The following is a 230,686-nucleotide window of genomic DNA, read 5'->3' as shown; positions in this document are numbered from 1 at the left end:
AAGCCAGCTGGAATCCGCCCTGGAAACCGCCAAAAACCTCGGCGAATACGCCACCAAACAACTCGCCGACAGCATGGAAACCGGCGACGATGATCAAACCATCAAACCCGACAACAGCCCCGGCGACAAAGCCAACCACGGCCACCTGCACCACCATGTGCACGCCAGCAAAAGCTTTGAAGCTGGGTCAAACACGGATAAAGACGGTAAAACCAAATCCAAAGAGCAAGCAGGCCAACAAAAAATCATCCTGCTGCACGGCGAGGATGGAGTGGCCATCACCACCCCGCAAAGCCAGACCCTCAGCGCAGGCAGCAACCTAGACCAAGTCGCCCAAAGAGACAGCAACCAAAGCACCGGCCGCCGCTGGATTCATAACGTGGGCCAGCACATCAGCCTGTTTACCGGCGGCGTTAAAGACAAAATCACCATGAAGCTGATCGCCGCCAAAGGCCAGCTACAAATGCAGGCCCAAAGCGACGACATCGAAATCACCGCCGACAAAAACGCCAGGTTCACCGCCATCAAAGGCAAGGGCCTCTTCAACGCCAAACAAGAAATCCTGCTCACCGCAGGCGGCGCTTATATCCGCATCAAAGACGGCAAGATCGAGCTGCATGCGCCGGGGAAAGTGAGTATTAAGGGCGAGAGTCATGATTGGAGCGGGCCGAAGAGTTTAGATATGCCTATGCAAGCCTTACCAAATGAAGAGTCAACATGGGTTAAATTAGCAACCCACTACGATGATGCTTGGAATACCCCATGGCCATTAGAAAATATGAACCTTAAAATTGCTGGATCAACAGTCAGTAATACACTGAAAGTTGACTTAAAAGAGGAGAAGTAAATGTCTGAAGATGCTAATAAAAGCAAAAAAGTACATGCAGCAAAAGATGGGGACGTTCTTGTCACCGGAAATCCTCAAATTACTGAAAAAGAAATATACCAAGCTCGTAAAATAATTATTCAACAATTAGATGCTGCCTATTTAACATTAATTGATGCGATGCAACCCTTCCAAAAAAAGTGGGATGCAGGCCCCAAAATGGCCTTGGCAGAAGCGGTTTGGGAGGGAGCCACAGCGGGTGCCAGTGGCTGGGGAGAAGACTTTGCAGAAATGTTTGAGGCAAAAACGTGGCAAAATCTGGGCAATAAAGTAAAAGATGCGGCAGGGACAGCCTATGATACGGCTGGTGTTTATGCGATAAGCGTAAAAAATGATATTAAAAAAAGCGTTAACGAAGCAGTAAAAACTGTAGATACTGCTGATGAAAAGTTATTCAATTGGGCTTGGTGGGAGACTCAATTCCACGAGCAAACTAAAAGTGCTGAAGCTCAGTTTGAAGCATTAAAACGTGATGCAAAATCAACAACAAAAACGGCAGTTAAAGCAGCCCAACAAGCGAAGAAAATTTACATTCACCGTGATGCGATTCTTAACCTGCCCAATTTAATAGTACAAGGTGATCCTGTACCCGTCGAAAATTTTATTGATACCGTATTGGCAGATATTGACCCTGAGCTAGCAAAAACAATTAAAAATGATAAGGATTTTTATATGGTCATAGAATTAATTCGTGATCATGACAGCATCTTGTCTTATTTAAGTTATGCCACATTATCATTTGAAGCAGTTCCCCCAAATTTCTATGCCTATTTAGCAGGAAAAGGTGGCGCTTATTTAATGATTGAAGTGGTCTTGCTCATTATTACAGCTCTACTTACAGCGGGTGCGGCAGCCGCAGCGCGAGTGACTGCTTTAGTGGCACGTATTGCTGCCAGTAGTACTAGAGTCGCTGGTGCAATAAAAAAAATTGAGCACAGTAAACAGGCATTTGATGCATTTACCCGATTTATTGAAGACTATTGTGATGCTGCTAATCGGCTGCATGAGCTAGGAGGGAAACTGTGTCAAGCTCGCACAAGAGGTGTAAGAATTAAAGGAAGCACAAGAACGACGATTGAGGCAAAAAATAAAACTACCAAACGCGATAAGAAATGTGCTTGTTGTGGCAGCACAACCCATACCACACCCCGCGGGCGGATCGGTGTAATTAAATATACCTGAGTTTAGGAAAAAAAATGGCAGAAGCAAGCGAAACAATCCTAGGTAATATCGAAAAAAATACGACATATAGAAAAACAATAGAAAATAATACTAAAGAGGCTACGCACCCAAGAAATAAAGGGATTATCATGCAGGCGCATCATATTATTTCTGCAGATGCTGTTAAACGTAGCAATGTTGGTGCTCTCATGGAGCAATACGGCTACGATATTAATTGTATAAATAATTTAGTATTTCTTCCATATTCTCTTGAAGGTGCTTGCCACTTGGAGGTGCAATTGCACAGAGGAAATCATGCATCCCCGGCCGCTGATGAATTGCTATCACCTGATGACCGGCCACATCCTTCTGCATATCATCAAAGTATTAGAGATTTTTTAGACAGTCAATTTAGAGATTTTAAAGATATATGCGAAGGAGATGATTCAAAAGTAGATGATAAATTTAGAGAAAAGGTGAATAAAATTTCCATGAAAATACTGAAACGAATCGGGAACTTTGATCCCTCATATCAACTAACTTCTATTGCAAAGTCATTCTCGCCAAAAAATATCGAAGGGTGCAAATGTGCTGCAAACGTGCCTACTCACAAAGTTACCACTGTTCAAGGTTGCACCTCAAAAAGGAATCATACTGGAAGTACTAATATTGGCTTAGGGCAAAAAGTAGAAATTGAGTATGAAAAAAAATCCTACGAACTAATGGCAGGAAAATAATGAGCAAATATAATGATGACTACTTTTTCGTAAAAAGAGACAGCAGCATTGAAAATTTACCCGACCTTGCACCGGATAAAGATACTGCTTTCCGCCTATTCCGTAGTTCAAACGCCCCAGAAGGGGATGCACCTTATGTATTTCGTAATGGAGCTTTAGATTATCAATTGGGAACAGGTGTAAAACCATCAACCATTCTCCCTAATATATTCATGGGATCCATTCATTTTTTTATTGAAAACAAAACATTTGAAAAATTCATGGGATTAAATTTACCGGGAATGGTTTGCCACCCATGTATTTATATTGATCATAACGATGAATGGCATGAAAACTATTGGCATATATATATTCAACTCGAAATTGATTGCTGGGATAGAGAAAAATCTACTTTTGACTTGGATAGCAAAGAAGAAAATATTAAAGGTGTAAGCTATGACGTCACTCGTTTTTCTCTAAATACTAATATTCTTGACAAAATACCTCTAGCAGATCGACGTATATTCATGATTGGTGGTGTTCAGTCTGGCGGCATCCTTATTCATAAGAGCCTTAAAGATTTTTTTAGTGTACGTGGCATTAAATTTATTCCAATACTTGATTATTGGGGCTAATTTAATAGTTATTAAATTTTCTTAATGACCAAGCACTCAAATGCGAGATGCAATATAAAGTCAGAGCTGAAATATGATGAATTTTTACAATGATGAGTATTATTTCATTGACAGTGCAGCACTAAATGATATGCCGAGCCTCACCCCCAATGATGACACTGCATTTAGATTACGCCGTAGTCGAGAAAATCCAGAGGGAAATGCACCTTATATATTTCATAATGGTGCGATAGATTACCAAAAAGGAACTTGTGTTACTCCACTTGCAGATTTACCTAATATCATGGTTGGCACTAACGAACTTTATTTTGATGATTTAAAGTTTGAAGAATTCATGAAATTTAATTTACCCAATATAATTTGTCATCCTTGCATTTATATTGACCACAAAGAACATTGGCATGAAAACATGTGGCATGTTTATGTATTAAATAAAATAGATTGCTGGGACAGGAAACGATCAGAATATGATGAAGACTCTGCAGAGGAAACTAAGGACGGCATTGAATATGACGTGAATAGATACAGTCTGGATAGTCTAGTGCTTGATAATATTTCATTAAAGGACCGTTTGATATTTCGTATGGGCGGCGTTACTTATGGAGGTGTATTAGTCCATAAAAGCCTCAAAAATTTCTTAACTGCATATGGAGTGAGGTTTATTCCTATTGTCGATTTTTTTGGTTAACTCCTATTAGATATTAATCAAGCTACTATTAGGCTTAATGAATTTAAATAATACGGGGCCAGCTCCAATAAAAATATTGGGTGTTGGAACTGGCCCCGCTCACTTTGCTCTGGCAACACTCTATTACTTTGATGCGCTGGGCTACACCTATCGCATTATTTATCCCGACAACAGCGAAGAATGGCTGTTTCGCGATGATTACAAAAACCTAGTCAAACACGTTTATCCCGATGGCAGCTCAGATCGTTATGAATACGACGCCAACGATAATCTGCTGCAGCATATTCGCCCCGACGATAGCACCGTGCAGATGGCTTACGATGATAAAGACCAGCTGATCCGCATTACTGATCCGCTGGGCAATATCTGGCTGCGCGAATACGACGACAAAGGCAATCTGCTTAAAGAAATCGATCCTAAGCAATACGTCACCCGCTATAGCTACAACGCGCAGGGCCTGCCTATCGCAATTAAAGACGCCAAAGGCGGCACAAAAAAACTGGCCTATTTACCCAACGGCCAGCTTGCCAGCTTTACCGATTGCTCTGGCTCCTGCACCGAATGGCATTACGATGCCAATGGCCGCTTGCTATCGCACACCGATGCGCTGGGCCGCAGCACCCGCTATGGCTACGATAAAGCAGGCCGGATTCATTCCCGAATCGATGCGATGGGCCAAGAGCTGGCCTACCGCTACGACAAACTGGGCAGGCTGACCGCACTGCAAAATGAAAACAGCGCCCAATATCGCTTTAGCTACGATCCGGTTGGCCGCTTAATCGAAGAAAACAGCTTTGATGGCAAAGCCACCCGCTACCACTATGCCGAAGCCAGCGGCCAGCTATTAGAAGTGAACGAAGCAGGCCAGCTCACCCAGCTTAACTACGATGCCGCAGGCCGCTTGGCGCAGCGTAAAACGGGCAGCAGCAAAGAATCATTCCGCTACGATCCGGCTGGCCGCCTTGCCATCGCTAAAAACCGCTTTAGCCAAGTGGCGTTTAACTTTGATGAAGTGGGCGATTTAACGCGTGAAGAGCACCAGTACCAGCTCTTTGGCCAAAGCCAAACCCATATTTGGCAGCACGAATACGACGAACTGGGCAACCGCATCGCCAGCATCCGCCCCGATGGCCAGCGCACCGATTGGCTGATTTACGGCAGCGGCCATGTGCACGGCATGCTGTGGAATAAACAAGAAATCACCAGCTTTGAGCGCGATAAACTACACAGAGAAACTGGCCGCAAACTCGCCAACCAGCTGCAAGCCCAAACCCAATACGACCCAATGGGCCGCATGCTGCAGCAAACGCTCAGTGGAAAAACCAGCAGCAACCGCAGCTATCAATACGACCCGGTAGGGCAACTGCTGGGCATTAAAGACAGCCGCAAAGGTGAAACCCAGTACCGCTATGATCCGGTAGGCAGGCTGCTTGCTGCCAACACCCCCAAACATCAGGAAACCTTTGCTTTTGACCCCGCCAGCAATCTGCTCGACAGCAAAACAGAAAGCACCCTACCCACCCAAACACCGCGCCTGCTGGATAACCTGCTGAAGCAATACTCAGGCACCCACTTTAAATACGACGCACGCGGCAATCTCACCGAAAAACAACGCGGCGAACAGATCACCAAACTCAGCTGGGACGGCTTTAACCGCCTCAGTGAAGTGCAAACAGCCCAAGGCGCAACGCAATACTATTACGACGCCTTTGGCCGCCGCATCGGCAAAGAAAACGCCCAAGGCAAAACCGCATTCATCTGGGACGGCGACGTGATCGCCTTGGAAAAAACCGCCGAACACACCCGGCATTACCTGTTCGAGCCCAACAGCTTTGTGCCGTTGGCGCAAATCGTCTCCGCCAACGACAGCGAGCAAGAACACACCGCCTATTACCACGTAGATCACCTCGGCACGCCGCAAACACTGAGCGATGAAAACGGCGAAATTGCGTGGAGTGCGGAGTACAAAGCTTGGGGCGAAGCAAAAACCATTATCAGCGAAGCGGCTAAAACAGCAGGCATCAATAACCCACTACGCTTCCAAGGCCAATACGCCGACGAAGAAAGTGGATTGCATTACAACCGCTATCGCTATTACGATCCGGAGATTGGGCGGTTTATTAGTAGTGATCCGATTGGGTTGATGGGCGGGATAAATACGCATGCGTATGCGCCGAACTCAACGGAATGGATTGATCCATTAGGTCTGGCCAGAAAAATTCCATCAGGAAATGACGCATCTGGGCGCCCATTTTCGAGTCCACAATATAGCATTTGGACTCAACAAACGATCCCGGCAGAAATTCAGGCAGGAACACGAGAAGATCACTTTAGAGATGCAAATAAGCAGTTACATCAAGAAATTACGGCAAATCCAGCTCTTGGTGATGCTCTTGGCAAAGATGTTGTAACGCATGTTCAACCAGGCCCAAGAGGAGGATATGCAGACACTAGCCCACCAGGATTAACTTGGCATCACAGTGCTCAAGATCCAACAAAAATAGAATTAATACCACGACCACAACATAAAGCAGCAGGCCCAGTTCAAAACTCGCTTCACCCTAATCAACAGGGTGGGTTCAAAAAATTAAATTGTAGATAGAGGTACTTTAAATGCGCATCTTACTTGAACTAAATGAAGTCTTTGTTAACCCTCACATGCATTCTGGCTGGCTTTTCTTGGGCTCAAAACCATGGACACTTATTTCAAAAGGGTTTTTCTACAAAGTGAATATGGATCTTTCTCCGGAAGAAGAAAAACAAGAAAGAGAAAAATTAGTTTCTGAAGGCTGGATATCTACTTTATCTATAGAGGATATAGAAGATGTCATTGATAATCTTAGTCAGCAAATTGAGGCTCCTACACAAGAGCAGATCTTAGCTGCATTTACTTTTTATTATGAAAATGATTCTTTTTTTGAGTGTGATGAAGATTGAAATGCTTGCGACATAATTAAAACCATTATTTATTTTTTAAATATTTAATCAAATAAGCAATATGGGATAGTACTTACTTTATAAACTAGTAGGAAGGCTTCTCATGTGATCTGACTTGTTTAAAGGGGGATTAACACTAATAGAAGGAAAAAGGCGGTTTGTGATGATGTACATTTTATCAGAGAAAAAAAATAGCTATGGAATCATAAATTTTGATCATAGTTTTTTTGATTACCAATTGTTTCTTCAGGGATCGAGCCTTAAAGGTGTGATTGATACACCTTTATTGTATGAATTAGAAAAAAAATCAAATATTAAGGCGCTATCTAAACTTCACATCATTAGATCAACTGGCCCAGAGTTAGTTAGTAATTCTCTACGAAAAATAATAGAAGAAATTGCACCTCATGAAGTCGAATTTTTTGATGTTGATATTTATTCAAACGGTGAAAAAATAGAAGGATTCAGTTGCATTCATCCTTTGCGAGTTATTGAAAGCATCGACATGGAAAACAGTGAATACAAATTAGATAATTTTGACCCAAAGAATCCAGAATACTCTTTTTATTTTATGAAGATAAAAAATGCGATAGAGTACGAACCAAAAATAGCTAGATGCTATGAGTTTCGTTTGAAGCTACTAGTTAATGATGAAATAAAAAATGCTTGTTTTAATTCAAAACTAAAGGGTATGGTTTTTTATCAAGCTCTCGATATGACACCTAAAAACAGATCTTCTTACGAAGAAATTAAATAACAATAATTTGACAATTAAGTTTAATATAATTTAACAATATTTATATAAACTTAGTTAGAATAAACAACTAATGAACAAAAACGAAATTAGCTTAGTACTTAGCAAGTGTCTTCCTTTGGAGAACAGGAGGCTAGATACTCCGAGCCCAGAAGACTGGGTTAATGTTGAGAATTACTTTAAAACAAAATTACCACAAGAATATAAATATTTTGTTGATTTAATGACTGATTTTTCATTTCCGGGTGATATATATAACCCAACATCAAAAATATTAACAAATGGCAACGATGACATAATTCTTGTGTATGAGACAGAAATAAAAAATTCTAACTTATCTAAAAATTTAATCCCTTTTTATGGTATAGGAAATGGCGATTATTTTTGTTTATCTATAGAAGATGGAGAGAAATCTGCTGTTTACTGCACTGATCATTCAACAGGTGAAGTAAGCAAAGAGGCGGACTCTTTTGAAGATTGGATAATTGAAATTCCTAATTTCCTTAATGGCTAAAAAATAAGCTACAGGGACGAGTCCTGCATTAGCACATACATGTTAATGCAGGACCTGACCCTATAGTCTTTTTATGAAACATGCCTTAATTTAAAAAATTAATTAGAAAAATTATTTTTAAATGTTTAAAATTTCAACTTAAATTGCAAATTTTAGCTTAGGATGTAGTAATGGGTAGGTGGAATATACTCATTCAAAAATGATATTTTTATTGGTGAAATGGCGCTGAATTTAATGAAAAATGATTTAATAAAAAAATTAAAAAAACACGATTGGATTTTTGAGCATACTGATAAAATTAGTGAAGAAAAGGATAATAAAGAAATTGAAATAATTAAAAAAACAAGCATTAACCTCTACAAATGGTGCTATTTTTTTGATGCTTTATATAGCAGTGCAGAGGATGAATGGTTTTTATCTTTAAATGATTTTAGAAATAATTCTGACTATTTTTTTTCGTGGAATGAATTTGAGAAAATATGTATTGAATCTTGTACTAGTCCAGAAGAAGAAATAGAGGTAAGAAATTTTTGGCGTGCTCATTTACCTATTTTCATGTCAACAAAAAGTGGTTATCAATACTGGACAATAAAAACAAGTGGTGAAAATATTGGGGCTATATATTACGGCAGAGAGCCGGAGTTCGAAGAGGTAAGCAAAATAGCGGAAAATAGAAGAAGAAATAGAGGTAAGAAATTTTTGGCGTGCTCATTTACCTATTTTCATGTCAACAAAAAGTGGTTATCAATACTGGACAATAAAAACAAGTGGTGAAAATATTGGGGATATATATTACGGCAGAGAGCCGGAGTTCGAAGAGGTAAGCAAAATAGCGGAAAATTTCGACGATTTGTTAAAAAAAAATTAATTTATCTCTTGATACAAAAAATAATATACTTGGCATTGATTTTTAAAAAATATCTAGGGTTAGGTCTTACATTTGACATGAAGCAATCAATTCAATCTACGCTGCAAACCAGTGTACATTTTATCTGATGTAAAATGTAAGACCCGACCCCAAGCTTTCTGCTTAATTAAGTCTTTTATCAAAAGGATTAGCCAGTGTTCATGTTTTATTAGAAAACCACAAACACTTGGCTACATTTTTAGCTGGCAGAGAACCAAATTTCAAAGCCCACATATCTTATATGGGCTTTTTTACACCCAAGCAAACCACATCCTTTTTTGTGCCAAAAAATACCAGCTATACTGCAGAAAATTTGTACTTCATTGTACAGAGCCAAACTGTAAGTAGTTAATGCGTTGAGCTTACTACTCTTAAGCAAAGGATCAGTAGCAATGAAAACAACATCACTTAAAGCATCCCTTTTCTTATTATTGGTTTGTTATTCACACGCCTACTCTGCTACGTATTTAAAACCATCCGCCCTTGCTCAGCAAAAGTACGAGCAATTATTAAACAATAAAAAATTTGACGAAATTGATCAAGCCGCCGCCAAGGCTAAGAAAAACAATGAAATGACGGCAGAAGGGTTGCCTTTATTGGCAGCAATTTATGCAGGAACGGCTGGGTGCATAACCGATAAATGTTCAAACAACCCATCCAACAATTATTGGCAGAAAAAAAAGAAAGTATTACTTGAATGGCAATTAAAAAAACCGGAATCTAGCACCGCAAAAATCGCCAATGCCCTGTATTACCTTGAATATGGATGGAGTATACGGGGAACAGGTTTTTCAAACTCCGTTAGCAAGGAAAGATGGGCTTTGTTTAATGAAAACACCAACAAAGCAAAATCAGAATTAATAAAAATTAGTCCAAAATATAGCAATGATCCTGGCTGGTACGCCACCATGCTATTAATCGCTTTGGCTCAAGGCTGGGAGGCGGTGGAATTTAATAAACTCTATGATGAAGCAACTGCAAAATTCCCTCTTTATATCCCCCTTTATTTCACCGCAGCCTCTTACCATTCAGAGTTTTGGCATGGCTCAAAAAAAGAGTTCCGCGAATTTGTTGAGCAAGCCGTAAAACAAACTCAAGCTACGCTGGGGCCTAGTCTTTATGCCCGCTTAAATTGGTTGTTTTACTCCCCTACGATGTTTAGCAATGGGCAAATTGAATGGCCACTAATGCGGAAAGGACTTGAGCGTATTGTGCATGATTACCCCGATATGTGGAATTTCAATAACTTTGGCAAGTTTGCATGCATTGCTAACGATGCCAAAATACTGCCCGTTATTATGAATAAAATTGATAAATCTTCAATTATTTCTGCATGGGGATCACAAGAATACTATGACTATTGCTTAGCCTTTGCCAAGGATGTTCATCCCGATTTTGTTGATCAAATAAAATTTTGATCAAGCCCAGCATTACAATTGGCAATAAAAGGTTTAAAAAAAAGCAATGGGGTCAGGTCTTCCATTTTTCATACGATAAAATTTGCAGTCGTTATAATCCAAGTTAAATTGATTACATTTTTGTCAAATGTAAGACCTGACCCTTGAGACCCTTAATTTTTATTAAAAAAATCAACACTCATCAACATCACCAATATTTTTTCTTATTTTTTATATAAAAAATACCAACCACTACCATACATTCTTACCATCAAAATACATAAATATATTCCTCCATTGTTTTTTATAATTTTATTGAATAAAATTCCAGCAAATCCCTTTTAATATCAATTTTCACGACAGCAGCACGTCACAGGAGGATGTTTTATGAAGAGTCGTATGTTGGTGGTATTGGTGATGAGTGCGCTGTTATGTGCTTGTGGCAAAAGCCGTGAGGAAGAATTAAAAGAGCAGCATAGCAAGGGTGCAGAGCTGGTTGAGGATAAGGCGGCCATGGCCAAGGGGCTGGGGGATGCGCTGCAAAAAGATGGTAAAGACGCCGCGCGCAGTCTTACTCAGGGTATTGGCGGTGTGGTAAAAGGCATGGCTCAGGGCGTAGATTCTTTAGAAGCTGATTTTAAGATCCAATTAAGCGACAGCGCTAAAAGCCAGCAGCTGAAAGCCGAGCGTGCCGTTTTGCAGGAGAAAAATGCAGAGGGGCAGAAGGGTTTAAAGGTCTATGTGCAAAGTGCGCAGGCGTTTAAGGGTAAATTACAATTACGGGCTTCAGATGATAAAGGCTCTGAAATTGGGCGCAGCCAGAAAGTAGAGCAAAATCTTGCTGCTGATGATGCCGCCTATATTGATTTTAGATTTGATGCCGCCACCCCGCTGAGCCGGGTCGCCCAATTTACTATTTATACCGTTCAGTAAAATATTAAAAAAGACGCTTATTCATTAAGCGTCTTTTTTATTTTCGATTTACTTTATCAATTATTCTTTCAGATTAATACCAAATACGGATGTAGTTTTTAGTATTATTTGGATAAAATACGAATTCCTGAATGGCAAAGCGTATGCCATTTCCATCTCTGAACTGATAAAATTGCATATTACGGGAGCCCATATTATCCAATGTGGGCAGGCTTTGCCCCAGGGCTAATTGATTAAGCTCTGTAAATGAAAAGACTTCTTCGATAACATTGCCCTTTCTGATGCTCGCTCCTCCATTTGCATCAAATACCAGCGCCCTTCTGCTGCCCTCTTCTGAGCATGTGCCCCGCTCATAACGCTTGCCCAGTAAACTTTTGCCTGCAAACATGCTGCTGTCGTATTGACGGCTGGCAGCGGCATTAATTAAGAAATATTGCTGATCAGGGGAGCATAAAGAAATAAAATCCATTGCCGGGCTGGCTATATTTTTAGGCCCATTGCCTATATTTGAACGTGATTTCTGATCTGCATAAAGCAAAGAATCAATCCGATTGCCACTGATTTGCTCAGAGCCCCCCGTAAAGTTTTCCCCATCCAGATTCCACGGGCGGCCTGCAGTAAAGATAAAGCCCAAGCTGCCTTGCTTAGATTGGAAATAACGCTTTTGCCCATCCAGATAAATTTCGCCATTAGCGCTTTTTACCGTAACAGGTGTCGCATTACTTTCAGTTTCAGGCTTGTATACAAAATATTGCCCCGGGCCATTCCACGGCTCAGGAGCGGGTGAGGTTGAATCATCAAATAGCCCTCCCCCCCCACAGGCTGAAAGTAGAACAACACATGTAAGCGTTGCTGCTTTAGAAAATGAACGGGCCATCCTATTTATTACCTTTGATATCATTTGTTTTGCCGTTTAATCGCGTTAATCAAAGTATTCGTAATTTGCACTTTTTATACACGCTGCGTTGGATAGCAAGATTAATCAAGCCAATATGCTCAGCAGATATATTCAGCCAATTAGTTTTAGATATTTGCAAAAAAATGTAGTTCAAATCACAGGACTTTTTACCCAAAAAAAACGCCGCCAAGTTTTTATCTTGGCAGCGCTTTTTGGGGTATTTACCGGCAAAAAATATATTCGGTGCAGTTAACTGCGCCAGCGGCTTTTTGCCCATAGTTTTTGCTCGGCTTCGGTCATAAAGCTCCACGCCACTACGCGGCTGATTTTATTGCCTTGAGCCATATCCAGCGTTTTAACCTGAATCGCGCCGATTCTTTCCAGCGCCTGATACACCAGCGGCAGATTATCCTGCTTGGAAACCAGGGTAGAAAACCACAGGCACTGCTGCTTAAACGGGCGGCTTTGCGAGATCATGGTGCGTACAAAGCGCATCTCGCCGCCTTCGCACCACAGCTCGTTGCTCTGCCCACCAAAATTAAGCACCGGCGGCGGCAGGCCTTTGCCCTTGGCGTGACCTGTGCCTAAGCTGCGTAATTTACGGCGTGTGCCACCTGCAGCATCAGCTGCTGAAGAATGAAACGGCGGGTTGCACATGGTGAATTCAAATAGATCAGCAGGCTGAATCAGGCCTTCAAAGATGTTTTCTGCATCGGCCTGATAGCGACAAACAAGGCCGTCTTTTAAGACCTCATTGCGCTCAAAAATCTCATAGGCATTATCCAGCGCCAGATCGTCGGTATCGCTGCCGGTAAACTGCCAGCCATAAGCCACTTTGCCCAGCATGGGGTAGATGGCATTAGCGCCCACGCCAATATCCAGCACTTGCACGGCAGCGCCACGCGGCACCACGCCTTTATTGCTGGTGGCAAGCAGGTCAGCCATGGTGTGGATATAGTCTGCGCGGCCCGGAATAGGCGGGCAGAGGTAGCCTTCTGGCAAGCCCCATTCTTTGATGCCGTAAAAATGGCTGAGCAGCGCACGATTCAGCGCTTTTACTGCCGCCGGATCAGCAAAATCTATCGATTCATCACCGTAGGCGTTCGGTGCCACAAAGGCAGCCAGATCGGGGCAGCTGGCAATCAGCGCGGGGAAATCATAGCGGCCGCGATGCGGGTTACGCGGGTGAAGATTATTTTTAATTGCGGGGAATTCTTTTTTTTCAGACATTGTAGCTGCTGCCGTACGGGGTAATCATTGGCCGAACCTTAACAGAAATGAAGGCTTGCCAATATGTAAACCGGCATTCAGATCTGTTGGGCGGGATAATCGGAGGCGTAAAACTCAAAAATGGCCACTGCATTTGTGCTGCAATGGCTTTTGCATATTCGCGGAGGCAAGCTCCGCGAATTTAATCTTTATTCAGTGGCCAAAAATGGTCGCGTTGCAAAATTCTGGGCTATTTTTTCCAGCTGGCGCAAGGTATCGCCACGCAAGGCGTGAATACCGTTATCGCCTTGAAAATTAGCGCGTACTGCGGCAGAAAAATGCTCGCGCAGCCATTTACTGGTTGCCTCGACGGCCTCATCGCTGTCTGAGCCTTCAAACCACATGCTTTGTGCGTGTGCAGGATCGTAAAATATGGTTGAGTGCACATCCACCAGAGGCACTTTCACCGCGGCTTTATCGCTCCAGCGAACACAGGCCAGTAATTGCACACTGCCCTTTTTACCTGTTGGTGTTTTAACGACCCAGATGCGATCGGGGAAGCTTTCGCTCAGCTCGGCCAATTTGCCGCGGGATGAACGAAACCAGCCAATATGCCCGGCAGCCATGTCTGCTTTTACATCTTTCCAATAGTACAGAACATCCATATTGAAGACTTCCTTAGTTCGTTAAATACTTGCATCGTTTGCAGGCCGGATTGGCAAGATAAATCAAACCTGGCTTATTTAAATCCCTAAGCGCGGGTTTAATCCCTCTGTTTTTAATAAGGCAACTTTAAAAAGCGTCAACCCATCCAATGACAGCCGGATTGAGTTGTTTAATCATCAGAAGCCAGAGCCTGTGCCCAGACCTTACAAATACGGTGTAATTTTGAAGCATTCAGTCATACAAACAGCGACTTGCTAAAGAAAATTTCAGATCAGTGTGGAGAATTTACTTGTTCCGCCACAAAAACAGCATTAAGTTTATCCCATTATCGGGCTAATAAGCAGATCAATCAGTGCCTATAATCACGATAGCAGCTTATTGAGCCTGCTATTTACAGATATTTAAATCAGCACCTTCATTTACCCGGCATAAATCTCCGGCAACACTTTGTTTTAATAGTATTTCTTTACAAATAAAGTCAAGTTATCCATCGATAAACATTGCTCATCGGAGATTCAAAAGTGAAGAAAATATTACTGAGTTTAAGTCTGTTAGCACTAACAGTAAGCAATGCATGGGCCGGGGAGGCCAAAATCAGCTGGCAAAACCCAGAAAAATACAGCGATATTCGCGCCTCTCATGAGCGGGAAGATCGTTTTCAGGAAAGGCTGTTTAAGCATTTTGATAAAGTATTTACCGATCTTGCTGCCAAATTACCCAGCGATGCAAAGCTGGAAATCACAGTAACAGACTTTGATCTGGCAGGTGAGATTACCCCCCGCCCTGGCAGCCGCTATAATGACATTCGTATTATCAAAGATATCTACAGCCCCAAAATCACCTTTAATTATGTCTTTAGCTATAAAGAGCAGATTGTTTCTGGTGCTGAAAACTTGCGTGATTTAAATTTTATGTCGGGCGTGGGCCGATCTGGCCAGAGAACTGAATTTGAATATGAAGAAAAAATGATCAGGAAATGGTTTGCCAAACTACAAAAGAACCAGACATTTCCTGCTCTGTAAATTGACCGAGGTCTCTACTGCCAAGCCATTCTGCCGAGATAAATCTTCATGATCTGGCTCACCGGGAATAGCGCCAATAAACAAGATTTTCTGCAAAAAATCAATTCAGGCCAATTCTCCCCCTGACTATCGGAGGAAATTGGCCATTTATTTTAAAATAATGTCGTGGTCGGTAACATCCCAGGGCGGCTCACCGTAATCAACCCCTTCCTGTATCGGCAGTGGCTTAGTGGCGGGTTTTGCAGGCGCAGCAGCTGATGGTGTTGCTTTATCATCTATCCATTGCAAAAAAGGGCTCAGGTCGGCCTTATCCACGATATACCACACTTTTTTGGCCGCATCCCAGCGTGCGCCCAAAGCCTTTGCGCTGTCTTTTTCAGCAAAAGGCACTTTCAAATTCACCCGCATTTTTATTACTCTTCAGTATTTTATTTGATGAAATCAAACCAATTCAACCAGATTATCCTTTAATTCGGTTTGATCTAAAAAACTAATTCCTTGCCTATTTTTTGGCTTAATTGATTTAGGCCTTCAGCCAAAGCCAGTACCAGCGCCTCGTAGCCTGCACCTTCCTGCGCAACTTCAAGCTGAAAGGACGATTGCATCAGCAACTTTTGTGCTGCATTACGCAAATACCAACGCCCTGCCAATACGGCCTTGCCATCATCGCGGCCATTAAACTGCGTTATTTCAAGGCTAAGCGTATTGACTCTGGCATCAGGCGCCGATCCCAACCAAAGCTGGCCAGGTTGTTGCTGCTGCATTCTGGCCACCAGGACGCGCTTTATACCTTCTTGCAGCCTTTCTGCCCACAAGTTTTGCTGGGCCAGCGTAATACCCACCTCGCCCTGTTGATAGGCAATCCCTCCCGCTGATAAAAAATCGGCCAGCCGGATATCCAGCAGCACTACCGGCCGCTCAGGACCGGCCGTTTGCTGCGGGGGAGCAACATCAGGCAGGCGATAATAACGGGTAACAGGCACGCTACTGCACGCGCTCAGTAAACACAGCCCCATCAGGGCGATACGCAGTTTCATGGCTTGGCCCCTTTCGGCTGAACATCTTCTTGCTTGCGGTCAAACAGCAGCACATTTGGTTTTTCATTCAGCGTACGAATCACGGGCCTCGCCTCTTGTAATACTTGGTTTAAGCTGCCCAATGCACGGTTTAATTCACCATAAGCGGGTGATTGGCCGGAGAAATCATCCATGGTGCTGCGCACGGTATTTAAAGTGTCCTGCACCTTGCCCAAGGTGTGCTGCAACTCTTCAGGCAAGCCTTGTACCTGGGGCTGCCGGGCAAAATCATCCAGCGTTTTAACCAGAACACGGATATCACCGGCCAGCTTGCCTGTTTCATCCAACGTTTTATTGCCTTTCTCCAGCACGCCTTCCAGCTTCAGGCCATTGAGCTTATCAAGTAAAGCGATGACTTTATTTTCGATTTGGACCAGGCCACCATCGCCGGTAGGCAGAATAGGCAGACCTGCATATTTATCCTGTGCTTTTGCCTGCGGCTTGCCACTAAAATCAACGTCAACATATAAAGAGCCAGTCAGCATATTGCCATTTTTAAGCTTGAGCACCATGCCACTGCCCACTTGGGTTGCAATCACTTTACGCCAGTAATCATCGCTCTCGTTTTCTGCACCGGCGGCTAAACGCCCCAGCTCTAAATAAATCAGCACAGGAATGCCATGATATTTACGGGTTTTATTTTCCAGCTTAGGAATAGCGTAGGGCACCGCGCCAACCGTACCTATCCTCAGCCCCCTCAGCTCAACCGGAGCACCTGGTTTTAAGCCACGTACCGAGTCACTAAAGAGTGCGATATAGGGCAGGCGACGCTCAAACTGACGCTCAAGCGAACTGGCTTCATCAGAAAACAAAGTAAACGCACTCTGATCTTTAACCTGCTCGCCCAAGGGCATACTTTCTGGCACTCCAAAAGCAACGCCACCAGACAATACGGATTCCAACGAGCCGGCATTTAGCTTAATGCCATCTGCACTGAGTGCCAGCTGCACGCCACTGGCCACCCAAAAGCGTGAATTCACCGTAACCAAACGATCATAAGGGCGCTGAATAAACAGCCGGTAATTCATTTGCCGCTGCTCAGGATCAAACTCGGCTTTTTCTACACGTCCAACTTCAAAATTTTGATACAAAATCGGGTCGCCCACACTCAATACCTTTACGCTGCGGCCAGACAGCTGCAAGCGCAGCCCCGGCACATCGGCAGCGGTCACCGGCGGATCATTCAGCACCGTAAAAGCACTTTTCATATTTTTTGATTTACCCGGATTAAGCTGAATAAAAGAGCCGGACAAAAGTGTAGATAAGCCGCTGATCCCGCTGCGATCTACCCTAGGCTTGACCATCCAGAATTGGCTGTCTTCGTTTAATAAACTGCGCGCCTCCACATCCAGCCTTGCAGTGACACGCACACGATGATCTGAAGAATCAAGCTCTACATCAGTGACCTTCCCCACCTTTACCGAAAGTACTTTTACTGTGGTTTTACCCACTTCAATGCCTTCGGCATTGGGCATGTACAACACGATTTCCGGCCCCTGATGTCGCCACGTATCAAACACCATCCATGCCCCCAGCAACAGTGCAGCAATCGGCACCAGCCACACCAAAGATATTCTGCGCAGCCAGCTTATTTTTGCTTTGGGTAATTCCACTTTATATTCAGCCTGCTCTTCCATTCGCTTTATCCTGTCATGCTTGGGCATTGCCCATAAACTTACATACTGCTTATTTATAATTTGCGGGATTCGGACTCTGCCCTGCTCTGAGCATCCCAAATCAGCCGCACATCAAAACTTAATGCAGACAACATGGTAAACACCACGACGCCTGCAAAAGAAACCGCAGCCACACCGGGAAACACCGACATCAATTTACCCATATGTATTAAAGCCACCAGAATCACCACCACAAACACGTCCACCATAGACCAGCGTCCAATCAGCTCGGTGATGCGATAAAGCCGGGTATAGTGCAGCGCACTTTTCTTGGATTTGCTCTGCGCCGCGATGCACAGCACCACGATCGAGATAAATTTCACCAGTGGCACCACCACACTGGCCACAAAAATAATTGTCGCTACAGGATAAGAGCCGATACGCCACAGCAGCAGCACGCCTTCCAGAATGGTGGAAGGCGTACGCTCACCTAACGATTCTGTAATCATCATGGGGTAAAGGTTGGCAGGCAGGTAAAGCAGCATGGCGGTGATGAGTAAGGCCCAGGTCATCGCTAAGCTGTGCGGGCGGCGCTCATAAAGGCGGGCATGGCAACGTTCGCACTTCAAGGCTTGCTGGCCATTAAAAAAACCGCACACGGTGCATGCTTTAGCACCATTCATTCTCAGCTGCTGAGCAGGTAGGCCTTCCAGATGATCCAGCTGAAAACCAAACCAGTGCACATCAAACACGGTGACGGTTTTAATCAGCGAAAGCGAAAACAGCAACATGGCCCAAAAAGATAATCCAAGGCCAATCTGCGCCAGCGCGGCTAATTTAATCAGGCTCACCAGAATACCAATCACAAAAACATCGGCCATCATCCATGGCTCCAGCCGAATGGCCAGCCGCAGCACACTGCGCAGCCCTGGCCAGTGCATGGACCATTTCAATGCCAGCGACAAATAAATCACCGCGCATAAAAAAAGGGCGGGAGTAAGCAGCACACAGCTCAGCAGCACATTCGCCACAATACCAAAATCAGCATCAACCAATGATTTGGCGCTGCTTAGAAAAGTCATCTGGCTTTCCACACCGGCAATATGCAAATTAAGAAGAGGGAAAGCACAACTTAAGATCAATAAAATAAGCGTAGTCAGCGCATAAGCCAATGGCGTATCAAAGGGGTGCAGTGGCACGCTGCAAAGATGATGACCACAACGTACGCAGCTTGCACCCTGACCGGCATGCAATTCATCCATATTTTGTAGTAAATCGCACTGAGCACAGCGTAATTCATGCGCAGGCAAGGCCGGCTCCTGCTGATCCGAAGATCGTTCAAAAGTATTTCGCCAGGAAAAGGGCTTAAAAATAGATTTAAAGGTTTCAAACAAATTGAATCAATACCCATAGAAAACAACACGGAAACCTGCCAAAAGCCTGTCCAATCTACCCTTTATGCATAAAAGGCAGATGACAGGCTTGCAAAGTAAGCTTCTGAAGCGGTTTATTTTTTATTCAGATCACTATTAACCAAATATTTAGCCCCATTCACGGTGGCTTCAGCGCTTAAGCCATTTTCGGTGAATTGGTAAACATAAACATCCTTCGCTAAATGCTTGGCCCCCGTAATCTGCCCGCCTGCTTTACCTGCCTTGGCAGCTGCACCGGCCTCCCCACTGGCACTCCAGCCCGAGGTGATAAACTTGTTATAGGCTTCATTGCTGGTAAACACCCAAACCTCGCGGGTTTCCTTCGCCCCAAGCCCCAAGCCTACCTTACCCTGCAGCATATCCATATAGGTACGTTTTCCGCTGGCAACGGCCACCCCGTCACCCCCGCCTGCTCCTACAAAGACAGCCTGAAACCCACCGGTACGAAATACCGCATAAGCCGAAGCTTTAGCGATCTGAGCTTTTGCCCTTGGGAATTTTTTATAAACTTGAGCCAGTGTGTCCTGCGCTGTTTTATCGATCGTGGCCCGGCGCTCTGCAGGCGTTTTTTGCTCAGCAGATGATTCGGCACTGTTTTGTTTTACGGCTGAATCCGCCAGCACGGGTAAAGCAAGCAGTGAACTCACAGCAAAGACAATTGATCGTAGTTGCATCATTAAACTCCTTATTTCATAAGATTCAAAAATAACGCTTACAAAATTAATCGTATTTAAGTATTTAATAATGATTCAGTTTTTAACTATTAGCCCCAGCTTCAGCAAGCAGACACGCTAACATGTTTACAGCGATGACCAGTTAATCACAAAAAAATAAAAAGGTATGTCGGTTAGTTCCTATATACGGAGTAAATATGTCACAAAACATTCAGCTGGCACAACCATCCCTTGTGCAATAGATAGCATGTTTTATTTATCATAGAATAAGAATGAAGAGAATCATATGAAGTCAATTTCAGATATGTTAATTATCAACATAAGAATAACAATAAAAAAAATGTACTAATTCTGAATGCATGTGGATTATGAAAACCATCGGTCTGACGGATATATTTTATAAAACAAAATTTATTCACCCATTAAAAAATACTGAAATTGGCTTTAAAAAACACTACTGCAAGTCATTTTCGTGATTGCGTGCGATTATTTAAAACGCGTAATTACCCGCGATTAAATGCAACAAAGCCCCCGCTTTCATTCAAACGCGGGGGCTTTGTGCTCGGGCTAATTAACGGTTTGGCTGTGGCGTTAAGCGCAGATAAGGGCGGATGGCTTTATAGCCTTTAGGAAAGCGCTGGGCAATTTCATCGGCATCCTGCAGGGAAGGAATAATCACCACATCGTCGCCATCCACCCAATCAGCAGGTGTGGCTACTTTATGGTGATCCGTCAGTTGCAGGGAATCAATCACCCGCAGAATTTCATTAAAATTACGGCCTGTGCTGGCTGGATAAGTCAGCGTTAAACGGATTTTTTTGGCCGGATCAATCACAAACACGGAGCGCACAGTGAGATTTGCCAAAGAATTTGGATGGATCATGTCGTAAAGCTCGGCCACCTTACGATCGGCATCGGCCAGAATCGGAAAATTGACCGAGGTATTTTGCGTTTCATTAATATCGTTAATCCAGGCCACATGAGATTCCAGCGTGTCTACGCTCACCGCCAGTGGTTTTACGTTCCGCTTTTTAAATTCCTCAGCCAGCCTGGCAGTCTTGCCAAGCTCGGTGGTGCAAACCGGCGTGAAATCGGCCGGGTGTGAAAACAGCACCACCCAGCTCTCCCCCGCCCATGCATGAAAGCTAATCTCGCCTGCAGAAGATTGCTGTGTAAAGTCGGGAGCTACATCACCTAAGCGCAGTGTCATTTGATTTTTCCTTTGATTAAACAGCATCAGCAACATGCCTTGCTTTTCACTGATTCTACTCAAAGTTTATAAAATAAAAAGTGATATATAAAAATATCATTATTGCTTTTTGTTATATATTTTAAAATATTTCACGCATGAAACTAACTCAGGCTGAGTGCCCGTTCATGTAAACGTGCCCGCCTTTAATATATCCATAAATTATATCAATGCAACTTTTAATTACATATTGTTATGTAAACATTATGATAAATTGAAGACAGCAAAAAAGCACTGTTCCCAACACCAGCTTTATTTAAGCCAATACACTACGTAAGCCATTACTCAGCCGCATGGTTATCTGCAGCAGCGGCCTCTTCCATCATTTTTATGAGCTGATAAACAGATGAATTTTAACGTTGATGGCTTTCTGAAAAGCTTTCCGGAAATCGCCCAGGCCCTGCCCATTACCCTGCAAATTACGCTGACGTCCATGCTGGCCGGGCTGTTGCTGGGCACAATACTGGCACTGCTGATCCGCTTTAAAATCCCCGTGCTGGCACAGCTGGCCCATGTCTATATCTCTTTTTTCCGGGGCACGCCGCTCTTGGTTCAGCTGTTTGTGCTGTATTACGGCCTGCCACAATTGTTTCCTGTATTCAGCGCTTTGCAATCAGTGAGCGCCGCGCTAATTGGCCTGAGCCTGAATATGGCGGCTTATTTATCTGAATCCATACGCGGCGCACTCAATGCGGTTGACCGCGGGCAAATGGATGCCTGTTTGTCCGCTGGAATGAGCCGCTTACAAGGCTTATATCATGTGGTGCTGCCACAGGCGGCCAGAGTCGCCGTGCCCTCGCTAGCGAACAGCTTCGTTGGCTTACTGAAAGAATCCTCCTTAGTATTTGCCCTTGGCGTGACTGAAATTCTGGCCCAGGCCAAGCAGTATGCCTCTTTAACTTACTGCTATATGGAGGCTTTCTTAGCCGTGGCACTGGTTTACTGGGCGATTACCGTGCTGTTTGGCGCAGCACAGCGGCGGCTGGAAGCCCGGCTGAATATCCCTTATCAGCAAGGAGCCAGCGCATGATTAAGGTCAGCGGGCTGAGTAAATCATTTGGCAAACAGGCCGTTTTGCAACAAATCTCATTTGAAGTGCCACGGGGCGATGTGCTGGCGCTAATCGGCCCCTCCGGCGCAGGTAAATCTACCCTGCTGCGCTGCCTTAATCTATTAGAAACATCCGATACAGGCTTGCTGCGTGTGGGTGATTTAAATATCGATTGCAGCCAGCGGGTGCCTAGCAAAACGCTGCAGCAATTACGCCAGGCCACGGCGATGGTGTTTCAAAACTACAACCTGTTTAAAAACAAAACCGCGCTCGACAATATCGCTCTGCCCTTAATCACCGCCAAAGGATTCAGCAGCACAGAAGCTAGGGAGCGGGCCTTTCAGTTACTTGAACGGGTTGATTTAACAAAACAAGCCAGCCAGTACCCCGCCACGCTTTCGGGCGGGCAGCAGCAGCGGGTGGGCATCGCCAGAGCTCTGGCGCTGGATCCTGAAGTAATTTTATTTGATGAGCCCACCTCATCACTGGACCCGGAGCGGGTGGCCGAAGTGCTGAGCGTGATCAAAAGCCTAGCGCACCGCGACATCACCATGATTATTTCAACCCATGAAATCAGCTTTGCCCGCCAGGTTGCCAATCAGATTTTATTTATGGCCGATGGGCAAATTATCGAGCGTGGCCAGGCTAAAGCCGTGCTGGATGACGCCAGCCACGAACGCACCCGCCGCTTTTTGCAGCAACTTACCCCTTCCATCGTGATTAGCTAAGGAGTTTTTATGTATCTGCCTCACTCGTTTATGTACGGCATTGCAGCACTCAGCCTTGCCATCAGCCAGAATGCGTTTTCTGCCGACGCTAATAATGTATTGCGCGTGGGTACCAGTGGCGATTACGCGCCTTTTACATACAAAGAAAAAGGCGCGGTAACAGGCTTTGATATTGCGGTTGTTGAGGCTGTCGCCAAAAAAATCGGCTATCAGGTGAAATGGGAGGTTGCAGATTTTGTCGGCCTGTTTGGTCAGCTCGATTCTGGCCGGATTGATACTGTCGCCAATCAGCTCAGTATTACCCTGGAGCGCCAGCAGAAGTATCAGTTCAGCCAGCCCTATGAGTTTTCAGGCGATGTTTTTGTAATTAAACAAGACAATAACAGCATCAAAAACATTCAGGATCTGGCTGGTAAAACGGTAGGCGTGGGCTTTGGCACGGCAGATGAGCGTAAATTACGCAGCCTGCTGGCAGGCAAAAATGTCACCATCAAAACCTTTGATGAAGATCCTGTTGCCGAATTAAACGAGGTAGTTTTAGGCCGGGTGGATGCCTATTACAATGGCGCGGTGGCGGTGCGTACCGCCATTGGCCGCGCCAAACTGCCGCTGAAACTGCTGGGTAAGCCTGCGGCCTATGACGAAATTGGCCTGCCTTTTGCACGCAATGCCCGTGGTCAGGCGCTGGCAAGCAAGGTAAACGCGGCGCTGGGCGAGCTAAAAAAAGACGGCACCCTACAAAAAATCTCTTTGCAATGGCTTAAAGCCGACGTCACTAAAAAAAATTAAGGAAGCCAGATGGGAATCAAACGCCTTAACCACGCCGTGCTGTATGTAAGCGATGTAGCGCAAAGCAGCGCTTTTTATAAAGACACACTGGGCTTTAAATTTAAGCCCAGCGATTCACCCGATAAAGCCGTTTTTAGCCAGGCTGCAGAATCAGATAACGATCATGACTTGGCTTTATTCAGCAAGAATCTGGGGCAACAGCGTGCAGGCGTATTTCGCTCGCGCTATGAAGCAGCCGACCCAAGCGAGCCGCCTGCCGGTCTTTACCATCTGGCTTGGGAAGTCGATACGCTCAGCGAACTAAGCCGCATCCGCGATTTACTTCAGGCCCAGGGGCGATTAGGTCTGGAAGAAGACCACGGCGTGCATAAAAGCATTTATGGCCATGATCCCGACGGGCTTTTATTTGAAGTGGCTTGGTTTGTGCCGCCGCATCTGCTGACCGAAGAAGATAAATCACAAACAAGCAGAACGCTTGATCTGGAAAAAGAACGACAACGCTTTGCAGAGATTGCATAATTACGCACAGATTAAACATGATTGCCCGTTTGGGCAGAAGTCCGGCCCACGGGATTTTTGCCCAAACAAACAAACGGCACAGAATAATTTACCCTGCTCTCGGGTAAAGCATTCACTGCGTCATCATTTGTGACTGATGCCAGGCGCTGACTAATGCAATAAGCGAACAACAAACGATCAGTGCAAATGCTTTAATTAAAAACGCCAAGTGCCACAAAAAAAACCATGAGCGCCGTGCCAGCCAATAAAGAACTTTAATAGAATATTTAACCCAGCACTGAGTAGCTAAGCTTGGTCATTGCATAGCCTGCAAAATACCTAATTTGCACCCGCATCGATAAAAACCATCAGAAATGACGGCAAAATAAAAAATCAATCTGCAAAATAATTAAATGGATGATGTTTAAATTCAAACACTGAAATCACCATATTATTAAAAAAAATGCCACAAAAAAGGCTTGCCTTGGCAGCAAGCCTTTTAATTAAATTTAGAAAAAAATTGAGGCATTAAGTTTTAAACCGTGCAATTTCCTCCCGCAGATTACTCGCAATATTTTTAAGCTCGTGCGATTGCTGATTCGTTTGCTTTGCGGCAGTACTGTTTTGCTCAACCATATTAGTAATTTGCTCTACTGAGCCGGCAATTTGCGTGCCCGCCTGATTTTGCTCCGACATGGCATCGGATATAGATTGCACTTCGCTCTCTATCATATGGGCATTGCCAATGATAATTTCGACCGTTTTACCCGCTTCTTCAGCAAAACTAACCCCGACAGTCACCTGCTTCACCGCACCTTTCATGGTACTGGTCGCCACCTGGGCGGATTTCTGAATGGCGGTAATTTTGTCGCCAATTTCCCCTGTAGCCGAAGTAGTACGCTCGGCCAGTTTACGCACTTCATCGGCCACCACGGCAAAGCCCCGCCCCTGCTCACCCGCCCTGGCTGCCTCAATGGCGGCATTAAGCGCAAGCAAATTAGTCTGATCGGCCACCTCGCGTATCACCTGCACAATGCCGCCAATTTCATCCGAGCGCTGGTCTAAATCTGCAATGGCCTCAGCAGCCAGCTCGATGGCGCTAGCAATCGAGTTGACTTCTTTTACCGTATTTTCAATCACCCTGCCGCTATTGGTGGCATGGGCACCGGCCTCGCCCGAATGATCTCTCGCGTCTTTGGCGGTGCCCGCCAAAATACCGATGCTGGTAGAAAGCTCCTCAATCGAAGCCGCCATGCTATTGGCAGCATCACTTTGTTGCTGCGAGCCATCGGAGACCTGCTGCGATGAATGAGTCAGCGATTGCGACATCTGAATCAGCCGTTGGCTGGCCTGATCTGCATTTTTTAAAACACCATGTACGCTTTCTGCCAGCGCATTAAATGCCTGCGCAGTTTCAGATATTTCATCATGGCCATTGATCGGCACGCGGCGGGTAAAATCCAAATCCTGCTGAATTTCTTTCATAGTTTGTGAAAGCATCCGCAATTGCCCCACTACACTGCGCACAATCCATGCCGATAAAGCAATCGCCAGCACGACCACCAGCAATACAATCAGGCTTTGTTGTTTAAATGCGCTGCTTTGCTGCTGCTCAGCAAACTCATTTAAAGCTTCCGCCGCATTAATATTAAATTTTAACAGCTCATCAACCGTTGGTAAGAAAGCCCGAAAAATCTGACGCCCTTCACCTCTGAAAAATGCCAGCGCCGCATCGTGATCACCCCCTTCTACGATGCTGACAAACTTATTATGGCTTTGGACATAAACTTCTTTTTGTTTTTGGTAAGCATCATATAAATTATTTTCTTCTGTGCCTGAAGGCAGTTTTCGGTAGGCTTCTTCATTTTTTTTAATATTTTCAAGCGTCGCATTCAGCTTTACAACTAACTCATCAATTTCTTTTTTATCTTTAGCGACCAGCAGCTGGGTTTCCCGGTTTCTGAAATCCAGTGCCTCGGCCCGGATTGCCCCGCTATAGCGCACGCTGGGCAGAGCATTCTGGCTGACACCGATCAGTGACTGATGAATATCACGAATATATTTCACCCCCAAAGCCCCCATGGCAATCACAAACACCACCATGATGCTGAAAGCTAAGGTCAATTTTAAAGAGATACGCATGGATTGGATTCCCTGAATTCATTAATACGGTATAGGGTGAAATTCAGGGTGATACAAGCTTATTGACCGCAGTTTATTTAAAAATTTACAACTGGAGTATTTATATTAATTGACAAAAAATCATGTAAGTTATTTAAAGAAAAAGCGCCATCCCTTTAAGAAATAGCGCTCATTTTCATTTAACCAAACAGACTGTTTTTTACCGACTTAAAATGGCCTGTTTCCTACAAGACTTACCCGTTTTAATACCGGCCTTTTATACCCAGAAAAAGCAGAGGGTAAGTATCCCCGCCTTCATTGGGCAGCTCACCGCAGAGTGGTTTACCGCCATCGGCAGAGGCCAGCACCTGCACTGGCACATCTTCGGGCAACCGAGCCGCCCCAGCCTTAAAACACGGCAAACCGGCCTGTACCCACGCGGCCTAACCGTATAGCACGATAGTAAAACCATCTACCTGATCCACGATGTATTAAGCACTTTGCAGCTGATTGCTAACTAAAACACGGTTAATCACGAAGCCATCTTTGTGATTAACCTTACTGTGCTTTTAAAGAGCGAATCGCCGCTGCTTTAAACTCAGCAAAATCCGCGCATTCCAGCAAACGGGCGCTGGCGCATTCTCTAATTAAAGAGATAAATAAATCATAAATCGCCATCGCTTCTTCGTAATCTTCCTTGCTAATTGCCAGCAAAAAAATCACCGAAGCCACCGCGCCATCGCTCCATGCAATGCCTTGCGGCGCAAGCACGGTATAAACCACGGAGCGCTTGGCGAGCAGACCTAAGGAATGCGGCACCGCAATGCCATCGCCTTGAATCGTGGATAAAATCGCTTCGCGCTCGGTGACTGAAGGATAGAAATCATCGTTCACGATGCCTTCTTGCTCTAATTGCAGGCACAGGCGCTGAAAGAGTGCGTCTTGGGTGATGGGCTCATCAATGCGTAAAAAGTGTTTGGCATCAAAATAGCGATCAAGCATATAGGGGTGAGCGCGGTTGATCTCTACCGTTTTAGCCAATTGCTCGAGTTGAAACTCAGTTGGAAAAGGCGAAACCACAATCACCGGCTTGCCCTTGTTGTCTAGCGGCTGGGTAGAGATGACAAAGTCGTCAGTTACCCCCTCCAAGGCGTAATAATCCTGCTGCGAGATTGATTTACTCAGCAATACCTGCGGGAATTTGCGCTGCAACATCGCCTCAATCATTCGCGTAGTCGAATTGCCCATATCGCACACCAGCAGCGCCTGCGGGCGGCAGACAAAGGCAATTTGATAATGCCGCTCCAGCCCCACACCAATATGCAGCACCAGATAGCCAATTTCATTTTCACTCACTTGATAGGCCGTGTGCTTGGCCCAGCTTGAAACCGCGCTCAGGGTAAAATCGTAGGCCAAAGCGTAATGCTGCTTGATATCGGTCAGTACGGGATTGGGCAAATTAATCTGATAGCGCAGACGCGTGATCATGGTTTTAACGTGAGTCAGCAAATCCAAGCGCAGGCGGCTATCGTGGCGCAAATCGTAGTGATAATGGCGGTTAATATAATCCAGAATATAGCTAACCAAGGCCTCGGCATCGTCGGCATTAATCGTATCGGGCAAGATACCCTGCACGCTGCGGACGGCGATATTAACGGCTAAAAAATGCGTTTCAGCATTCGATAATTCGCAGTGCGTGATTTGCCTCAGCTCCGCCACCAAATCGCTGGCAAGGGCCGCCACATCTGGGCTCACTTCTTCCCCCGATCGCTCTTCGATGGGGAAGCCATCGCTAATTCTTTTACTGGCTACGGCACAATACTGGCTTAGAAAATGAAAGCCTTCATCACTTAAACGCACCGGGCTACGCGCAAGTAAACGCGGTAAGGCGTTCATAAAAGTCATAGCCGCACTGGCTAAACCCGGATCACTTGCCAGTAGCGGATGGTGGTTTTCTTCACGGCGCAGCTGGCAGAGCAAATCGCTTAAACACACCCGAATTGCCGATTCTCTGCCCATCAGCTTCATGCCGTAATGCGGCCGCGTTTCGATGCTTAATTGATATTGGGCAAGCTGGCTGCGCACCTCTGCCATATCAATTTGCAGCACCGCGCGGTTCACATACCAAGAATCCGCAAGATCTTGCAATTTAAGCGAATAGGCCGAGGTCAGAAAACTCATTAATAAATATTGAACCCGCTCGCCTGCGGTGCGTGGCAGCGCTTTGCTCGATGTTTGCTTGATCGTCAGCAGAGCAAAGCGCTCTTCATTATGAATACTGAGCACATAGCCCTCACCGCGCTGCAAGACAAATTGTGCACCATGCTCAAGTAAAGCCTCATTTAACGCCGTTATATCGGTGCGCACCGTGCGTGTAGACACCGAAAACCGGCGCGCCAGCTCATCTTGCGGCAGCGTTTCTGCCTGCAAAGTACGATAAAGCAAAGCCAGACGCTTATAAGGAAAACGAACCATAATGACTTAAGCCCTGCAAGGAGTGCATCTTCATTACAAGAACACACCCGCTGAAATAAATCGATCAATCAAAATCGCCTGAAGCAGCGCGAAGTGACTAAGAACGCCAGATCTTCAGATTACGGGGACTCGCCAGATCAGCAAAGGTAAATAGCCCCAAGGCCATGCAGAATCTGTAGGGCGGGTAAAACCCGCGAGCGATGCTGAAAAATACGCGGACTTCACCCTAAAACCGTTTACTTAAGCGATTTTGCTTAATTTCCCCCCTTTGAAAAAGGGGGGAAATTAAGCAAAAAACCAAAGGCAAATCCCCCTCAATCCCCCTTTTACAAAGGGGGAAGCAAAACCAATACCTTAAGTGAACGGCATTACGGACTTCACCCGCTTTTCATTGTGTGGCAGTTTATAGGGTGTACAACGACGAAGTCGTTGCGCACCAAGGACGGTGCGCAACGACTTGCACACCCTATAAAAACCAACAATGCTTTTGACTTTAAGTTGAGAGGATTGAGTTTCACCCGCCCTAGGAATGCAACCGTCTAGCCTAGCTTTGCCTTCACCATCGCCAGCAATGTCGCCACATCTTCCGGGCGGGTGTTGCCGCTGGCTTTGTCGATAATCGAGCTATAGATATGGGGGATGATTTTTGTGACGCCTGCATCCAGCGCAATCCCCAAAATCTCTTCAAAGTTTTGCAGATCAATCCCACCGGTTGGCTCTAGCCAAAAATCATGGGCCGCGCAGGCTTGGGCCACGGCAATATATTCATCGCGGTATTTCAGGCCGTCCATTGAGAAATACTTAACCGAATTGCCACCCATATCTTTCAGCATGGCAATGGCGGTGGCAACCGGCACAATTCCATCTGCCTGCTGGCTGCTTAAAGAGCCGGTGGAGATTTTCACCATGCCCACTTGGCCAGTCGGTGAAATCAAGCCATTCACCACTGTATTATCTTGGCCGACCAGGGCACGGGCAGGGCCGACGCCGGTGAAAACTTGGTTGATATGCTGCGGCTGAATCTGGCGGCTGATCTCATTCACCATCGCTGATTGCCGAGGATCGCCCGCCCCTAGGCCCACAGAAATCGCATTCTCAATCAGCTTGGCGTAGGCCTGCATATCTTCAACAGCACTAGCCACATCGGGGTAGTTTTTAGAAAGCAGCCCCACCACCACGGCCCCCTCTGCTGCCTGATAAATATCCACGGCATTTTGCTTAGTGCCGCCTAAAACATTCAAACACACGCGATCACGATAAAAATTTGGGCTTAATTGGCTTAATTTCATAGTCATTTTTCCTTTAACAATTGCTGAATCTGCTCGCTAATGGTGACAAGCTGGCTATCGCTAACGCTGCGCACATCCACCTCTACCTTGCCTTCATTGGCTTTGTATTCACGGAAATAAATAGCGATAGGCCCCCCCTTGAGCGCGGCCACCATTTCGACGGCGCTGCGGCCTAAAGCGGCCTGATCAAAGGCTATTTCTGTACGGGCAATATCACGCCCTGCGCCATCCCAAACCACTTTGGCGCTAATGCCATGCATCTCGTTAAGCGCCGCAATAAAAGGCCGCATTTTGGCGACCATTTGCTCGCCGCTTTCTTTCTCACGCAAGAGATAAGTTTCAATGGCACAAGTCAGGCCCAAAATACCTTCTTTGCCCACCTTCATCGCGCGGCCAATACCCTTGCCCTGCTTTTTAACCCAAGCCACGTACTGCTCACGGCCCAGCACTAGGCCGCTGGACGGGCCTTCGATGGCTTTTGCACCGCTGTAAATCACCAAATCCGCGCCTAGCTGATAATAAAGACGCAAGTCTTCTTCGGCGGCCGCATCCACAATCAAAGGCAGGCCATGGCTTTTGGCTACCGCCACGGCTTCTGCCACGCTCAGCATGCTTTTTTGCACGGTATGGTGCGATTTAATATATAAAATCGCGGCCGTATTGGGCGTAATCACAGCGGCCAATTGCTCAGCCGAGCATTCATTGGCCCAACCCGCTTCCACCACTTTGCCGCCGCCCAGCGCCACCATCGTGGCCACTGGCGCGCCGTAATTCACGTTATGACCTTTTGCCAGCACAATTTCGCAAGGGCCATGGATGGGCTTGGCATGCAGATTCAGCAGCAAATCTGCATCGTCTTTAATAATCACAGCGGCCACCGCCTGAGCGATTCCGGCGGATGCGCAAGACACCACTACAGCGCTTTCTACCCCTAGCAGCCCTGCAATATAAGCGCCGGTTTGATCGACTAAATCCTGCATCTCGAAATAATGATTTAGCCCCAGATTAACCGCCGCCACCACTTCAGGCTGCGGGGTAGAAACGCCAAGAATGGTCATCCGCCCAGAAGCGTTAATCACCGGCTTAAGTTGGTACTTTTCATAAATCGAAGACATGATCTTTTTTTCCTTCTTCAGTCAAAAATACCTTAGCCGCGACAATCGCCGCCAAAGGCCTGAGTTGGTGATCAGAAATAAGCGATTCGCCCTCACAATCACGCTGAGTATTTGGCGTTTTATCTAGGGTAAAAATCGAGATATCGGCATCAAAGCCAACAGCCAGCTGGCCCTTGCTAGGCAAATTAAGCGCCTTAGCCGCATTGCCTGTAACACAGCAAATCACCTGTGCAAGGCTCATACCTAATGACAGAAATTTTGCCATCACCGGAGCCAAGCCATAGACCGGGCCAGCAATGCGGTTGCGGCAGTAAATATCAGAGCTAATCGTGTTCGGCAAAATGCCTTGGGCAATGGCTTGCCTTGCCACCGCAAAACTAAAGCTCGCCCCGCCGTGCCCCACATCAAGGCAAACACCACGCTGAATCGCCCGATAAATACTAGGCCGCAGCACGCCTTCGGTATTCAAAATGCGATTGGGTTTGCCGTTATAGCAGTGGGTTAAAATATCGCCCTCATCGAGTAGCTCGGCAATCTCATCCAAATCGGGCGGGGTATTGCCCACATGCACCATCAGCGGCAGATGACGATGTTTTTGCTGAATCGCTTTGGCCATTTGCAAAGGGATAATCCCATTGCCACCCACCACACTCGCGCTTAAACGCGCTTTTAAGCCAACGATAAAATCAGGGAACTGGGCAATTGCCTGGCTGGCTGCAGCCTCATCAATATCGGCCAAATCGGCCAGCTCGTGCTGAGTGACCAGACCGATACGTGAAATATTCAATAAAGCCCGCACTTCCGTCTGGCAGTCCTGCGCCAGCTGATAAAAATGCCCAATATCATTGGCGCCACAACTACCCGCATCCACCACCGTGGTCACGCCGCCCGCAATACCCACTAAATCAGGCTGATCGTTATAAATCGGCGAGGCCGAATAGCAATGCACATGGCCATCAATCCAGCCTGCGCTGGCATAAAACTGACCTTTTAAATCCATAGTTTGACGAGCCTGGGCATTGATCTGGCCAAGGGCCGCAATCTTGCCGTCCTTCATCGCAATATCAAAAATGGCATCGTCTGTGGGGCTCACGGCACGACGGATGATTAAATCAAACATGGGATTCCTTTTGTTGCTGCTTATGCGCATCCAAGCTAAGCCAACGCCTGCAGTGTCTTTCGTAGGGCGGGTGCTTACCCGAGAGCATAGGTATCTACACAGTTTTAGGCCGCACTTCAGTGCTGCAGCCTCCCCCTTTGCCAAAGGGGGACTGAGGGGGATTTGCCTTTGAATTAGCTTTACTTTTCTGCTTTCTTGTAAAGATACGCCATGCCAAATCCCCCCTAGCCCCCCTTTTTCAAAGGGGGGAACAAGTACATCACGAGTCAATTACGAGCGGGATTAGCTCGGTCCTCGCTACAGCGTGGTTCAAGATTTGGGTTTTCCGTCATCACATCGGTTAATTACGCAATCGCCACCGGAAACACCGAGCCAAACAGCATCGCGCCTAAAATTGCGCCGCCGGTAATGGGCTTGCCCCATAGGTAGAAGGCTAAAGCGCCGATTAATGAGCCCACGCCAATGGGGATGGATGCGCCAATTGCGGTGATGATGATCAAGGGGCCAAGAAAACGCCCCGATGAATTTCCCGCGCCCATCATCACGTCGGCACCAAAGGTTGAGTTGGATTGGTTCACCGTAAATTTACGCGCCAGGATAATAATTCCACCGATGGTGCAGCCAATCACCATGCCTGTGGCGAGCGCAGCAAAGAAATTATCCAGCGGATACGTCACGCCTGCGCCCAAAAACATGGCGGGAATGCCCAGACCCACGCCGGTCATAATCGCACCGCCGATATCTAAAATACCGACCAGCGCGCCTTCGATAATCCGGGCAAACAAAAAGCTCGCACCAAAAGCCGCCACTGCGCCATACACGCCGGTATCCATTCCTGCACGCAGCATGGAGACAAAAGCCACTTCGTTGAATGCGCCTATGCCGTAGACGTAATACATATGCGTTCCGGCAAATACCCCAGCTGACAGCAAGCCTACAAAAAAGGGGAAGCTCCAATCGGCGAACCAGAAATTAGCCTGTACTTCTTCTTTAGTCAGTTCAGTCATTTTCGTCTCCTTAAGGCTTCAGCGTGTTGTGCAGCAGCTCATACCAAGCCGGTATGGCTAAATGGAAGGATTGAATCATTTTCAAATCAAAGCCACGGAAGAAGGCGCTTAATACAAATAACATCACCACGCTGACCATCATCGACTTGGTGATTCTGTTCCAGCCGCCATCATCAACGCCTTTACCAATCAAGATCCCCAGCACGAGGCCCGGTACGGCATTGCCCATAATCAGCTGCGCTAAGCCACCAAAAATCGTCCCCCAAAAGCCCGAGCGTTTGCCCGCTTCAATCGCTGCCAGCCAAAAAATCACCGGCATGATGATGTTGACCAGCATATTGGCCGCAGGCACGAGAACTTTAACCGCAGTGACTTGCAAAGAAGGCGGCACGGCTGAGGCGGTGGTATTTAAAAACGCCACCACCGCCATACCGATCAAGCCACAGGCCAGCGCCATTTTCTTGGGGTTGTGCAGGGTTTCGGCCAGATTTGGATTTTTGCTCATCAGCGCTGCAGCGCCCCAATGCGGAATCACGCGATGATCCACATCCTGAGTAAACGCCCCTGCCGCCACGGAAGAGGCCCAAGCATTAAAAAAGAAGCCCAAGCCAAAGGAGAAATGCGAAGCCGCATCGCCTTCACAAGAATTGAGCTCGCCTAAAGTACGAAACGCCCCAATCCCCTGTGCCGTTGGTGCATGAAACATCCGCGCAGCCCCCGCCCCAACAGCAAAACCAACCAAGCCGCCAATCACCAGCGACTTCATTAATATCATCAGCAACATACGGCCTTCCTCTTAGGACTTGGATGGATGAGCAGTAAAAGACACCTGATCGGTATCAATCGCCGTCACACTCACACTGACTTCCAGCTGCACTTTGTAATGCGAGCGAATACGCGGCAAAAACAAGAATAAAAATCGCTCCTTAATCTGTGCCTCCTCCGCTTTAAGCACCAGCACATCCTGTGGCTCGATGCGCAGCAACACCTTCTGGCTGTCCGCCATCACGGCACGCTGCACTTGGGATAGCGCATCGGAAAAAGCCTTGGCTTTGCTGTCGCCCATGCCGCTCACAATCACCTTGCTCTGGAAGTGTTCTTTCATTTAATTGCCGTACTTTTTCTGATAAGCCATAACCAAACGCTGGCCCAGCTCTTCCTTATCCATAAAACCAAAGCCCAGAACGGTGTAACCCGCCTCAATGGCAGCCACACCTTCTTCTACCGAGCGCATCCCATACTTGGCCTTATAGCCATGCTTGGTTTGCGCCGTAATCGCCCCTGCCCCGCCACTGCCACAAAATGAAATACCCAGCTGCGCGTTTTCAGCCTTCATCACATCACCCAGCTTCATATCCGCAGCCACACCCGGAATCACCACTGCACGCCCTTGTGCCAATTCAACGCCAGCGCCTACTTTTTGACCTTTACCTAAACGATCGCCAATTACCACGGTGATTTGAGTCATTTCAATTTCCTTTTCTTGAATGAAAAAATACTGAAAAACACTATTTACTTTTTGCCATTTCAAAATGAATCGATAACAGTAGCGCTTCCTTGTTTGGCAAATTACCAAACATCGCCGTCACCGTTTCGGATAGCCGCATCGCAGGGGCTGAAATCTCATCAAATAAATCAGCATCAAAATCAGGCAGGCCCTCACCCGTTAAAGAACGCCGCGCCATCGCCTTGATATGTGCATCCATTTTCATTTGCTGCACATCGCTGAGGTATTTGTTTTCCACCTCCAGCAACTCCGTAATCTCACCCAGCACCCGCTCGGCCAAAGCCTGAATCTCTACATCGCTTACTTCTGCAATTTCACCCATGTTTTCTCCCAAGCCTGTGATAGCTAGCTGTGATTAATTCGATGACTCATCGTAAGCAAAGTGAGCTGCGCTTTGTACCTGTTTTATTTCCACTACAAAGTGGAAATTTGAGGGGAAGTGGAAGAATTTGCTTGAAACTGCCCTGTGAGGCTTTGAGCTAAGGCGGGGGACGTTACAAAAAGAAACGGGCAAAACATCAGCTGTTTTGCCCGTGGGTAATGCCAGAATTATGGTGCAAAAATCACTTACCTAAAATGAAGCTTTATCTTGTGAAATCAAATGGCCTGCTTCCCTGCAGAGCTAAGCCACCAAACGCCTAGCCAGCACCCGCTTCCCCAGCCATTGCACGGCGGTGCATAGCAGCAGGTACACCAGGGCGATGAAGCCGAAGACTTCCAGCGGGTAGACTTGCTCGCGGCTGTTGACCTGGCTGGCGACGAAGGTGAATTCGGCCACGCCAACGATATAAGCCAGCGAGGTGTCTTTTACCAGCACCACCCACTGATTTACAAAAGAGGGCTGCACAATACGCAGCGCTTGCGGCAGGATAACAAGGCGCAAGACTTGATAGCGGTTCAGGCCACTGGCGTGAGCGGCTTCCCACTGGCCATCCGGCACGGCGCGTATGCCCGATTGCACGGTGTAAGCGAGATAGGCGCCAGAAACCAGCGACAGCGCGGCAATCACGGTGAGCACGCCGGGGATGTCGATGCCAAAGGCAATCGGCAGTAAGAAGTAGCACCAAAATATCAGCAGCAAAACCGGAATAGCGCGCAGCAGCTCGCAGACTGCCAGCAAAATCCGCCGCAGCCAGCCCTGGCTTAGCGTGAGGCTAATGCCCCAGACCAGCCCTAAAATACTGGCGAGGACGGCAGCGCTAGATGCCAGAATCAGCGTCAGGGCTATGCCGCCCAACGGGCCGTTGGGCCATGCGCCGACAAAAAAGAACAACAGATTATTGCTAATCACCGCGGTATTCATGCCCACCTCCGTACAGGCCTAGCTTCAGGTTTTGCCAAAGTGCGCTGCACCAGCACGATCAGCAGTACATAGAACACGCTGGCCACGGCAAAAGATTGGAAGGTCAGCAGGGTTTGAGCGTCGATCTGGCGTGAACGGTAAGAGAGCTCCATCACGCCAATGGCCATGGTCAGCGAAGTGTTTTTAATGGTGTTCAGCCATTGCCCTAAGAGCGGCGGCCATGCAGTTTTAATCGCCTGCGGCCAGATCACCCAGCGCAAAACATCCAGTGGGCGCAGCCCCAAAGCGCGGCCCGCATTCCATTGGCCCTGGCCCACGGCATTCATGCCAGAGCGAATATCTTCGGCAATAAAGGCCATGGCGTAGAGCGACAAAGCCACCCATGCAGCGATAAACTCAAACGAGGGCAGGCCAAGAAAAATATCCCCTGCCTGCCAGAGCATATGCGGGCTATTGAGCCAAAGCATCCAATCCTCGGGCAGCAAGGAGCCCACGGCAAAATACCAGAACAGCACTTGCACCAGCAGCGGGATATTGCGGATCAGATGATGCGGCAGCGCCAGAATCCGGCTGCGTGATTGATGGCGGGCAATACCCAGCGCCACGCCCGCCAGTGTTCCTGTGAAAATCACGGCCACAGAGAGTAATAAGGTAATCAGCAAACCTTGGCCCAGCGTCAGAATATGCGGCCAATCCAGCCAGCCATTGCCCAGCCATGCGGGGGGATTCATTTCCCTTACTCCAATAAAAAAATGCGCAAGGGCAAACCCTTGCGCTAAAAAATGTCGATACCAGGAGATAAAACAATGTCTAAAGCGCAGGTAAAGCTCATTACGGTTGCTTTCTGTTTCATCCGAAAATTGCAAATACCTGTTTACTGCACCTACAAAAAACACTTCCAGCGACCTTGCAAACACCATGTTTGCAAGGCTCAGAGAGAGAATCGCTTAATTAAACCTTGTCACCAATCTTAAAATCACGCGGTAGAGCTGCACGGCTTTTCGGGCCAAACCAGTGATCATAAATCTTCTTTGCCTGACCAGATTTCTCTAGCTCCAGCAAGGCGCCGTTCACCTCTTTGCTCAGGCGCTCTTCGCCACGCGGAATACCAATGGCCTGATATTCACGGGTCAATGCAAAAGGGGAAATCTCGTATTTGGTTTTGTCCGGCGCATTGGCCAGCAATGCCAGCAGCTTGGCGTCATCTTGGGTAATGGCTTGTACATTGCCATTACGCAGCGCGGTGAAAGCCAATGGCGTATCGTCATAAGCCACTACAGGAGTGCTTGGGTATTTTTCGCGCAGCAGGGTTTCCTGCGTGGTGCCTTTATCTACACCGATGCGCAGTTTGGCGATATCTTCAGGAGTTTTAAGCACGCCTTTTCTGGCGATAAATTTTTGCCCAGTGGCAAAGTAGGGCGTGCTGAATTCAACCTGCTTACGGCGCTCTTCGGTAACCGTAAAGTTAGCCGCAACCAAGTCCACTTTATTTGCAGTGAGTAAAGGAATGCGATTGGCCGGATTCGTTGCCAACAGCTCCAGCTTTACCCCCAGCTTTTTAGCAATCGCCTGAGCGATTTCCACATCAAAGCCCACCAACTGACGGGTGGTTTCGTTTACAAAGCCAAAAGGCGGATTGCTGTCAAAAGCGGCTACACGTAATACACCCGCTTTTTTGATATCGTCCAGCTTATCAGCCAAGGCTGGGCCAGCAATCGTCGTAAGGATCAAAGCTAGTAATAGTGAGCGTTTCATGATTAATTCTCTTATCAAGTTATATTAAAACTGAGGTGAATCTTGGATAGAAGATTCAGAATTTGGTAATCAACTGCAATGAATGCATCATGCCTGACGATTTAAATATTAAAAAAGAATTTAATATTAGATTTATATAATTAAATAGAATATTAAAGTACAAAGATCTTGATGGCCTGAAGAGATAAGTGGCATTAACAGATCTTGCGTAAAATGCGCTCAAAGCGCTTTTTTGATAAAGAATCATGAAAGTCAGTATCTATAGTTTGGCCATAAGGAAAATATCCAGATGCGATTTATATTAGCGGCAGCGCTGCTGGCTCTTACGGCATGCAAGCAACCCAGCCAGCCGGTGCAGGCGGATAAAAGCCCTGCTTCTGCCCCACTTACCTTGCTCAGCAAAGTGAAAGATATCCCCCCCGGAATCAGCATTCAGGGCAAGCTGCTGCAGGCATTACGCTGGCAGGATAAAAGTGGCGATAATCTGCTGCTGCTCAGCCAGGCTGAGGGTGATTTTCAGCCCTCTAAAGATGGATCTGATGATATGCGTGATGCACATGTCTACGCGGCCCATTATTTACTCAGTGCCGGTAAGCCCCGGCGGCTATGGCTGCTGCAGGACGGGGTGGAGCAGTGCCCGCTTGATGTGGTGGCCGCGTTTGATCCGGCCGCCACCCGCGTGGCAGATCTGAATGGTGATGGGGTAATGGAAACCATACTTGGATACAGCCAGACCTGCACCGGCGATGTCAGCCCGCATAGTTACAAGCTTATTTTGCATGCAGGCAAGGCTAAATACGGCTTGCGGGGCATAGACCGCTTCGGTGTAACTTGGCGGGATACAGATACCGGCCAGTTGTCGGGTACACCACTACTTGCTGATTGCAGCCGCAGCAGCCAGCAAGCTCTGCTTAACAGCAAGAAAACGGCTGGCTTTGACGAGCTGCCTTTACCAGGCTGCTACGCCGATGAAAAGGATTTTGCCGGAGCACCCCCTGCATTTCTCCCCGCCATGCGCCAGCAGTGGCACAAGCTAATGCAGCAGCAGGATGCAGAGTGGCGTAAAAGCCAGTAAACATGCCCACTTTAAAAGCGCAACCAGCGTGAGGGCTGCAATAGCGCATTCAGTATTTCGCTTAGACTTACAAACCAGCTGCAAGCTGAATTTGCCTTGTGGCTGCGCCTGTGCCCTTCTAGGCGGTGTTTTAGGTGTTGATTACCTGATCATCAGCATGATCAGCAAATCACTTGCATGCCCGTTATTCTCAAGCGCTTATTACGAAGGGCACTGTGCACACCGGCGCAGACCGGATCATGGATCCTAACGGGCATATCCTTATTGCTGCCAATAAAGATAACTATCTTTCTGGCGGCTACTTCAGCCGAGGCTGGGCGTCAGTCAGGCTGGATCCACCATGCTTTCATCTCTTTACCACGGCTATCGGTTTTGCACTTCTCACAAATTACCTTTGATCAGCAACTTAGGAGCCGGGCAATCTGGTATTACCTCTCCCTACTTTAATGACGTTTACTATTTTTTGAAGTTCTGCATAATCATTTTTAGCGCATACATTGTTTTGCTTACATTAATTGGCTAATAAATTAGTAAATATACACAAATAGGGTAAATCACAAAACAGGTAACTTAAAGCTTCGTGTAATATTTTACGGTCGCCATACATCGTTGATTTATCATGAATCTTAGTGATCTGCTTGCTTCATTTGCCTCTGCGTTTAGTCAAGAGCAGCGTCTTATCTCTCTCCAACTGGGCGATGGCGTAGCGTGGGGCGAGCAGCTTTTACCTCAGCGTGTAACAGGCAGCGAGGGGATTAATCAGGCCTATCGCTATCAGATAGATTGCCTGTCATCTGATGCGGCCTTAGAGCTTAAATCGCTGCTTGGCCTGCCGGTTGTTCTGGCCGTGGCCGATGCTAATGGCGATGCGATCGAGCGCTGTGGCGTCATCTCGCAGGCGCAGCTTTTAGGCTCAGATGGTGGCTTCGCTAAATATTCTATTACCGTAGAGCCGCCATTCGCGCTGCTCAGATACCGCCGCACTTCCCGTGTATTTCAGGATTTATCTATTCCAGATCTGATTAAGCAGGTACTGGCGGAGCATCAGGCCAAAAATCCTGTGTTTGCCTCGGTACAAACGCTGGATTTCAAACTATCGGCAGAATACCCGCCGCGCTCTTACTGCCTGCAATACCGCGAAGATGATTACGCCTTTTTATGCCGCTTAATGAAAGAAAGTGGCTTGGCATGGCGCTTTGAGCATTTGCCCGGAGACACACCTCAGGTTCAGCTTATTGTATTTGACGATGCTTTTGGCCTGCCCGAAGCGGCAGAATCTGCGGTGAGATTCCATCGGGCGGACGCCACAGAAGAAAGTGATTCGCTTACCGCATGGAATACCCAACGGCAAATTGGCAGCAGCTCGGTGGCCCTTGCCAGCTTTGATTACAAAGCCGCCAATACCAGCCACAGCTTAAGCGACAGCGCCATTGATCAGGGTGATGGCGGGCAACAAATCCAGACCAGCCTCGAATATTACGACCCGCAAACACATTATTACGCCAGCGATTCGGATCAGCTCAGCAATGATGCCAAGCTGCGTCAGGATGCTTTAGATGGGCAAAAAAAATCATTTACCGGCTCTGGCACATTACGCAGCCTGCAGGCTGGGCAATGGTTCCGTCTGGAAGATCACCCCGCGCACGAATGGGATAGCGCAGAGCAGCGCGAATTTGCCATTACCGGGCTGACATTCACCGCCAACAATAATTTACCTGCAGATTTAAGCCAGCAACTTGGCCTGGTTGCACCCAGCCTACTTGCCACTTCTGGTAATGACAACGCGCCTTACCTGGCGGACTTTACCGCGCAAAGACGCGGCCAGCCTGTGCTCAGCCATCTGGGCGAGCAAGAATTTACCAAGCCCACCAGCCCAGGCCTGCAAACCGCCACGGTAGTTGGCCCTGCCGGATCAGAAGTCCACACCGATGAGCAGGGGAGAATAAAAGTACAATTTCACTGGCAGCGTGCCGCTGAGCACCCCGAGTTTGGTGCCAACCTAGATGACAAATCCTCCTGCTGGATACGCGTCGCCGCGCCATCGGCTGGCGCAGGCTGGGGGCATCAGTTCATCCCGCGCATCGGCCAGGAAGTGACCATCAGCTTTGTTGAAGGCGATATCGACCGTCCTGTAGTCACTGGGGTCGTTTATAACGGCAGCCACCCAGTGCCTGCCTTTAGTGGCGCAGGCGCACTGCCAGCGAATAAAACGCTGTCTGGCATCAAAACCAAAGAGCATGAAGGTGCCCAGTATGGCGAGCTGCTGTTTGATGATACTAAGGGCGAAGTTCGTACCAAATTATCCAGCGAGCACGGCAAAACCCAGCTCAACCTGGGTTATCTGATCCACCCAAGAACCGATGGTAAGGGTGAGCCACGCGGCGAAGGCTTCGAGCTGCGCACGGATAACCAAGGCGCAATCCGCGCCAATGGCCTGCTGATCAGCACCGAAGCCAAAAGTGGCGCCAGCGGTAAACAACTTGACCACAGCCCCGCACAAAGCCAGCTGGAATCAGCTTTAGCGTTGGCTCAAAGCCTAGGTGAAACCGCCACCAACCAGCTTGCGGACACCATAGAAACCGGCGAAGACAATAAAACGATTAATCCGGACAATAGCCCAGGTGACAAAAACAGCCAAGGCCATTTTCACCATCACATCCATGCAAGCAAAAGCCTAGAAGCAGGCACGAACACGGATAAAGACAGTAAAAGCCAGTCTGAAAAGCAAGCAGGCCAGCAGAGCATCATTCTGCTGCACGGCGAGGACGGAGTGGCAATCACCAGCCCACAAAGCCAAACCCTCACCGCAGGTACTAATTTAGATCTGGTCGCCCAAAGAGACACCAATCAAACCTCTGGCCGCCGCTGGATTCACAACGTCCGCCAGAACATCAGCCTGTTTGTAGCCGGGGTAAAAGACCAAGTCGCGCTAAAGCTCATCGCAGCCAAAGGCAAAATCCAGTTGCAAGCGCAGAGCGATGATATTGAAATCACTGGTGATAAAGACCTGAAAGTAACTGCTTGCAAGGGGCTGCTCAGTATTTCGGCTAAAGATGAAGTTTTAGTTACGGCTGGTGGCGGATATATCCGGCTAAAAGGCGGCAACATCGAAATCCACTGCCCGGGAACGATTACGGTGAAAGGCGCGAATCATGATATGAGCGGCCCAGCGAGCTTAACACCCCAATTTGTGCCCTTTGTTCAAGCTAAGGATTGTTCACAAAAAATGAAAGATGCCGCTGCGGGCGGCGCAGCCGTTCTTTGATACACAGGCCAAAATCAATGCAAAACACAGCACTCTTTGACCCATGGCCTCCACTGGCTATAGAACCGACACATATTACACAGCTGGCAGCACAAATTGGATCGTCAAAACAAGACGTCGCGCTTTATCTGCTGATTGATCCCATGCTGGGCGAGCCACGCCCCTTGGATGGTGGGCCAGATGCTGCGCCACCAGAAAACACACCTACTCTGCAAGACTCCCGAACAGCAGCTTGGGATGGCCGGTGCATCACCATGCTGACTTTTAGCGAGCCGCCTTTGCCTTATGCCCAATTGCCCTATTTAGTGCAATTGCAGGGCAAAGAAGACCCTTTATTTGCAGAGTCTATTCAGATTGCCTTAGAAAATAATCTGGTACTGCTAGAGAGAGGCTTTGGCGGGCTGCCTGTATGCGCCTGGCTGCAAAGCCATGCGAGTAGTGAAGAGCTGGCAGCATGGCTGGCCAGAATGATGCAGCAAAGAATAAAGGGGCACGCAGGTAAGCGCTATTTAAGAGCCGCTGACCCCAGAACATTGCCCTTACTTTTAGCGCTGCTGGGTGAAGAGCGCATCAGTCTGTGGCTTGGGCCTGTTTCTAACTGGTATTTTTTATCTATCGACGGCAGAGTCACCCATCTACAAAGCGCCGGGGGCAGCCAGGCAACGCTGACATTAAAGCCCCATGAAGCAGAAGCCATCCTCGATGCTGAGGCAATTAACCGTACTTTAGCGCAATGGTATGCCACACGATCAGCCCCCTATGCCGAGATGTATTTAAATGCACGGCTATGGGTAAAAACGGCAAGGGAATCGGGCTGGCCGCAAATCGATGATCAAGTGGCCTTTGCCCTCTATGCGGATCGATATCCGCAGTTTTGGCAGCACCCGTCCATGGCTGCCATTTTTAAAAACGCCAAAGAAACTCAAACGCCTTTGAATGCCGCCTTGGCTGAAATCACAGAAAGCCAATGGGATCAGATCATGCTGCACTTACCACCTAAAGAAAACCAATGACAGATACATGTAGAGCATGTGAAAAAAGTGGCCTGCCTATTCTATTGGTGCGCCCCTCCGTGATTGCGAATAAAGCAGATTTACAGCCCCCCGGCAGTGCAAAGCTGCTTTCGCACGCCATTGCGCAAAAAGCGGCTCAGCTTGCTACGCCTAAGCAATCGCGCTATGTACTGCGAACCCTGCGCCGGGGCTATTTATATGTGTTTTATGAAACCCCGCCAGCAGGTAAAAAAGATGGCTGGGATATTTACCGGATTACGCCAGAAGGGGCGCTTTACTCTGCCTCACATCCCTCCTTTTATTTGGCAGAGCCTTTTTCTTGTGATAAACCCGGCCATTTGCATAAAGTGCGTTTGCTGACGATTCCCCAAGCGCATAAAACGGGGAAGATATGGCTGGCTTATAGCGCCAACTTATGGAATGACAAGCTAAAAAAAACCAATCAAGCCAATCCAAAAGTCATGCAATGCCTTGATGTTAAAGCCTACTTAGATAGCGGAAAAGCACCAGATAATGCATTTGTTGCCAAAGCAGAAAGCCCGGGTAAATTTGTTGCTGAATATGCGCTGCGCTATATCAGCCCGGGCAAAGACGCGGATCCCTACTTCCCCTTTAAAGCCGAAGCAGGCGCGCTGGACCAACTGAATGGGCATATGCAGCAATTGGGCAATATGCACCCCAAGACCAAAGATAAAGGCCTTGTGTTTGCTCTGCCAGACCCGGTGGCGGTTTCTGCCGAGCTAAACCACTTGCGCATGCGTGCGCTGGTGAAGAAGAGTGAAGTTGCAGTCACTTACAGCCGGGGTGTCTTATGCTCAGGCTTTCTTCTTGGGGTAAAAAATTGCATCGGTGAGGATCATTATAAGAAGACTGGAACCACCTTGTTCGATGGGGCACAAAGACGTATCGGCCCAATGAATAAAGCGCTATATGACAAAAATAAGCTTAACCCCTCTTTTCGACCCAGCCTAAAAGACACCATATGGAAGCCAACTCATGCGGGGCAACCTGTTACACCCGCGAGTATGGGAGAGGTTTATCAATTGGAAGATGATGAACTTCGTAAGTCGAAGGCTAATGAGCGCACCCAAACAGACTGGGCAAAACTAAGTACTTTTTTTGATGAGCCAAAACGTGCACAGTTTATGCTCGAGTACGATACAAAAATGGCTGAGATGGATCAGATCATCACCTTATACGATGATGATTACGCCGCCGCATCTCAAAAAAATGTGACCGATTGTTTTGCCCTGCATTTTGATGAGAACGATCCGAACGATCCGAAGCAAACCCACCATAGTGCGGGGACTTGTTATAGCGAAGAGGCATTTCATGTTTACGGCGGGGGCAGCATGGGCCCTAGCAGCGCCGAGCTGGCGTATCAACAGGCGCTTAAAAAAATTACCGAGCAGGATGCGGTGATGCTGCGTGCGCAGTTTTCTAATCAAAAATCACTGTTTGAATATGTGGCCGAAGATAATCAGGCCAAAAGTTACAACCTGCTCAAAGACTTAATTATGCCGCAGCTTAGCGCTAAGTTTAGCTGGATGAATGAGGCGGTCTTTGGCTTTCATCAGGGTATTTCTACGGCACTGATTGGCGGGGCGGTGGGCTATGCCAGTCAGCACAATAGCTTTAAAACCGTAGAGCGCAAGCTGCTTAGCATGGCTTTGCTTGGCCAGAATCTGGAGCATATTCTGGCTAGTGTGCGAGATAAAACCAAGATCAAGCCTCGGCCCGTATTAGCAAGTGTGTTCTTGCCTTTTGACGAGGCGATTGCATTACTTGCTAGTAAGCGTTATACGCCAAGTAAAAAACTGATGAATAGCATGCGCAAGCAAAGCCTGATCGAGCTGCATGTACTTACCGATACCGATAAGCTGAAGCAAGCCTCACAAAGCGCCGCAGCCCTAAAAGACGCTGAAAAAGTAACCTTGAATATCTCTAAGCTTAATTTAAGCGCGGAAGGCTTAGCGGGGATACAAAAGGTATCGGCAGAGGATTTTGGCAAAATGTTTGCTCAGCAAAGCCACGTGGCAGAGACGGCCAAAGAAGCCTTATATAATTTAAAAGAAAACAGCTGGCGTGGTAGTAAAGCGGTCTTTATCAAGGCAGAAGGCCGCATCGCCATCGGCTTTTTATCCCTACAAATGCTGGGCTTAAATGGCAGCCTTCAATCTTTAGCGGCGGCCAGCCCCGAAGATCAAAAAGCCTTGCGCGATGCCTGGTTTGGTATTGCTAGCAATGGCTTAGGTACGGTTGGGGCCACCGGGGAATTGGCGGGCATTGCTGCGGCACAATTTGCGAAGCATGGTGCTCTTACTATGGTGCTGAAAACCGTAGGTGGTGTAGCAGGCTGGGGGGCTTTGTTGGTGGATGCTGCGCAGGCTTTTACTTTTGCCGGGGAGCGGTTTAAGCGCAATGATATGAACTCATCATTTGCGTGGGGAAGTACAAGTGCTTTATATGGCCTAGGTGGGTTCTCAGGCATGGCTGCTACAGGTGAGATAGTGATTATCTGGCTGCGAACAGGGAAGCTTGTTTCTGCCGCAGCGGCGACCACCGAAGGGGGGATTGCTATTTTGGGCCTGAGCTTAACTGGCTGGGCCTTGGTTTTAATGGGGCTGGGTGTACTTTTATATTCTGGCTCTGCAATGCTAACACCCACCGCGCTTCAGGATTGGGCCGAAGATTGCTATTTTGGTAAAGCAAATAGGTTTAATTCATCGGCAGAAGAAGAAAAAGCTTTGTTTAAGGCTTTAAAAAAGAGCAGCCAAACTGAATCTGAACCTCAAATTAAATATGAAGAAAAAAAACCTTCGGCCGCAAATAAATCTTCGCCCGTAAATAAATCTGCACCCGCCTCGATTAAATATCCGTGAGCTTATTAAAAATGACATTAAATACGGCAACCACCACTGCTTATCGTGTACTGCAAGGAGAATACCCGCAAGCAATGATCGATGCATCCAGCTTAGGCACTGTCACGTATCTGAATAAGAAAACAACCACGCGGCAAAGTGGCAGTACGCTGAGTGAAGTTAAAACGATCTACCCAGCTGCCATCGAGCTGGGCAGTACCACACATTATCAGCGTGGTCTTGTAACTGTGTTTGCAATGCTCATCATTTTTGGGTTTTTCCCCCTGATGATGTATAGCGCCTATTTTTTTACATGGTTTTTTAATGGTGCAGGGGTAGTTCTTTTTCTGATGGCTTTGGTTATGTTTGCATTTAGCCTTTTTGGCGTTTGTGTTACTTTCCATGGCGGCGTATATTTTCTAAGAGCCGATATGTTTTCACTTAAAAACGACAGCTTGTTTTTTGATAGGAAAAAGAAAAAAATTTATCGTGTTTTTAGAAACATACCTGGCCTTATCGATTACGTTAGAAATAGCTTAAAAAAACGTAATCCATTTTATGCTTGGCCTACCGTTATTGTTGAATACGATTGGGATTCATTAATATTTGTTTATGTTTCAAAAGTTGTGATGTTGGGGCAATTACCATCGACGGTTCACACCCTAGGTGTAGGGATTAAAGATCCTGATTTTGCACAAAAACAAGCGGCAAAAAGTGACCATGATAAAGCCTGGGATCAAATGCTAAAGCACGAGGCAATACCAGACTTTGTTGACTTCTTTACCATTGGTAATCCACTGGTTATGAGTGAATATTCCGTGCAGGCATTATGGGCCTATCTGCATGCCTATATGGAAGACAATGGCCCAGCCTTGCCTGCTGGCGAGTCTTTAGCCGAGGCTGCCCCTAATAGTTGGTGGCAATCTATGGGGTGTATTGGCCCATATGGTCCAAATATAAAAAAGTGGAATCAAGACCATCCTATTTTTGTGGTGATGTCCTTTTTGTTTTTCCCTATCTTTGGGCCCTTGTATTTACTCTGGGGCACCTTTAATTGGCTTTCGCATAAAACCGCATTCGAAGCCCCATTTCCCCCTGAAATCCGTGCAGAGTGGGGAGAGCCAGTATTACCCAAGAAATAAGCCTTAGCACTGCTATCGCCTTGTGCGATAGCAGCAAATAAAGCAGGAATCGCTGTAATTAGATTAACAATTCAATTTCATCTAAAAAAATAAAATCTCATGACCCCAACGGCCACAACCACTGCTTATCAAAAGATCAACATTTCAATTGCATCTAAATAATTAAAAGCCCATGACCAAAACTGATTTTAATGCTCCATATCGCCTATTAAAAGGAGATAAGCTACCTATAAAACTTCATCCATCCTGTATAGGGATTGCAACATATCTTAGTAAAGAAACGACTCCGCGTTACAAAGGCAGTAGCTTGAATGAAGTTAAAACAATTTACTCGTCCGCCATCGAGTTAAGCGATATTCACCAGTGCGAACGCGGCATGCCATCAATGTTTGCATTGTTCGTATTTTGTATGTGTTTTCCATTTTCATTATTTACCTTTTATTTTGGTTTCTTTCAAATTCAAGTTGTTGATTTTCTTTCTTTTTTATCCAATATAATACTTCTTTCTTTTTGCCTTTCCTTCTTTATTATTACTTCTCTTCTTGAGATCCTCATGCTTAGGTTTGATTTTTTTACTTTAAAAAGTGGGTCATTAATTTTAGATAGGAAGAATAAAAAAGTTTACCGGATAGTTCGCGATTACCCAGAAATGCTCGATTACTTTAAAAATAGTTTTAAAAAATGCAACCCATTTTACACTTGGCCAACCTTAGTTATTGAATACAACTGGGATGCTTTAGTGTTTGTTTTTGCCTCGAAAACTGTTGTACTCAGGGGTGGGCCTTTGACTACCAATACATTAGCCATTGGAATTGAAGACCCTGATTTTGCACAAAAACAAGCAGAAAAAAGCGACCATAATAAAGCATGGGATCGAATGTTAAAGCACGAAGATAAGCCGGATTTTGTTGATTTTTTTGTGATTGGCAATCCACTGGAAATGGATGAATATTCTGCTCATGCATTTTGGACATACCTGCGTGCCTATATGGAGGAAAATGGCCCGGCTTTGCCAGCTGGCGAGTCTTTAGCAGAGGCCCCCCCTTCGACATGGTGGCAGTCGATGGGGGTGGTTAGTCCATTGGGTGCACGGGCAAATGAGTGGGCAAGAGATAGACCTATTTTGTTTATCTTATTTTTATTGACGTTCCCTGTCTCTGTGCCTCTCTCTATCCTCTGGGGCTCCTTTAACTGGCTTTCGCATAAAACCGCTTTCGAAGCCCCATTTCCCCCGGAAATCCGAGCAGGGTGGGGAAAAGCATTGTCACCCCAAGAAAAGACTTGGCGCCCTTATCGCCAGAGGTGATGGCTGTAGGGGGGTGGAAATCATTGCGAGTACTAAATAATGGCTAACGTATTTTTTTGTGTCTTTAAATTAAAGTAGATGGATTAAACAATCTCAGCATACTCAATTAACCCACTTTTAATTAGTATGATATTAACCTGCCAATCGCATATTAGGGATTAATAAAAATAGCGCATGCATGAGCATAGCCAAAAATTGGAACAAGCTATCATATAAAGATGAGCTCACTTTTTTTTAAAATCGCCACATTAACTAAAAAAAATAATTTAAATTTATGCCAAACAATCAAAAACCTATCAGAATAACCCCTGATGACACGATGGATGTATTTACTAATTCAGAAGGAGTTTTGGTTTTTTCTTCTAAAGATTCAATCAGCATGGATTTAACCAGCGTTAAATCTGTTGGCATTGAAAATATTTTTGATATTGATAAGCACGAAATCACGCAGCTATATGACTCGGTATCTCATTACATCAAATTCCATGAAAAAGGCGAGGTGCAGTTTTCTTACAATCTAAGTGGCAAGCTGCTAGAGCTTGCCACAACAGATGTGCAAATTATTATCAGGCACAGTGAAAACATTGTTTTTAGAAAAATGCCGAATTAAAAAACTAAAATTATCATGTTTTATTACCAGCCAAAAAATAAATTTCTAAATATCAAACTCCGCCCAGCAAGAAAGTAAATATGACTAAAGAAAAGCCCCATCCAAGCAAGGATGAGGCTTTTTTATGTTGGGTGATTAAGCCAGATTTAATGCGGGCAAAGCCTTAACGATTTTCATTGTTTTTAGTGATACCGTCACCACGCGCAAGAATAGCTCCAGCGGGTAGCGGGGGTTATTCATGTTCAAAATGGCTGACAGATTTAGCTCAGTAGGGCTGCGATCCGGTTATTGAAAGCCTGCTGAATCTCATACTTCCATGCTGGCGCTTCATGTGCGGGCTGCAAGCAGCCGCACAAGGATTTTTGCAGCAACGGTGAACCGCAGTTAACCGCCCTTATTTAATTGTTGACGATATCCATGTCGTCAGGACGGCTTCACCGTCTTTCTCCACCTGAGCAACTACCTGTGCACGTTTCATAGCGTTGTGCTCACCGTGAGCTTTCTCCACTAATTTTGATAGTGCTACGTGCGAGGTATTCGTTGCGTCGTACTCGGGAAGATTCATGTGCTTGAATACGTCCCCCATCTGAATGGATACTGTATGGCTTTCTACCCATTCACGCACCATGGGTGTGTTCAATAGACCGCATAAAAAATGCGCCGGTTTCTTGTCATCGAATCCAACAAAATACACTTTGTGGTCTGGAATATATGGGCGCACGCCTACTACCGGCACTGTGGAGCTTCCTGCCACTGCGGCGTAGAAGCGGGTGGACATTTCCGGCCATACCACCTTCCACGGCTGAAAGGTGTAGTCACCAACGTTGTACACGTCGTAAAAAGGAGCGCCATTCATTTGACGCCTATACGTGGAACGTGCTTCCAATAATGTCTTGTATGCGGTAAACCACGCCTTGGTTTTTTTCAGAGGAGCGCCATTCATGGCAATTTCGCTGGCAGTGTAATCAGCCTTGTCGATGCCAATATTGGGGACGAATGTGTACAGGACTTTATCAACGGCACTAGGATTATTCAGGCGTAGATAGCAGGATTCAAAATCGCCAGCCCCCTTTACCAAAGGGTAAAGCAACGTCGGCTCTACCCACGCCGTCTTGACTGCGCCCAATGCCTTCTTACCTGCATCTGGGCGGCTACAAATCTGAACCAATGTGCCATTGTCTTGAATGACAGGCACAAAATATACCCCGTTCAAGTCTGTCGTGATGCCCTTACGTCCCGCTACCCAAGTGCATGTACCTGAAAAAGCCTTCAATGTATTGAATCGGCCCTTAGTCAGCACTGCCCACGGAGAACCGTTCCCATCAACTGGCGCGGCCTCTTTGGCCGTGATAGAAACGCGTTTCATCACAGCAGATAAAGATGAACTAGCGGGAATGGCTTTGGTGAAACCTGGGACGCTGTCCCATAGCCGGTATGGAACAGGATAAGTGCCCGGTTTCTTGGTTTTGTCGAAGACCGCCACGGCGGTATGGTTGGCAGCGTCAGTGAATGGCTTTAGTGCCTTCATATCATCAACGCCGATTGGCGCAAGATGCAGGCTCTTAATATTGGACGGTTCCAACTTGAAGTGCCTAAACCCAGCCGAAGAGGGGTTCTTGAAAATGGTGCCGGTGATAACGAAAGCAAGCCGACCATTCGGTTTCAGCCACTTATCTGAGGTGGTGTAGGTAATCATGGCGGAGATGTCTAACTCATTGCCCCCATGGCGCTTATTTTTCGAAAATATCCCGTAACGCTCGCATGTTGGTTTAACCCGTTCACGATAAGCATTGGGCAATTTTGACCATCGAACCCATGGCGGATTACCAACGATGCAATCAAAGTGACCTGCCGTGGCGGACCAAAAGAAATTTCGCACAATGCGGAACCAGATGCCGTTCCACTGCAAACGGTGCAGGTCCAGAATTTGGTCGTAGGTATGTTTCAAAGGGGCGCGCCAGTCGTCTGCTTCCGTAGCGCTCAACAGACCAGCAAAACACAACTTTGCTTCTGATTTTACGTAATCTAGGTCGCTTTCCACATCTTCGCCCATTTGCGCAAACACTTGATCCAAGCGCACTCGATCAAAGGCCAATGCGGCAGGTAATGCGATATCAAGCCCTGCCACCTGGCTACCGATTTGATATTTCACCACGTCATGACCTTCTTCCGGATTCGGCGCGGGAGAATAGATAGCGTCGGCAAGAAGCACCGGAATTTCCAGCGTTTGACCTGGAGCTGCTTTTAATAAATCAGCAATCTCCATAACGAAGTTAACCCGTGCGGTTTGTACCGCTAATGGATTTAAATCGAATCCCCATACTGACGTGCATAAGTGCTGCACAATGCGTCCCGCGTCCCATCCGGCCTTAATTGCTTCCTCACGGACACGGCGAAGAACGGCCACCAAGAATGCTCCTGAACCGCATGTAGGGTCTAAGACGCGTTTGCCTAACCATGCCCCTTGCTGGGCTTTGTTCACTGTAAAGTCCACCAGCCAGTCGGGCGTATAGAATTCCCCAAGGCTTTGGCGAAGTTTTCCAGGAACCAATCCTTGATACAAATCACGTAATACATCTCGCGTGTGTGTCATGTAGTCCGTGCGGTACATCGACAACGACGCCAATACGCCGCGTAGGGCAGGAAGAAGTGTTGGGGCATGTGTGGCGTTGCGAGCAACGTCCAAGTACCAACTAAAAATAGCTTCCTCAACAAAACCTTGTATACCGGCTTGAACAAAAATACCGGCATGTTCGATTTCTTTATCCAAGGCATCCAGCAAGGCTGTATCGCTCAACAAAGCAGCCATTGCTTGCGCAGGTTGTAACGTTGTAGTCAAGCCGTGGGCTGAGATAATTTCCGCAGCCAAGAGCTTAATAAGCAGCGAATTGTAGGAGTGGATGACGAACAACCGCCCCGCCATAGCTTGATTCGTGTGCCCATTCCAAACGAAGCCCATCTCCCCACTGATAGTGGCCGCTTGCAAAACAGACATATCGGCAACTTGACCGTAAAGGGTGCGCCATTCTTCGAACAGCATTTTTATTTTGGAATTACCAATTGCCGCCAATTCGGCGGCAAGCGCGTCGGCCATGGCTTGCATTAAAGCTTGAGCATTGACTGAACTATGGCCGAAGTCGGCAAGAAGGTTATCTACAGTGATGGCGCGGCGCGTGTCAGCCTTGATTGCCTCAATCACCAACGCCACGGCGTATTCCGAGAAAGGTACTAAGTGTTGTGAATAGATGACTGCGGCGCGTACCTGGGCGAAACAAACATGATCGCCATCAATAGCGATACCAATGTAGTCCTCGGTAGGGATGCCAGACTTGGCTGCTTCGCGCTGAATATAGGGTAGCAAACGTTTGTCGGTTGCCTCCTTAAATTTAGCGCTAGTCTTGGAACCCTTGAAAAAGCTTGGAGCCTTGAACTCAATGATTACATTGTTGTAGCTACTATCCTTTTTCGCTCTCTCAGCGTCAAAGTGGATGCCCATAGCTGCCTCCAATCCAGCCACCCAAGCCAGTCGCACTTCTTCTTCGTTTTGCCATGGCCGCTTGCGTTTAGCAGCTATATGGTCAAAAGCGATCTTTGTCATACTCATAGTCGAACTTCCTTGATACCGAGTGCCTTCATGCACTGCAGAAAAAACAAAAAACTAAATGTCACACGATTAATCTTGGCAGCGATGCCGGTATAGCTTTCTTGAACGCCAATTGAGCTAAGACGGCGGATTATACGCCCGTTAAAGCGCTTCACCATGCCGTGGGTTTGTGGGTGACGAAGTGGGATTAAAAGATGATCAATTTTCAGGCGCGTGCATTCGCTATCAAACACAACTTACGAATGCTGCTTTCAATTTCTTCCATACAGCGCTGTAGTTTAGCGCTGGTGAAGTTACGGTCTCGATTGTTGACCGCTTTGAATTTACTACCATCGATTGCGACGATGGCTTCGGTGAATAAACCAAGCTGCTGGCAAAGTAATACGAACTGGTGACAGACTTTGATGATGGCTTTGCCATTGTCTTTTTGGAAGTTGGCGATGGTCTTGAAGTCGGGAGTTAATTCGATGAGTTTGGGTGGATTAATGGAGTAAGATTTTGCAGTGAAAGTTCCGCTTAAAAGTTCCGCCAAAGTACCGGGTATTTTTCAGGCAAAACAGACGCACAAGCAAGAAATGGGATTAAACGGGCTTGTTTATCAGAAGTAACAAAATACTATTTGTGTATAAAAACAAACAAATAACCACCCTGCCCTTTATTTTTTATTTTCAATCAAAACAATGAATTAAAATAAAAAAGTGGTTCACAGCACGTTATTTAAGATACGCAAAATGTGCTGTTTACTATGTGTAAGCACAGCCATTGCTTCAAAGAAAGGTGTCTGCCCGTTAGCCGACTAATCACAGTTTTAAAGTAAATACAGGGCCGTGAAGAGCTGTATTTTTCAGGCCTTTACGCGTGCGTGCGCGAGGCTGGGTACTTCGGCATGCATAAGTAGATTGGAGTAAGCATTTTTCAGCGCCCAAGGACTACTAATTTGCTTTCCATTCAACTCAGCAAATTCAAGCTGCCCCATACACGCTAGGATGAGAACACAGACGTTTTCGGGTAAGTTTAAAACACCCATGATCTCAGACAAAAACAGACAGGGTTGAGCTGAAGAAAGAGGCCCGCTGGCAGATCGCTCAAAAAATACCAGCAACTGACGTATAAGTACTACGATTTTTTTGTATTTAAAGCGGCTATCAATCGGGGAAAAGAAAAAGTGAGCTTGCTACAGCAAAAAAACAGACTGTAACCATAACTGTAACCATAAACTGCTTTTTTGCAGTGAATGCAAGCAGTGATAACAGCTAAGTACTTGATTTGGTTGGTGCGCCCAGTAGGAATCGAACCTACGACCTTCAGCTTCGGAAACTGACACTCTATCCAACTGAGCTATGAGCGCACGACAGGAAGGACCGCATAATAACGTGTTTATGCGCCCCAGTCTACGTGCAGGCTTTGTTCCTTGCTGCAAAATGTCGGTATAATCACCCTCAATCGTATATGGTTTTATTTCCAACTCATGAACTTACATAAAAAGGGATGACAATGAGCGGTAGCAGCGTGAAAGCGTCAAAGGGCATTGCTGGCATGATTCTGGCGGCAGTGATTGGGGTGCCGCTATTTGTTTATCTGCTTATCAAGCTGTTTACGTCAGGCAGTGGTGTTGATATCACTCGCTCGACCATGACGACTGAGGCAGTTTCAGCGCGCTTGCAGCCAGTGGGCAGCATCAAGATTGTAGATGGTGGGCCTCCTGGATCAAAAAGCGGTAAAGCAGTTTACGAAGCAGTCTGTGTTTCCTGTCATGGCACTGGCCTTGCCGGTGCACCTAAGTTTGCTGATGCAGGTGCTTGGGGTGCCCGTATTTCCAAAGGCTTTGAAACACTCTGGACTCATGCGATCAAAGGCTTTAACGCCATGCCGGTTAAAGGTGGCGCAGCCGATTTAACAGATGATGAAGTCAAACGTGCCGTGGCCTATATGGCAAATGCCGGTGGTGCTAAGTTTGAAGAGCCTAAAGTGGAAGGCGCAGCAGCGGATGGCGCAGTTGACCCGGCAACTAAAGGTAAAGAAATTTACGATTCAGTATGTATGGCTTGCCATGCAGCAGGCCTAGCAGGCGCGCCTAAGTTTGGCGATAAAGCAGCATGGGCTCCGCGTTTAAAAGATGGTGTTGATAGTGCAATTGCGATTGCAACAAAGGGCCTAAACGCGATGCCACCGAAAGGCGGTTATAGCGGCTCTGACGCAGAATTTACTGCAGCCGCACAGTATCTAATTAATAGCAGCAAGTAAGCTTGCTGTTTAGTATTTAAAAAGCGGGCATTGATTGCCCGCTTTTTTTGGGCTTACGAGTAATAATTTCCCTTGTTGCTTGCCCTTGCTTCACCGAAAATAGCGGCTTATCTATGCCATTGGTTTAATTCGGCAATCGCTCGTTTAAATCTGTATGGCCTGCACCGTATTTCTTCCGGGTTTCCGATACGGTGTGATCTGTCAGCCCGTGGTGTGCAAGGCACTTGTTATGTTTAGTTATTGGTTGGTATTAGGTGTTGCTGTATTTACTGAGATTATCTGGGCTTTATCGCTTAAATATGTTCAATTAAACCCCAATCCATGGGTGATTGCAGGTTCAGTTACCCTGTCGTTTTTAAATATGGCGTTGCTGTCTTATGCAATGAAAGAGATACCGGCAGGCACCGCTTATGCAATCTGGACAGGCTTGGGTGCGGTTGGGGTAACTATAGGCGGGATTATGTTGTTTGGTGATCCGCTGGGCTCTACCCGAATTTTCTTTTTATGTTTGATTGTCAGCGGCGTAGTTGGCCTAAAAATGGCAAGTTAATCATAAAAAAAGGCCAGCTTAAATAAGCTGGCCTTTTTGCATGGTGTTTACTCAGGCTTTTGGTACAGCAGCCAAGGTATCAACCAGCAATTCCCAGAAAGAGGCCACGGAGGCAATTTCAACGCGCTCATCAGGGGAATGTGCACCGCGGATGGTAGGGCCAAAAGAGACCATATCCATCTTTGGATAAGCAGCGCCCAATAAGCCGCACTCAAGGCCGGCATGAATAACCTGTACTTTTGGCTTTTGACCGTAGCGCTGCTGGTAGACGTTTTCGATAAGTGCTAAAGCTGTCGATTTCAGATCAGGCGTCCAGCCTGGATATTCGCCTTCTTCCTCAACCAAACATCCTCCCAAGCGGCCCACCGCAGTAATCGCATCGGCCAGCTCGCGCATACGGATATTTTTGAGCGATCTCACCATCAGCACGGCCTCAAAACGGCCATTATCAACACTGACCACGCCCAGATTATTTGAGGTTTCCACCACGCCGGGCAAAGATTTGCTCCAGCAGCGTACGCCATGCGGCAGAGCCAGCAGCATATCCAGCGCCAAACGGGCATGAGCGGCCACCGGCACTAAATCGGCCACGGATGGTTTCAAGGCAATAGATAAATGAGGATCGGTGCCCGCTAATTCATCGCGGAATAAAGCCTGATGACTATCTACAATTTCGGCAAGGCGCGGAGCATCGCAAGCCGCTACCGAAATTTTGGCAAAGGCTTCACGCGCCAAGGCATTGCGTAAAGTGCCGCCATTAAATGAAACTAATTTAGCCTCAATATCACGGCAGGCTGCATTAATCACGCGTGCCAGCAAGCGAATTGCATTACCGCGCTCAAGGTGAATGTCTACCCCTGAATGCCCGCCCACGAGGCCGGTTAAAGAAATTTCAAATACATCAAAGCCAGCGGCAAGTGGCTCGGTACTGAGTTTGCGCGACAGGCTGATATCCACCCCACCCGCACAGCCAACGTAAACCTCACCCCATTCTTCGGTATCCAGATTCAATAACAGCTGGCCTTGCAGGATGCCGGGTTCCAGTGCGCGCGCACCGGTCATACCGCTTTCTTCATCAATCGTCAGTAAAACTTCCAGCGGGCCATGAGGTAAATTGCTTTCCAGCAGGGCCAGTGCTGCAGCAACACCTATTCCATTATCTGCGCCTAGGGTTGTCCCTTCGGCATGCACCCAGCCCGCCTCAATACGAGTCTGGATAGGATCTTTCATAAAATCATGGCTATGACTGGCATTTTTTTGCGCAACCATATCCAGATGCCCTTGCAAGACCACGCCTTGTCTGTCTTCCATCCCCACAGAGGCAGGTTTGCGAATGATTAAGTTTCCGCCCTTATCCTGCTGTGCATGCAAACCACGCGCTGTAGCCCAGGCCAGAATATGATCACGCAAAGCCGATTCATGCCGGGATGGCCTTGGGAAGCGGCAAATCGTATCAAAATGACGCCACAATAGGTTTGGAGCAAGATCAGTAATTACCATGATTAATCTCAGTCAATGACAGATACAGCAATTTGCCAGGCTGGCAAACGAGGTTATAAAAAATTTCTAAGCAAATTACGGCGGCTTCGGATAATCAGTATGCAAGGAAGCCCGTTAATTTTTTAATCAATATTTTTTGCAAACAGTCTTTTTACAAATAAATGACAAATAATGCAGGTCATTATATAAAAATAAGGGAGTACATGATTAATGATTCTGAATAAAATTTGACTAAAATCTGGAATCGCCCCTAGCTCTTTATATAATTGCAAATTCCTCAACACAGCAGGATGCCACAGACGAAATGATTCGTCATGTAAAAAAAGGCGCTAAACATTCAATAAAAACCGACCTTTTGCCAAGCTTTGCCTTCCCTTGCAGCTACTTGACAAAACAAGTGACACAGAAATGAGCGATTCAATTTCACTCTATATCGGTTTTATTTATTTTTCCAGTTTGTAAATAAGAATTTACTCAAGAATCGGTTTATTTTTTGCAAAAAACGGTCACATTATTTTTATCAATGATGAGCATTCACATAAAAAACATTCACCAATATAATCGGCAAACGGCCTGCTTATTCATGCAAAAACCTGGCGCGCATTATATATGAAGCTTCTTTCTATTTAAAAGGAGGGATAACAGACACTGCTCACCCCTCATGACAAATGGTATTATCTGCAGTGTTTTTCACAGGATCAGCCCGGCCATTGGTGATCCTCTCAGAAAAACCAAGAGGCGATTTATTCCCTATTTCAAAAAACACAGCAAACATCCATTTCCACTGCAAAAAGATCATCCATGCTTTCTGGCCAAGGTTTATTTCTCTCCCTCATCGCCTCGCTGGTTTTCTCTGTATTAGGCTGGTACAGCACTCAGCTTACCCCTCTTCAAGGCTTAGACATTTTTGCCTGGCGCGTAGTCTGGACAGTACCAGCCATGTTGCTGCTTTTAGCCCTGCTAAAACACGGGAAGAAAATGCGCAGCACCTTGCAGCGCTTCAGACACGAACCGATTCTTTGGCTGGCTCTTCCTGTCAATGCGCTTTTGCTGGCCATACAGCAACTGATGTTTATGTGGGCTCCCTTAGAAGGACGCCTGCAAGAAGTATCACTCGGTTATTTTCTATTACCACTTGTGATGGTGCTGGTCGGTTTTTTTATTTACAAAGAACGCCCCAGCAAATTGCAATGGCTGGCTGTTTTTTTTGCTCTAATCGGTGTAATGCATGAATTATGGCTGACGCGCGCTTTTTCTTGGGTGACTTTAGTAACCGCGCTTGGCTACCCGCCTTATTTAATGATACGCCGCGCCTTGCATCTCGACCCATTCAGTGGTTTTTTAATTGAAACCTTATTTATTTTACCCGTTGCAGCGCTCATGATTTATCTGCACCCTGCTGCAACAGATGCCCTGCACACAACGCCCATGCTTTGGGTTTTATTACCCTGCCTTGGCATCATGACGGCCACCGCCTTTGTTTGTTATTTAATGGCCAGTAAATTGCTGACAATTGGCCTACTTGGTATTTTGGGCTATGTTGAACCGGTTTTACTCTTTTTTATCTCGCTGTTTGTACTTGGAGAGCCCTTCAGTGCCGCAGGATTAGGTACCTATATTCCAATCTGGCTGGGTATTATGCTGACCTGCTGGCAAAGCGCACATACCCTGCATCAGCAAAAAAAAGCCGGTATTAACATCCGTGCTTAGGTCACAAAAACTGCCGCCTAGTGAGCGGGAATAAAACAGAATCATTTTTTCATTCAATCTACAGATCAAATTTGGATAAAACCATATTGCGTCTGTTTAAATCCAATATATTAGGAAATACTTACGTAGTACGTGTTACATAAACAATTGTTTGATTTGCATAGAATCCAGGCCACTCATTCGGCATACGAAATCATCCCTGATCGACTGAGCCCATTTTAAATACGCCTCAGGATTCTCTGTGTTTTCAAGCATTGCAAAACTCGCCCCCAAACAAACTATCCGGTCACTTTTCAGCGTAAGCCTTGTGCTGACAATCAGCGCATGTGGCGGTGGAGGGGGCGGCAATGATGCGCCGGTCAATCCCGGCACACCGGGCAATTCTACGGGGCTGGTCGGCACTACTCCCCCCCCTGTCATCCCCGTACTGCCCCCTGCATCACCTTTTAGTATCGATACCATCAGCCCCCTTGAAGCGGGCGAAGGTGTCACGATTATGATCAGAGGGCTTGGCCTAGCTCAGGTCAAAAAAGTATTAATTGATCAGGCAGAGCTGCCATTTAAAGTGATTTCCGACCAGCAAATTGAAGCCACCATTACTTCTGAAGCCCAATCAGGCGTAGTCACGCTGCAAAAAGAGGGCGCAGTGGTTCAGTCTGCCCAAAAAATCACCATAGCAGGTCCTGGGGTGGACACGCTTTCAAGCACAGAACTGAATACCGGCGATACGCTGGTGCTGAGTGGCAAGCAATTAAATCAGGTAAAAAGTATTCGTCTGGGCGGCGTGATTCTGCCTAAGGTCAGCCAGACTAATAATCAATATATCGTTAGCATCCCTGCAAGCGCCCGCTCAGGTTTTATCAGCCTTGAAGACAAAAACGGCGACATGATCACTCTGGCACAAGCCATTCAAATCTGGCAAACCGTTGCCCAGCCTGCTTTGCTACCGGCCGCGGGCTTACCCGGACAAACCATCAGTCTGCAAGGCCAGGGGATTGAGCAAATTGAACAAGTTATATTTGCCAATAAGCAAACAGCGGTTATTCGCAGCCGAAGCGAAGGCCAGCTTAGCGTAAGCGTTCCTGACAATGCACAGAGCGGCCCGATCACACTGCAGTGGGGGAAACGCAGTTTACAAAGTAATACCCGCTTTGAGGTTACGCCCTTAGTCAGCGTCAGTGCCATGAGCCCATTAAGCGGCCAGGCGGACAGCCAAATTACACTTTCAGGCCAAGGCTTAGACACCGTTACGAGTGTGAGCGTGGCAGGCATCAGCGCTAAAATCATCAGCAAAACGCCCACACAGCTGCTGGTGCAAATCCCTGCAAATGGCAATGGAGAAGTGCTATTAAAATCGGGCACGCAAACGGTATCTGCCGGCAACTTTAAATTAGTTGTTCTTCCGCCAACCGTAGTGCCTCCGGTGAAGCCAACCATTAATTTAGAAAGCGTAGCCGTAGTACAAAACTACTCACAATTAGTGGGAGAAACCTACCAGCGACTGGTGCCAGGCAAAACAACGATTGTTCGTGCCAGCCTTACCACCAGCGCCAATAAGCTGAGCAGCCCGCGTGTTTTCCTGAGTGCCACACTGAATGGCGTTTCTCAAGGCCAGCCATTAGAAATGATCGGGCCAGCGGTTGTTCCTTCATCTGTTGCCCGCAATCAGCTTGATCAAAGTTTTAATGTAAAACTGCCTGAAAAATGGATCAAACAGGGGCTGAACCTTCGGGTAGACGTCGATCCTGATCAAAAAGTAAGCAATGGCTCCAGCAAAAGCATCAGCCCGGCCGTTGGCCTAGCCACTAATATGGATCTGGTACTGGTGCCCTTACAAATTAATAACGATGGCAAGGGCAACCGCATCAGCGCCAAAGCGCCTGATGAGGCCTCTGTGCGGCAAATGCTGAGCAGATTGTTCCCGCTTGCGGGCAGCTCGCTCAAAATCAGCTTTCGCAGCCCTTATACGCTGACCACCGTGAGCTCCACCACAGAAATGAAAAGCATTGATGAAGCCAACACAGGCTCGCCAGGCTGGAACCGTGCTCTTTCAGAGCTCAGCCAATTGCGTATCAAAGAAGGCAGTGGCCGTCACTATTATGGCCTTGTGCCAGACCCCAAATTTAGCGGCGGCATTGCAGGGCTTGGTTATGTCAATCCAACCAGCTCAAGCAATGCAAACACCACGGCCATTGGCCTTGATGCAAATTACGATGAAGATTTAACCACCATGGGCCATGAGCTTGGGCACAATCTGAGCAGACCCCACGCACCTTGCGGTGGCGTAGGCAACCCGGACCGCAGCTTCCCTTATGCGGGTGGCAAAATTGGCGACACACTACCGTTTGATCCAATCAGCAATCGCCTGCTCACACTGGATGAAAATAGTAATTCAGACATCATGGGCTATTGCAATGGCAGCTGGTTCTCTGACTTCAATTATGCAAAGGTTCAGGAATTCCTGGAGCAGCATAACTACGCGCTTGCACCCATGGCAGCGGGATATTCTCTCCCCATGAATCTGATGGATATTTCTGGCAGCATCAGCGCAACAGGCGTGAGCTTTGATCCGATCAACCTTCGCAGCGGCAATACCAAAGCGGTTACTCAGGGCGATTACGAGCTGCATTTAATGCAAAGCAATGGCAAGGCGATTGTTCAGCGCTTTAACCCGGTTGAAGTCGCCGATGCCAAAGGCGCTGTCATGCACTTTTTTGTCAGCATCCCCCAAACAGGCGCTTTAACAGGCATAGAGGTCTGGCATAAAGGCAAGAAAATCGGCAGCCAGCAAAGCCAGACACGGGCTGGTGCAGTGGCCGGAAACCCAAGCGGAGCAAAAGTACAGTGGCAGGAAATATCAGGTAAATTAGTGATGAACTGGGATAACAAGCGCTACCCGTATTTGAGCGTGATGCACCTTGGGCTATCCCGTCAGCTGCTTGCTCATCAGGTGCAAGGCGGAAAAATAGCGATTGATCTGGCAGGCATTCCTGCTGGGGGGCAATTTGAACTATCGCTGTCTGATGGTTTAAACCCACGTTTAATTCGAATTCAGCGCTAAAAAAAATGGCCGGTTTTAAACCGGCCATTTTTCATTTATCTGCTTTACGTCTTCTGGCGGCCAGTAATCCCAGCACGCCCATCCCCATCAGGGCATAGATTTCCGGCTCTGGTACTGCAGCAATATGAATATTATCAATGGCAGAATATGCAACGCCCGTTTCGGAAGTAAGCACAATCTTGCTTAAACCCGCCCAGTTAAACACCGCATGCGTAGGAGCCGTTGTGCTTGAAAAAACATCCTGAGTAAAAGTCAGCGTATCGCCCACATAGCCCTGAAAACGCGTAATGCCAGCTTCATAACCTTTAGTGACATAAAGATCAAGCAGCGTAAATGCTGTATCACCGGAAAAAGAAGCCGCAGAGCCACCCTCGTTGTAAGCAATATTGGGGCCGGAAACCACAGCGGCCTCAAAGCCAGAGCCCGGAATATACGCCCCGGCTAAAGAAGCAAAATTAGACCAGTTAAAGCCCGCATAGCCATTTGTAATCGCGACACTATCTGGCCCCAGCGTATCAAAATCAATCAGCTGAGCGCTCACAGGTGCAGATAATACAAATATGCTGGCTAGTGCAAAAGATTTAAAAGTATTCATGGCCCCTCCAGGAGATTACGCTTATATATTTATAAAGTTACATATAAATATAAAATCAATTACTAGCATTGAAATATCATAGCCAGCAATTCATTTAATTCCGTCTGAATTTATATATTCAAATATAAGCAATGACTCATGCAAGCAAAAAACCAATTTATGACAGAACATTAAAAAAACAAAAAATGCTAAGCAAACTAAATGTTTGCTCAAAGTACCGGGTGGTCTTTTTCCCCTCAGGTACTTTGCCGCACGCAGCCATCCTGCCATTCTTTTATGATTAGCCGGTTCACACTGACATGGCACAAATTATGAGACGTTTTACCCTGCTAAGCCTGCTGCTGAGCCTTGCTCATCCATGCTTTGCCAGCCAGTGGCAGGAATTAGGCAATACACCCAATGGCAATCTGATTTCTGTACTTGATACCCAAATTCGTAAAGGTGACATTATCACCACCCGTATCCGAAATGATTTATCCGAGCCTAAGCAAACGGAAAATGGCCATATCACCCGCATTGAGGCCGATTTACAAATTAATTGCAGTAAAAAAACAGTATCCCCGATTCGAACCTTTTTATTTGATGATCAGGGCAGCACAGAACTTTCTGTGAATTTGCGTGGCGGGCGGGATTTTATCAAAAAGAACGAAGATAGCTCTTTTGGTTTGGCCATAAAGGAGCTGTGCTAAAAAACATGCGCAGTAAGTTTATTGATTGTGAGTCGAAATAATTGGTTAGAGTCAAAAAAGCTTTTTTTAACTAACGATATGCAAAAAAAGCTATTTTTAAACCATAGATAGCACGGTATTATCTAAGAATCGCAACACATCGAGAATCTGCCATGCGTTTGATTTCATCGCTTTTTGTTTTACTCTGGGCTGTTACCGCAGAAGCCAAGCCGCTCACGGTATGCACCGAAGCCAGCCCGGATGGCTTTGATGTTGTGCAATATAATTCACTGACCACGACCAACGCATCAGCTGACGTCTTGTTTAATCGCCTGATTGATTATGATGCCGCCACCGGTAAGCTGGTGCCCAGCCTTGCTGAGAAATGGGAAATCAGCCCAGATGGCCTGAGCTATACCTTTACCTTAAAAAAGAATGTCTCCTTTCATAGCACCGATTACTTTAAACCTACACGCCCGCTGAATGCCGACGATGTAGTATTTACCTTTAACCGCATGCTGGACAGCAATCACCCATGGCATAAGAGTGCCGCAAATGGCTATCCGCACGCGCAAACTTTTCAATTGCCCAAACATATCAAGGCCGTTAAAAAAATGGATGCGCAAACGGTGCGCTTTGAATTAAACGCACCCGAAGCCACTTTCTCTGCCTTACTCACCATGGGCTTTGCCTCGATTTACTCTGCCGAATATGCCCATCAATTACTGGCAGCAGGCAAAACCGGTGATTTAAATACTAAACCAATCGGCACAGGGCCTTTTGTATTAAAAAGCTATCAAAAAGACAGCACCATTCGCTTTGATGTTTCTGCACAATACTTTGGCAATAAACCTAAAATCGATAAATTGATTTATGCCATCACCCCTGATGCCAGTGTGCGGGTGCAAAAATTAAAAGCAGGTGAATGCCAGATTGCGCTTTCACCCAAGCCACAGGATGTATTGGCGGCAAGGCAGGATAAAAGCATACAAGTGATAGAAACCCCTGCATTTTCTACCGCCTTTATTGCTTTTAACAGCCAGCACAAGCCTTTTGATAATATAAAAGTGCGCCAGGCACTTAATTATGCCTTTGATAAAAAAGCTTATCTGAAGCAGGTTTTTGACGGTACAGCCACCGCAGCAGATGGCCCTTATCCGCCCAATACTTGGAGCTATATCAACTTAGAGGATTATAAATATGACCCCGCTAAAGCAAAGCAATTGCTGGCGGAAGCAGGGTTTCCCAATGGCTTTTCCACCACCATCTGGATACGCCCGGCGGGTAGCACGCTTAATCCAAATCCAAGGGCTGGCGGGGAATTACTGCAGGCTGATTTGGCCAAAATTGGTGTAAAAGCCGAGCTAAAAGTGATTGAATGGGGCGAGTTAATTAAACGCGCCAAGGCCGGCGAGCACGATCTCTTATTTATGGGCTGGAGTGGCGATAATGGTGACCCGGATAATTTCTTAACACCGCAATTTGCCTGCTCATCGTTGGAATCAGGGCTGAACTTTGCCCGCTATTGCGACCCGCAACTGGATAAGCTCATTAGCAATGGCAAAAAAATAGCCGATCAAGCGGCAAGAGCAAGGCTTTATGAAACAGCGCAAAAAATAATTCATGATCAGGCATTGTGGATTCCATTAGCGCATCCCATTGCCGCTGTGCTGACTAAACCCAATATCAGCGGCTATAAAATCAATCCATTCAGCCGCCAGGATTTTAGTAATGTGATTGTGAAGTAAATCATCTGATATCAATAAGGGCGATTAATACTCATTAAAACAGAGTTTTAACCGCCCATATTTTTTTGGATGAAAAATATGAGCGCCGGATGCTTGGTCTATAAAGACGAATAGCAGCTATCTGGAATGGGGTATAGCCCAATGGCATTACTATTATTTGGCAGTTTGCTGATTGTATTTGGCCTGCTTGCGGCTTGCCTCTTACTGATCGCCCCCCTCGGCATTCTTGAAATCACGCCGGGAATAGGGCTTTGGCTCTTGTTTCCTGTCTTTAGTATTGGCGGGTATTTTCTGCTGACGCTCACACCCCGCTTTGCAAAACTGCGGCTGCTGGCCTGGTTTTTATCCAGCTTACTGCTTTTACTGGCTGCAGCTGCAGCCGCCGAATTAATGCTCTATGCCAGCACGCTGATGCAGCCTACGGGCAGCACGCTAATCTTGTGGTATGTATTAGTCATTGCAGGTGGCTTGGGTATAGTGGCAACCGGGGCTTTTGATCTTAAAAAACTCATCCCCAAACTACGGCGCAGCAAGCCTGAGCCGCCTCCACCACCGCCCGCCCCTGTCAGCGCAAAACCCAAACATTAATCCGCGGACTGTAACGCCGACAACTCGGCCTCACTAAAACCGGCAGCCCTGCGAGCGTCTAAATTAAATGGCCCACGCTGTTTGGCTGCTTGATATTGCAAGGCCAACTGCTCATAAGCCACGATCGTGTCTAAACCCCGCTCTTCACACAGCGCCCTGTACCAGCGATTGCCAATGGCCACATGGCCCACTTCATCCCGTAAAATAATATCCAGGATTGCTGCGCCTGCTTTATCGCCACAATGCCTGAGCCGGTCACGAATTTGCGGCGTCACATCCAGACCACGCGCCTCAAGCGTTCGCGGCACCAGCGCAAGCCTTGCCAGCAAATCATCACGCGTTCTTTCTGCCATATCCCATAAACCGTTATGCGCCGTAAAATCGCCATAGGCATAGCCCAGCGTTAACAGATGGTTTTGCAACAGCTCAAAATGATAAGCCTCTTCGCGGGCTACTTTCAGCCAGTCTCGGTAAAAGTCTTCGGGCTGTCCGGCAAAGCGCCACAAAATATCGAGCGCCAGATTAATAGCATTAAATTCAATATGCGCCAGCGCATGGATCAAAGCAGCATGCCCTTCTGGCGTACTGATTTTACGACGCGGCACATCCATAGGCGGCACTAAAGGCGGGCGATCGCTCAAGCCCGGCGTTTGTTCAGTACTGATAATGTGTTCATCACAAGCAAGAGGGTGCTGATCTTCAATAGCACGCACAAGGGCGATTTTTTCCTGGTGACTGGCCATTTGCAGCGCGAGCAAGGCTTGGTGACGGATGGATTTCATGGCGGGTAACTGCAAGCAAAAGACGTATTCTGGTCAGTCGGGCGGGGCTTGGCAAATAGATCGTCTGTGCGCCAGCTCTGAAAAAGATCTGTAGACACAGAGATCAGCACGTGTAAGTTGGGTTATCGGTCTGCGTGTGCGGTTGATCTCACGCAGCGATTTATCGCGTAACCCAACGTTCTTTCGAGTGTTGGGTTAGCTTATTTACATAGCTAACAACAGCAATGTAAATAAGCTAACCGCAACCTACATTTATACTTAATGCAGCTTAATTCTTGGCTTGCTCACACGATCAATGTATTCGCCCCATGTGGCCAGCCAAGTTTTAAACCAGCCATTCACCGCAACCTGATGCTTTTTATAAAGTGACCAGTACATCATTTTGGCAAACTGGCCCTCAATAAATACGCTGCCCCGGGCGATGCCGCCCATTAAGCTGCCCACGGTGCTGTATTCCCCCAGGGAAACCAGCGAGCCGTAATCCTGATATTTAAACTCTGGCAAAGGCTTACCCGCCAAATACAAAGGAATACTTTTCGCCAGCAACATCGCCTGCTGATGCGCGGATTGAGCACGCGGCGGCACCGTGGCTCCTGCATCGCCAAGCGGGCAGGCCGCACAATCACCCAGAGCAAAAATACTTGGGTCACGCGAAGTTTGTAATGTGCGGCTGACGACCAGCTGATTCAGGCGATTGCTCTCCAACCCGGCGATCTCTTTAAGGAAATCTGCCGCTTTAATCCCCGCAGCCCACACGACCAGATCGCTAGGGATAAACTTACCCGAAGCCATTTTTACCCCTGCGGCAGACACATCGACCACCCGCTCATTGGCATGAATTTCCACCGCCATTTTGCGCAGCTCAAGTGCCACGGCATCTGATAAACGCTCTGGCAGAGCCGACAATAATCTGGGTGCAGCATCCACGATCACAATTTTTAAATCGCGCTCAGGGTGGATATTGGCAAAGCCAAAGCTACTCATAATGCGCGTCGCCATATGCAGCTCGGCAGATAGCTCGACCCCAGTTGCGCCGCCACCAATAATGGTCACGGTAAAACGCCCTTCACCCGCCTGTTTACGCCTTGCTTGCGCACGTAAACAGCTATTAATAAAACGTTTATTAAAGCGCTCTGCGGCCTCTGGGGTATCGAGCATAATGGCGTGGTTTGCCACACCCGGCGTGCCAAAATCATTGGTCTGGCTGCCCAGCGCCATCACCAAAGCATCATAAGCAATGGTTTGCTCAGGCACTAGCTCGCTACCGTCTTCCTCATCTAGCGTAGGGGCCAGCACCACTTGCTTAGTTTCTCTATCCAGCCCTGTCATACGACCTAAGCGAAAATCAAAATGGTGCCAGCGGGCCAGCGCGATATATTCCAGCTCGTCGGCATGGCTATCTAAAGTACCTGCCGCCACCTGATGCAAGAGCGGCTTCCAGATATGAGTGCGTGCTGCATCGATCAAGGTGATATGCGCTTTTCCTTTACGGCCCAGCTTTTCACCCAATTTAACCGCCAGCTCTAAACCACCAGCCCCTCCTCCTACAATTACGATGCGCTGCAATGCAGTCATAGCCATCCTCCCCCGTTGATTAACTGCCCTTATTATGCGTGAAGCTGTCATGAAAAGGGCATGTAAAACAACCATTTAAAGATGCTTGATTACACGGATGGAATACGCTACTTACAAGCGCCAACTAACCCTCGCGCCCTGCCCCCATGTGCGCTAAGCAAAGTCAAAAAGGCCTTTTTAGTGCCTTCGGCACGTTGATTTAGGTGCGGTTAGCCACCGCGGGGCCTTCCTTTCTTGCTTCGCCAAGAAACGAAGCCAAAGAAGGCGACCCCACGAAACACGAAGGCCCCTGCGCTGCGGACAATCGGGTCGGCGGCGGGCGGGATTGGCTCGCTGCCTCGCTCCCTGGCCGAAACCCCGCCCCGCTTGTTCCTCGCTCCGGCGTGTTTCAAGGGGACTATAAAAAGCCCTATGTAAAGAGCGTGGTTGTTATGTTTTTTCGCTGTTCGCTAATAAAAAAACCATTTGGTTAGCACATAGCCCCTAACCCCTTTCCACTAAAGAGAGGGAAGCTAAAAATAGATACCCATAAAAAAAACTGATTATTCTCTTGGTTTTCTCCGTGTCCTCTGTGCTCTCTGCGGTTCAAGATTTGGGTTTTGTTCAAATAATTGAAACCTAAGCCACCAGCACCCTCGCCTCACCCTCAGCAAGCTGCCCAATCACCGCTGCCTGTGCAAAACCTTGTGCCTTAAATAGCGCCATGACTTCATCCACGGTTTCAGCAGAGCAGGCCACCAGCAAGCCGCCGGAGGTTTGCGCGTCGGCCATGATGCGCTGCTGCCAATCCGGCACCTGCTCGGCAAAATCTACGTCCTGCCCAAAGCTAGCCAAATTACGCTCTATCGCACCGGGGCCTATGCCTTGCTGGGCAAAGCCAACGGCGGCAGAAAGCAGCGGTAAATCATTGGCAAGCACATTCGCCGTCAGCTTGGCGCCTCGGCAAACTTCTAACAGGTGGCCAAGTAGGCCAAAACCGGTTACATCGGTCAGGGCATGCACGCCGGCCAATTTAGCCAAATCACTGCCGACCATATTGAGCTGGGTGGTGGTATCAATCAGCTGCTGATAGCCAGCATCATCCAGCAGGCCTTTTTTCATGGCCGTACCTAAGATGCCGATACCCAGCGGCTTGCCTAAGATCAGCACATCGCCTGCTTTGGCATCGCTATTTTTTTTAAGCTGCTTAGGATGCACCAAGCCCATTGCCACTAGGCCATAGATAGGCTCGGGTGCGTCGATCGAATGCCCGCCTGCAATCGGAATACCCGCTGCAGCACAAACCGCAGCACCACCGGCTAGGATTTGCTGGATATCTTCGATCGGCAACAGATTGACTGGCATGCCGACAATCGCCAAAGCCATAATCGGCGTGCCGCCCATGGCGTAAATATCAGAAATCGCATTGGTGGCGGCGATACGGCCAAAATCAAAGGCATCATCCACAATCGGCATAAAGAAATCAGTGGTGGCCACTAGCGCCTGCTCGTCGTTGAGCCAATATACAGCGGCATCGTCCGAGGTTTCAGTGCCCACTAAAAGCTTGGGGAAGATGGCCGCTGCGGGTAGTTTTGACAGCATTTCTGATAAAACGGCCGGGGCGATTTTGCAGCCGCAGCCGCCGCCATGCGATAAAGACGTTAACTTTGTGCTCATTAAATACTCCTGAACAAATATTTATGGCCTACCTTAGCAGCCTGCCCTTACTTTGACGAGCGCGGGATAGCTGCAGTAAGCGCGGATTTATCCACGGCTCTGGCACGGGCGTGGGACAATTCAACTAATCGCGAGCCTAAAGTGAAATAACGTGAAAAATTTATTGGTAAGCTTGGTCGACCTTCCCGCCTTTGAAGAAATAATCGATGTACGCACCCCGCTTGAATTTGCGGATGATCATATCCCCGGTGCAATCAATGCCCCTGTACTCAGCAATGAAGAGCGCGTGATTGTTGGCACACTCTATAAACAAGACCCCTTTGCCGCCACAAAGCTGGGCGCGGGCCTCGTTGCCAAAAATATTGGGGTTCACCTAGCAAGCACATTTAAAGACAAACCACAAAACTGGAGGCCGCTGATTTACTGCTGGCGTGGTGGCAAACGCTCCGGATCGATGGCCACCTGGTTTAATCTTATCGGCTGGAAAGCTCGGCAATTAGAGGGCGGATATAAAGCTTATCGCGGCCAGGTATTGCAGCTTTTAGAAACGCTGCCTGCGGCCTCACGCTTTATTGTGCTGGCAGGGCACACCGGCTGCGGCAAAACCCGTTTGCTGCATGCACTAGCCCAAAACGGCGCGCAAACGCTGGATCTGGAAGGCCTCGCCAAGCATCGCGGATCTGTCCTTGGCAGCTTTCCTGCTACCAGCCAGCCCTCTCAAAAAAGCTTCGACAGCCTGCTGATCCGCCATCTGGCTCAGTTTGACCCTACTCGGCCGGTATTTGTGGAAGCCGAAAGTAAACGCGTAGGCCAAATCCAGCTGCCCGCCAGCCTGATGCTGGCGATTCGCGCGGCCGATTGCATCCTGGTGCAAGCCCGCTTTGAAGACCGTATCCGTTTTTTATCTGACGACTACGCCAGCCTATTTGATTACCCCGCCAACTTTAAAACCAAGCTGGCCCGCTTGGTTGAAACGCACGGCAAAGTGGTGCTGGCCCACTGGAATGAGCTGATCGATGCGGGCCAAAAAGCCGAGTTATTCAGCGAGCTGATCAGCAAACACTACGACCCTGCCTACAAACGCAGCAGCCAGAGCAATTACCTCAGGCTCGCCGATGCAAGGCCACTGCTGATTGATCCATCGGGTGATTTAAATGAATGCGCTAGGCAATTGATTGTGAATTTAGCGGCATAAAACGAAAGGGGAAGCCAGCGGCCTCCCCTTTTTTGCATCAAAAATACTCAAGATCTATAGCTTAAACCGCTGCACCGACTGATGCAGATGAGTCGATAAATTTTGTAAATCTTGTGCAGAGCGGGCACTGAGCTGAGTTTCCAGTGCTTCAGCCTCTGCTCTTTGGGCAATTTGCTCCACCGCTTTAGCGATTTCTGTAGTGGCCATGCTCTGCTCACGGATGGCGCTGCTGATATTGTCTACCACGCTGCGCACCTGCTCTGCCCCAAGACGTATATCTTCAATAGCAGTGCCCGCTTCATTGGCCAACAACACACTGGCATTTGCCTGCTGCACGCCATTTTCCATTTGCACAATGGCTTCGCGGGTGCCGGTTTGAATCTGCCCAACCATGGCGGCAATCTCAACGGTTGACTGGCTGGTGCGCTCGGCCAGCTTGCGTACTTCATCGGCCACCACCGCAAAACCACGGCCCTGCTCACCCGCCCTTGCCGCCTCAATTGCGGCATTCAGCGCCAGCAGATTTGTCTGGTCGGCAATATCTTTAATCGTGCCCACAATCGAGGTGATCTTGTCAGACTGGCGGCCTAATTCTTCAATGCTAACTGCCGAGCCTTTAACCAGCTCAGCAATTTTATGCACTTCGGATGTTGCCCGATGAATCACCACCGCCCCACGCCCAGACATCTCTCTGGCGTTTTCGGCCAAGCCACGGGCATCACTGGTATTGGCAGTCACATGATCAATCGACACCGACATCTCTTCTACCGCTGCGGCAATCGACGATGCCGATCCACTTTGCTCATTCGAGCGCCGGGCGACTTCGGCCGCACTCTGGCTCAGGCCGCTGGCTGCCACACTCATTTGCCCTGCACCGCTGATTACCTCTGCAATCATGGTGCGTAAGGTTTGCTGCATATCCCGCAAACTAGCCATCAGGCTGTCTTTATCCCCTGCTTTACAGGTCACTACCTGATCCAAATGGCCCCTTGCCACACTTCTGGCCAGCGCCACCGCCTCGTGCGGTTCACCGCCAAGCAGCTTAAATAATGAGCGCCCCAGCAGCAGAAGTGACGCGCCCACCATGCCCATCATCAATAAACCAAGGGGTAAAATCACCCACAAGGCGCTGCGAAACTTAGCCTCCACATCGTCGATATAAATGCCTGTCCCAATCACCCAGCCCCAAGGGCTGAAACCCTGCACATAAGAAATCTTATCCACCGGCTCGGTACTGCCAGGCTTACTCCACTGATAGCTGACAAAGCCCGCACCAGCATTTTTAACCACCTGCACCATTTCCAAAAACAACGCTTTGCCATTTGGATCTTTCAGCTGCGATAAATCCTTGCCTTCCAGCTCTGGTTTCATAGGGTGCATCAGCATTTTCGGGCTAAGATCATTCACCCAAAAATACTCTTTTTTATCATAACGAATTGCTCTTAAAGCCTGCAAAGCCGCAGCCTGAGCTGCGGGCTGATCCATTTTTCCATCGCGGCTCTGCTGCTCAAAATGAGCCACAATTGTTTGCGCTGCCTCGGCCAAATTTCTCACTTTATCTTTACGGCTGCTCAGCATTTCATCTTTAAAATGAGACAACAACAAACCACCTAACAAAATAAAAGCCAGCAAAGTAATTCCAGCCACCCACACCAGTCTGGTGCGTAAAGTCATGCCAGCTTGCCCCTTCATTACATTCTCCCGTGTTTATTATTAATTGCTTATCCACTGGATTATGCCGATGTAAGGATTTAAAGAGTCAGCCTTTCTGTAATTTGTTGTAAATCTACGACTAAGAGAAAGCACGTACTGCAATTAGAAAAGCCAGCCTTCAGCATAACGCAACTGCTAAACCTGAGAAGCAAACAATCATTAGCAGACGATCAAGAGACAAACGCAGATGAATGCAATTCAGTACTCATCCTCAAGCGTGCAAGCCCCCATCCACCACAAGGCTATGCCCAACCACATACGATGATGCAGCGGAGCTTAGCCAGAGAATGGCATGGGCAATTTCATCCGCTTGGGCAAGCCTGCCAATAGGAATCGCCTGGGCCAGCTGCGCCTGATGTTCAAGTAACTGATCCTCTGTCAGATGGGCCGTTCTGCGCGTGCGGCGAGGTGTTTCTGTTGCGCCGGGGCAAACGGCGTTAATCCTGATGCCTCGCCCTATATACTCCTTAGCCGTGGAACGGGTCAGCCCAATCACCGCGTGCTTGGCTGCGCTATACATGGCCGCCGTCGGCGCACCAGATAAGCCATTCACCGATGACACATTCACAATCGTGCCGCCCCCCGACTGCAGCATCGCTTCAATCTGATACTTCATGCAGTTAAAAACGCCTGAAACATCCGTCGACAGCGTCTTGCTTGCATCCTCAAAAGATACTTCATGAGTCGGGCCTGGGCGCGTATCGCATGCCGCACTATTAACTGCCGCATCCAACTGACCATAGTGCCCAATAGTAAAACTGACCAAAGCGGCAACAGACAAAGGATCTATCACATCACAAGCATGAAAAACGGCATCACCCAATGCGCTAAGCTCTGACGCTGCCGCCGCCCCTTGTTCACTATTACGCGCGGCCACCACCACCTTGGCGCCATTTTTCAAAAAAGCTTTTGCCGCCGCCAAGCCTATACCGGTTGTTCCTCCCGTAATAAGCACCACTTTACCGTGAAGACTTTGCATGGAATCACATCATGACATTGAGATGATCAGATTATATAAGCGATAGCTAGGTTACATACGTTACAGATGAGTATATTTACCAAATTGCGCAGCCTTTATTACTATATGCAGCTTGTTTAAGCAGGCATACTCGATCTGAATAAGATATCGCTATATAAACCCTTAATATGCGACGATCATCACACCCGAAGGTAATTATTCATGTGCAAGAAAAAAGTATTTTTAATAAAAATAATGGCATTACTGGGATGCATCAGTCCTTTAAGCCATGCGACAGAAAATATAGATCAAGCCTATATTCAAAAAATAGTTAGCACCGCAATCACCCCCATACAAAAAGAATTCAATATTCCCGGCATAGCAGTTGCAGTGAGTGTGGATGGCAAAAATTATTTTTTTAATTATGGTGTAGCCTCAAAAGAAAGTAAGCAAGCAGTTAGCCAAGATACATTGTTTGAAATTGGCTCGATTAGTAAAACCTTTACCGCCACGCTAGCATCGGCTGCCCAAATCAATGGCCAGCTTTCTTTTAGCGATAGCGTCAGCCAGCATTTAGCTGATTTACGCGGTAGTGCCTTTGATAAAGTCAGCCTGCTTAATCTTGCGACGCATACCGCCGGGGGCTTACCGCTGCAAGTACCTGACGAGATTAAAAATAATGATCAATTAATGGCCTATTTTAAAAACTGGCAGCCTGAATATGCGGCAGGCACATACCGCGTTTATTCCAACCCCAGTATTGGCCTGCTTGGCGTCATTACCGCTAAAAGCATGAATACTTCTTTTGAAGATGCTATTGAAAAGAAATTATTTCCTGAGCTGGGAATGGCCCATAGCTATATCAATGTACCCGCCGCACAAATGAAAAATTACGCTCAGGGCTATAATAAAAAAGACGCGCCCGTTAGAGTTAATCCCGGTGTTTTATCCTCAGAAGCCTATGGCGTAAAATCCAGCCCGGCGGATATGATTCAATTTGTAAATGCCAATATGCAAATGGGTAAAATAGACTCTAAAGTACAACAGGCGCTGATCAATACTCACAGCGCCTATTTTAAATCTGGAGCACTCACACAAGACTTAATCTGGGAGCAATATGCTTATCCATTAAAATTAAGTACTCTATTAGAGGGAAATAAAGATGCGATGGCGTATAAAGCCAATACAGCCAATAAAATCACCCCGCCTTTAGCGCCACAAGCAAATGTATGGATCAATAAAACTGGCTCTACCAATGGTTTTGCTGCCTATGCGGCTTTTATTCCCGCCCAAAAAATTGGCATTGTGATTCTAGCTAATAAAAACTATCCAATTCCACCACGGGTGACGGCGGCTTATCAAATATTAAGCCAATTGGATCAGCAGACAGAATCTAAAAACTAAGTGCTTGGCTGATACCGCTTCCCCCTTTTTGAGGGAGCCAAGCATAATCCTATCAACTTAAGCAAAACCCGCAAAGGCACGATGCTTTTATCGCTTGGGTTAGCTGGTTTATTCGCCTATTGGTGCGGATAAACCAGCGTAACCCAAAGTTTAGGGGCAAAAGAATGTTGGGTTACGCGATAAAACTTGCTAACCCAACCTACAAATTCCCCCTGAATTGATAGGATTGGAGCGGCTTTCCCTAAGCCTGCCAAGCCTTTGCAATAGCAAAGCTATCTTCAAACATCTCATAGCTTTGAATTTCGCCGTCCCTCACCACAAAACGCATCATAAATGCGCCCTGATAAACATGGCCGTTACGGTATTGCCATGCAAAATGCCCGCGAGCTAGGGCTTCGTTTTCACCGTCGTACCAACGATCAATCACAAATTGCGTGGCTTGCCCGGCGGCTGCAATCTGCTTTAAGCATTGCTCAACTTCGGCGCGCCCCTGCCAAAGCCCGGCCCATGGCACAATTTGGCGGTCCCCCGGAATATGCCAGCTTACGGCCTCACTTAAATAATCTAAAGGCGGCTGACCCGCGATAAAGTCAGCCATAAAGGCCTTAGCCACAGCGAGCGGAGCCAGTGGGCGGCTTGGCGCATGGTATTGGGCAAAGATTTCTTTTGCTGCAAACACGGCATTGAGCGCGGCGGGGAAGCCTGCGTAAACGGCAGTCTGGATCAGCACTTCAATGATTTCGGTCTGGCTTAGCCCCACATTTAAGGCGGCTTCTAAATGCACTTTTAATTGCGGTGCAGCATTGCCCATGGCGGACAACATGGCCACCGTTGCCAGCTCTCTTTGAGCAAGAGAAAGCCCAGGCCGAGAATAAATTTCACCAAAACCAAATTCAATAATATAGCGGCCCAGATCGGGGGCAATGTCACGCAGGCCATTAATTACCCGCTCGCCTGCCTGATCGTCTACTTCTTTAAGCTTTTTCCAACCTGATAAATGATGCATGCCATGCTCCCTGAGTGAAGAGCGCATCCAGAAACAATCCGTCCCCAGCAAGCACGGCTGGGGAAAACTGTTTTTAGTGCGGCCCTGAAGAGAGTGACGCTTCCATTTGCTGATAAGTAGCGATTTTGCTGTGTAATAGCGAGAGGTTTTCCTGCAAGCTGGCAATTTGCAAAGCCAGCGCAGCGGCGTGCGTTTCCAGCATCTCACGCCTTGGCACCACACTTGCAAGCGTTTGCCCCTCCCGCCGTAAGCGGGCGTAGCGTTGCATATCAGCAATGCCCATGCCGGTAGCACGTAAACGCAGCAAAAAATCGATCCAGCGTAAGTCTTCTTCCCGATAACGACGCTGGCCATTTAAAGCCCGCGGCACCGCATCGATCAAGCCGATTTTCTCGTAATAACGCAGCGTATCCACCGATAAACCACTGCGTATTGCGACTTCAGAAATGGATAAGGTCACCATGGACATCAGCATAAAAGCTGGAGTGCACTCCAGCGCAAGCGGAAATTAAACACTAGGATAACCTGGTAGAAAACTACGCAGGAAACCGTGGCCCTTGCAGGGCAAGCGTGCCGCTTCTGCCTTCAAGCTCGCCAATTTCTACGCTGTGATAAGGCAGGCTGGCGGTATCGAGCGCGTTAAATAGCTCGAGAGTGGAGACCAGTTTATAGCCTTGCTCCAGCCAGCCTTGCAGTAGGCGCTCGAATGTCGGCAGTAATTTCATGCCTTCCAGCTCGGCGTGTAGGGTGTAGACGTGGCCGAATTCTGGCTCGACGGCGGTGAGCTTAAGCAGGTGTTCGTGCACATTATCTGGGCTTAAATCACCCACGCCGATCAGCTCATCCAAGGTAGGCAGCGTGGTGGGCAGCTGCACACAGCGCACAGGCTCGCCCTTTACCACGGGCCAGAATGGATGGGTGCCGCGCGTATCTGATGCGTAAGTTAAAGCCATGCGCTGCTGATGGCGGTAGGCTTCCGGATTCATTTGCCAGCCTGCTGCGCCGTGGGTTTTAGCGGGTGTGCCAAAGACTTCGGCAAAGCGCGTTGCGGCTAAATCAATTTGCTCGCGCGTCCATGCGGCGGATTCGCCTGCCACATAGTCTTGCCATTTGATGTGATCCCATGTGTGAATGCCGACTTCAAAACCAGCAGCTGCCACACTCTTCAGAATATCAGCGCAGCGGCGGCCAATATCCGGGCCAGGCAAGAGCGTGCCGTAGAGCAGTGTTTGAATGCCGTAGTGTTCTACCACCGAGGTACGGGATACTTTTTTCATAAAGCCAGGGCGAAACACGCGTTTAATGGCGCGGCCGGTGTGATCTGGCCCTAGGCTAAATAAGAAGGTGGCATCTGCGCCCAAGCGCTGGAGTAATTCTACTAGGCGGGGCACGCCTTCGCGGGTGCCGCGATAGGTGTCGACATCAATTTTTAAGGCTAGAAGTTTCATTCAGATGGTTTTTTTTAATGAGTTTGTGGGGTAGAGGCGGCTGCATGCTGATCATGCCTTTTAAGCATTTCTTGCTGCATCGCGGTGAACTGCTGGCGAATCTGATCACGCATAGTATCAAGGGCAAAGCCAGCAAGCAGGCTGGATTGCGGCTGCCATTCTGCGTGATAGCTTATCATGGTCTGCCCTGGGGCTGGTTTCAGTAGTGCAACACTTTTATAGGCTTCACTGCCGCCCACCGATGTCGCGCGAATTTCACTGAGGGGTTTTAAATCGATATCACGCACCGATTCGTAATGATAACTAAACAAGCTTAAAGGCACGCTTAAAACCTGGGATACACGCAGGTGATTGCCCGATTGGCTGAGAATATGGCTGCTGATTAATTGCGGCAAAAACTGTGGCATATGTTCAAAATCCACCATTACTTGCCAGGCTTGTTCTTTACTGACCGGCACGCTGAATTCAGCATCAATTTTGACTAATTCTGCGTCTTTACGCGCATCTACCCTAACCTCACTGGCCACTGCAAACGAGCTGAGCAGAACTGCTAAAAACGCAAATTTCATCGAATCACCTTTAAGATGGACAAGCCCAGCTCATACATCGCCCCCTGCTCTATCTGGTGGCAGCGCACTACTTTAACCCTTACTGCTAATGGCTCTTTGGGCCCTGCCCCCTCCAGAGGAGGCATCACAAACAAATCAAATTTTTCATCCGGTCTTGGCACATAATTGGTTACCACCGTTAAGCCTGTTACGCTTAAATCTGTGCAGACGCCATAATAAGCAGCCCCATAATCAAGTGGTCGGATTTTAACTTTACACTCAACGGGCACACGCAATGCATCCCGTTTATTGTGATCACTCATACCGGCTTTCATGCAGAAAATCCTGTTGGATGGCGATCGAAAAAGAAAGAATATCAGCTAAACTAATTTCATGCCGTATTCACAATCTTAGTTCGAGAATGCCCCAAGGAGGAGTGATCATGTCGGATATTTCTGCAATTAAATCCTACGTCGTAAATCTGAACCAAGCGCTAAAACAGACCTCGCAACAGACTACGCAACAATTGGAACAAATTGCCAACAGAGTCTCTAAAAAATCTGAAGCCGCTACAGATGTGGGCTTGGCCAGCATTCAACGCTCAAATGCAATGAATGAAGTATTGAGTGAATATCGCAATAAAATCGATACTTTTGCTTAAGAAATAAATTACCGGCGGCAGAGAATACGCGGCCAGAATGGCTTTGCGGCCTTGCAAAATACAACGTTTTTTTATGAGTACCCGCCATCATTAAAAGGCGTACCACAAGTGATGGTGCGCCTTTTAATGCTTATACATCCCGAGTTACACGCAAGACTTCTTCCAGTGTTGTTTCACCATCCAGTACCCGGCGCACGCCATACTGACGCAGGCTAAGCATGCCTTGGCTGCTGGCGTAATGCTTCATGGCCTGCTCGGTAGCGCGCTCGTGCATCATGCTGCGGATAGTTTCATCAATCACCAGCAATTCATACAGACCACTACGGCCACGATAGCCACTTTGTTTGCATTCAGCGCAACCTACGGCGCGATAAACCGGTTTGTCACTGCCTAATTGCCCGGTAGTTAAGGCATCCGGCGTTTGCAGCTGACGGCAAGCCGGGCAAAGGCGACGTGCTAAACGCTGGGCTAGTACGCCTAATAGTGACGATGCCAGCAGGAAAGGCTCGATGCCCATATCTACCAAACGCGTAACCGCGCTGGCCGCATCGTTGGTGTGCAAAGTAGCCAACACCAAGTGCCCCGTCAGCGATGCTTGCACCGCAATTTGCGCGGTTTCAAGGTCGCGAATCTCACCGATCATCACCACATCCGGGTCTTGGCGCAAAATAGCGCGCAGTGCACGGGCAAAAGTCATATCAATGCGCGTGCTGACTTGGGTTTGCCCCACGCCATCCAGATCGTACTCAATCGGGTCTTCCACCGTCATGATATTGCTGGAGCTGGCATCCATACCGCTCATCGCAGCATACAGCGTGGTGGTTTTCCCCGAGCCGGTAGGGCCTGTCACTAAAATAATGCCGTGCGGCTGAGCAAGCAGCGTTTCTAAAGTAGCCAGCGTATCGGCGGCCATCCCTAGCTTGGCGAGATTTAAGCGCCCTGCTGATTTATCCAGTAAACGCAGCACCACCCGCTCGCCGTGCCCCGTTGGCAGCGTTGATACCCGCACATCAACTGGGCGGCCCGCAATTCTTAGGGTAATCCGCCCATCTTGTGGCAGGCGTTTTTCGGCAATATCCAGACCCGCCATCACCTTGATCCGCGACACCAACGCGGCATGCAGGGCGCGTTTAGGCTCGATCACGTCGGCCAAACGGCCATCGATCCGAAACCGCACCACCGAGCGCGTTTCAAAGGGCTCGATATGCACATCCGAGGCGTTTTCACGCAGCGCTTCGGTGAGCAAAGCGTTAATCAGACGAATAATCGGCGCGTCGTCTTCGGTTTCGAGCAGGTCTTCGATTTCGGGTAATTCTTGAGCCAAGCGTGAAAGATCGAGGTTTTCTTCCAGATCATCCACCACCATCGCCGCACCGCTGCCCTGGCCAAACAATTGGGACAGTTGCGCTTCAAACTCCGCCGCATCCACTACCGAAATATTCAGCGGCCTAGCGGCTACCCGACGTAATTCGTTGAGCGCAGAAAAATCACCACCTTTGCGAAACAATACCGTAACCGAATCGGCCTCGTGATGAGCATCCACCACGCCGCGATCACGGGCAAAATGATAGGGTACTAAACGGCTCATGGTTTAACAGCCGGTTCAGTTGGAGCCAGTGGCGTTGCTTTACGCGCATCGATCACTTCGGGCAGGGCGACCGCAGGCATCTCAGGCAAAAGCATGCTGGATGGGCGCTCGAAGCGATTTTGCTCTGCACGTAGATACTGATAGCGATCAGAAGATAAATTACGCGTTGCATCAGCATCCCGCAGCACAACAGGGCGCAGGAACACCATCAGATTTACTTTCTCTGATTTACGGTCTTCGTAGCGGAAAAAAGCCCCCAGATAGGGTATGTCGCCTAATAAAGGCACTTGGCTGCGTTTGACCGTAACCCGATCTTCAATCAACCCACCCAGCACAATAATCTGCCCATCGTCGACCAATACTTTGGAATCAATCGAACGTGTTTTTGTTGCTAGGCCAGCACCATCAGTTAAGACCGATTTATCGATGCTTGAGACTTCCTGATACACCGTCAGCGTAATGCTGCCGCCTTCCGACACCTGCGGACGAACCCGCAACTTAATCCCTACATCTTTGCGCTCAATTGATACAAAAGGATTAGCATTTGCACCTGATGAAGCCTGAGTCCCCGTAATAATCGGGATATTTTGCCCGACCATAATCTTGGCTTCTTCATTATCCAACGTCATTAAATTAGGCGTGGAGAGCACATTGCCATCGCCACTATCTTGCAAGGCCGAGGCAAGTACACCCAGTGTAGGCGTGCGGCCATTCACCGGATTACCATTTAAAATACCAAGACTTAAACCGCCTGGGATAACCGATGGGTCTTTAGTCGCAATGCCCTTCAGCAGGGAACCTAAGCCATTTAACGACGCTGCCCCCACCGCCGAAACATTCTCATTCCCCCCTGCCAGCAACCATTGCACACCAAATGCACCTGCTTTAGACACATTCACTTCAGCAATCATTGCTTCTACATAAACCTGAGCACGACGAACATCCAGCTTATCAATCACCGAGCGCAGATTGTTGTAGATATTATCCGGCGCAGTAATCACCAGTGAGTTGGTCATATTGTCGGCCTGAATCATTACATTCACGCCACCAATTTGAACATTTGCCGCGGCCGATGTTGGCGCGGCAGGTGCACTGGCTGGCATTCCACCCGCTGGGCTGGCGGTCATGCTGCTGCTGGATGGTGTCGTTGAGGAAGAGCCAGAATCCTGCCCTGTCATAATCCCCTTTAAGGTATTGGCCAGCTTGGCCGCCTCAGCATTTTTTAAATACACCACATGGATATTGCCACCTGCTGCGCCCTGGCTATCCATGGTTGCCGCCAGCTTTTTAATTTGTTGGGCATGCAGGATGTTTTCGCTACGCACCAATAAGCTATTACTACGTAAATCCGGCACCACCACGCTGCGTTTTACGCCTTCTGCCAAGGGTATACCTTGATTAACGCCCTGCACCATGATTTCTGGCATCAAACGGCCTAAGTTTTGTGCCACATCGATGGCCGATGCGTATTTAAGTGTGACCGAAAAAATATCCGAGCTGGCAGGCTGATCGATACGCTCAATAATTTCGTTCAGGCGGCGAATATTGTCGGCGTAATCAGTAATCACCAGCGTATTGCCGCTAGGATAGGCGGCAATCGTATTATTCGGGCTGATCAAGGGGCGCAGAATCGGCACCATTTGCACCGCAGATTCGTATTTCAGCGGGTAAACCTGCGTCACCATCCGATCCCCTGCCAGCTTCATGCTGCGATTGCCGGTATTGCTGTAATGCTGCTTGGCATCGGCTTCTGGCAATACTTTCACCACACCGCTTGATTCAACGGCGGTAAAACCTTGCTGGCGCAGTGCCGATAATAAAATCGGAAACACCATTTCTTTGCTCACCGCTTGGCTGGACACGATATTGAGCGTGCCTTTTACCCTTGGATCGATGACAAAGTTTTTACCTGAAATTAAACCAATCGCTTTAATGGTTGATTCAATATCAGCATTAACAAAATTAAGCGTGACCTTATCGTCGGCAGCAATCGATAACTGAGAGGCTAAAAGGCAAGCTAGTAAGAAGGGGCGCAGAATCATGGGATTTAACAACTCAAGGCTGAATAAGATATTGCAAATTGACCGAGCTGCCGTTGCGAAGCACAACGAGCAACACTTGGGGCTGCTGACTAAAAACAGTGTAAATCAGAGAAATATCGGCGACCTGGGCCACATTCTGGCCATTAATCGTTTTAATCACATCGCCATTTTGCAATTGCAAAAGCCTAGAGAAAGGCTGAGCAGCGATATTATCAATCTGGATGCCTCCTTCGCGATAGGCAGACAACCCCTTCGCCCAATCGGCCACATTGGCGCCTTGCATCGCGCCAGCCAACTGACCACGGGAAAGAGAAGTCTGAGTAGCTGCTGCGGCAACTGGCACACCTGGAACCACGGCCACACCTGTGCCAGAAACAACAGGGGCCATCGCATTATGACCCTCCAGCATCAGCGTCTGACGGCGGCCGTTGTCATCCAGCACCACGTGATCGCTGGCAATTTCTAACAGTTTTATATTGCCCTGCAGGGTTTGGCCTACCTGAGCCGCCACCGCACTGGCCTCCAATCCCGTAAAAATAGCAGCGCCATATCCTTTTTGACCGGCAATAACCGCTAAAAGCTTTGCCTGAATCGTTGGCGCAACAGCCATCTGGCCAGCCTCGCTGCCAAACCAATCTTGAGCAGCAGAAAAATCCTGGGCTTTTTGAGCAGAAATTTCAGCAGGTAAAATCAAACGTAAAGCACTCGGACTTGGCTCAAAAACACGCCAAAACAAGCCGGCTAATAGCCACAACAGGATGCAAAGTAAGGCTGGCTGTACTTTTGCTATAAGAGTAGTGATATGAGACACACGGAAAGCTTTCACGAAGGCAAGGTACTTTGCACAAATGGGAATCAACATTTATACCGTAAACCCCCGTAACTGACTACCGCATAGATATTTCATTCAAAAGGTGTTGACACGTTTTTTACGGCGTGATCTAATGCGCACCTCTTTCGAGACAGGGCAAGCAGCTCAGTAAGCAGAGCCGCTACCTAGAAGTAAAGATTTGTTGTTTTAGCGGGTGATTAGCTCAGTTGGTAGAGCGTCTGCCTTACACGCAGAATGTCGGCGGTTCGACCCCGTCATCACCCACCACTATAAATAGCAAGTTGCTTAGAAAGAAAATAATGGTGCCGCTGCGGAGTGGTAGTTCAGTTGGTTAGAATACCGGCCTGTCACGCCGGGGGTCGCGGGTTCGAGTCCCGTCCGCTCCGCCAAGCAACATCATTATTAAGTTTTAAATTGTTTTAAAGATGGGTGATTAGCTCAGTTGGTAGAGCGTCTGCCTTACACGCAGAATGTCGGCGGTTCGACCCCGTCATCACCCACCAAAAGCTTTTGTAGTAAAGACTTAAAATATACCGCTGCGGAGTGGTAGTTCAGTTGGTTAGAATACCGGCCTGTCACGCCGGGGGTCGCGGGTTCGAGTCCCGTCCGCTCCGCCAAGTATTATTGTTGTTCAGTAGGTGATTAGCTCAGTTGCTAGAGCGTTTCCTTGTACGTTTGATCTATCGATCAGTGTACTAAATAATTTACAGATGGGTGATTAGCTCAGTTGGTAGAGCGTCTGCCTTACACGCAGAATGTCGGCGGTTCGACCCCGTCATCACCCACCAAAAGCTTTTGTAGTAAAGACTTAAAATATACCGCTGCGGAGTGGTAGTTCAGTTGGTTAGAATACCGGCCTGTCACGCCGGGGGTCGCGGGTTCGAGTCCCGTCCGCTCCGCCAAGTATTATTGTTGTTCAGTAGGTGATTAGCTCAGTTGCTAGAGCGTTTCCTTGTACATTTGATCTATCGATCAGTGTGCTAAATGATTTACAGATGGGTGATTAGCTCAGTTGGTAGAGCGTCTGCCTTACACGCAGAATGTCGGCGGTTCGACCCCGTCATCACCCACCACCCCCCTTCCTTTTGCCTTTCTCCTAAATAAATAAATCCTTTCTCAAATATTGCATTTTTTTTCACATAACTGAAAAACAATGTCGCTATTATTCTTTTATATCCCAATTAATTGCTCATTTGTTGTTTCACAACCACTATTTTTTGTTTTTTTGTGATTCATTCATCGCAAATAAGAGATTCAACCGCTAAACTAGCAGCCTCTTAGCAAGGTGGTCACAGCATATGAAATCTCCCCTTGCCATGATCGCAGCGCTATCAACGCGCATGATCTGCCTTGCACTGGCTGCAGGTATTTTGGCATTGCACTTTCTTTTAGCACAACAGCCAAGCCCAATGGGCTATGCGCTGGAGCTATGGTTTCTTGCCTGCGCCCTCGCCCTTTTTTTGCGAAAAAAACAAAAACGCATTTTATCTGGCCCAGATACAGAAACACGGCTTGCCGATGATTTTTCAGCATGCCTGCCCGATTTAATCTGGTGTATCAGCTTTGCTAATCGCAGTGTTAATCCGCTGAACCACAGCTTTGCCGACATTCATCCCCAGGCCACCGCCGAAAATAAAAAAATATCCAGCCTGTTTCCTGCCCGAATCTCACGCCAATACCTTGAAGCCTTAATTTCGGTGCAAAGCACACAAAAGCCACAAACATTTGAATACCAGTATGGGGGTAACGATCAGCTTAAGCGCTATTTTGAGGCCCGTTTATTGCCGCAATCCTCAAGAGACTGCATGGCCGTTATTCGTGATATCACACATATCAAAGATACCGAGCAGGCATTATTAAACCAGCAATTGTTTGTGCATCAAATTATTGATTCCAGCCCTAATTTAATTTTTGTGCGGGATAAACACGGGCGCTTTCTGCTGGTTAATCACGCAACACAAACGCAGCTTGGCCATGAGCTTTTAGTGCAATCACATATGGGCTTAGTTGATTCACCCCAGCCTTTTACACTGGGTGATGCAGATGTACTAGAAAAAGGCGAGACGATTCGCCATTTAGATTCGTGGCTGATGCCGGACAATCAAGTTCACTGGTTTGATATCACCAAGCTGCCCATTGTGCGCGATGAAAATACCTATATTTTATCCATAGCAATGGATATTTCGCATTTAAAAAGCACTGAAGCAGCGATGGAAGATATCCAAAGCCTGATTCGCAATGTAGCTGATGCGCTACCTGTGCGTTTTGTATTAATTGAACAGGGCGTGATTACCTTTGCCAACCAAGGCGCTGAAGCTTTATTAGGCCAGACCAATAAAGAGCTGACCGGAAAAACACTAACAAGCTTAATCGATCCCAATGGCGATTCCAGCAATTATCAGATTATTGAACTCACCAATATGGCAAACCAGCTGGTGATTTTTAAATAATCCCCGAGCCGCCAGTCTGCACGGTGCAAAAAAGAGGTGAAATCTTTTTTACCCAAGCCTGCAAATAGCCACATCCTGCGATGTGGCTATTTTTTTATGCAAAAAATGCAGAGCACTTTATTTTTAAATCGTATCCCACCCCATTCATGCATACGCCCCACCTGCAAAGGCCTAAGTCCCGCCACCACGCCTTCAGCAACAAATAAATAATATTAAAAATATAAATTGGTCACACTCAAAAAAAACTTAATGGGGTACTTATAAAACTTAAGTTTTTTTTAATCCGCAGGTCACCCCTCCTCCTTATGCTAAGCGCCATAGACAGCATTCAATATGCTCAAAAAATTGATTAATTTATTTTTAATCCATTGTTTTACACGCGCCCGAGGAAGATCACACCAATGTCTAAAAGTATTTATTTATCAATCACGCTCGCACTCTCCAGTGCCATGATCAGCGGCTGTAATTCTTCTGAAGATACCCCTCTTAGCACAAACCCCAGCACACCAGGCAGTGTAACCACCCCCAGCCCGGTGCCTCCCCCTGTTGTTACCCCTGCACCTGTGCCAGAAAACCCCAATCCAACACCCGATCCTGTTCCCACGCTGGCCCCGGTTCCAAGCAATGTACCCACTTTGCCACCTACACCCGTTCCAACCATTCCTCCCAGCCCAAGCCCTGTGCCAACGCCCGCCCCCGTTCCGGGCACTCCGGTGATTCCTACACAAATACCACAACCCCCTCTTGGGCCTGCCACTAAAAAAGCGCTCCTGATTGGTGTGGATGGTATCCAATACGATGTTCTACTTGATGCACTCGCGAATAAGCAATTAAGCAATATTGCACAGCTCAATTTAAGCCCAAGCTATGCAGGCGGAATTGCAGGCTCTGCCACCCAGCAGCAAACACTCAGCGGCCCGGGCTGGGCATCCATCTTAAGCGGGGCTTGGGCCAACCGACATGAAGTGCGCTCTGATTACGCAGGGCAAGTATTCAAAACAGATTCTGTATTCAAACAATTAAATCAGGCCCAGTCCACCAGCATTGCCAGCTGGGGCACCTTAAATAAATTATTAAAACTGGATATCAATACCGGGCAATTAAGTAATGCAATTGATTGTGCAGGCTTTGACAGCTGCGTGGTTTCATCCACCCAAACAGCTATTAACAGCGGCAATTTTAATTTAGTGGTTTCCAATCTGCACGCCCCGGAAGAAACAGCATTACACCGCGGCCTTGCAAATGATTATAAACAGACACTCAAAACATTAGATCAGCAAATTGGTGCTTTAATTGAAACCATTAAAAAGCGCCAGGAACTAAATAATGAAGACTGGCTGCTGATCCTGACCTCCAGCCACGGGCTGAGCGAAGGGGGCAATAGTGACGGGCTGCCAAGGCCTTCAAATCAAGCTGGCTTTATCGCCATGAATAAACCCCTAGCTGAAAAAGTTACAGGCGTGCCACTGAAAGCCCCGGCAAATATTGCTGATTGGTATAGCTATGCCAGCCAAGCCGATATTGCGCCTACTCTGCTGAATTATTTATCAATCAGTAACACAGCCGAAAACCATAAAATGGATGGTGTTTCTTTATTAGAAGCCCCTGCTGTTAAACAATTACAAGCGCGAGCCAACCCAGATCGCAGCAGCATTACCCTCAGCTGGAAATCACAACAGCCTGTGCGTATTTATCGTAATGGCAAGTTCATTAAAGAGCTGCCGGCGGGTGTAAATAACTTTACGGACAATGCTTTAGATGTTTCCAAAAACGGCTTGTATAAATTTAATTACACCTTAAGCGCAGGCAAAACGCTCACCTCTTATCTAGCTCAAATTGACTATATAAAACCAGCCACACTGGATGAAAGTATTTTAGTGGGCTTAGCCCAGTACTTCTCTTTAGACAGCACCCTGAACGCCAATAAAACCAACCCTGCATTAACAAGCTTTATTGCAGGACGAAGTGCCAATTATGTAAATGGCCCGTTTGCAAATAAAGCCCTGCAATCTACATCCAATGGCAGCACTCCTGCCTGCGCCAGCTGCGATGGAGGGTTTAAAGCACCCTTAGTGGTTGATTTCACTAAAAACCCAAGCTTCTCTATTGGTTTTTGGTTCCGCTCTGATGCACTGCGTAATGATGTGCCGGTGATTGCCAATAAAGATTACAAGAGCGGAGCCAATATAGGCTTTGCCTTTGGCCAGTATTTAAACAGCATTAAATTTAATATTGGCGATGGCAAAAACCGCGTTGATCCACAGCTTTCATTTACTGCAAACAGCTGGGTTTATTTAGTGATGAGTGTGGATTCATTAAAGAAAACAGCACAAGTCTTTATTGCCGATCCTAATCGCCCATTGCAAACAGCAACAGCCAATCTTTCCGCTTTTGATTTAAGCAAATTTACCGGTCTGAATATTTTAGGGATTAATGAAGACGCTCAGGGCAATTATGTAACTGCAGGCAAAGGCGGCACAGCAGGCTCATTTGATTATAGCGATTTAGCCATCTGGAATCGGACACTCAGCCAAGACGATGTTTTAGGCCTAGCCACGACCGGTAAATCACTGAAATCGTTTAATCCCTAATCAATGGAAAGCATGATGCACATCACCCGTAAACGCTTGCTGAGCCTTGCCAGCAGCCTGCTTCTGCTTGGCCTCGCCGCATGTAATAGCGATGAATCCCCGGCAAAAGATAGCGCAAAGCCCGCCTCTGCAACGGCCACGGCTGCCTCCGCGGCGACAAGCTCTGGCAATCAGCCCCAGCCGCCCGCTTTGCACTGCGCCCCTTAATTCTGAGCGATCGGCTCATCTGAAGCACAACAGGTTATTTATAAAATGAAAGCAATTAATCGCAGAAATTTCTTAAGCCTTGCGGCAAAAACAGCGGGGGGCGCAACGGCGCTCTCATTTATCCCGCCCAGCATTATGAAAGCACTGGCTATTCCGGCGAATTCCCAAACCGGCACAATCAACGATATAGAGCATGTGGTCATCCTGATGCAGGAAAACCGCAGCTTTGATCATTACTTTGGCACCCTGCATGGTGTGCGTGGCTTTGGCGATAAGCTGCCCATTCCGCTGCCTAGTGGCAAGTCAGTTTGGAACCAAAAAGATGGAACAGGTAAAGAAATGCCGCCATTCCATCTGGATACCCGTCTCACCAGCGCACAACGCGTACCTGGCACGCCCCATTTAATGCCTGACGCACAAAGTGCATGGGCAGGCGGGCGTATGGATGAATGGCCAAAATTTAAGACTCAGTATTCGATGGGCTATTACCGCCAGGAAGACCTGCCTTTTCAATTTGCACTGGCTAATGCCTTTACCATTTGCGACAGCTATCACTGCTCGTTTCACGGCGGCACTAATCCAAACCGCCTGCATCTGTGGACCGGCATGATTGACCCAAGTGGCAAAAACGGCGGCCCTGTCATTAATAATGACGGAGAAAGTAAAACGTCCCCGGCTGAATATTCATGGACCACGTATCCGGAACGGCTTGAAGAAGCCGGTGTAAGTTGGCGTATTTATCAGGATGCTAATGATAATTTTGGCGACAACTCGGTGGAAGGCTTTGCAAACTTCCGCCGCGCCAAACCAGACAGCAGCCTGTGGCGAAATGGCATGTCCACCTGGACCATGGAGCAATTTGCCACCCACGCAGCTGGCGGCACGCTGCCGCAAGTTTCCTGGCTGGTTGCCCCCGGAAAATACTCAGAGCACCCCGGCCCATCCAGCCCGATCCAAGGCGCGGAATACACGCAGCAGGTGCTAAACGCACTTACCGCTAATCCGGATACTTGGAGCAAAACGGTTTTATTTGTGATGTTTGATGAAAACGACGGCTTTTTTGATCATGTCCCGCCACCCGCCGCCCCGGCAAAAAATGCAGATGGCAGCTACGCGGGTAAATCAACCGTTGATACCCAGCTTGATTACCACACAAATGGTCAGATTTATGGCCTAGGCCCGCGCGTGCCAATGTATGTGATTTCACCTTGGAGCAAGGGCGGCTGGGTGAATTCAGAAGTATTCGATCACACCTCGGTGATTAAATTTCTGGAAAACCGCTTTGGCGTGTTCGAGCCCAATATCAGCCCATGGCGCCGTGCCGTATGCGGTGATTTGATGTCGGCATTTAACTTTGCCGCACCCAATGACACTACCGTGCCCCCTATGCCCAGCACCAGCCAGGCCGATACGATTGTGCTGAACCAAAGTAAGCTACCCAAGCCTGCTGCGCCGCTGGTCCCGGTATTACCAAGGCAAAACCAGGGCACGCGGCCATCGCGCGCCCTGCCTTATGAATTACACACCAGTGGCCGCAGCGAAGCCGCCAACGGCAAAATGTGGCTGATTTTTAGCAATACCGGCAAGGCCACAGGCGTATTTCATGTTTACGATCAGCTGCATCTAGATCGTGGCCCACGTCGCTATACTGTCGAGCCTGGTAAGTTGTTATCAGACGATTGGAATACCACGGGCGATCAGGGTTTATACGATTTATGGGTACTGGGGCCGAACGGCTTTCACCGCCACTTTAAGGGCAATACCAACAGCCAGGAAAGTAATCCGGAAATCCGTGTTTGCTATGACTATGTGAATGGCGATGTTTACCTGCAGCTGCAAAACACTGGCAGCAAGGATGCCGCACTCACCATCACCGCCAATGACTACCGCACCGACGGCCCATGGCCTGTCACCATCGCACCTGGCGCAAATGCTGAACATTCATGGCCTTTATACGAAAGCAGCCATTGGTACGACTTTAGCGTAACAGGCAGCAATGGCTTTGTAAGGCGCTTTGCAGGCAGGGTAGAAACCGGAAAACACTCCATCAGCGACCCGACTAATGCAGGAACTGTGATGAGGTATAGAAAACGAGCCAGTTAAACCGCATCATTTCAACAGCCCTCAGGGGCTGTTTTTTTATGCAAAAAAAAACCAAATATTGAACTACAGAGGGCACAGAGAACACAGAGTTACACGGAGGAAACCAAAAACAATAACTCGTTTTTTATCCTACTTTTCGTGTTCTTTATCGATATCTACTTTAGCCCTCCTCTGCCAGTAAAAATTTAAACCAAAGGCGTAATGTGCCGTAGAAAAGCGGCAATTAAAGGCACTTTTTCTCTGTCTTTCAGATAATAAAGATACTCATAAATCAAAGGACTGGTTTGTCTGAATGGCAAAGTACAGAGAGCCGAATGATCAGGCACTTCACCTTCAGACATAATGCTCGCGCCAAAGCCATGAATAATCGCCTGCCGGATGGCCTCGCCATTGGCAATACACGAACTTGATTTGGCTTGAATCCCATATTCCTGCAAAAATTGCTGAGTCAGCTTTTGTGTTTCAGAGCCTTCTTCACGTAGTAAAAGATGGACTCTGGCTAAATCAGCAATATCCAGATCTTTTTGCTTAGCCAATGGATGATCGCTTCTGATCGCCAAAACTAAAGGCTCTGCAGCCAGCAAAATACAGTTTAAACGCGCATCTTCCATTTTTTTTGAAGAAACAGTGACATCAATTGCATATTCATTTAATGCCTTCAGCATTTCCTTAGAATTGCCAAATTGCATAGAAAGCTGAATTTGCGGATGAGCAGCATGAAAACGGGCAATGCTGTGGCTGATAAAATAAGGCCCCGTTGCACCAATACGCAAATTACCCTGCTGAGCGCCCCCTGCATTTCGCAGGGTAAAATCAATATTGGCTTCTTCCTGTAATAAGCGCTCTACCATAGGCATCAGGCGAATGCCCGCATCGCTTAATACCCAGCGTGCACCGCCCCGGTAAAACAATTCAATTTGATAAATCTCTTCTAACTGGCGAATTCTTGAAGTAACTGTCGGCTGGCTTAATTTAATCTGCCTCGCAGCTAATGCCACACTCCCCTGGCGGGCCACTTCAAAAAATGAGCAGAGTAATTCACTTAACATGATTTCAATTAATCATAAAAAAAGAGTAGTTTAAGAGCCACTGATGACAATCAAGCGATGATTTAAACTAAGTCTGCCTGATCCTTATTCTAGCCCTTGCTATTTATCGCCTTAGCATCATGAGGCCCGCATGGTAAAATCGCCGCCTTCTTATCTGTACAAGCTTAACCCCAGCGATGAATTCCACGGCCACCGGCAGCGCGTCTAGTCCTCTTCCAGAGCAAAACTACCTTCAGCAAATTGCCGACACGCAATTAACCGACAGAGGCCATCTGGAGCGCCTGCTGCACCGCTTGAATCAGCGGCAAGCCAAGCAGCAGCCTTGCGATAAGGAATTGCGCGAGCTGGAAGCAGGGATTGCCAAATCGCTGGCCAAAAGCGAGCAGCGCAGAAGCCGCCTGCCGCGCCCGGAGTTCGATGAAAATCTGCCGGTTAATCAGCGTAAAGACGAACTAAGCGACGCAATTGCCAAGCATCAGGTGGTGATTGTGTGCGGTGAAACCGGCTCGGGGAAAACCACGCAATTGCCAAAAATTTGTCTGGAGCTGGGCCGTGGCGTACATGGGCTGATCGGCCACACCCAGCCGCGCCGCCTAGCCGCTAGATCGGTGGCGACGCGCATCGGCCAGGAATTAAAATCTGAAAACGCCGTGGGCTTTAAGGTGCGTTTTACCGATAAAACCACCGATGCCAGCTATATCAAGCTGATGACAGACGGTATTTTGCTGGCCGAAACCTTATCTGATCCTTATCTCTTAAAATACGACACGATTATTATCGACGAGGCACACGAGCGCAGCCTGAATATCGATTTCTTACTCGGCTATATCAAGCAGCTGCTGCCTAAGCGCCCCGAGCTTAAAGTAATTGTGACCTCCGCCACCATTGATGCCGATCGCTTTAGTCAGCATTTTGCCGGTGCACCTGTCATGGAAGTCTCTGGCCGCACCTTCCCGGTGGAAGTGCGCTATCAGCCTTTGCATGCCATTGATGAAGACGATCAAGAGCTGGAAATGGAAGAAGCCATCGTGCAAGCCATTGAAGGCCTGTGGCGTACCGACGGAAGTGGCGATGTACTGGTGTTTTTGCCAGGCGAGCGCGAGATTCGTGAAACCGCCGAAGAGCTGCGCAAAGCCAAGCTGCGCGACGCCGAAATTCTGCCGCTGTTTGCACGATTATCCAACGAAGATCAGCAGCGGATTTTCAGAAGTTCCAGCAGTGGCCGCCGCATTGTGCTGGCTACCAATGTGGCCGAAACCTCGCTCACCGTTCCGGGCATCCGCTATGTGGTGGATTCGGGGCATGCACGGATTAAACGCTATTCACCGCGGGCAAAAGTGGAGCAGCTTCTGGTTGAGAAAATCTCCCAAGCCTCGGCTCGCCAGCGTTCTGGCCGTTGCGGCCGGGTAGCCTCGGGTATTTGCGTGCGGCTTTATGATGAAGCTGACTTTAATAACCGCTCCGAATTTACTGATCCGGAAATCGTTCGCTCATCTTTAGCAGCGGTTATCTTGCGTATGGCTGCGTTAAAACTGGGTCATATCGATAACTTTCCTTTCTTAGAAGCGCCATCCAGCCGTTTAATCAGTGACGGCTATCAGCAGCTGCGTGAGCTAGGTGCAGTCGATATGGCAGACCAGCTAACCCCCATTGGTAAGCAACTGGCCCGGCTGCCGGTCGATCCGCGCATTGGCCGTATGCTGCTGGCTGGGCGCGATGAGCATTGCTTAGCCGAAATTCTGATTATTGCATCGGCGCTATCGGCGCAAGACCCGCGCGAGCGCCCTTTCGACGCCAAAGAAGCTGCGGCCCGTGCACAGGCTAAGTTTGTGGATGATAAATCCGACTTCCTGTCTTTCTTACGCATGTGGGAATTCTTTAACGAGGCACTGGATAATAAAACCAGCAATCGTCAGCTGATCAACCTCTGCCACGAGCACTTTTTATCTTATCTGCGCTTACGTGAATGGCGGGATTTACACCGCCAGCTCGCCGAAATTTGTCAGGATATGGATTTACAAGTCAATGACTTGAAAGCTGCACCTGGCACGCCAGAGCAGATTTTAAAAGCGCTGATGACAGGCTTACTGGGCAATATCGGCTTTAAACAGCCAGAAAACGACGAATACCTTGGCGCACGCGGGATTAAATTTAATATTTTCCCCGGCTCTGGCCTGAAAAAAGCCCGGCCAAAGTGGATTATCGCCGCCGAAGTGGTTGAAACCACCAAGATCTATGGCCGCTGCGTGGCGGCTATCGAGCCAGAATGGGTGGAGCGCATCGCTGCCCACTTAGTGAACCGCCATTATTTTGATCCGCACTGGGAAAAAACCTCAGCGCAAGTCAACGCCAGTGAGCGCGTTACCCTGTACGGGCTGCCGATTGTGCCCAAACGCCGTGTGCATTTTGGCAAAATTGATCCCGTTGCCTCACGCGAGATTTTTATCCGCGAAGCGCTGGTGAACTTCAATTACAACAGCCGCGCCAAATTCTTTGAGCACAATAAAGCGCTGATTCTGGATGTGCAAGATTTAGAACACAAAGCCCGCCGCCAAGATGTGCTGGTGGACGATGACGCGCTGTTTGCATTTTTTGACGCCAAAATTCCAGCCGACATCGTCAATGGAGCGGGTTTTGAGGCATGGCGTAAGCAAATCGAGAGGGACAATGCCCAGCACCTATTCCTGGCCCGCGATGATTTAATGCAGCACGGCGCAGATGCGGTAACAGAAGAGCAGTTCCCGGAGTTTTTCCGCCTGAACGAGGCCAAACTGCCGCTCTCTTACCGCTTTGAGCCAGCCCACCCGCTAGATGGGGTGACCATCACCCTGCCGCTGCATCTGTTAAATCGCGTCAACCACGCTATTTTTGACTGGCTAGTGCCGGGCATGATTCGCGAAAAAATCACCCTCCTGATTAAATCACTGCCTAAATCGATCCGCCGTATCTGTGTGCCGGTGCCAGAATTCGCCACCAAGATGCTAATCGCTCTGGATAAAGCCTCCAGAACCGAGCCACTGCTACCGCAACTGGCGCAAGCAGTGGGCCGTGGCGCGGGGCTGATTGTGCCCAGTGATGAGTTCAATCCAAAAGATCTACCACCGCATCTGCAAATGAACTTCAAAATTGTGGACGACGCAGGCCAGGAGCTGGCGCAGGGCCGTGACCTGATCGCCCTGCGTGCCCAGCTGGGTGAGGCGGCACAAATGACCTTCCGCGATGCGGCGGACGACAGCATCAGCATCGAAAAAACCGGCATTATGAAATGGGATTTCGGCGATCTGCCGGCCAAAATCAATTTTAAGCGCCAAGGCCGCTCGATTACCGGCTTCCCTGGCCTTGTGCCTGAAGAAGACGCGGTAGCCATTCGCCTGTTTGATACCGAATACGCCGCCGCTGCAGCGCATCGGGACGGGGTGATTTGCCTGCTGAAGTTTGAACTAAAAGACCATGTTAAACAGCTGCCTAAATCGCTGCCGACTTTTAACCCGCTGGCTTTACAGCTACGCGGTGTGTGTAATGGCGACGAGCTAATGGAAGACATCGTGGCCTGCATTTGTGATCGCGCCTTTATTGGCGAAGACGATGCCCCACGTAAGCCCAAAGAATTCGACAGCCAGAAATCCCGCGCCAAAGTCCGCCTGCCCTCAGTACGTGATGCGGTCATGCGCATCCTGGCCGAGCTGACCACCGAATACGTGGCGCTGAATAAACTGATCGCCAAACCATCGCCCTTTGCCAGCGCCATGACAGAATTACTCGGCCAGCTGGTATTTAAAGGCTTTTTACACAAAACCCCGTGGGAGCAATTACCCCGCCTGCCCATCTACGTAAAAGCCATGCGTATCCGCGCCGAAAAACGCGTTGCCAACCCACAAAGAGACGGCCAGCGCGGTGCGGAAATCAACGAGCTGTATAAGCGCTGGGAAGCAGAAATGCTGAAATGGGAAAAAGAAGGCCGGGACACCACCCCGCTTGCCCCATTCCGCTGGATGATCGAAGAGCTGCGCGTTGGGCTATTTGCTCAGGAGCTGAAAACGCCTTATCCGGTATCGGTAAAGCGCTTAAGCAAAGTGTTTGAAGATTTAACTAAACACTAATCAGTAAAAAGGCCAGCGAAATGAGCGCTGGCCTTTTCCACACCGCAACATTGCTTGCAACAGCAGCCATGCCGCTGCTGAATAGACACTTCAGTTTCACCCTGATTCAGCGTACTTCTTTTGCCAATTTAAGCAATTGTGCACTCATCACCAAACCAACCTGATTAGCCTGTGAGCGGTTAATTTTAAAACTAATGCGGTTGGGCTCGGTCACCAATACAATCATCGCTTTTTCTTCAAATGCTTCTGCATTTTCACCAATCACTAAAATAGGTAAAGGCAAAACCACCGCCAGATTAATCCGCTCTTGAGCACCAATAAAAAGCACATTGCAGTCTGTTGCCGATTTCACAGACGAAACTTTTACAACTTTAACCGGATTACCATTTATTCTTCTGTCTTTAAATTTATCCAATTCATCATAAATCCCTCTAGCCCCTAAAACACAAAGCAGGATTTCTTTATTTGGCGGAGGTGGCCAAGTTGTAAATTGAGCAAAGCGAAAAATAAAATTCGCTTTTAATTCTATTTCATCTGCAGCAGCCCATACACGGGCAGAGAGCAGTGAAAATAACAGCATCAATATCAGCTTAGCCATTATTAATACCTGACATTGATTTTAAGCCGAATATCACGACCATCTTGTTTTAATGAAAACCGATCAAAATTAATATACCTTGTCGCCTCTTCATACGACACATCAGCAAGATTATGCACAGAGAGTGATACAGAGCAGTCTTTACTGACCTCACCATTCAGCGCGATATCTGCCAGCCATTGTTTTGGCAGCTCACCAAAGAAAATCTCTCTACCGCTGATATATCTCAGCTCCGTGGCTAATTTCCAGCGTGAACCAGCAAATGGCAATAAAAATTTGAAATTCAGCATATGCCGCGGCGAATTAAACAACGCTACCTCATTACCAATCTCCGTTTTTTGTAATGAATAAGCCATCTTTGCCTGAATTCCAGCCTCAAATCGCTGTTCCAGCTCAGTTTCAAACCCTGTACTGACTACTTTTTCTAAATTGGTATACACCAGACCATACTCTGTAGCCGCCTGGCCAATTAAATCATTCATTTCATAATGATAAACAGATCCATTTAATTTAGTACTGGGGGTTAAATAATGCTCTGCCACCAGCTCAAGCGTTGTGATTTTTTCTGCTTTTGCTTCAGGATAACTAATTTCTGTATTTCGGGTTTGCTCAAAAAAATTAGGATTTCTAAAAGCGGAACCATACAATAATTTAATATTTGTTTTATCCATCGGGTTCCAAATTAAACCCAGCCGGGGATTAAGATGCTCACCATACTCAGTGTAATCGTATCTGGCACCGGCAATTAAAGTAAAACTGTCCGCAAAAGTATACTCATCCTGAGCAAAAAAAGCGTAGTGACTGGAAGACTGGTCTATTGGCTTTCCCCAATTTAAACCCTCAGCGTAGTTACTCCAGAATTGTTCTGCATTCACCCGGCCTTCAACGCCCAATAAAATTTTATGGCCTGGCAGCTGATTATATAAAGCATGCAATTCGCCATCCCACCAGCGGCCCTTCGCATTTTCTTTATCCAAAAACATCGTTTCAGAATCGAAATAAACAGGGAAACTGCCTTTATATTCTTCCTCGTGGTAGCTCAAACGCGCCTGCATATTCCAGTTTGAAAACAATTCAAAATCATAACTTAAACTAATCAGTGAACGCTGGCTCTCATTTACAGATGTGCCATTTTTAATACTCAGCAGAGGCGAATCAATTGAGCCAAATAAAACTGGATTGGTTTTTTCCCTGCTGGAAAATGCACCGGTCAGCTGCAAGCCATCCAATGATATTTTAGTAAAGAGATAACGGCTTAAATCGCTGTCTATAACTGGGTCTCCCTTAAATTCTGGAGCAGGCACAGCATAATCCATATAATAAGGATGGCTGGGGCCGCCTCTGTAAAACTGGCTGGCCGAAATTAAATACTCAAGACCATTATCTAAACGGCTCGCCATACTGGCACGTAATTTACTGGTATTAAAGCTTCCATATTCAAGCGAGGCTTCCGCACCACGCAAGCTGGCAGCCCCCCGCGTTAATACATTAACTACGCCTAAGAAAGCGTTATTACCATAAATAGCGGATCCCGGGCCGGGCACATATTCAACTCTATCAATTAAATCAACATCAAGTGGAAATTCATTTCCCACAAAAGCACTGTCAAATACATTATTATTTAAACGGATTCCATCAATTAAAATCAATACGCGGGTATTGTAATCACCCGGAATAGCCACGCCACGGGCCCCCAGAAATGTATTCTGGCCGTCATAGCTAGTAAACAGGCCAGGCATACTGCGTAATATTTCCCCAAGAGTGCGATAGCCAAACAGCTGGATGTCATCCCGACTGATCACCCGGACTGCCGATGGCGCATTTTTTATCCCCTGAGAAAATTTAGATGCCGTTGAAACATCTACATTGTGGGGAGGGTTAATTAAAGCCGTATCGAGCAAATCCTCAAGGCTGGGACCGCCAGAATCTGCCCGGGCAAGACTAAATAGAAATAATAAAATAAACAGTGATTTCATTTTTTTTCAGAATAAACGCAAAAAGTATTTTTGCCTGCCTTTTTAGCCTGATACATGGCCAGATCAGCATAGTGCAGCAAAGTTTTTGGATCATCGCTATGCAAAGGACAGCACGCAATACCAATACTGATACCAACCGGCATCACTTCACCATGAACAATAATCGGCAGCTTTACCCCGGCGACCAGTCTTTCCGCTAAAATTTTAGCGGCTTCTTCATCCGCAATTTGCGGCAAAATAGCCGCAAATTCATCCCCTCCTAAGCGACAAGGCATATCAGTGCTACGTAAAATATTTTTTAAACGCTGGGAAATAATCGTTAACACTAAATCACCGGCCTCATGCCCGAATTGATCATTTACATATTTAAAGTTATCTAAATCAATAAACATGAGCGCTGAAAACTGATTCTCTAAAATAGAACGCCCCACCGTTGTTGCTAAAGCCTGGTGGAAATAATGACGATTAGGCAGCTGAGTTAAATTATCATAATTTGCAAGAATATCTAAACACCGCTCTGATTCCTTACTTTGATTCAACTCTTCTTTAATATCGTTTTCCCATTTCTCAATTTTTGCCAGCATCTGATTAAAATGAAAAGACAATCTGCCAAGCTCATTATTGCTGATATAGCTGGAACGAAGGCTGTAGTCACGCTGTAATGTGACATTCTCTGCAACAGTAGACAGCTCAAAAATAGGGGCCAATGCCCTGACCTGCAAGCGGTTTAAAATAATAGAAGCCGTTACAATCGCAATCGCCGTTAATATCAGCCCAAGTAAAAAAAATTGCAGTGTTTCTCGGTAAACCGCATCAAAACCAATCTGTAATTGCACCGCACCCAGCAGCTCCCCATCCAGCGATACCGGCACCAATACCGCAATATGATCAAAAGACATATCTGTGAGTGGCTGATTAGAAATATGAGTAAACGAAAAGAGCTGGCTATCCTTATGCAAAGCGCCCCAATCAGCAAAAATTTGATTTTGCGTATTTACAATACTTAAATAGGCAAGATCAGGTGTAGTGATAAATGAGTGAACTAGGGTTTTAGCTGCTTTCTGATCATTAAAAATCAGCATCGGTGCAATATTTGCAGCCAGAATATTGGCATTGACGATGGCCTCCGTTTTTAAACGCTGCACAGCAAGATAACTATAAGAAATAGAAAACAAGGCAAGGCAAACGAGCAATGTACTTGCGATACCAAGCACATTCAGCAGCAATAATTCTTTTGCCAGTGGTAGATTTTTTATTCTGCTCTTTTCCATTTACAGCCTTATTCATGAGCCAAAACATATGCGATTGCCTCATTTTTACACAAAGAGACTATCGATGCTGAAATATAGCGCACTGGCTGATTTATCCTAAGCGACTTGCAAATATTTATTAAACAGGCTGATCAGTGATTACATGACAAAGCAGATTTTCGATCAATAAACGGCAATACTAAGGAAGTAAATCCCGGCTTTGATCCATACCCGCTGTGTGCTTATCGGTGCATTGAGCGGCTCCATAAAAAAATACACTCCCTCTTACTTAAATTAAGTAACAATGGCATGTTATAGTCAAGATAATGTAAGGAGACTCATCTGATGAAAACCCGTTTATTTGCAATGGCGCTCTGCTTTGCCGGCATCACACATGCACAGGCCGCAGCGGCAGCCAGCTCCCCCATCACAAAGCTTGAAGTGATTGATGTAAAAGCCGGAAACGGTAAAGTGGCTACAACAGGCAGCACGGTTACCGTGCATTACACAGGCTGGCTTTATGATGCTAAAGCCGATAAAAATCACGGCACGCAATTTGACAGCTCAGTAGGGAAAACCCCTTTCAGCTTTCCTTTAGGAGCAAAACGCGTCATTAAAGGCTGGGATGCAGGTGTGGCTGGAATGAAAACAGGCGGCAAACGCACACTGATTATTCCCGCTGAAATGGCCTATGGTGCGCGCGGCGCGGGCAATGTAATCCCACCGGATGCACCTTTAGTATTTGATGTTGAATTGCTGGATGTAAAATAATTTTCAGCCTGCAAAAAGGCAGGGCCAGTCATGGCGTCCTGCCTTTTTTATCTCTGTATCAGTCAGACGGGCACGCCCTTAGCCTTATCAGGGTAGCGCTTTGCAAAACGCTCTTCCTGAGGATAGGGGTAAAAATCCTCAATAAAACCCTGCTTAATCCGATCTTTTGCATGCTGCCAAAAACGTACGGTCAGTAAATCAGCGTGATGCTGCATAAAAATTTTTTTGACATCCGGACGGCCTAACAAAAAAGTGCCGAATTCTTCCGGGTACACTTCATTCGGATTGCCGCTAAACCAGGTATCACTGCTCATTTCAAACTCTGGCGCAGGTGGAGGAGGAATACGGCGGAAATCGCAATCCGTCATATACTCAATTTCATCATAATCATAAAACACCACTCGGCCTTCACGGGTCACACCAAAATTTTTAAACAACATATCGCCAGGGAAAATATTGGCAATGGCCAGTTCGCGCAGCGCATTGCCATAATCTTCAATCACACTGGCAATTTCTTCATCTTGGCGTTTCTCTATAAAGATGTTCAATGGCGTCATCCGCCTTTCAATATAAAGATGCCGCAAAATCACTTTATCTTCGCTTTCCTCTAAAATGGATGGCGCTAATTTACGGATTTCATCTAAAAGCGCTTCATTAAAACGCTCTTTGGGTAAAGCCACGTCCGAGAATTCTAATGAATCGGCCATGCGCCCAACCCGGTCATGCTGTTTAACCAATAAGTATTTGGCTTTTACAATCGCCCGGTCTACTTCTTTGGGTGGAGCAATAACATCCTTAATTATTTTAAATACAAAAGGAAAAGAGGGCAGGGTAAATACAATCATCACCATGCCCTTGGTGCCTGGCGCAAAGACAAAGGAATCAGAGGAATGGCGTAAATGATGAAATAGCTCACGGTAAAACATGGTTTTACCCTGCTTTCCTAGGCCCAGCATGGTGTAAAGCTCGGCGCGTGATTTATCCGGCATCAGCTTTTGCAAATAGCGCACATAGGCCGATGGTACTTCCATATCGACTAGGAAATAAGCACGGGATAAGGAAAATAAATGGCTGATTTGCCATGGCTCAAAAAGCGCAGCATCCAGAAATAGTTTTCCTTCTGCATCACGGCAAAGCGGCAGGGCAAAGGGGATTTCTAAATCTTCATGAATGGCTTTGCCAATAATATAAACGGCTTTATTGCGATAAAAAGGCGAGGCTAATACCTGAATTTGGGTATTCAGCGCAAACTCTGGCCAGCGGCCTAAAAACTTGTGCAAGGCCCGCAGCAGGCGGTGTACATCCCGATCTAAATCTACAAAAGGCAGCTCAAAATTAAAATCAGTAAACATATTGGCCAGCGTAGCATTCAGCCCTGTTTGAATAGGGTAATAGCTGCGATAAATAGGTGGTTCTGATTCTATATATTCTGTAGAGACGGCCGGACGATAAAAAATAAAATCATTATGAAAATAAGTGCGGTGCAAAATACGGCAGCATACCGAATTAAAAAACGTTTCGGCCAGCTCGGGCTGCTGGTGATTAATCAGTAAACCAATAAAATAGAGTTTTACTTTAGACCATGTCGCATCCGGCAAGCTATCGGCATTAAAATCCTGCTTTAGCCGGTCTGCCGTTTCTATGACACGCAAATCATAAAAAGCGATTCTGTCGCGCACTTCTGCACGCTGGGCATGAAAATCTCCCTCTATAAAATGGACTTTGGCCTTACGGCTGGATTCCCTGAATAAACGATAGTGCCAGTCAAAACCTTCTTGCAAGGCAAGCGCAATTGCGGCGACTTCCCAGTGATCTGGATGAGGGCTGACTAGGCTGGAATCCAGCCGTACGCTATTCATTGGCATAGGTACTTTCCTTTTAAATAAAGTAACCTTGTATTTACATCATCAGATGATATTCACTTATTTATAGACAATATCTTTGCTGGCAGCACATCTTTAGAAAAAATGCTGTTTTCTTTACTGCAATTTCAAAACTTTAAAATGATTGAATCAAGATACACGATTTATTTTTTCTGCTCATTATGTAAATCCCTAAGAAAAAAGCCCCCGGTATATCGGTAATGCCGTTCACTTAAGCCAAGTGAGCGGCATTTTTTATGCTTATCATTACGCCCTTTTGTTTAAATTTGCATTTGTTTATGCCCAGCCATCGTGTTCGCTCCCCTGAAGATTTTGACCCCGCCATCCTCGCTCGCGGCATTAACCCCAACTGGCTCAACGATGCGCTCACTGCAACCGGAACGGCCAGCGTGCGACGCCGCAAAATGCCTGCTGAACGCGTAGTCTGGCTCGTGATTGCCATGGCCTTGTTTCGTCGCCAATCCATGCCCGAGGTGGTCGCTCATTTGAATTTGATTTTGCCTGATGAGATCAATCCAGACATCTCCGCCAGTAGTCTGACCCAAGCTCGGCAACGCTTAGGTGAAGAACCCTTAGCGCTCTTATTCGGCTTGTGTGCTGCGGCTTGGGATGAGCGCCATCAACGCGGACAGAGTTGGCGTGGCTTGAGTCGATACGCCGTCGATGGCACGACGCTACGTGCCGCAGACTCACCAGAAAATCGCGCTCATTTTGGTGCACAAAGTTACGCCTCAGGCGTGGTATCGAGCTATCCGCAGGTGCGCGCAGTGACGCTCACGGCGCTGGCAACGCACTTAGTACGAGAGGCCGTCTTCGGTGAGTACGGCAAAAATGAGATGCGCTACGCGCATGACATCATCGAACAAATTCCAGATAACTCATTGACCCTATTCGACAAAGGCTTTTTAAGTGCCGAGATTTTGCTGCCCTTGCAACAGCTAGGTCGGCAGCGGCATTGGTTGATTCCGGCCAAAAGCAATACCCAGTGGGAGCGCCTGAGTAATGATCCTCACGATTATCGGGTGCGAATGAAAGTCTCACCGCAAGCCAGAGCCAAGCGAGCTGATTTGCCAGAGTATTGGGAAGCTCGTGCGATTGAAGCGATCACTCGACAAGGACAAAAGCGTATCTTATTAACGTCGTTGCTTGAGGCAGAAAAGTACCCTGCGAGTGAAATTGCGGCTCAATACAGCGAGCGGTGGCGCATAGAAACGAGTTATCGAGAAATCAAGCAGGCGATGTTGGGCGACGAAATTACTTTGCGCAGCGGCACGCCAGAACGGGTACGACAAGAGATTTGGGGAGCACTGATTGCGTATAATTTGGTGCGCTTGGAGATGGCTGAAATCGCAAAAGAAGCGGGCGCTGCGGCGACGGATTTGAGCTTCAAGATGGCGCTGCGCTACTTACTGTGTGAGTGGAGTTGGTTGGCGTTGAATAGCCCAGGTACGTTACCGAAAAAGCTGTTAAATCAGCGTAATCGGGTTGGAGATTTACTACTTGCAGGACGAAGACGGGGGCGAGAATGCCCCCGTGTAGTCAAAGCCCAGCCGAAGCGCTATCCGACACGAAAAATCTTGAAAACAGACCTTAAGTGAACGGCATTACCGGTATATCGGAGGCTTTTTTTGGGGAGGATTAAAAAAAATTAAACCCGCTCTACTGCCAGTGCAACACCCATACCACCACCAATGCATAATGTGGCAAGGCCTTTTTTAGCATCACGACGTTGCATTTCATGCAATAGCGTCACCAGAATACGGCAACCCGATGCACCAATTGGATGGCCCAAAGCAATTGCACCACCATTCACGTTTACTTTATTTAAATCCCATTTCAATTCACGGCCTACACCAATGGCCTGTGCAGCAAAAGCTTCATTGCCTTCGATCAAATCAAGATCATCAATATTCCAGCCCAAACGCGCTAATACACGTTGTGTGGCAGGCACCGGGCCCATGCCCATAATGGTTGGATCCACGCCAGCAGAAGCTGCAGCGCGAATGGTAGCCAGCGGGGTTAAGCCCAGCTCTTTTGCTTTAGCCGCGCTCATCAGCATCACGGCAGCAGCGCCATCGTTAATCCCTGATGCATTGCCTGCGGTTACGGTGCCTTCTTTATCAAAAGCGGCGCGCAATTTAGCCAGCGATTCTGCTGTAGTGGCGGGTTTGATAAATTCATCCTTATCAAACACAATTGGATCGCCTTTCTTTTGCGGAATCACCACTGGGAAAATTTCTTCTGCAAAACGGCCAGATTCCTGCGCTGCAGCGGCTTTCATTTGTGAGGACAAAGCCAAAGCATCTTGCTCTTCACGTGTAATGCCATATTTTTTGGCGATGTTTTCGGCGGTCACGCCCATATGGTAGTTGTTATAGGCATCGGTTAAACCGTCATACACCATGGTATCGACCAGCGCAGTATTGCCCATGCGAAAGCCATCACGGCTGCCTGGCAGAATATGCGCCGAAGCAGACATGTTTTCCTGACCACCTGCAATCACAATCTCGCTTTCACCAGATAGAATGGCCTGCACGCCTAAAGCCACTGCTTTTAAGCCTGAACCACACACCTGATTAATGGTTAAAGCGGGGATTGCATCAGGTAGCCCTGCACGGCGCAGCGCCTGACGCGCCGGGTTTTGGCCTAGGCCCGCAGTCAGCACATTACCTAAAATCACTTCGCTGATTTGGTCTGCTGCTACGCCGGTCTTAGCCAGCAGGCCACGAATTACTGTCGCACCTAATTCTGCAGCCGGCACTTTAGCCAGCCCGCCACCAAAATTGCCCAGAGCAGTACGACCAGCAGCAACAATCACGATCTCAGTCATGCGGTATTTCCCTTTTAAAAGGCTGTTTTGGGCATTGACCCAACAGCTGATTAAGCAATGCATTTATCAGCAGAATTAATCTGCCATCATTTACAGCGTAATAATCGCTTATTACTCTCTTATTCTTTCAGCAAAAAGAAAAAGACAAAGTGGCACGACTTATTTCATTAATCTAAGCGCTCTTTTACATAGCGGCCCGGAGCGGGTTCTATCGGCTTGAAGGCCGCATTTCCATGCGTTTTGGGCGCGGCGATTTGTTCGCCAGAAAATGGAATCAGCCATTGGCTCCAATCCTGCCACCAGCTGCCGGGGCGGGATTCCGCACCATTCAGCCATGCTTCCGAATCGCCTGATAAATCTTCATTCACCCAGTAATTACGCTTATTGGCTTTTACCGGATTAATCGCACCCGCGATATGGCCGGAAGCCCCAAGTACATAGCGCAGCGGGCCTTTGAAAATACGCGTACTTAAATATGCAGATTGCCAAGGCACAATATGATCTTCCCGCGCAGCAAAGATATATGTCGGCGTTGTAATGGTGGTTAAATCAATCGGCACACCGCAAAGGCTGAATGAATTGGGTTTAATGAGGTTATTTTCTAGGTACATATTTCTTAAAAAGAAAGTATGCATAGGCAAGGCCAGATTGGCCGAGTCATTATTCCAGTAGAGTAAATCAAACGGTGCAGGCGTTTTACCCTTCAGATAATTATTGACTACATAATTCCAGATCAAATCATTTGAGCGTAAAGCAGAGAATGTTCGTGATAGCTCTTTACCCCCAATCACGCCCCCTTCACTTAACAGGGCCTCACGCTTACGAATCAGATTCCAGTCAATAAAGTGCTTAATATCGCCCGGCTCGGTGTGATCAATCATGACAGTCATTAAAGTAACCGATTCAATCCAATCCAAGCCACGCGCTTGCATCACCGGCATGGCGGTAGAAACCAATTCACCACCAATGCAGAAAGACAAGACATTGATTTTTTCTGCCTTGCCAATTTGACGCACCACATCGCAAGCAGTAATCACGCCATTTTCAACGTAATCATCCCACTCAAGATGGCCCATTTCAGGCGTCACGGATTTCCATGAAACCAAGAACGTTTTAAAACCTTGGCTGACGGCATACGCGACAAGGGAATTATCAGGCTGCAGATCCATGATGTAGTACTTGTTTACACATGGCGGCACAATCAGGAGTGGTCGGGAATAAACTTTGGCGGTAGAAGGCGTGTATTGCAGTAATTGGAAGAGCTCATTTTCAAAGACGACTTGTCCAGGGCTGATCCCCAGATTTTTGCCGACCTCAAACTGAGATTCATCCGTCATGGTGATCGTGCCTTTCTGCATATCCGCCATTAACTTCTTCATGCCTTCCTGCAAGCTTTCCCCTTTACTTTCCAAAGCCAGCTTCATTACTTCAGGATTTGTAAAAGCAAAATTTGCCGGGCTCATCGCATCGACATACTGGCGAGTAAAAAAGCTCATTTTCTCGCGAGCGGCATCATCTGTATGCGCTTGCTCAACCATTTGCAAGAGCCAGCGGGAAGTCACCAGATAATTCTGTTTGATGTAATCAAACAGCGGTTGCTCCCATTCCGGCGCATTGAAACGGCGGTCGCCTTTTTCCGGAACGGCTACAGGTGCTTTTTCTTTGGCACCAATCAGCCCCAGCCATAAATCAAGCTGCTGTTTATAGAAATCGCTGTGTTGTGCGAGAAAAGGATTACTTTGCGTCAGACCGGTCATCATCTGCTGCATAGGTGCCAGATCGGCAGCTGGCTCACCTGGCTGTGAAAGGTTAACCCAGCTTTGCAACAGTTTCTGGTTGGTCTCAGTAAGCTGCTGGAAGAATTCATCCATCGATTTGTTATTAAACATCGGTTTTCTCCGAAAGCAACTCGAAAGGAACACCATTCTAGCAAGTTATTGCTGCACCGCAACAACTAACTCGTGCCAGTAAAACAAAAACGTGAAAAATTATTCTAATCCCATTTCTAGCAAATCGTACCGTACTATTTGATTTAACATGACATTTTAAAAATCATTGCGTAAAATAAGAGCACAATTATGAAGGATGACGATGCCATTTTCCGGCCATCCCTAGCCTCGGAGTCACTATCTCATGCTGTACCGCATTTTTTCCTGCTGCACCCTTGTTGCAGCGCTGGGCCTGACGGCGCCAGCCTTTGCGGCGGCACATACTGACCATAAATCGGTCACAAAATCGTCAGCAAAAAAATCTACAACCCAAACAACAAAAAATACTTCAAAAGCTAAAACAACAAAAACCAGCAAAGCATCTAAAAAATCGAATACCAAAACATCAAATAAATCCGCAAGTGTTGCAAAACAAGGCAATAAGCATGTTACAAGCCGTGCGATTGCCAATGCCCGCAAAGATGTTTCGATTTCTCGCGCTTTAGCTTTATCAACCACACTGGATAATCCGGGAGTGCAATCGGCAGGTGTCTTGGTGCTCAATGAGCAAAATGGCGAAATCATGTATGAGAAAAACGCCGATTCGCTCACCCCCATTGCATCCATTACCAAATTAATGACGGCTATGGTGACGCTTGATGCGCAATTGCCGTTGAATGAATTACTCACTATCAGCCAGGCTGATGTGGATACATTAAAAAACACCAGCTCGCGTCTTACCGTGGGTACAACACTCACGCGCGGTGAATTGCTGCTTTTAGCGCTGATGGCCTCTGAAAACCGGGCTGCCTCTGCATTAGCCCGCACCTTTCCCGCTGGCCAAGCCGTATTTATTCGCAAAATGAATGAAAAAGCGCTGTCCTTAGGGATGAAAAACAGCCGATTTTATGATTCAACAGGCTTAACACCTAATAATGTTTCCACCCCACGTGAATTGGCTTTAATGGTCAAAGCCGCACACCGCTATCCAGAAATACATGATTTCACGACCAGCAGCGAATATAGCTTTATCTCTAATCAATCAGGCAGGAATATGGCGTTTCACAACACCAACCCGCTGGTTAAAGAAGTCGATTGGAATATTGGTGTATCAAAAACCGGCTTTATTAATGAAGCAGGACGCTGCTTGGTGATGCAAGCCACCATTAATGGCACACCGGTAGTGATTGTATTGCTCGATTCAAATGGCAAATACACCCGTATCGGCGATGCACAACGAGTTCGCAAATGGATTGAAACCACATCGCTGAGTAAATCACGCGCAGGCTGATATTCAGAGCATTAAAAAGCCCGAATTAATTCGGGCTTTTTAGTGGCTGATTGCAAAATTAGGTATTTTTCTGAATCACAATCTTAGGAAACTTGCTGGAGAAATCCTGTGATTTAGCCGCAATTTTAACGGCTGTTTTACGGGCAATGGCCTTATAAAGCTCAGCAACTTTGCCATCAGGATCGGCCACCACCGAAGGCTTTCCGGCATCCGCATTCAGGCGGATCGATAAATCGAGCGGCAATTGGCCCAGTAATTCAATCCCATAATCAGCGCCCATTCTGGCCCCGCCGCCCTCGCCGAAAATAGGCTCTGCATGGCCGCAATGACTGCAAATATGCACGCTCATATTTTCTACTAGGCCCAGAATAGGTACGCCCACTTTTTCAAACATTTTAATACCCTTGCGCGCGTCCAGCAGGGCAATATCTTGTGGCGTAGTCACGATCACCGCGCCGGTTACCGGCACTTTTTGGCTTAAAGTCAGCTGAATATCACCCGTGCCAGGTGGCAAATCAATAACTAGATAATCTAAATCACCCCAAAGTGTTTCATTCAATAATTGTGTTAATGCCTGTGTCACCATCGGGCCGCGCCAAACCATGGGCTGCTCGGTATCAATTAAAAATCCGATCGACATGGTTTTAATGCCGTGGTTTTCAATCGGCAAAATATATTTGTTTTCTACGGCTTCGGGTTTTTGATCGGCCACGCCCATCATGGTGGGCTGAGACGGGCCATAGATGTCGGCATCCAGCAAGCCCACACTTGCGCCTTCTGCCGCCAAAGCCAACGCCAGATTCACTGCCGTTGTCGATTTACCCACACCGCCTTTGCCACTTGCCACAGCAATAATATTTTTAATGCCTTTTTGCAGCGGCAGGCCGCGCTGTGCAGAATGAGCAACAATATGGCTGGAAACTTTCAGCTGAACCGAATTCACGCCTTCCACAGCCTTTAATGCCTGTTCAATTTGCGCTGAAATTGCAGCAAACTGGCTTTTAGCCGGATAGCCAAGCTCAACTTCAAGGCTCGCCACACCCTGAGCAAATTTTAAATTTTTAATACATTTAGCAGAAACATAATCACGGCCGGTATTGAGATCAATAACAGAGCTAAGGGCTGCAAGTAAGAGGTCGGGCATGGCAGATGTTCCAGTGGTCTTACGAAAGAGACGGTCAAGAAAGGTCATAATCAACTTGGGGCAATAAATTTAAATGTACCAGAGGGGCGACTTACAAGGCAGGCGGAACATCAAACCTTGCTTAATCAGAAACATGGGGATGATCAGAGGCATTTCAAGCCGCCTGAATACCGGTTCAGGCGGCCATCTGGCTTACTTCTTCAGGCAGTTGCTCATAAACGCTTTGCGCTCATCGCCCTTCTTGCCTGTCGCATCTTTATTACACTGCTTCATTTTATCCTGCTGTGTCATTGCAGGGGCTGAAGCAGGAGCTGCTTTCAGGCAAGTACTCATAAACGCTTTACGCGCATCGCCTTTTAAAGACTGAGCACCGGCATCTTTATTACATGAGGCCATTTTCTCCTGCTGAGGCCCGGCGTAGGACGTTGCAGCAAAAGCCAGTAGCAATACACCACCAAGCAGACTCTGTTTTAACATAACCCTCTCCTGAAAAAAGTGTTTTACTGATTAAAATTGATTACCCAGCATCAAATAGTAACGCAATTTTTTATTATCGCCGTAAGCCGCGCCTAAATAAAACGGTCCCAAATAAGTATCGGCAGCCCAAAACCCCGTCACAGAGGTATGCCAGCCTTCCTGTGCCTCATCCAGCACATTAAACATCCGGCCCGTCTCGATGGCAGCGCCTAAATAACTGCCACCTACGCTTAAGCCCAATAATGAGACAGGAGAATAAAGCTGCGCTTTTGCATAAATTGAGTTTTCACCCAATAACTCATTTTTACGATAACTAGACAGATTTAAAAACCCACCTAAAGACTGAAAATCAGGCAAGAATGGCGCATCTTTGTAGCTATAATTCCCCTGCACTGCCAGATTCCCTTTTACCCCATAAAAATTAAACGCGTGCTCGGCTTCTACGCCAATCCGCCCATATTTACTAAAATCCCCCTGCCCTTTTAATGCGTAATAAGCATTGATATTGACCAGATCCCCCTTGCTAGGGAAATAAAGGTGATCCAACTGATCGTAATTGATTTTCAGATTAACGCCATAATCCCCATCCGTTCTGTCTGAAGCAATAACAGCACCAATTTGCTTAGCCGCATCAAAATGCTGATAAGAAACACCTAATCTCACCTCACCAAAGCGAGTCAGGCTGGAGCCAAGATCAAGCCCGAAACGGGATTGTGCATAGCGATATTGAGCAAGGTTTTCTCCACCCAGCCAAATTGAAACAGGGCTAGATTTATAACTGAATGAAGGCGCAATAAAGGCATAACCATCCAGCTGTAATGGCTGATAAAACTCTGTCTGGAAAGCCATTGTGTCGCCAACCCGAAGAGAAGACTTCCACTCTGCCCCCAGAGAATTAATCCAGGTTCGCTTATACATTGCGGTTAATGCATAAGGATTATTGCCTTCAAAATCGGTACCCATACCCATACCAAATGAAAGGTAATTAGGTCCCCAATCTTTTTCCCTTGGCACCAGCGTTAATTGCTGTGCTCCATCATGATCTGTCAGCTCATAATCCAGCTGAGAAAAATCACCCCGTGCATATACTTCAGCCAGTCGTTTATGAAAATCATCGCTGTTTAATTTCTGGCCAATTTGCACATCAAGCGCTTCTTTTAGCACATCCGGATTCACATTGCGCATCGGCACCACATCCACCATTTGCACGGGCTGAGGCTCGAGCTTGTGCGCTAATTTATTTTTTTTCCATGCTGCATAATCTGCTTCTGATAAGGAATACTTGCTGAGCTGATATAAGCTCAGCGTTGCAGCTTCCTCTCCCTTCGCAATAAATTCTTGGCCCTTTTTAAAATCTGCCGAGCTTAAAGAACCTAAATTAGGCGTAATTAAAACATCTGTCGGTTTTAAGCTTTCTAATTGTGGCTTCACATTTTGCGCCACCATTAAACGGGTATATTGATCTGCCGTACTTAAAATACTATTAATCTGATCCCGGTTTAAAGGCTGCGCCCCCACATCCACAGCAATCACCACATCGGCGCACATAGAGCGGGCCACATCTACCGGCACATTCCTGGCAAGGCCGCCATCAACTAATAAACGCGAATCCCGCGCTACGGCCGGAAACAAGCCAGGTACAGCCATACTGGCACGCATTGCGGTCACAATATCGCCATCTTTCAGCACAACCATTTCGCCTGTCTCAATATCGGTAGCAACCGCCCGATAGGGAATACTCAGCGAATCAAACGAGGCAATAGTCCCGCCAAAAGTCATTTCACGTAAAAACAAAGCAATTTTTTGAGTACTGATTGCTGCTGAAGGCAAAGCCACTTCGCCGCTATCACGCATGCCCAGCTCAATCCCCACCAGATTAAGCTTATCATCCTGTTTTTTTCTGACTGCACTCAATTGGCGTGGCAAGCTTGAGCTGAGTAAATCATCCCAATTCACGTCAACGGCCCTACTGGCTAATTCTTGCGGTGTGCGCCCTGCTGCATAGGCCCCGCCCACCAAGGAGCCGATACTGGTCCCCACCACGCAATCAACAGGCACACGGGCTTCTTCCAAGACTTTCAGCACACCAATATGGGCTAAACCCCGTGCACCGCCCCCGCCCAGCACCAACCCGATCCGGGGGCGTTCGGCTGAAAATGCCTGCAAGGAAACACAACCCAGTAATATGATAAATGCAGATTTACTCAGAAAACTTCTGGCACGAAGCATGCATCGCATCCTAAAATTAAAATATTCATTTTCTTCAAGAGTGTAACCGATTCTATGTTGCGACTTGCACATCGCGGTTTACACCGCACAGCCCCAGAAAACACGCTTGCAGCTTTTGCTCTGAGCTTAACGGCCGGCTTTGCTGGAATAGAAACAGATGTACGCTTATCTGCAGATGGAGAAGCCGTTTTATACCATGATCGCAATGCGCCCGATGGTACGGCCGTAGCCACATTAAGCCGCAGCGAATTATCCCATTTATCCGGTTATATCGTCCCGACTTTATCTGAAGCACTCGACGCTTTTCCTGATGCCTATTGGAATATCGAAATCAAAACGCCCTCTGTTTTACCTGAATGTCTGGCTATTTTGAACAACTATATCCATCACAGACAACTTCTCATCAGCTCGTTTCACCATGAAGTTGCACTCCATATTGAAAAAGAGCTTCATTTAGATTGTGCTTTTTTAATTGCACACCGCCCGGCACAATTAAACGAATTTCTATTGTCAGCTATGCCACACCCACACCTACGCACCCTCATATGGGATTATGAGGTGCTTGATTTGGATTTGCTCAATCAAAGCTATGCGCAGGGCTTTAATAATTTTGTCTATGGTGCTCAGACAGAAAAAGAGCATCTTATTTGCAACGCCTTTCCCCTGCAGGGCGTGATTACTGATTATCCGGAATTCGTTGGCCTGACACCGGGGTTTGCACGCCAGTAGCTTTAGTCATTAAAAATGATAAAAATCACCTGAAAAGGTAAGAAAATGAAGCTCAATTTATTATGTCGTACAATTGCATTCAGCCTGATGCTGGTGCCCCTCAGCTATGCCAGCGACCCGATTAAAATTCGCCTTTCCAATCAGGAATGGGCCCCTTATATGGGCAAAGATTTAGCTGAGTTTGGTATTCTATCCAAACTGGTTTTCGAAGCCTTCGCCCGTGAAAATGTGCAGGTCAGTTACGAATTTTACCCCAATAACCGCACACTTGAAGTGGCCAGAAAAGGTATTCTAGATGGCAGCTTTGGCTGGGCTATTTCGGCAGAAAGGCAAAAAGATTTACTCTATACCGACCCGGTACTATCAGCCAATATGGTTTTTTTTGAAAGAATTAATGATAAGAAACCATGGAAAAAATTAAGTGATTTAAAAAACAACCGGATTGGCGTCACACTGGGAAATTACTACTCAGATGAATTTGCACTTTTAGAAAAGCAAAAAATTTTAAATACAGACCGGGCAGCCGATGATTTAACAGGTTTCAGAAAGCTGATTGCAGGCCATATTGATTTGTTTCCTATTGATGTTGAAGTGGGCCAGTATTTATTGCAGCAAAATTTTCCGCCAGAAAAACGCGTTCAAATCACTTGGCAAAAACAATCTTTCTGGCTGGCACCAATGCATGTAGTCATCTGGAATAAACATCCGCGTGGTAAAGAATTAATTGCCCGATTTAATAGTGGTTTAAAAAAGCTAAAAGCAAGTGGTGATTTTCAAAAGATTGTGGATGAAACACGCAATAAAATTAATCAATAAGAGCATTTGTTTAATAAACAGACCAAAAACAAATACCATTTACATCATGGTGTAAAAGCTGCCGGGGGCAGCGGCGCTGAATGGCCGAGATGTAAAAATGCAGCTTAGCCCGCCACGCTTACAATAAAAGCCGTAAAATGCAGCTCTCCCCGCTTTTGTAGAATCTGCCCCATGCTGCCTTCAATTCATCAACGTATTGCCACCGAAATCGCCTGCCGCGAAGCACAAGTGATTGCGGCTGTCAGCCTGCTGGACGATGGTGCCACCGTGCCATTTATTTCCCGTTACCGCAAAGAAGTCACTGGCGGGCTGGATGATACTCAGCTGCGAAATCTGGAAGTGCGCCTTGACTATTTACGTGAATTGGAAGAACGCAGAATTGCCATCATTAATAACATCACCGAGCAAGGCAAGCTAAGCCCTGAATTAAAAATACAATTGCTCAGCGCAGATAATAAACAGCGCCTCGAAGACCTTTACCTGCCTTTTAAACAAAAACGCCGCACCAAGGCGCAAATAGCCAGAGAAGCGGGCCTTGCGCCCCTGGCAGAGCAACTGCTTGCCAATCCGCAGCTCAACCCTGAACAAGCCGCTAGCGCATTTATCAATGCAAATGCAGATATTAAAGACAGCAAAACTGCACTAGATGGTGCGCGCGCAATTTTAATTGAAACTTTTAGTGAAGACGCGGAGCTGATCGCCCGGCTGCGCAGCTTTTTGCAAGGCAATGCCAGCAGCAAAACATCGGTGATCGCAGGCAAAGAAGCTGAGGGCGCTAAATTTGCGGATTATTTTGATTACCACGAAAAAATCTCAGCCATGCCTTCGCATCGTATTCTGGCTATTTTGCGCGGCAGAAACGAAGGCATTCTGAATCTTTCTATCCTCCTACCCGAAGAATTAGCCGCCAGCCTTGCAAATGAAAAGGCCCGCGGCAGCACGCCAAATGTGTGTGAAATGCGTATCGCAGAGCGTTTTGGCATCAAAAACCAAGACAGACCTGCAGATAAATGGCTGATCGATACAGTCAGACAATGCTGGCGTACCAAGATCTTTTTAAGCCTAGAATCCGAGCTTTTAAGTCAGCTGAGAGAACAGGCAGATATAGAGGCCATTAAAGTATTCGCCAGCAATATGAAAGATCTGCTGCTGGCCGCCCCCGCAGGCCCTAAGGTCACCATCGGCCTTGATCCGGGCCTGCGTACCGGCGTAAAAGTAGCCGTGGTTGATCGCACTGGCAAGCTGCTAGACACCGCCACTATTTATCCGCATGAGCCACGCAAAGCGTGGAATGAATCGCTGGCCACCCTAGCCGCGCTGGCAAAAAAACATGGGGCAGAGCTGATCTCTATCGGCAATGGCACCGCCAGCCGTGAAACCGATAAGTTGGCCATCGAGCTGATTAAGCTGATGCCGGAGCTTGCCATGCAAAAGCTGGTGGTCTCTGAAGCAGGCGCATCGGTTTATTCTGCCTCTGAGTTTGCCGCCAAAGAATTCCCTGAGCTGGATGTCAGCCTGCGCGGTGCGGTATCCATCGCCCGCCGCTTGCAAGATCCGCTGGCAGAGCTGGTTAAAATCGAGCCCAAAGCGATTGGCGTGGGCCAGTATCAGCACGATGTAAACCAAAATGAGCTGGCACGGATGCTCGATACCGTGATCGAAGACTGCGTAAATGCAGTGGGTGTGGATGTGAATTCGGCATCAGTGCCGCTCTTAAGCCGTGTATCGGGCCTGAGCGCCACCATGGCGGCAAATATTGTGGCCTACCGCGATCAGCACGGGGCTTTTGCTGAGCGTAAAGCACTACTGAAAGTGCCTCGCATCGGTGATAAAAGCTTCGAGCTGGCAGCCGGGTTCTTACGCGTGATGGCGGGAAAAAACCCGCTGGATGCTTCTGCCGTCCACCCAGAAGCCTATCCACTGGTAGAAAAAATCATCGCTAAAGTGGGCAAAAATATTGGCCAGATTATTGGCGATAGCAAGCTGCTCAAAAACCTGAATCCCGCCGAATTAGCCGACGCGCAATTTGGTGTGCCCACAATTAAAGATATTCTGACCGAGCTGGAAAAACCCGGCCGTGATCCCCGTCCGGAATTTAAAACCGCGAGTTTTCTTGAAGGCATTGAAAAAATTTCCGATTTAAAACTGGATATGGTGCTGGAAGGCGTTGTGACCAATGTGACCAACTTTGGCGCATTTATTGATATCGGCGTACATCAGGATGGCCTAGTGCATATTTCAGCGCTCTCCAGCCGCTTTATTAAAGATCCGCGGGAAGTGGTTAAAACCGGAGATGTGGTCAAAGTAAAAGTGGTAGAAGTTGATGTCGCCAGAAAGCGTATTGCGCTAACCATGCGCTTAAGCGACAGCGCCGCACCAAGTAGTGAACCGATGAAGCAAAGTATGACCGCTAGGGATAGAAAAATAGTTGAACGACCACCGGAAGCACAGGGTGCAATGGCTGCTGCACTGGCAGCTTTAAAAGCCAAACGCTAAAAAAAGACAAAAAAAAGCAGCCACTAGGCGGTGGCTGCCAGTCCTGCTCCTGATTCCGTCTCCGTGACAGAAGAAATGGCCCGATAACTGGCTAGGGCATTTTCTATCCTTTGCGGATGACGTACTGAAGACGCCGCCATATCCTGCCTAGCAGAAGTCATGGCCAGCTGGGGCCAATAAAGGGCAGAAGCCATCAGCATTTGCGACAGCAGCAATTGCGTATCAAGCGCCTTTGTTTCAAGCACACTTTGGTGCACTTGCAAATCCAGCGGCTGTGGCGCATCCGCTTTCGGCTCGCTGACCTCATCTTTAAATGTACTTTTTTCCGTGCGCGCAGCCATCCTTTGCAGGGATAACTGCTGCCTGTTGTGCACGTCATCCTGTTGATTACGTGCACTTCCGCTTGCCGGTGAAGTTTGAATTTGGGTATCCATCACTGCATCATCAACGATTTTTCCAATCATTGACTAGGAAGGATTACCCAAAGCGATGGGTAATTTTTCTTTATATTACAAGAGGATATGAGACAAAGCGAAGCCAGAACCCACTGAAACCGCCGAGCAGACAAGGCCTGGCAGCATAAAACTATGATTCAGTAAATACTTGCCAATACCGGTTGTACCCGTGCGGTCAAAGTTAATTGCAGCGATCACAGTCGGATAATTAGGAATAAAGAAATACCCGTTTACACTAGGAAACATCGCAATTAAAGCCGGTGCCGGGATCCCCAAGGCAATACCCAAAGGAAGCAAAGCGCGAATCGTTGCAGCCTGCGAATACAATAAAATGGACATGCCAAATAAGGCGATTGAAAACAGCCAAGGCTGAGTAGTCACAATTTCTTTAACCGAGCCGGAAAACAGTGCCATATTGGCCTGAATAAAAGTATCTCCCATCCATGCCACACCAAAAATCCCGATCACCGCAGCAGAGCCCGCCCTGAATACCGAGCCCTTCACGACTTCATCCGGTTTCACTTTGCAAAAAAGCAAAATCAACGCCGCTGCAGACAACATGACAATTTCAATCGCCTGCGCCATATTCAACTGCACACTTTTGCCTGCAACCATCCACTCAGGCCTGAGTGCCGGAAAAGTACCCAGCATCACCACAGAAAACACCGCCAGCAAAAACAGCCATACCGAACGGCTGGCTTCCTTCGGTAAAGCCAGGCGCTCCTCAGCTTGCAAAGCCTGAATTTCACCTCGCTCTAATCTGCCACGGTACACAGGATCAAGTTTCAACTCGCAGCCTTGGTGGCTGGCCGCAAATGCCCCGGCCATCGTCCCCATCAGGGTGGCAGGAATGGCAATCATCAGAATATCGCCTAAATGAATTCCTGCGGGTGAAAGCAGTGAAAGCAAAGCGACTGTTGCTGCAGAAATGGGGCTGGCCGTAATGGCGGCCTGCGATGCAATCACGGCGATCGATAATGGGCGCTCGGGCCGTACACCCGATTCATGAGCAACTTCGGCAATCACCGGCAAAACAGCATAGGCCACATGGCCAGTACCTGCGAAAAGTGTAAAAAAATACGTAACCAAGGGCGCATAAAAGGTGATGCGTTTGGGATCACGGCGCAGCAGTTTTTCAGCGATACGCACTAAAAAATCCATCCCCCCCGCCGCTTGCAAACAACCAGCCGTCGTAATCACGGCAATAATCATAAGCATCACATCAATCGGTGCTGTTGTAGGCTGTAAACCAAAAATAAATACCAAAATGGCCAAACCCAAGCCGCCCATTACCCCTAAGCCGATTCCAGAAAGTCTGGCCCCCATTAAGATTGCGGCAATCACCACCAAAAACTCGAGTGCAATCACAATATATATCCTCAAAAAATCCATTTGCTATATTGCCATGACCCGCAATAACACAAGCTGAGGCAGCGCAAACCCGGCCGATATAGGCTGATCCTCACCGCAGGTCTGCGCTAGGGCGCTTCAGCATTGAAGGCAGAGCCTAAGCGGAGTATGGTTTAAGAGAGGATTGTCTTGGGAGTAAATATCATGGCTTTAGGAATTTCTGCTAACTTGCCGTCGCTCAATGCACAGAATAGTTTAAACAGCACAGCGCTGAGCAAATCGCTAAGTGAGTTGTCATCCGCCAAGCGCAGCAGTCAGGCCGACCCGGCCAGCACCGTGCTTATTGAGCAGTTTGCATCACAAATTGCGGGCAGCAACCAGGCCAGGTCCAATTTAAACGACGGTATTTCGCTGACTCAGGTTGCTGACGGCGCCTTAAGCACCATTCAGGATAATACCCAGCGTATTCGTGAGCTGACCATTGCAGCGGGCAACGACACCCTCAGCACCCAAGACAGGGCAGCCATCCAGGAAGAATCCAATCAGCTGTCTTTAAGCAATAGCGATATTGTACAAAACACCAATTTTAATGGCGCTACTCTGTTACAGGGGCAGGGAAATTTAAATTTTCAGGCGGGTGCAAATGCCGGGGATCAGCTTGCTCTATCTAGGCCAGATCTGACTAAGCTCAACAGCAGCAACGGCCAAATTGATTTATCCAGCGCAGCGGCAGCCGGGCAGGCTTTATCTAGGCTGGACAGTGATTTAGCGTCTGTTTCCAGCGCCCGCTCCGATTTTGGTGCGGTCAGCAATCGCCTGACCGCCAGCGCTGCCAATTTGCAAAACCGCTCTGAAAACCTCTCCGCAGCAAAAAGCAGGGTGGCCGATACCGATTACGCCGCCGCAACCGCAAATCTTGTGCAGCAGCAGGTTCGTGCGCAGGCCAATATTGCAGCTCAGGCTCAGGCCAATGCGGCCCCGCAGCAAGTGCTCTCACTACTTCGCTCATAAATAAAAAACGCGGCACTTTTTAAAGTGCCGCGTTTTTTCAGACTAAAGCAACATCCTGTACCACACGATTACGCCCGGACGTTTTAGCCAGATAGAGCTGAATATCTGCCCGCTGATACAAAGGGCTGGCATCTGAGCCGTGCGATGCGGCGATTCCCATACTGACCGTGACATATTCAGAGATTGTTGAGGTCTGATGCGGCATTTTAAGCGACAGCACGGTTTTTCTGATTCGCTCTGCCACAATATAAGCCCCCTCTAGGCTTGTTTCCGGCAATAAACACGCAAACTCTTCCCCACCTATTCTGGCAGTTAAATCAGCCGGGCGTCGCAATTCTGCTGCAATCACCGCCGCAATCCGCTTTAAACATTCATCACCCGCAGGATGGCCATAATAATCATTAAAGCGCTTAAAAAAATCGACATCAATTAAAACCAAAGAAAGCTGTCCGCCCTGCCTTTGTAAACGCTGAGTTTCCTGCTTCAATGCTTCATCAAAATGCCGGCGATTAGCAAGGCTGGTTAAACCATCAGTAATCGCCAGACGATGCAAAAGCTCTCTTGTACGCTTCATTTCCAGCTGATTACGAATGCGAGCCTTAATACTCAGTGCCCGGCAAGGCTTCACAATATAATCAGCCCCGCCCACGGAAAAGCCTCTTTCCTCCTGCTCAGGGTCCCCCAGAGAAGTCACAAAGATCACCGGAATATCAGCCGTTGCAGGGTCTTCTTTCATTCTTTGGCAAATGGCATAGCCATTCATATCGGGCAGCATCACATCCAATAAAACCAAATCAGGTTTAGGCAGCTCTTTCATTGCGGCTAATGCATCTTGGCCGCTCACAGCGAATCGCAATTCATACTGATCATCCAGCATCACAGCCAGCAATTCAATATTACTTGGTTCATCATCGACAACGAGAAGAATAGGCTGGTGAATCAAGACTAGCTCCGGTACATTGAACAAAATTAAAAAATTGCTGCTGGCATATGATACATGAATACTATTTCAATCAGACTAAGTCTCTTTTAATATCAATAGATTGCAATGTTTCTCTGGCGCTTTGATAATCCAGCTGATCCAAAGCCATTCTCATTTGCATTGCTTTATCTTTATCCAAACGTACTAAGCCGGCTTGAAACTTCATAAAACACTTTCGTGCACTCAGGCTTCTTAGCCTGAGTAATTCATCTAATTCCTGCATATCATCAATAGAAAGCTGAATATCCCCCACCCCCTGTAAAGCCGGTGGATTACCCTCTGCCAGCCAGCCACTAATACTGCTCACCACCTCATTTAAATCTCTGTCTAAGCCGTTGATTAAATCGTCAATGGAGGTATTTGAACTATGAAGCTGCTCCTCTATTTGTTGCGAAATTTGATAAACCTTTCCTGCCTCTAAAGTACCCGCAACCCCTTTTAAAGAATGAGCAAGGCGCTCTGCCTCATAAAGCTGGTTAGCGCCAATCAATTGCCGCAGGCGAGCAGGAGTATCAAGATATTGCTCTCTTAGCCTTGGCAACATTCTTTTCAGTAAAGCAAGGCTGCCTAGGCGATCAAGGGCTTTTTCCAAACCCAAACCAGGCAAATCTGGCAAGCTGGCAATCATTTCATCGGTTTTTAATAAAAGCTGGGGCTGATGGCTCAACTTATTGGTCCAGTGCAATAATACTTTTAATAAATGTTGCGGATTAATCGGCTTAGCTAAATGATCATTCATGCCAACTTCCAGACAACGACGACGCTCTGCTTCCATCGCATGAGCGGTTAAAGCAATAACAGGCAATTCAATAGCGGATAATTGAGTACGGATAATGCGTGTGGCTTCCATGCCATCCATTTCAGGCATTTGTACATCCATCAGAACAACATCATATATTTTCTGCTGATTTAAAATCAAATCCAGTACTTCTTTGCCGTTTCCAACAGCCTCTACAGAAGCACCTAATGAGCTCAGTAAAGAAACGCTCATTTCACTTAAAAGCGGTGTATCTTCAGCCAATAGAATTTTAACGCCATGCAGCGGCTCTCCTTTTATTTCCGGATAGCCCACGACTTTACTCCCGGAAAGGCGGTTCAAATCTAGGCTGCGGCTGATAGTTTCATACAAAGAAATAGCGACAATAGGCTTGCTTAATGAATAAACAAATGGCCTAGCCCCCCAATACCCCATCACTTCTTCATGGCTTAAAATTGTAGTTAGCAAAATAATCGCCATATCCTCACGGCAGCCCCACAATTTTTGCATCACCTCTGGTTTAGCTTTATTAAATAAACTGGCATCCACAATTAGCAAATCAAATGGAGACGCATTATTTTGCATCTGTGATAACACATCAAATTCCGAGCATGCATCACTGACGTGCATACCCATTTTTTCCAGATACAGACATAATTGAATCCGGCTTGCGGGATGCTGATCAGCAATTAACACACGGCGATCGGTAAACTGAGGAATCACATAATCATGCAAGCTTATTTTTTTCAGGCAGAGGGTAAAATGAAAGACAGATCCTTTGCCCTGAGTACTCTCAACGCTAATATCCCCCCCCATAATATGAGCCAATTGTTTACTGATTGCCAAGCCCAAGCCCGACCCGCCAAAACGCCGGGTAGTCGATGAATCTGCTTGAGTAAAAGGGCTAAACAAACGAGCCAGTGCATCCGGGCTGATTCCAATTCCTGTATCATAAATACTGAATTTCAATTCACAAAGATCATCTCCTTTATCACGAGATAAAACGGCAAGCTCAACTTCACCCTGGTCTGTAAACTTTATAGCGTTATTAATTAAATTCAGTAATACTTGCCCTAATCTGAGCGAATCCCCAATAAAGCATTGCGGCACATTAACATCAACACTATAAATCAGTGCTAATTTTTTATTTTCAGCCTGAATAGCCGCAACACCCGCGATATTTTCCAGCAATAAACACAGATTAAACTCTGATTCTTCTAATTCTAATTTTCCGGCTTCAATTTTAGAAATATCCAGAATATCATTAATAACCCCCAACAGCAGATTGGCTGATGATTGAACTTTTGATAAATAGTCTTTTTGCCGGTTGGCAAGCGGAGTATCCCGCATTAAATGGGTATAGCCTAAAATAGCAGTTAAAGGCGTTCTGATTTCATGGCTCATATTAGCCAAAAAATCACCTTTAATCTGTAAAGCCGCTTCTGCCTGATCCCGAGAAATAATGAGCTCTTCAGACTGGATTCTCAGTAAAATACTTGCATCTCTGAATACCAGCAGGCTCTTTGCCATAACAGATATCTCATCCTGCCCTGCTACATCAATATCCACATCAAACCGGCCTTTGGCAATGCTTTGCATGTTTTCCGATAAAACAACCAATCTTGAGCTGATTCTTTTTCTGATATAAACAGAACCAATTCCAAAAGAAATTACCATACTAAATAAAGCCAGCCCAGCTAACAGCCATGTACTTTTTTCAAGGCGAACAGAAAGCATGAACATTTCATCATTTAATTCATGCTTAATCGTTTGTCCTGTCAGCTCGGCATGATTAAGCAAAAGCTGCGTCGCGCTCCTGTTTTTTACAATAAGCTGCTGCAGTTCATTATTTAATTTTAATCTTTTTAAGCTGACAGAGAAAATACCCTCATTTTTTTCTGTCAGGGCAAGCATATTATTCAATTCACGCTTTAATATACCGGCTCTCTCCCCCTGATTAATTTTGCCTAAAATAGTTTTTGCATTTTTTGTTGTTTGAATAAAAGAGCTTTGTATCTCTTCAAGGCGAATCAGACTTGGCGCACTTGCAGCCTGTGAAATCAGGCTGGCTAACAACAAAATATCTCCCCGAAAATGTTGTACCGCACTCAGCGAAGACACCTGCTCAGCCACCAAAACAACAACAGCATTGGTCGAATCTAGGGTGATCTGATCACTACGGGAAATCATTTTTAATGTAATTTGATTAATTAATGGCAGCAGCACCTCATCAAATGCGGCCACAGCGCGCGCTACTTCTTTGCGCGAATCTGCCATTGGTGCTTGTAAGCTAGCGACTAAATTTTTCCCTGCCTCTTGGGCCAAGGGATCCGCTTTTTGCAAATGAACCTGGATGCCCGCAAGCAGGCTGGCACTTCGCTTACGTAAGGAATTTTCTCCTTGCTCGCCAGCGATTGCCGTCAGGCGAAACGCCTCTGCCCTTGCCTGCTGCAGTGCATTTAATTCTGAAAATTCATTATCAATCAGTGAATGCACAGACGCGCCAGCAGCAACCGATACCCTGCGTGTTGCAGACAATAACTCTGCATTTTTTGCCATTAGAATTGGATCGATTGCATCCAGAAAGCGCTGCTGCACTTCTCCAGTCTGCTGAAGAATATTATTTTTTCGTTCGTCCAAATCTAATTGCTGACTCACCAAATCTGCCGTTAATGGCACATTTTTTGATAATTCCACCACCAAAGCCGACAGCCTCTCAGCCTCGCCAGGCCGGCTGGTCATCAGGGCATTAATTTGTCTGGGTAAATCTGCCAGAGCCAACATTACTCTGTATAAAGCGCTGTCTCGTGCGGTGATATTCTGCGCATTGGCAAGGCTTGCCAGTGCAGATGAGAATTCTAAACTGCTGGCCTCCAGCCTAGCCGAAGCAAGGGAGGCCGGAAAGCTCTGCTTCGCCACAATTGAATAGGTACTGTCTACCGAATGAAAAACCCACAATGCGGCACCTGATGCCAGCAGCGTGGTCGCGGCCACGGCACCAAAAGCCAGGCGTAAACGCAGCGCAATCGACTTTCGAAATGGGCCTTCTTGTGCTTGCATTCCCCCTCGCTCCGGCGGCCAGTCGTCCTTAATAAAGCAGCAGATTTTTCATTGTCTGCAACCTTGCAATTGATATTAATATACACATCATGAACATTCATATAAATTTCCAAAATCTTACAAACAAATTTTTTTTATGATTTTAAAATCATTAAAAAATACGCTATGAAGGTAGATTATGTGCAATCCATTTCTGGAGTCTGTCATGTCTAGCTCTTCTTACATGTTTGCAAATGTACCTTCTAATTCAGGATCATTACGTGCAGCTTATGAAGCATGGCTAAAAGCCCGCTCACCACAGCAGCCTGAACAAAAATCTCCTCCTTCATCCAATATTCGCGTTGGCATCATTGGTGCAGGCATGGCCGGACTTTATTCTGCTTTATTACTTAAAAGCCGTGGCATCGATTGCCGTATTTTTGAAGCCCACCCGGATCGCCTTGGCGGCCGTGTTTATACCCACCGTTTTAATCAGGAAGCCAATCAGTATTTTGAAGCAGGGGCCATGCGCCTGCCACAAACGCCGGAGCAACAGCCTGTATTTGACCTGATTCATTATTTAAATGAACAAATCCCCCCTGAATCTAAAATAGATTTAATTCCCTACCAGCTTTACGATCCCAGTGGCAACTTGGTTTATGTGAATGGTAAACGCGCATTTGGCGGCGCGACCATGACGCTTAATTACGCCAATGAGCACCCGGAAGCACTGGGATTTAACCTTGCCCCGGAAGATCGTAATAAAACGGCCTCTCAGCTGTTAGACGAAGTACTGCAGCCATTTTTTGATTTACTGGCCGTTAATTTTGATCTCGGCTTTGCCAAAATTGTGCAATACGATAATTATTCGCTTTATACCTATCTGACAGAAATAGCCGGCTGGAGTATGGAGAAAGTCAATTATGTAGAAGTCATGAATTCTGCCAGTAATCAGTTTCAAAGCAGCTTTACTGAAATGGTGATTGAAAGCATGGATTTCTCAGGTGCGAAATGGAGCACCATCGCCAATGGCATGGACAGACTGCCCAATGCCTGCGCCTCTCTGATCGGGACCGAATCCATCACCATGAATGCGCCAGTGCGGCAAATAGAAAACCTGCAGGATGGCCGTGTGGCGGTTCATTACGGCGACAGGGGTGAGTTTGATACCTTTGACCGGGTAATTCTTGCCCTTCCCCCGGCTGCACTGCGCATGATTTCTACCCCTCAGTGGTCACCCACTAAATCACAAGCAATTCGCAGCATGCATTTTGAGCCGCTATATAAAATTGGCCTGCGTTTTAAAACCCGCTTCTGGGAGCAATTACCGCAAGCCGCTATGGGCGGGCAATCCAGCAGCGATCTGCCGATGCGTTGGTGTGTCTATCCTTCTTACGGTTTAGGCGATGCTGGAGCAGGCGTTTTGCTGCTGTATTCGTGGATGACGGATGCCTATAACTGGTTACCACAAAGCCCTGAAGAGCGCCTGCGATTAGCCCTCAGAGACTTGCAAACGCTGTATCAGAATACCGTTGATATTCACGGGGAATTTATCGAGTCCTTTGATGTGGCCTGGCCTTCGGAATGGGCCACAGGGGATGCGATGTTTTATCCGGGACAATTCAGACAGCTCTTTAACAGTGCCCGCCAGCCTGAGCAGAATATCTATTTTGCTGGTGAACATTTAAGTGTTCACCACACATGGATTGTGGGCGCGCTGGATTCTGCCCTTTATGCCTGCCAGCAACTACTGGGGGATGAAACACTCGAGCCGCTGCACCCATCCAAAACGCCGCTCACCCCGCATCTTCACGATTACAGCCAATGTGCTGCTGCCCCCATTCTTCACCGCTAAGGACAAAGCCATGCTGCGCAAACTGTTGCTGATTTTAACTTTTCTGCTCAGCAACCCGCTCCAGGCTGAAGAAGAATTTGCTCCCGAGCCATTAAAAGCCATTGGCTCGTGGAGCATGCTCAGCCAGTTTAAAGATTATGAAAAACCGTTCTGGACAGAGCAACTGCCCAAGCTCAGTGAGGGCAGAATCAAGGTCAGACTCAATGCTTTTAATGAAGTCGGTTTAAAAGGCAGTGAAGTGCTACGCCTGATGAAACTAGGCATGACTGATTTTGGCACAACAATTTTGTCGTATATCTCCGAGCAGGATCCACGGGCAGAGGCCGTGGATCTGGCGGGGCTGACCACAAGCGCAGAAATGGAGCATCGTGTTGTAAACAGCTACAGCCCGGTGCTCAAACAATATTTTGAACAAAAACATGGCATAAAGATGCTTGCCATGTGGCCTTATTCTGCACAGCTACTGATGTGTAATGGCCCCATTAAAAATCTGGAAGGGCTAAAAGGAAAAAAAGTAAGAGTCAGCATGCGTACCACCAGCGATCTGATTGAAGCCTATGGCGCTGTTACGCTGAGTGTTCCTTTTGATCAGGTTTATCAGAAGATGAAAGACAAACAGCTCGATTGCCTGATTACCTCAGCATTGGCTGCACACACGGCACATTTTTATCAGGTAGCAACGCATATTTATAATTTGCCACTGGGCTGGAGTGTGGTCATGCTGGGCGTTAATCAAGCCTCATGGGCTCAGATTGATATTCAGGACCAGAAAATAATCGAAGCAGGCATTAACCAGCTTGCCGAAGATTTATGGCAGGTTGCCGATAAACAAACTGCACTCGGGCTGGCTTGTAACACAGGAAAAACCTGCTCTCTGGCTGAGCAAGGCTCTATGACGCTGATTAACCCCACGAGTAGTGACGAAGCTCGCCTTGCTAAAACAGTTCGGCAAGTTGTGCTCCGGCGCTGGGCAGAGCGCTGTGGCAAAGATTGCGTAGCAGAATGGAATAACAGCATAGGTAAAATACTGAATATCACGCTCCAGCCATAGCGCAAAAAATGTGCTTACACCTAGTATTTTACAAACAAATGACCGCCGGGCTGCAATGCACAAAAAATAAGCAAGCCATTTTTACCTAAAAAATACAATGAGTTAGCAACTAAGCTAACAGCTTATCCACAGACCGACACCACCTTTTGGGGGATAAAAACCATAATGTCCACAAGTGATTTAAGCCGCTGCACCTGGTGCAGCAGTGATCCGCTTTACCAGAATTATCATGACCATGAATGGGGTCAGCCACTCTTTGATGATCAGGCGTTGTTTGAGCTTTTATGTCTTGAAGGTGCTCAGGCAGGCTTGTCGTGGATCACGGTACTAAAAAAACGTGAGCACTACAGGGTAGTATTTGATCACTTTGATGCACAAAAAATAGCCACTTACGATGCAGATAAAATAGCCAGTTTACTCAGCGATACCGGCATTATCCGCAACCGGGCCAAAGTCGCCGCCTTTATCAGCAATGCAGCAGCCTATTTGCAATTAAAGCAAGCAGAGCGCTTCAGCGACTTTCTATGGTCTTTTGTAAATGGCAAAACGATTGTCAATCAATGGGCAAACATCGCTGATACCCCCGTTGCTACAGCAGAATCGATCGCAATGAGTAAAGCCTTAAAAAAGCGCGGCTTTAAATTTGTTGGCCCTACAATTTGCTACGCCTTTATGCAGGCCAGCGGCATGGTAGACGACCATAGCCCGGGCTGCTGGAAACGAACCCAATCTGTTTAAGAGGACTGCAATGATTCCCTCTCAGTAAAAAAAACCTGTGCCGCATTTTTACTGCAGATTGAACAAGCAACTATGGCCGGCTCAGCCCGCCCGCCATGGCTGCGGTAAAACACATGCCCCTACAATAGGCGCCTTCATATGATTGCAAGGTGCCCACGAAACAATGCACGGACATTCTTTGCCCTACCTGATCAGATTCAATTGATTGCAGTAATTCATTTCTATCCCCCTTCTTTGTAAGACTCTAAAAATTAATCAAACAAAAACGATAAAGACCTTGTTAGCCAGTTCATAATCTCCTATGAAAAGAATAAGGTGCTTTTTTGTGCACAGACACAAAGGAGCCTAGCAAGCCATATCCTGTGGTATTGCGCAGCAGCAAGGACAATTGCGTGCATGACTCCCTTACGGCCATTCCTGATCATTTCCTCAGCAAATGGCAAAATACGATCAATGTAATGGCCAGCCTCTTTAATGTGCCTGCTGGTTTAATGATGCGTGTATTGCCCGATCAAATTGAAGTCTTACTTTCAAGTGAAACCAAGGGTAATCCTTACGAGCACTCAGAAAAAGCCAATTTACATACGGGCCTTTACTGCGAAACGGTCATGGCAAGCCAGGATTTATTACATGTGCCTAATGCGCTGGAAGATGAGCATTGGAAAAACAATCCGGATGTTGCTTTAAATATGATTTCCTATCTTGGTGTACCCCTCTTATGGGAAAAAGATGAGGTATTTGGCACTATTTGTGTGCTTGACAGTAAAACACGCCATTTTCAAAAAAAATATTTTAATTTATTGTGGGAAATAAAAAAAAGCATAGAAGCGGATTTCAAAATCATCCAGCAACAGGAAAAACTGGCTGCTTTTAATGCAAAACTACTCCTTAATAATCAACAACTGATTATTGCAAAACAAGCCGCAGAAGTCGCTAGCCAGAGCAAGAGCAATTTTTTAGCCAATATGAGTCATGAAATTCGCACACCCATGAACGCTATTATTGGAATGTCTTATCTTGTATTAAAAACAGATTTAAACTCACGTCAGAGTAATTACATCAAAAAAATACAAGGATCAGGTCAGCACTTACTGGGAATCATCAACGATATTCTTGATTTTTCAAAAATTGAAGCAGGCAAATTAACCATCGAAGGGATTGAATTTGAATTAGAAAAAGTTCTGGATAATGTTGCAAATCAAATTGGTGAAAAAGCAGTCAATAAAGGTTTAGAATTTATCTTTAATATTGATCAGAATGTTCCGCCCAGCTTATTTGGAGACCCGCTTCGGCTGGGGCAGATTCTGATTAATTATGGCTCAAATGCGGTGAAATTTACTGAACGGGGTGAAGTTGAAATCCTTATTCAAAAAAAAGAAGAATCTGCACAAAGTATATTACTTTATTGTGCCGTCCGTGATACAGGCGTGGGTCTGACTGAAGAACAAATCAGCCGTTTATTTCAAAGTTTTTCACAGGCGGATACCTCGATTACTCGCCAATTTGGCGGTACTGGCCTTGGCCTTGCTATTTCTAAAAAACTGATAGAGCTGATGGATGGAGAAACAGGAGTAGAAAGCGAGCCGGGTAAAGGCAGCCGGTTTTGGTTTACTGTCAGACTTCAAAAAAGCAGCGTTCAAAGCAGGAAATTATTACTATCCGGCGATTTGCAAAATAAACGCGTCTTAGTTGTTGATGATAATAAACAGGCCCGTCTGGTATTAAGTAAACTGCTCAAAAATATGCAATTAAAATCTGATCATGTTTCATCCGGCTATGCGGCAATCGAGGCGATTAAGCAGGCAGATACAAAAAATGCACCTTATGAAATTGTATTTATCGATTGGGAAATGCCAGAAATGAATGGTGCAGATACTGCCAAACAAATCAAAGCTCTTGAGCTTAAATTGATGCCGGCAGTAATCCTAGTCTCTGCTTATGGGCATGAAGATGCCATCAAGGCCACAGAAGGTGCAGTCATCACCCACACATTAATTAAACCAATCAATGCCTCCCAGCTCTTTGACAGCGTAGTCAGTGCATTAGGTGGAAATATTGAAACGCCATATATCTCTAATACTCAGCATGATTTTGCTTTGCAATTGAATTCAATTCGGGGAGCCCGGATTCTTCTGGTGGAAGACAATCATATCAATCAAGAAGTGGCCAGCGATTTATTAAACTCTGAAGGCTTTATTGTCGATATTGCAGAAAATGGCCAGCAGGCTTTAGAGCAGCTGCAAAAAAGCCACTATGATATTGTATTAATGGATATGCAAATGCCCCTTATGGATGGCTTAATGGCCACACAGGAAATCCGGAAATTAAAAGATTTCAATTCATTAGCCATAGTGGCAATGACAGCCAATGCCATGCAGGGTGATAGAGAGCGTTATCTTGCCGCAGGCATGAACGACCACGTCACCAAACCTATTAACCCTGAAGAACTATGGAAAGCGCTGCTTAAGTGGATTAATCCAGAATGCATCGTGCCGGCGACACGCCTCGTTATTTCAGAACTCAGTGCGCAAAATGAAGAAATACCCCTTCCCTCAGAGATTAAAGGGCTCGATATTGATTTAGGGCTTAAACGTGTATTTGGTAAAAGAAAACTATATCTCAGCGTTTTAAACCAATTTATAACAGAGCAAAAAAATTGTATTCCTGATCTTTTTTATGCAATGACAAACAGAGACTGGTCAACCGCAGAACGTATCGCCCATACGCTAAAAAGTGTTGCCGGGCTGATTGGTGCAGAGCTTATCCAAAAGCAAGCAGAGCAGATAGAAACAGCTCTGCGCCAAGGCCATACCCATCAGCAAATCAGGCCCTTGCTCGACAAAATAGCCCATCCACTGGGCCATCTTATTACAGAGCTGGAGCGTAAACTCCCACAACAACAAGATCAGTCAAATATAATAATTGACCCTCAGAAACTAAAAGAAGTCTGTCACCAGCTTGTTTATTTACTGGAAGACGGTGATTCCGAATCGATTAATCTGTTTAAAGCCAATGCCAGCCTTTTATATACCGCGTACCCAATGCACTTTCGCATCATCAATCAAAAGATACAGTCATTTGATTTTGATATCGCACTGGAAGCCTTAAAAAAAGCAATGAGTGCCCCAGAATGCTAGATCAGCCCCCTTCAACATTACTCATTATTGATGATTCGGCTACAAATCTCACCATGCTCAGCAGCCTGCTTCAGAGTCAATATAAAGTGAAAGTAGCCATTAATGGAGAGAAAGGCTTAAGGTTAGCCAAGACATCCCCTCCTGATTTGATTCTGCTCGATATTATGATGCCTGTTATGGATGGTTTTGAAGTTTGTATTCAGCTTAAAAAAGACCCCAGCACCACTCATATCCCAATTATTTTTTTATCAGGAAAAAACGAAATAACAGATGAAGAAAAATGCAGGCAAATCGGCGCAGCCGGCTATATTGTGAAACCCATTGATCCAGACACGCTCTTATTAAGTATTCAGCAACAACTGCTAAAAAAACAGGGTGCTTAGCCAACGCTTAGCACCCTGTTTTATTTACCGCTTTTCAGTCAAGATCAAGCAGCTATTTCGTCGCTGGTAAACAAGCGTGAAATCAGTGCCTTTTCAAAACCGGCTTCCATAGGAATCGAGATTTTCACCCCATTGCCTGCAGCAACTTCGCAAGGATTGCCGCTCTTATCGCGCATTTCGGCCAGAGTGATAATCCGGTTGCCACTTGGGTGAATAATTTCCAGCTGATCGCCTACGGCAAAACGGTTTTTCACCTCGATCTTCGCCCAGCCATCTTGCACACTCAGCACCTCGCCCACAAACTGGCTTTGCTTGGATTTGGAATGGCCATCCAGATAGTTTTGCGCTTCGTGAGTGTAATGGCGCTGGTAAAAGCCATCGGTGTAACCACGGTTGGCCAGGCCATCCAGATCAGCCAAGAGAGCCGGGTTAAATGGACGCCCTGCCACCGCATCATCAATTGCCTGACGGTAAACCTGAGCGGTACGTGCCACGTAATAGAGCGATTTGGTCCGGCCTTCAATCTTGAGCGAATCCACGCCGATCTTAGTCAGGCGTTCGATATGCTGCACCGCACGCAGATCTTTGGAATTCATAATATAGGTGCCGTGCTCGTCTTCCATAATCGGCATTAGCTCATCTGGGCGGCTTTGCTCGGCGATCAGATAGGTTTTATCCGCTTGAGGATGGCGCTCAGCACCACCACAGGCGGCAAAGCTCTGATTAGCGTCTTCCATGGCCTTATTAAAATCAAACTGAATCACCTGCGGTTTAACATCCCCAGCATCGTCTTCCACCGTGTCATTCATTTTGTAATCCCAGCGACAGGCATTGGTGCAAGTGCCCTGATTAGGATCGCGGTGGTTAAAGTAGCCCGATAAGAGGCAGCGGCCAGAATAGGCAATGCAGAGTGCGCCGTGAACAAAGACTTCCAGCTCCATATCCGGGCAAAGCTGGCGAATTTCTTCCACTTCATCGAGGCTTAGCTCACGGGATAAAATCACCCGTTCAAGGCCAAGTGATTTCCAGAATTTCACCCCGGCGTAATTCACAGTATTGGCTTGCACCGACAGGTGGATCACCTGCTCAGGCCATTTTTCCCGCACCATCATGATCAGGCCCGGGTCGGCCATAATCAGCGCATCGGGCTTCATGGCAATCACCGGCTCCATATCAGCGAGGTAGGTTTTAACCTTGGCGTTATGCGGCAAAATATTGCTGGCTACAAAGAACTTCTTGCCACGCTGATGCGCCTCGATAATCCCTTGGCCAATTTGCTCGAGCTTAAATTCATTATTACGGGCACGCAGTGAGTAGCGTGGCTGGCCGGCATAGACCGCGTCTGCACCGAAATCATAAGCGGCGCGCATTTTATCCAAAGTGCCAGCGGGAAGAAGAAGTTCTGGGGCTTTCATGATGATCCGATCTTATAAGCGCCTGCAGTAAACCAAGCAAATGGCTGCCATGCAGATTGTAAAAAAACGCGATTATAGCACGGTCTTTTTGCCTATTTTTTAATCAGGCATAAAAAACACACTGAAAACAGCAGCTTAATTAGCTTATCCACAAGCCATCCACGGACTTGCTGGATCAATTCTTGGATAAACGGCAAATACTGCTTAAAAAATACGCAATACAAAAAAAACCTGCCGGAGCAATGACTTGCCTGACTTGTCCACAGGGCGTGCACAGGCTTGTTCGCGCAGGGCGGGGATAAGCTTAAATTTCATAACACAGGCCCCTGCTGGGCAAAAGTGGGGCCTGTGAGTAAATCAAAAAACGCAGATTAAATGGCTGTAGCTCAAAGCCACATGACTAGGCTTAGCCCTGATCAATCAGCAGAGCGGTCAACTTTTTTACTAGGGGCAAAACCAAGAGCAGGGTAGGAAAAGCCACCAGCCAAGATAAGCCCCAAGCGCTGGGCCAAAGATCAAACAGCCTAGATGTAAAACCCACACCACGCAAAGTGCTGATTAATGAAACAACGCAAGTCATTAAAACAGAGAGTAAAAACGGCATAACTAAATTGGCGTGCCTAGCGGGAATAAAGCCCAATCGGCGACGAGCGGAAGGATTTGATGATTTCATAGTCACTCCATAAGCCGGACAAACAAGCGCCTTTTTGCAGCAATGCGTCTTAGCCCTTACCCAAGGGAAAAACGCTCATAAGAAGAAAAAAACTCTTATATTCAGCAGCAAAAAACAAGCACCGGAAATATCCGGCGGCTTTAGCGCGTTGATTGACGTAAACGCTTACGGTAAATCAAGAGATGACTTACGAAATCATCATATATAAAGCGGCAAGTAAGTTCAAGCTTAAAATCCAGCCAATAATGCTTGGATTTTCCAAGCCCAGCGACGCACAGGCGATGTATCAATGATGTGTATTTCTGCCTCGTCACCAGCTAGGCTCACCCTGCCCGCTTCCTCAATCAACTCACACTCGCCTTCAAACAATACCTGGGTCTGCTGTAATAAACACTCTCCCATATAATGCGGCGCGTATTGAAGATGCAGCTTACCCCGCAGCACAATAATCCGCGTGCCTGCTCTAAAATAGCCACGCAACACCTGCCCTTTTCGTAACACTTGCCGCTTTTCCATCGCCTTGCCCCACCGATTTTTGATGCAAACCATCTTAATGAGCAGCAAGGTGTAAAAACAGCGACAAGAAACGACCATCTGCTACGCAGCAGTGGTGATTTTTTTAATCTGTTATGGTGTGGTTTATTGCGATCTATATCTATGTAAAAACACGCTGTTACCGCATGATTCCCCCACAACAGGCGGAGGCGTTTATGGATTACCTTTATCAGCGCTGGGCTGCGCATTATCTCAGTGCCATTGTCTCTGGCACGCTAAAAGTGGGCGAGCGCATGCCTTCTTTGCGGGAGCTAATGCGCCTGCATGGCATCAGCCTTTCTACCGCCTTGCAACTGTGCCGTCAGCTTGAAACCGATGGCTATCTGGAGGCAAAGCCCCGCTCCGGCTATTTTGTCCGCCAGAGAATGCGTATCAAACCGGTGACAGAGCCAAGGCTGGAGATTGATCAGGCCCAATATGTAGGGATTCATGCCCGTGTATCTGATTTTATTGCCCGTGGCAGGCAGCAGGCGATACAGCATAATTTCTCTGTAGCCCGCTGCTCGCCTGACCTTTACCCCGGCGAAGCACTTAAAAATGCAGCGATTCGGGCCATTAAGCAAAATCCCGATTTATTTGTCAGCGCCGTTCCCAATAAAGGCCATCCGGCATTTAGGGCCGTGCTGGCTAAGCGCGCAATGCGGATGGGCGTGCTGATGTCACCTGATGAGGTGTTAATTACCCACGGCTGCATTGAGGCGCTTAATCTGGCGCTGCGGGCCGTTGCTCAGCCAGGTGACACCATTGCGGTTGAATCGCCCACCTTTTATGGCCTGCTGCAAGTTTTGGAAAGCCTAGGCCTGCGTGCCATTGAAATCCCCACCAGCCCGCAAACCGGTATATCCATTGAAGCACTAGAGCTGGCCTGCCAGACCTACAACAATATCAAAGCCGTGGTGGTGGTGCCGCATTTACAAAACCCGCTGGGCAGCATCATGCCCGAGGCACATAAAGACCGGCTGGTGGCACTCTGCGAAGCGCAGGCGATTCCGTTAATCGAAGACGATACCTATAGCGAGCTGATCAACGACGATATTCCGCTGCGCGCCCTAAAAGCGCGTGATCAAACCGGAAATGTGATTTATTGCGCATCGCTGCATAAGATTTTAGCACCCGGCATGCGCTTGGGCTGGATGAGTGGCGGGCGCTGGCAGGCGCGGATTGAAATGCTGAAGTACGCGCAAACCCGTGATAACGAGGCATGGTCGCAAATTGCTGCCGCCGAATATATGGGCTCCAGCGCTTACGATCGACATTTGCGCAAGCTGCGCAGCACGCTCAAAACCCAGCGAGAACGCACCGCCGAGGCGATTGCCCGTTATTTTCCAGTTGGTACGCGGCTAAATGTGCCCGATGGTGGGCTAGCACTGTGGGTGGAATTACCCGAGCAACTATCATCTAGACGAGTTTTTGATGCTGCGCTAAGAAGAGGAATTTTAATTGCGCCCGGGCTGATGTTTTCTAATTCAAATCGCTTTGAGCACTTTATTCGGATTAATTGCGGCTGGCCGTTCAGCCCGGACATTGATCGTGCGTTACAAAGCTTAGGCCACCTCATTCATGAAATAAGCAGCCTGAACACCCCTCATCCTGCTTAAATTTCCCGCAAATGAAAGACCAAATCCTTTAATGCTTCTTGCGATATGCCATCCAGAGCGGGAGAACGGCGCTCTATTTCATTGGCAAGATCAAAGAGCATCCATTCCATTTCACTCAGCATAGCTTGTAATTCAGCCAGCATTTCCGGGTCTTCCAGCCCATAGGCCTGCACCGCCTGTACATCGTCTGGATTTAAGCCAGCCTGAACAATCAGCGCACGAATACTCTCCATTCGCTCAAATAAAAAACCAAGCGGTGAATCGAGGCTCGCCCCTTCATTGATTTGGCCTTCCAGCATGGCATGTAATGCCAGCCATGATTGAAGAAAATCCGCAATATGCGCTAATTGCACAGAGGTATCCCTAACCACCACAGCCTGATGCTCTTCACTGCTCATCGAGCCTAATAAGTCTCTTAAAGCCTTAACCGCAGGAGGGTCAAAACGGGAACGCAGCAAGGTAAACAGCGCATCCAGTCTTTTTAAATCAAAGCGGTGTAATACCGCATCGCTTACGTCAGCAATGGCAATAATCTGGGCTAAACGGCTAATCGCCTCCTTACGCAAACCATAGGGATAGCCACTTCCATCCAGCCGCTCGTGATGCTGCAAAATGGCATGGCAGGCTGCGGCAGAAAACGCTGGAAATGTATGCACCACCATGTAGCTGGTAATCGGATGCACATGAATATAACGGCGCTCTTGCGGCGTAATGACATGCCCGGAGGTCAACAGCTCCGGGTCAGTATGCATCTCACCCAAATCATGGCATAAAGCGGCCAGCGTTAATGCTGTCTTATCGGCGTCAGATAATTTCAGCTGTTGTGCCAGCGAGTAAGAAACGATGCAATTTCTAAGTGCATGTGCAAACAAACTTGGGCGCTGATCATGCATTACAGTCAGCCGAAATTGAATCGGTGGGGGTAAAACAAGCAGAGCAAGCTGATGCTTAATCGCCAGCACATCACCCGACCTGCTGACTATTTTTGCAATCAGCGCATCTTTCTCGATAATTTTTCCCGCTTCAAAAGCCAGTTGCTGGCCATCAACTGGTTTATCAGTGGCCAAGGCCTGATCAAGCGGAGTAGATAATTTATGCCTTGTCAGCAAATCAAACTGATGGCTGCTGATCTTCGCCCCCTTTGCCAATAACTTCATGCCATTTTCAGCAAAGATATCCTGATCAGCGATCACATCACGCTTATCGCCCATTTTCGTCGCTGCGCGAATATAGTGAGGGTTTTCTTCGGGAAGCTCAGCGAGTTGGGAGAGCGGATCAGGCAACATCATTGCGCCTTAAAGCCGGAAGACTCAAGAAAATAAATATAACCATATCCATCAGACCTCAATAAATATAATTAAATAAGAAAAACCATCAGTACTTATTAATAAAATAGTATTAAGGGGCGCGGATTTCACGCAATTGCTGCACTAATTCTTCAAACATATTGGGAGGTATACCATCAGATAATGGCGAGCGCCGTTCAATTTCATTGGCCATCTCATTCAATATCCATTCCATTTCATTGAGCATGGTTTGCAACTGCTGCTGTAAACCAGGGTCCTCCTGGGCCAGCGTCTGCATGCCATGAAGATCGTCCGGGTTAAATCCCATTTGTAAAACCAGAGAATGCACCCCATCCATACGCTCAAATAAAAAGCCTATAGGTGAGTTTTGAGCCGCACCTGCTTTCATCTGCACACACAACATCGCGTGCAATGCCAGCCAGCCCTCTAATAAGTCAGCAATATGATGCAGTTGCAGGCTGGCTTCACCGCTCTTACAAGCCAGCTGCGAATCAAATGGCAGATCGTGCACTAACTCTCTGAGTGCTTTAATCAGCCGGGCATCAAAACGTGTTTTATTCAGCGCAAATGAGATCTGTAAACGAAGTAAATCAAAGCGCCGCAAAATGGCGTCCGCCGTATCTGCCACGGCGATATATTGTGAAAGCGGATGGATTCTTTCTTTTTGCAAACCATAGGGATAACCGCTGCCATCCAGCCTTTCATGGTGATGCAAAATCGCTTGAGCAGCCATGCCAGAAAAATCATCAACCTTAGACACCACCAGATAACTGGTAATAGGATGCACATGCAAATAACAGCGCTCAATCATGGTAACGCTATGACCCGAAGTGAGCAGCTCCGGATCAGTATGCATCTCACCCATATCATGGCAAATGGCAGCAAGCAGTAGTTGATCACGGTAAATCTCAGGCAATTTAGTTTGCTGAGCCAGAGCATGACACCAAATACTCACCCGTATCACATGCTCAAACAGATTAGGCCGCTGCTCTTTCATGACGGTCAGCCTAAATTGAACCGGTGAGGGCAAAGCCAGCTGCGCTAATGCCTGCCTGACCATCAATACGCCACCAGCCTTAACCACCATACGGGCTAAAAAGAGATCTTCTGCCAGAATTTTTGCCGCATCCGCAGACAGCTGATCCGCATTCACAGCATTCTGGACCAACAGGCTCTGATCAATAGAAATAGATAATTTATGCCGAGCAAGCAGATCAAACTGATTGCTGTTAATCCGCGATCCTTTGGCCAGTAAGAGAATGCCTTCCTGGGTAAAGATATCCTGGTTGGCGGTGACCTCTCTGGAATCACCCATCTGAGTCACGGCACGCAAATAGTGAGGCGTTTCTTCAGGCAGCTCTGACACATGAGCTAAAGAATTTTGCATTGTTTTCAGAATTCGCTAATGAGACCTTATTAGCTTAGGATATTTAAATCATAAATTAAGCAACGCCGGCCTATAAAACAACAATTTCAGCATTTATTGCAAAAATCATCCGGCATATCTGTAAAAAACATATATGAAAACAAGAATCAATTTGCAGCTAAGCCTGCATCACTGATATTAACCGTGAATAAAAAAACGAGGCATCGCCTCGTTTTTTTATTTCAGTACCGCACGCTTAAAGCGCCCAGCGCTGCCGGATACCCGCCTCAATACCTGCCGCATCCAGCCCGCATTCAGCCAGCTGCACATTCTGATCAGCATGCTCGACATAGCGATCAGGAAAACCCATCTGCAAAACAGGCTTGCATACATCCTGCGCCATCAGGCTTTCAAGCACAGCAGAGCCTGCTCCGCCCATAATGGCGCCTTCTTCAACCGTCACCAGATAATCATGGCTGGCAGCTAATTCAGCAATCAGGCTGATATCAAGCGGCTTAACAAAGCGCATATTAACGACAGTTGCATTTAAAGCATCGCCCGCATCTAAAGCAGCGGCCAACACCGGGCCAAATGCTAGGATGGCGATCTTGCTGCCCCGGCGGCGCACTTCTGCACAGCCCATAGGGATGGCGGTCATTTCGCTTTGCACCTCAACACCAGGCCCCGTGCCACGAGGGTAGCGCACTGCGCTTGGGCCTTCGTGCAAGAATGCGGTGTAGAGCATCTGACGGCATTCGTTTTCGTCCGATGGCGTCAGCACCACCATATTGGGAATACAGCGCAGATAGGACAGATCGAATGATCCGGCATGCGTCGGGCCATCTGCCCCTACCTGGCCAGCACGATCAATCGCAAACAAAACGGGTAAATTTTGCAGGGCCACATCATGAATCAGCTGATCATACGCGCGTTGCAAGAAGGTGGAATAAATCGCCACTACGGGTTTTAAGCCTTCACAGGCAAGACCACCTGCAAAGGTCACTGCGTGTTGTTCAGCAATGCCCACATCAAAATAACGATCCGGGTTTTCCTGCTCAAAACGCACCAAACCCGAGCCTTCACGCATGGCTGGAGTAATACCCAGTAAGCGTTTATCCATTTTAGCCATATCGCACAACCAATCACCAAACACCTTGGTGTAGCTGACTTTGGCTGCCTTCGCGCCTTGCATACCGTCTTCTTTTTCAAACGGCGTTACTGCATGGTATTTCACCGGATCGGCAACGGCTTTTTTATAGCCTTCACCTTTACGTGTGACCACATGCAAAAACTGCGGGCCTTTAAGCTGCTTGATATTAGCCAGCGTGGTAATCAGCGTATCTAAATCATGGCCATCAATTGGGCCGATATAATTAAAGCCAAATTGCTCAAACATGGTGCCGGGCGTCAGCATGCTTTTCACATGCTCTTCACCTTTTTTTGCCAGCTCTTTAAGTGGCGGCACGGCTTCCAGCACCCGTGCAGATTTGCTGCGGATGCCGTTATAAAATTTGCTCGATAATAATTTAGATAAATAATTGGTCAGTGCGCCCACATTGGGGGAAATCGACATTTCATTGTCGTTCAGCACCACCAGTAAATTCACATCCCTGTGGCCTGCATTATTCAGTGCTTCAAAGGCCTGGCCAGCGGTCATTGCGCCATCGCCAATCACCGCAATGGCGTGACGGTCTTCGCCCTTCAGCTTAGCGGCTTCGGCAAAACCCAGTGCCGCCCCAATCGACGTGCTGGAATGCCCCACGCCAAATGTGTCGTACTCGCTTTCTTCACGCTTTGGAAAACCCGCAAGACCATGCTGTTTGCGCATGGTATGCATTTGTGCACGACGGCCCGTTAAGATTTTATGCGGGTAGCTTTGGTGGCCCACATCCCAAACTAGGCGATCGTGCGGGGTATCAAATACATAATGCAGCGCGACGGTCAGCTCCAGCGCGCCCAGATTAGAAGCAAAGTGCCCACCGGTCTGGCTGACAGAATCAAGCAGGTAGTTGCGCAATTCATTGGCAAGCTGAGGCAAATCGGCTTTGGCCAATTTTTTAAGCTCCAGCGGACAAGACACCTTATCAAGCAGGGGATAACTCATCTCGAGTTTCTTCATTAGTTAGCGCGTTCCACAATAAAATCGGCCAAGAACACCAAACCACGGGCTTTTTCACCAAAGGGCTCAATCGCCGCCAGTGCCTGGGATTTAAGCTCCGCCGCTTTTTGCTTAGCCGCCGCTAAGCCAAGCAGGGAAACATAGGTGGGTTTATTATTAGCCGCATCTTTACCTGCTGTTTTGCCAAGAGTGGCCGAATCAGCTTCTTCATCCAGCACATCATCAACCACCTGAAATGCAAGACCAATACATTGTGCGTAATCATCCAAGCGGGCACGCTCCTCGTCGCTGATGGCGGTACCACAATAGGAGCCCAGCAGGACCGCGGCGCGAATCAAAGCACCAGTTTTTAAACCATGCATTTGTTCCAGCTCGGGAAGGCTTAGTGCCTGTCCTACACTGTACAGATCAATCCCCTGACCACCGCACATCCCCATACTGCCTGAGGCACGGGCCAGAATATTGATCATTTTAAGCTGATCAGTTGGCGCATCGGCCAGCGTATATGAGCTCAGTACATCAAATGCCGCCGTTTGTAGTGCATCACCCGCCAATAAGGCAGAAGCTTCGCCAAATGCGATATGACAGGTTGGCTTGCCACGGCGCAGCACATCATTATCCATAGCTGGCATATCATCATGCACAAGAGAATAGGCATGAATTAACTCAACGGCTGCGCCCGCATATTGCAAGCGCTCAGGAGATGCATCCACTACAGCGCCTGCGGCAAAAGCCAGCAGGGGACGGACACGTTTGCCACCATCCAGCACGGAATAGCGCATGGCAGCATGTAACTGAGGTGGAATGTGATCCTGAAGAGGCAAAACAGCCGCGAGCGTCTGCTCCATACGGGACTGGACGTCTTGCATCCAGCTTTTAAAATCTGATGTCATTTATTCTTTATCCGCAGAGAAAGGCTTGAGCTCCGCACCTTCAAGCACACGTATCCGTTGCTCTGCATCGGCTAAGCGGCTTTCGCAAAATTGCAACAGTTCGGTGCCACGTTTATAAGTAGTGAGGGCTGTTTCCAGCGGTAAATTACCCGCTTCCATTTCAGCAATCAGGCCTTCTAACTCCTGAAGTCCTGCCTCAAAGCTAACGGGGCTTTTAGTTGCTTTCGGCATGCGCTAAATATCCCGAATAAAACCGCAAACTTTAGTCCTCTGAAGCTATGCAGTCAATATTGATCAGAGATTTACCCCGGCAATAACAGAAGGTTTTGCACGATTTCACCCGGATTCAATAACAGAGGTTTAATTACCTGGCTCCACATGCTGTTTGTCATTCAATTTTTCTACGTTTCAATATCCCCGGTTCCACCTGCCAGCCCGTAAAAAAACAAGGAGCCGGATGAGCCGTAAGGCTTGTGCAGCGCCACTCACAGCGCTTCAGGGCATTCACAGTATTACGCCCGAATATTAGCCTTTGTGCATAAGATCATTTATTTAAAAATGATTCGGGTTAAAATTAAAACCATTTATAAAATGGAAATCCGAATGCGTATTGGCTATTTAATCCTGAGCCACGCTCATCCCGCTCAATTAGGCCGCCTTTGTCAGCAGCTTTTTGCTGAAAATACCCGGCTTTATATTCATGTTGATGCCAATACCGCAGCCAGTGATTTTACCGCTATGCAAGCAGCAGCCCCTGAAGAAGCCCAATTTATTGCAAGGCAGGCTTGCCGCTGGGGAGGTTTTTCACTGATAGCAGCAACGCTTGCACTGATTGACGCCGCAATCAAAGATGATTGTGACTATATGGTTTTGTTATCTGCCCAGGATTTCCCGCTTAAACCACATGCAGAGATCGTCCGACAGCTGAAAAATCACACCGGGTTTATTGAATTTCGCCGCCAGCCAGACCCAGACTTTGATATCCGCTACCGCTACCAGAGCTATCACCCTGAATCACTGAAAGGCAGCCTCGCTGGCAAATTATTGCAAAAAATACAACGCCCGCTCCTGAGATTCGGGCTATTTGAGCGCAAGCTGCCCGCTTCACTTCATACGGTTTATTCCGGATCTCAATGGTGGTGTTTGTCCAGACGGGCCTGCCTTGCCCTGATCCAATTTTGCCAGGATCATCCGGATGTGATCGCCTACTTTCGCCAGACGCTGGTGCCGGACGAAATGTTTGTACAAACCATTCTGATGCATACACCTGTAGCAGCAGAGCTTATTAATGATTCACAACACGATCTGGAATGGGAAAGTGGCGCATGGTCGCCCCGTACATTTACCCCTGATGATCTGCCCCGCCTGCTGACCAGCAGCTCATTATTTGCCAGAAAATTTGCGGCGGACGGAGAAGTCAGCGAACTGCTTAAGCCTTATTTATGCCCAAAACACTAAAAGCACGGCTGCTTGCTCAATTGCTTAAGTAAAAAAAATTTTATATCAGATAATTAAAAGGAGAAACACAATACCGGAGCAAGAATATGGGCGCTTTGCTTGGAATGATTTCGCAAGAGAATGTACTGCAAAATATCAGCCAACAGCTTTACCCTCTGATTGAACAAGGACATTGCAGCGCAACATTAATCAGCGATCAGGCTTCAGCACAAATTTTATCCTGCCCAACCCTTACCCTGCACATGCATTTGCACGGACAAAGCGCTCATCGTGTACTGATCCGCTTCGATTGGGATCAACCCCATCACTGCAGTATTGCCAGCAGCCGTGACTCAATTACCGTGTGTTGTCGTGGTCTCATTGAAAACAGTGAAGCCTTACAGGATAAATTATCCATTCTGGGTTATATCAGTGAGCCTGCCAATACAGCACAGCTGGCGGCTGATTTAATTCACTGGCATTACCGCAGCCAGCACGATTTATTAAAAGCCGTCCATTTAGCGGCCAGTGAAATCATTGGCGTTTACGCCATTAGCGTGATGTCTACGGAACACACTGGCGAGATCATCTGCACCTCGCGCCACATTCCCCTTTTTATTGCCAAAGGGGTGCGCTGCATTGCTTTTTCAGATCAGCCTCAGGCTTTACAAGGCATTGCGCCAGAAATGATCCGGCTGGGGCTTGGGGATACGGCAAAATTAAGCAGCAATGAATTAACCCTCCTCAACCCGCTGGGGGAGCCTTGCATCAGAGCCACCGAAAACTTTCAGCAAACCCAAATCAAGCTGCATGGTTTTCATCACTATATGCAAAAAGAAATCAACGAACAGGCAGGCATTTTTGCTGACATTCTGGATGACACCGGCTGCGACGCTAACTTAGCCCAATTACTCAATAATGATGCCGCGCGTATTTTATGCGATATCGAAGGGATTACGCTGCTGGCCAGCGGCAGCAGCTACCATGCCGCTTTAACGGCCCGTTATTGGTTTGAATCGCTGGCAGGATTACCCTGCACAGTAGAATTAGCCAGTGAATACCGCTACCGGGATGCAGTGCAACACCACAACACACTCATCATTGCTGTTTCACAATCTGGTGAGACCGCCGATACCATTGCTGCGCTGAAATATGCACAAAGCCTAGCGCATGAGCACACCCTCGCCATATCAAATGCATCCCCCAGCAGCCTGATGCAATTGGCCCGATTTCAGCTGTTTTTAGCGGCCGGGCCAGAAATCGGGATCACCTCAACTAAAACATTCAGTACCCAACTGCTTACTCTCTACCGGCTGGCGCTCTGCTTTGCCAAATTACGCGATCATCTTTCTGCAGCTGCAGAAGCGGCCGCCATTGATGATTTACGTCGCCTGCCACGAGCCGCCACCGAACTTTCAGCGATTACCGGGCAATTACAAGAATGGGCACAGAAGATCTTTACCAGTAAGCAACTCTTTTTTGTTGGCCGCCATCTTTATTACCCTCTTGCCCAAGAAGCCGCCTTAAAAATGCAGGAAGTGGCCTATATCCACGCCTTTGGATTTCCTGCGGGTGAGTTAGTCCACGGGCCACTGACTTTAGTAAACAAAGACTTGCCCGTTATTGCATGCCTGCCTTGGAATCGCTTAACCGAAAAACTACTCGCTAACTTGCAAGAAATCAGGGCCAGAGATGGGGAATTATTTATTTTATCTGATGCTGGGCTGTCGTCTGCAGAGCACTATCATGTGATTTGCATGGCCAATAATTTGCATGATCTGAACCCCATTTTGTACGGCATCGCCTTACAAACACTTGCATATAATACGGCTATCCTGCAAAAAAATGATGTAGATACCCCTAGATTTCTAAGTAAGTCTGTAACTAAAACATAAGGATTAATACGTACTACAAAATACCAACGACAGCCTACTGAAAGCGCGTAACGATTGATTAGACCAGCGGTTTAAAACTCTCGTTTTTTGTCATGCAAATGCAACACAATAGTCATAGTCTTCGCCGGTTTCTTCCATATTGAGTTAATGAAATCCGATGAAAATGGCCACGCAATTAAAATGGGTGAGTGGATTTACCGTAGCCGCCCTCGTTTCCCTCGCAAGCTGGATGACATGGGAAAGCAATGCTCTGACGCGTGATTTTCAATTTCATCACCATAGCCAGACGGCAGTTGCCGCCTTGAATCATGCCCGCAGTACCATGCTGATGATTTCTAGGCTAGATCCTCTGGCTGAAAATGCAAAACAGCAGCTGGAGGCGGCCGGACAAACAGTACAAAGCGCGATTCCCATCATCAAGCCTCATCTGGCCAATACAGAACAACAACTACTGGAAGCCACGCTCAGCGGGCACTGGAAAAACTATCAAACCCAATTTCAGAGTGCCATCACCATCGCCAGTGATAGCCCTCAGGATGCACTTAGTATTCCTGAGCAAATCTATAAAAACGATTTAGAGCCCACACTCAGCGTATTGAATCAGCTTGAAAAAGGCTTACAGGCCCAGTCTCAGCTCGCCAATAAAGCGATTAATTTGCGTATTGATCAGCTTCTGTTGACTGTGCTTTTACCACTGCTGCTCAGTGCATTATTAATTGTGCTCAGCCAGCTGCATTTTGCGCGCAAGCTCAAAAGCCGCTTACATGATATGGCCGCTGAAACAGCGAAACTTGAGTCGGGGGATTTAACGTCGCGTATTGCAGAAACGCCGGACGAATTAGGTGAATTAGGCCGGGGGATGAATCGCTTTATCAACCAGTTGGAAAACACGCTCCAGCAGGCTAGACAAGCCTCGCAACTATCACGTGAAGAGGCCACGCATGTCACCCACCTTGCTAAGGCTAACCATGACGGAGCGACTTTACAAAGTCATCATTTGTTAGAAATAGGCTCCAGCAGTGTGCAATTACAAAACTCAATCAGCCATATCAGTGAGCAAGCCGTACGCACTGCCAGCATCAGCCAGCAATCACTCAGTAATGTCCAAGCTGCCCATTCAGCAGGACAGGGCTCAAAACTCAAGCTGCAAGCCCTCTCTGGTGATTTTAATCAGATAGAAACCACGATGCAGGCGCTGACTAATGCCATTCAGCAAATCGTAAACGTAGCCAGCATGATTGAAGACATTGCCGGGCAAACCAATCTGCTGGCGCTGAACGCGGCCATCGAAGCCGCGCGCGCCGGTGAACATGGCCGTGGCTTTGCGGTGGTTGCGGATGAAGTCCGTAAACTATCGCAACTGACGGCTGAATCCACCAAGGATATTCGCCGGATACTGAATGACACGCAAACGTGTACACAAGAAACACTGGAGGCCATGCAATCGGCGGCCTGCCGTGTGGGCGAATGTCAGCAGGACAGCCATACCATCAGCCAAGTATTGGAAGAATTAAATCAAGCTGCTAACACCGTGAATAAGATGATGATGACCATTACGGCCTCTGTGGAAGCACAGAGCGCTTCCAGTGAAGCGATCAATGAAAGATTGCATGATATTGGCGGCAATGCCCAAGCCAGCAGCCAACGCAGTGAACAAATGCTCAGTGAAATGAATGAGCTCACACTTGCGGCGAACCATTTGGACAGCCAGCTGGCCTTCTTTAAATTTCACCGCCTGAGCAGCAGCTGAAGCCCTGCGTGTTAATTGCATTTTGCCTGTAAAAAAAAGCCGGATCATGTCCGGCTTTTTGCTTTCATCAGCACTTTATCATTCTTGCTACCTGCGCTTTTTTATCACAAAACGCACAATCTGCAGCGCCGCCAGAGCAAGGGCAAGATGCTTTTTGATGCCTTCAGAGCGCAAAGCCAATCTGGCCAGCTTTAACCAACCCAGTACGCCGCCTCCTGGCTGACTCATTGCCAAGCCTTCTTGCAATAAATTTACTGGCTGAGCAAAAGACTTCAGCTCTTGTCTGAGCGCCTGGCGCTGCTGCTCAGCTTTAAGCTGCAAAAACTGCTTACGGTAGAAGCGCGCTAATTTCATGCGTCTTCCTCAGCAGCAATATGAAGCAAAGCCTTACGATCACGGACCAGCTCGGCACAGGTTGCGGGGAATAAATCCGGAGCATGCTTCAGGCGGTGTCTTAAATAACAGGCAAAAGCAATTGCGCCACCACCGTAGACCAGCATCAGCCCCAGCGCGACCGCGATGCGGTGGCTGTCCCAGAAAATAATCAACAACAAAACAGCTGCAAGCGCAAGGCACAAGCCCCCCAGCACAACAGCGACCGCACCCAGAATAAAATCAAACACCAGTCGCTGCAAAGCATCCTGCAGCTCCAGACCAAACAGCTCAAGATGCGTACCAAGTAAACCTGCCACCTGCGCCAGAATCCGCCGCACGCCCGCTAAAAATGGAGGCGAAGACTTCACGATTAACGACGCGAAATCAACATACCTACCAGTGCACCAACCGCAGCAGCCACACCAATGGCCTGCCACGGATGATCGTGCACATATTCATCAGTTACTTTTGCGGCCTGTTTTGCCTTTGCAACGGCCACTTGCTCAACTTCATACAAGCGGGTTTTTGCAGCACGCAAACGCTCTACAGCACGGGCATACAGCGCCTCGGCATCTTTGCCCCCAGCCTGAGAAGCTTCAACCAGCAATTGCTCTGCTTCTTGTAAGATATCTTGTGATTGATCGAGTAATGTTTCACTGTTGGTATTCATAAGAAAAGCTCCTTAGAACTACATGAGAAAAAAACTGACACAAGCTAAGAGACAATTAAGCGCAAAAGTTCCTTACTTACACAAAACGCATAGAGAGATCTACTGCCTGAATATCCTTAGTAAGCTTGCCAACAGAAATACGCTGCACGCCTGTTTCGGCAATCTCCCTGACGGTGGTCTCATCAACCCCGCCCGAGGCTTCAAGCACTGCACGATCGCCTGCGAGTGCAACCGCTGCGCGTAAATCGGTCAGGTTCATATTATCGAGCAATACTAATTTCGCACCCGCATGTAAGGCCTGCTCCAGCTCATGCAGGGTTTCTACTTCTATTTGAATACTAACACCAACAGGTGCAAGTTTTTCGGCTGCATGTAAGGCTGCGGCAATACTACCAGCAGCCATAATGTGGTTTTCTTTAATCAGTATGCCATCGTAAAGACCAATGCGCTGATTCTCCCCTCCGCCTGCAGTGACCGCATACTTCTGAGCAAGCCTCAACCCCGGCAGGGTTTTACGCGTGTCATGGATTTTTGCCTTAGTGTGTGCAATTAAATCCACATAACGCCGCGTTTCAGTGGCTACAGCAGAGAGCGTTTGCAAAAAATTCAAAGCACTGCGCTCGGACGTTAATAAACTGCGTGCTGTGCCCTCAATATTGCAAAGCGGCTGATCTGCAACAACTAGCTCCGCTTCTTTGATCAGCCAGTCTACTTTTACCCCGGCATCCACCTGACGAAACACTTCATCAAACCAAGCCTGGCCGCAAATCACCGCGCTTTGCCGGGCAATAACTGTGGCAGTGCCCCGTGTATCGTCAGCAATCAGCATAGCAGTCCAGTCACAAATACCCAGATCCTCCTGCAAAGCAGCAGAGACTTGGGCGGCAATAAGGTGAGAAGCAGGAATCATTGTTTTTCCATCATTCAATCTTTGGGGGATAAGCGGCCTTGCTGCCCGGTTCAGGATCAAGGCCTTACAAATTACTCATAACAGGGAAGCACTAAAGGGGCAATGGCGGCCGCCAGCTCTTGCTGAATTCTGGCTAAGCCTAGCGCCGTTTGCGCCTCCATTCTGAGTGTAAGCACGGGTGTTGTATTGGATGCCCTGATCAAACCAAAACCATCCGCATATTCAATACGTAATCCATCGATCGTAAAAATACGTAAGGCGCGCGGAAAAACCGCATTTTTAGCAATATCAGCCACAAGGCCATGGCCATCCTGCTCTAAAGCCACTTGTAACTCAGGGGTAGAAACCGACTGGGGCAAAGCTGCAAGCATCTGGTCTAAATCGCGCCCAGCAATCATGCTTAAAAACCGCGCACCTGCAAAGAGCGCATCATCATCAGGCCAGTCTTTAAAGGCAAAATGCCCAGATAACTCCCCGGCCAGCAAAGCCTTTGAAGCGTACATATGGCGCTTCATATGGCCATGCCCCGTAGGAATCGCAGCGCAGGAGCCACCTTGGCGGCTCACCCACTCACTAATTAAACCACTTGATTTCACATCATATAAAACATGCCCCGGCTGCTTTTCCAGCAGCGCCGCAGCAAACAACATCAGTAAGCGATCACCGGGAATACTTTCACCATGGCGGGTAACCACGCCCAGACGATCGCCATCACCATCAAACGCGAGTCCAATATCGGCCTGCTGCTCCTGCACCACCCGTTTTAAATCCGCCAGATTGGCTTCAACCTGAGGATCGGGATGATGGTTTGGAAAAGCGCCGTCCACCTTGCAATACAGCTCAACTACCTCACAACCCAAGGCGCGATATAAATCCGGTGCAAAAGCGCCAGGAACACCATTACCGCAATCCACCACAACTTTAAAGCGCCTTTCTAAAGGGCATGCAGCAAGTACAGCAGCATAATAGGCTTCAGCAATATGCAACGATGTATGCTCACCCTGCCCCTGGATAAAATCATCCGCTTCAATTCGTTGCCGTAAAGCCTGCAAGGCTTCACCATCGATGGTTTCGCCTGCCAGTGTAATTTTTATACCATTATAGTCAGCAGGGTTGTGGCTACCTGTAATCATCACCCCCGATCCAGCTGCATACTGACGGGCAGCAAAATACAGCAATGGCGTGGCGGCTAGGCCTAAATCCAGCACATTTATCCCACTTGCCAGCAGCGCATCAATCAATGCCCGGGCTAATGCGGGGCTGGAAAAACGTCCATCTCTTGCCAGTGCAATTTGTTTCACACCACGCAGATGTGCTTCTGCACCAATAGCAAGACCAATAAAATGGGCAGCTTCAGGGGTAAGCAGTGAAGTTTGCGCACGAATATCATAGGCTTTAAAAAGCCGGGGAGAAATGACAGGCACGTTTTATTCCTTAACGGGGTAACGGCAAGTGGCTCTGAAAAAAACGATGCAAGGTCTGCGGCAACCATTGCAATTTACCTGGCATGGCGCCCGATGCAAAGCCCACATGGCCACCTTCAAGTGGTTGTACCAGAGTAACGTGCCCGGACACATCGCTTTGCGTGGGCAAAGATTCTGCTGGGACAAAGGGATCGTTTTTCGTATTAATGACTAGGCTGGGCAAGCTGATCTTAGGTAAATAAAGCTTACAACTCGCGCTTTGCCAGTAATGCTCTACGCTCTTAAAGCCATGCACCGGGGCCGTTACCAAATGATCAAATTCCCGCAGCGTTGAGGCAAGACGCAGGCTGTGCTGATCCAGAAAGGGGTTATCGACGAGTTTCAGTTTAGCAAAGGTTTTCTTACGTAAGCTGCGCAAAAATTCACGCGTATACACCCGTCGATTAAACCCCTGATCCAATGCATTGCCTGTGGCCGTTAAATCCATGGGCGAACACACCGCGGCAGCCGCATTAATGACGGCAGCAGCAGCATCGCCCTGCTCTCCCAGCCATTTGAGCAATGCATTTCCCCCCAGAGAAACACCTACCGCAAAGATTGGCACATCTGGATGCTGGGCACGAATGCGGCAGAGCACCCAGTCTATTTCAGCAGAATCCCCCGCATGGTAAGCCCTAGGTAAACGGTTGATCACGTTGCCACAGGAGCGAAAATGCGGCACAACACCCCGCCAGCCTTGTGTATACAGAAAATCAAATAGGGAGGTGGCGTAATGACTGTGCGAGCTCCCTTCCAGCCCATGAAATAACACCACCAGCGGCGTGCCTGCCCGGCCATCGACCCAATCCACCACAATGGAATCCAAATCAGGTGTGATCCAAGATTCCCTGCGATATGCAGGTGCTTTTTTCCACATCAGCGTGGCAGGATAAATGGTTTGCGCGTGCCCGCCAGGCAACCAGACAGGGGCAGAATACGCCGGTATAGCAAAGGGAAAAGCGCGAGACATAGAATGAAACCCGGACAAACAACAGAAAAAAGGGGCGAATGAACGCCCCTTTATTTTACTACAAATGCTTACACATAATTTGCTTCAGATTTCAAATAAATAACATCTTTGCAATTGATCCTGCGTTTAATCAAGACCACGGCTTGCCAAGTAATCCTCATAACCACCCACATAGTAGTTATATGTGCCATCACCATTCAGTTCTAAGATTTGTGTAGCCAGCGAGCTTACAAAAATCCGGTCATGGGATACAAATAACAGCGTGCCTTTGAATAAATCCAAAGCCAGATTCAAAGATTCGATCGACTCCATATCCATATGGTTAGTCGGCTCATCCATAATCAGCACATTAGGCGTTTCTAGGATCAGCTTGCCGTACAGCATGCGGCCTTTTTCACCACCTGACAGTACTTTGACCGATTTTTTAACATCGTCACCACCGAATAATAAGCGGCCCAAAATACCGCGAATCACTTGGTCATCAGTACCAGGCTGGCTCCACTGCTTCATCCAGTCAAACAGCGTGATATCTTCTTCAAAATCAGCTTCATGATCCTGAGCAAAATAACCCAGCTGCGCTTTTTCTGCCCATTTGATCTTGCCGCTATCGGGATGAATCACATCCATCAGCAGCTTCATCAGTGTGGATTTACCCACACCATTACCACCAATCACGGCAATCTTCTGGCCCGCTTCCAGAATCAGATCAAGATTTTGAATCAATGGCTTATCAAAAGACTTAGAAACGAGGGAAAGCTCAACAGCCTGGCGGTGCAGCTTGGCTTTTTCATCCACTTCAAAACGAATATATGGATTCTGGCGGCTGGATGGTTTGACATCCACCATACCTTCTTTAATCTTATCTGCCAGCTTCAGACGGCTGGTCGCCTGACGAGCTTTGGATTTATTAGCAGAGAATCGCGCAGCAAAGGAATTAAGCTCAGCTACTTTTTCTTTGGCTTTCTGGTTATCTGTTAGCAAACGCTCACGTGCTTGCGTAGAAGCAATCATGTAATCATCATAAGTGCCCGGATAGATGCGAATTTCACGGAAATCCACATCCGCCACGTGAGTACATACTTGGTTCAAAAAGTGACGATCGTGCGAAATAATAATCATGGTGGAATCACGCTCATTGAGCGAGTTTTCCAGCCAGCGAATTGTGTTGATATCCAAGTTATTCGTTGGCTCATCGAGCAGCAAGACTTCCGGATTAGAAAACAGCGCTTGCGCCAGCAATACGCGCAGCTTCCAGCCTGGTGCCACATCACTCATCGGCCCAAAATGCTGCTCAATCGGAATACCCGCCCCCAACAACAATGCGCCAGCGCGCGCTTCAGCCGTGTAACCATCGTATTCGGCCACCTTGCCTTCCAGCTCAGCAGCACGCATATAATCATCTTCTGTTGCTTCTAAATTTGCATAAATTGCATCGCGCTCAGCCAGTACCGCCCACAGCTCTGTGTGGCCCTGCATAACCACATCAATGACGCGGCTGTCTTCAAAAGCAAACTGATCCTGCTTCAGCTTACCCAAGCGCACACCTGGCTCTAAGCTGACATTCCCGCCAGTTGGCTCTAAATCGCCGCCCAAAATCTTCATAAATGTAGATTTACCGCAGCCATTTGCGCCAATCAAACCATAGCGATTGCCATCACCAAATTTTACTGAAACCTTTTCAAACAAAGGCTTTGCACCAAATTGCATTGTAATATTAAAAGTACTGATCATGATTCGTTACCCTATTGCTGCACACAAACACCGTTGTATTATTTAAAAAAATGATGGCTTGCCGCTTTCGCACAGATTCTTGATCTGTAATATTTAAAGCACTCATTTTGCGTTGTTAACTATGGCTCAGACACAGCGCAGTTTTTCTAAAACAAGCACAAAGCTGCTCCACGCTTATTTATATAAATCAGCTAGGCATGCCAAGTGCTGTCTACCCTGTTTCCATACAGATACATCATTGTATTTTAAAGAAAAATATCTTTTGCTATTTTGCTTGGCAAGATACAGCAACCATACACAATGTACTGATTTTCCTCTTTACAGCGCACAAGCATCATTAAGAGTTATAAACGGGTATGCGCCACCGCAAAGCTATGCAGCCTGTTGCGCCAGCATAAAGGCGGGGATTTTATCACAGCACGGCCACTTGATCGCCATGCCATGCATACCAGCCGATCAGAAGCAGTGCAGCAAGGATGAAAACAATGACTCCAGCGGCATTAATTCCGTAAGCAAAGCTTTAATCTGCCAGAGCTGCAACGCTATACTAAAGCGACTTCCTTTCAATTTACCTATACTCATGTGGTACTTATCACAGACAACGTCTGCGTTTGTGCAGCAGAAAATAATGACGACAACATATTTCTTTCTATTTCTGTAAAATAGCGCGGCATTTAGCCTGAATAATTAACACAATTAGCTTTCAATTATATTAAGAATAATATCTGTTTAGTATATTAATATCGCTACTTACTGAGTCTTCATTCAAAAAAAACTAATTAAATATCTTTTAACCACTTTTGTGCAGCAAGGTAGGACAAGCAATGTTTGATATCAAAGGCCTTGTAAATTCACTCTTTCAGTCCACCCCACAAGAGGGCGTTTTTGATTTAAAGTCAGCCACCATTTTTATGGAAGAGCTGCCTGAAAGTGATATTTTGCAAGCACAAATAGAAATTGTAAAAGCGTTAAAACAACTCAATAGCAATCCTAAAATCAGTATGAACGAACGCTTCAAGACGATTCCCTATCTTGAAGAAAAAGCACAGCCACTGCAAAGCCACCTTTTAGATATTTATCATGGACGCGTTATTGAAGAAGGCACCACATCTCATCAGGTACTACCTGCCATTTTAAATTTTTGGTATGAAATGGCAACGGGATATTTAAGCTGCATTAAGCAAGGCAGCCAGAAGAAATTTATCTCATCACAAAAGATTGAATATTTTACACTCAGAGCAATGGATCTTTATGCGATCCAGGCACAGTATGCTTATATGCGCCATTTAGAAATTGACCACCATATTTGGCGCAACCTTAATCGTCTTTATCTTTTTGCCGAGCAAGGTGGTTTTACAGATAAACCTCAAATCAGCCCGGCCAATATCAGTATTTATCAAATCTATGTGCAAGCATTGATGCTCTCTTTATCTGCTCCGGAAAAGATACAGTCTGCACAAATTGAGCTAATCGCCATCTGGCTGAAAAATTGGGCCGCTGATCTGGTTTTAGACAAAGAGCTCAAACCTCACCATCACTTATTTGCGATCAATATATCTGGCAGCACGCCCCCCAAACGAATTCGCCGGGATATGGTTGGAGAAAACTGGCGCTACTGGTCTGCAGATTCAATTACCGCGCAAATCACGCCATTGATAGAACAACTCAGCAAAGGGCAATCCCCTGCAGCCTTAGGCCTGCCCGCTGAATCAAACTCTCCCTCCAACTTGGAGCTATTACACACCCTGCGTAATTTATGGTCCCGAGATGCTGTTACCCCAGTCAGAAAGCACGAAAGACAAAGTAATAACAAATCAATACGGGTGATTACTGGCTTGCACAACATCGTGCCATTTATAGCCCAGCAGGGAAAAGTAGCCACAAACAGCGCAGATCAGATTAATGCAGAAAAATGGGAGCTGGGAGATGAAAGCAGCAGCGGATTTGGCTTAAATTATCATAGCGAAACTCAGATTGAAGTGGGCGAGCTATTGGGTTTGAACAATATAACAAACCATCCGTTTACCATTGGAATTGTGCGACGTTTTAATCGCAGCCAAAAAGGCTATGTCAGCGTTGGCGTAGAAACACTGACTCAAAGCCCGATTATTGTTGAGCTTACCCCCTTGCTGGCCGAAGAAAGTACGGCATGCATTTATGCGCCGGAAGGCCCAAGCAGTAACCCTGCACGTTTTCTGATTATTCCCCAGGCTATTTTTGCGGACAGCAGAGAATATAAATTTACGGCTCAGGGAAAAAGCTACCGTATCCGCCTTTCCCCCGCTCTGGAACACACGCCCAACTTTGTCTTAGCCAAATTTACCGTACTGGAAAAACTCTAAACTCAACTAAGCCAATATTTTTTATTTATTTTAACAAATTTCTTTACACATTCTAAAAAGTTCCGCTATAATGCGTTCCTGTCTGAGTTGCAAGACAAAGACCCCAAGGAAGTGTGGCCGAGTGGTTTAAGGCAGCAGTCTTGAAAACTGCCGAGGATGCAAGTCCTCCGTGGGTTCGAATCCGACCGCTTCCGCCAGGATTCAAAAAAATCCCCTGATGAAAATCAGGGGATTTTTTCATTTGTATCCACCTAAAGCACACCTCGCCTATTACTCAAAACAAATATCAACAACGCAAAAAACCCCGCCGAAGCGGGGTTTTGATATTGTTTATTACTTAAACAATTAAGATTAGAAGCCTGTCCATGTACCAACAACAAGACGTTGCATGCTGTCTTTACCACCTGCAATACCTTGATTTTGCCATGTAAAGCCAACTGGGGTTTTATCAGCTGCACCCAATTTGATGTAACGGTATTGAACAAAAGCCATGGTGTTTTTAGAAACATTATAACCAAGCTGAGTGCTAAGCTGATCAGCCTTGTTATCGCCGCCGCCGTTATCCTTGATGTGTGTCCAACCTGCATTCAAAGACAATTTGTCATTGAAGCTATAACCCACTTTACCGTGGATCGCATCTTCTTTCACATCAGTACGGTCAAACTTGTCGTGAGCCCAGTCTAAAGACAATGTAACCGGACCAAACGCGCCACGTGCACCAACAAAGAATGTGCTGTCGTAACCTGTTGCAGCCTGTGCAGCTTTACCAGCCTTATCAATTGTACCGTCAAGCTTAAATGTTGCTTTTTCTGCTTCGGTTGCATTCTTTTGTGCAAGGTAAGAAGCATCAATGTGGAAAGCACCGAATGTTGCGCCACCACCTAATTCATAACCTTGTGAGCCGTTCTTTTTATCTGTGAAGCCATTACCCAGATCAGCAGATGCAAAAACGTTTACATTACCAAAAGTGCCTTCGTAGCCAACAGCGTTGTCAAAGAATGCACCCGAACCCACACCACGGTCTTCACCAGTGTTACCTGAACCATCTGTCAGGTAAGGCCAGTCTTTTTGCAAGTAAGTTTGTTGGAAGATACGACCAAACTTAACTGTACCAAAACCACCCTTCACACCAATGAAAGCTTCACGAGTACCAAAAGCAGCTGAGCCAGTTGCCTTGTCGCTACCGCCTGGGCCTGGTTTTTGCGAGATGCGCCAGATAGTGGACGCGCCATTATCCCATTTATCTGCACCGTCAAAGCTCAGAATAACTGGAGTATCGATCGCAAACTTACCCTTACCATCAGTAGTTTGGTTAGAGTAGTACATTACATCCAGTTCAGCAGAACCGCTAATTGTAACTTCTGCGTAAGCAGAAGCGGAGCATGCTGCTGCAACAGCAGCAACGATCAGAGCACGTTTAAACATTATTCATCTCTCTCTAAAAGGGAATATGGTTTTTTTAACTTCAGTACATCAAGGCATATTTGCTTGTGTTACGAAGCAAGAATACTCAATAGGTACAAACCCATGCAATATTGCGTCGCGTATCTGCAACATTGTGTATCCCAAATGCAACATACCCCTTATGAGAATGGCGTAAATGCTGGCACGCACGAAAAAACGCCACGATTTTCATCGTGGCGTTTTTTTAGACTTTAAAGCATCAGGCCAACATAAAATGCCAGCTCGTCACTTTTAGATCAGGTTCTAAATTAGAACGCTGTCCATGTACCTACTAACAGGCGTGTAGAGTTTTTCTTGTCTGAACCAAGAGCAAAACCATCAAGCTGTGAAGCACCAGTCATTACGCTAGCTTGGCCAGCAGTATCTAACATGTGGTGACGAACTTGAGCAAAAGCAACTGTGTTCTTAGACAGAGTGTAGTTGTACTGAGCATTGATAACGTTCATACCGTCATCATACTTAGTAGCATCAGTTTTGCTGTCTTGAACGCGTTGGTAGCCAAGGTTAAAGTTGTTCTTACCCATGGTGTAACCAGCAGCAACCAAGAATTGGTCTACAGTGGTCTTCTCACCCGCGCCAGAGTTCAGAATAACGTTACCATTCCACTCATTACGCTTGTAGCCCGCTTTGAAATCGAATGCGCCAGTTTTGTAAGCTGCATCGATATTGTAAGTGCGCAGTTTGTTTTCGCCTAAAACGCCAACAGGATTGCCATCTTTGTCTAACTCAAAACCATTAACGCCGCCTTTAGTGAAGTCACCTGAGTGACCCCATTTATTGCCGCCGAATACCATGGAAGCAGAAGAAGCATACTTGCTGTTTTTAGCTTCAGAAGCACCAGCAGAAACATTGAAACCGTAGCCTGTGTAGTTAGCTGTCAGTTCCATTGCACGTGCTGAATTGCGACCGTTACCTAAATCGTATTGACCAGCAAAGCTGAAGCCGCTGAATTTAGGTGAGAAGTAGCTTACGCCGTTCGCGTATTGAACTTGTTGCGAACCAAAGTCAGCCCACAAGTTACCTTGGCCTGAAGATGCAAAACCATCTAATTCAAGGTATTGGTTAGAGAATTGGTTACCGAAGCGAACTTCACCGAATTTAGTTTCGTAACCGATCCAAGCTTCACGTTGACCGAAGCTGTCGTAACGATCTGGGGTCGCTACTTTTTGAGCAATACGCCATTTGAGTTTGTCGCCAGAATCCAGCTTGTCTGAACCATCAACATTGATCACAACAGCGATTTCTTCAGCAACTTTACCTTTACCATCTGTACCAGCTTGGTTGGTCTTGTACATCAGATCCATTTCAGCAGAACCGCTGATGGTTACATCGGCGAATGCAGGAGCTGCAAACATTGCGGATACGGCAGTAGCGATAAGAACGCGCTTAAACATACTGAGATTCCTTTATCAATTTTAGAGCCACGAATTCATAGTTGAATTCGGATCCATAGGATTTGAAAGACCACTCAGCAGCGCATTTTATTTAAAGCCAACTCAGTTAAAAAACTGAATCTACTTAATTAAAAATCGAGCGAGCTAAGTGCTCCGAAGCCCGTATATAACCACAGCGCTTAATTTTGTTCTGCTGTAAAAATACCAAATCCTTATACGTAAAAATACCAACCCAATATCGATATGGCATACACTAGGTAATACACTTTATATATTGATAATCGAGCGCAAAAATACATTAAAACACCAAATAATTGTGGTAAATATTTTCAATAAAAAACGGTAAATATTTAACTTTTTATTAATTAAAAATAATATATGTAAATGAGAGAAAATGAATAAATTATTTAATTGTCATTAAATTGCGCCGTAATTATTTTCCCTAGCTCAACAGATAAAATGCTAAAAAAGACCTCAGGATCTGCCAGTAGTACAGCAATAAAACAGCTCACATGCGCATTCATGTTGCACATTTGCAACATGGTTTTTGCTTAAAAACTGACACATTCAATCCTCAATTTTAATTTTCAGACCTCAGCCAGGCTGACTTTCGCTCATTCCCACAGCAAAATAACGCGCCCAATCACACAGAGAACCATGCAGCACAGCAATTAAGCATCTCCTTCATCACGCTTACCATGAGGCCATGCAAACGCCCTAGCGCCGTAAAATAAGCGCTGCATGAGGCCACGTGCATTAGTGCAGCTAAAGGCTTACCGCAGCCCAAGAAACCTGCAGACGAAAAAATACCCGCATTGCTGCGGGTATTTTTTGAAACCGTACTTAAGCTAAAAAAGCGTGCTTATTTAGCGTTCCACAAAGCCTTAGTGGTATCAAGCATACGGTTGGAGAAGCCCCACTCGTTGTCGTACCAAGACAGCACTTTCACCAAAGTACCGCCAGAAACCTTAGTTTGCGATGCTTCATAGGTCGAAGACGCTGGATCATGGTTGAAGTCGATCGATACCAATGGCAGGTCGTTGTAGTTCAACACGCCTTTCATTGGGCCTTCGGACGCTTCTTTCATGATTTGGTTAATTTCTTCAACAGTCGTTGCACGTGCAGCAGTGAAAGTCAGATCAACCAGAGACACATTGATTGTTGGAACGCGAACAGCGAAACCATCCAGCTTGCCTTTCAGCTCTGGCAATACCAGTGCAACCGCAGCAGCAGCGCCAGTCTTAGTAGGGATCATCGAATGCGTTGCTGAACGGGCACGACGCAGGTCTTCGTGGTAAACGTCTGTCAGAACCTGATCATTGGTGTAGCTGTGAATCGTGGTCATCAGGCCGGAAACCAAACCGATTTTATCGTTCAATGGCTTAACCAGCGGCGCAAGGCAGTTGGTTGTGCATGAAGCGTTAGAAATAACCGTGTCTGTAGCTTTCAGCGTGTCATGGTTTACACCGAACACGATAGTTGCATCCACATCATTACCACCTGGTGCGGAGATAATGACTTTTTTCGCGCCAGCAGTAATGTGTGCTGAAGCTTTTGCCTTGCTGGCAAAGAAGCCGGTACATTCCATCACGACATCAACGCCGATTTCTGCCCATGGCAGATCAGCCGGATTACGCTGAGCACAAACGCGGATTTTGTCGCCGTTTACCACCATGAAATCACCATCAACCGATACTTTGCCAGCAAATTTGCCGTGCACGGTATCGTATTGAGTCAGGTGAGCATTGGTCTTAGCATCACCCAGATCGTTAATTGCCACGATTTGGAATTCATCAGTACGGCCAGACTCATACAAAGCGCGCAGTACATTGCGACCGATACGACCGTAGCCGTTAATTGCGATACGAATTGCTGCCATTGCCTGGTGCTCCTCAGAGAGTTCAGAAAAAACGCGCCCGCTACAGAGGCGCGCATAAAAAAATTGAATACAAAGAATACCCAACTGTCGCCTTGCTGACGATATGGCTATTCCCTATAAATCATGAAATATTGATGTAAATCTTAGGGCAGGCAAATTTTTATCCCCACGCACCGAGCGATGCAAGACGCGCGGGCACAAATCGAGCCGCTAGGTTTTTATGACTTAGCTAATGCAGCTGCGGCACGGGCCAGCGCAGTAATACCAGCCCAATCACCCGCAGCAACCATTTCTTTAGGTGCCAGCCATGATCCGCCCACACACCCAACATTTGGCAAGGCCAATAGCTTAGGTGCTGATTCCGGGCTTACGCCACCAGTAGGGCAGAATAAAATTTGCGGCAATGGGCCGCCCATTGCTTTAAGCATGCTTAAACTACCAGCTTGCTCTGCAGGGAAGAGTTTCAATGCATCGAAACCTTCTTCCAGTGCTGCAATCGCCTCGGATGGTGTCATTACACCGGGCAGTAATTCAATTTTTGCTTCGCGGGCCGCAGCAGCCAGCTTAGGTGTCAGGCCAGGCGTTACCGCAAATACCGCACCTGCGGCTTTAGCTTGTGCAAATTGCTCAGGGCGAACAACGGTGCCCACACCCACAATGGCACCAGGCACGTTATCAACAATGGCACGCACAGCAGCCAAAGCGGCATCAGTACGCAGGGTGACTTCCAGTACACAAATACCGCCTTCAACCAAAGCCTTGGCTAGAGGCACCGCATGCTCTTCTTTCTCGATTACCAAAACCGGCATCACCGGACAAGAGCGCATGATTTCGCGAATTTGCATGGGGTTATTCTTCCTGTTCTCGTAAATTATTTAATAGATCAGATTGGGTTAATTCCATTTTCATACGCTTGTGCATGCTTTTAGCCGCCCATGACGCAAAGGAATAAAGCCAATCTGAATGACTTCATTAATGGGCAAGGCCCATGCTGATTGCGCCTTCTTCAGCGCCAGTTGCTGCAGCCCGGAATGTGGCGAACAACTCGCGCCCCATACCATGCTCGTTAGCGGACAGATCCGCTGTATCCACGGTACGCGCGGCCCATTCAGCAGCATCGACCTTTGCTTCAACCACACCCGCATCTGCATCAAGACGGATGATGTCGCCATTTCTTACCTTGCCCAGAGGGCCGCCATTCAAGACTTCCGGCGTCATATGAATCGCAGAAGGCACCTTACCTGATGCGCCTGACATACGGCCATCGGTCACCAAAGCCACTTTAAAACCACGATCCTGCAAGAGGCCCAGCACAGGTGTCAGCTTATGCAGCTCTGGCATCCCATTGGCACGCGGCCCCTGGAAGCGCAGAACCACCACGAAATCTTTCTCTAGCTCGCCACGCTTAAATGCAGCCAGCACATCGTCCTGATCATCAAACACAATTGCTGGCGCTTCTACACAGCGATTTTCTGGCTTAACAGCAGAAATTTTGATGACAGAGCGGCCCAGATTGCCCGCCAGTAAACGTAAACCACCATCTGCACTAAATGGGTTACTTGCATGACGAACCACATTGTCATCGATAGGCTCAAGCGGGGCCGGACGCCATACCGCCTTGCCATCCTCACCCAAGAAAGGCTCGTTGGCATACGGACGCAAGCTCTTACCTGCTACCGTCAGCACGTCTTCGTGCAACAAGCCCGCGTCGAGCAATTCGCGAATCAAGAAACCCATCCCGCCCGCAGCATGGAAGTGATTTACATCGGCCGAGCCATTAGGATAAATTTTTGCCAGCAAAGGAATAATGGCTGATAAATCGTCAAAATCGCTCCAGTCAATAATGATGCCCGCAGCGCGTGCAATGGCAATCAAGTGAATGGTGTGATTGGTCGATCCGCCCGTGGCCATCAGGCCAACAATGCCGTTTACGATACATTTTTCATCGACCACTTTACCTACCGGCGTAAATTCATCGCCTTTATAAGTAATGGCAATCGCACGTTGCGCCGCAGCAACAGTCAGGGCTTCACGTAAGGGAGTGTTAGGATTAACGAAAGCTGCACCCGGCAAATGCAGGCCCATCACTTCCATCAACATTTGATTTGAGTTGGCTGTACCAAAGAAGGTACAAGTACCCGCACCGTGGTAAGAACCTTCTTCAGAAGCCAGCAACTCTTCGCGCCCGCATTTACCCTCAGCAAATAACTGACGCGCCTTGGCTTTTTCACTATTTGCAATACCCGAAGTCATCGGACCAGCGGGCACAAAAACGGTTGGCAAATGGCCAAACTGCAGGGCTCCGATCAGTAAACCCGGCACAATCTTGTCGCAGACCCCTAAGCAAACCACGCTATCAAACACATTGTGCGACAGGCCAACAGCGGTAGACATCGCAATCACATCACGACTGAACAGGCTGAGCTCCATGCCTGGCTGGCCCTGTGTTACCCCATCACACATGGCGGGAACGCCCCCTGCAAACTGAGCGGTAGCCCCTGCATGACGCACGGCTTCTTTGATGATGGCGGGGAAGGCTTCAAAAGGCTGATGCGCCGACAGCATGTCATTGTAAGCAGAGACAATTCCCAGATTGGGCTGACGCATTTCACGCATCATAATTTTGTCGTTTTCTGGCGCTGCGGCCCAGGCATGAGCCTGATTGGTACAGGCTAAGCCTTTACGCAGCGGCTCCTTACTGGCCGCCTTTTCAAGGCGGGCTAAATAACGGGAGCGTGGGCCTTGGCTTCTTGCGATAATACGCGCAGTGACTTCGGCAAGCTTGGGATGAACGGACATAGACAAAGGCTCCGAGTTACGGCGCGATCACAGCACGCCACGTGCATTTCTGTAAAATTGATCGTAGTTTTACTACAAAGCACCTATAACTTCAACCGCAGCAGCTTGGAAATTTCATTTCATTGCGCTGCATCAATAGTCAACATTTACACAGGGTTACCATTCTGCGCTACGTGTTAACCCCCACCATTCAGGGCCCTTGGCGAATTTCGTTTGCGCCGCTATTTAGCTGTGTAGTAAGATTACAAAGTCTTACGTGCCCGCCAAGGCCCGAAAACCGACTCAAGAATAAGGACTCTCGCGGATGACTCAGATCGACGCTTTCGACATGGTGCTGTTCGGCGGCACTGGCGACTTGGTAATGCGCAAATTACTTCCTGCGCTCTACCATCAACATCAAGAAGGCAATCTGCCCCTGGAAGGACGCATCGTCTGTTTGGGCCGCAGCGTTCCAGATACTGCCGCTTACCTCAAAAAAGCACATGCTTTAGCTGTAGGCTATCTGGGCAAACACTACAATGACGCCGACTGGGCAACGTTTGCTGAACGGATTGAATATCTGCAATTGGATGCCAATCACCCTGCAGAATTCACCAAGTTGGCCGATGCACTGAATGCCTTTCCAAAGCGCGTTCGCGTGTTTTATCTGTCAACTGCACCTGATTTATTCGCCCCTATTTCAAAAAGCCTTTCTGAAGTTGGCCTTGCCGCTGGCAATGCCCGCGTGGTGCTTGAAAAGCCATTGGGACATGATTTAGCTTCATCAAACAAGATTAATGACGAAGTCGGTGAATATTTCCAAGAGCACCAAATTTATCGCATCGACCATTATCTGGGCAAAGAACCTGTTCAGAACTTAATGGCTCTGCGCTTTGCCAACACCTTGCTCGAGCCACTATGGCGCAGAGAATGGATTCGCGATGTTCAAATCACCGTGACCGAGCAGGTAGGTGTTGAATCGCGTGCCGATTTCTACGATAAAACCGGTGCGCTGCGTGATATGGTACAAAACCATCTCTTACAGCTGCTGACAATTGTCGCCATGGAGCCGCCTGCATCGATTGATGCCGACGCGGTTCGTGATGAAAAGCTCAAAATTTTACGCGCCTTAAAGCCCCTCTCTACTGAAGATGTGCACACCAAAGTCGTGCGCGGTCAGTATCGCGCTGGCGCAGTCGCTGGCAAGCCAGTACCTGGCTATCTTGATGAACCAGATGTTCCGGCTGGCTCAAAAACCGAAACCTTTGTTGCACTGAAGGCTGAAATTCAAACTTGGCGCTGGGCAGGTGTACCGTTTTATCTGCGCACCGGCAAACGTTTATCCGAGCGTCTTGCTGAGATCGTGATTAATTTCCGTGAAGCACCCCATTCTATTTATGGCCGCACTGCCAGCACGCCAAACCGCTTGGTTATTCAGCTGCAACCAGATGAATCCGTACGCCTTTACATGATGGCAAAAGAGCCGGGCAATCAAGGCCGCCTGCGTCCTGTGCATCTGGATATGGATTTCAAAGAAACCTTCAAAACACGCAGCCCTGAAGCATACGAGCGCCTGTTGCTGGATGTGATTCGTGGCGATCTATCGCTGTTTGTACGCCGCGACGAGCAGCGTGCTGCATGGCGCTGGGTTGAGCCCATTATTGATAACTGGGAAAGCAGCTCTGATGGCCCTAAGCCATACACTGCAGGCACTTGGGGGCCGGCAGCATCATCCGCCCTGCTGTCCCGTGATGGCCTATGCTGGCACGAAGAAGATTAAATCAAGTATTTGAATCAGGCGGGCCGGTTTTCTGGCCCGCTCTTTCATTATCATGAGGTAAAGCATGTCATCACTGTCATGGCACGAATGTTCATCCAAAGACGAATTAGATCAACAACTGGCAGATTTTATTGCTGAGCAATTAAGCACGGCTATTGCTACACGCGGCCAGGCAGGGATTGCCGTCTCAGGTGGCAGAACTCCGGCAGGCATGTTTAAAGCCCTGCGCGTAAAAGAATTAGACTGGTCAAAAGTCATCGTTACCTTAGCCGATGAGCGCTGGGTTGCTCCCGATCATGCAGATAGCAATGAACGCCTGACACGTGAAAACCTGCTGCAGGATAAAGCAGCCAAAGCGACTTTTATTTCACAAGTGTCGAACGCCAGCTCCGCCCATGAGGGCCAGCCAAGCATTGAAGCACGCCTCGCTGCTCTGCCCTCGCCACTGGATGTCCTGATTTTGGGCATGGGTGATGATGGCCATACCGCATCGCTTTTTCCCAATGCTACAGAGCTTGAAAGCGCCTGTGTATCTAGCGCTCTGTGCGCGGCTGTCACCCCTCCGGCAGCGCCGCATCAACGCATTACGCTCACCCTGCCTACGCTTGCCAAAGCGCGTTCGGTAATCGTACATATCACTGGCGAGAGTAAAAAAGCATTATTGAAAGCGGCTCTGCTTGAGCAAAAACCACTTTCAGAGCAATACCCTATCCGCCGTGTTCTTGATAAGGCAGAAAGTGCCAAACACGTGTTCTGGGCAGCCTGATCCGGATGCTTCAACTCCCTGATAAGTGCTTTTGCAAAATTTTCCTAGCAAGTATTCAAAGCCGGGAAGATTTTACACAAGGGCTTCACCCCCATAAAACTCGTGTTTGAGTGAGAAAAAGACATGCTCGAACGTATCAAGGCCGCACTCGACAGCCTCAGCAAATCAGAACGAAAAGTGGCAGAGCTGGTTATTGAGCAACCTAATCTAGTTGCCAATGCCCCGATTGCGCAAATTGCCGACTTAGCGCTTGTTTCACAGCCTACCGTGATTCGTTTTTGTCGCTCACTCAACTGCTCTGGCTTGCAGGATTTCAAGCTGCGCCTCACACGCAGCTTGGTATCCGGCGTGCCCTATGTGCACTCCATGGTGAGCCGCGACGATTCAGCACATGATTTGGCACGTAAATTATTCGACAATAATATTTCGCACCTGCTGCGCTGCCGTAATGAGCTCGACACCGAAGTACTGGAGCGTGCCATCACGATCATGTCGAATGCCAAAAAAATTGAGGTCTATGGGCAAGGGCAATCAGGTGCTGTCGCAATAGATGCACAGAATAAGTTTTTCCGCTTAGGCGTACCGACTGTTTCATATACCGATCCGCATATGCACGGTATGAGCGCATCCATGCTGGGGCCGGGGGATGCCGTTGTTGCTATTTCCAACTCGGGCCGCACCCTTGATTTACTGCGCTCAGTAGAAATTGCCCGCGATGCCGGGGCCGATGTGATTGGGATAACCCATTCCAAATCGCCGCTGGCCAAGCGTTGCTCGCTCTGTCTTTTTGCCGACACGATGGAAGATCCTGATCTTTACACCCCAATGATTACCCGAATTGTGCACCTGGTGATTATTGACGTACTTGCCGTCGGTGTAGCACTCAGGCGCGGACCAGAACTCATAGACCAACTCGAAAAAATGAAGCGCAGCCTCAAAGAAAAGCGTGTTCGTGGTCATGACAACTACAGCTGATTTTTAAGGACTTATCCACACATGCAAAACCTGACACAAACTCCAGCCTGGCTTGCTTTAGAAGAACACTTCAATGAAGTGTCTTCTTTGCATCTGCGCGATCTGTTTAAGGACGATCCACAGCGCTTTGAAAAGTTTTCACTTGAATCAGGCGGCCTGTTTTTTGATTACTCAAAAAACCGCATCACAGCAAAAACCATGACTTTGCTGATGAATCTGGCCCGGCAATCCGGCCTGCAAGAGCGTATCAAAGCCATGTTTGCGGGCCAGAAAATCAATAGCACAGAAAACCGTGCGGTATTGCACACTGCGCTGCGCAACCTAGATAAGCATCCATTGATTGTGGATGGCGAAGATGTCATGCCTAAAGTGAATGCCGTTAAAGATAAAATCGGCATCTTCTCGGATAAAGTCCGCTCAGGTGAATGGCTGGGTTACACCGGCAAAGCGATTACCGATATTGTAAACATCGGTATTGGCGGCTCAGACTTGGGCCCGCTGATGGTTTGCCAGGCACTGAAAGATTACGGCCACAAGCGCCTGAAAATGCATTTTGTTTCCACCGTTGATGGCGACCAGGTTGTATCTACACTGGCAGAGCTAAATCCAGAAACAACGCTCTTTATTATTTCTTCCAAAACATTTACCACCCAGGAAACGCTAACCAATGCCCGTACATCACGAGCATGGTTTGTAAAAGCTTCCGGGGATGAAAAACATATTGCCAAGCATTTCGTAGCGGTTTCAACCAATGCAAAGGCCGTGAGTGACTTCGGTATTGATACCGAGAATATGTTTGAATTTTGGGATTGGGTTGGCGGGCGCTATAGCCTGTGGAGCGCAATTGGTTTACCGATTGCTATTTATTTAGGTAAACACAATTACCAAGATTTGCTGCATGGTGCCTATACCATGGATCAGCATTTCTGCAGCAAGCCATTAGAGCAGAATTTGCCAGTGATTATGGGCATGCTTGGGGTTTGGTACGTTAATTTCTTTGGCGCATCCACCCAGCTTATTTCTCCTTATAATCAATCGCTTTATCGCTTTCCGGCGTATTTGCAACAGCTGGATATGGAATCAAACGGTAAAACGGTTGATTTGAATGGAAAACGCGTGAATTATCGCACCGGGCCTGTTGTATGGGGTGATACCGGTATTAACGGCCAGCACGCGTATTACCAGTTATTGCATCAGGGCAGCCAAATCGTACCCGTCGATTTTATTGCCACAATAGAACATCCGGATATTCCTGAACCGCACAATACGATTCTAATGGCCAATGTATTTGCCCAGACAGAAGCGTTTTTACGCGGTAAAAATGAATCGGAAGTTCGCGCAGAATTAGATGCACAGGGTATTACCGGCGAGGAACAGGATGCTTTAGTTCCGCATAAAGTATTTGAAGGTAATCGCCCAACCAATACCATCTTAATGCAGCGTTTATCACCGCGGCGTTTAGGTGCACTAATTGCTTTGTACGAGCATAAAGTATTCGTACAAGGCACGGTCTGGAATATTAATTCCTATGACCAATGGGGTGTTGAATTAGGCAAACAATTGGCAAAAGCCATTGAGGCCGATTTAACAACTCCAGGTTTAACCACTAACCATGACGCTTCGACCAACGGTCTGGTGAATTATTACAAGCGAAATACCCCCCGTTAAACGGGATGTATTTTTATATGCCTATTACAATGCAGGCCTTTTAAAGCAGGCTGGTCCACACAACCGGCCTGCCTCCGCATCAAAATATGCGGAGTATTAACCCACTCACAAGGTAGAGAGACCAATGGCAGAGCAGCTTCATGACCTCGATCCCCAAGAAACGCAAGAATGGCTGGAGTCACTCGATAGCGTCCTCGAAAAAGAAGGCGCAGAGCGCGCCCATTTCCTGGTTGAAAAGCTTGTAGATCATGCACGCCAAGATGGCGTCAATATTCCGTATACCGCTACAACCGCTTATATCAATACGATTCCGGCGCACCTGCAAGCCAAGCACCCTGGCAAGCCTAATCTGGAAGAACGGATTCTGGCCTATACCCGCTGGAATGCAGCCGCAATGGTGGTAAAAGCCAACCGCGACGAAGCAGAGCCGGGCGGCCATATTTCCTCGTTTGCTTCGGCAGCCACTTTATACGATGTGGGCTGGAATCACTTCTGGCACGCACCAAGCGCAAACCACGGTGGCGATCTGGTTTATTTCCAGGGTCACTCTGCGCCTGGCGTTTACTCACGTGCCTATCTTGAAGGCCGTATTACTGAAGACCAGCTGAATAAATTCCGCCGTGAAGTAGAAGGCGGTGGCTTATCATCCTATCCACACCCTTGGCTGATGCCTGATTTCTGGCAATTCCCAACGGTATCGATGGGGCTTGGCCCGCTGATGGCGATTTACCAGGCCCGCTTTATGAAGTACCTGGACGATCGTGGCTTTAAGCAAAAAGGCGATCGTAAAGTTTGGTGCTTCTGCGGCGATGGTGAAATGGACGAGCCAGAATCGCTGGGTGCGATTTCTCTTGCTGGCCGTGAAAAGCTCGACAATCTGATCTTTGTCATTAACTGCAACTTGCAGCGCCTAGACGGGCCTGTACGTGGTAACGGCAAAATCATTCAGGAGCTGGAAGGCGACTTCCGTGGCTCAGGCTGGAATGTGATTAAAGTAGTCTGGGGCACTGGCTGGGATGCCATTCTTGCTCAAGACAAAAAAGGCCTGCTGCAAAAACGCATGATGGAAGTAGTCGATGGTGAATACCAGACTTACAAATCCAAAAATGGCGCTTATGTACGCGAACACTTCTTCGGCGCTTACCCAGAATTACTCGACCTCGTTTCAGCGATGTCGGATGACGATATCTGGCGTCTGACCCGTGGCGGTAACGATCTTTACAAAGTTTACGCTGCCTATAAAGCCGCAGTTGAGCACAAAGATCAACCAACCCTGCTGCTGGTTAAAACAGTAAAAGGCTTTGGCGTTGGCGCTGCTGGCGAATCGCAAAACGTAGCGCACAACACTAAAAAGCTGTCAGACACCGATCTGCTTTATCTGCGTGACCGCTTCAATATCCCGCTGACCGACGAAGAAGCCATTGCCTGCAAATTCTACCGTCCTGCTGATGACAGCCAGGAACTGAAGCATATGCACGAACGCCGTGCTGAGCTGGGCGGCTTTGTGCCATCCAGAAAACCGGTAGATGAGCCTTTGCAAGTGCCGGGCCTTGATGCATTAAGCGGCCTGCTGGGCAGCACGGGTGAACGTGAAATGTCCACCACCATGGCCTTTGTCCGTATCCTGAATACACTGGTAAAAGACAAGCAAATTGGTAACCGCATCGTGCCCATCGTGCCGGATGAATCCCGCACCTTTGGTATGGAAGGTATGTTCCGTCAACTGGGTATTTGGTCACATGTGGGTCAGCTCTATGAGCCACAAGATGCTGATCAACTGATGTTCTACAAAGAATCCAAAACTGGGCAAGTATTGCAAGAAGGGATTAATGAAGCCGGTGCGATGAGCGATTGGATTGCTGCGGCAACCTCCTACGCCAACCACGGCGTCACCATGATTCCGTTCTACATCTACTACTCGATGTTTGGTTTCCAACGCATTGGTGACTTAGCATGGGCAGCAGGCGATTTACGCGCTCGCGGCTTCTTAGTCGGTGGTACGGCTGGCCGCACCACACTGAACGGCGAAGGCTTACAGCACCAAGACGGCCACGGCCATCTATTTGCTGAGTTCATCCCGAACTGCGTTTCCTACGATCCTACCTTCGCTTACGAGCTGGCGGTGATTGTGCAAGACGGTATGCGCCGCATGTATCAAAACCAAGAGAACATTTATTACTACTTATCAGTAATGAATGAAAACTACAGCCACCCTGCCATGCCAGAAGGCTCAGAAGCCGGCATCCTGCGCGGTATGTATATGTTCCAAGAAGGCGCAAAAGACGCTGCTCTGAAAGTGCAGCTGATGGGTTCAGGCACGATCTTCCGCGAAGTAATCGCTGCGGCTGAGCTGCTGAAAGCCGACTTTGGTGTGGATGCGGATATCTGGTCTTGCCCAAGCTTTAACGAGTTGCGCCGTGATGGTATGGCCGTTGAGCGTCACAATATGCTCAACCCAATGGCAGCGCAGCAAGTGCCTTATGTGACTGAATGCCTGACAGGTCGTACTGGGCCTGTGATTGCGGCAACCGATTACAAACGCGCGTTTGCAGATCAGGTTCGTGAATACGTTCCTGCTAAATACGTAGTGCTGGGATGTGACGGCTATGGCCGCTCCGACTCACGCAAAGCATTGCGCAGCTTCTTTGAAGTTGACCGCTTCCACGTTGCGGTTGCTGCACTGAAAGCCCTGGCTGACGAAGGCAAAATTCCTGCAGCAAAAGTTGCAGAGGCCATCGAAAAGTATGGCATTGCAAACCGCCCGGCGCCTTGGACCGTGTAAAGCAGTGAGGCTTTGCCTTCAGGCATCAGGCTGAAAGGTAAAGCACTGGGGAGGGACAAGTGCCCTCCTCCTCACTCCATACCCCTCACAGGATTCGTATATATGAGCACATTGATTGAAGTAAAAATCCCCGATATCGGCGGCCACGAGGGCGTTGAAGTGATCGAGGTTTTTGTAAAAGCTGGCGACACCATTGAAGTAGAGCAATCGCTCATTACCTTAGAAACCGACAAAGCGACGATGGAAGTGCCATCGACCCACGCCGGTGTTGTAAAAGAAATGAAGATTAAAATTGGCGATAAAGCCTCTGAAGGCAGCATCGTTTTACTGCTGGAAGCAGCAGACACCGCCAGCACAGCAGCACCTGCAGCAGCACCTGCAGCAGCACCTGCAGCAGCACCTGCAGCAGCACCTGCAGCAGCACCTGCAGCAGCACCTGCAGCGGCTCCAGCTCCGGCACCTGCCCCGCTTGCAGCGCCGGCAGCCGCCAGCGTGGCCAGCAGCATTGAAGTGCGCGTACCGGATATCGGTGGCCACGATGCTGTAGATGTGATTGAAGTTTTTGTAAAAGTCGGTGATGTCGTTGAAAAAGAACAATCACTGATCACCTTAGAAACCGACAAAGCCTCGATGGAAGTGCCATCGCCAGAAGCGGGCGTCGTTGAAAGCATCTCCCTGAAAGTGGGCGATAAAATCAGCGAAGGCGGACTGATCCTCGTACTGAAAGGCGCTGCCTCTGCACCAGCCGCAGCGGCCCCGGTTGCTGCTGCTCCTGTTGCAAGTGTTGCTGCTGCTCCAGCAGCCGCACCCGCTGCTGCACCTGTTGCCGCCGCCCCGGCAGCAGCACGCACCATCAACGAAGCAGGCTTCAAAAAAGCCCACGCCTCGCCTTCGATTCGCAGCTTTGCCCGTGAATTAGGCGTTGACCTAAGCCTAGTGAACGGCAGCGGTCCTAAAGGCCGCATTTTGCATGGCGATGTACAAGCCTATGTGAAATCCATCATGAGCGGTGCTGCCGCAGCACCACATGCAGCGGCCGCTCCTGCTACCGGCACGGGCTCTGGTCTGGATCTGCTGCCATGGCCAAAAGTGGACTTTGCCAAGTTCGGCCCGATCGAAACCAAGCCACTCACCCGCATTCAAAAGTTATCCGGCGCCAATCTGCATCGCAACTGGGTAGTGATCCCGCACGTTACCTTTAACGATGAATGCGATATCACCGAGCTGGAAGAATTCCGCAAATCTATCGGTAAAGAGTGGGAAAAATCAGGCCTGAAACTCTCGCCACTGGCCTTTATCATTAAAGCCGCTGCCGAAGTACTGAAAGCCTTCCCAACTGTGAATGCAAGCCTGGATGGCGATAATCTGGTATTGAAGCAGTACTACAATATAGGCTTTGCTGCTGACACGCCAAATGGCCTCGTTGTACCGGTGATTAAAAACGCCGATCAAAAAGGCCTTAAGCAAATCGCCAAAGAATTGACCGACCTATCTGCGCTGGCGCGTGAGGGCAAGCTCAAGCCAACCGATATGCAAGGTGCAACCTTTACCATTTCCAGCCTGGGCGGCATTGGTGGCACCAGCTTTACGCCTATCGTCAATGCACCGGAAGTGGCGATTCTTGGCGTTTGCAAATCGCAAATCAAGCCGATCTGGAATGGCAAAGAATTTGTGCCACGCCTGATGTGCCCATTGTCATTATCCTTCGATCACCGCGTGATCGACGGTGCACTGGCTGGCCGCTTCACAGTGCAACTCGGCAAGCTCTTAAGCGACATCCGCCGCTTGGTGTTGTAAGCCTCAGCTTAAAAATTTAATGCTAAAACCCAAATCTTAAAACACGGAGCAACACGGAGAAAACCATCGCTTAGTTTTTCTCCGTGAAACTCCATGTCCTCTGTGTCCTCCGAGGTTCAAGGTTTGGGTTTTCACTCCTTTTGTAGTATGTGAACCAGTGTACGGTGCACTTGCTACCATTAATGGAATAAATGATGAGCAATCTGATCGAAATTAAAGTCCCCGATATCGGCGGCCATGACAATGTGGATATCATCGAAGTCTTCGTTAAAGTCGGCGACACCGTGGCCGTTGAAGAATCCTTGATTGCACTGGAAACCGATAAAGCGACGATGGAAGTGCCTTCCACTCACGCCGGTGTGATTAAAGAAGTAAAAGTGGCCGTTGGCGGCAAAGTATCTGAAGGCAGCCTGCTAGTGATTCTGGAAGTCGCTGCAAGCGCTGCTGCAACTCCTGCCGCGGCTCCAAGCCCGGCCGCAGCAGCCCCGGCAACGCAAGCGGCTCCTGTCGCGGGCAGCCACAGCGGCGCTGCCGACTATGAATGCGAGATGGTCGTGCTCGGTGGTGGCCCAGGTGGTTACTCCGCAGCTTTCCGCTCTGCTGACCTTGGCATGAAAACCATCGTGGTTGAGCGTTTTTCCAAGCTTGGCGGTGTGTGTCTGAATGTCGGTTGTATTCCTTCCAAAGCCCTGCTGCACAATGCGGCGGTAATTGACGAAGTAAAACACTTGGCCGCCAACGGGATTAAATTTGGCGAACCAGAAGTCGATATCGACGCACTGCGTGGCTTTAAAGAAAAAGTGATTGGTAAGCTCACCACCGGTCTGGCTGGCATGGCCAAGGCACGAAAAGTAGAGTTCGTGCGCGGGATTGGCCGCTTTATTGACCCGCACCATCTGGAAGTGCAAATCACTACCGGTGAAGGCAAAGAAGTCACTGGCGAGACCAAAATCATCAAGTTCCAGAAAGCGATTATCGCTGCTGGCTCTTCGGTATTTAAACTGCCTTTCGTGCCAAATGACCCACGCGTAGTGGATTCCACCGGCGCGCTTGAGCTTAAATCCGTGCCAAAACGCATGCTAATTTTAGGCGGCGGGATTATTGGTCTGGAAATGGGTACGGTTTACTCCACCCTGGGCGCACGCCTGGATGTGGTAGAGATGCTCGACGGCCTGATGCAGGGCGCGGATCGCGACTTGGTTAAAGTATGGGAAAAATGGAACGCCCACCGCTTTGACAACATCATGCTCAAGACCAAAACCGTTGCACTAGAAGCCAAAGAAGATGGCATCTGGGCAACTTTCGAAGGCGAAAATGCCCCGAAAGAGCCGCAATGCTACGACCTCGTGCTGCATGCAACAGGCCGCGTGCCTAATGGCGGCAAAGTGGGTGCAGAAAACGCCGGTGTGATTGTGACTGATCGCGGCTTTATCCCTGTCGACAAACAAATGCGCACTAATGTGCCGCATATTTTTGCGATTGGCGATTTAGTTGGTCAGCCTATGCTGGCGCACAAAGCGGTACACGAAGCACACGTTGCTGCTGAAAACGCCGCCGATCACAAAGCCTTCTTTGATGCCCGCGTGATTCCTGGCGTGGCTTATACCGATCCGGAAGTCGCCTGGGTGGGTGTCACCGAAGATGAAGCCAAGAAAAACGGCATCAACTACGGCAAAGGCGTATTCCCATGGGCAGCATCGGGCCGTGCGATTGCCAATGGCCGTGATGAAGGCTTTACCAAATTGATCTTTGATCAAGACACCAAGCAAATTATCGGCGGCGCGATTGTTGGCCCGCACGCTGGCGATATGATCGGTGAAATCTGCCTTGCCATCGAAATGGGTTGCGATGCCGTGGATATCGGCAAAACCATCCACCCACACCCAACCATGGGTGAATCGATTGGTATGGCCGCCGAAGTATTTAAAGGCGTATGTACTGACCTGCCTCCGCAAAAAAAGAAATAATTTCTTTTGTGCAGTAAAAAAACCCGGCTTGCCGGGTTTTTTTACGTTTAAACCTCTGCAGTTTCTAAAACGAACAAAACGCATAAGATATCATTTAGCAATTCTTACAATATAAAAACAAAAAATGACTAATTTCCAACTAAAAATATACCTTTAAATTGGCATTTAATTACAAGTAGCTTGAAGCTTGTCAAGACTAACCTAAGCTGTAAAAGGAAATAACAAACAAACCACTCAAGAGACACTCTTAATGCCTGCCGTGTTCAATGATACAAGCCAGCTGCAACTTATCGATCAGATACCTGGCTGCATTTACTTGTGTCATGCCAGCGGGCAATGCCGCTATACCAACTCAGCCTTACAAACGATGTTTGGTCTTACAGCGGAAGAATGCGCGGGCTATGGATGGCTGAAAAGTCTGCACCCCGATGACAGCAAACTAGTGCACGAACAATGGCTGCAGGCGCTCAGGACACAAGCTGATTTTGAGCTTTCATTTCGCATTTTGCCGCCGGATCAGGAAATACGATATGTCCGCGCAAAAACCCGCCCGCTTTGGGATGCCCACGGGCAAATTTCCGGCTATATCGGCGCAATAGAGGACATCACCTTTGAGCACAGCCCTCTTAAACACAGCCTTCACCTGATTCAAATTTCCCCCATCCCTCATGTGCTTTTCAATGCACAGGGTGAAATCGTTTACCTGAATCCGGCATTTAGCAACAGCTTTGGCTATCAGGAAGCAGATCTGCCTCAACTAAGCCGCTGGTGGGAGCAAGCCTTCCCCAATCTGGCCCGCTGGCAAGAGGGTAATGCTCAGGCCCAGCTCGCCACAGCCCCGCTTTCCCCTGCTTCAGAGCTGCAAATTTGCTGTAAAAATGGCGGCTTTAAAACAGTTAAAGCCAGCCAGACCCTATTAACGCTAGGGCAAGAGAAAGCACAGCTGATCACCCTGATCGATTTAAGCGAGCTTTATCAGCAAAAGTCTGATTTGCAAGAACAAGCTCAGCGCTATCAACAGCTTTTTGATAAAGCAGATCTGTCGATCTGGAATCAGGATATGACGGCGCTGTTAACCCATCTCACCGCACTGCGTGAAGCGGGGATTACTGATCTGGCGGCTTATCTTGAAGAAACGCCGTCTTCCTTACTAAATATGATCAGTATGTTCAAAGTGATTGATATCAACCCTGCCACACTGGCCTTATTTGAAGGAGCAAGTAAGGCTGAATTTATGCAAGGCTTTGCAGGTTTATTTGGTGAAAGTGCGCTCACTGTTATTCGCCAGGAGCTGCTGGCTTTCTGGCACAAGGATGCCATTTTTCGCAGCGAAATTAATCTTAAAACACTTCAGGGCAGATCTTTCCAAGCGCTGATCTCCTACCCTATCCCTGCGACTGAAGAAGAAGCCCGCATTGTGCCGGTGAGTATTCAGGACATTAGCGAGCTGAAAGAGAGCGAAAGCCGTTGGCAATTTGCAATTGAAGGATCAGGCGATGGGCTTTGGGATTGGGATATAAGCAGTAACACTATTTTTTACAGCCGCCGCTGGAAAGAAATGCTCGGCTTTACGGATGAAGAAATTAACAATACTTATCAGGAATGGGAAAAACGGGTGCACCCGGCAGACTGGCCCAAAGTGATTAACAAGGTAAAAGCTCATCTGAAAGGCGACACACCATTTTTTAGTAATGAATATCGTATCCGCAGCAAGGAAGGCAACTGGAAATGGATCGTTGATCGAGGCATGGTGGTCTGCCGCGATGAAAAAGGCCTGCCACTGAGGGTGATTGGCACTCACCATGATATTACCGAACGCAAAAATAACGAAAATGCACTCTTAGCCAACCGGGCGCAGCTGGCCGGCATGATTGATTCGGCGATGGATGCCATTGTCACCACCGATGCAGAATTCAACATTATTCTGTTTAATCAGGCAGCAGAAAATATGTTTGGCTATCCGGCCCAACAAATGCTGGGCTGCCCGATTGAAGTACTGATTCCCGTTAAGCTGGCAGCACAGCACCGTGAGCAGATGCACAAATTTGGCGGGCAAGGTGAAGGCCATCGCAAAATGGGCGGCAGCTCGGCACGCCAGGTGATGGGCAAAAGAGCCGATGGCAATGAGTTTCCAATCGAAGTGGCCATTTCTTACCTTGAAAATTTTGGCAGCCCCATTTACACCGCCATGGTGCGCAATATTACAGACCGGCTTGCCTATGAAACCAGCTTATTGCAATTAACCACAACGCTGGAGCAGCGCGTAATTGAGCGTACCTATGAATTAGAAGCCGCCAAGCAGCAAGCCGAAAATGCCAATCTGGCAAAAAGTGCATTTCTGGCCAATATGAGCCACGAGATTCGCACCCCGCTCAATAGCGTACTGGGCATGGCGCATTTGGCCCAGCTCACCCCTTTAAATACCAAACAAAGTGATTACCTGCAAAAAATCACGCTCTCTGCAAATCACCTGCTTGATCTGATTAATGACATTCTTGATTTTTCAAAAATTGAAGCCGGTAAAATGGAAATCAGCAGCCATGATTTTTCTCTGCATGAGCTGATTGACCATGTACGTGAATTAATTCAGCAAAAAGCAGAAGAAAAAGGCCTGCAACTTCATATTGTAATTGGCATACAAGTTCCCTCATTCTTGCAGGGCGATGATTTACGTATCAAGCAGGTGCTGATTAATTTACTCAGTAATGCCATTAAATTTACTCAGGACGGAAAAATCACTTTAACCGTAAACCTAGATTCAAATGAAAATCTAGCTTTTAGTGTTCGCGATACAGGAATAGGGATTCCCGTCTGTGCACAGGCGCAATTGTTTCAATCATTTCAGCAGGCAGATAATTCAATTACCCGCAAATATGGGGGCACAGGCCTAGGGCTTGCAATCAGCAGCCAGTTAGTACAGCTTATGGGCGGGGAATTAACCGTCACCAGCCAGCCGGATCAGGGCAGTGAATTTAAATTCAGCCTCAGCCTTCCAAAAATCAATGCGTTGGCTCCTTCACCGGCCCATCAGAATCATTCAATCAGTGATCATTTCCTCGTAGGGAAACATATATTACTGGCCGACGACCATCCGTTTAATCAGCAAATTGGTGCAGAGCTATTACAAATAGCCGGCGCTGAAGTGGTGATTGCCAATAACGGGCTTGAAGTACTGCAATTAGCCAAACAACACCATTTCGACGCGATTCTGATGGATGTACAAATGCCTCAGATGGATGGCATTACAGCCAGCCTGGCCCTTAGAAAAATGCCCGCATTTGATCTCGTCCCCATTATCGCCATGACCGCCAATGTATCGCGCGAGTATCGCCAGAATTGCCTGAATGCAGGCATGAATGACTTTATCGGCAAGCCCGTGCAGGCAGAGAAAATCTATCAAACTCTGGCTTACTGGCTAGGGCCACAGGCCACAAAGCTGCCCGCTATAAATCGCCCTCAGCCAGAAGCAGAGCCTCCCCGGCGGGAAGAAGCATCCCAGACCGGCAGCACTAGCAGTGATGCAGGCCAGATTATCGATTTTTCAGAATTACGCAGTATGCTGGGCGATGATGCCGATCGCCAGCGCAAATATTGTGCGAAATTTGCGCAATTTTTTGAAGAAGGGCTGGCCAGCATTCTTTATCTTCATGAAAGCAAGAGCCTGATAGGCCCAGAATGCCACAGGCTGAAATCGATCGCCCGTACTGTTGGCGCAATGCCATTAGGCCTGCAGCTTGCCTCCATGGAAAAACTCGATCAAACCACGCCATCCGATGTGCAATCAGAAAAAATCAGGCAGCTGCAATCTTTATTCCTGCAAAGCTGTGAAGTGCTGCAAAAAAATGGCTTACTGGATGGTGCAAGCAGCCCAAACCCAATCGCAACGCCTGTGCTGGAGCACAGCCCGCTTTGCATCCTTTTAGTAGACGATGACAGCTTTATTCTGGAAATCATCCAGCAACATCTGAATGATTTAGGCATTACGCAAATCATGTCCTTTTTAAAAGCAAAAGATGCACTTAAAAGACTTGCCCTACCCCCTCAGCCTGACTGGATTTTTTGCGATTTACAAATGCCCGATATGGATGGTGTCGCCTTTTTGCGCCAGCTGGGTTTACTGCAATACGAAGGCTATATCGCCATTCTTTCCGCAATGGATAAGCAGGTATTAAAAGCTGCAGAACGGCTGGCTCATTCTTTTCACTTAAAGCTGGGCGGATCGCTCACCAAGCCGGTCAAAAAAGAAGAGCTGGCTCAAATATTACTCCTTCACCCCGCGCATTCAGGCACAGAGCACGCAGGCAGCCACATGCCCCAGTTGCAACTGCTTGAAGATGAAATACGCAACGGCCTTGCTGCAGGTGAGGTTGAACTCTATTACCAGCCCAAAGTCAGCACCAACGGACGCGGCGTTCTTGGGGCGGAAAGCTTAGCCCGCTGGCGTCACCCCCTGCGCGGGCTGCTTGGGCCACATTTATTTGTTCCGGCCATTGAAGCTTTAGGCTTAATCGATGATCTCACCCTCTGTGTATTAAGGCTGGCCAGCCGCCAACTGCGAATATGGCTCGATCAGGGTGAGCACATCAAGTTATCGATTAATGTATCGATGGGTAATCTGCACCGGCTGGAGCTGCCAGAGCTGTTTCAGGAAGTATTACGCGAAAGCAATATCAGCCCCGAGCTAATTACACTGGAAATCACCGAAACACAGCTTACCCATGATTATGTGCTTAGCCTCGATATCCTGACCCGCTTAAGGATTATGGGTTTTGGCCTCTCTGTTGATGACTTTGGCACGGGCTTTTCGACCATGGAGCATTTAATTCAGATTCCATTTACCGAATTAAAAATCGATAAAGCCTTTGTCAGCGGCGCCACCTCCGATGCCTCCGCCCGAACTATTTTGGAACACAGCGCAGATTTAGGCCGGAAATTTTCCCTGAATCTGGTGGCAGAGGGCGTGGAAACGCAGGCCGACTGGGATTTGGTTTCCAATATGGGCTGCCACGAAGTACAGGGCTATCTGATCGGCCACCCCATGCCCGCAACCGAATTTATACACTGGAAACAAATGTGGGAAAGCCATCTTTCCAGCGTCAAATAAGCGGCAAGGCGATAAATTTTTTATTCTACAGATCCATTAAAAACCTCCGGCCCTGAGCCAAGGATCAATATCATGAACGACAAGCCACTGGTACTCATCGTTGACGATGATCTTTTTATGCTGGATTTTATCTTTGATGCCCTCAGCGAAACATGCAATGTGATTACGGCAGAAAATGGCAAAGCTGCTTTGCAGCTGGTGCAGCAGCAGCACCCAAAACTGGTATTGGCTGATGTAAAAATGCCGGAAATGGATGGCTACGAGCTGTGCCGCCAGATCAAAGACGATTTTGATATCAGCGATACGCCTGTGCTGTTTCTATCGGCGCTGGATGGCATTGAGGACAGGCTGCAGGGCTTTGATGTAGGTGGAGAAGATTTTGTCCTCAAGCCTGCAAACCCTAAAGTATTGCAAGCCAAAGTGGCACATGTTCTGCAATTGATTGAAGAGCGGCAGCAATTAAAATCCCAAGCTCAATACGCCACCAATACCGCCATGCTGGCCATGGCCAGCATGAGTGAAACGGGCTTGCTGATCGAAGGGATTAAGCGTTTCAATAATTGCACTACCCCGCTCGATTTAGCCAAGGCCTTAATTAGCGCCATTGGCCTATTTGAAGTTGAAAGCGTGGTAGAGCTTATTTTGCCCGGTGCTGAATCACTCGCCGTGAACTTGCGCGGGCCGGCAAGTGCATTAGAAACCTCGATTTTGCAGCATATGGCAACAATGGACCGTATTACCCAATTTAAAAGCCGGATGGCGATTACTTACCCGCATATCAGAGTACTGATCAGCAATATGCCAGAGCATGATGAAGACCTTTGTGGCCGCCTGCGCGACAACCTAGCCATCCTGATTGAATCAACCGAATACCGGCTTGAAGCACTCAATATCATGGTCAAGGCCGAAGAACGTGATCTTACGATTGCAACGACGATTAAATCACTCACAGATGCCCTTAGTAAAATCGACGAGCAGCAAAGAAACGGCCGTACCTCCATTGCCATTATTCTGAGCACAGTCACTTCCCGCATTGAAGCGGCCCTAGTGGGTTTGCAATTAACCGAACGGCAGGAAAGCTCATTAATCGACATTGTGAGCCGGGGCTTAGATGAAGTCTCTAATACCATCAGTGCCGATGCTGATTTTCAGGATCAGCTGAGCTGCGCAATCAAAGCGCTCCAAAACACCATTAACCGTTAGTCAGATGATAAATCAGCTCAAATAGCGTACCAGCAATCATTCACACTTTGCTCAGTACAAAAGCACACTTACTCAAAGTTGACAGCACTATGATCTTAAACTTGAGACCACTGCGCTCACTGCAAAACAGAGTCATCTTATTGATGCTGTTACTCTTTGTTGCTTCGATTTTATTGCTGACATTCTATGCAAAACGTGTTTTTCAAAAAGAAATGCAGCATCTGGTCAGTAATCAACAACTCTCCAGCGTGAGTATTATTGCCAATGACATTGACCATCACTTACAAGAAAACATCAATGCTCTGGAGCATTTTGCAAAAAAAATAACAGCACAATCCTTAAAAAACCCACCAGCCCTTCAGTCCGAGCTTGAAAACCACAGCGTGCTACAGGAGTTATTTAACGCAGGCATTTATATCAGCACCCTCGAAAACAATTTAATCATCCCTTCTGTTTCCCTTGCCCGTCAGCCCATCAGCTATGCCCTCCATCAGCCATCTGTTACACAGTCACTGGCACAGGGAATCAATACGATTTCTACTCCACAACAGGATCAGCAACAAAAAACGCCCCTATTTGTGATCACGGTTCCGATTAAAAATAATCAGGGGCAAGTAATCGCAGCCATATCCGGAGCCATTAATCTGTACAAACCCAACTTTATTAATGAAAAAATCAAAAACAATAACGGTAAAACCGGGGCTATGCCCTGATCTCCCCAGAACAGCATTTATTCATCGCCGCCACCGATCAACGTCTGGTCATGAAATCAACGCCCCCTAGAGGCGTAAACCCCGTTATTGACCGGATAATGCAGGGCCAGGAAGAATCAGGCATTTTTGTTGATTTACTCCAAACCGAAGTACTCACCTCCGTTAAAAAAGTAAACTTGGCTGGCTGGTATGTTGCGGCTACCCTTCCAACTGCCGAGGCGTTTTTCCCTATTCAACAAGCAGAGCGGCATATTCTGGGGGTTATTTTACTAATGACCCTGATCTTATCCCTGCTGATTGCTTGGATTTTAAAACAACAACTTTCTCACTTACACACGGCAATTAAGTGCCTCAATACCATGGCGGATAGTGACATTCCCCCCCGCCCGCTTACCATTGCCAAAAACGATGAAATTGGAAGCCTACTCAGCAGCGTTAACCACTTAATGACCACATTGGGTAAACGGGAAGAAGCTCTGAAACAAAGTGAGTTATTCATCCGGACAGTAACCGAAAACATACCGAGTATGCTGGCTTACTGGACAGCTGATTTACATTGCTCTTTTGCGAATAAAGCCTATTGCCAGTGGTTTGATCATAGTGTGACCCAAATCCACAATATTGCGATGCAAGATTTACTCGGCCCTGAGCTATTTCATGCCATTAAACATTACATTCACGGGGTACTGGAAGGTAAAGAACAAAACTATGAACGCTCATTAATCAAACCCGATGGCAAACAAGCCTATCTGCTGGCACAGTATATCCCTCATTTTCAAGCAGAAAAGATTCAAGGTTTTTTTGTATTACTGACGGACATTACTGCAATTAAACAAGGAGAAGAGCAATTAAAATTAAGTGATGCTGCACTTAAAGCAATATCACAAGGAGTGCTAATCGCCGATGCCAACCGTAATATTATTTCAGTCAATCCACCTCTGCTTGCTATTACCGGATTCAGCTCAGAAGAGTTTATTGGGCGTAATTGTAATTTTTTACAAGGGCCTCTCTCCAGCCCTGAAACCATCACCGCCATTCGTAATGCACTCAACTCTGAAAAAGAATTTAATGGTGAAATTATAAATTACCGCAAAGATGGAAATTTATTCTGGAATGATTTGAGCATTTCACCTGTCTTTAATGAAAAGGGTATTTTAACTAATTTCATAGGAATTACCCGTGACATCACTGAAAGAAAAAATTCAGAAAAAGAAATATTAAACAAACAAGAACAACTCTTAGGCATGATTAATACAGCAATGGATGCCATTGTGAGTGCCGATGCACAATTTAATATAATATTATTTAATCCTGCAGCAGAAAAACTATTTGGCTATTCTGCAAAAGATATCCTGGGCCAGCCAATTGAATGTTTACTTCCCACAGGTCTTGCAAATGGGCATAGGGAAGAAATGATACAATTTGCAAAAAATAAAGAAAAACCAAGACAAATGCAAGGCCGCTCTGTAAGACCCGTAGTAGCAAGACATCAGCAAGGACATGATTTCCCGGCTGAAATTGCAATTTCTTATTTAGAAAACAATGGGAGACCTATTTTTACCGCAATGATCCGCGACTTAACTGAACGTAAATTACTTGATGAAGCACTCATGCAATTTGCGGCTACTTTAGAGCTGCGTGTTATTGAACGGACACAAGAACTGGAAGCAGCAAAGCGACAGGCAGAAAACGCAAATCAGGCCAAAAGCGTATTTCTGGCTAATATGAGTCATGAAATTCGTACGCCACTCAATAGTGTGCTGGGTATGGCTCATCTGGCACAGTTAACCGAATTAACGCCAAAACAGCGTGACTATCTGCAAAAAATCACTTTATCTGGCACGCTCTTGCTTGATTTAATCAATGACATTCTGGATTTTTCAAAAATAGAGGCGGGTAAACTCGATTTAAACACTGTAGATTTTAATTTATCTGACCTTATTCATCATATTAGCGGGCTTATTCAGCATAAAGCCACTGAGAAAGGCCTTATACTTAACATTCAAATTGATAAAAATACCCCGCTTGCATTGCATGGTGATGATTTACGGATTAAACAGGTACTGCTTAATTTACTCAGTAACAGCATTAAATTTACCGACAGCGGCAGTATTACTCTCATTGTCCATCCTTATAAAGATGATTACACTTTGCAATTCAGCATTATCGACACAGGCATAGGCATTACTCCTGAAGTGCAAAAACTATTATTTCAGTCTTTTCAACAAGCAGACAATTCCATTACCAGAAAATATGGTGGCAGCGGATTAGGACTAGCAATCAGCCGTCAGCTGGTACAACTCATGGGCGGTGAATTGTCTATGAAAAGTGAATTAGGCAAGGGCAGTGAATTCACCTTCCATATTGTACTTAATAAAGCGGAAATGGCCCCGTCCGTATTAGAAATACCAGATAGAGTAAAAAACAATGAATTATTCTTTAAAGACAAACTAATTTTACTTGCAGACGATCATATTTTTAATCAACAAATTGGTAGTGAATTATTAGAACTAAAAGGTGCTAAAGTGATATTGGCAAACAATGGGCAAGAAGCCATTCAATTAGCACAGCAATACCATTTTGATGCCATATTAATGGATGTACAAATGCCTGAAATGGACGGCATTACCGCCAGCCAGATTTTAAGAAAAAATCCGGATTATGACGCAGTTCCTATTATTGCAATGACGGCCAATATTTCAGCAGAGTACCGTCAACGTTGCTCCCAAGCTGGCATGAACCATTTTATTGGTAAACCTGTGCAGGCTGAAAAACTCTATCTTGCATTAATGATTTGCTTTAGACAGCAAACTGAGCTGGAATTGCCTTCTTCGGCAAGTAGTAAAAATATTGCCCCTTCTACTGAAGGCCAGTGGATAAACCAACAGGAGCTGCAAAGTATGCTGGGTGAAGAAATCACACGCCAGCGCAAATACTGCGAACGTTTTTCAGATGCCATGAAGAACGGGCTTGCAACCATTGACGACGCCCTAGCTAATAATCAGCTTGATTTAATTAAAACAGAATGCCACAGGCTGAAAGCCATAGCGAATACGGTGGGCGCACTGCCACTCGGTGAACTACTCGCCAAACTTGAGAAAAACGAGCACACTTCAGAGGAGCTGAAGCAAGCAATAGCACAATTAAAATTACATGTTCAGCATAGCTGCACAGCGCTAAAAAACATGGATCTACTCGATCATTCATTGGAAATTCAATAAGCAGACCACTCAATCTGGTTTACTTACCACGGCTCATCCTTAACGCCACAAGGATTTTTATATGCGTATCCTCGCCCTGCTTGGTTTTTGCAGCTCCATCAGCCTAGCTGCCTGCCCGCCTTTGCTTGATTATCAAAGCAAAACGCTCAAAGGTGAGGCTTTTGATTTTTGCAGTTATAGCGGCAAGCCTATTTTAGTCGTGAATACCGCCAGCAAATGCGGCTTTACCCCGCAGTTTGATAAATTAGAAAAAATCTACGCCAAATATAAAGACCAAGGGCTGCTTGTGGTGGGATTTCCATCTAATGATTTCAAGCAAGAGCTGGCCGACAATAAAGAAATTGGTGATTTCTGCCGCCTCACCTATTTTGTAGAATTCCCCATGCTGGAGAAATCCAGCGTACGCGGCGCCAATGCAAATCCGCTGTTTAAACGGCTGAGCGCTGCTGCCGATACCACACCCAAGTGGAATTTCTACAAATATTTGATTGCCCCGGATGGCAAAACAGTCACCGCCTATAGCTCGATCACCGAGCCTGACGATAAAGAAATCATCAGTAAAATTGAAGGCTGGCTGAAAAAATAATGCATTTACAGCGCCATCCCCATGCTCTGCTAAACAAAGCAAAACTGGCAGGGCCGCTGTATTTTTCAGGGTTGGCTTGACCACTCAAACGGCGGATCAAGGATAAGTGACTGAAGCCATACTGCTTACTATTCATTCAACAGGCTTATTTCTTTTTAGCCAAACACAAACAACATTTGTAATTAAATATAAGTATATTACCCACGAAACCCCAATTGAGTTTTCTCATATCTTTCAATAAGCTGATTATGGTTATTTGGCGCAGATCAAAAACCATAACCCTTATAAACAATGGATGAGAAAACAATGAATAAATACGCTCTGCCTGCCCTGCTTGCCAGCCTGCTGGCCCCACTAGCCAGCGCCCATGGCACCATGGAAGTGCCAATCAGCCGTATCTTAAGCTGCTTTAATGAAGGACCTGAAAACCCCAAAACGGCAGCCTGCCAGGCGGCCGTTGCACTTTCTGGCCCGCAAATGCTTTACGACTGGTCTGGTGTTAATCAGCTGCCCAATGGCAATCACAAAGCTTTTGTACCGGATGGCCAGCTTTGCGCCGGGGGAAAATCAAATTATGCAGGGATGAATCTGGCCCGTACCGACTGGCCAGTCACCCCCATTGCGCCTAATGCCAATGGGCAATTTGATTTCATTTACACCGCCCCCGCCGCGCACCAAACCCGCAACTGGCAATTTTTTATTACCAAAGATGGCTGGAACCCCAATAAGCCATTAGCCTGGTCTGATCTGGAAGACACGCCATTCTGCACCTTGGGCAATACTGCGGCCGTAGATAAGAAATACAAACTCAGCTGCCCGCTACCTAAAAAAACCGGCGTGCATATTATTTATAATGTGTGGCAGCGCAGCGACAGCGATGAGGCGTTTTACTCCTGCTCGGATGTCAACTTCTCTGGCAGCCTCTCCACCTATAAAGAGCTGGGCCAAATCCGCGCTCAGCAAGATTTAAAAGCCGATACCAAGGTGACTTTCCGCCTGTTTGATAAAGATGGCCGCGATGTGGAAAGCTTCTCGATAACCACCGGCTACGATAGCCAAACCGGCGAAAATACATCTTTGGCCGCCAACTGGCCCTTCTATCTGTCGCAGAAAGTGAATGTCAATTCGCGCTATATCAGTGTGGGCGTACTAGCGAGCAATGGCAGCGTATCCCCAGTTAAATCGGTGCAAGACAACCGTGTGTATGTCAGAAACAATGGGGAATACAGCTTTAAGGTGGATATTGGCGGCGTAATTGTGCCAACACCAACCCCAGTACCAACTCCTGTTCCTACTCCGGTACCAACACCTGTGCCGACTCCGGTACCAACACCTGTGCCGACTCCGGTACCAACACCTGTGCCGACTCCGGTACCAACTCCTGCTCCTACCCCGGTACCAACACCTGTGCCAACTCCGGTGCCAACCCCGGTTCCTACACCCGTACCCACTCCGCCACCATCAACAAGCTGCGCGCCAGATTGGAAAGCGGCCAGCACCTATGCCACAGTGAACACCAAGGTCAGCCAGAATCTGCGTAACTACCAAAACAAATGGTGGACAGTGGGTGAAGAGCCGGCAAAAAGTGGCCAGTGGGGCGTGTGGCAAGACATGGGGGTTTGCAAGAAGTAAATCTCCTAGGGTGTTTTATGTCTTAAAAGCTTATAAACGGCAGGTTTAACCCCATGTGCGCTAAGCAAATGGTTTTTTTCATGTGCAAGCAGCAAAAAGATCTTTTGACCACGTTCTTTGCACGGGGCTTTTTAGCCCCCCCTTGAAACACGCCGAAGCGAGGAACAAGCGGGCGGGGTTTCGGCGAGGACTGTTTGAGCGAGCCTGCGAGCGAGTTCCGCAGCCGCCGCTCGATTGTCCGCAGATGAGGGGCCTTCGTGTTTCGTGGGGTCGCCTTCTTTGGCTTCGTTTCTTGGCGAAGCAAGAAAGGAAGGCCCCGCGGTGGCTAACCGCTCCAAAATCAATGTGCCGAAGGCACTAAAAAGGTCTTTTTGACTGTGCTTAGCGCCTATGGGGTTTCACCCGCCCTACAAATGATGCATGCAAGTGAGTAGTAGAAATATAAAAAACAGCCGCGAAAACCCACAGGTCTTCGCGGCTGTTTTATTTAATGTAGTACCACGGTGCGTAACGCCTCTGGCGTTTTGCACCCTATAAACTTTAACTACGCATTAAATGATCAAAAGCGCCCAGCGATGCTTTGGCACCATCACCCATGGCAATCACAATCTGCTTGAATGGCACGGTGGTCACGTCCCCAGCAGCAAACACCCCCGCTAAAGAAGTTTGCCCACGATTATCGACTTCAATCTCTCCGTGTTTACTCAAATCAAGTGTGCCTTTTAGCCAATCGGTATTGGGCAACAAACCAATTTGCACAAAAATACCGGCCAGATCGACCTGATGCGATTCACCAGTTTGGCGATCGGTATATTGCAAACCGCTCACCTTCTGCCCGTCACCCAATACTGCGGTGGTTTGCGCCTGTTTAATCACCACCACATTAGGCAGGCTATAGAGTTTTTTCTGTAATACGGCATCGGCGCGCAATTCTGCGCCAAACTCCAGCAGGGTAACGTGTTCCACAATCCCAGCCAAATCAATGGCGGCTTCTACGCCAGAATTGCCCCCGCCCACTACGGCAACGCGTTTACCTTTAAACAGAGGCCCATCGCAATGTGGGCAATAAGCCACGCCGCGCCCACGGTATTCTTTTTCACCCGGCACATTCATTTCGCGCCAACGCGCGCCGGTGGCGATAATCACCGATTTGCTTTTTAAGGTTGCGCCACTAGCAAGGCGAATCTGGCTGATGCCGTTTTCATCCAGGCTAAGCGATTCGGCGCGTTGCAGATTCATAATATCCACATCGTATTGCTTTACATGTTGCTCCAGCGCTGTGACCAGCTTTGGCCCTTCGGTTTCTTGCACCGAAATAAAATTTTCAATACTCATAGTATCCAGTACCTGGCCACCAAAACGCTCGGCCACCACGCCAGTGCGAATGCCTTTACGCGCCGCATACACCGCCGCTGCCGCACCTGCTGGCCCGCCGCCAATCACCAGCAAATCAAACTGATCTTTGTTTGCAATTGCCTCAGCCTGACGCTCAAGCAAGCCGGTATCGAGCTTGGCCACGATTTCCTCAATCCCCATCCGGCCCTGACCAAAAGCCTCGCCATTCAAATACACCGAAGGCACGGCCATGATTTGCCTTGCGTTCACTTCATCCTGATGCAATGCACCATCGATCATCACATGGCTGATTTTAGGATTAAGCACCGCCATTAAGTTGAGCGATTGCACCACTTCCGGGCAGTTTTGGCAGGTGAGCGAGATAAAGGTTTCAAAGCGCAGCTCACCAGGCAAAGCCTTAATTTGCTCGATCAACGCCGCTTCAATCTTGGGCGGATGGCCGCCAACTTGCAGCAAGCCCAGCACCAGAGACGTAAACTCATGCCCCATGGGAATCCCGGCAAAGCGCACACGGGCTTCTTCGCCAACACGGGCAATGCCAAAGGAAGGCTTGAGTGCAGCATCTGCAAAACGCAGCGTAATTTTGTCCGATAACTCGGTAATTTCTTGCAGCAAGCTTTGCATTTCCTGAGCAGCGGCGCTTTCGTCTATAGAGGCAATCAGCTCAATCGGAAATTGCAGTTTTTCTAAATAAGCAGCAAGTTGCGTTTTGATATTGGATTCAAGCATGATGAATTCTCCGTCATGGTTTTTATTGAAAAAGCGCCTAGCGCCAGTTTAAAAAGTGCTTTTGCAATAAAAGCGATCATCTAGGGGCAGCTTACCGCCGCCCCACGGTTTAATTAAATCTTGCCAACTAAATCTAAGGATGGAGCCAATGTTTCTGCACCTGGTTGCCATTTAGCTGGGCAAACTTCACCTGGGTGCTTGGCAATATATTGAGCGGCTTGCACTTTACGCATCAGCTCTGCTGCAGAGCGGCCAATGCCGTTGTCGTGAATTTCGCACAGCTTGATTCTCCCTTCTGGGTTGATCAGGAAAGTGCCGCGCAGTGCTAGGCCTTCTTCTTCGATCATCACATCAAAATTGCGGGTCAGCGTGCCAGTAGGGTCTGCCAGCATCGGGTAGTTAATCTTTTTGATGGTGTCTGATGTATCGTGCCAGGCCTTGTGGGTGAACTGGGTATCAGTAGAAACCGAGTAAACCTCTACGCCCATTTTTTGGAATTCTGGGTAAAAATCAGCCAGATCGCCTAATTCGGTAGGGCAAACAAAGGTGAAGTCAGCTGGGTAGAAAAATACCACCGACCACTTGCCTTTTAGATCCGCTTCAGTCACGGAGGTAAATTTACCTGCGTGGAATGCGTTAACTTTAAATGGTTTAATTTCGCTGTTAATCAAAGACATGGTGTAACTCCTAAGTAGAGAAAGTGTTGTTTGTGAAGCAGTGAAGTCATCTTAAGCCCCCCTCTCTCTCAGGTCTAATTGATAGTTTAAATCTTGCACATTGAAAATTGCTATACACAAAATCTATTCATGCATCATAGTAAGAGCGTCTCTGCAACAGGCACAAGCATGCAGTGAATGGCGGTTTAGAAAGCCCGGCCTGATTCAGCTAAAATGAAAATAATGACTTAAATGGACAGCAAGAATGGGCAAAACGCGTTTGGAAGCATTCAGTGATGGGGTGATCGCTATTATTATCACCATCATGGTTTTGGAGCTTAAAGTGCCGCACGGGGAAGATGCCCATGCGCTTTTGCCGATGATTCCCATTTTTCTGGGTTATGTATTCAGCTTTATCATGGTGGGGATTTACTGGAATAATCATCACCATATGCTGCATATCGTGCACAAAATAAATGGCCCGGTTTTGTGGGCCAATTTGCACTTACTCTTTTGGCTATCTTTGATTCCGGTCACCACCGCATGGATGCAGGAAAGCCACTTCGCCTCGCAAGCCGTTGCCCTCTATGGCTTTGTACTTTTTATGGCCAGCGTGGCTTGGCCGATACTGGCCCATTTTCTGATTAAAATTCACGGCAATCAATCCGAGTTGGCCATCGCTTTTGGCGAAGACCGCAAAGGCAAAATATCCATGCTGATGTACCTGCTTGCCATCCCACTCGCCTTTCTGAATGTATGGATCGCGATTGTTTTATATATTGCAGTGGCCGTGATCTGGTTTATTCCAGATCAGAGAATTGAAAAAAACCTGCATCATGAATAGAGGCAGGTTTTAGACAGGTTTTCATTAGCGAAAGCGCGCTTATTGATTGAGCTGCCAGCGAGCAGTCAGGATAGGGATGCGCTTTCTTTGCTCCATACAATCAAAATCGCCCTCTTGATAATCGCGGCAAATCCATGGCCTTTGCTCATAGATGGTACACATCATGCTGCGCCGATCGAGCGCCGCGCACCAGCCATCCTCTAGCCTGTGCATAATCTCGCCGCCCCAAGCATCTTGCTCAACATACTCCGGCGGCACATCATCATCCCCTGCAATCAGCATGACTTCTAGCTGGCAACAACAGGCTTTACAGCTACTACAGGATACGGCGGAAGACATAAAGTTACTCAATTGTGCGGTGTTTTATAGGGATTGCATCATTTGCAGGGCGGGTGAAACCCGCCTGATTTGTTGTGAGATTATGAGTTCGGCAGATTTCGCTCCAGCGCACCAAACAAAGTCAAAAAGATCTTTTTTATTAGTGCCTTCGGCACGTTGATTTTGGTGCGGCATCCCCGCTTGGGACTCACTTTCTTGAACGGCCAAGAAAGTAAGCAAAGAAGGCCGCCCCGAACAGCACGAAGGCCCCTCACTGCGGACAATCGAGACGGCGGCTGCGGGACTCACTCGCTTCGCTCGCTCAAACATCCTCGCCGAAACCCCGCCCCGCTTGTTCCTCGTTTCGGCGTGCTTCAGGGGGGATTTAAGCCCCGTACTGGAAGTCAGGATATAAACCTATTTTGCTGTAGTTGAAACAACTTAAACCCCAAGAAATGCCCAATGCAAAATGTTTTTCTCCGTGAAACTCCGTGTTCTCTGTGCCCTCTGTGTTTTAAGACTTGGTTTTTGCTACAGCTCCTTCACCACCCACTTCAGCCCATTGTCTTCCGGGTGAGTTTTAATCGTGAAGCCAAGGTGCTTCATAAAGGCCAGCATGGTTTTATTGCTGGTGAGCACTTCGCCTTCGATAATCGATAAACCCATATCGCGGGCAGCGGTGAAGAGGGCTTCCATCAGGCGGTTGCCCAGGCCTTTGCCTTGCCAGGCGTCGTCAATCACCACGGCAAATTCGCAGCTGTCTTTATCGGGGTTGGCAGTATAACGGGCTACGCCGATAATTTGCTCGCCCTGCCCTGCCTGCACCGTCGCAGCAATGGCCATTTCCCTTGCGTAATCCAGATGGGTAAAGCGCGCCAGCAGGCTTTGCGGCAGCGATTTAAGCACGCTCATATAGCGGTTATAGCGCGTCTCATCCGATAGGCGGCTAACAAACTGAATCAGCAAATCTGCGTCCTCCGGGCGGATCGGACGCAAAATCATGGGCATGCCAGTTTTGAGCTGGGTGAGCTGCATCAGATGCGATGGATAGGGATGAATCGCCATATGCGCATAACGGCCAGCTTTGGGGTCCACCGCAGCCACAATAATACTGGCGTCTACCGCAATCACACCGTTTTCATCACTAATCAGCGGGTTGATATCCAGTTGCTTAATCTGTGGCAGCTCGCAAACCATTTCAGACACGCGCAGCAGCACATTTTTAACCGCCTCAATATTCACAGCGGGCTGGTTTCTGAAAGGAGCCAACATTTTTTTAATCCGAGTGCGGCGGATTAAATGCTCGGCCAGATAATCATTTAAGGGTGGCAGCGATACGGCAATATCGTTAAATACTTCTACCGCAATCCCACCCGCACCAAAACTAATCACCGGGCCAAAGGCAGAATCGTTGACCACACCCACCATCAGCTCACGCGCATATTTTTTACCGTGCATAGGTTGCACTGTCAGGCCGCGCACACGCTCAACACCCAGCTTATCGTGGGCACGGCTTAGCATTTTATTGGCCTCGCTGGCCACTGCAATCAGGCTGTTTAAATTAAGCACCACGCCATCAATGTCGGTTTTGTGCATCACATCAATAGCGTCGATTTTCAGCACCACTGGCAGGCCCATGCCCATCGCGGCATTCACCGCATCATCGGCGCTATTCGCGCGCACCGTCATGGCGACCGGAATATGAAACGCACGCAAAATGGCTTTTGATTCAATTTCATCCAGCAGACTGCGCCCTTCTGCCAACACTTTATCGATCACCATATGCGCCGTTTCCATATCCGGCGCTTCCCACTCACCCAGTGGTGAAGGGGTTTGTAATAGAAGCTGCTGGTTATGCTGCCATGCTGCTAAAGAATAAAATACTTCCACCGCATGCTCAGGTGCAGAAAAGCTGGCACAGCCTGCCTTCACCAGCAGCTTGCGGCTGGCATCGACTTTTTTGCCGCCTATCCACGCCATCAGCAGCGGCTTATCGCTGGTTTTTTTCAGCGCAATCATCGCTTCGGCGGTGCGTAAATGATCGGTGCCTGCTTGTGGGGTAAACACCACCAAGACGCCATCGATATTTGGGTCTGCCAGTACGGCTTCCACTACCAGTTTAAATCGCTCTGGCGAGGCATCGCCCAAGATATCGACCGGATTATTACGGCTGGCTTGTGCGGGTAGATTTTTGGTCAGCCATGCCACCGTAGCAACAGACAGCTCTGGCAGCTGCACGTGTAAATCGCGCGCCCGGTCTACCGCCATCATTCCGGCACCGATACCGTTGGTCACAATCGCCAGCCGCCGGCCCTTGGTTTTAAACGTGCCATTCAATACTTTTGCAGCGGTAAACAGCTGATTAATTGAGCGTAAACGCAACACCCCAGCCCGTTTAAGTGCGGCATCAAACACATCATCCCGGCCGATCAGCCGCTCAGAATGGGTACGGCCATGCGCGGCAGACGCATCGTTATAGCGCCCTACTTTCAGCGCCATCACCGGTTTAGAGCGCGCTGCAGCCCGCACGGCCGACATAAAGGTGCGGGCCTCTTGCAAGTCTTCGATATACAGCAAAATGCTCTGGGTTTTAGGATCAGCCACGAGGTAATCGAGCACCTCGCCCACATCCACGTCCACAGCCGAGCCTAAAGACACCACCGATGAAAACCCCACATCGTGCGATTCGGCCCAATCTAAAATCGCTGAGGTAATCGATGAAGATTGGGATACCAGCGCCATGCTGCCATTTTTAAGCTTGCCCTGATAATTGCCCGCCATAAATTTAGCGCTGACACGGCACAGGCCAAAAACGGTAGGGCCAATAATCCGCAAGCCATAATGCCGGGCCCGCTCCATGATTTTTTCCAGCAGAATCTGGCTTTTTTTGTCTGTCCCTACAAAATCGCAAGACATAATCACGGCAGCTTTAATGCCCTTTCTGCCACTCTCCTCAATTAAATCAATCAAGGTTTTGGCGGGGGTAGTGATAATGACTAAATCCACCACCATCGGCACCTTGGCTAAGGATTTAAATGCCGCGACACCCTGCACCTGCTCGTGATGCAAATTAACCGGGAATAATTTCCCCGTATAACCGCCATCCAGCAAATTGGCAAACACGGTAGTGCCTACCGCGCCAGGCGTCTCAGACGCACCCACCACCGCCACAGAGCGGGGATCAAACAGAGGAGAAAGATAGTGTGGTTTCATGGCTGACAGATCATAAAAGGCTGACCCCTAGGGTCTATTGACGTTTCATTCACGGCGGCGTTGGCTGCAGTTTTGGGGCTGAACAAGGCAAAAGACGCGATATGGTACGAGTACCATGAACGTCTTTTAACACCGTGCAACGCCAAAAATGCAGCCAACCCTCCGCGTGCGAGGGGTTTTCCTCGCCCAGCAATGGGCTGAGCCGGAAAACGGCCATTCCCTGCGTTATGCTCCTCGGAAATAACCAGTTATTGCCTTCGTCGCATGCCTTGAGCCTAGCCGTTTTCCGGCTCAGCACAATTGCAAATGAAACGTCAGCAGACCCTAGTGTATACCGGCAATGTGCTTACTGCAGTGTAGGTATTGCTTTTATAAGGTAAATTATCACTCACCTTTAAGCTAGCTCAAGCGGGCCTTTCTGTTGCGCTTGATCATCAGAAAGGTTTAAAAACTTTAGCGCCACGCAAGGCATACAAAATACCTGCAAGCAAAGGTGCATGCACCCGCCGCAAGCCTTATAATTGCCGCCGTTCTCAATTGAAACTATGGAATCATCCAATGGACATCAGCAAAATTGCCGCAGGCAAAGATTTACCCAACGATTTCAATGTCATTATCGAAATCCCTGCTAATGCACCCCCAATCAAATATGAATTCGACAAAGCATCGGGCGCGATTATCGTCGATCGTTTTGTTGGCACATCGATGTCCTACCCAATGAACTACGGCTTTGTGCCGCACACTCTGTCGCTAGATGGCGATCCTGTGGATGTGCTGGTACACACGCCATTCCCACTGCTGCCAGGCATGGTCATCAAATGCCGCGCGATTGGCGTATTGGGCATGGAAGACGAAGCAGGTATGGACGCAAAAGTGATTGCCGTCCCCGTAGAAAAAGTTTGTGCCATGTATGCACACATCCAAAAACTGGAAGACCTGCCAGAACTGCTGTTAGCTCAAGTAAAACATTACTTCGAGCACTATAAAGATCTGGAAAAAGGCAAGTGGGTGAAGATTACTGGCTGGGGCGACAAAGCTGCAGCCCACGCAGAGATCATGGAAAGCTACGATCGCGCGCAGAAATAATTAATACTCGGCGGGAAAGCCCTGCCGATAGATGCACGATAAAACGCGGGTTTCACCCGCCCTATAAGATGATGAATCTTAAAGGGCGAGTGGGGCCCGCGTTTTTTTTTGTGATTTGATGCATCGAAAGCTAGCTTTTTAGTGCCTTCGGCACGTTGATTTTGGTGCGGGATTCCCCCGCGTGGGACTCACTTTCTTGAACGGCCAAGAAAGTAAGCAAAGAAGGCCGCCCCGACCAGCACGAAGGCCCCTCACTGCGGATAATCGGCTCGGCGAAAAAGGCTGCTCGCTCGCTGCCTCGCTACCCCTTTTCCGAAACCCCGAGCCGCTTATTCCTCGCTTCGGCGTGCTTCAAGGGGTGACTTAAGCCCCATGCTACTAGCGGCGATAAAAATTCAGATTAATTCATTTTAAAATACTTAAAAGCCAAAGAAACAAATTTAATTCAAATCCTGTTTTTCTCCGTGAAACTCCGTGTTCTCTGTGTCCTCCGTGGTTCAAGATTTGGGTTTTAACTATTAAAATGAATTACGCCCCCAAATGATCCGCATGAAAACGTAAATGCGCTTCAATAAAACTGGCGATAAAGTAATAGCTGTGGTCGTAGCCCGGCTGGATATTTAAGGTAAATGGCCACTGTTTAGCCAAGGCAATTTTCTCTAAGGCCTCTGGCTGCAATTGCTGTGGCATAAAGCTATCTTGATCGCCCTGATCAATCAGCAGCGGCAGCATCTGCGTGGCGTACTGCATTAAATGGCAGCTGTCGTAAGGCAGCCATGCGCTTCTATCGTCCCCCAAATACTCACTAAACGCCGTTTCACCCCATGGCACTTGGGCGGGATTTACAATTGGCGCAAAAGCCGATGCGGAGCGATAGGCTTGCGGGTTTTTCAAGGCAATCATCAAAGCACCATGCCCGCCCATCGAATGCCCACTGATGGACTTACGATTCGTCACAGGAAAATGCGCCTCGATCAAAGCAGGCAATTCGCTGACGATATAATCGTACATCTGATAATGCCGCTGCCACGGTGCCTCGGTGGCATTCACATAAAAGCCAGCACCCTGCCCCAGATCATAACGCCCCGCATCGGCCACATCGCTGCCGCGCGGGCTGGTATCTGGCATCACCAAAGCCATCCCCAGCTGCGCTGCCACACGCTGCGCGCCTGCCTTGGTGGCAAAGTTTTCATCATTACAGGTCAGGCCAGACAGCCAGTAAAGCACCGGCACCTTACCCCCCTGCGCCGTTTGCGGCGGCAAATACACCGCAAACGTCATCTCGCACGAAGTGCTGCTGGCCTGATGCTTATAGCGTTTATGCCAACCACCAAAGCTGCGGTTACTGCTGATCAATTCCAGAGACATAAGCATCCTTTCAATTAAATGAAAACCCAAACCTTAAAACACGGAGAAAACCAATAAACAGGTCATGACTTCCGTTTCTTGCGGCTAAACCTAAACAGCTAGCTTTCGCTTTTCTCCGTGAAACGCCGTGTTCTCTGGGCCTACGTGTTTCAAGATTTGGGTTTCCTAAGCTATGGCTAAAAATTAAAAATGAATCACCGAGCGGATGGATTTGCCTTCGTGCATCAGCTCAAAAGCAGTGTTGATTTCTTCTAAAGGCATGGTGTGGGTAATAAAATCAGACAGTGCGAATTCGCCTTGCATATAGCGATCAACAAAGCTTGGCAGCTCGCTACGGCCACGCACACCGCCAAAGGCCGAGCCACGCCATACGCGGCCAGTGACCAGCTGAAAAGGCCGGGTCGCAATTTCTTCACCCGCCCCGGCAACACCAATAATCACCGATTCGCCCCAACCTTTATGGCAGCATTCCAGCGCTGAGCGCATCACATTCACATTGCCGATGCATTCAAAAGAGAAATCAACGCCACCATCGGTCATGTCTACAATCACATCCTGAATCGACTTTTCAAAGTCTTTAGGATTGATAACATCGGTGGCGCCCAGCTGCTTGGCAAGTTCAAACTTACTGGTATTGATATCGATACCAATAATCCGGCTGGCCCCCGCCATACGCGCGCCGATCACTGCCGAAAGGCCGATCCCGCCCAGCCCAAAAATCGCCACAGTGTCGCCGGCTTTTACTTTGGCGGTATTCATCACCGCGCCCATGCCGGTAGTCACACCGCAACCCAGCAAGCAGACTTCTTCTAATGGTGCTTCTTTATTGATTTTTGCCAGCGAGATTTCTGGCAGCACGGTGTATTCAGAAAAAGTAGACGTGCCCATATAGTGATAAATCGGCTGGCCGTCTTTATAAAAACGCGTGGTGCCATCCGGCATCACACCACGGCCCTGGGTAGCGCGAATTTTCTGGCACAGATTGGTTTTGCCAGATAAGCAAAACTTACATTCGCCACATTCTGGGGTGTAAAGCGGGATCACATGATCGCCAACCGCCACGCTGGTCACGCCCTCGCCAATTGCCTCTACCACGCCAGCACCCTCATGCCCCAGCACCACGGGGAAAACCCCTTCCGAATCCTTGCCCGATAAGGTGTAAGCGTCGGTATGGCAAACCCCACTCGCCACGATACGCACCAACACCTCGCCTTTTTGCGGCGGCATCAGATCCAGCTCTTCAATCACTAAAGGTTGATTAGGGCCCCAGGCTACAGCAGCACGAGTTTTAAGCATCTTCATGACGAATCCTTGTGTTTAATTGCAGCCATTTTAAGCGTTACTCAATTAAAGATAATCAGCCTAATTAGAAAGATATTGTTACTGGTGTGCAATAATTAAGGAGATGAAATAAGGTTGCTTGGTGGCGTATTGCCGCTTTCGCTGAACAACTCTTCGAGTTGCACGCAGCGCTTCGAGTACACACTACGGTACTTTATTCCCCCCTTTGAAAAAGGGGGGCTAGGGGGGGTTTGGCATTGCATATCTTTACGACGGCAAGCCACACAAAGACATATCCCCCTCAGGCCCCCTCAGCCCCCTTTTACAAAGGGGGAAGCTTCAGTTCTAAAAATATGCCAATACTTGTGCCAGCGGAGGCAATCAACACTCCGAAGGCACTCATCAAACCGAGAATCAAACCATGCAATGGCAAGGAATTGTTGAATTCATCAGCGTGGCTGAAACGCAAAGCTTTACGCTGGCGGCGCAAAAGCTGGAGATGTCAGTGGCGCAAGTTAGCCGCCAGGTCAGCGCGCTAGAGCAGCGCCTTGCAGCGCGTTTATTGCATCGCACCACGCGTAAAGTTAGCCTGACTGAGCAAGGCCAGCTCTATTATCAGTATTGCCGCCCGTTGCTCGATGGCCTGCACGAGGCCGAGCTGGCGCTGCTGCAAACGCAAGATAAGCCGGTTGGTAAATTACGCATCACCGCGCCCGTTTTTTATGGCGAAACCGTGGTGGCACCCATCCTGCATCAATACCTGATTGATTTCCCCCAACTCAATGCAGAGTTAATCCTAGATAACCGTAAGGCCGATCTGGTGGCCGATCATATCGACCTAGCGATCCGGCTAGGGCCGATGGATGAATCATCCCTGATGGTGACGCAGCTGGGCCGCCGTATTCACCATGTTTGCGCCTCGCCGCAGTATTTAGATCAATACGGCACCCCGCATACTCTGGCCGAGCTAAAGCAACACCAGTGCTTAATTGGCGCGGTGAATATGTGGCGATTTAAGGAAGGCACGCAGCACCGCGAAATATCCGTCAGCGGGCGCTTGCGCTGCAACAGCGGCAGCAGCCTAGTGCAGGCGGCGCTCAAAGGCCTAGGCTTAGTGCAATTGCCTGATTATTACGTCGATGCTTATTTGCAAAACGGCCAGCTTATTAGCGTGCTGGAGCCCTTTGCACTCACAGACGGCATCTGGGCCATCGCGCCCCGCAGCCGCTTTATCCCCCCCAAAGTCGGCCGCTTTATTGAATACTTGCAAGCGGCTTTATTGGCAGAATAAAGAAACGGGAAAAACCCAAACCTTGAACAACGAAGGGCACAGAGTTTCACGAAGAAAACCAGGCTTTAAATTTAGTCCCTGTCTTGAAGCGCGCTTTTGCTTGAGTTCCCCCCTTTGTAAAAGGGGGGCTAGGGGGGATTTGCTTTGATGTTGGGCTTCAATCTGCAAAAAACCAAATCCCCCTCTATCCCCCTTTTTCTAAGGGGGAAGCAAAGCCAACACCTCAAGCGAACAACATGACGCCTAGCCCCCTGCCCGCTTCACTACCCAGCCCTTAGGCTTTAAGAATTCCAGCACCACGTCGCAATGGTCCCCTTGCACTTCGATCACGCCATCTTTGACTGTGCCACCAGAGCCGCAGCGGGTTCTCAGCTGCTTGGCCAGCACGGCTAATTCATCGTCATCCAGCGGCACGCCTTTAATCAACGTGACGCCCTTACCCTTGCGGCCCTTAGTTTCCCTAGAAACACGCACCACTCCATCGCCCACAGGGCGTGGCGCTTTTTTGCAGATACAGTCATCTATGGGCTGGCTGCAATCAGGGCACATCTTGCCGTGTTCGGTGGAGTAAACAAGGCCACCTAAAGCATTTTTCATCATGATATTTTTAAAAGGTAGAAACTGGATAGCGGCAGTCTATCAGCCTGCAGCGCTTTCGTGTTCATTGCGCTTTAAGAGCCCAAGCTGCAATGCAGATGCATACAAACCCTGAAAACCCGCTATTTCTGACTGATTTATGAATAAAAAATGACTAAATGATAGAAAGGGCGTTGACAAGCGGCCGGAGGGGTCGTATTATTCGGGCCTCTGTGGGGGGGTTACCCCAGCGGTCAACGGGTCCGGACTGTAAATCCGGCGGCTAAGCCTTCGAAGGTTCGAATCCTTCCCCCCCCACCAGAAACCAAAATCAACAGGCGCTCAGCCTGTTTTTTTTCGTCTGTATATTTCAGAATGTGACCATTGCACACAGGCACAGCGCCAATCCCATGGCGGATGCTTACCCCATAGGCTAAGCAAATTAATTTTGCATTAGCAACGAAAAACGTTATTACCACGCTCTTGGCACGGGGCTTTTACCCCCCCTGAAAACATGCCGAGCGAGGAACAAGCGGGGTGGGGTAGTCGTCAATTCGTGTTTGAGCGAAGCGAGTTGACACAACGCCGCTGTCCGCAGCGCAGGGGCCTTCGTGCTCGGTAGTTGCGGTTTTGCTTCCTTTCTTGGCCGTTCAAGAAAGGGAGTCCCCTGCGGGGATACTGCACCAAAAACAACGTGCCGAAGGCACTCAAAAGGTCTTTTAAATTTAGTTGGCATCAAGCTCAACTCCTCAAGACCTACCCCACACCGCTCTTTCATTAATAAACTGATAGTAGCGCAGTAGCATAATCTGGCCGCGCTTATCCAAGAGCGGCACGGGCACCGGGCCAAACGTGGCGGAGCGCCTTACAATCTGCAGCGCTGCAGCATCTAAAGCGGGGTTGCCAGACGATTGCTCTAAAGTCAGCGATGCGATATTGCCATCGCCATTAAGCACCAGCCTAAACTGCAAAGTACCGAACATTGAGCGCCCGTATTCATCCTTTGGGAAATTCATTTGCCCGATTCGCTCTACCTTCTTGCGAATTTGCGGCTCCCAGATATTAAACAGCGCCTGGGTATCCACGCTTTGCTGCGCACGTGTTGCGCCATTTTCCTGCTGATCTTCTTCTCTTGGCTTTAAATCGGCATAACGAGTAATAAGCTCTGCGGGCTTACTGCTAGGCTTCCCCCCCAGCGCATCGCCCAAATCATCAATCACCACTTCTTTAACGGGTGCCTTGCTAGCCACCTGGCTGGCTGGGCGAGCAGGCACGGAGTAATCTTTTTTCACCGCTACTTTGGGCGGTGCTTTCGTCATCACCGGCGGCGGCGTAGGAATAGGTGTGGGTTCAGGCGTGGGCTTTGGAGCAGGTGCAGGCTTAGGCTGCAATTGCAGCTGAATTTCCTGGCTACCGGCCTGCTGTGGCAATGCCTTTGGCTCGGCAGCGGGCAGCAGCAAAAATAAAAGATGTACAAGAACAGAAGCCGCTAAGCCGTACCACAGCCAGGACGAATGTCTTTGAGAATCGTGTGATACGGCAATATTCATAGCGCTCGGATAGAAAACTGTGCGAGGCATTCTACATAAGGCACAGCCTGTATGGCAGTAAACTTCTTTCATTCGCCGCGCACGCCGCCATTAATACCCACGCCGCTTAAGTTTCAATTCATATTCAAAGCATTCAATATGGGCATTAACAAGAATTAAAGGCGAGTAAGCCATTATGAAACCCTTACCGATACTCTTACTGATTAGCACCCTGCTCTACAGCCTATGCAGCTACCTGCAAAACGGTATTCCCGCCAGCTATTGGGATTGGCGGCATGAATTAGTGCTGCTGAGCGGCGTGCAACTGATGACGGTGATGTCTGCCGCCATGCTGCTGGCCACCCGCCCCGCTTGGCTAGAAAAACCCCTGAGCGGGCTAGATAAAATGTACGGCCTGCATAAGCAGCTGGGCATTGCAGCAGGCATCTTGCTGGCATCGCACTGGCTGGTTAAATTATCCCCCAAGCTGGTTATGGCGATGGAATGGGCCGCCCCGCGCATCAAGCGCAGCGGCGGCATTAAAGACCCGCTGGTCTCTTTTGCTAAAGATGTGGGTGAATGGGCCGCTTGGGCCGTGCTGGCTATGGTGATTTTGGCGCTGCTACGCGCCGTGCCTTACCGCTTTTGGCGCAAAGTGCATAAGCTATTCGCCCCGCTGTTTTTAATGGGCGCATTTCATGGCCTGATCCTGATGCCACGCAGCATGTGGCTGACGCCTGTGGGCGCACTCATGGCGGCGCTGCTGATGAGCGGATCAATCTGTGCGATCTATTCACTGCTCGGCAAAATCGGCAAAAGCCGCAAGGTAAATGGCCACATCAGCCAGATCACCCCACTACCCGCCCAGCAGCTGGAAGTGATTTGCCAAATGGATAGCCACTGGCCCGGCCATCAAGCAGGCCAATTTGCCCTAGTCAGCTTTAATCCAAGCGAAGGCGCACACCCCTACACCATCGCCTCGGCCCCGCGCAAAAATGGCGAGCTGCGTTTTATTATTAAAGCGCTGGGCGATTACACCCGCACACTGCCCCAGGATTTAAAAGTAGGCGGAAAAGTAATAATAGAAGGACCTTACGGCTGCTTTAATGGCGCTAGCCACGGCCCGCACCAGGCATGGATCGCAGGCGGCATCGGCATTACGCCCTTCTTAGCGTGGCTAGAAAGCCCCGCATTTAAAGGCCAGCAAATCGACTTTTACTACTGCGTAAAAAGCGCCAAAGATGCCGCCCGCCTAGAAGAAATCCAAGCCGCTTGCCTAGCCAAAAAACTGCGCCTGCACCTGATAGAAAGCGACGCAGGCCAACGCCTGAATATCGCCGAAATCAAAGCCGAAACCCTAGACGATATCTGGTACTGCGGCCCGCAAAGCCTAGGCAAAGCCATCGGCGAGCACCTAGCCCAAATGAGCAAACCACCGCGCTTTCACCACGAAGCATTTGCCATGCGCTAAAGGCTAAAAGCTAAAAACAGTATCTACACAAATCAGCACACTTGTTCCCCCCTTTGTACAAGGGGGGCTAGGGGGGATTTGCAGTTGATGTTGTGCATAAATCTGCAAAAAACCGTCATCCCCAAGTGCCTTGATCGGGGAGCCTGCCACGCTACTGAATTCCCGACAAATGCACACGGCCATGACAAACATTAAACCACCGCAGAAGAGGCTATAAGCACGCAAATGCTGATGGAGCATTTACATTTTTTTTAAAAAAACCACCCGTTTGTTACGCTGCAGCACACTTGTTCCCCCCTTTGTAAAAGGGGGCCAGGGGGGATTTGCAGTTGATGTTGTGCATAAATCTGCAAAAAACCGTCATCCCAAGTGCCTTGATCGAGGAGCCTGCCACGCTACTAAATTCCCGACAAATGCACACGGCCATAACAAACATTAAACCACCGCAGAAGAGGCTATAACCGCGCAAATGCTGATGGAGCATTTACATTTTTTTTAAAAAAACACCCGTTTGTTACGCTGCAGCACACTTGTTCCCCCCTTTGTAAAAGGGGGGCCAGGGGGGATTTGCAGTTGATGTTGTGCATAAATCTGCAAAAAACCGTCATCCCAAGTGCCTTGATCGGGGATCCTGCCACGCTACTAAATTCCCGACAAATGCACACGGCCATGACAAACATTAAACCATCACAGAAGAGGCTATAAGCACGCAAATGCTGATGGAGCATTTACATTTTTTTTAAAGAAAACCACCTGTTTGTTACGCTGCAATTACGTGAATTCATACACATAAAAAAGGATTGGACATTTAGCCATAAAACAAAAAAAAGCAGTCAGGAAATTGATACGCATCAATGTTGCAACGCAACATAAAGAGGATGTTGCGGGCTGACTTATTATCTTTTGGAAAAACCATGTCCTTTCATGAAACAGACCATCTCGCCCGCACCCAACACATCATCCCGCAGCCCCCAATCTGGATTCAACTATGGCTGGAATACATTGATGGCGGCCAAGCATAGCCACTGAACCAATCAGCCCAGCCTGATCTACACGCGGGTTTTGCATAAGGTGTGCATTGATTATGACTTGCGCACCACCTGCAACAGCTCAGCGCCAGCGCAGCAAAACCCACGCCAAAGCCGCACAATTCATCAGCACCGTAGCCCAAAAAACCAGTAAAAATGCAGCCTTCTTAGACTTATGCCTAAGCACCCGCTGCGCCAGCAAAGCCCCCGGCCAGCCACCCAGCAGCGCCAGCAAATGCAAAGTGCTCTCCGGCGTTCGCCAGCGATCATTTCTAGCTGCGGATTTATCCAACGCGTAAGCAATAAAAGCCACGATGCTCATCAGTAAATAGCCACCAGCAATCAGCCACGGCAAGCGCCCGATAAAGCAGGCCGAAACTAAAAACGCAGCAAACAGCAACGCCAAAATCACAGAACCAGAGCCTTGGCCAGATTCAGCCGCAGCCACCCTGCGCTGCCCCACAAAACAAACCTGCTCCGCCCGAAACCGCCCCCTATCATCACGCACCTGCACATAAGTAATCAAATCGCCCTCTGCCGGGCGCTGAGTACGATTTTCAAACGCCTTAATATGCAAAAAAGCCCGCTCTCCACCGCCGTTCTGAACAACAAAACCAAAACCCTGATCATCCTTCCAACTGGTGATTTTTCCTTGAAAGCGCATATTAAAGCTCGTTTAGATACTTTTTAAAAAGGTGGGCTTATTGAAAGGCAGGTAAATACCAGCAATCCGTATTTTAAGCCCGTATTAAATAACTAAATTACAAAGTTTTGGGTACGCGGAGATAGTAATTCAACTTGTTACCGGCTTCGGGGTGCTACCGTGCGGCGAATAGCTTACCTAATCATCGCAATATTTGCGGTGAATAGCAGAATTGCCCGTGTGGTGAGTGATTTGCTACTGGCGCGAACTAACTGTTACGACATCTTGGAAAAAACCAGAAAGACACGCTGGATATCACCCACTGGCTAAGTTGGGTTCTTGAAACCCTGCTCCAAGCCATGGCACAAGCCTAACTCAAGCTGGATGCCGTGCTGGTAAAAACGAATTTCTGGCAGCGCTGGTCGGCAACATCGTTCAATGAAAGGCAAATCAAATTGCTCAACCGTCTGCAGGATGGCTTTGAAGGCAAACTCACCTCAAAAAAATGAGCCGCCATCGCAAAGTGCTCCACCGATACAGCACTCAGAGACATCACCGAATTGCTAAATCTGGGCGTGCTGCATAAATCCGAATCGGGTGGGCGAAGTACTTCTTATGAGCTTTTGGCTTGATGACTGCTGCTTGAGTTTGGAGGACGCACTAAATCCCCCCCACAAGAGAGAGACAAAGCTGGGGCCAATCTGCTTTGCTCCACAAAACAAACCTGCTCCGCCTGAAACCGTCACTTCTAATCTTGCGCATGCACACGAGTACAAATCGCCCTCTGCGGAGCGATGAGAGTGCTTTTCAAACTACTTGATATGCAAAAAAACCGTTCCCCACCTCCGTTCTGGGTTACAAAGCCAAAGCCTTGATTATCTTTCGAGCTGGTTATTTTTCCCTGACAGTGTGCATAGAAACTCGTTTTGATAATTTATAAAAGGGTGGGAATTGTTCAAGTAAATAAATAATACGAATTGCATTTAATTATTGCGCTAAACATTTTTGGTCACACTTAATAACACAGATACAAACTCGTGAATCAGTAAACATAAAGCCGACAACAATTCGACCCAATCGGATATTAAAGCACCTACAAAATCAGGAGCAATTCACTTTGTTTGAGCAATCGGCTCATTTTATGAACCACTTATTATTTGCCCCATCCCAGCCATGGTGTTTTCCACGGAAAGCATCCATGGCTGCGACATATTGAGAAAGAATCAATGTAACATCGCTCACCTGAGGTACATCATCTTCATCTAATAGATCTAAAAATTCAATTGAATCCTCATCAGCAAGGACATCTCTCACTTTTTCAAGTAGACGATTTACAATCTTAATTTTACTTTTACTGACAGCGGAGTCAGGTTTCTTCTTAGATAGTTCTTTGAACTCTGAATACATAGCGCTGAGTAAAGGCGTCATGGTGTCGTGTGTTTGAGCCTTCTCATTGGAAGTATAGAATTTACCCTTGCTCACTATTAATCCTTAAGTTTTTTGGGTTTAGCGGTACGAATTAATACCATACCATCCTTATCTAAATTGTCTTTTTCATCGCCCTCAACATGCCAAAACCACGCTCCATTTCTAATTACAACGTTATCAGCCCTTAATTTTTCAAAACATTGCAAGTATTGAGAAAGTATAAATACCACATCGCTATTCTGTGGAATATCATCTTCATCAAACTTATCAAACCCATCAAAAGGTTTATATTTTAATGAAAGATAATCATTGCTTTTTAACATCAGGTCATTAACAAATTTTAATTTAAATTTGTTGACTGCATCATTTGGACTTTTCTTTGAAAGGAGCGATATTTCCTCATAAATACTGAGCAATTGCCCAGACAACTTTTCAAATATATCTACGTTGCTTCTGTTCATTACATTTCCTTTAAGAGGGACAAGATCGTCTAAATTCAATGTATTTCTTCTTGAGGACTTCAATCGGAGCTCGCTGTTTGCTTTCATACACTTCAACCATTAACTTTAAATCATCGTCAACAATTGCAATTATGCATTTTCTTTGTGATGACCATAAGTCAACAGTATTTGAAAACATTGCTTTTGGCAAAGGGTTCCTAGTTAAAAATATTCCGAATCTTCCAATATTTGATTGAAGATATCGATTAAGTTGATTTATATGATCGCGCTCTATTTGTTTTACATTTTTCATTTCTATAACAAGCTGCCTGTTGTCATACTCTGTAAAAATCTCATCAAGAAAATCAATACCTCTATTGTTGTAAAATATCAAGTCTCGGATATGGCGTCCCGATTCTGTTCTACTTTGTGTCTGAGCAAAATCCAAATGAGGGTAAAATAATGTCGCTAAAAGGTCTGCAGCCAATTCCTCGTATTTCATATCGGCACCGTCCTCCTTCCCAGTCTTTAACTTTAAAATTTCGTTCAATTTTCTTCTGGCGGATAAAACGGGAATTTGGCTGAACAATGGATCATTGTGGCAGTCTTGCGAGGTTCTATCTTTATATTTTACGTACTCCTCGACAATGCCATAGTTTTCCCTATTGAAGTTTAAAATTTTTACTTTTTCTTCGGGTTCATTAGGGTTAAATATCTCATCCCTTGGACAGTGAGATTTAAAGTAATCTTCAAAGTTTATCCAAGGAGAAAACCTAAGCCAGCGTTTGGGAGTAAATATCAAAGGCTCTCTAGATTTAGGGTTTACAGGCAGGTGTGTTTTTTCATTTTTATCGAATGCATTCTTCTTATAGTTATATACGGACTCAAGAATAACACCCTCTGTTGGTATTCTATTAATTTCACACTGTTCAATTGTATAATCAATTAAAAATGACTTAAGGTAATTACAAGAAATGTCGCTTACTCTATCCTTTGATATTCCTGAAATATAAAGTTGAATTAGTTCAAAATGAGTAAATCCAAATTGGCTATACTCACGAATATCTCTGAATAAGTTAATAATTTCATTTGCTTGATTAGCCCCTATTTTTAGACCATTTCTTTTTTTAGATACCCCGAGACCAACTTCAGGACACTCTGAAAGATTGATAAGTGTTTCAATAGCTTCTATTTCCTTACCTTTTTTTATTAGAAAATTAAGGTGATTGAACGAGTTTGTAATCACTGTATGAAGTGACTGGTCCTGCATAGATGGTGACTTCCACAGAAGGAATGGATCGACATACAGAGGAATATCTTCATCAAAAAACTGAATAGCAAAATCTAAGTCTGCCTGAGACTTATGTATGCCGTGGTGATCTGTTAATCTTGGTCGAAATATTTCCATATGCCCTCTATTATTTTTTTACTGTGAAACATACGCCAATACAAGTATATATTCAGTCACCTAAAAAATATATTGTGAGCATCTAAATTGTAATCATATTCATTACTTATCAAATATGAGCAACCAACTCTCCACACTCCTTCAGCACAATAATTTCAAACATCAGAAGCCCTTACCCCAAAATTAAACCACTCTAACTAATCAAACCCTCAGGCCAAATAAAATACGCCCCAAATCTAGAGCTAAATTTGGCCTCTCCACCTGCTATTTTCCCTTGATCCGTTATTATTGTTTTGCCATCCACAATTTCTACAAATCCCTTTTCAAGCAATTTATCAATTAATTCTTGAGTATTCTTGAGGCCAAGTTTTGCGGCCAATTTAGAGCTGGTGAGTTTTGTTATTTCTTCTGCCGTAATAGCAACAGCCACGACTTGCTGTACGAGCACCTGCACTTCAGGCTTTTGAATAAGAACTTCAGCAGGCTCTTTGATCCCAAACTTTGCTTTGTAATCGGGCGTTAAGGGGCGGTGGTGTCTGGTAAATAATTCGCCAATGTCCATTACCGTTTCTGGGCTAACCATCTTGGCTAAGCTGCCAAAAACAGTTCCAATACTTGCATTATCAACATTTGTTTTAGTTACCCACTCCAGAATTTGCTCTGCTTTAATAATGTTTTTGGTATCAAATTTTTTAGGGCGGGTAATACGTTGTTTATTGCTGACCATGACCACACTGGTAAAGCTCGGCATTAAGGTAAGGCCAAGGCGTGTGGGCAGGGGCAATGTTTTGCTAAGTGCTTTTAGGACTTCAATATGCTTGTCATTTTGTGCCAGCGGGCTGGGAATACCGATGGGCTTTTTGTTATACCAAGCCGTAAATTCGCCCAACTCATTGATTTGTAAATCTGCACTAAAATTTTTGGTTTCAATGACAAATACTTCAAGAAAGCGATTGATCAAGAGATGATCAATTTGTGCTACTCGGCCATTGTGTTCAATGCGCAGGTCGTGAATGACTGCCCATCTTTTTGCGTCTTTTAAATAGAAATTAATTTCATATTCACTATTCTGCTCACCCAGCACTCCCTGCTGGAGCATATACATTTCTTTAGTGATTAATTCGCGCTGATTGACGCTTAGGTGTGTCAGGGCAAGCAGAGCATTAAGCTCGTCCAGCTGCGCTTGTTTTGAATCAGGGGATTTAATAATCATTGCAGCCAAATATATATTAAGACAATTGCGTAAGCATAACGCAATTTCAAGACAGATACACCACGCAAAAATCAACAATTAACCATGTTTTTTTGTAAGAAATAAAGTTTTGTATCTGATCAACGATATTAACTATTGCAAGCTGTATGCAAGGCAAGCACTTAAAGCCTGTGGGCTTCTACGGCAGCATCTTGCTGTGGAAACAAAGCGGGGAGCTTTCCGACTGATCTTTACTGATGTTGGGCGTGCAGCCCTTGGGGGATTGGGAGGGGAATATTAGTGGCTGGCGCTGCTTTTAAGGCAGCGCCATTTCAATTTAATTATGGGTAAATCAGCTGCGGCATGTGCGCCATGGTACGGCGGGGCTGCCGGTCCAGGCTTGGCCTTCGGGGATGGTTTCGCCTTTTACCACCAGCGTTAGCGGGCCAAGGCGGGCGCCGTTGCCGACGATGGCGTCGTATAGGATGGTGCTGCGCGGGCCAACGTTAACGCCGCTGCCGATTTCTACTCGGCCGATTTTCATGATGCGGTCTTCAAACAAATGGGTTTGCGGGCCAGACCATGCGTGCAGCACGGTATCGTCGCCGATGCTGACGCAATCGAACTCTGTGATATCGGTGGTATCCATAAATACCCCGCTGCCAATCTTACAACCCATGCAGCGAAACGCCATGGGCAGCCATGGGGTGCCGCGTAAGAAGTTAAAAAAGTTGGGCACGGCGATGGATTCGTAAAGGCTGGTCAGCGCTTCGCTGCGCCATACAAAGGATGTCCACATGGGCGCTTCTTTGCGGCGGTAGCGGCCGATCATCAGCCATTTCAGCGCCACAATAAAGATAAATGAACCCACGCCGTATAAAACACCGGCCATCATCAGCGCCCAAAATACGCCGTGAAAATCTTCCTGCTCGGCAAAGGGCATGACTTTTAATACGGTGAGGTAGCCAACGGTGATGATCACCGCCAGCGGCATCACGGTGCGCAGCGCTTCAACAAAGCCTCGGGCCAGGCGGCGGGCTGGGCTGGGGCGGAAGGTCAGGCTGTCGGAAAAGCCGCTAACTTGCTCTCTGGCGGGCAGTGATAAAGCGGGGCTGCCCAGCCAAGTTTGGCCAGATTGCATACGATCATTGGCCGGGGCGCGGGATTGCACGCCGATCAATACATCATCAGGGATGATGCTGCCATCGGGCACGTAAGCGCCGTTGCCCACAAAGCTGCGGTTGCCCACCACGGTGGGGCGCAGCGTCATCCAGCCGCGATCAATTTCTTCATCCCCTAGCATCACGGCGTCAGCAATAAAGCTGTCTTCCCCCAGGGTGAGCAGATCGGGCACCACGCCAATGGCGTTGGATATTTCGGTGCCACGCCCTACTTTTGCCCCCAACAGGCGATACCACCAGCCTGCGTAAACCGATGCATACAGGCCATGCAGGATATTTAGGCTGGATTCTTGAATTTGATTTGTCAGCCAACGGCGGTAATACATGGGGCCAAACACGGGCCAGCTGCCTAGCGGATTACGCGGCAACAGCAGCCAGCGTACAGCGGCAGAGCCGATCAGTGTCAGCACAATCAGCACCGCACTGGCGGGCAGTGCCAGCATCAGATAAAACATAAAGGCTTCGGGCAGCGCAACGCCTTGCTCGGTTAGATCAAACCAATGTGCATCCAGCCAGTCAATCAGCAAGAAGCTGGGAAAGACCGGCACAAAAAACAGGATGGCCACCAGCGCCGATCCACCCGCATAGGCCAAGCCATGCAAGCCGCGTAGGGATGAATTACGCACAGGCCGTGCGGGGGCTTCGGGCACGGCATCGGCGCTGCGCCTTGCTGGCGAGCCGCTCCACACCTCGGATGAGGCAATTTTTTGCCCACGGGATAAAGCCGATAAACCTTCTAGGCGGCCTAAATCTGCAATATGGGTGTCTGATTGCAAGACGGCATAAGAGCCAATATAAGCATCCTTGCCGATCGTAATTGGCCCTACTTCCCAATGATCGCCATCAACTCTAAAATTTTCAAAATTGACCGAAGCACCAATGCTTGCCCCTTCACCAATACTCAGCAAATCGTAAGCACGCACGCTGATTGCAGCAAGGGCAACATTGCTGCCGATTTTTGCCCCCAGTGCGCGTAAGTAAAGCGATTGCAAAGGCGAGCCGGTTAAGAAATACAGCGGGCAGTTATCCAGCAGGCGATCAACCAGCCACCAGCGGAAATACGTCAGCCCATAAAGGCGATAACGCCCCGCTTTCAGCCGCCCCAAAATCAGCCATTTGCCCGCAATGGCAATGGCAAAGCTAAATAAAAGGCTGCCTAAATAAACCAGAATGGATACGCCTACGGCCAGCCCAAGGCTGTCGCCCTCTTCCCCTGTCATAAAGTGATAGCTAAAAAATGGCGCCAGCCATAGCAACATGCGCAGGCCAATTAAAAATGGCAGGGTGGCCAGCTGCGCGCTGCCGCAAAGTAGCCTGCGTAAGAAAGGCACTTTGCGAATCGGCTCTATGGTGATTTGCTCTGGCTGCTGCTGTGCTAATACATCCAGACGGGTAGCAATCACTTGTAAGGTACGGCTTTGGTAAATCTCTTGCACGGTCATTCCGGCATAAGCCGGGTTGCGCCGCAATATAGAAACTAATCGCGCTGCCAGTAAAGAATGCCCGCCAAGCTCACCAAAGAAATCATCCACAAGGCGCAGTGGCTGGCCGGGGAATAAGGTGGCCAGCGCGGCAAACAGGGCTTTTTCTGCATCGCTGACTGGCTCATCGCTTTCAAGATTTTTACCCGCAGGAATAATAAGCTCGCGGGCTTTCAGCGTTTTTCTATCGATTTTGCCTGAGGTCAGCCTGGGTAATTCGCTCATAAATTCAAAGCGAGCCGGAATCATATAGGGCGGCAGGCTGCGTTTTAGCTGGTTTCTTAAAACAGCTGCATCAGCGCCTTCGGCCACCACAAAGGCCACCAGCTGATCAATGCCTGCTAGCTCGCGCAGCAAAACCGCCGCCGTACCCACACCGGCAATCTGGCACAGCGAGGCTTCAATTTCGCCCAGCTCTACCCGAAAACCGCGTACTTTTACCTGATCATCGGTGCGGCCCAGGCATTGAACCTGGCCTGCTTCATCGATACGCGCTAAATCGCCAGTGCGGTATAAACGCCGCTCATGCGGGAATTCTTCAAGATTTGAAAAAGGATTATCAAAGAATTTTTCGGCGGTTAAATCAGGGCGGCCCAAATAGCCATCGGCCACACCAGGGCCAATAATGCATAGCTCGCCGGTTTCTCCCTGCGGCAATAAGCGGCCATCTTCACTACGCACCAAAAGGCCGTAATTGGGCAGCGGCTTACCAATGGTCACCGGCTCACCACGGCGTAATTGGGCCAGGCTGGCCGATACCGTGCATTCAGTTGGGCCGTAAGTATTAAACACCTGCCGCTCTGGCGTAGCCCAGCGCTCAACCAAAGATTCTGGGCACATTTCGCCGCCCAGATTAATAATCCGTAAGCTGGACACTTCCTGACTAAACAGCGCCAGTAAGGTTGGCACAGCGTGCAGTACGGTTACTTTTTCGGCATTTAATACTGCGGGCAAGGCATCTGGATCGCCGGTCAGAATTTTAGGTGCTAGCCATAAAGACGCGCCTACCAGATAGCTGATCCAAATTTCTTCAAACGACATATCAAATGCGCACGAGAAACCCTGATACACCTTGTCATCCTGACGCACACCCAACACCGAGTTTTCGCTGCGCAAGAAATGACAAATACTGCCTTGGCTAATCGGCACGCCTTTGGGCTTGCCGGTTGATCCGGATGTGTAAATCACATAGGCCGGATGGCTAGGCAATAATCCTTGGCGGCGAAGCAAATCGCCCTCAAGCGGCGCAGACAATTGCGCGCTGCCCAATACCGGCACACCCGCGCCAGCCAGATCGCCATCACCCACCAAGAGCACCGCCGCCGCATCTTCTAGGCAAACCTGCATGCGATCAACCGGCGTATCGGCCTCAAACGGCAGCCAGGCCGCGCCCGCCTTGGCAATCGCAGCCTGCATAATCAAGAGCGCAGCACCACGCGGCAGGCAAAGGCCAACAATCTGCCCCGCTGTTACACCAAAGTGAATTAAATGATGCGCGGCCAAATCGGCACGGCGGTTCAGCTCGCTGTAGCTCAGCACCTCATCTTGCCAATAAATGGCGGGATGATCAGGAATACGCTGAGCAGTGTTTTCTAATAAATCAGCCAGCGTTTCTGCACGCAACAGTTCAGGAAGATAGGGGCCGCGAAGAATCATAAAGGTGGCTAGTGAGCGTCAAAAGAAGACTGAATTCTAACCAGGTATTTACGAAATCCTATTTTTATATTTCACGCCATGACAATGGGATTAAAACATTAAGAAAGCTTGTTGATCTGCTCACGCCACCATCTTACAACGCTGATCATAAATGCTTAGCCGCCTCTCTGCGGCTGAGTGGCGATAATTGATCGCCCATGTCTAGTAAAAACGCGCGAATAGCGCCAGGGTCGTGCCATGCGTACTCTCTGAGTGCCCAGCCTATGGCTTTCCTGATAAAAAACTCGCTTTCGGGGGCGAGCTGCCTGGTGTAGTTTTGTAAGCGAATCACATCAGTGTCGCCCTTCCAGCCCAGCTGGTGCAGCATGGCAATTCGTCTGATCCAAAAATCCGGATGAAGCAATGCGGCATCCATCTGGCTTTGCTGGGTTTTATCGGCTTTAAGAATGGTACCCATCACTTTCACTAGTCCATCAACGCTATCCCACCAAGATTTTTGTAATGCTAAATTGAGTAAGGCTGGGATATCGGTGCCGCTTAAAACTTTGACATGCCTTGCCAGTAAATCTACAGCGATATATTGGTATTCGCGCTGCGCTAAATTCCACAGGCCTTGCGCCTCAGCGATTAATTCCTGTGCGCTGGCTGGCTTGAACGCTTTGATCAAGGGCATGGTTGCGGCCCGCCGAGCTGGAGCGGCCACGCCCAGAAATTCAAACTGATCACGCTGATAGGCACGCATGGCGATGGCGGCGCTAGCATTAGCAAGCGGCTGCATGGCGCTGCGGATATGGTTTTGAAATGGTGTCATAGGGCCTCTTTATTTATTTTTCAGCTCTGATTCAGTGACTTGCAAATCCCCCCTAACCCCCCTTTTGCAAAGGGGGGAACAATATCATTCTGAGAACAATATCATTCTGAAATATTGAAGTACTTACGCCAATTGAATAAATCTTTATCCCTCCTTAAAAAAGGAAAAACTTGAACCGTTTCTTGCCTTGGGTTTTACCCCAGAGGGAATAACATCATTCTGAGTCCTAGGAGTGCTCAAGCCAATTAAATCAATCTTTGCCCCACCTTAAAAAAAGAAAAACTTGAGCCGTTTCTTGCCTTAGGTTTTACCCCCCTTTGAAAAAGGGGGGCAAGGGGGGATTTGCCTTTCAACCGTATCAAAAATCACCTGCATCACTTCGTCTAATTCTTGTAGAACCTGTTTGTTATCAAACCGCAATACCAATAAGCCCATTGCCGCCAGCTGCTGATCTCTTTCTTTATCATTTGCCTGATGCCCAGCTTCAAAATGCTGAGAACCATCCAGCTCAATCACCAGACTGGCCGCAGCAGAATAAAAATCCACAATAAAACCCGCCAAAGGTTTTTGCCGATAAAACTGCACACCCAGCAGCTGTTTGCGGCGCAGCCTTGACCAAAGCAATTGTTCCGCATCAGTCATATGCTTGCGCAGCGCTTGGGAGAATGGTTTCAAGCCTGATTTATATGGTTGCAAAATCCCCCCTAGCCCCCTTTTGCAAAGGGGGGAATGAAATCATTCTTAATCATATTTAAGTTAAGCAAGTCGAGCTTGGCCTTTTTGAAGATAAAAGAAGCAAATCACTATTTAGCCTCTTCATGCCCTTAGCTTTTACCCCCCTTTGAAAAAGGGGGGTAAGGGGGGATTTGCCTTTCAACTGCAGTTCTAAGCCCCCAAAGATATCACTCAGCTTCATCACCAAGTCAGGCTGAGCCTTTATAATCCCCTTACCGCTCATCCTCCGCCCCTTCTGGAATACCCATGAATCTTCGCCCCTTAAATCTGTTTGAGATGCCCTTAGCCGGCCCGCATATGATTGAGGCCAGCGCGGGGACGGGGAAGACTTGGACGATTACGGGCTTATATACTCGTCTAGTGATTGAGCACGGCTTAAAAGTGCCAGAGATTTTGGTGGTCACCTTTACCGAGGCCGCCACCGCCGAGCTGCGTGATCGCATCCGTGGGCGGCTGGCCGAGGTGTTGGAATCTTTCGAGGGGGAAGAAGCACTCGATCCATTTTGTGAGCAGCTGCTAATTCAACACGCGGATCGGCGCACAGAGGTGATGCGCCGCTTGCAGCGCGCCATTGCCAGCCTTGATGAGGCGGCGATTCATACCATTCACGCTTTTTGCCAGCGGGTGCTTATCCAATCTGCCTTTGAAAGCGGCGCTGATTTTGGTATGGAAATCCTCAGCGATACTGGCCCAGTGCTGGATGAAATTGCCGCAGACTTTTGGCGTGAGCAGGTTTACCCAAGCGACGCCATTTACACCGAATACTTACTTAAAAGTAAAGCCAGCCCAGAAGAATGGCTGCGGGTGGTTTATGGCCATTTAGGCCAGCCGCTGCTGCATACCGTGGAGCTGGGCATCGCTGCCGATACTGCTGCGCTCAGTGCTGCACTGCCACCCGCCATAGAAAACTACCGCCAGCTATGGAGTGAGCATTCAGCTGTCATTAAGGAAATGTTGCTGGGGCTGTCTGCCAGCAAGGCCTTAAAGCAAACCAGCTATAAGCCAGAGCAATTAGAAAAAGTCTTTTTACTGATTGATGACCATATCGCGGGCAATGGCGGCTGGCAGGATATCGACAGCAAGGAGCTGATCAAACTCAGCAGCAGTAAGCTCATCGGTGGCACCGCCAAGGGCAAATCGCCGCCTGAACACGCTTTTTTTGATGCGGTGGAATTGCTGGCTGGCCTAATCAACGATCTGAGCACCGCTTGCGCTTTGCGGCAAAAACAAGGCCTGGCCGAGCTGCGCCGCCGTTGCGATATCGAGCTGCCCGAGCGCCTAGCCCGCCGTCAGCAACTCTCTTTTAACGATCTATTGCTGCGCGTGTGGCAAGGCCTAAGCGCAGAGGGCGGCGAGCGCTTGGCCATGGCCATGCGCCGCCGCTACAAAGCCGCGCTGATTGATGAGTTTCAGGATACCGATGGCATCCAGTACGATATTTTCTCCCGCGTATTTGCCGATGGCAGCACGCCGCTGTTTTTAGTGGGCGACCCTAAGCAGGCGATTTATAGCTTTCGCGGCGCGGATATTCATGCCTATCACCAGGCCGAAGCCTTAGTCGATGCCAAAGAAAGCTTGGACACCAATCAGCGCTCGGTGCCCGCTTTAGTCACCGCAGTAAATACCCTGTTCGAGCGGCCAAGCGAGGCTTTTGTTGATCCACATGTCAGCTTTAGTGCAGTAAAAGCAGCGAGTAAACCCCGGCCAGAATTGATAGTTGATGGCGAGAATGACACGGCTGATATCAAGAGCGCCCCTTTTCGCTTTCAGTTTTTGCCCGAGCCTGAAAGCGTCTCAGAAAAAGGCGTGCAAATCAGCTGGCCCAAAGAAACCGCCAATCACTTAGCCGCCCAAATCACCGCACAAGAAATCGAAAGGCTGCTGCGCTTAGCAGGGGAAGGCAAAGCCAGGCTGGCTGATACGCCACTCTCGGGCGGCGATATGGCCGTGTTGGTGCCTGATCGTTTTCGGGCCAAAGCCATGCAGGATGCGCTTACCCTGCTGGGCGTGCCCAGCGTGCTGCGGGTAAGAGACAGCGTTTGGGAATCGCAAGAAGCCGTAGAGCTTTACACGGTATTGGCCGCGATGAGTGAGCCAGCCAATCAGGGACTGGTGCGCGCCGCGCTGATCAGCACGCTGCTCGGCAACAATGCAGCTACCCTGCTGCGCCTCGAAATCAATGGCTGGGACCAGATTGCCGATGCCTTTGCCCATTGGAAAAAACTCTGGCAAACACAGGGTTTTATTCCGATGTTCAGAGAATGGCTGGAATACCAAGGGCTAGATGGCTTGAATGTGGCGCAACGCTTACTTTCTTTGACCGATGGCGAGCGGCGGCTGACTAATCTTTTACAACTAGCCGAGCTAGTACAAGCGCACAAAGCCACGGGTCTTGAGCAACACTTAGCGTGGTTTAGCCGCCAAAATAAAAACGCAGGGGATGAAGCCCTTTTGCGTCTAGAAAGCGATGAAGACCGCGTGCGCATTGTGACTCTGCACGCCAGCAAGGGGCTTGAATATCCCATCGTGTTCTGCCCGTTTTTATGGGATGGCCGACTGCTGGGCAAGCACACCGAAGCGGTGCGTTTTCATCAGGACAATAAAGCGTGGCTGGATTTAGGCAGCGAAAATTTTGATGAGCATAAAGACAGCGCCAAGCGGGAAGCCTTTGAAGAAAAACTGCGCCTGCTTTACGTGGGCCTGACCCGGGCCAGAAATCGCTGCTATATCGTTTGGGGCAATGTAGGTTTAAAAAACACCGCTGGCTCGGCGATCAGCGACGGCCTCTCGCAATCGGCCATGGCCTGGCTGCTGCATCCACTAGCTGGAGAGCATGGCGATGTATTGGAAGCGCAAAAAGAGCATCTAAAAGCTTACGATCATGAAACGCTCTTGGGCGAAATTACGGCGCTGTGCCAGCAACAGCCAGAAGTCTTTGCCCTGCACGATGCCCCCAGCGGAGCACGAACCGGCCTGAAAACCACCCCAACTGAGCCACTGGTGTTTAAGCCCTACCTTGGAAAAAAACTCTATCCTACATGGCGGGTTGCCAGCTTTTCTGGCATGACCGCGCACAATCATTCCGAAGGGCCAGATAGAGACAGCGCCAGCAATGCGCCGGAAGCCGATTCATCTGCAGCCCCCGAAGGCAGATCGGTATTTAGCTTCCCAGAAAGAGAAGCCCCCGCCACCGTGGCCGGTACTTGCCTACACGCTATTTTAGAAGAATGGGACTGGCAGGATGCAGATATGCTGCCCGCCACCACCGCCAAAGCGCTAGAGCACCACGGTATCCCTGAGCATTGGTCAGAGGTCGTCAGCCAGATGGTGAGAGACACCGTGTCGGCGCGCCTCAATGGCAAGACGCTGACCTTAGCCAGCATCCCGCCGAAAAACCGCGTGCCCGAAATGGAATTCACCTATAGCGTGAGCCACTGCCAGCCCGAACGCCTGATTGCAGCGCTGCAACATCCATCGCTGCCGCCTGAGTTTCGAGCCGCCGCCAGCACACTGGATTTCTTCCATATCAACGGCTTTTTAAGAGGCTTTATCGATCTGGTGTTTGAATTTGATAACAGCTTTTACGTGCTGGATTACAAAAGCAATTGGCTGGGCAATAGCCTAGCCGACTATGCCCCCGCCAAGCTCATCCCCGCCATGGCCCAGCACCACTATTATCTGCAATACCTGATCTACTCGGCAGCAGTTCGCCGCTTCCTACGCCAGCGCCTGCCCAACTTTAGCGACGATCAATTCGGCGGCGTGTACTACCTATTTATGCGCGGACTAGGCAAACAAGACGGGCAAAACGGCGTGTACTTCAGCAAACCAAGCATGGAATTGCTAGATGATATTGAAGTGGCGTTGATGGGGAATGCTGCAAAAACCTAAAACCTGTAGACACAGAAAAAAGCATAAGGAATTACCTGATTAGCAAGATGCTTCAGTTAGCCTTGATAGAGAGCTAAACCTTGAACCACAGAGTAAAACGAGAACACAGAGGCCACAGAGAAATCCATAGAATCTATCGTTTTCTCCGTGAAACTCTGTGTCCTCTGTGCTCTCTGTGGTTCAAGATGTAACCATCGTACACAAACCAAAATAGCTATTTAAAAGACCCCATGATTTCATTCAACCGCCCTATCGTGATGCTGGATTTTGAAGCCACCGGCATCAGCAGCAGTACAGATCGCATCACAGAAGTAGCTGCGCTGCGGATTGTTGACGGGCAGATTACTGATCGCTTTGTCTCCCTAGTCAATTGCGGTGTGCGTATCCCCTACTTTATTACCCAGCTCACCGGCATCAGCCAAGCCATGGTCAACAAGGCACCGCCTGCCAGCGAGGTGGTTCCAGCGCTGATCGAATTTATCGGTAGCGACGCGCTGTCGGCACACAACGCCAGCTTTGACGCGAAGTTTCTATTGGCGGAAAGCCAGCGCCTCAATCTATTGCCGCAATACCAAGGCCTGCACTGCACGCTCAAACTATCGCGCCGTTTATTCCCCGGCATGAGCAATTACAAACTTGCCACCCTAGCAGCAAGCCTGGGCATACGCTTTCAAGGCACCGCCCACAGGGCCGAAGCCGACGCAGAAGTCTCCGCCCATTTGCTGATCCATATTGCCCAGCACCTGGCTAAAACCTGCAAAATGCAGCAGATTGATTTAGCCCTGCTGGAAAAAATCAGCAAAACAGCCGCCGCCAAAGTGCCGGAGCTTTTAAATAAGCAAAACAACAACTAATCGCCACAGAAAAAGACAAAACCCAAATCTTTAACCACGGAGGAAAGGAGAACACAGAGGACCAAGGAGAAAACCTATAAAAACGCTTAAAGGTTTTATCTGTGAAACTCCGTGCTCTCTGGGGTCGAAGTGGTTCAAGATTTGGTTTTTCCTGCAGTTTTTAATATTTGTTCAGCTTCAAAGAGACCTCCATGCCCGATTTTGCCTTTGAATTAAGCCGTAGTTTTGAGCGCCTTTGCGGGCCACAATCGGATGAGCTGAACGCCACCCTCGCCAAGCTGTGCGCGGCACTGGCGGCGGGGCATAGTTGTATTAAAGCTGCGCCGCTGAGCAGCCCCTTAATCGGCAGGCCGGGCGAGTTTAAGCCGCTCACACAGGATAAAGACCGGCTCTATCTCACCCGCTATTGGTGGTATGAATCGCAGCTGGCCAAGCGTTTGCGGCAACTGGCTGGTGAACGCTGTGATGTGGATTTAGCTAAGCTAGCCACACTACTGGATGAATTATTCCCTGCATCCAGCATTCAGCCAGATTTGCAAAAAGTAGCTGCCGCAGCAGCGGTGATGCAAAAGCTAACGGTGATTTCCGGCGGGCCGGGCACGGGTAAAACCACCACCGTGCTGCGTATTCTGGCCGCCTTGCAAATCATGGAAAACAACACCCTAAGCATTAAAATGGCCGCGCCCACCGGTAAGGCTGCAGCCAGAATGAGTGAATCGGTGCGGGAAAGAAAATCCAGCCTAGCTGTCACGCCCGAAACGCTGGCCGTCATCCCAGAAACCGCATCTACCCTGCACCGCTTACTGGGGCCGAGACCCGATGGCAGTTTCAAGCATCATGCCGCTCATCCACTGGCGCTGGATGTGCTGGTGGTGGATGAAGCATCGATGATCGATCTGGCCTTAATGGCCCAGCTGGTGGAGGCCCTGCCCGCCCATGCCCGCTTGATTTTACTGGGGGACAAAGATCAGCTGGATGCGGTAGATGCCGGTGCGGTATTTGCCGAGCTGTGCAGCCTAAAATCGCCCAGTGCCGATTTTATTCAAGCACTCAAAAGTGCTACGGGGGTGGAGATTGCAAGCAGTAAAGCCCCAGCCAGCAGTGTGGGCAATTCAGTGATGAATTTAGAACACAGCCACCGCTTTGCCGCAGGCGGCGGCATTGGCAAGCTGGCAAGTTTGGTGAATTCTGGCGACGCCAAGGGCGCATTGGCACTCTTGCAGCCGGATGATTTATTTGCCGAGGCAGAAACAGAACTCGGCTGGCAGCCCAATAGCAAAACACTGCTCACCCGCTGCGATCAGGGTTATGCAGCCTACTGGCAAGCCGTACAGGCAGGCAATGTGGAGGCCGCTTTTGCCGCCTTCGATACCTTCCGCGTGCTGACGGCTTTACGCGAAGGCCCTGCAGGAGTGATGGGGGTGAATCAGCAGTTAGAAGCACACTGGCAGGCCAGAAATTTCATCCCCGAAAACAGCCTCTGGTATGCGGGCCGCCCGGTGTTAATCACCCAAAATGATTACGGCGTGCAGCTCTATAACGGCGATATCGGCCTGACTTTTATTGAAAACGGCGCGCCCCGCGTGGCCTTTAAAGGCGAAGGCAACACCCTGCGCTGGTTCAGCCCCGCCCGCCTGCCCGCTCATGAAACCGCACTGGCCCTTACGGTACACAAAAGCCAAGGCTCAGAATTTGACGAAGTGATTTTATTACTGCCAGGCTTACTAGAGAAGCCGCACGAACTGCTCAGCCGCAGCCTAATCTACACCGGCCTTACCCGCGCCAAGAAAAAGGTAGAGATTTGGGGCAGCAATGAAGTGCTGAGCAAAGCCATTGCCAAACAATCGATTCGGCAAAGTGGATTGGCGGCGGCGTTGAGGTAGCGCTAAATCCCCCCTAGCCCCTAATACCGTTCACTTAAGGTATTGGTTTTGCTTCCCCCTTTGTAAAAGGGGGATTGAGGGGGATTTTCCTTTGGTTTTTTGCTTATTTAAGCTCAGCGTCAACTGCAAATCCCCCCTAGCCCCCCTTTTTCAAAGGGGGGAATAAACACATCAAACTTATGTAGATGCTTATGCCCATTCGCCACTTCAGCGCTGCAGCTTCTCCTTTGTAAAAAAGGACTCGAGGGGGATTTCTTACCCCGGCATTCCATCTACAAAGCACAGCAGCTCTCCCGGCTGCATTTTGGTCCATGTTTCATTATCGGTTAGCGGCTGGGTGGCAATGACGGCGACCCGGTCGTTTTGTGTGGTGACTTCAGAAAAATCCACACTTACATCGGTATCATTTAAATGCGCCAACGCAAAAGGCGCTTTGCGTACGATGTAATGCAGATCAGTGCTGCAATGGGCAAATAAGGCGCTGCCATCAGAAAGTAAAAAATTAAAAGTGCCAACCGCCATCAGCGGCTTAGCCAACTCAGCCAAAGCTTGCTTTAAAACGGGCAAAGGTGGGCAGCTTGCAAAGCGCTGACTTAGCTCGGATAAAATCCAGCAAAAAGCATGTTCACTGTCGGTATTACCTACCGGCAAAAAACGGCTGCTGCTTAAATCTGGCCGTTCTGGCAAATTGCCATTATGTGCAAAAATCCAGTAACGCCCCCATAGCTCTCGGCGAAATGGGTGAGTATTAGCTAGGCTAATCTGCCCCTGCGTGGCCTTGCGAATATGGGCAATCACATTGGTGGATTTAATCGGATAGGCACGCACCAGATCAGCAATAGGTGAGCTGGCCGAAGGCAGATAATCCAGAAACATGCGGCAGCCATCGCCTTCAAAAAAAGCAATTCCCCAGCCATCAGAATGATGATCTGTCAGCCCGCCACGACGCCGGAACCCTTCAAAAGAAAACACAATGTCGGTAGGCACATTGCAATTCATACCGAGTAGCTGGCACATGGCCTTATTCCTTGTACTTATAAATGCAAAAAACGCCCGGTGACGGGCGTTTTCAATGGAGTAAAAGCGTGATCAGCTTTCCATTGCGCCCGCACCGTGGCTAAAGCCACAGTCCACCATCACCACTTCACCGGTCATGCCGGATGAAAGGGATGACAAGAGGAAGGCGGTAACATTACCCACTTCTTCTTGTGTCACATTGCGTTTCAGTGGAGTGCCATCGGCAGCGCGTTTTAACAGCGTGCTGAAGTTAGCAATACCAGCTGCAGCCAGTGTTTTGATCGGGCCGGCAGAAACAGCATTCACGCGAATAGCACGATCACCGCCTAAAGCAGCAGCCATATAACGTACATTGGCTTCTAATGATGCTTTAGCCAAGCCCATTACGTTGTAATTAGGGATAGCACGCTCTGCGCCCAGATAAGTCATGGTCACTAAAGAAGCGCCTTCGCTCAGCATAGGGCGTGCAGCTTTAGCTAAGGCTGCAAAGCTGTAGGAGCTGATATCGTGAGCAATGTGGAAAGCTTCGCGGCTGAGTGCATCGAGGTAATCGCCTTTCAGCGCTTCGCGTGGAGCAAAGCCAATAGAATGCACCAGGCCATCCAGCTTGTCCCAATGCTTGCCCAGCTCTACAAATACTTCGGCAATTTGCTCATCGCTGGCCACATCACAGGGCAGAACCAAATCAGTATCGAAGTCTTTTGCCAGATCAACCACGCGCTGGCGCAAGTTTTCACTTACATAAGTGAAAGCCAATGTTGCGCCTTCACGTTTAGCTGCCTGAGCAATGCCGTAGGCAATAGAGCGGTCTGATAACAAACCGGTAATCAGGATTTTTTTGCCGGCGAGAAAGCCCATACAAACACCTTTAATATATGTAATTAAGATACAGAGGGCGGATTATAGACGAAACCGCGCCCATTGACGCCAATGATCATCGTGAACAGCACTTTAAGCTTTGATTACACGCTGTAAATCAAAGCTTAAAGAGGTGGCAGACACGATATATTTTATAAAGAGTAAGGTAAATCAAGCATTTCTAAAGCTGGGCCATCTGCTGCAGCTAAATGCAAACCATGCTCCAAGCTGGCAATCTGAGCCACCAGCAAGACTTCCCACACACCTTTTTCTGCCTGTGCAGCCAACACCAGCTTACCACTGGCTTGGCCATTCATTTCACTACTAAATACGTCTTGCCCTGCTTCGGCCAGCTCTGTTGCAATGCGAGCACGATACATCCGGCGTTTCAGCTTACCCAAATATTGCGTTCGAGCCACAATTTCCTGCCCCGGGTAGCAGCCTTTGGTAAAACTCACGCCGCCAATTAAATCCATATTGGCCATCTGAGCCACAAAAGCCTCTTGTGTGGCCGCGGTAATCCAAGGCGCACCAGCCCGAATATCGCTCAAACGCCAAAGTGATTCTGCTGCCGCCACAATGCCTGCTGCGGCTAATTGCTGCCAGAGCGCGGGGGCTGCATCTACGCTGATCACCAGTTGATATCGCTGGCCAGGCAAGGCAATCACAGTGCAGTTTTCTGCATGCACGCTGCTAAAATCAGCATCAGGCAAAGCGCCTAATACGGAGGACAATTTTTCAGCCGCTAATGGGCCCGCAACGCCCAATAAGCAAAGCTCGCCGCTGGCATCTCTGGCCTTGGTTTTTGAGCGCATCACAAACATAGACAGCCGCTTTTGAATGGCTTCCTGCAACTCGGCGGCAATCTGCAAGCAGTAATCATCCCCACGGCGAAACACCAGAAAACTAGCCAGCATGCGCCCCTTTGGGGTGGAATAGCTTGAGTATTGCGCCGAGTTTTCGCCCAAAGCCCGCACATCACTGGAAAGCTGGCCTTGCAAGAAAGGCTCTGTTTCATCGCCACTAAAAGCAATCACCGCAAAATTTGTCAGCGGGCTCATCACAGCATTTTCTGCTAAGGCCTGCAGCTCGTCTGCGCCATGTTGCAATTCGCCCTGTAGATCTGTCCAAGCCATGGAATGCCCTGCTGTTTGCTAGAAAAACGCCATTATAAAGATTTTCATGATCAGCAAGCGAATTGGCGGGAGATTAGCGGTGTAAATTTTAATACGGGATATATTCAGGCAAAAGTAAGCGAAGCCCTGCAGAGCACATCCATCCTTGATGTGCTCTGCAGAGTATTCATGTTTGCTTAAAATTGAGGCGTTTTTATACAGGGCAAGCTACTGAAGCAGCTCATTGACGGATGTTGCAGGTGGCTGCTCACCCGTTCTGGCCGCATTACCAGAATTTAATGCCGGCTTGCTAAGATCACCAGACAGACGGATTTGATTTGCAATCGCTAACACGCCCGCTTGCAAGCGCCCCGAAACCGAGCCATTAATCCGGCCTGCGGCAATTTGCACTGCACCCTGAGCATTAAATTTACCCGCCCCCAGTGCCATGCCTTGCAACTGCACGCTGCGGTCACGGATCAGCATTTTCCCTTTTAAAGTATCAAAGCGCGTTTGCCCACCGCGGCCAGCGGGCGTTTCACCCGCACGCAGCTGGGCGACTAAATCCATATTATGAATGGCCCCATCTCGCAGCAAGAAACTGGCATCAAGCTGCGGATGCGCAAAAAGCTTTAAATAATCTGCGGCGCTGTATACAAATTGCACCTCTGCATCCATTCGGCCGGATACAAAAGTAGCCGGGCTGAATATTTTGCTCAGCGGCTCGGTGTGAATCCCCTTGGCCAGCAGTTGCCCTTGTAAGTTCCAGTCGGTTTGCCGGGTTAGCTGTGCCTTACCACTTAAAACACCGCCATAAGTTTCACCCCGGATATCGTCAATCAGCAAGCCTTCCGGTGAGCCTTCGCCGCTTAAATATAATCTTTCAAAGACAACCGGATAGCCAAGAGGAAGCTCCCAGCTGCTGGCTTGTACCGTTACGCCAATATTGTCGCCCTTAGGTTTGATATGCACATCAAGATGGCCTTGTTTATCAGCCAGCTGCAAATCATCCATAGCCCCATTTTTTGCAAACCGGATCACGCCATCAATCGGCCCCAGCTCACCCTGATCTAATATAACGCTGGCCTTCGTCAGCACCACATCACCCAAAGTAATGCGATCTTGCTCGAGTGCGGCAAAGCGTTTAGGCAAGGTAAATGCAAGTGCTGGCTTTAATTTCACCCCCGCCACGGTTACATTTTTCAAACTTTTACCATGTTGAAGCACGTTAAACAGGCTGAGCGGCACACTTATTTGTTCAATTTTCCCTGCTTCACCATCAATTTTTACATTATTAAGCGTAAAAACGGGCCAAGGCTGATAGGAAAACTCGACCGTTTCGAGTGAAACTTGTGCTTGTAACAGCGAAGAAAGGCGTTTTTCCAGCTGAGGTTTATAGTTATTCAAAGGCAAAATCAGCGGCAGACATGCAATTACTACAAAGAATAAAAGTAAACAAAACAACAGTGTTCTTGTTTTTTTCATCATAACGTCTCGAATAATTCATACTTTGTGTTGACAGAAAGGAGTTCGGATTCTACCATACGGGCCTTCATCGATTCCCTGATAGCTCAGTTGGTAGAGCGACGGACTGTTAATCCGCAGGTCCCTGGTTCGAGTCCAGGTCGGGGAGCCAAGTAATCTTACGATACAAGGCTTCGATGATAAAGTAGGTAAAAGTTGTTATTCCCTGATAGCTCAGTTGGTAGAGCGACGGACTGTTAATCCGCAGGTCCCTGGTTCGAGTCCAGGTCGGGGAGCCAAATATTTAAAGGTGCTGCTGAAAAGCAGCTTCTTTTTTCTGAGGTATCGTATTTAGCACTCAGAAATAAAAAACAGTTTTATTCCCTGATAGCTCAGTTGGTAGAGCGACGGACTGTTAATCCGCAGGTCCCTGGTTCGAGTCCAGGTCGGGGAGCCAATATTTAAAGGTGCTGCTGAAAAGCAGCTTCTTTTTTCTGAGGACAAGTAATAAGACCTCAGTCATAAAAAACCAAGTTTTATTCCCTGATAGCTCAGTTGGTAGAGCGACGGACTGTTAATCCGCAGGTCCCTGGTTCGAGTCCAGGTCGGGGAGCCAGTTAAAAAACCACAGTGCAAACTGTGGTTTTTTTTCGTCTGCGGTTTACCTGCCACGCTACTTTACCGACTTCCCAATTGAGCATTTACGCTATGAATCCAAACGAATTAACCGGTCTGCAATTACTGCAAGCCATGGCTGATGGCAAACTGCCTGCGCCCTCCATTACCCAAACCATGCCGATGAGCATGGTGCATATCAGCGAAGGCCTAGTGCGTTTTACCGCACAGGCAGATGAACGGCATTTAAATCCTATGGGGGGCGTACACGGCGGTTTTGCCGCCACCGTACTTGATTCAGTCACCGCCTGCGCCGTACACAGCATGCTGGAGGCAGGGTCCAGCTACGCCACAGTCGATTTAAATGTGAAGATGGTAAAAGCCATTCCTAAAAACACCGGGCTGCTGGCCGAAGGCAAGATCTTGCATATTTCCAAAAGCATCGGTGTTTCAGAAGGATCAATCAAATCAGCAGATGGCACCCTGCTGGCCCACGCCACCGCCACCTGTGTGATTCGGCGCTAGCCCCGGCTCAATGGTAAATAGCCATCAAAGCGTGTGCTTTCCCCGCCAAAAACAAAATCAGGCTTCACTCCAGCCATAACCGGTGCAATACGCGGGCGTTTTACAATCACCCGTTTTTTGGCGATTTGTCTTGCAGGAAATAACAAATCATTCGCATCCGGATCATCGCCAATCACGGTTTGAAATGCCGCCATTTCTTTTTTTGATTTGGCGCGCTTTGTCGGGTCTGGAAACATCGGGTCTAAAAAAACCACGTCAAACTCTGGCTCGACGTCAGGCGGATTAAATAAATAGTTAACCGCCTGGCCTGCCAGCAATTTAGCCAGCTCCTGATGGCCATCGCCAAACACTAAACGCATTCTGCCCACGATTTTGCCAATAGCGGCATCAGCCTGTGCGCGGCGTAAACCATCCAGCAGCAGGGCCACGGCCACAGGGGAGCGCTCGATCAGTGTAACTTCGCAAGCTAAAGAAGCCAGCACAAAAGCATCCCGGCCAAGGCCTGCCGTGGCATCCAGCACTCTGGGTACGTATTCGCCTTTAATCCCCACCGCTTTGGCCACCGGCTGGCCACGACCTCCGCCAAATTGCCGACGATGTGCCGCCGCTCCGCCTACAAAATCGACCGCAACCGTACCTTTCTCGCCAAGAGTCACCAGCTCTAGCCGCTCATTTTGCCAGCAAAGATAATGGGCAGCGCCCTCAGGCAACTCGCTCCAGAGCGGCAAGCCCAAAGCGCTGATTTCTCCGCAAATTTCAGGGCTTGCCCCTGTCTGCAACAAGCCAATCATACCCAGCCTCCCATCATAAACACGGGCCTGTATTGATACTGCGGTCTGCGCGTGGCAGGGTCCTGGCGATAAAATAAACTCAGTTGTTGATACACGTCGGGATAACTCTCAAGCAATAAATGGGGGGCAACAAAGAACGTTTCGCTGCACACAGCCAGACATTCTGCCGGATTTTCTGCCGCATAGAGATCAATTGTGCCGGTTTCGCCCATCGCGGCCTGCCGGCTGATGGCCTGAAACGCCTTAGAAAACACTTTTTTCCAACGTGCGTAGTTCATGCCCTGATGCAGCGGCGGGCAGCCATTGGCGCTGCCGGAGCGCATATCCAGCTTATGCGCCATTTCGTGTATCACCACATTGCTGCTGGGGTGATAAGGCGCTTCAATCACATCCATCATCGATAGCAAAACGGCACCCTGATGCCGCGCCTGCCCGGATAAAACACGCATTTCCTGATGCACAAGACCGATCGAATCAGTGTAAAGATCACGGCTAATAAAACGCCCCGGATACAGCACCACCTCCTGCCAATCGTCATAGGCATCAAAGCCCAGATTAAGAATCGGCAGTGTGGCCTGCACGGCAATCAGCAAGCGCAGCTCATCGTTGATCTCTAAACCATGCACTGGCGTAATGGTCTTGGTATGTAAAAACCATGCGGCGTGGTCTTTGAGCAGAGCCAGATCAGCCTCATTTAAACCACGCAATAAAGGCAAGAGCAGCATCTTTTGCCATAAATGATCTTGTACAGGCTGGCTGGCAAAAAAACGCCGCCGGCTGCGCTGGCGCAAAAAATTAAACATAGGGCTCATCCAGCAAAGGGCATATCCAATGAGATGGGCATGGTTTTATGCAAATCAAGCTGGCAACGGCGGCCCAAAGGTTTTCTCCCAAGCAATATCAGGTAAACTCGCTGACCTTACTGAATCGATCAGATGACAATGACGCTAAAAGGCTCCACTTTGCTGTTTGGCTTAGTTGCAGCATGCTTACTGGCTATCAACTACCAGAAAAGCCCTGCAGACATGCGTTTTGCGCTTGCAAAGCAGCCACATCTCACCGCCAGCACCCCACAAATGGAAGTGCAACGCTTACGTGCGCCCGTGCCTGCTGCGCATAGCGCCAGCATTATTGCGTTACCCAACGGAGAGCGGATCGCTTTTTGGTTTGGCGGCAGCCGTGAAGGCGCTACAGACGTCAGCGTTTGGGCTTCCCGCTATCAAAATGGCCAGTGGATACCCCCATGGATTGTTGCTACACCCGCACAAAGTTCTAAAGACCAGTGGCGCTATATTAAAAAAGTAGGTAACCCGGTGCCGGTGCTCGATAGCCAGGGGCGTTTGCAGCTATTTTATGTATCGGTCTCCATGGGCGGCTGGGCCACCAGCACGCTCAACCGCATGATCTCGGTTGATAACGGCCACAGCTGGGGGCCTGCAAGTAAAATCATCACCAGCCCGTTTTTTAATCTATCCACCCTAGTGCGCACCCATGCCGCCCAGCTTGAAGATGGCGGATTTTTGCTGCCTGTGTATCACGAGCTGGCGCGAAAATTTGGCGAAATACTGCAGTTTGATAAAGACGGCAAACTGGTCCGCAAAATCCGTATGAATGCAGAAGGTGAAAACCTGCAACCCGGCATCATCGCCTACAGCGCCACGGATGCCTTTGCCCTGCTCAGAAACAGCGGGCCTTCCCGCCAGCTTTTACTGCAGCAAACTCACGATGGGGGGGCCAGCTGGTCACCGATTCAAAATCTGAATGTAAAAAACCCTGATTCGGCTATTGCCGTAGAACGCATGCCGGACGGCAGGCTGATCATGGCGCATAACCCGCGTACAGACGGGCGCAGCGAATTAGCACTCAGCATCTCGCCTAATGGTAAAGACTGGAAAAAAGTAAAAGTGATTGAAGATACCCGTGGCATGGAGTTCTCCTACCCCACCCTACTGGTTAACGACGAAATCATGGATCTGGTCTACACATGGGAGCGCTCTGAAATCCGCCATGTACGCTTTAACCGTGCTTGGCTGGATGGAGAAAAATCATGATTGCTTCACTCACAGGATTACTACTCTGGGGCACTACCGGTGCAACACTGGCCGCTGCAGGCTGGAAAAAAAATCGCTTATTAATCGCCGCCGGCGTGCTCCTTATCCTTGCCTCGCCATGGTTACTGGGCCTCTTGAGTATGCCCAGCTTGGCAACGTTGGGCTTGGCCTGCGGCGTATTATTCAAACAAAAACTACGCCCGGCCTTAGCGGGCTGGTTGCTGCTCAGCGGCCTTGCACTCTATTCATCGGCGCTGGGATTTTGGGCTTTTGATGTGTATGTGCTGGGCTATGCGCCACAAGTGCTGCTGATCTGGTGCGCCATCTCACTGGCCCTTGCCTGGCAACAAGGGCATAAAGCTTTAGCCATCGCTTGGTTGCTGGCACTGGCACTGTTTCCGCTTGGTGTGCTGGAAAGTGCCAATCTGTGGGATGCCCTGCTCGACCCGATGGCAATGATCACCGGCGCGGTGGCTTTATTGCTGAGCTTAAAATCAAAGGCTGATTAATCCAAAGTGCGCCGGTAAAACTTCAGCGCAATCAGCATAATCAGCGAGGCAAAAGCAAAGAGTGGCCACTATAGCGGCCATTAATATCCAACACTGATTAATCCAAAGTGCGCCGGTAAAACTTCAGCGCAATCAGCATAATCAGCGAGGTAAAGGCAAAGAGTGGCCACTATAGCGGCCATTAATATCCAGCACTGATTAATCCAAAGTGCGCCGGTAAAACTTCAGCGCAATCAGCATAATCAGCGAGGTAAAGGCAAAGAGTGGCCACTATAGCGGCCATTAATATCCAGCACTGATTAATCCAAAGTGCGCCGGTAAAACTTTAGCGCAATCAGCATAATCAGCGAGGCAAAAGCAAAGAGCGGCCAGATGTCGGGCCACAAATCAACCCAGCTGTTGCCTTTCAGCAAGATGCCCCGAATCAGCCGGTTAAAGTGAGTTAAGGGCAATATTTCACCAATAGCTCTTGCCCATGCCGGCATGCCGTTGAAAGGGAACATAAAGCCCGACAAAAGTAAGTTGGGCATAAAGTAGAAGATGGTCAGCTGCATAGCTTGCAGCTGATTCTGCGCCAGCGACGACAAGGTGATTCCAACCGTCAGGCTGGTGGCTACATAAATCAGCGTCACGCAATAAACCGCAAATAAGCTGCCCTGAAACGGCACGGAAAAAGCCCAATATGCAGCCAGCAAAATAATACTGCTTTGCACCAAGCCGATCAGCACATAGGGAATGATTTTGCCGCTCATCACTTCCAGCGGTGTAACGGGCGTGGCCAGCAGGTTTTCCATAGTGCCGCGCTCTCTTTCCCGCGTCATCGCCAGCCCTGTCATCATCACCATCGTCAGCGTTAAAATCACCCCCATCAGCCCCGGCACCACATTGTATTGCGTGATGCCTTCGGGGTTGTAATGCCGATGCACATTCACACTGAAGGCCGGCCCCGCAGCTTGCGACTCTTGCAAAGCGCGCTCCTGTACGATCACCGCCTGAGCAATTTGCTGCACCGCGCCCAGCGCCATGCCGGTGGCAGCAGGATCGGTGGCATCGGCTTCGAGCAGCATTTCTGGCTGCCCGCCACGCAACAGCTCACGCGTAAAATCGGCGGGGATATGCAGCACAAACTGCACCTTGCCCTGAGCCAAGGCTCGCTCCGCTGCAGCTTCATCGGGTATTGAGCCAACAATCTTAAAATAATCAGAATGCGCCATCGCAGCCACAAAGCTGCGGGTGATTTCGCTATGATCACTGAGTAAAACAGCAGTAGGCAGCTGGCGCGGATCGGCGTTAATGGCATAGCCAAAGAGAATCAGCTGCACGACAGGCAGGCCAATAATCATGCCAAAAGTGACTCTGTCCCGCTTAAGTTGCAAAAACTCTTTGCACACCATTCCCCACCAGCGCGTCCAGGACCAATTCATCGCTCGCCCCCAAAATTATCTTGAGCACGCTGCATCA

General features: G+C 48.0%; 179 protein-coding genes, 14 tRNA genes and 1 pseudogene (2 of these 194 only partly in view). 92 read left to right on the top strand and 102 right to left on the bottom strand.

What is annotated here, in order from left to right; genetic code table 11:
• The 12 genes from DYD62_RS04620 to DYD62_RS04565 all read left to right on the top strand — a co-directional run.
• Positions 1-847, top strand: partial view of a DUF2345 domain-containing protein gene (locus DYD62_RS04620; protein ID WP_308418351.1) — the 3' end only. Its footprint begins 1,046 nt before the window's first position; 847 of the gene's 1,893 nt are visible here — the last part of the coding sequence; its start codon lies off the left edge, out of view; the stop codon is at positions 845-847.
• Complete coding sequence (locus tag DYD62_RS04615) at positions 848-2,068, top strand: hypothetical protein (RefSeq protein ID WP_115226273.1); 1,221 nt, start codon at positions 848-850, stop codon at positions 2,066-2,068.
• A gap of 14 nt (positions 2,069-2,082) precedes the next feature.
• Positions 2,083-2,784, top strand: coding sequence for an AHH domain-containing protein (locus tag DYD62_RS04610; RefSeq protein ID WP_115226272.1), 702 nt, complete (start codon positions 2,083-2,085; stop codon positions 2,782-2,784).
• Positions 2,784-3,398, top strand: a complete 615-nt coding sequence (locus tag DYD62_RS04605; protein ID WP_115226271.1) for a hypothetical protein — start codon at positions 2,784-2,786, stop codon at positions 3,396-3,398. The genes DYD62_RS04610 and DYD62_RS04605 overlap by 1 nt, the downstream gene beginning before the upstream one ends.
• Positions 3,399-3,471: 73 nt before the next feature.
• Positions 3,472-4,086 (top strand): hypothetical protein, encoded by a 615-nt coding sequence (locus DYD62_RS04600; protein WP_115226270.1) that lies wholly within the window; start codon positions 3,472-3,474, stop codon positions 4,084-4,086.
• A 37-nt stretch (positions 4,087-4,123) separates the two neighbouring features.
• On the top strand, positions 4,124-6,688 hold the full coding sequence (locus tag DYD62_RS04595) for an RHS repeat-associated core domain-containing protein (RefSeq protein WP_115226269.1): 2,565 nt from the start codon (positions 4,124-4,126) through the stop codon (positions 6,686-6,688).
• Positions 6,689-6,699: 11 nt separating this feature from the next.
• Positions 6,700-7,023 carry a DUF7716 domain-containing protein gene (locus DYD62_RS04590; RefSeq protein ID WP_115226268.1) on the top strand — a complete coding sequence of 108 codons (324 nt, stop codon included), beginning with the start codon at positions 6,700-6,702 and terminating at the stop codon, positions 7,021-7,023.
• A 163-nt stretch (positions 7,024-7,186) separates the two neighbouring features.
• Positions 7,187-7,780: an imm11 family protein gene (locus tag DYD62_RS04585; protein ID WP_115226267.1), complete on the top strand. Its 594-nt coding sequence runs from the start codon at positions 7,187-7,189 to the stop codon at positions 7,778-7,780.
• A gap of 70 nt (positions 7,781-7,850) precedes the next feature.
• Entirely contained in the window at positions 7,851-8,291 is a 441-nt protein-coding gene (locus DYD62_RS04580) for an SMI1/KNR4 family protein (protein ID WP_115226266.1), read from the top strand.
• A 234-nt stretch (positions 8,292-8,525) separates the two neighbouring features.
• The gene (locus DYD62_RS04575) at positions 8,526-9,065 is read left to right on the top strand and encodes a hypothetical protein (protein WP_115226265.1); all 540 of its coding nucleotides are present in this window, start codon (positions 8,526-8,528) and stop codon (positions 9,063-9,065) included.
• A 525-nt stretch (positions 9,066-9,590) separates the two neighbouring features.
• Entirely contained in the window at positions 9,591-10,616 is a 1,026-nt protein-coding gene (locus tag DYD62_RS04570) for a DUF4034 domain-containing protein (RefSeq protein WP_115226264.1), read from the top strand.
• Positions 10,617-10,982: 366 nt separating this feature from the next.
• Complete coding sequence (locus DYD62_RS04565) at positions 10,983-11,528, top strand: hypothetical protein (RefSeq protein ID WP_132038721.1); 546 nt, start codon at positions 10,983-10,985, stop codon at positions 11,526-11,528.
• A gap of 73 nt (positions 11,529-11,601) precedes the next feature.
• On the opposite strand, the gene DYD62_RS04560 is transcribed toward DYD62_RS04565, so the two are convergent.
• The 4 genes from DYD62_RS04560 to DYD62_RS04545 all read right to left on the bottom strand — a co-directional run bounded on the left by DYD62_RS04560 (position 11,602) and on the right by DYD62_RS04545 (position 14,300).
• A complete protein-coding gene (locus DYD62_RS04560) occupies positions 11,602-12,405 on the bottom strand; it encodes a hypothetical protein (protein WP_115226262.1) in 804 nt (267 codons plus the stop codon).
• Positions 12,406-12,454: 49 nt separating this feature from the next.
• Positions 12,455-12,703: a hypothetical protein gene (locus DYD62_RS04555; protein ID WP_115226261.1), complete on the bottom strand. Its 249-nt coding sequence runs from the start codon at positions 12,701-12,703 to the stop codon at positions 12,455-12,457.
• Positions 12,676-13,656 carry a 23S rRNA (adenine(1618)-N(6))-methyltransferase RlmF gene (gene rlmF / locus DYD62_RS04550; RefSeq protein WP_115226260.1) on the bottom strand — a complete coding sequence of 327 codons (981 nt, stop codon included), beginning with the start codon at positions 13,654-13,656 and terminating at the stop codon, positions 12,676-12,678. Before rlmF ends, DYD62_RS04555 begins: the two co-directional genes overlap by 28 nt.
• A gap of 188 nt (positions 13,657-13,844) precedes the next feature.
• The gene (locus DYD62_RS04545) at positions 13,845-14,300 is read right to left on the bottom strand and encodes a hypothetical protein (protein WP_115226259.1); all 456 of its coding nucleotides are present in this window, start codon (positions 14,298-14,300) and stop codon (positions 13,845-13,847) included.
• A 522-nt stretch (positions 14,301-14,822) separates the two neighbouring features.
• Between DYD62_RS04545 and DYD62_RS04540 the strand changes: the two genes are divergently transcribed.
• On the top strand, positions 14,823-15,323 hold the full coding sequence (locus DYD62_RS04540) for a DUF3016 domain-containing protein (protein ID WP_165928762.1): 501 nt from the start codon (positions 14,823-14,825) through the stop codon (positions 15,321-15,323).
• Positions 15,324-15,470: 147 nt separating this feature from the next.
• Here DYD62_RS04540 and DYD62_RS04535 read toward each other — a convergent pair whose 3' ends face one another.
• From DYD62_RS04535 to DYD62_RS04510, 6 genes are all read right to left on the bottom strand, one after another.
• Positions 15,471-15,731: a DUF5710 domain-containing protein gene (locus tag DYD62_RS04535; RefSeq protein ID WP_115226257.1), complete on the bottom strand. Its 261-nt coding sequence runs from the start codon at positions 15,729-15,731 to the stop codon at positions 15,471-15,473.
• A gap of 74 nt (positions 15,732-15,805) precedes the next feature.
• Complete coding sequence (locus tag DYD62_RS04530; RefSeq protein ID WP_115226256.1) at positions 15,806-16,360, bottom strand: PqiC family protein; 555 nt, start codon at positions 16,358-16,360, stop codon at positions 15,806-15,808.
• Entirely contained in the window at positions 16,357-18,036 is a 1,680-nt protein-coding gene (gene pqiB, locus DYD62_RS04525; protein ID WP_115226255.1) for an intermembrane transport protein PqiB, read from the bottom strand. The genes DYD62_RS04530 and pqiB overlap by 4 nt, the downstream gene beginning before the upstream one ends.
• A gap of 53 nt (positions 18,037-18,089) precedes the next feature.
• Positions 18,090-19,325 (bottom strand): paraquat-inducible protein A, encoded by a 1,236-nt coding sequence (locus DYD62_RS04520; RefSeq protein ID WP_233702870.1) that lies wholly within the window; start codon positions 19,323-19,325, stop codon positions 18,090-18,092.
• Between the two features lie 197 nt (positions 19,326-19,522).
• Positions 19,523-20,125 carry a YSC84-related protein gene (locus tag DYD62_RS04515; RefSeq protein ID WP_115226254.1) on the bottom strand — a complete coding sequence of 201 codons (603 nt, stop codon included), beginning with the start codon at positions 20,123-20,125 and terminating at the stop codon, positions 19,523-19,525.
• A 568-nt stretch (positions 20,126-20,693) separates the two neighbouring features.
• Positions 20,694-21,332, bottom strand: coding sequence for a peroxiredoxin (locus tag DYD62_RS04510; RefSeq protein WP_115228204.1), 639 nt, complete (start codon positions 21,330-21,332; stop codon positions 20,694-20,696).
• Positions 21,333-21,717: 385 nt separating this feature from the next.
• On the opposite strand from DYD62_RS04510, the gene DYD62_RS04505 reads away from it, so the two are divergent.
• From DYD62_RS04505 to DYD62_RS04490, 4 genes are read left to right on the top strand one after another with little or no spacing between them, the layout of a single operon-like run.
• The gene (locus DYD62_RS04505) at positions 21,718-22,401 is read left to right on the top strand and encodes an amino acid ABC transporter permease (RefSeq protein ID WP_115226253.1); all 684 of its coding nucleotides are present in this window, start codon (positions 21,718-21,720) and stop codon (positions 22,399-22,401) included.
• Positions 22,398-23,150, top strand: coding sequence for an amino acid ABC transporter ATP-binding protein (locus tag DYD62_RS04500; protein ID WP_115226252.1), 753 nt, complete (start codon positions 22,398-22,400; stop codon positions 23,148-23,150). Before DYD62_RS04505 ends, DYD62_RS04500 begins: the two co-directional genes overlap by 4 nt.
• Before the next feature lie 9 nt (positions 23,151-23,159).
• Positions 23,160-23,939 (top strand): transporter substrate-binding domain-containing protein, encoded by a 780-nt coding sequence (locus tag DYD62_RS04495; protein WP_207916737.1) that lies wholly within the window; start codon positions 23,160-23,162, stop codon positions 23,937-23,939.
• Positions 23,940-23,948: 9 nt separating this feature from the next.
• Positions 23,949-24,458, top strand: a complete 510-nt coding sequence (locus DYD62_RS04490) for a VOC family protein (RefSeq protein WP_115226251.1) — start codon at positions 23,949-23,951, stop codon at positions 24,456-24,458.
• Between the two features lie 507 nt (positions 24,459-24,965).
• Here DYD62_RS04490 and DYD62_RS04485 read toward each other — a convergent pair.
• From DYD62_RS04485 to DYD62_RS04425, 14 genes are all read right to left on the bottom strand, one after another.
• A complete protein-coding gene (locus DYD62_RS04485; RefSeq protein ID WP_115226250.1) occupies positions 24,966-26,579 on the bottom strand; it encodes a methyl-accepting chemotaxis protein in 1,614 nt (537 codons plus the stop codon).
• Positions 26,580-26,821: 242 nt separating this feature from the next.
• Positions 26,822-26,950 carry a hypothetical protein gene (locus DYD62_RS24200; RefSeq protein ID WP_267896106.1) on the bottom strand — a complete coding sequence of 43 codons (129 nt, stop codon included), beginning with the start codon at positions 26,948-26,950 and terminating at the stop codon, positions 26,822-26,824.
• Positions 26,951-27,116: 166 nt separating this feature from the next.
• Complete coding sequence (locus DYD62_RS04480) at positions 27,117-29,033, bottom strand: BglG family transcription antiterminator (RefSeq protein ID WP_115226249.1); 1,917 nt, start codon at positions 29,031-29,033, stop codon at positions 27,117-27,119.
• A gap of 539 nt (positions 29,034-29,572) precedes the next feature.
• On the bottom strand, positions 29,573-30,322 hold the full coding sequence (dagF, locus tag DYD62_RS04475) for a 2-dehydro-3-deoxy-phosphogluconate aldolase (protein WP_115226248.1): 750 nt from the start codon (positions 30,320-30,322) through the stop codon (positions 29,573-29,575).
• A 2-nt stretch (positions 30,323-30,324) separates the two neighbouring features.
• Entirely contained in the window at positions 30,325-31,437 is a 1,113-nt protein-coding gene (locus DYD62_RS04470) for a DgaE family pyridoxal phosphate-dependent ammonia lyase (RefSeq protein ID WP_115226247.1), read from the bottom strand.
• Positions 31,421-32,557, bottom strand: coding sequence for an amidohydrolase/deacetylase family metallohydrolase (locus tag DYD62_RS04465; protein ID WP_115226246.1), 1,137 nt, complete (start codon positions 32,555-32,557; stop codon positions 31,421-31,423). Before DYD62_RS04465 ends, DYD62_RS04470 begins: the two co-directional genes overlap by 17 nt.
• Before the next feature lie 344 nt (positions 32,558-32,901).
• Positions 32,902-33,564: a DUF4310 family protein gene (locus DYD62_RS04460; protein ID WP_115226245.1), complete on the bottom strand. Its 663-nt coding sequence runs from the start codon at positions 33,562-33,564 to the stop codon at positions 32,902-32,904.
• Positions 33,565-33,574: 10 nt separating this feature from the next.
• Entirely contained in the window at positions 33,575-34,348 is a 774-nt protein-coding gene (locus DYD62_RS04455; protein WP_115226244.1) for a DUF4311 domain-containing protein, read from the bottom strand.
• A 12-nt stretch (positions 34,349-34,360) separates the two neighbouring features.
• Positions 34,361-34,669 carry a DUF4312 family protein gene (locus DYD62_RS04450; RefSeq protein WP_115226243.1) on the bottom strand — a complete coding sequence of 103 codons (309 nt, stop codon included), beginning with the start codon at positions 34,667-34,669 and terminating at the stop codon, positions 34,361-34,363.
• On the bottom strand, positions 34,670-35,032 hold the full coding sequence (locus tag DYD62_RS04445) for an SFCGS family glycine-rich protein (RefSeq protein ID WP_115228202.1): 363 nt from the start codon (positions 35,030-35,032) through the stop codon (positions 34,670-34,672).
• A gap of 40 nt (positions 35,033-35,072) precedes the next feature.
• A complete protein-coding gene (locus DYD62_RS04440) occupies positions 35,073-35,393 on the bottom strand; it encodes a glycine dehydrogenase (protein ID WP_115226242.1) in 321 nt (106 codons plus the stop codon).
• A gap of 300 nt (positions 35,394-35,693) precedes the next feature.
• Positions 35,694-36,374, bottom strand: coding sequence for an amino acid ABC transporter permease (locus DYD62_RS04435; protein ID WP_115226241.1), 681 nt, complete (start codon positions 36,372-36,374; stop codon positions 35,694-35,696).
• Positions 36,371-37,105, bottom strand: coding sequence for an amino acid ABC transporter permease (locus DYD62_RS04430; protein WP_115228201.1), 735 nt, complete (start codon positions 37,103-37,105; stop codon positions 36,371-36,373). The genes DYD62_RS04435 and DYD62_RS04430 overlap by 4 nt, the downstream gene beginning before the upstream one ends.
• 220 nt (positions 37,106-37,325) lie before the next feature.
• A complete protein-coding gene (locus DYD62_RS04425; protein ID WP_115226240.1) occupies positions 37,326-38,129 on the bottom strand; it encodes an ABC transporter substrate-binding protein in 804 nt (267 codons plus the stop codon).
• A 289-nt stretch (positions 38,130-38,418) separates the two neighbouring features.
• Between DYD62_RS04425 and DYD62_RS04420 the strand changes: the two genes are divergently transcribed.
• The 7 genes from DYD62_RS04420 to DYD62_RS04385 all read left to right on the top strand — a co-directional run bounded on the left by DYD62_RS04420 (position 38,419) and on the right by DYD62_RS04385 (position 49,401).
• Positions 38,419-39,204 carry a M949_RS01915 family surface polysaccharide biosynthesis protein gene (locus DYD62_RS04420; protein WP_207916740.1) on the top strand — a complete coding sequence of 262 codons (786 nt, stop codon included), beginning with the start codon at positions 38,419-38,421 and terminating at the stop codon, positions 39,202-39,204.
• Positions 39,205-39,823: 619 nt separating this feature from the next.
• Positions 39,824-42,469, top strand: coding sequence for a type VI secretion system Vgr family protein (gene tssI / locus DYD62_RS04410; protein ID WP_115226238.1), 2,646 nt, complete (start codon positions 39,824-39,826; stop codon positions 42,467-42,469).
• A gap of 17 nt (positions 42,470-42,486) precedes the next feature.
• Complete coding sequence (locus tag DYD62_RS04405; RefSeq protein ID WP_115226237.1) at positions 42,487-43,482, top strand: DUF4123 domain-containing protein; 996 nt, start codon at positions 42,487-42,489, stop codon at positions 43,480-43,482.
• The gene (locus DYD62_RS04400; RefSeq protein WP_115226236.1) at positions 43,479-46,364 is read left to right on the top strand and encodes a T6SS effector BTH_I2691 family protein; all 2,886 of its coding nucleotides are present in this window, start codon (positions 43,479-43,481) and stop codon (positions 46,362-46,364) included. The genes DYD62_RS04405 and DYD62_RS04400 overlap by 4 nt, the downstream gene beginning before the upstream one ends.
• A 236-nt stretch (positions 46,365-46,600) precedes the next feature.
• Entirely contained in the window at positions 46,601-47,485 is an 885-nt protein-coding gene (locus DYD62_RS04395) for a DUF6708 domain-containing protein (protein ID WP_132038722.1), read from the top strand.
• Positions 47,486-47,657: 172 nt separating this feature from the next.
• Positions 47,658-48,791, top strand: coding sequence for a DUF6708 domain-containing protein (locus DYD62_RS04390; protein ID WP_132038723.1), 1,134 nt, complete (start codon positions 47,658-47,660; stop codon positions 48,789-48,791).
• 274 nt (positions 48,792-49,065) lie between these two features.
• A complete protein-coding gene (locus DYD62_RS04385; RefSeq protein WP_132038724.1) occupies positions 49,066-49,401 on the top strand; it encodes a hypothetical protein in 336 nt (111 codons plus the stop codon).
• A gap of 394 nt (positions 49,402-49,795) precedes the next feature.
• Here the strand turns inward: DYD62_RS04385 and DYD62_RS04375 are convergent, their stop codons facing one another.
• The 4 genes and pseudogenes from DYD62_RS04375 to DYD62_RS04360 form a co-directional block, all read right to left on the bottom strand.
• Positions 49,796-53,005 carry an Eco57I restriction-modification methylase domain-containing protein gene (locus tag DYD62_RS04375; RefSeq protein ID WP_207916743.1) on the bottom strand — a complete coding sequence of 1,070 codons (3,210 nt, stop codon included), beginning with the start codon at positions 53,003-53,005 and terminating at the stop codon, positions 49,796-49,798.
• Entirely contained in the window at positions 53,002-53,163 is a 162-nt protein-coding gene (locus DYD62_RS23910; RefSeq protein WP_373280365.1) for a DUF6471 domain-containing protein, read from the bottom strand. The genes DYD62_RS04375 and DYD62_RS23910 overlap by 4 nt, the downstream gene beginning before the upstream one ends.
• A gap of 77 nt (positions 53,164-53,240) precedes the next feature.
• Positions 53,241-53,468: pseudogene (locus tag DYD62_RS04370) on the bottom strand (transposase); the annotation flags it as partial.
• A gap of 808 nt (positions 53,469-54,276) precedes the next feature.
• A tRNA-Arg gene (locus tag DYD62_RS04360) sits at positions 54,277-54,353 on the bottom strand.
• Between the two features lie 146 nt (positions 54,354-54,499).
• On the opposite strand from DYD62_RS04360, the gene DYD62_RS04355 reads away from it, so the two are divergent.
• Complete coding sequence (locus DYD62_RS04355) at positions 54,500-55,249, top strand: c-type cytochrome (RefSeq protein ID WP_115226232.1); 750 nt, start codon at positions 54,500-54,502, stop codon at positions 55,247-55,249.
• Positions 55,250-55,478: 229 nt separating this feature from the next.
• The gene (locus DYD62_RS04350) at positions 55,479-55,799 is read left to right on the top strand and encodes a DMT family transporter (protein WP_115226231.1); all 321 of its coding nucleotides are present in this window, start codon (positions 55,479-55,481) and stop codon (positions 55,797-55,799) included.
• A 51-nt stretch (positions 55,800-55,850) separates the two neighbouring features.
• Here DYD62_RS04350 and DYD62_RS04345 read toward each other — a convergent pair whose 3' ends face one another.
• Entirely contained in the window at positions 55,851-57,299 is a 1,449-nt protein-coding gene (locus tag DYD62_RS04345) for an aminoacyl-histidine dipeptidase (protein ID WP_172476477.1), read from the bottom strand.
• 801 nt (positions 57,300-58,100) lie between these two features.
• Between DYD62_RS04345 and rarD the strand changes: the two genes are divergently transcribed.
• Both rarD and DYD62_RS04335 read left to right on the top strand, forming a co-directional pair.
• Positions 58,101-59,009 (top strand): EamA family transporter RarD, encoded by a 909-nt coding sequence (gene rarD, locus DYD62_RS04340; protein ID WP_115226229.1) that lies wholly within the window; start codon positions 58,101-58,103, stop codon positions 59,007-59,009.
• A gap of 241 nt (positions 59,010-59,250) precedes the next feature.
• Positions 59,251-62,070, top strand: coding sequence for an IPT/TIG domain-containing protein (locus tag DYD62_RS04335; RefSeq protein WP_115226228.1), 2,820 nt, complete (start codon positions 59,251-59,253; stop codon positions 62,068-62,070).
• Between the two features lie 31 nt (positions 62,071-62,101).
• Here DYD62_RS04335 and DYD62_RS04330 read toward each other — a convergent pair whose 3' ends face one another.
• On the bottom strand, positions 62,102-62,665 hold the full coding sequence (locus DYD62_RS04330; RefSeq protein WP_115226227.1) for a PEP-CTERM sorting domain-containing protein: 564 nt from the start codon (positions 62,663-62,665) through the stop codon (positions 62,102-62,104).
• Between the two features lie 311 nt (positions 62,666-62,976).
• On the opposite strand from DYD62_RS04330, the gene DYD62_RS04325 reads away from it, so the two are divergent.
• The 3 genes from DYD62_RS04325 (at position 62,977) to DYD62_RS04315 (ending at position 65,669) form a co-directional block, all read left to right on the top strand.
• Entirely contained in the window at positions 62,977-63,354 is a 378-nt protein-coding gene (locus DYD62_RS04325; protein WP_115226226.1) for a hypothetical protein, read from the top strand.
• Between the two features lie 152 nt (positions 63,355-63,506).
• Positions 63,507-65,081: an ABC transporter substrate-binding protein gene (locus DYD62_RS04320; RefSeq protein ID WP_115226225.1), complete on the top strand. Its 1,575-nt coding sequence runs from the start codon at positions 63,507-63,509 to the stop codon at positions 65,079-65,081.
• A 141-nt stretch (positions 65,082-65,222) separates the two neighbouring features.
• Complete coding sequence (locus DYD62_RS04315; protein WP_115226224.1) at positions 65,223-65,669, top strand: hypothetical protein; 447 nt, start codon at positions 65,223-65,225, stop codon at positions 65,667-65,669.
• Here the strand turns inward: DYD62_RS04315 and DYD62_RS04310 are convergent.
• The 3 genes from DYD62_RS04310 to selD all read right to left on the bottom strand — a co-directional run bounded on the left by DYD62_RS04310 (position 65,666) and on the right by selD (position 69,682).
• Positions 65,666-66,451 carry a ferritin-like domain-containing protein gene (locus DYD62_RS04310; RefSeq protein ID WP_115226223.1) on the bottom strand — a complete coding sequence of 262 codons (786 nt, stop codon included), beginning with the start codon at positions 66,449-66,451 and terminating at the stop codon, positions 65,666-65,668. The two genes, DYD62_RS04315 and DYD62_RS04310, sit on opposite strands and share 4 nt — an antisense overlap.
• A gap of 258 nt (positions 66,452-66,709) precedes the next feature.
• Positions 66,710-68,026, bottom strand: a complete 1,317-nt coding sequence (locus DYD62_RS04305; RefSeq protein ID WP_115226222.1) for an NAD(P)/FAD-dependent oxidoreductase — start codon at positions 68,024-68,026, stop codon at positions 66,710-66,712.
• 618 nt (positions 68,027-68,644) lie between these two features.
• The gene (selD, locus tag DYD62_RS04300; RefSeq protein WP_115226221.1) at positions 68,645-69,682 is read right to left on the bottom strand and encodes a selenide, water dikinase SelD; all 1,038 of its coding nucleotides are present in this window, start codon (positions 69,680-69,682) and stop codon (positions 68,645-68,647) included.
• Positions 69,683-69,833: 151 nt separating this feature from the next.
• On the opposite strand from selD, the gene mnmH reads away from it, so the two are divergent.
• Positions 69,834-70,877, top strand: a complete 1,044-nt coding sequence (gene mnmH / locus DYD62_RS04295) for a tRNA 2-selenouridine(34) synthase MnmH (RefSeq protein WP_115226220.1) — start codon at positions 69,834-69,836, stop codon at positions 70,875-70,877.
• Between the two features lie 54 nt (positions 70,878-70,931).
• On the opposite strand, the gene DYD62_RS04290 is transcribed toward mnmH, so the two are convergent.
• A complete protein-coding gene (locus tag DYD62_RS04290; protein WP_115226219.1) occupies positions 70,932-72,569 on the bottom strand; it encodes a methyl-accepting chemotaxis protein in 1,638 nt (545 codons plus the stop codon).
• Positions 72,570-72,801: 232 nt separating this feature from the next.
• The gene (locus DYD62_RS04285) at positions 72,802-73,569 is read right to left on the bottom strand and encodes an SDR family NAD(P)-dependent oxidoreductase (protein WP_115226218.1); all 768 of its coding nucleotides are present in this window, start codon (positions 73,567-73,569) and stop codon (positions 72,802-72,804) included.
• 201 nt (positions 73,570-73,770) lie between these two features.
• Here DYD62_RS04285 and ampC point away from each other — a divergent pair, with 201 nt between their 5' ends.
• Entirely contained in the window at positions 73,771-74,952 is a 1,182-nt protein-coding gene (ampC, locus tag DYD62_RS04280; protein ID WP_115226217.1) for a class C beta-lactamase, read from the top strand.
• A 241-nt stretch (positions 74,953-75,193) separates the two neighbouring features.
• On the opposite strand, the gene DYD62_RS04275 is transcribed toward ampC, so the two are convergent.
• The 5 genes from DYD62_RS04275 to DYD62_RS04255 all read right to left on the bottom strand — a co-directional run bounded on the left by DYD62_RS04275 (position 75,194) and on the right by DYD62_RS04255 (position 78,289).
• Positions 75,194-75,958, bottom strand: coding sequence for a carboxymuconolactone decarboxylase family protein (locus DYD62_RS04275; protein ID WP_207916749.1), 765 nt, complete (start codon positions 75,956-75,958; stop codon positions 75,194-75,196).
• Between the two features lie 73 nt (positions 75,959-76,031).
• Positions 76,032-76,421 (bottom strand): MerR family transcriptional regulator, encoded by a 390-nt coding sequence (locus DYD62_RS04270; RefSeq protein ID WP_115228197.1) that lies wholly within the window; start codon positions 76,419-76,421, stop codon positions 76,032-76,034.
• Between the two features lie 73 nt (positions 76,422-76,494).
• Positions 76,495-77,406 (bottom strand): polysaccharide deacetylase family protein, encoded by a 912-nt coding sequence (locus DYD62_RS04265; protein WP_115226215.1) that lies wholly within the window; start codon positions 77,404-77,406, stop codon positions 76,495-76,497.
• Positions 77,407-77,420: 14 nt separating this feature from the next.
• Entirely contained in the window at positions 77,421-77,975 is a 555-nt protein-coding gene (locus tag DYD62_RS04260; protein WP_115226214.1) for an SRPBCC family protein, read from the bottom strand.
• Positions 77,972-78,289, bottom strand: coding sequence for a PilZ domain-containing protein (locus DYD62_RS04255; RefSeq protein WP_115226213.1), 318 nt, complete (start codon positions 78,287-78,289; stop codon positions 77,972-77,974). The genes DYD62_RS04260 and DYD62_RS04255 overlap by 4 nt, the downstream gene beginning before the upstream one ends.
• Before the next feature lie 107 nt (positions 78,290-78,396).
• Between DYD62_RS04255 and DYD62_RS04250 the strand changes: the two genes are divergently transcribed.
• On the top strand, positions 78,397-78,615 hold the full coding sequence (locus DYD62_RS04250; protein WP_115226212.1) for a hypothetical protein: 219 nt from the start codon (positions 78,397-78,399) through the stop codon (positions 78,613-78,615).
• A 130-nt stretch (positions 78,616-78,745) separates the two neighbouring features.
• Here DYD62_RS04250 and gspE read toward each other — a convergent pair whose 3' ends face one another.
• The 3 genes from gspE to DYD62_RS04235 are packed head-to-tail and all read right to left on the bottom strand — an operon-like array spanning position 78,746 to position 83,056.
• Positions 78,746-80,203, bottom strand: a complete 1,458-nt coding sequence (gspE, locus tag DYD62_RS04245) for a type II secretion system ATPase GspE (protein WP_115226211.1) — start codon at positions 80,201-80,203, stop codon at positions 78,746-78,748.
• Positions 80,200-82,245 (bottom strand): type II secretion system secretin GspD, encoded by a 2,046-nt coding sequence (gene gspD / locus DYD62_RS04240; RefSeq protein ID WP_115226210.1) that lies wholly within the window; start codon positions 82,243-82,245, stop codon positions 80,200-80,202. The genes gspE and gspD overlap by 4 nt, the downstream gene beginning before the upstream one ends.
• Positions 82,246-82,258: 13 nt before the next feature.
• The gene (locus DYD62_RS04235) at positions 82,259-83,056 is read right to left on the bottom strand and encodes a type II secretion system protein N (protein WP_165928763.1); all 798 of its coding nucleotides are present in this window, start codon (positions 83,054-83,056) and stop codon (positions 82,259-82,261) included.
• 212 nt (positions 83,057-83,268) lie between these two features.
• Between DYD62_RS04235 and DYD62_RS04230 the strand changes: the two genes are divergently transcribed.
• From DYD62_RS04230 to DYD62_RS04180, 11 genes are all read left to right on the top strand, one after another.
• A tRNA-Val gene (locus DYD62_RS04230) sits at positions 83,269-83,344 on the top strand.
• A 45-nt stretch (positions 83,345-83,389) separates the two neighbouring features.
• A tRNA-Asp gene (locus DYD62_RS04225) sits at positions 83,390-83,466 on the top strand.
• Between the two features lie 38 nt (positions 83,467-83,504).
• Positions 83,505-83,580, top strand: a tRNA-Val gene (locus DYD62_RS04220).
• A gap of 37 nt (positions 83,581-83,617) precedes the next feature.
• Positions 83,618-83,694, top strand: a tRNA-Asp gene (locus tag DYD62_RS04215).
• 95 nt (positions 83,695-83,789) lie between these two features.
• Positions 83,790-83,865: transfer RNA gene (locus DYD62_RS04210), tRNA-Val, on the top strand.
• Between the two features lie 37 nt (positions 83,866-83,902).
• Positions 83,903-83,979 (top strand) — tRNA-Asp (locus DYD62_RS04205).
• A 95-nt stretch (positions 83,980-84,074) separates the two neighbouring features.
• Positions 84,075-84,150 (top strand) — tRNA-Val (locus tag DYD62_RS04200).
• Between the two features lie 225 nt (positions 84,151-84,375).
• Positions 84,376-85,527, top strand: a complete 1,152-nt coding sequence (locus tag DYD62_RS04195; protein ID WP_115226208.1) for a PAS domain-containing protein — start codon at positions 84,376-84,378, stop codon at positions 85,525-85,527.
• A gap of 401 nt (positions 85,528-85,928) precedes the next feature.
• Entirely contained in the window at positions 85,929-88,118 is a 2,190-nt protein-coding gene (locus tag DYD62_RS04190; protein WP_115226207.1) for a LamG-like jellyroll fold domain-containing protein, read from the top strand.
• A gap of 12 nt (positions 88,119-88,130) precedes the next feature.
• Positions 88,131-88,325 (top strand): hypothetical protein, encoded by a 195-nt coding sequence (locus DYD62_RS04185; RefSeq protein ID WP_132038725.1) that lies wholly within the window; start codon positions 88,131-88,133, stop codon positions 88,323-88,325.
• A gap of 45 nt (positions 88,326-88,370) precedes the next feature.
• Entirely contained in the window at positions 88,371-90,428 is a 2,058-nt protein-coding gene (locus DYD62_RS04180) for a phosphocholine-specific phospholipase C (protein WP_115226205.1), read from the top strand.
• Positions 90,429-90,613: 185 nt separating this feature from the next.
• Here DYD62_RS04180 and DYD62_RS04175 read toward each other — a convergent pair whose 3' ends face one another.
• On the bottom strand, positions 90,614-91,477 hold the full coding sequence (locus tag DYD62_RS04175; RefSeq protein ID WP_115226204.1) for a LysR substrate-binding domain-containing protein: 864 nt from the start codon (positions 91,475-91,477) through the stop codon (positions 90,614-90,616).
• Positions 91,478-91,653: 176 nt separating this feature from the next.
• Here DYD62_RS04175 and hrpA point away from each other — a divergent pair, with 176 nt between their 5' ends.
• Entirely contained in the window at positions 91,654-95,577 is a 3,924-nt protein-coding gene (gene hrpA, locus DYD62_RS04170) for an ATP-dependent RNA helicase HrpA (RefSeq protein WP_115226203.1), read from the top strand.
• Between the two features lie 106 nt (positions 95,578-95,683).
• On the opposite strand, the gene DYD62_RS04165 is transcribed toward hrpA, so the two are convergent.
• From DYD62_RS04165 to DYD62_RS04155, 3 genes are read right to left on the bottom strand one after another with little or no spacing between them, the layout of a single operon-like run.
• A complete protein-coding gene (locus tag DYD62_RS04165; RefSeq protein WP_115226202.1) occupies positions 95,684-96,175 on the bottom strand; it encodes a YfiR family protein in 492 nt (163 codons plus the stop codon).
• A 2-nt stretch (positions 96,176-96,177) separates the two neighbouring features.
• The gene (locus DYD62_RS04160; protein ID WP_115226201.1) at positions 96,178-98,151 is read right to left on the bottom strand and encodes a TonB-dependent receptor plug domain-containing protein; all 1,974 of its coding nucleotides are present in this window, start codon (positions 98,149-98,151) and stop codon (positions 96,178-96,180) included.
• Complete coding sequence (locus DYD62_RS04155) at positions 98,148-99,422, bottom strand: sensor domain-containing diguanylate cyclase (protein WP_115226200.1); 1,275 nt, start codon at positions 99,420-99,422, stop codon at positions 98,148-98,150. Before DYD62_RS04155 ends, DYD62_RS04160 begins: the two co-directional genes overlap by 4 nt.
• A 405-nt stretch (positions 99,423-99,827) precedes the next feature.
• On the opposite strand from DYD62_RS04155, the gene DYD62_RS04150 reads away from it, so the two are divergent.
• Positions 99,828-100,172, top strand: coding sequence for an FKBP-type peptidyl-prolyl cis-trans isomerase (locus DYD62_RS04150; protein ID WP_233702928.1), 345 nt, complete (start codon positions 99,828-99,830; stop codon positions 100,170-100,172).
• Between the two features lie 62 nt (positions 100,173-100,234).
• Here the strand turns inward: DYD62_RS04150 and aceK are convergent, their stop codons facing one another.
• Positions 100,235-102,037, bottom strand: a complete 1,803-nt coding sequence (gene aceK / locus DYD62_RS04145) for a bifunctional isocitrate dehydrogenase kinase/phosphatase (RefSeq protein WP_308418347.1) — start codon at positions 102,035-102,037, stop codon at positions 100,235-100,237.
• Between the two features lie 254 nt (positions 102,038-102,291).
• On the opposite strand from aceK, the gene DYD62_RS04140 reads away from it, so the two are divergent.
• Positions 102,292-103,653: an IS4 family transposase gene (locus tag DYD62_RS04140; RefSeq protein ID WP_207916853.1), complete on the top strand. Its 1,362-nt coding sequence runs from the start codon at positions 102,292-102,294 to the stop codon at positions 103,651-103,653.
• 50 nt (positions 103,654-103,703) lie between these two features.
• Here the strand turns inward: DYD62_RS04140 and DYD62_RS04135 are convergent, their stop codons facing one another.
• The 3 genes from DYD62_RS04135 to DYD62_RS23905 all read right to left on the bottom strand — a co-directional run bounded on the left by DYD62_RS04135 (position 103,704) and on the right by DYD62_RS23905 (position 107,332).
• Positions 103,704-104,885 carry an acetyl-CoA C-acetyltransferase gene (locus DYD62_RS04135; protein ID WP_115228194.1) on the bottom strand — a complete coding sequence of 394 codons (1,182 nt, stop codon included), beginning with the start codon at positions 104,883-104,885 and terminating at the stop codon, positions 103,704-103,706.
• A gap of 167 nt (positions 104,886-105,052) precedes the next feature.
• Complete coding sequence (locus DYD62_RS04130) at positions 105,053-106,774, bottom strand: PHA/PHB synthase family protein (RefSeq protein WP_115226198.1); 1,722 nt, start codon at positions 106,772-106,774, stop codon at positions 105,053-105,055.
• A gap of 237 nt (positions 106,775-107,011) precedes the next feature.
• Entirely contained in the window at positions 107,012-107,332 is a 321-nt protein-coding gene (locus tag DYD62_RS23905; RefSeq protein WP_233702869.1) for a hypothetical protein, read from the bottom strand.
• Between DYD62_RS23905 and DYD62_RS04125 the strand changes: the two genes are divergently transcribed.
• Complete coding sequence (locus DYD62_RS04125; RefSeq protein ID WP_267896124.1) at positions 107,277-108,104, top strand: serine hydrolase; 828 nt, start codon at positions 107,277-107,279, stop codon at positions 108,102-108,104. The two genes, DYD62_RS23905 and DYD62_RS04125, sit on opposite strands and share 56 nt — an antisense overlap.
• A gap of 58 nt (positions 108,105-108,162) precedes the next feature.
• On the opposite strand, the gene apbC is transcribed toward DYD62_RS04125, so the two are convergent.
• The 3 genes from apbC to DYD62_RS04110 form a co-directional block, all read right to left on the bottom strand.
• Entirely contained in the window at positions 108,163-109,248 is a 1,086-nt protein-coding gene (apbC, locus tag DYD62_RS04120; RefSeq protein ID WP_115226196.1) for an iron-sulfur cluster carrier protein ApbC, read from the bottom strand.
• Positions 109,249-109,440: 192 nt separating this feature from the next.
• Complete coding sequence (locus DYD62_RS04115) at positions 109,441-109,725, bottom strand: PsiF family protein (RefSeq protein WP_099398658.1); 285 nt, start codon at positions 109,723-109,725, stop codon at positions 109,441-109,443.
• A 30-nt stretch (positions 109,726-109,755) separates the two neighbouring features.
• A complete protein-coding gene (locus DYD62_RS04110) occupies positions 109,756-111,954 on the bottom strand; it encodes a patatin-like phospholipase family protein (RefSeq protein WP_165928741.1) in 2,199 nt (732 codons plus the stop codon).
• A 54-nt stretch (positions 111,955-112,008) separates the two neighbouring features.
• Between DYD62_RS04110 and DYD62_RS04105 the strand changes: the two genes are divergently transcribed.
• The 3 genes from DYD62_RS04105 (at position 112,009) to DYD62_RS04095 (ending at position 115,995) form a co-directional block, all read left to right on the top strand.
• Positions 112,009-112,683 (top strand): glycerophosphodiester phosphodiesterase, encoded by a 675-nt coding sequence (locus tag DYD62_RS04105; RefSeq protein WP_115226194.1) that lies wholly within the window; start codon positions 112,009-112,011, stop codon positions 112,681-112,683.
• A 45-nt stretch (positions 112,684-112,728) separates the two neighbouring features.
• Entirely contained in the window at positions 112,729-113,499 is a 771-nt protein-coding gene (locus tag DYD62_RS04100) for a substrate-binding periplasmic protein (RefSeq protein ID WP_115226193.1), read from the top strand.
• A gap of 171 nt (positions 113,500-113,670) precedes the next feature.
• Positions 113,671-115,995 (top strand): Tex family protein, encoded by a 2,325-nt coding sequence (locus tag DYD62_RS04095; protein ID WP_115226192.1) that lies wholly within the window; start codon positions 113,671-113,673, stop codon positions 115,993-115,995.
• A gap of 23 nt (positions 115,996-116,018) precedes the next feature.
• On the opposite strand, the gene DYD62_RS04090 is transcribed toward DYD62_RS04095, so the two are convergent.
• Positions 116,019-116,429, bottom strand: coding sequence for a hypothetical protein (locus tag DYD62_RS04090; protein ID WP_132038707.1), 411 nt, complete (start codon positions 116,427-116,429; stop codon positions 116,019-116,021).
• Positions 116,430-116,504: 75 nt separating this feature from the next.
• Complete coding sequence (locus DYD62_RS04085; protein ID WP_115228193.1) at positions 116,505-117,818, bottom strand: anaerobic C4-dicarboxylate transporter family protein; 1,314 nt, start codon at positions 117,816-117,818, stop codon at positions 116,505-116,507.
• Between the two features lie 186 nt (positions 117,819-118,004).
• Between DYD62_RS04085 and DYD62_RS04080 the strand changes: the two genes are divergently transcribed.
• Positions 118,005-118,811, top strand: coding sequence for a flagellin N-terminal helical domain-containing protein (locus DYD62_RS04080; protein WP_115226190.1), 807 nt, complete (start codon positions 118,005-118,007; stop codon positions 118,809-118,811).
• A gap of 37 nt (positions 118,812-118,848) precedes the next feature.
• Here the strand turns inward: DYD62_RS04080 and DYD62_RS04075 are convergent, their stop codons facing one another.
• The gene (locus DYD62_RS04075) at positions 118,849-119,754 is read right to left on the bottom strand and encodes a diguanylate cyclase domain-containing protein (protein ID WP_207916690.1); all 906 of its coding nucleotides are present in this window, start codon (positions 119,752-119,754) and stop codon (positions 118,849-118,851) included.
• Between the two features lie 70 nt (positions 119,755-119,824).
• Positions 119,825-123,610, bottom strand: coding sequence for a response regulator (locus tag DYD62_RS04070; RefSeq protein ID WP_115226189.1), 3,786 nt, complete (start codon positions 123,608-123,610; stop codon positions 119,825-119,827).
• 205 nt (positions 123,611-123,815) lie between these two features.
• Between DYD62_RS04070 and DYD62_RS04065 the strand changes: the two genes are divergently transcribed.
• From DYD62_RS04065 to DYD62_RS04045, 5 genes are all read left to right on the top strand, one after another.
• Positions 123,816-125,444, top strand: a complete 1,629-nt coding sequence (locus DYD62_RS04065) for a flavin monoamine oxidase family protein (RefSeq protein WP_165928740.1) — start codon at positions 123,816-123,818, stop codon at positions 125,442-125,444.
• Between the two features lie 10 nt (positions 125,445-125,454).
• Positions 125,455-126,495 (top strand): TRAP transporter substrate-binding protein, encoded by a 1,041-nt coding sequence (locus DYD62_RS04060; protein WP_165928739.1) that lies wholly within the window; start codon positions 125,455-125,457, stop codon positions 126,493-126,495.
• A gap of 165 nt (positions 126,496-126,660) precedes the next feature.
• Positions 126,661-127,233: a DNA-3-methyladenine glycosylase I gene (locus DYD62_RS04055; RefSeq protein WP_115226186.1), complete on the top strand. Its 573-nt coding sequence runs from the start codon at positions 126,661-126,663 to the stop codon at positions 127,231-127,233.
• A gap of 392 nt (positions 127,234-127,625) precedes the next feature.
• Entirely contained in the window at positions 127,626-130,370 is a 2,745-nt protein-coding gene (locus DYD62_RS04050; protein ID WP_132038706.1) for a response regulator, read from the top strand.
• Positions 130,364-130,753, top strand: coding sequence for a response regulator (locus DYD62_RS04045; RefSeq protein WP_115226184.1), 390 nt, complete (start codon positions 130,364-130,366; stop codon positions 130,751-130,753). The genes DYD62_RS04050 and DYD62_RS04045 overlap by 7 nt, the downstream gene beginning before the upstream one ends.
• A gap of 44 nt (positions 130,754-130,797) precedes the next feature.
• Here the strand turns inward: DYD62_RS04045 and trhP are convergent, their stop codons facing one another.
• The 3 genes from trhP to DYD62_RS04030 form a co-directional block, all read right to left on the bottom strand.
• Complete coding sequence (gene trhP / locus DYD62_RS04040) at positions 130,798-132,168, bottom strand: prephenate-dependent tRNA uridine(34) hydroxylase TrhP (RefSeq protein ID WP_115226183.1); 1,371 nt, start codon at positions 132,166-132,168, stop codon at positions 130,798-130,800.
• A gap of 406 nt (positions 132,169-132,574) precedes the next feature.
• Positions 132,575-132,841 (bottom strand): DUF2798 domain-containing protein, encoded by a 267-nt coding sequence (locus tag DYD62_RS04035; protein ID WP_115226182.1) that lies wholly within the window; start codon positions 132,839-132,841, stop codon positions 132,575-132,577.
• A 228-nt stretch (positions 132,842-133,069) separates the two neighbouring features.
• Positions 133,070-133,357, bottom strand: a complete 288-nt coding sequence (locus tag DYD62_RS04030; protein WP_115226181.1) for a hypothetical protein — start codon at positions 133,355-133,357, stop codon at positions 133,070-133,072.
• 194 nt (positions 133,358-133,551) lie between these two features.
• Here DYD62_RS04030 and DYD62_RS04025 point away from each other — a divergent pair, with 194 nt between their 5' ends.
• Positions 133,552-134,994, top strand: a complete 1,443-nt coding sequence (locus DYD62_RS04025) for an aminotransferase-like domain-containing protein (RefSeq protein WP_115228191.1) — start codon at positions 133,552-133,554, stop codon at positions 134,992-134,994.
• Here DYD62_RS04025 and DYD62_RS04020 read toward each other — a convergent pair.
• The 5 genes from DYD62_RS04020 to DYD62_RS04000 all read right to left on the bottom strand — a co-directional run bounded on the left by DYD62_RS04020 (position 134,991) and on the right by DYD62_RS04000 (position 140,910).
• The gene (locus tag DYD62_RS04020; protein WP_115226180.1) at positions 134,991-136,283 is read right to left on the bottom strand and encodes an HD-GYP domain-containing protein; all 1,293 of its coding nucleotides are present in this window, start codon (positions 136,281-136,283) and stop codon (positions 134,991-134,993) included. The genes DYD62_RS04025 and DYD62_RS04020 overlap by 4 nt on opposite strands.
• A 109-nt stretch (positions 136,284-136,392) precedes the next feature.
• The gene (locus DYD62_RS04015) at positions 136,393-137,688 is read right to left on the bottom strand and encodes an HD-GYP domain-containing protein (RefSeq protein WP_115226179.1); all 1,296 of its coding nucleotides are present in this window, start codon (positions 137,686-137,688) and stop codon (positions 136,393-136,395) included.
• A 235-nt stretch (positions 137,689-137,923) separates the two neighbouring features.
• The gene (dxs, locus tag DYD62_RS04010; protein ID WP_233702867.1) at positions 137,924-139,786 is read right to left on the bottom strand and encodes a 1-deoxy-D-xylulose-5-phosphate synthase; all 1,863 of its coding nucleotides are present in this window, start codon (positions 139,784-139,786) and stop codon (positions 137,924-137,926) included.
• Positions 139,786-140,679 carry a polyprenyl synthetase family protein gene (locus DYD62_RS04005; protein ID WP_115226177.1) on the bottom strand — a complete coding sequence of 298 codons (894 nt, stop codon included), beginning with the start codon at positions 140,677-140,679 and terminating at the stop codon, positions 139,786-139,788. The genes dxs and DYD62_RS04005 overlap by 1 nt, the downstream gene beginning before the upstream one ends.
• Positions 140,680-140,910 carry an exodeoxyribonuclease VII small subunit gene (locus DYD62_RS04000; RefSeq protein ID WP_099398679.1) on the bottom strand — a complete coding sequence of 77 codons (231 nt, stop codon included), beginning with the start codon at positions 140,908-140,910 and terminating at the stop codon, positions 140,680-140,682.
• Between the two features lie 372 nt (positions 140,911-141,282).
• Here DYD62_RS04000 and DYD62_RS03995 point away from each other — a divergent pair, with 372 nt between their 5' ends.
• From DYD62_RS03995 to DYD62_RS03985, 3 genes are all read left to right on the top strand, one after another.
• Complete coding sequence (locus tag DYD62_RS03995; RefSeq protein ID WP_165928738.1) at positions 141,283-142,137, top strand: beta-1,6-N-acetylglucosaminyltransferase; 855 nt, start codon at positions 141,283-141,285, stop codon at positions 142,135-142,137.
• A gap of 86 nt (positions 142,138-142,223) precedes the next feature.
• Entirely contained in the window at positions 142,224-144,011 is a 1,788-nt protein-coding gene (gene glmS, locus DYD62_RS03990; protein ID WP_115226175.1) for a glutamine--fructose-6-phosphate transaminase (isomerizing), read from the top strand.
• Between the two features lie 157 nt (positions 144,012-144,168).
• A complete protein-coding gene (locus DYD62_RS03985; protein ID WP_115226174.1) occupies positions 144,169-145,761 on the top strand; it encodes a methyl-accepting chemotaxis protein in 1,593 nt (530 codons plus the stop codon).
• Positions 145,762-145,848: 87 nt separating this feature from the next.
• On the opposite strand, the gene DYD62_RS03980 is transcribed toward DYD62_RS03985, so the two are convergent.
• From DYD62_RS03980 to DYD62_RS03950, 7 genes are all read right to left on the bottom strand, one after another.
• The gene (locus DYD62_RS03980) at positions 145,849-146,115 is read right to left on the bottom strand and encodes a hypothetical protein (RefSeq protein ID WP_115226173.1); all 267 of its coding nucleotides are present in this window, start codon (positions 146,113-146,115) and stop codon (positions 145,849-145,851) included.
• The gene (locus DYD62_RS03975; RefSeq protein WP_165928737.1) at positions 146,112-146,504 is read right to left on the bottom strand and encodes a phage holin family protein; all 393 of its coding nucleotides are present in this window, start codon (positions 146,502-146,504) and stop codon (positions 146,112-146,114) included. The genes DYD62_RS03980 and DYD62_RS03975 overlap by 4 nt, the downstream gene beginning before the upstream one ends.
• Positions 146,505-146,506: 2 nt before the next feature.
• Complete coding sequence (locus DYD62_RS03970) at positions 146,507-146,806, bottom strand: ElaB/YgaM/YqjD family protein (protein WP_115226171.1); 300 nt, start codon at positions 146,804-146,806, stop codon at positions 146,507-146,509.
• 76 nt (positions 146,807-146,882) lie between these two features.
• Entirely contained in the window at positions 146,883-147,716 is an 834-nt protein-coding gene (gene nadC / locus DYD62_RS03965) for a carboxylating nicotinate-nucleotide diphosphorylase (RefSeq protein WP_115226170.1), read from the bottom strand.
• A gap of 71 nt (positions 147,717-147,787) precedes the next feature.
• The gene (locus DYD62_RS03960; RefSeq protein WP_115226169.1) at positions 147,788-149,140 is read right to left on the bottom strand and encodes a phosphomannomutase/phosphoglucomutase; all 1,353 of its coding nucleotides are present in this window, start codon (positions 149,138-149,140) and stop codon (positions 147,788-147,790) included.
• A gap of 10 nt (positions 149,141-149,150) precedes the next feature.
• A complete protein-coding gene (locus DYD62_RS03955) occupies positions 149,151-150,149 on the bottom strand; it encodes a YheT family hydrolase (protein ID WP_115226168.1) in 999 nt (332 codons plus the stop codon).
• Positions 150,150-150,275: 126 nt separating this feature from the next.
• A complete protein-coding gene (locus DYD62_RS03950; RefSeq protein ID WP_115226167.1) occupies positions 150,276-151,880 on the bottom strand; it encodes an ABC-F family ATPase in 1,605 nt (534 codons plus the stop codon).
• Positions 151,881-152,704: 824 nt separating this feature from the next.
• Between DYD62_RS03950 and DYD62_RS03945 the strand changes: the two genes are divergently transcribed.
• Positions 152,705-154,222: a cyclic-di-GMP receptor FimW-related protein gene (locus tag DYD62_RS03945; RefSeq protein WP_115226166.1), complete on the top strand. Its 1,518-nt coding sequence runs from the start codon at positions 152,705-152,707 to the stop codon at positions 154,220-154,222.
• Positions 154,223-154,329: 107 nt separating this feature from the next.
• Positions 154,330-154,419: transfer RNA gene (locus tag DYD62_RS03940), tRNA-Ser, on the top strand.
• A 154-nt stretch (positions 154,420-154,573) separates the two neighbouring features.
• On the opposite strand, the gene DYD62_RS03935 is transcribed toward DYD62_RS03940, so the two are convergent.
• From DYD62_RS03935 to edd, 5 genes are all read right to left on the bottom strand, one after another.
• A complete protein-coding gene (locus DYD62_RS03935) occupies positions 154,574-155,647 on the bottom strand; it encodes a porin (RefSeq protein ID WP_115226165.1) in 1,074 nt (357 codons plus the stop codon).
• Between the two features lie 287 nt (positions 155,648-155,934).
• The gene (locus tag DYD62_RS03930) at positions 155,935-157,080 is read right to left on the bottom strand and encodes a porin (protein ID WP_115226164.1); all 1,146 of its coding nucleotides are present in this window, start codon (positions 157,078-157,080) and stop codon (positions 155,935-155,937) included.
• Positions 157,081-157,942: 862 nt separating this feature from the next.
• On the bottom strand, positions 157,943-158,959 hold the full coding sequence (gene gap, locus DYD62_RS03925) for a type I glyceraldehyde-3-phosphate dehydrogenase (protein ID WP_115226163.1): 1,017 nt from the start codon (positions 158,957-158,959) through the stop codon (positions 157,943-157,945).
• A gap of 218 nt (positions 158,960-159,177) precedes the next feature.
• Positions 159,178-159,804, bottom strand: coding sequence for a bifunctional 4-hydroxy-2-oxoglutarate aldolase/2-dehydro-3-deoxy-phosphogluconate aldolase (gene eda / locus DYD62_RS03920; RefSeq protein WP_115226162.1), 627 nt, complete (start codon positions 159,802-159,804; stop codon positions 159,178-159,180).
• Between the two features lie 127 nt (positions 159,805-159,931).
• The gene (edd, locus tag DYD62_RS03915) at positions 159,932-161,758 is read right to left on the bottom strand and encodes a phosphogluconate dehydratase (protein WP_115226161.1); all 1,827 of its coding nucleotides are present in this window, start codon (positions 161,756-161,758) and stop codon (positions 159,932-159,934) included.
• Positions 161,759-162,062: 304 nt separating this feature from the next.
• Here edd and zwf point away from each other — a divergent pair, with 304 nt between their 5' ends.
• The 13 genes from zwf to DYD62_RS03850 all read left to right on the top strand — a co-directional run bounded on the left by zwf (position 162,063) and on the right by DYD62_RS03850 (position 185,931).
• Positions 162,063-163,517 (top strand): glucose-6-phosphate dehydrogenase, encoded by a 1,455-nt coding sequence (gene zwf / locus DYD62_RS03910; protein WP_115226160.1) that lies wholly within the window; start codon positions 162,063-162,065, stop codon positions 163,515-163,517.
• Between the two features lie 64 nt (positions 163,518-163,581).
• Positions 163,582-164,283, top strand: coding sequence for a 6-phosphogluconolactonase (pgl, locus tag DYD62_RS03905; protein ID WP_115226159.1), 702 nt, complete (start codon positions 163,582-163,584; stop codon positions 164,281-164,283).
• A gap of 123 nt (positions 164,284-164,406) precedes the next feature.
• Positions 164,407-165,258: a transcriptional regulator HexR gene (hexR, locus tag DYD62_RS03900; RefSeq protein ID WP_115226158.1), complete on the top strand. Its 852-nt coding sequence runs from the start codon at positions 164,407-164,409 to the stop codon at positions 165,256-165,258.
• Positions 165,259-165,279: 21 nt separating this feature from the next.
• Positions 165,280-166,926 carry a glucose-6-phosphate isomerase gene (gene pgi / locus DYD62_RS03895; RefSeq protein ID WP_115226157.1) on the top strand — a complete coding sequence of 549 codons (1,647 nt, stop codon included), beginning with the start codon at positions 165,280-165,282 and terminating at the stop codon, positions 166,924-166,926.
• 124 nt (positions 166,927-167,050) lie between these two features.
• Positions 167,051-169,708: a pyruvate dehydrogenase (acetyl-transferring), homodimeric type gene (gene aceE / locus DYD62_RS03890; RefSeq protein WP_115226156.1), complete on the top strand. Its 2,658-nt coding sequence runs from the start codon at positions 167,051-167,053 to the stop codon at positions 169,706-169,708.
• A 102-nt stretch (positions 169,709-169,810) separates the two neighbouring features.
• Entirely contained in the window at positions 169,811-171,505 is a 1,695-nt protein-coding gene (gene aceF / locus DYD62_RS03885) for a dihydrolipoyllysine-residue acetyltransferase (RefSeq protein WP_115226155.1), read from the top strand.
• Between the two features lie 194 nt (positions 171,506-171,699).
• Positions 171,700-173,472 carry a dihydrolipoyl dehydrogenase gene (lpdA, locus tag DYD62_RS03880; RefSeq protein WP_115226154.1) on the top strand — a complete coding sequence of 591 codons (1,773 nt, stop codon included), beginning with the start codon at positions 171,700-171,702 and terminating at the stop codon, positions 173,470-173,472.
• Positions 173,473-173,722: 250 nt separating this feature from the next.
• Positions 173,723-178,576, top strand: coding sequence for an EAL domain-containing protein (locus DYD62_RS03875; protein WP_115226153.1), 4,854 nt, complete (start codon positions 173,723-173,725; stop codon positions 178,574-178,576).
• A 72-nt stretch (positions 178,577-178,648) separates the two neighbouring features.
• Positions 178,649-179,779: a response regulator gene (locus tag DYD62_RS03870; RefSeq protein WP_115226152.1), complete on the top strand. Its 1,131-nt coding sequence runs from the start codon at positions 178,649-178,651 to the stop codon at positions 179,777-179,779.
• A 143-nt stretch (positions 179,780-179,922) separates the two neighbouring features.
• A complete protein-coding gene (locus DYD62_RS03865) occupies positions 179,923-180,492 on the top strand; it encodes a PDC sensor domain-containing protein (RefSeq protein WP_147288262.1) in 570 nt (189 codons plus the stop codon).
• 50 nt (positions 180,493-180,542) lie between these two features.
• Entirely contained in the window at positions 180,543-183,713 is a 3,171-nt protein-coding gene (locus DYD62_RS03860) for a PAS domain-containing hybrid sensor histidine kinase/response regulator (RefSeq protein WP_115226150.1), read from the top strand.
• A gap of 61 nt (positions 183,714-183,774) precedes the next feature.
• Positions 183,775-184,299 carry a glutathione peroxidase gene (locus DYD62_RS03855; protein WP_115226149.1) on the top strand — a complete coding sequence of 175 codons (525 nt, stop codon included), beginning with the start codon at positions 183,775-183,777 and terminating at the stop codon, positions 184,297-184,299.
• Positions 184,300-184,605: 306 nt separating this feature from the next.
• Complete coding sequence (locus DYD62_RS03850) at positions 184,606-185,931, top strand: lytic polysaccharide monooxygenase (RefSeq protein ID WP_115226148.1); 1,326 nt, start codon at positions 184,606-184,608, stop codon at positions 185,929-185,931.
• Between the two features lie 540 nt (positions 185,932-186,471).
• Here the strand turns inward: DYD62_RS03850 and ahpF are convergent.
• Both ahpF and ahpC read right to left on the bottom strand, forming a co-directional pair.
• Positions 186,472-188,016, bottom strand: a complete 1,545-nt coding sequence (gene ahpF, locus DYD62_RS03845; RefSeq protein WP_115226147.1) for an alkyl hydroperoxide reductase subunit F — start codon at positions 188,014-188,016, stop codon at positions 186,472-186,474.
• A gap of 113 nt (positions 188,017-188,129) precedes the next feature.
• A complete protein-coding gene (gene ahpC, locus DYD62_RS03840; protein ID WP_115226146.1) occupies positions 188,130-188,693 on the bottom strand; it encodes an alkyl hydroperoxide reductase subunit C in 564 nt (187 codons plus the stop codon).
• A 244-nt stretch (positions 188,694-188,937) separates the two neighbouring features.
• Here ahpC and DYD62_RS03835 point away from each other — a divergent pair, with 244 nt between their 5' ends.
• A complete protein-coding gene (locus DYD62_RS03835; RefSeq protein ID WP_115226145.1) occupies positions 188,938-189,516 on the top strand; it encodes a TMEM175 family protein in 579 nt (192 codons plus the stop codon).
• 39 nt (positions 189,517-189,555) lie between these two features.
• Here the strand turns inward: DYD62_RS03835 and DYD62_RS03830 are convergent, their stop codons facing one another.
• Both DYD62_RS03830 and DYD62_RS03820 read right to left on the bottom strand, forming a co-directional pair.
• Positions 189,556-189,855 carry a YkgJ family cysteine cluster protein gene (locus DYD62_RS03830; protein WP_115226144.1) on the bottom strand — a complete coding sequence of 100 codons (300 nt, stop codon included), beginning with the start codon at positions 189,853-189,855 and terminating at the stop codon, positions 189,556-189,558.
• Between the two features lie 510 nt (positions 189,856-190,365).
• Positions 190,366-193,047, bottom strand: a complete 2,682-nt coding sequence (locus tag DYD62_RS03820) for a bifunctional acetate--CoA ligase family protein/GNAT family N-acetyltransferase (RefSeq protein WP_115226142.1) — start codon at positions 193,045-193,047, stop codon at positions 190,366-190,368.
• Between the two features lie 558 nt (positions 193,048-193,605).
• Here DYD62_RS03820 and ppa point away from each other — a divergent pair.
• A complete protein-coding gene (gene ppa / locus DYD62_RS03815) occupies positions 193,606-194,133 on the top strand; it encodes an inorganic diphosphatase (protein ID WP_046350966.1) in 528 nt (175 codons plus the stop codon).
• Positions 194,134-194,661: 528 nt separating this feature from the next.
• On the opposite strand, the gene fghA is transcribed toward ppa, so the two are convergent.
• Positions 194,662-195,495, bottom strand: coding sequence for an S-formylglutathione hydrolase (gene fghA / locus DYD62_RS03810; protein ID WP_172476506.1), 834 nt, complete (start codon positions 195,493-195,495; stop codon positions 194,662-194,664).
• Positions 195,496-195,684: 189 nt separating this feature from the next.
• Positions 195,685-196,803 carry an S-(hydroxymethyl)glutathione dehydrogenase/class III alcohol dehydrogenase gene (locus tag DYD62_RS03805; RefSeq protein WP_115226140.1) on the bottom strand — a complete coding sequence of 373 codons (1,119 nt, stop codon included), beginning with the start codon at positions 196,801-196,803 and terminating at the stop codon, positions 195,685-195,687.
• Positions 196,804-197,203: 400 nt separating this feature from the next.
• On the opposite strand from DYD62_RS03805, the gene DYD62_RS03800 reads away from it, so the two are divergent.
• The gene (locus DYD62_RS03800) at positions 197,204-198,073 is read left to right on the top strand and encodes a LysR family transcriptional regulator (RefSeq protein WP_115226139.1); all 870 of its coding nucleotides are present in this window, start codon (positions 197,204-197,206) and stop codon (positions 198,071-198,073) included.
• 243 nt (positions 198,074-198,316) lie between these two features.
• Here the strand turns inward: DYD62_RS03800 and DYD62_RS03795 are convergent, their stop codons facing one another.
• Positions 198,317-198,673 carry a translation initiation factor Sui1 gene (locus DYD62_RS03795; RefSeq protein WP_165928735.1) on the bottom strand — a complete coding sequence of 119 codons (357 nt, stop codon included), beginning with the start codon at positions 198,671-198,673 and terminating at the stop codon, positions 198,317-198,319.
• 211 nt (positions 198,674-198,884) lie between these two features.
• Here DYD62_RS03795 and DYD62_RS03790 point away from each other — a divergent pair.
• Positions 198,885-198,970, top strand: a tRNA-Tyr gene (locus DYD62_RS03790).
• Positions 198,971-199,398: 428 nt separating this feature from the next.
• On the opposite strand, the gene DYD62_RS03785 is transcribed toward DYD62_RS03790, so the two are convergent.
• Complete coding sequence (locus DYD62_RS03785) at positions 199,399-200,199, bottom strand: energy transducer TonB (protein WP_132038703.1); 801 nt, start codon at positions 200,197-200,199, stop codon at positions 199,399-199,401.
• A gap of 175 nt (positions 200,200-200,374) precedes the next feature.
• On the opposite strand from DYD62_RS03785, the gene DYD62_RS03780 reads away from it, so the two are divergent.
• Complete coding sequence (locus tag DYD62_RS03780; RefSeq protein ID WP_115226136.1) at positions 200,375-201,649, top strand: ferredoxin reductase family protein; 1,275 nt, start codon at positions 200,375-200,377, stop codon at positions 201,647-201,649.
• Positions 201,650-202,759: 1,110 nt separating this feature from the next.
• Here DYD62_RS03780 and DYD62_RS03775 read toward each other — a convergent pair.
• From DYD62_RS03775 to DYD62_RS03740, 8 genes are all read right to left on the bottom strand, one after another.
• On the bottom strand, positions 202,760-203,341 hold the full coding sequence (locus DYD62_RS03775) for a DUF1294 domain-containing protein (protein ID WP_115226135.1): 582 nt from the start codon (positions 203,339-203,341) through the stop codon (positions 202,760-202,762).
• Positions 203,342-204,454: 1,113 nt separating this feature from the next.
• Positions 204,455-204,802: a hypothetical protein gene (locus DYD62_RS03770; RefSeq protein WP_207916687.1), complete on the bottom strand. Its 348-nt coding sequence runs from the start codon at positions 204,800-204,802 to the stop codon at positions 204,455-204,457.
• Between the two features lie 2 nt (positions 204,803-204,804).
• Complete coding sequence (locus DYD62_RS03765) at positions 204,805-205,209, bottom strand: hypothetical protein (protein ID WP_115226134.1); 405 nt, start codon at positions 205,207-205,209, stop codon at positions 204,805-204,807.
• Between the two features lie 10 nt (positions 205,210-205,219).
• Complete coding sequence (locus DYD62_RS03760; protein WP_115226133.1) at positions 205,220-206,596, bottom strand: DUF8370 family protein; 1,377 nt, start codon at positions 206,594-206,596, stop codon at positions 205,220-205,222.
• A 193-nt stretch (positions 206,597-206,789) separates the two neighbouring features.
• On the bottom strand, positions 206,790-207,809 hold the full coding sequence (locus DYD62_RS23770; RefSeq protein ID WP_207916684.1) for a nuclease-related domain-containing protein: 1,020 nt from the start codon (positions 207,807-207,809) through the stop codon (positions 206,790-206,792).
• Between the two features lie 331 nt (positions 207,810-208,140).
• A complete protein-coding gene (locus DYD62_RS03750) occupies positions 208,141-212,106 on the bottom strand; it encodes a Pls/PosA family non-ribosomal peptide synthetase (protein ID WP_115226132.1) in 3,966 nt (1,321 codons plus the stop codon).
• Between the two features lie 145 nt (positions 212,107-212,251).
• Positions 212,252-212,917, bottom strand: coding sequence for a DNA alkylation repair protein (locus DYD62_RS03745; RefSeq protein ID WP_115226131.1), 666 nt, complete (start codon positions 212,915-212,917; stop codon positions 212,252-212,254).
• A 300-nt stretch (positions 212,918-213,217) separates the two neighbouring features.
• Complete coding sequence (locus tag DYD62_RS03740; protein WP_165928734.1) at positions 213,218-213,613, bottom strand: endonuclease domain-containing protein; 396 nt, start codon at positions 213,611-213,613, stop codon at positions 213,218-213,220.
• Between the two features lie 285 nt (positions 213,614-213,898).
• Between DYD62_RS03740 and recB the strand changes: the two genes are divergently transcribed.
• The 3 genes from recB (at position 213,899) to recD (ending at position 220,280) form a co-directional block, all read left to right on the top strand.
• Entirely contained in the window at positions 213,899-217,543 is a 3,645-nt protein-coding gene (gene recB / locus DYD62_RS03730) for an exodeoxyribonuclease V subunit beta (RefSeq protein WP_115226128.1), read from the top strand.
• A gap of 230 nt (positions 217,544-217,773) precedes the next feature.
• Positions 217,774-218,397 (top strand): 3'-5' exonuclease, encoded by a 624-nt coding sequence (locus DYD62_RS03725; protein ID WP_115226127.1) that lies wholly within the window; start codon positions 217,774-217,776, stop codon positions 218,395-218,397.
• A gap of 191 nt (positions 218,398-218,588) precedes the next feature.
• Entirely contained in the window at positions 218,589-220,280 is a 1,692-nt protein-coding gene (recD, locus tag DYD62_RS03720; protein ID WP_115226126.1) for an exodeoxyribonuclease V subunit alpha, read from the top strand.
• A gap of 255 nt (positions 220,281-220,535) precedes the next feature.
• Here recD and DYD62_RS03715 read toward each other — a convergent pair whose 3' ends face one another.
• The 4 genes from DYD62_RS03715 to DYD62_RS03700 form a co-directional block, all read right to left on the bottom strand.
• A complete protein-coding gene (locus tag DYD62_RS03715; protein ID WP_115226125.1) occupies positions 220,536-221,297 on the bottom strand; it encodes a class II glutamine amidotransferase in 762 nt (253 codons plus the stop codon).
• 72 nt (positions 221,298-221,369) lie between these two features.
• Positions 221,370-222,155: an enoyl-ACP reductase FabI gene (locus tag DYD62_RS03710; RefSeq protein ID WP_115226124.1), complete on the bottom strand. Its 786-nt coding sequence runs from the start codon at positions 222,153-222,155 to the stop codon at positions 221,370-221,372.
• A gap of 152 nt (positions 222,156-222,307) precedes the next feature.
• Entirely contained in the window at positions 222,308-223,291 is a 984-nt protein-coding gene (gene ygfZ / locus DYD62_RS03705; protein ID WP_115226123.1) for a CAF17-like 4Fe-4S cluster assembly/insertion protein YgfZ, read from the bottom strand.
• A 207-nt stretch (positions 223,292-223,498) separates the two neighbouring features.
• Positions 223,499-224,758 carry an AsmA family protein gene (locus DYD62_RS03700; protein WP_115226122.1) on the bottom strand — a complete coding sequence of 420 codons (1,260 nt, stop codon included), beginning with the start codon at positions 224,756-224,758 and terminating at the stop codon, positions 223,499-223,501.
• 72 nt (positions 224,759-224,830) lie between these two features.
• Between DYD62_RS03700 and DYD62_RS03695 the strand changes: the two genes are divergently transcribed.
• The 5 genes from DYD62_RS03695 (at position 224,831) to DYD62_RS03675 (ending at position 225,874) form a co-directional block, all read left to right on the top strand.
• Positions 224,831-224,906, top strand: a tRNA-Asn gene (locus tag DYD62_RS03695).
• Positions 224,907-224,957: 51 nt separating this feature from the next.
• Positions 224,958-225,033: transfer RNA gene (locus DYD62_RS03690), tRNA-Asn, on the top strand.
• An 82-nt stretch (positions 225,034-225,115) separates the two neighbouring features.
• A tRNA-Asn gene (locus tag DYD62_RS03685) sits at positions 225,116-225,191 on the top strand.
• Between the two features lie 83 nt (positions 225,192-225,274).
• Positions 225,275-225,350, top strand: a tRNA-Asn gene (locus tag DYD62_RS03680).
• A gap of 92 nt (positions 225,351-225,442) precedes the next feature.
• On the top strand, positions 225,443-225,874 hold the full coding sequence (locus DYD62_RS03675) for a PaaI family thioesterase (protein ID WP_115226121.1): 432 nt from the start codon (positions 225,443-225,445) through the stop codon (positions 225,872-225,874).
• On the opposite strand, the gene DYD62_RS03670 is transcribed toward DYD62_RS03675, so the two are convergent.
• Both DYD62_RS03670 and DYD62_RS03665 read right to left on the bottom strand, forming a co-directional pair.
• Positions 225,871-226,665: a class I SAM-dependent methyltransferase gene (locus DYD62_RS03670; RefSeq protein ID WP_115226120.1), complete on the bottom strand. Its 795-nt coding sequence runs from the start codon at positions 226,663-226,665 to the stop codon at positions 225,871-225,873. The two genes, DYD62_RS03675 and DYD62_RS03670, sit on opposite strands and share 4 nt — an antisense overlap.
• Positions 226,662-227,468, bottom strand: coding sequence for a M90 family metallopeptidase (locus tag DYD62_RS03665; protein WP_165928733.1), 807 nt, complete (start codon positions 227,466-227,468; stop codon positions 226,662-226,664). The genes DYD62_RS03670 and DYD62_RS03665 overlap by 4 nt, the downstream gene beginning before the upstream one ends.
• Before the next feature lie 132 nt (positions 227,469-227,600).
• Here DYD62_RS03665 and DYD62_RS03660 point away from each other — a divergent pair, with 132 nt between their 5' ends.
• Both DYD62_RS03660 and DYD62_RS03655 read left to right on the top strand, forming a co-directional pair.
• Positions 227,601-228,716, top strand: coding sequence for a sialidase family protein (locus DYD62_RS03660; protein WP_115226118.1), 1,116 nt, complete (start codon positions 227,601-227,603; stop codon positions 228,714-228,716).
• Positions 228,713-229,225 (top strand): hypothetical protein, encoded by a 513-nt coding sequence (locus tag DYD62_RS03655; protein WP_115226117.1) that lies wholly within the window; start codon positions 228,713-228,715, stop codon positions 229,223-229,225. Before DYD62_RS03660 ends, DYD62_RS03655 begins: the two co-directional genes overlap by 4 nt.
• A 299-nt stretch (positions 229,226-229,524) precedes the next feature.
• Here the strand turns inward: DYD62_RS03655 and DYD62_RS03650 are convergent, their stop codons facing one another.
• A complete protein-coding gene (locus DYD62_RS03650) occupies positions 229,525-230,649 on the bottom strand; it encodes an ABC transporter permease (protein ID WP_115226116.1) in 1,125 nt (374 codons plus the stop codon).
• On the bottom strand, positions 230,646-230,686 hold the 3' portion of the coding sequence (locus tag DYD62_RS03645; RefSeq protein WP_115226115.1) for an ABC transporter ATP-binding protein. The gene runs 883 nt beyond the window's last position; only the last 41 of its 924 coding nucleotides appear in the window; the start codon falls outside the window, past its right edge; the stop codon is at positions 230,646-230,648. The genes DYD62_RS03650 and DYD62_RS03645 overlap by 4 nt, the downstream gene beginning before the upstream one ends.

Source organism: Iodobacter fluviatilis, from assembly GCF_900451195.1.
Taxonomy (GTDB): Bacteria; Pseudomonadota; Gammaproteobacteria; order Burkholderiales; family Chitinibacteraceae; genus Iodobacter; species Iodobacter fluviatilis.
Note: the sequence above shows the minus strand (reverse complement) of the source record. Positions and strands in the feature narration are given on the sequence as shown.

Excerpts from the sequence above, each read along its gene's own strand:
- DYD62_RS04490 (WP_115226251.1), top strand. The coding sequence starts at position 23,949 with ATGGGAATCAAACGCCTTAACCACGCCGTGCTGTATGTAAGCGATGTA.
- DYD62_RS04575 (WP_115226265.1), top strand. The coding sequence starts at position 8,526 with ATGAAAAATGATTTAATAAAAAAATTAAAAAAACACGATTGGATTTTT.
- DYD62_RS04515 (WP_115226254.1), bottom strand. The coding sequence starts at position 20,125 with ATGATGCAACTACGATCAATTGTCTTTGCTGTGAGTTCACTGCTTGCT.
- DYD62_RS04595 (WP_115226269.1), top strand. The coding sequence starts at position 4,124 with ATGAATTTAAATAATACGGGGCCAGCTCCAATAAAAATATTGGGTGTT.
- DYD62_RS04310 (WP_115226223.1), bottom strand. The coding sequence starts at position 66,451 with ATGAAATCCATCCGTCACCAAGCCTTGCTCGCGCTGCAAATGGCCAGT.
- pqiB (WP_115226255.1), bottom strand. The coding sequence starts at position 18,036 with ATGGAAGAGCAGGCTGAATATAAAGTGGAATTACCCAAAGCAAAAATA.
- DYD62_RS04570 (WP_115226264.1), top strand. The coding sequence starts at position 9,591 with ATGAAAACAACATCACTTAAAGCATCCCTTTTCTTATTATTGGTTTGT.
- DYD62_RS04270 (WP_115228197.1), bottom strand. The coding sequence starts at position 76,421 with ATGGTGACCTTATCCATTTCTGAAGTCGCAATACGCAGTGGTTTATCG.
- DYD62_RS03665 (WP_165928733.1), bottom strand. The coding sequence starts at position 227,468 with ATGTTTAATTTTTTGCGCCAGCGCAGCCGGCGGCGTTTTTTTGCCAGC.
- lpdA (WP_115226154.1), top strand. The coding sequence starts at position 171,700 with ATGAGCAATCTGATCGAAATTAAAGTCCCCGATATCGGCGGCCATGAC.
- DYD62_RS04480 (WP_115226249.1), bottom strand. The coding sequence starts at position 29,033 with ATGGTTCGTTTTCCTTATAAGCGTCTGGCTTTGCTTTATCGTACTTTG.
- zwf (WP_115226160.1), top strand. The coding sequence starts at position 162,063 with ATGACTCAGATCGACGCTTTCGACATGGTGCTGTTCGGCGGCACTGGC.
- DYD62_RS23770 (WP_207916684.1), bottom strand. The coding sequence starts at position 207,809 with ATGATTATTAAATCCCCTGATTCAAAACAAGCGCAGCTGGACGAGCTT.
- DYD62_RS04535 (WP_115226257.1), bottom strand. The coding sequence starts at position 15,731 with ATGCGGGTGAATTTGAAAGTGCCTTTTGCTGAAAAAGACAGCGCAAAG.
- DYD62_RS04025 (WP_115228191.1), top strand. The coding sequence starts at position 133,552 with ATGGATTACCTTTATCAGCGCTGGGCTGCGCATTATCTCAGTGCCATT.
- DYD62_RS04395 (WP_132038722.1), top strand. The coding sequence starts at position 46,601 with ATGCTCATCATTTTTGGGTTTTTCCCCCTGATGATGTATAGCGCCTAT.
- DYD62_RS04610 (WP_115226272.1), top strand. The coding sequence starts at position 2,083 with ATGGCAGAAGCAAGCGAAACAATCCTAGGTAATATCGAAAAAAATACG.
- DYD62_RS04405 (WP_115226237.1), top strand. The coding sequence starts at position 42,487 with ATGCAAAACACAGCACTCTTTGACCCATGGCCTCCACTGGCTATAGAA.
- DYD62_RS04030 (WP_115226181.1), bottom strand. The coding sequence starts at position 133,357 with ATGGAAAAGCGGCAAGTGTTACGAAAAGGGCAGGTGTTGCGTGGCTAT.
- DYD62_RS03945 (WP_115226166.1), top strand. The coding sequence starts at position 152,705 with ATGTTTGATATCAAAGGCCTTGTAAATTCACTCTTTCAGTCCACCCCA.
- DYD62_RS04185 (WP_132038725.1), top strand. The coding sequence starts at position 88,131 with ATGATGCACATCACCCGTAAACGCTTGCTGAGCCTTGCCAGCAGCCTG.
- DYD62_RS04135 (WP_115228194.1), bottom strand. The coding sequence starts at position 104,885 with ATGACTGAGATCGTGATTGTTGCTGCTGGTCGTACTGCTCTGGGCAAT.
- DYD62_RS03745 (WP_115226131.1), bottom strand. The coding sequence starts at position 212,917 with ATGACACCATTTCAAAACCATATCCGCAGCGCCATGCAGCCGCTTGCT.
- DYD62_RS04585 (WP_115226267.1), top strand. The coding sequence starts at position 7,187 with ATGATGTACATTTTATCAGAGAAAAAAAATAGCTATGGAATCATAAAT.
- eda (WP_115226162.1), bottom strand. The coding sequence starts at position 159,804 with ATGCAAATTCGCGAAATCATGCGCTCTTGTCCGGTGATGCCGGTTTTG.
- ppa (WP_046350966.1), top strand. The coding sequence starts at position 193,606 with ATGGACATCAGCAAAATTGCCGCAGGCAAAGATTTACCCAACGATTTC.
- DYD62_RS04020 (WP_115226180.1), bottom strand. The coding sequence starts at position 136,283 with ATGATGTTGCCTGATCCGCTCTCCCAACTCGCTGAGCTTCCCGAAGAA.
- DYD62_RS03820 (WP_115226142.1), bottom strand. The coding sequence starts at position 193,047 with ATGAAACCACACTATCTTTCTCCTCTGTTTGATCCCCGCTCTGTGGCG.
- DYD62_RS03715 (WP_115226125.1), bottom strand. The coding sequence starts at position 221,297 with ATGTGCCAGCTACTCGGTATGAATTGCAATGTGCCTACCGACATTGTG.
- DYD62_RS04580 (WP_115226266.1), top strand. The coding sequence starts at position 7,851 with ATGAACAAAAACGAAATTAGCTTAGTACTTAGCAAGTGTCTTCCTTTG.
- tssI (WP_115226238.1), top strand. The coding sequence starts at position 39,824 with ATGAATCTTAGTGATCTGCTTGCTTCATTTGCCTCTGCGTTTAGTCAA.
- DYD62_RS03835 (WP_115226145.1), top strand. The coding sequence starts at position 188,938 with ATGGGCAAAACGCGTTTGGAAGCATTCAGTGATGGGGTGATCGCTATT.
- recB (WP_115226128.1), top strand. The coding sequence starts at position 213,899 with ATGAATCTTCGCCCCTTAAATCTGTTTGAGATGCCCTTAGCCGGCCCG.
- rlmF (WP_115226260.1), bottom strand. The coding sequence starts at position 13,656 with ATGTCTGAAAAAAAAGAATTCCCCGCAATTAAAAATAATCTTCACCCG.
- DYD62_RS04325 (WP_115226226.1), top strand. The coding sequence starts at position 62,977 with ATGAGACGTTTTACCCTGCTAAGCCTGCTGCTGAGCCTTGCTCATCCA.
- DYD62_RS04445 (WP_115228202.1), bottom strand. The coding sequence starts at position 35,032 with ATGACTCAAATCACCGTGGTAATTGGCGATCGTTTAGGTAAAGGTCAA.
- DYD62_RS04175 (WP_115226204.1), bottom strand. The coding sequence starts at position 91,477 with ATGTTAAGTGAATTACTCTGCTCATTTTTTGAAGTGGCCCGCCAGGGG.
- DYD62_RS04115 (WP_099398658.1), bottom strand. The coding sequence starts at position 109,725 with ATGTTAAAACAGAGTCTGCTTGGTGGTGTATTGCTACTGGCTTTTGCT.
- DYD62_RS04430 (WP_115228201.1), bottom strand. The coding sequence starts at position 37,105 with ATGAATCCCCCCGCATGGCTGGGCAATGGCTGGCTGGATTGGCCGCAT.
- gspE (WP_115226211.1), bottom strand. The coding sequence starts at position 80,203 with ATGAGCCGTTTAGTACCCTATCATTTTGCCCGTGATCGCGGCGTGGTG.
- DYD62_RS04500 (WP_115226252.1), top strand. The coding sequence starts at position 22,398 with ATGATTAAGGTCAGCGGGCTGAGTAAATCATTTGGCAAACAGGCCGTT.
- DYD62_RS04155 (WP_115226200.1), bottom strand. The coding sequence starts at position 99,422 with ATGGAAAAGAGCAGAATAAAAAATCTACCACTGGCAAAAGAATTATTG.
- DYD62_RS04005 (WP_115226177.1), bottom strand. The coding sequence starts at position 140,679 with ATGACATCAGATTTTAAAAGCTGGATGCAAGACGTCCAGTCCCGTATG.
- aceE (WP_115226156.1), top strand. The coding sequence starts at position 167,051 with ATGGCAGAGCAGCTTCATGACCTCGATCCCCAAGAAACGCAAGAATGG.
- DYD62_RS04355 (WP_115226232.1), top strand. The coding sequence starts at position 54,500 with ATGAGCGGTAGCAGCGTGAAAGCGTCAAAGGGCATTGCTGGCATGATT.
- DYD62_RS03710 (WP_115226124.1), bottom strand. The coding sequence starts at position 222,155 with ATGGGCTTTCTCGCCGGCAAAAAAATCCTGATTACCGGTTTGTTATCA.
- DYD62_RS04615 (WP_115226273.1), top strand. The coding sequence starts at position 848 with ATGTCTGAAGATGCTAATAAAAGCAAAAAAGTACATGCAGCAAAAGAT.
- DYD62_RS03875 (WP_115226153.1), top strand. The coding sequence starts at position 173,723 with ATGCCTGCCGTGTTCAATGATACAAGCCAGCTGCAACTTATCGATCAG.
- DYD62_RS03970 (WP_115226171.1), bottom strand. The coding sequence starts at position 146,806 with ATGAATACCAACAGTGAAACATTACTCGATCAATCACAAGATATCTTA.
- apbC (WP_115226196.1), bottom strand. The coding sequence starts at position 109,248 with ATGCCCGACCTCTTACTTGCAGCCCTTAGCTCTGTTATTGATCTCAAT.
- DYD62_RS04320 (WP_115226225.1), top strand. The coding sequence starts at position 63,507 with ATGCGTTTGATTTCATCGCTTTTTGTTTTACTCTGGGCTGTTACCGCA.
- gspD (WP_115226210.1), bottom strand. The coding sequence starts at position 82,245 with ATGATTCTGCGCCCCTTCTTACTAGCTTGCCTTTTAGCCTCTCAGTTA.
- DYD62_RS04100 (WP_115226193.1), top strand. The coding sequence starts at position 112,729 with ATGAAGCTCAATTTATTATGTCGTACAATTGCATTCAGCCTGATGCTG.
- ampC (WP_115226217.1), top strand. The coding sequence starts at position 73,771 with ATGTGCAAGAAAAAAGTATTTTTAATAAAAATAATGGCATTACTGGGA.
- DYD62_RS04055 (WP_115226186.1), top strand. The coding sequence starts at position 126,661 with ATGTCCACAAGTGATTTAAGCCGCTGCACCTGGTGCAGCAGTGATCCG.
- DYD62_RS04560 (WP_115226262.1), bottom strand. The coding sequence starts at position 12,405 with ATGGCCCGTTCATTTTCTAAAGCAGCAACGCTTACATGTGTTGTTCTA.
- DYD62_RS04510 (WP_115228204.1), bottom strand. The coding sequence starts at position 21,332 with ATGACACTGCGCTTAGGTGATGTAGCTCCCGACTTTACACAGCAATCT.
- trhP (WP_115226183.1), bottom strand. The coding sequence starts at position 132,168 with ATGAAAGCCCCAGAACTTCTTCTTCCCGCTGGCACTTTGGATAAAATG.
- DYD62_RS04290 (WP_115226219.1), bottom strand. The coding sequence starts at position 72,569 with ATGAAGGGGCAAGCTGGCATGACTTTACGCACCAGACTGGTGTGGGTG.
- DYD62_RS04180 (WP_115226205.1), top strand. The coding sequence starts at position 88,371 with ATGAAAGCAATTAATCGCAGAAATTTCTTAAGCCTTGCGGCAAAAACA.
- DYD62_RS04190 (WP_115226207.1), top strand. The coding sequence starts at position 85,929 with ATGTCTAAAAGTATTTATTTATCAATCACGCTCGCACTCTCCAGTGCC.
- DYD62_RS04590 (WP_115226268.1), top strand. The coding sequence starts at position 6,700 with ATGCGCATCTTACTTGAACTAAATGAAGTCTTTGTTAACCCTCACATG.
- DYD62_RS03995 (WP_165928738.1), top strand. The coding sequence starts at position 141,283 with ATGCGTATTGGCTATTTAATCCTGAGCCACGCTCATCCCGCTCAATTA.
- DYD62_RS04385 (WP_132038724.1), top strand. The coding sequence starts at position 49,066 with ATGCCAAACAATCAAAAACCTATCAGAATAACCCCTGATGACACGATG.
- DYD62_RS04455 (WP_115226244.1), bottom strand. The coding sequence starts at position 34,348 with ATGTTGCTGATGATATTAATGAAGTCGCTGGTGATTGGCGGCTTGGTT.
- DYD62_RS04485 (WP_115226250.1), bottom strand. The coding sequence starts at position 26,579 with ATGCGTATCTCTTTAAAATTGACCTTAGCTTTCAGCATCATGGTGGTG.
- rarD (WP_115226229.1), top strand. The coding sequence starts at position 58,101 with ATGCTTTCTGGCCAAGGTTTATTTCTCTCCCTCATCGCCTCGCTGGTT.
- DYD62_RS03830 (WP_115226144.1), bottom strand. The coding sequence starts at position 189,855 with ATGTCTTCCGCCGTATCCTGTAGTAGCTGTAAAGCCTGTTGTTGCCAG.
- DYD62_RS03980 (WP_115226173.1), bottom strand. The coding sequence starts at position 146,115 with ATGAAATTAGCGCGCTTCTACCGTAAGCAGTTTTTGCAGCTTAAAGCT.
- nadC (WP_115226170.1), bottom strand. The coding sequence starts at position 147,716 with ATGATTCCTGCTTCTCACCTTATTGCCGCCCAAGTCTCTGCTGCTTTG.
- DYD62_RS04530 (WP_115226256.1), bottom strand. The coding sequence starts at position 16,360 with ATGAAACTGCGTATCGCCCTGATGGGGCTGTGTTTACTGAGCGCGTGC.
- DYD62_RS04600 (WP_115226270.1), top strand. The coding sequence starts at position 3,472 with ATGATGAATTTTTACAATGATGAGTATTATTTCATTGACAGTGCAGCA.
- ygfZ (WP_115226123.1), bottom strand. The coding sequence starts at position 223,291 with ATGGCTTGGACAGATCTACAGGGCGAATTGCAACATGGCGCAGACGAG.
- DYD62_RS03800 (WP_115226139.1), top strand. The coding sequence starts at position 197,204 with ATGCAATGGCAAGGAATTGTTGAATTCATCAGCGTGGCTGAAACGCAA.
- selD (WP_115226221.1), bottom strand. The coding sequence starts at position 69,682 with ATGAGCACAAAGTTAACGTCTTTATCGCATGGCGGCGGCTGCGGCTGC.
- DYD62_RS03850 (WP_115226148.1), top strand. The coding sequence starts at position 184,606 with ATGAATAAATACGCTCTGCCTGCCCTGCTTGCCAGCCTGCTGGCCCCA.
- DYD62_RS03985 (WP_115226174.1), top strand. The coding sequence starts at position 144,169 with ATGAAAATGGCCACGCAATTAAAATGGGTGAGTGGATTTACCGTAGCC.
- DYD62_RS04420 (WP_207916740.1), top strand. The coding sequence starts at position 38,419 with ATGCGATTTATATTAGCGGCAGCGCTGCTGGCTCTTACGGCATGCAAG.
- DYD62_RS04285 (WP_115226218.1), bottom strand. The coding sequence starts at position 73,569 with ATGCAAAGTCTTCACGGTAAAGTGGTGCTTATTACGGGAGGAACAACC.
- DYD62_RS04140 (WP_207916853.1), top strand. The coding sequence starts at position 102,292 with ATGCTTATCATTACGCCCTTTTGTTTAAATTTGCATTTGTTTATGCCC.
- DYD62_RS04605 (WP_115226271.1), top strand. The coding sequence starts at position 2,784 with ATGAGCAAATATAATGATGACTACTTTTTCGTAAAAAGAGACAGCAGC.
- DYD62_RS03795 (WP_165928735.1), bottom strand. The coding sequence starts at position 198,673 with ATGATGAAAAATGCTTTAGGTGGCCTTGTTTACTCCACCGAACACGGC.
- gap (WP_115226163.1), bottom strand. The coding sequence starts at position 158,959 with ATGGCAGCAATTCGTATCGCAATTAACGGCTACGGTCGTATCGGTCGC.
- pgi (WP_115226157.1), top strand. The coding sequence starts at position 165,280 with ATGCAAAACCTGACACAAACTCCAGCCTGGCTTGCTTTAGAAGAACAC.
- DYD62_RS03785 (WP_132038703.1), bottom strand. The coding sequence starts at position 200,199 with ATGAATATTGCCGTATCACACGATTCTCAAAGACATTCGTCCTGGCTG.
- DYD62_RS03760 (WP_115226133.1), bottom strand. The coding sequence starts at position 206,596 with ATGGAAATATTTCGACCAAGATTAACAGATCACCACGGCATACATAAG.
- DYD62_RS03855 (WP_115226149.1), top strand. The coding sequence starts at position 183,775 with ATGCGTATCCTCGCCCTGCTTGGTTTTTGCAGCTCCATCAGCCTAGCT.
- DYD62_RS04460 (WP_115226245.1), bottom strand. The coding sequence starts at position 33,564 with ATGACTGAACTGACTAAAGAAGAAGTACAGGCTAATTTCTGGTTCGCC.
- DYD62_RS04015 (WP_115226179.1), bottom strand. The coding sequence starts at position 137,688 with ATGCAAAATTCTTTAGCTCATGTGTCAGAGCTGCCTGAAGAAACGCCT.
- DYD62_RS04165 (WP_115226202.1), bottom strand. The coding sequence starts at position 96,175 with ATGGCTAAGCTGATATTGATGCTGTTATTTTCACTGCTCTCTGCCCGT.
- DYD62_RS04105 (WP_115226194.1), top strand. The coding sequence starts at position 112,009 with ATGTTGCGACTTGCACATCGCGGTTTACACCGCACAGCCCCAGAAAAC.
- DYD62_RS04305 (WP_115226222.1), bottom strand. The coding sequence starts at position 68,026 with ATGACTGCATTGCAGCGCATCGTAATTGTAGGAGGAGGGGCTGGTGGT.
- DYD62_RS04330 (WP_115226227.1), bottom strand. The coding sequence starts at position 62,665 with ATGAATACTTTTAAATCTTTTGCACTAGCCAGCATATTTGTATTATCT.
- DYD62_RS03650 (WP_115226116.1), bottom strand. The coding sequence starts at position 230,649 with ATGAATTGGTCCTGGACGCGCTGGTGGGGAATGGTGTGCAAAGAGTTT.
- DYD62_RS04440 (WP_115226242.1), bottom strand. The coding sequence starts at position 35,393 with ATGGGTGAAATTGCAGAAGTAAGCGATGTAGAGATTCAGGCTTTGGCC.
- hrpA (WP_115226203.1), top strand. The coding sequence starts at position 91,654 with ATGAATTCCACGGCCACCGGCAGCGCGTCTAGTCCTCTTCCAGAGCAA.
- DYD62_RS04195 (WP_115226208.1), top strand. The coding sequence starts at position 84,376 with ATGAAATCTCCCCTTGCCATGATCGCAGCGCTATCAACGCGCATGATC.
- ahpC (WP_115226146.1), bottom strand. The coding sequence starts at position 188,693 with ATGTCTTTGATTAACAGCGAAATTAAACCATTTAAAGTTAACGCATTC.
- DYD62_RS04350 (WP_115226231.1), top strand. The coding sequence starts at position 55,479 with ATGTTTAGTTATTGGTTGGTATTAGGTGTTGCTGTATTTACTGAGATT.
- DYD62_RS04275 (WP_207916749.1), bottom strand. The coding sequence starts at position 75,958 with ATGCATCATTTATCAGGTTGGAAAAAGCTTAAAGAAGTAGACGATCAG.
- DYD62_RS04160 (WP_115226201.1), bottom strand. The coding sequence starts at position 98,151 with ATGAAATCACTGTTTATTTTATTATTTCTATTTAGTCTTGCCCGGGCA.
- DYD62_RS04110 (WP_165928741.1), bottom strand. The coding sequence starts at position 111,954 with ATGCTTCGTGCCAGAAGTTTTCTGAGTAAATCTGCATTTATCATATTA.
- DYD62_RS04390 (WP_132038723.1), top strand. The coding sequence starts at position 47,658 with ATGACCAAAACTGATTTTAATGCTCCATATCGCCTATTAAAAGGAGAT.
- DYD62_RS03775 (WP_115226135.1), bottom strand. The coding sequence starts at position 203,341 with ATGCGCTTTCAAGGAAAAATCACCAGTTGGAAGGATGATCAGGGTTTT.
- DYD62_RS04375 (WP_207916743.1), bottom strand. The coding sequence starts at position 53,005 with ATGAGTATGACAAAGATCGCTTTTGACCATATAGCTGCTAAACGCAAG.
- edd (WP_115226161.1), bottom strand. The coding sequence starts at position 161,758 with ATGTCCGTTCATCCCAAGCTTGCCGAAGTCACTGCGCGTATTATCGCA.
- DYD62_RS04060 (WP_165928739.1), top strand. The coding sequence starts at position 125,455 with ATGCTGCGCAAACTGTTGCTGATTTTAACTTTTCTGCTCAGCAACCCG.
- DYD62_RS03780 (WP_115226136.1), top strand. The coding sequence starts at position 200,375 with ATGAAACCCTTACCGATACTCTTACTGATTAGCACCCTGCTCTACAGC.
- DYD62_RS04565 (WP_132038721.1), top strand. The coding sequence starts at position 10,983 with ATGAAGAGTCGTATGTTGGTGGTATTGGTGATGAGTGCGCTGTTATGT.
- DYD62_RS04265 (WP_115226215.1), bottom strand. The coding sequence starts at position 77,406 with ATGAAACTTCTAGCCTTAAAAATTGATGTCGACACCTATCGCGGCACC.
- DYD62_RS04065 (WP_165928740.1), top strand. The coding sequence starts at position 123,816 with ATGTCTAGCTCTTCTTACATGTTTGCAAATGTACCTTCTAATTCAGGA.
- DYD62_RS03660 (WP_115226118.1), top strand. The coding sequence starts at position 227,601 with ATGACAATGACGCTAAAAGGCTCCACTTTGCTGTTTGGCTTAGTTGCA.
- DYD62_RS04345 (WP_172476477.1), bottom strand. The coding sequence starts at position 57,299 with ATGGTAATTACTGATCTTGCTCCAAACCTATTGTGGCGTCATTTTGAT.
- DYD62_RS04400 (WP_115226236.1), top strand. The coding sequence starts at position 43,479 with ATGACAGATACATGTAGAGCATGTGAAAAAAGTGGCCTGCCTATTCTA.
- DYD62_RS04465 (WP_115226246.1), bottom strand. The coding sequence starts at position 32,557 with ATGTTTGATTTAATCATCCGTCGTGCCGTGAGCCCCACAGACGATGCC.
- hexR (WP_115226158.1), top strand. The coding sequence starts at position 164,407 with ATGCTCGAACGTATCAAGGCCGCACTCGACAGCCTCAGCAAATCAGAA.
- DYD62_RS03725 (WP_115226127.1), top strand. The coding sequence starts at position 217,774 with ATGATTTCATTCAACCGCCCTATCGTGATGCTGGATTTTGAAGCCACC.
- DYD62_RS04435 (WP_115226241.1), bottom strand. The coding sequence starts at position 36,374 with ATGAATACCGCGGTGATTAGCAATAATCTGTTGTTCTTTTTTGTCGGC.
- dxs (WP_233702867.1), bottom strand. The coding sequence starts at position 139,786 with ATGAAGAAACTCGAGATGAGTTATCCCCTGCTTGATAAGGTGTCTTGT.
- DYD62_RS03935 (WP_115226165.1), bottom strand. The coding sequence starts at position 155,647 with ATGTTTAAACGTGCTCTGATCGTTGCTGCTGTTGCAGCAGCATGCTCC.
- DYD62_RS04045 (WP_115226184.1), top strand. The coding sequence starts at position 130,364 with ATGCTAGATCAGCCCCCTTCAACATTACTCATTATTGATGATTCGGCT.
- DYD62_RS23910 (WP_373280365.1), bottom strand. The coding sequence starts at position 53,163 with ATGGTGAAGCGCTTTAACGGGCGTATAATCCGCCGTCTTAGCTCAATT.
- DYD62_RS03865 (WP_147288262.1), top strand. The coding sequence starts at position 179,923 with ATGCTGTTACTCTTTGTTGCTTCGATTTTATTGCTGACATTCTATGCA.
- DYD62_RS04070 (WP_115226189.1), bottom strand. The coding sequence starts at position 123,610 with ATGCAAGCACAAGAAGGCCCATTTCGAAAGTCGATTGCGCTGCGTTTA.
- DYD62_RS04315 (WP_115226224.1), top strand. The coding sequence starts at position 65,223 with ATGGCATTACTATTATTTGGCAGTTTGCTGATTGTATTTGGCCTGCTT.
- DYD62_RS04090 (WP_132038707.1), bottom strand. The coding sequence starts at position 116,429 with ATGGATACCCAAATTCAAACTTCACCGGCAAGCGGAAGTGCACGTAAT.
- DYD62_RS03765 (WP_115226134.1), bottom strand. The coding sequence starts at position 205,209 with ATGAACAGAAGCAACGTAGATATATTTGAAAAGTTGTCTGGGCAATTG.
- ahpF (WP_115226147.1), bottom strand. The coding sequence starts at position 188,016 with ATGCTTGAATCCAATATCAAAACGCAACTTGCTGCTTATTTAGAAAAA.
- DYD62_RS03955 (WP_115226168.1), bottom strand. The coding sequence starts at position 150,149 with ATGTCTCGCGCTTTTCCCTTTGCTATACCGGCGTATTCTGCCCCTGTC.
- DYD62_RS03930 (WP_115226164.1), bottom strand. The coding sequence starts at position 157,080 with ATGTTTAAGCGCGTTCTTATCGCTACTGCCGTATCCGCAATGTTTGCA.
- DYD62_RS03700 (WP_115226122.1), bottom strand. The coding sequence starts at position 224,758 with ATGATGAAAAAAACAAGAACACTGTTGTTTTGTTTACTTTTATTCTTT.
- DYD62_RS04000 (WP_099398679.1), bottom strand. The coding sequence starts at position 140,910 with ATGCCGAAAGCAACTAAAAGCCCCGTTAGCTTTGAGGCAGGACTTCAG.
- DYD62_RS03870 (WP_115226152.1), top strand. The coding sequence starts at position 178,649 with ATGAACGACAAGCCACTGGTACTCATCGTTGACGATGATCTTTTTATG.
- DYD62_RS04095 (WP_115226192.1), top strand. The coding sequence starts at position 113,671 with ATGCTGCCTTCAATTCATCAACGTATTGCCACCGAAATCGCCTGCCGC.
- DYD62_RS04080 (WP_115226190.1), top strand. The coding sequence starts at position 118,005 with ATGGCTTTAGGAATTTCTGCTAACTTGCCGTCGCTCAATGCACAGAAT.
- DYD62_RS03675 (WP_115226121.1), top strand. The coding sequence starts at position 225,443 with ATGAATCCAAACGAATTAACCGGTCTGCAATTACTGCAAGCCATGGCT.
- DYD62_RS04470 (WP_115226247.1), bottom strand. The coding sequence starts at position 31,437 with ATGTCTTCGATTTATGAAAAGTACCAACTTAAGCCGGTGATTAACGCT.
- aceK (WP_308418347.1), bottom strand. The coding sequence starts at position 102,037 with ATGCCAATGAATAGCGTACGGCTGGATTCCAGCCTAGTCAGCCCTCAT.
- DYD62_RS03860 (WP_115226150.1), top strand. The coding sequence starts at position 180,543 with ATGAAATCAACGCCCCCTAGAGGCGTAAACCCCGTTATTGACCGGATA.
- DYD62_RS04450 (WP_115226243.1), bottom strand. The coding sequence starts at position 34,669 with ATGAAAGAACACTTCCAGAGCAAGGTGATTGTGAGCGGCATGGGCGAC.
- DYD62_RS04555 (WP_115226261.1), bottom strand. The coding sequence starts at position 12,703 with ATGGGCAAAAAGCCGCTGGCGCAGTTAACTGCACCGAATATATTTTTT.
- DYD62_RS03655 (WP_115226117.1), top strand. The coding sequence starts at position 228,713 with ATGATTGCTTCACTCACAGGATTACTACTCTGGGGCACTACCGGTGCA.
- dagF (WP_115226248.1), bottom strand. The coding sequence starts at position 30,322 with ATGAAATTAAGCCAATTAAGCCCAAATTTTTATCGTGATCGCGTGTGT.
- DYD62_RS03670 (WP_115226120.1), bottom strand. The coding sequence starts at position 226,665 with ATGATTGGCTTGTTGCAGACAGGGGCAAGCCCTGAAATTTGCGGAGAA.
- DYD62_RS04545 (WP_115226259.1), bottom strand. The coding sequence starts at position 14,300 with ATGGATGTTCTGTACTATTGGAAAGATGTAAAAGCAGACATGGCTGCC.
- DYD62_RS04250 (WP_115226212.1), top strand. The coding sequence starts at position 78,397 with ATGTCGGATATTTCTGCAATTAAATCCTACGTCGTAAATCTGAACCAA.
- glmS (WP_115226175.1), top strand. The coding sequence starts at position 142,224 with ATGGGCGCTTTGCTTGGAATGATTTCGCAAGAGAATGTACTGCAAAAT.
- pgl (WP_115226159.1), top strand. The coding sequence starts at position 163,582 with ATGTCATCACTGTCATGGCACGAATGTTCATCCAAAGACGAATTAGAT.
- DYD62_RS04505 (WP_115226253.1), top strand. The coding sequence starts at position 21,718 with ATGAATTTTAACGTTGATGGCTTTCTGAAAAGCTTTCCGGAAATCGCC.
- DYD62_RS04130 (WP_115226198.1), bottom strand. The coding sequence starts at position 106,774 with ATGTTTAATAACAAATCGATGGATGAATTCTTCCAGCAGCTTACTGAG.
- DYD62_RS03805 (WP_115226140.1), bottom strand. The coding sequence starts at position 196,803 with ATGAAGATGCTTAAAACTCGTGCTGCTGTAGCCTGGGGCCCTAATCAA.
- DYD62_RS03750 (WP_115226132.1), bottom strand. The coding sequence starts at position 212,106 with ATGATTCTTCGCGGCCCCTATCTTCCTGAACTGTTGCGTGCAGAAACG.
- DYD62_RS04255 (WP_115226213.1), bottom strand. The coding sequence starts at position 78,289 with ATGAAAGCCGGTATGAGTGATCACAATAAACGGGATGCATTGCGTGTG.
- DYD62_RS04260 (WP_115226214.1), bottom strand. The coding sequence starts at position 77,975 with ATGAAATTTGCGTTTTTAGCAGTTCTGCTCAGCTCGTTTGCAGTGGCC.
- DYD62_RS04425 (WP_115226240.1), bottom strand. The coding sequence starts at position 38,129 with ATGAAACGCTCACTATTACTAGCTTTGATCCTTACGACGATTGCTGGC.
- DYD62_RS04035 (WP_115226182.1), bottom strand. The coding sequence starts at position 132,841 with ATGAAATCATCAAATCCTTCCGCTCGTCGCCGATTGGGCTTTATTCCC.
- DYD62_RS04495 (WP_207916737.1), top strand. The coding sequence starts at position 23,160 with ATGTATCTGCCTCACTCGTTTATGTACGGCATTGCAGCACTCAGCCTT.
- DYD62_RS03950 (WP_115226167.1), bottom strand. The coding sequence starts at position 151,880 with ATGATCAGTACTTTTAATATTACAATGCAATTTGGTGCAAAGCCTTTG.
- aceF (WP_115226155.1), top strand. The coding sequence starts at position 169,811 with ATGAGCACATTGATTGAAGTAAAAATCCCCGATATCGGCGGCCACGAG.
- recD (WP_115226126.1), top strand. The coding sequence starts at position 218,589 with ATGCCCGATTTTGCCTTTGAATTAAGCCGTAGTTTTGAGCGCCTTTGC.